The sequence below is a fragment of the Nocardioides sp. YIM B13467 genome (assembly GCF_042788075.1).
Taxonomy (GTDB): Bacteria; Actinomycetota; Actinomycetes; order Propionibacteriales; family Nocardioidaceae; genus Nocardioides.
Window position 1 is genome coordinate 1416223 of sequence record NZ_JBHZPJ010000046.1, and the last position, 223768, is coordinate 1639990.

The 223768-nt window shown below is 69.4% G+C and carries 211 protein-coding genes, 2 tRNA genes and 8 pseudogenes (2 of these 221 running past the window's edge); 116 read left to right on the top strand and 105 right to left on the bottom strand.

Annotated features, from left to right (window positions below):
- On the bottom strand, positions 1-527 hold the start of the coding sequence (locus ACFX43_RS13915) for a S8 family serine peptidase (RefSeq protein WP_378823558.1). Its footprint begins 3343 nt before the window's first position; the window shows 527 of its 3870 coding nt (coding positions 1-527); it begins with the start codon at positions 525-527; its stop codon lies beyond the left edge, outside the window.
- Positions 528-651: 124 nt separating this feature from the next.
- Between ACFX43_RS13915 and ACFX43_RS13920 the strand changes: the two genes are divergently transcribed.
- Both ACFX43_RS13920 and ACFX43_RS13925 read left to right on the top strand, forming a co-directional pair.
- Entirely contained in the window at positions 652-3534 is a 2883-nt protein-coding gene (locus ACFX43_RS13920; RefSeq protein WP_378823568.1) for an ATP-binding protein, read from the top strand.
- A 53-nt stretch (positions 3535-3587) separates the two neighbouring features.
- Positions 3588-3842 (top strand): hypothetical protein, encoded by a 255-nt coding sequence (locus tag ACFX43_RS13925; RefSeq protein ID WP_378823577.1) that lies wholly within the window; start codon positions 3588-3590, stop codon positions 3840-3842.
- 25 nt (positions 3843-3867) lie between these two features.
- On the opposite strand, the gene ACFX43_RS13930 is transcribed toward ACFX43_RS13925, so the two are convergent.
- The 4 genes from ACFX43_RS13930 to ACFX43_RS13945 all read right to left on the bottom strand — a co-directional run bounded on the left by ACFX43_RS13930 (position 3868) and on the right by ACFX43_RS13945 (position 7126).
- Positions 3868-4848, bottom strand: a complete 981-nt coding sequence (locus tag ACFX43_RS13930) for a serine protease (protein ID WP_378823590.1) — start codon at positions 4846-4848, stop codon at positions 3868-3870.
- A 125-nt stretch (positions 4849-4973) separates the two neighbouring features.
- A complete protein-coding gene (locus ACFX43_RS13935) occupies positions 4974-5333 on the bottom strand; it encodes a VOC family protein (RefSeq protein ID WP_378823622.1) in 360 nt (119 codons plus the stop codon).
- Positions 5330-6148, bottom strand: a complete 819-nt coding sequence (locus ACFX43_RS13940; protein ID WP_378823638.1) for a MerR family transcriptional regulator — start codon at positions 6146-6148, stop codon at positions 5330-5332. Before ACFX43_RS13940 ends, ACFX43_RS13935 begins: the two co-directional genes overlap by 4 nt.
- Positions 6149-6241: 93 nt before the next feature.
- The gene (locus ACFX43_RS13945; RefSeq protein ID WP_378823665.1) at positions 6242-7126 is read right to left on the bottom strand and encodes a LysR family transcriptional regulator; all 885 of its coding nucleotides are present in this window, start codon (positions 7124-7126) and stop codon (positions 6242-6244) included.
- Positions 7127-7189: 63 nt separating this feature from the next.
- Here ACFX43_RS13945 and ACFX43_RS13950 point away from each other — a divergent pair, with 63 nt between their 5' ends.
- Positions 7190-8125, top strand: coding sequence for a DMT family transporter (locus ACFX43_RS13950; RefSeq protein WP_378823684.1), 936 nt, complete (start codon positions 7190-7192; stop codon positions 8123-8125).
- Here the strand turns inward: ACFX43_RS13950 and ACFX43_RS13955 are convergent.
- The 3 genes from ACFX43_RS13955 to ACFX43_RS13965 are packed head-to-tail and all read right to left on the bottom strand — an operon-like array spanning position 8043 to position 11833.
- Positions 8043-9083 carry a lysylphosphatidylglycerol synthase domain-containing protein gene (locus tag ACFX43_RS13955; protein WP_378823720.1) on the bottom strand — a complete coding sequence of 347 codons (1041 nt, stop codon included), beginning with the start codon at positions 9081-9083 and terminating at the stop codon, positions 8043-8045. The two genes, ACFX43_RS13950 and ACFX43_RS13955, sit on opposite strands and share 83 nt — an antisense overlap.
- A gap of 17 nt (positions 9084-9100) precedes the next feature.
- Positions 9101-10351 (bottom strand): arginine deiminase, encoded by a 1251-nt coding sequence (locus ACFX43_RS13960; RefSeq protein ID WP_378823758.1) that lies wholly within the window; start codon positions 10349-10351, stop codon positions 9101-9103.
- Between the two features lie 27 nt (positions 10352-10378).
- Positions 10379-11833 (bottom strand): basic amino acid/polyamine antiporter, encoded by a 1455-nt coding sequence (locus ACFX43_RS13965; RefSeq protein ID WP_378823777.1) that lies wholly within the window; start codon positions 11831-11833, stop codon positions 10379-10381.
- A gap of 107 nt (positions 11834-11940) precedes the next feature.
- Between ACFX43_RS13965 and ACFX43_RS13970 the strand changes: the two genes are divergently transcribed.
- Together ACFX43_RS13970 and ACFX43_RS13975 are read left to right on the top strand one after the other, a co-directional pair.
- Positions 11941-12495 carry an LURP-one-related/scramblase family protein gene (locus tag ACFX43_RS13970; RefSeq protein ID WP_378823783.1) on the top strand — a complete coding sequence of 185 codons (555 nt, stop codon included), beginning with the start codon at positions 11941-11943 and terminating at the stop codon, positions 12493-12495.
- Between the two features lie 68 nt (positions 12496-12563).
- Positions 12564-14243 (top strand): alpha/beta hydrolase, encoded by a 1680-nt coding sequence (locus ACFX43_RS13975; protein WP_378823800.1) that lies wholly within the window; start codon positions 12564-12566, stop codon positions 14241-14243.
- A gap of 38 nt (positions 14244-14281) precedes the next feature.
- Here ACFX43_RS13975 and ACFX43_RS13980 read toward each other — a convergent pair whose 3' ends face one another.
- From ACFX43_RS13980 to ACFX43_RS13995, 4 genes are all read right to left on the bottom strand, one after another.
- Positions 14282-15133, bottom strand: coding sequence for a S1C family serine protease (locus tag ACFX43_RS13980; RefSeq protein WP_378823828.1), 852 nt, complete (start codon positions 15131-15133; stop codon positions 14282-14284).
- A 237-nt stretch (positions 15134-15370) separates the two neighbouring features.
- On the bottom strand, positions 15371-16369 hold the full coding sequence (locus tag ACFX43_RS13985; protein ID WP_378823843.1) for a VWA domain-containing protein: 999 nt from the start codon (positions 16367-16369) through the stop codon (positions 15371-15373).
- A 16-nt stretch (positions 16370-16385) separates the two neighbouring features.
- Entirely contained in the window at positions 16386-17339 is a 954-nt protein-coding gene (locus ACFX43_RS13990; RefSeq protein WP_378823855.1) for a DUF58 domain-containing protein, read from the bottom strand.
- Positions 17336-18403 (bottom strand): AAA family ATPase, encoded by a 1068-nt coding sequence (locus ACFX43_RS13995; RefSeq protein WP_378823864.1) that lies wholly within the window; start codon positions 18401-18403, stop codon positions 17336-17338. Before ACFX43_RS13995 ends, ACFX43_RS13990 begins: the two co-directional genes overlap by 4 nt.
- A gap of 184 nt (positions 18404-18587) precedes the next feature.
- Between ACFX43_RS13995 and ACFX43_RS14000 the strand changes: the two genes are divergently transcribed.
- The 3 genes from ACFX43_RS14000 (at position 18588) to ACFX43_RS14010 (ending at position 20885) form a co-directional block, all read left to right on the top strand.
- A complete protein-coding gene (locus tag ACFX43_RS14000) occupies positions 18588-19304 on the top strand; it encodes a response regulator transcription factor (RefSeq protein WP_378823883.1) in 717 nt (238 codons plus the stop codon).
- A gap of 76 nt (positions 19305-19380) precedes the next feature.
- Positions 19381-20664: a sensor histidine kinase gene (locus ACFX43_RS14005; protein ID WP_378823902.1), complete on the top strand. Its 1284-nt coding sequence runs from the start codon at positions 19381-19383 to the stop codon at positions 20662-20664.
- Between the two features lie 2 nt (positions 20665-20666).
- Entirely contained in the window at positions 20667-20885 is a 219-nt protein-coding gene (locus ACFX43_RS14010) for a hypothetical protein (RefSeq protein ID WP_378823908.1), read from the top strand.
- A 7-nt stretch (positions 20886-20892) separates the two neighbouring features.
- Here ACFX43_RS14010 and ACFX43_RS14015 read toward each other — a convergent pair whose 3' ends face one another.
- Positions 20893-22056, bottom strand: a complete 1164-nt coding sequence (locus ACFX43_RS14015) for an acyl-CoA dehydrogenase family protein (protein WP_378823932.1) — start codon at positions 22054-22056, stop codon at positions 20893-20895.
- 30 nt (positions 22057-22086) lie between these two features.
- Positions 22087-22938, bottom strand: a complete 852-nt coding sequence (locus ACFX43_RS14020) for a 3-hydroxybutyryl-CoA dehydrogenase (protein ID WP_378823976.1) — start codon at positions 22936-22938, stop codon at positions 22087-22089.
- Positions 22939-23008: 70 nt separating this feature from the next.
- Between ACFX43_RS14020 and ACFX43_RS14025 the strand changes: the two genes are divergently transcribed.
- Positions 23009-23686: a TetR family transcriptional regulator gene (locus ACFX43_RS14025; RefSeq protein WP_378823983.1), complete on the top strand. Its 678-nt coding sequence runs from the start codon at positions 23009-23011 to the stop codon at positions 23684-23686.
- Positions 23687-23713: 27 nt separating this feature from the next.
- Here ACFX43_RS14025 and egtD read toward each other — a convergent pair whose 3' ends face one another.
- The 5 genes and pseudogenes from egtD to ACFX43_RS14050 all read right to left on the bottom strand — a co-directional run.
- A complete protein-coding gene (gene egtD / locus ACFX43_RS14030) occupies positions 23714-24721 on the bottom strand; it encodes an L-histidine N(alpha)-methyltransferase (RefSeq protein ID WP_378823989.1) in 1008 nt (335 codons plus the stop codon).
- The gene (locus ACFX43_RS14035; protein ID WP_378823996.1) at positions 24718-25188 is read right to left on the bottom strand and encodes a hypothetical protein; all 471 of its coding nucleotides are present in this window, start codon (positions 25186-25188) and stop codon (positions 24718-24720) included. Before ACFX43_RS14035 ends, egtD begins: the two co-directional genes overlap by 4 nt.
- Positions 25185-26441 carry an ergothioneine biosynthesis protein EgtB gene (gene egtB / locus ACFX43_RS14040; protein WP_378824007.1) on the bottom strand — a complete coding sequence of 419 codons (1257 nt, stop codon included), beginning with the start codon at positions 26439-26441 and terminating at the stop codon, positions 25185-25187. The genes ACFX43_RS14035 and egtB overlap by 4 nt, the downstream gene beginning before the upstream one ends.
- A 151-nt stretch (positions 26442-26592) precedes the next feature.
- The gene (locus tag ACFX43_RS14045; protein WP_378824019.1) at positions 26593-27174 is read right to left on the bottom strand and encodes an adenylate kinase; all 582 of its coding nucleotides are present in this window, start codon (positions 27172-27174) and stop codon (positions 26593-26595) included.
- 299 nt (positions 27175-27473) lie between these two features.
- Positions 27474-28982 (bottom strand): annotated as a pseudogene (locus tag ACFX43_RS14050) (acetyl/propionyl/methylcrotonyl-CoA carboxylase subunit alpha); the annotation flags it as partial.
- Positions 28983-29128: 146 nt separating this feature from the next.
- On the opposite strand from ACFX43_RS14050, the gene dnaK reads away from it, so the two are divergent.
- From dnaK to ACFX43_RS14070, 4 genes are all read left to right on the top strand, one after another.
- On the top strand, positions 29129-30988 hold the full coding sequence (gene dnaK / locus ACFX43_RS14055; RefSeq protein ID WP_378824033.1) for a molecular chaperone DnaK: 1860 nt from the start codon (positions 29129-29131) through the stop codon (positions 30986-30988).
- Positions 30985-31686 carry a nucleotide exchange factor GrpE gene (grpE, locus tag ACFX43_RS14060; protein ID WP_378824059.1) on the top strand — a complete coding sequence of 234 codons (702 nt, stop codon included), beginning with the start codon at positions 30985-30987 and terminating at the stop codon, positions 31684-31686. Before dnaK ends, grpE begins: the two co-directional genes overlap by 4 nt.
- Before the next feature lie 95 nt (positions 31687-31781).
- Positions 31782-32969 carry a DnaJ C-terminal domain-containing protein gene (locus tag ACFX43_RS14065; protein ID WP_378824073.1) on the top strand — a complete coding sequence of 396 codons (1188 nt, stop codon included), beginning with the start codon at positions 31782-31784 and terminating at the stop codon, positions 32967-32969.
- Positions 32970-32971: 2 nt separating this feature from the next.
- Positions 32972-33406, top strand: a complete 435-nt coding sequence (locus ACFX43_RS14070) for a heat shock protein transcriptional repressor HspR (RefSeq protein ID WP_378824100.1) — start codon at positions 32972-32974, stop codon at positions 33404-33406.
- 215 nt (positions 33407-33621) lie between these two features.
- Here ACFX43_RS14070 and ACFX43_RS14075 read toward each other — a convergent pair whose 3' ends face one another.
- From ACFX43_RS14075 to ACFX43_RS14100, 6 genes are all read right to left on the bottom strand, one after another.
- Positions 33622-34380 (bottom strand): DUF6230 family protein, encoded by a 759-nt coding sequence (locus ACFX43_RS14075; RefSeq protein WP_378824118.1) that lies wholly within the window; start codon positions 34378-34380, stop codon positions 33622-33624.
- On the bottom strand, positions 34377-35369 hold the full coding sequence (locus ACFX43_RS14080) for a hypothetical protein (RefSeq protein WP_378824125.1): 993 nt from the start codon (positions 35367-35369) through the stop codon (positions 34377-34379). Before ACFX43_RS14080 ends, ACFX43_RS14075 begins: the two co-directional genes overlap by 4 nt.
- Positions 35370-35375: 6 nt before the next feature.
- Positions 35376-35855: a DUF6114 domain-containing protein gene (locus ACFX43_RS14085; RefSeq protein WP_378824133.1), complete on the bottom strand. Its 480-nt coding sequence runs from the start codon at positions 35853-35855 to the stop codon at positions 35376-35378.
- The gene (locus ACFX43_RS14090; RefSeq protein WP_378824150.1) at positions 35852-36763 is read right to left on the bottom strand and encodes a DUF6230 family protein; all 912 of its coding nucleotides are present in this window, start codon (positions 36761-36763) and stop codon (positions 35852-35854) included. The genes ACFX43_RS14085 and ACFX43_RS14090 overlap by 4 nt, the downstream gene beginning before the upstream one ends.
- Positions 36760-37263, bottom strand: coding sequence for a DUF6114 domain-containing protein (locus ACFX43_RS14095; RefSeq protein WP_378824160.1), 504 nt, complete (start codon positions 37261-37263; stop codon positions 36760-36762). Before ACFX43_RS14095 ends, ACFX43_RS14090 begins: the two co-directional genes overlap by 4 nt.
- A gap of 85 nt (positions 37264-37348) precedes the next feature.
- Positions 37349-37960 carry a DUF6230 family protein gene (locus tag ACFX43_RS14100; RefSeq protein WP_378824207.1) on the bottom strand — a complete coding sequence of 204 codons (612 nt, stop codon included), beginning with the start codon at positions 37958-37960 and terminating at the stop codon, positions 37349-37351.
- 239 nt (positions 37961-38199) lie between these two features.
- Between ACFX43_RS14100 and lepB (ACFX43_RS14105) the strand changes: the two genes are divergently transcribed.
- The 6 genes from lepB (ACFX43_RS14105) to ACFX43_RS14130 all read left to right on the top strand — a co-directional run bounded on the left by lepB (ACFX43_RS14105) (position 38200) and on the right by ACFX43_RS14130 (position 44192).
- A complete protein-coding gene (gene lepB / locus ACFX43_RS14105; RefSeq protein ID WP_378824214.1) occupies positions 38200-38877 on the top strand; it encodes a signal peptidase I in 678 nt (225 codons plus the stop codon).
- Positions 38874-39455 (top strand): signal peptidase I, encoded by a 582-nt coding sequence (gene lepB, locus ACFX43_RS14110; RefSeq protein ID WP_378824221.1) that lies wholly within the window; start codon positions 38874-38876, stop codon positions 39453-39455. Before lepB (ACFX43_RS14105) ends, lepB (ACFX43_RS14110) begins: the two co-directional genes overlap by 4 nt.
- 125 nt (positions 39456-39580) lie before the next feature.
- On the top strand, positions 39581-40900 hold the full coding sequence (locus ACFX43_RS14115; protein WP_378824225.1) for a hypothetical protein: 1320 nt from the start codon (positions 39581-39583) through the stop codon (positions 40898-40900).
- A complete protein-coding gene (locus ACFX43_RS14120; protein WP_378824233.1) occupies positions 40897-41898 on the top strand; it encodes an Abi-alpha family protein in 1002 nt (333 codons plus the stop codon). Before ACFX43_RS14115 ends, ACFX43_RS14120 begins: the two co-directional genes overlap by 4 nt.
- A gap of 81 nt (positions 41899-41979) precedes the next feature.
- Positions 41980-43302, top strand: coding sequence for a hypothetical protein (locus ACFX43_RS14125; RefSeq protein ID WP_355017707.1), 1323 nt, complete (start codon positions 41980-41982; stop codon positions 43300-43302).
- Entirely contained in the window at positions 43299-44192 is an 894-nt protein-coding gene (locus ACFX43_RS14130) for an Abi-alpha family protein (protein WP_378824244.1), read from the top strand. Before ACFX43_RS14125 ends, ACFX43_RS14130 begins: the two co-directional genes overlap by 4 nt.
- On the opposite strand, the gene ACFX43_RS14135 is transcribed toward ACFX43_RS14130, so the two are convergent.
- The gene (locus tag ACFX43_RS14135; protein ID WP_378824249.1) at positions 44161-45024 is read right to left on the bottom strand and encodes a DUF692 domain-containing protein; all 864 of its coding nucleotides are present in this window, start codon (positions 45022-45024) and stop codon (positions 44161-44163) included. The two genes, ACFX43_RS14130 and ACFX43_RS14135, sit on opposite strands and share 32 nt — an antisense overlap.
- A 148-nt stretch (positions 45025-45172) precedes the next feature.
- Here ACFX43_RS14135 and ACFX43_RS14140 point away from each other — a divergent pair, with 148 nt between their 5' ends.
- Entirely contained in the window at positions 45173-47422 is a 2250-nt protein-coding gene (locus ACFX43_RS14140; RefSeq protein WP_378824262.1) for a transglycosylase domain-containing protein, read from the top strand.
- 76 nt (positions 47423-47498) lie between these two features.
- Here the strand turns inward: ACFX43_RS14140 and ACFX43_RS14145 are convergent, their stop codons facing one another.
- The 6 genes from ACFX43_RS14145 to ACFX43_RS14170 all read right to left on the bottom strand — a co-directional run bounded on the left by ACFX43_RS14145 (position 47499) and on the right by ACFX43_RS14170 (position 53712).
- The gene (locus tag ACFX43_RS14145; protein WP_378824276.1) at positions 47499-48365 is read right to left on the bottom strand and encodes a GTP-binding protein LepA; all 867 of its coding nucleotides are present in this window, start codon (positions 48363-48365) and stop codon (positions 47499-47501) included.
- 200 nt (positions 48366-48565) lie between these two features.
- The gene (locus ACFX43_RS14150) at positions 48566-49810 is read right to left on the bottom strand and encodes a lytic transglycosylase domain-containing protein (protein WP_378824285.1); all 1245 of its coding nucleotides are present in this window, start codon (positions 49808-49810) and stop codon (positions 48566-48568) included.
- Between the two features lie 114 nt (positions 49811-49924).
- Positions 49925-50935 carry an HAD family hydrolase gene (locus tag ACFX43_RS14155; RefSeq protein ID WP_378824307.1) on the bottom strand — a complete coding sequence of 337 codons (1011 nt, stop codon included), beginning with the start codon at positions 50933-50935 and terminating at the stop codon, positions 49925-49927.
- A 13-nt stretch (positions 50936-50948) separates the two neighbouring features.
- Positions 50949-52166 carry a PucR family transcriptional regulator gene (locus ACFX43_RS14160; RefSeq protein ID WP_378824324.1) on the bottom strand — a complete coding sequence of 406 codons (1218 nt, stop codon included), beginning with the start codon at positions 52164-52166 and terminating at the stop codon, positions 50949-50951.
- 180 nt (positions 52167-52346) lie between these two features.
- Positions 52347-52988, bottom strand: coding sequence for a hypothetical protein (locus tag ACFX43_RS14165; protein ID WP_378824336.1), 642 nt, complete (start codon positions 52986-52988; stop codon positions 52347-52349).
- Positions 52989-53067: 79 nt separating this feature from the next.
- Entirely contained in the window at positions 53068-53712 is a 645-nt protein-coding gene (locus ACFX43_RS14170; RefSeq protein ID WP_378824345.1) for a hypothetical protein, read from the bottom strand.
- A 250-nt stretch (positions 53713-53962) separates the two neighbouring features.
- Between ACFX43_RS14170 and ACFX43_RS14175 the strand changes: the two genes are divergently transcribed.
- The 13 genes and pseudogenes from ACFX43_RS14175 to ACFX43_RS14235 all read left to right on the top strand — a co-directional run bounded on the left by ACFX43_RS14175 (position 53963) and on the right by ACFX43_RS14235 (position 67203).
- On the top strand, positions 53963-54967 hold the full coding sequence (locus ACFX43_RS14175; RefSeq protein ID WP_378824356.1) for a hypothetical protein: 1005 nt from the start codon (positions 53963-53965) through the stop codon (positions 54965-54967).
- A gap of 200 nt (positions 54968-55167) precedes the next feature.
- Positions 55168-56493 (top strand): helix-turn-helix domain-containing protein, encoded by a 1326-nt coding sequence (locus ACFX43_RS14180; RefSeq protein WP_378824369.1) that lies wholly within the window; start codon positions 55168-55170, stop codon positions 56491-56493.
- 145 nt (positions 56494-56638) lie between these two features.
- Positions 56639-57082, top strand: a pseudogene (locus ACFX43_RS14185) (ABC transporter ATP-binding protein); the annotation flags it as partial.
- Positions 57083-57685: 603 nt separating this feature from the next.
- The gene (locus tag ACFX43_RS14190; protein WP_222118863.1) at positions 57686-58408 is read left to right on the top strand and encodes an ABC transporter permease; all 723 of its coding nucleotides are present in this window, start codon (positions 57686-57688) and stop codon (positions 58406-58408) included.
- Between the two features lies 1 nt (position 58409).
- Positions 58410-59252, top strand: a complete 843-nt coding sequence (locus tag ACFX43_RS14195; protein ID WP_378824394.1) for an MlaE family ABC transporter permease — start codon at positions 58410-58412, stop codon at positions 59250-59252.
- The gene (locus ACFX43_RS14200) at positions 59249-60541 is read left to right on the top strand and encodes an MCE family protein (protein ID WP_378824414.1); all 1293 of its coding nucleotides are present in this window, start codon (positions 59249-59251) and stop codon (positions 60539-60541) included. Before ACFX43_RS14195 ends, ACFX43_RS14200 begins: the two co-directional genes overlap by 4 nt.
- Positions 60538-61569 (top strand): MCE family protein, encoded by a 1032-nt coding sequence (locus tag ACFX43_RS14205; RefSeq protein ID WP_378824422.1) that lies wholly within the window; start codon positions 60538-60540, stop codon positions 61567-61569. Before ACFX43_RS14200 ends, ACFX43_RS14205 begins: the two co-directional genes overlap by 4 nt.
- The gene (locus ACFX43_RS14210) at positions 61569-62582 is read left to right on the top strand and encodes an MCE family protein (protein ID WP_378824435.1); all 1014 of its coding nucleotides are present in this window, start codon (positions 61569-61571) and stop codon (positions 62580-62582) included. The genes ACFX43_RS14205 and ACFX43_RS14210 overlap by 1 nt, the downstream gene beginning before the upstream one ends.
- A complete protein-coding gene (locus tag ACFX43_RS14215; protein WP_378824450.1) occupies positions 62579-63607 on the top strand; it encodes an MCE family protein in 1029 nt (342 codons plus the stop codon). The genes ACFX43_RS14210 and ACFX43_RS14215 overlap by 4 nt, the downstream gene beginning before the upstream one ends.
- Positions 63607-64977, top strand: a complete 1371-nt coding sequence (locus ACFX43_RS14220; RefSeq protein WP_378824458.1) for an MCE family protein — start codon at positions 63607-63609, stop codon at positions 64975-64977. The genes ACFX43_RS14215 and ACFX43_RS14220 overlap by 1 nt, the downstream gene beginning before the upstream one ends.
- A complete protein-coding gene (locus ACFX43_RS14225; RefSeq protein WP_378824469.1) occupies positions 64977-66122 on the top strand; it encodes an MlaD family protein in 1146 nt (381 codons plus the stop codon). Before ACFX43_RS14220 ends, ACFX43_RS14225 begins: the two co-directional genes overlap by 1 nt.
- Before the next feature lie 35 nt (positions 66123-66157).
- Positions 66158-66703 carry a hypothetical protein gene (locus ACFX43_RS14230; protein WP_378824476.1) on the top strand — a complete coding sequence of 182 codons (546 nt, stop codon included), beginning with the start codon at positions 66158-66160 and terminating at the stop codon, positions 66701-66703.
- Positions 66700-67203 (top strand): hypothetical protein, encoded by a 504-nt coding sequence (locus tag ACFX43_RS14235; protein WP_378824490.1) that lies wholly within the window; start codon positions 66700-66702, stop codon positions 67201-67203. The genes ACFX43_RS14230 and ACFX43_RS14235 overlap by 4 nt, the downstream gene beginning before the upstream one ends.
- 76 nt (positions 67204-67279) lie before the next feature.
- On the opposite strand, the gene ACFX43_RS14240 is transcribed toward ACFX43_RS14235, so the two are convergent.
- Together ACFX43_RS14240 and ACFX43_RS14245 are read right to left on the bottom strand one after the other, a co-directional pair.
- The gene (locus ACFX43_RS14240) at positions 67280-67507 is read right to left on the bottom strand and encodes a hypothetical protein (protein ID WP_378824501.1); all 228 of its coding nucleotides are present in this window, start codon (positions 67505-67507) and stop codon (positions 67280-67282) included.
- On the bottom strand, positions 67495-67929 hold the full coding sequence (locus ACFX43_RS14245) for a hypothetical protein (protein ID WP_378824516.1): 435 nt from the start codon (positions 67927-67929) through the stop codon (positions 67495-67497). The genes ACFX43_RS14240 and ACFX43_RS14245 overlap by 13 nt, the downstream gene beginning before the upstream one ends.
- Positions 67930-68084: 155 nt before the next feature.
- Between ACFX43_RS14245 and clpB the strand changes: the two genes are divergently transcribed.
- The 4 genes from clpB (at position 68085) to ACFX43_RS14265 (ending at position 72844) form a co-directional block, all read left to right on the top strand.
- Complete coding sequence (gene clpB, locus ACFX43_RS14250) at positions 68085-70676, top strand: ATP-dependent chaperone ClpB (protein ID WP_378824531.1); 2592 nt, start codon at positions 68085-68087, stop codon at positions 70674-70676.
- A gap of 63 nt (positions 70677-70739) precedes the next feature.
- A complete protein-coding gene (locus ACFX43_RS14255) occupies positions 70740-71081 on the top strand; it encodes a hotdog domain-containing protein (RefSeq protein ID WP_378824553.1) in 342 nt (113 codons plus the stop codon).
- 534 nt (positions 71082-71615) lie between these two features.
- Entirely contained in the window at positions 71616-72368 is a 753-nt protein-coding gene (locus ACFX43_RS14260; RefSeq protein WP_378840883.1) for a polyprenol monophosphomannose synthase, read from the top strand.
- Positions 72365-72844, top strand: coding sequence for an FxsA family protein (locus ACFX43_RS14265; RefSeq protein WP_378824562.1), 480 nt, complete (start codon positions 72365-72367; stop codon positions 72842-72844). Before ACFX43_RS14260 ends, ACFX43_RS14265 begins: the two co-directional genes overlap by 4 nt.
- 76 nt (positions 72845-72920) lie before the next feature.
- Here the strand turns inward: ACFX43_RS14265 and ACFX43_RS14270 are convergent, their stop codons facing one another.
- From ACFX43_RS14270 to ACFX43_RS14285, 4 genes are all read right to left on the bottom strand, one after another.
- A complete protein-coding gene (locus ACFX43_RS14270; protein ID WP_008359714.1) occupies positions 72921-73307 on the bottom strand; it encodes an RNA polymerase-binding protein RbpA in 387 nt (128 codons plus the stop codon).
- Positions 73308-73549: 242 nt separating this feature from the next.
- Positions 73550-74902, bottom strand: coding sequence for an MFS transporter (locus tag ACFX43_RS14275; RefSeq protein WP_378824575.1), 1353 nt, complete (start codon positions 74900-74902; stop codon positions 73550-73552).
- Positions 74899-75747, bottom strand: a complete 849-nt coding sequence (locus ACFX43_RS14280; RefSeq protein ID WP_378824584.1) for a glycerophosphodiester phosphodiesterase — start codon at positions 75745-75747, stop codon at positions 74899-74901. The genes ACFX43_RS14275 and ACFX43_RS14280 overlap by 4 nt, the downstream gene beginning before the upstream one ends.
- Positions 75748-75805: 58 nt before the next feature.
- The gene (locus ACFX43_RS14285; protein WP_350844536.1) at positions 75806-77332 is read right to left on the bottom strand and encodes a UDP-N-acetylglucosamine 1-carboxyvinyltransferase; all 1527 of its coding nucleotides are present in this window, start codon (positions 77330-77332) and stop codon (positions 75806-75808) included.
- Between the two features lie 139 nt (positions 77333-77471).
- On the opposite strand from ACFX43_RS14285, the gene ACFX43_RS14290 reads away from it, so the two are divergent.
- Together ACFX43_RS14290 and ACFX43_RS14295 are read left to right on the top strand one after the other, a co-directional pair.
- Positions 77472-78500: a zinc-dependent alcohol dehydrogenase family protein gene (locus ACFX43_RS14290; protein WP_378824604.1), complete on the top strand. Its 1029-nt coding sequence runs from the start codon at positions 77472-77474 to the stop codon at positions 78498-78500.
- Positions 78501-78557: 57 nt separating this feature from the next.
- Positions 78558-79061, top strand: a complete 504-nt coding sequence (locus ACFX43_RS14295) for a GNAT family N-acetyltransferase (protein ID WP_378824628.1) — start codon at positions 78558-78560, stop codon at positions 79059-79061.
- A 13-nt stretch (positions 79062-79074) separates the two neighbouring features.
- On the opposite strand, the gene ACFX43_RS14300 is transcribed toward ACFX43_RS14295, so the two are convergent.
- The 3 genes from ACFX43_RS14300 to ACFX43_RS14310 all read right to left on the bottom strand — a co-directional run bounded on the left by ACFX43_RS14300 (position 79075) and on the right by ACFX43_RS14310 (position 81771).
- Positions 79075-80049: an IS481 family transposase gene (locus ACFX43_RS14300; RefSeq protein ID WP_378824644.1), complete on the bottom strand. Its 975-nt coding sequence runs from the start codon at positions 80047-80049 to the stop codon at positions 79075-79077.
- 104 nt (positions 80050-80153) lie between these two features.
- Positions 80154-81047, bottom strand: a complete 894-nt coding sequence (locus ACFX43_RS14305; protein ID WP_378824671.1) for a transglycosylase SLT domain-containing protein — start codon at positions 81045-81047, stop codon at positions 80154-80156.
- A 25-nt stretch (positions 81048-81072) separates the two neighbouring features.
- Complete coding sequence (locus ACFX43_RS14310) at positions 81073-81771, bottom strand: alpha/beta fold hydrolase (RefSeq protein WP_378824709.1); 699 nt, start codon at positions 81769-81771, stop codon at positions 81073-81075.
- Between the two features lie 713 nt (positions 81772-82484).
- Between ACFX43_RS14310 and ACFX43_RS14315 the strand changes: the two genes are divergently transcribed.
- The 5 genes from ACFX43_RS14315 (at position 82485) to ACFX43_RS14335 (ending at position 86136) form a co-directional block, all read left to right on the top strand.
- The gene (locus ACFX43_RS14315; protein ID WP_378824726.1) at positions 82485-83507 is read left to right on the top strand and encodes an LLM class flavin-dependent oxidoreductase; all 1023 of its coding nucleotides are present in this window, start codon (positions 82485-82487) and stop codon (positions 83505-83507) included.
- Between the two features lie 119 nt (positions 83508-83626).
- On the top strand, positions 83627-84124 hold the full coding sequence (locus ACFX43_RS14320) for a DUF4919 domain-containing protein (RefSeq protein WP_160023517.1): 498 nt from the start codon (positions 83627-83629) through the stop codon (positions 84122-84124).
- A gap of 7 nt (positions 84125-84131) precedes the next feature.
- Complete coding sequence (locus ACFX43_RS14325; RefSeq protein ID WP_378824747.1) at positions 84132-84908, top strand: SDR family oxidoreductase; 777 nt, start codon at positions 84132-84134, stop codon at positions 84906-84908.
- A gap of 89 nt (positions 84909-84997) precedes the next feature.
- Positions 84998-85297: a hypothetical protein gene (locus ACFX43_RS14330; RefSeq protein WP_378824754.1), complete on the top strand. Its 300-nt coding sequence runs from the start codon at positions 84998-85000 to the stop codon at positions 85295-85297.
- Positions 85298-85344: 47 nt separating this feature from the next.
- Entirely contained in the window at positions 85345-86136 is a 792-nt protein-coding gene (locus ACFX43_RS14335; protein WP_378824765.1) for a class I SAM-dependent methyltransferase, read from the top strand.
- Between the two features lie 16 nt (positions 86137-86152).
- Here the strand turns inward: ACFX43_RS14335 and ACFX43_RS14340 are convergent, their stop codons facing one another.
- Positions 86153-86833, bottom strand: coding sequence for a methionine ABC transporter permease (locus ACFX43_RS14340; RefSeq protein WP_378824800.1), 681 nt, complete (start codon positions 86831-86833; stop codon positions 86153-86155).
- Complete coding sequence (locus tag ACFX43_RS14345) at positions 86833-87846, bottom strand: methionine ABC transporter ATP-binding protein (RefSeq protein WP_378824849.1); 1014 nt, start codon at positions 87844-87846, stop codon at positions 86833-86835. Before ACFX43_RS14345 ends, ACFX43_RS14340 begins: the two co-directional genes overlap by 1 nt.
- Before the next feature lie 24 nt (positions 87847-87870).
- Between ACFX43_RS14345 and ACFX43_RS14350 the strand changes: the two genes are divergently transcribed.
- Positions 87871-88713 carry a GMC family oxidoreductase gene (locus ACFX43_RS14350; RefSeq protein ID WP_378824894.1) on the top strand — a complete coding sequence of 281 codons (843 nt, stop codon included), beginning with the start codon at positions 87871-87873 and terminating at the stop codon, positions 88711-88713.
- A gap of 52 nt (positions 88714-88765) precedes the next feature.
- Positions 88766-90376, top strand: coding sequence for an AMP-binding protein (locus tag ACFX43_RS14355; RefSeq protein WP_378824905.1), 1611 nt, complete (start codon positions 88766-88768; stop codon positions 90374-90376).
- 15 nt (positions 90377-90391) lie between these two features.
- Here the strand turns inward: ACFX43_RS14355 and ACFX43_RS14360 are convergent, their stop codons facing one another.
- The 3 genes from ACFX43_RS14360 to ACFX43_RS14370 are packed head-to-tail and all read right to left on the bottom strand — an operon-like array spanning position 90392 to position 92373.
- Positions 90392-91162, bottom strand: a complete 771-nt coding sequence (locus ACFX43_RS14360; RefSeq protein ID WP_378824916.1) for an anti-sigma factor family protein — start codon at positions 91160-91162, stop codon at positions 90392-90394.
- Entirely contained in the window at positions 91159-91662 is a 504-nt protein-coding gene (locus tag ACFX43_RS14365) for a sigma-70 family RNA polymerase sigma factor (protein ID WP_378824929.1), read from the bottom strand. Before ACFX43_RS14365 ends, ACFX43_RS14360 begins: the two co-directional genes overlap by 4 nt.
- Positions 91663-91701: 39 nt before the next feature.
- Complete coding sequence (locus ACFX43_RS14370) at positions 91702-92373, bottom strand: YceI family protein (protein WP_378824948.1); 672 nt, start codon at positions 92371-92373, stop codon at positions 91702-91704.
- A 140-nt stretch (positions 92374-92513) separates the two neighbouring features.
- On the opposite strand from ACFX43_RS14370, the gene ACFX43_RS14375 reads away from it, so the two are divergent.
- A complete protein-coding gene (locus tag ACFX43_RS14375) occupies positions 92514-93698 on the top strand; it encodes an acyl-CoA dehydrogenase family protein (protein ID WP_378824974.1) in 1185 nt (394 codons plus the stop codon).
- Between the two features lie 60 nt (positions 93699-93758).
- Positions 93759-94337 carry a TetR/AcrR family transcriptional regulator gene (locus ACFX43_RS14380; RefSeq protein WP_378824989.1) on the top strand — a complete coding sequence of 193 codons (579 nt, stop codon included), beginning with the start codon at positions 93759-93761 and terminating at the stop codon, positions 94335-94337.
- 9 nt (positions 94338-94346) lie between these two features.
- Here ACFX43_RS14380 and ACFX43_RS14385 read toward each other — a convergent pair whose 3' ends face one another.
- Positions 94347-95234: a diiron oxygenase gene (locus ACFX43_RS14385; protein ID WP_378824998.1), complete on the bottom strand. Its 888-nt coding sequence runs from the start codon at positions 95232-95234 to the stop codon at positions 94347-94349.
- Between the two features lie 82 nt (positions 95235-95316).
- On the opposite strand from ACFX43_RS14385, the pseudogene ACFX43_RS14390 reads away from it, so the two are divergent.
- Positions 95317-95466: pseudogene (locus tag ACFX43_RS14390) on the top strand (hypothetical protein); the annotation flags it as partial.
- A gap of 312 nt (positions 95467-95778) precedes the next feature.
- Here ACFX43_RS14390 and ACFX43_RS14395 read toward each other — a convergent pair.
- Together ACFX43_RS14395 and pepN are read right to left on the bottom strand one after the other, a co-directional pair.
- Positions 95779-96165, bottom strand: a pseudogene (locus ACFX43_RS14395) (SRPBCC family protein); the annotation flags it as partial.
- A gap of 90 nt (positions 96166-96255) precedes the next feature.
- Positions 96256-98694 carry an aminopeptidase N gene (gene pepN, locus ACFX43_RS14400; RefSeq protein ID WP_378825018.1) on the bottom strand — a complete coding sequence of 813 codons (2439 nt, stop codon included), beginning with the start codon at positions 98692-98694 and terminating at the stop codon, positions 96256-96258.
- Positions 98695-98716: 22 nt separating this feature from the next.
- Between pepN and ACFX43_RS14405 the strand changes: the two genes are divergently transcribed.
- The 17 genes from ACFX43_RS14405 (at position 98717) to der (ending at position 115318) form a co-directional block, all read left to right on the top strand.
- The gene (locus ACFX43_RS14405) at positions 98717-99358 is read left to right on the top strand and encodes an NUDIX domain-containing protein (protein WP_378825030.1); all 642 of its coding nucleotides are present in this window, start codon (positions 98717-98719) and stop codon (positions 99356-99358) included.
- A gap of 136 nt (positions 99359-99494) precedes the next feature.
- The gene (gene ald, locus ACFX43_RS14410) at positions 99495-100610 is read left to right on the top strand and encodes an alanine dehydrogenase (RefSeq protein ID WP_378825041.1); all 1116 of its coding nucleotides are present in this window, start codon (positions 99495-99497) and stop codon (positions 100608-100610) included.
- Between the two features lie 193 nt (positions 100611-100803).
- Positions 100804-101700, top strand: a complete 897-nt coding sequence (gene xerD / locus ACFX43_RS14415; RefSeq protein ID WP_378840886.1) for a site-specific tyrosine recombinase XerD — start codon at positions 100804-100806, stop codon at positions 101698-101700.
- Positions 101697-104315, top strand: coding sequence for a DEAD/DEAH box helicase (locus tag ACFX43_RS14420; protein WP_378825051.1), 2619 nt, complete (start codon positions 101697-101699; stop codon positions 104313-104315). The genes xerD and ACFX43_RS14420 overlap by 4 nt, the downstream gene beginning before the upstream one ends.
- 30 nt (positions 104316-104345) lie before the next feature.
- A complete protein-coding gene (locus ACFX43_RS14425) occupies positions 104346-104492 on the top strand; it encodes a hypothetical protein (RefSeq protein WP_350839477.1) in 147 nt (48 codons plus the stop codon).
- Positions 104493-104795: 303 nt separating this feature from the next.
- On the top strand, positions 104796-105746 hold the full coding sequence (locus ACFX43_RS14430; RefSeq protein WP_378840889.1) for a ParA family protein: 951 nt from the start codon (positions 104796-104798) through the stop codon (positions 105744-105746).
- Positions 105728-106093: a hypothetical protein gene (locus ACFX43_RS14435; RefSeq protein ID WP_378825066.1), complete on the top strand. Its 366-nt coding sequence runs from the start codon at positions 105728-105730 to the stop codon at positions 106091-106093. The genes ACFX43_RS14430 and ACFX43_RS14435 overlap by 19 nt, the downstream gene beginning before the upstream one ends.
- A gap of 29 nt (positions 106094-106122) precedes the next feature.
- On the top strand, positions 106123-107028 hold the full coding sequence (locus ACFX43_RS14440) for a segregation and condensation protein A (RefSeq protein WP_378825075.1): 906 nt from the start codon (positions 106123-106125) through the stop codon (positions 107026-107028).
- The gene (scpB, locus tag ACFX43_RS14445; protein ID WP_378825095.1) at positions 107021-107701 is read left to right on the top strand and encodes an SMC-Scp complex subunit ScpB; all 681 of its coding nucleotides are present in this window, start codon (positions 107021-107023) and stop codon (positions 107699-107701) included. Before ACFX43_RS14440 ends, scpB begins: the two co-directional genes overlap by 8 nt.
- A complete protein-coding gene (locus ACFX43_RS14450; RefSeq protein ID WP_160023742.1) occupies positions 107698-108465 on the top strand; it encodes a pseudouridine synthase in 768 nt (255 codons plus the stop codon). The genes scpB and ACFX43_RS14450 overlap by 4 nt, the downstream gene beginning before the upstream one ends.
- A gap of 205 nt (positions 108466-108670) precedes the next feature.
- A complete protein-coding gene (gene thrS, locus ACFX43_RS14455) occupies positions 108671-109969 on the top strand; it encodes a threonine--tRNA ligase (RefSeq protein ID WP_378825118.1) in 1299 nt (432 codons plus the stop codon).
- 126 nt (positions 109970-110095) lie between these two features.
- Positions 110096-110878, top strand: a complete 783-nt coding sequence (locus ACFX43_RS14460) for a helix-turn-helix domain-containing protein (protein ID WP_378825134.1) — start codon at positions 110096-110098, stop codon at positions 110876-110878.
- 17 nt (positions 110879-110895) lie between these two features.
- The gene (locus ACFX43_RS14465; RefSeq protein ID WP_378825167.1) at positions 110896-111294 is read left to right on the top strand and encodes a VOC family protein; all 399 of its coding nucleotides are present in this window, start codon (positions 110896-110898) and stop codon (positions 111292-111294) included.
- Between the two features lie 102 nt (positions 111295-111396).
- Positions 111397-112497, top strand: a complete 1101-nt coding sequence (locus tag ACFX43_RS14470; protein WP_378825182.1) for a prephenate dehydrogenase — start codon at positions 111397-111399, stop codon at positions 112495-112497.
- Between the two features lie 10 nt (positions 112498-112507).
- Positions 112508-113203 carry a (d)CMP kinase gene (gene cmk / locus ACFX43_RS14475; protein WP_378825204.1) on the top strand — a complete coding sequence of 232 codons (696 nt, stop codon included), beginning with the start codon at positions 112508-112510 and terminating at the stop codon, positions 113201-113203.
- Positions 113200-113940 carry a lysophospholipid acyltransferase family protein gene (locus ACFX43_RS14480; protein ID WP_378825217.1) on the top strand — a complete coding sequence of 247 codons (741 nt, stop codon included), beginning with the start codon at positions 113200-113202 and terminating at the stop codon, positions 113938-113940. The genes cmk and ACFX43_RS14480 overlap by 4 nt, the downstream gene beginning before the upstream one ends.
- Positions 113933-115318, top strand: a complete 1386-nt coding sequence (gene der, locus ACFX43_RS14485; protein ID WP_378825224.1) for a ribosome biogenesis GTPase Der — start codon at positions 113933-113935, stop codon at positions 115316-115318. The genes ACFX43_RS14480 and der overlap by 8 nt, the downstream gene beginning before the upstream one ends.
- Here der and ACFX43_RS14490 read toward each other — a convergent pair.
- Positions 115315-116346, bottom strand: coding sequence for a helix-turn-helix domain-containing protein (locus ACFX43_RS14490; RefSeq protein ID WP_378825234.1), 1032 nt, complete (start codon positions 116344-116346; stop codon positions 115315-115317). The genes der and ACFX43_RS14490 overlap by 4 nt on opposite strands.
- 116 nt (positions 116347-116462) lie before the next feature.
- Here ACFX43_RS14490 and ACFX43_RS14495 point away from each other — a divergent pair, with 116 nt between their 5' ends.
- Positions 116463-120260 carry a S8 family serine peptidase gene (locus ACFX43_RS14495; protein ID WP_378825246.1) on the top strand — a complete coding sequence of 1266 codons (3798 nt, stop codon included), beginning with the start codon at positions 116463-116465 and terminating at the stop codon, positions 120258-120260.
- Between the two features lie 73 nt (positions 120261-120333).
- Here the strand turns inward: ACFX43_RS14495 and ACFX43_RS14500 are convergent, their stop codons facing one another.
- Positions 120334-120825, bottom strand: coding sequence for a MarR family winged helix-turn-helix transcriptional regulator (locus ACFX43_RS14500; RefSeq protein ID WP_378825262.1), 492 nt, complete (start codon positions 120823-120825; stop codon positions 120334-120336).
- 114 nt (positions 120826-120939) lie between these two features.
- On the opposite strand from ACFX43_RS14500, the gene ACFX43_RS14505 reads away from it, so the two are divergent.
- Positions 120940-121434 carry a VOC family protein gene (locus tag ACFX43_RS14505; RefSeq protein ID WP_378825279.1) on the top strand — a complete coding sequence of 165 codons (495 nt, stop codon included), beginning with the start codon at positions 120940-120942 and terminating at the stop codon, positions 121432-121434.
- 58 nt (positions 121435-121492) lie between these two features.
- Here ACFX43_RS14505 and ACFX43_RS14510 read toward each other — a convergent pair whose 3' ends face one another.
- From ACFX43_RS14510 to ACFX43_RS14520, 3 genes are all read right to left on the bottom strand, one after another.
- Positions 121493-122071, bottom strand: coding sequence for a hypothetical protein (locus ACFX43_RS14510; protein ID WP_378825288.1), 579 nt, complete (start codon positions 122069-122071; stop codon positions 121493-121495).
- An 81-nt stretch (positions 122072-122152) separates the two neighbouring features.
- Positions 122153-123541, bottom strand: a complete 1389-nt coding sequence (locus tag ACFX43_RS14515; RefSeq protein ID WP_378825298.1) for a GntP family permease — start codon at positions 123539-123541, stop codon at positions 122153-122155.
- A complete protein-coding gene (locus ACFX43_RS14520; protein WP_378840894.1) occupies positions 123538-124038 on the bottom strand; it encodes a gluconokinase in 501 nt (166 codons plus the stop codon). Before ACFX43_RS14520 ends, ACFX43_RS14515 begins: the two co-directional genes overlap by 4 nt.
- A 123-nt stretch (positions 124039-124161) precedes the next feature.
- Between ACFX43_RS14520 and ACFX43_RS14525 the strand changes: the two genes are divergently transcribed.
- On the top strand, positions 124162-124875 hold the full coding sequence (locus ACFX43_RS14525; protein WP_378825316.1) for a FadR/GntR family transcriptional regulator: 714 nt from the start codon (positions 124162-124164) through the stop codon (positions 124873-124875).
- 27 nt (positions 124876-124902) lie between these two features.
- Here ACFX43_RS14525 and ACFX43_RS14530 read toward each other — a convergent pair whose 3' ends face one another.
- Complete coding sequence (locus tag ACFX43_RS14530) at positions 124903-125223, bottom strand: hypothetical protein (protein ID WP_378825321.1); 321 nt, start codon at positions 125221-125223, stop codon at positions 124903-124905.
- Positions 125220-125627 (bottom strand): hypothetical protein, encoded by a 408-nt coding sequence (locus tag ACFX43_RS14535; protein ID WP_378825328.1) that lies wholly within the window; start codon positions 125625-125627, stop codon positions 125220-125222. Before ACFX43_RS14535 ends, ACFX43_RS14530 begins: the two co-directional genes overlap by 4 nt.
- 154 nt (positions 125628-125781) lie before the next feature.
- Here ACFX43_RS14535 and ACFX43_RS14540 point away from each other — a divergent pair, with 154 nt between their 5' ends.
- The 3 genes from ACFX43_RS14540 to ACFX43_RS14550 all read left to right on the top strand — a co-directional run bounded on the left by ACFX43_RS14540 (position 125782) and on the right by ACFX43_RS14550 (position 128291).
- On the top strand, positions 125782-126438 hold the full coding sequence (locus ACFX43_RS14540) for a response regulator (RefSeq protein WP_378825343.1): 657 nt from the start codon (positions 125782-125784) through the stop codon (positions 126436-126438).
- Positions 126435-128240, top strand: a complete 1806-nt coding sequence (locus tag ACFX43_RS14545) for a histidine kinase (RefSeq protein ID WP_378825357.1) — start codon at positions 126435-126437, stop codon at positions 128238-128240. Before ACFX43_RS14540 ends, ACFX43_RS14545 begins: the two co-directional genes overlap by 4 nt.
- A tRNA-Pro gene (locus ACFX43_RS14550) sits at positions 128218-128291 on the top strand. Before ACFX43_RS14545 ends, ACFX43_RS14550 begins: the two co-directional genes overlap by 23 nt.
- Positions 128292-128391: 100 nt before the next feature.
- On the opposite strand, the gene ACFX43_RS14555 is transcribed toward ACFX43_RS14550, so the two are convergent.
- Positions 128392-130614, bottom strand: a complete 2223-nt coding sequence (locus ACFX43_RS14555) for a DUF6351 family protein (protein WP_378825362.1) — start codon at positions 130612-130614, stop codon at positions 128392-128394.
- 286 nt (positions 130615-130900) lie between these two features.
- Between ACFX43_RS14555 and ACFX43_RS14560 the strand changes: the two genes are divergently transcribed.
- The 3 genes from ACFX43_RS14560 to ACFX43_RS14570 all read left to right on the top strand — a co-directional run bounded on the left by ACFX43_RS14560 (position 130901) and on the right by ACFX43_RS14570 (position 132291).
- Entirely contained in the window at positions 130901-131053 is a 153-nt protein-coding gene (locus ACFX43_RS14560; RefSeq protein WP_378825371.1) for a hypothetical protein, read from the top strand.
- A 127-nt stretch (positions 131054-131180) separates the two neighbouring features.
- Positions 131181-131254: transfer RNA gene (locus ACFX43_RS14565), tRNA-Pro, on the top strand.
- Between the two features lie 227 nt (positions 131255-131481).
- Positions 131482-132291, top strand: coding sequence for a class II glutamine amidotransferase (locus ACFX43_RS14570; protein WP_378825378.1), 810 nt, complete (start codon positions 131482-131484; stop codon positions 132289-132291).
- 226 nt (positions 132292-132517) lie between these two features.
- On the opposite strand, the gene ACFX43_RS14575 is transcribed toward ACFX43_RS14570, so the two are convergent.
- Both ACFX43_RS14575 and ACFX43_RS14580 read right to left on the bottom strand, forming a co-directional pair.
- Positions 132518-132640: a hypothetical protein gene (locus ACFX43_RS14575; protein WP_378825385.1), complete on the bottom strand. Its 123-nt coding sequence runs from the start codon at positions 132638-132640 to the stop codon at positions 132518-132520.
- Between the two features lie 13 nt (positions 132641-132653).
- Complete coding sequence (locus tag ACFX43_RS14580; RefSeq protein WP_378825396.1) at positions 132654-133214, bottom strand: hypothetical protein; 561 nt, start codon at positions 133212-133214, stop codon at positions 132654-132656.
- A 174-nt stretch (positions 133215-133388) separates the two neighbouring features.
- On the opposite strand from ACFX43_RS14580, the gene ACFX43_RS14585 reads away from it, so the two are divergent.
- The 4 genes and pseudogenes from ACFX43_RS14585 (at position 133389) to ACFX43_RS14600 (ending at position 138151) form a co-directional block, all read left to right on the top strand.
- Positions 133389-136277, top strand: coding sequence for a LuxR C-terminal-related transcriptional regulator (locus ACFX43_RS14585; protein ID WP_378825410.1), 2889 nt, complete (start codon positions 133389-133391; stop codon positions 136275-136277).
- A gap of 176 nt (positions 136278-136453) precedes the next feature.
- Positions 136454-136750, top strand: a pseudogene (locus ACFX43_RS14590) (IS3 family transposase); the annotation flags it as partial.
- Between the two features lie 397 nt (positions 136751-137147).
- Positions 137148-137627: a hypothetical protein gene (locus tag ACFX43_RS14595; protein ID WP_378825418.1), complete on the top strand. Its 480-nt coding sequence runs from the start codon at positions 137148-137150 to the stop codon at positions 137625-137627.
- Positions 137624-138151: an RDD family protein gene (locus ACFX43_RS14600; protein WP_378825426.1), complete on the top strand. Its 528-nt coding sequence runs from the start codon at positions 137624-137626 to the stop codon at positions 138149-138151. The genes ACFX43_RS14595 and ACFX43_RS14600 overlap by 4 nt, the downstream gene beginning before the upstream one ends.
- A gap of 14 nt (positions 138152-138165) precedes the next feature.
- On the opposite strand, the gene ACFX43_RS14605 is transcribed toward ACFX43_RS14600, so the two are convergent.
- The 6 genes from ACFX43_RS14605 to ACFX43_RS14630 all read right to left on the bottom strand — a co-directional run bounded on the left by ACFX43_RS14605 (position 138166) and on the right by ACFX43_RS14630 (position 145807).
- The gene (locus ACFX43_RS14605) at positions 138166-138699 is read right to left on the bottom strand and encodes a cupin domain-containing protein (protein WP_378825442.1); all 534 of its coding nucleotides are present in this window, start codon (positions 138697-138699) and stop codon (positions 138166-138168) included.
- A 58-nt stretch (positions 138700-138757) separates the two neighbouring features.
- Positions 138758-140761: a HelD family protein gene (locus tag ACFX43_RS14610; protein WP_378825452.1), complete on the bottom strand. Its 2004-nt coding sequence runs from the start codon at positions 140759-140761 to the stop codon at positions 138758-138760.
- A 106-nt stretch (positions 140762-140867) separates the two neighbouring features.
- Positions 140868-142244 carry a glutamate decarboxylase gene (locus tag ACFX43_RS14615; RefSeq protein WP_378825463.1) on the bottom strand — a complete coding sequence of 459 codons (1377 nt, stop codon included), beginning with the start codon at positions 142242-142244 and terminating at the stop codon, positions 140868-140870.
- Positions 142241-142933: a hypothetical protein gene (locus tag ACFX43_RS14620; RefSeq protein ID WP_378825474.1), complete on the bottom strand. Its 693-nt coding sequence runs from the start codon at positions 142931-142933 to the stop codon at positions 142241-142243. The genes ACFX43_RS14615 and ACFX43_RS14620 overlap by 4 nt, the downstream gene beginning before the upstream one ends.
- A 118-nt stretch (positions 142934-143051) precedes the next feature.
- Positions 143052-144674 (bottom strand): LuxR C-terminal-related transcriptional regulator, encoded by a 1623-nt coding sequence (locus ACFX43_RS14625; RefSeq protein ID WP_378825484.1) that lies wholly within the window; start codon positions 144672-144674, stop codon positions 143052-143054.
- A 32-nt stretch (positions 144675-144706) separates the two neighbouring features.
- Positions 144707-145807, bottom strand: a complete 1101-nt coding sequence (locus ACFX43_RS14630; RefSeq protein WP_378825493.1) for a flavin-containing monooxygenase — start codon at positions 145805-145807, stop codon at positions 144707-144709.
- 128 nt (positions 145808-145935) lie between these two features.
- Here ACFX43_RS14630 and ACFX43_RS14635 point away from each other — a divergent pair, with 128 nt between their 5' ends.
- The 7 genes from ACFX43_RS14635 to ACFX43_RS14665 all read left to right on the top strand — a co-directional run bounded on the left by ACFX43_RS14635 (position 145936) and on the right by ACFX43_RS14665 (position 153610).
- Positions 145936-147027, top strand: a complete 1092-nt coding sequence (locus ACFX43_RS14635) for a threonine aldolase family protein (RefSeq protein WP_378825503.1) — start codon at positions 145936-145938, stop codon at positions 147025-147027.
- 141 nt (positions 147028-147168) lie between these two features.
- Entirely contained in the window at positions 147169-148197 is a 1029-nt protein-coding gene (locus ACFX43_RS14640) for a formylglycine-generating enzyme family protein (protein ID WP_378825522.1), read from the top strand.
- A 108-nt stretch (positions 148198-148305) separates the two neighbouring features.
- Positions 148306-148530 carry a heavy metal-associated domain-containing protein gene (locus ACFX43_RS14645; protein WP_160023692.1) on the top strand — a complete coding sequence of 75 codons (225 nt, stop codon included), beginning with the start codon at positions 148306-148308 and terminating at the stop codon, positions 148528-148530.
- Positions 148531-148548: 18 nt separating this feature from the next.
- Positions 148549-149733 (top strand): aminotransferase class V-fold PLP-dependent enzyme, encoded by a 1185-nt coding sequence (locus ACFX43_RS14650; RefSeq protein ID WP_378825541.1) that lies wholly within the window; start codon positions 148549-148551, stop codon positions 149731-149733.
- Between the two features lie 3 nt (positions 149734-149736).
- Positions 149737-150954 (top strand): copper chaperone, encoded by a 1218-nt coding sequence (locus ACFX43_RS14655; RefSeq protein WP_378825547.1) that lies wholly within the window; start codon positions 149737-149739, stop codon positions 150952-150954.
- The gene (locus ACFX43_RS14660) at positions 150951-152330 is read left to right on the top strand and encodes an alanine racemase (protein WP_378825555.1); all 1380 of its coding nucleotides are present in this window, start codon (positions 150951-150953) and stop codon (positions 152328-152330) included. Before ACFX43_RS14655 ends, ACFX43_RS14660 begins: the two co-directional genes overlap by 4 nt.
- A gap of 2 nt (positions 152331-152332) precedes the next feature.
- Positions 152333-153610: a pyridoxal-phosphate dependent enzyme gene (locus ACFX43_RS14665; protein ID WP_378825563.1), complete on the top strand. Its 1278-nt coding sequence runs from the start codon at positions 152333-152335 to the stop codon at positions 153608-153610.
- A 3-nt stretch (positions 153611-153613) separates the two neighbouring features.
- Here ACFX43_RS14665 and ACFX43_RS14670 read toward each other — a convergent pair whose 3' ends face one another.
- From ACFX43_RS14670 to ACFX43_RS14700, 7 genes and pseudogenes are all read right to left on the bottom strand, one after another.
- Positions 153614-154189, bottom strand: coding sequence for a DUF5134 domain-containing protein (locus ACFX43_RS14670; protein ID WP_378825583.1), 576 nt, complete (start codon positions 154187-154189; stop codon positions 153614-153616).
- A 77-nt stretch (positions 154190-154266) separates the two neighbouring features.
- Positions 154267-154524, bottom strand: a complete 258-nt coding sequence (locus ACFX43_RS14675; RefSeq protein WP_160023680.1) for an HPr family phosphocarrier protein — start codon at positions 154522-154524, stop codon at positions 154267-154269.
- A 34-nt stretch (positions 154525-154558) separates the two neighbouring features.
- Positions 154559-156484, bottom strand: coding sequence for a fructose-specific PTS transporter subunit EIIC (locus ACFX43_RS14680; protein WP_378825604.1), 1926 nt, complete (start codon positions 156482-156484; stop codon positions 154559-154561).
- Between the two features lie 22 nt (positions 156485-156506).
- On the bottom strand, positions 156507-156731 hold the full coding sequence (locus ACFX43_RS14685; protein ID WP_378825614.1) for an acyl-CoA carboxylase epsilon subunit: 225 nt from the start codon (positions 156729-156731) through the stop codon (positions 156507-156509).
- Positions 156728-156952 carry a carboxyl transferase domain-containing protein gene (locus tag ACFX43_RS14690; RefSeq protein WP_378840899.1) on the bottom strand — a complete coding sequence of 75 codons (225 nt, stop codon included), beginning with the start codon at positions 156950-156952 and terminating at the stop codon, positions 156728-156730. Before ACFX43_RS14690 ends, ACFX43_RS14685 begins: the two co-directional genes overlap by 4 nt.
- A pseudogene (locus ACFX43_RS14695) lies at positions 156932-157360 on the bottom strand (M17 family peptidase N-terminal domain-containing protein); the annotation flags it as partial. The pseudogene ACFX43_RS14695 and the gene ACFX43_RS14690, both read right to left, overlap by 21 nt.
- Positions 157361-157534: a DUF3117 domain-containing protein gene (locus tag ACFX43_RS14700; RefSeq protein WP_008358749.1), complete on the bottom strand. Its 174-nt coding sequence runs from the start codon at positions 157532-157534 to the stop codon at positions 157361-157363.
- A 921-nt stretch (positions 157535-158455) separates the two neighbouring features.
- Here ACFX43_RS14700 and ACFX43_RS14705 point away from each other — a divergent pair.
- The 4 genes from ACFX43_RS14705 (at position 158456) to ACFX43_RS14720 (ending at position 163714) form a co-directional block, all read left to right on the top strand.
- Entirely contained in the window at positions 158456-159751 is a 1296-nt protein-coding gene (locus tag ACFX43_RS14705; RefSeq protein ID WP_378825635.1) for a DUF222 domain-containing protein, read from the top strand.
- Positions 159752-159951: 200 nt separating this feature from the next.
- The gene (locus ACFX43_RS14710; RefSeq protein ID WP_378825642.1) at positions 159952-160824 is read left to right on the top strand and encodes a DUF1524 domain-containing protein; all 873 of its coding nucleotides are present in this window, start codon (positions 159952-159954) and stop codon (positions 160822-160824) included.
- Between the two features lie 103 nt (positions 160825-160927).
- The gene (locus ACFX43_RS14715; RefSeq protein ID WP_378825651.1) at positions 160928-162169 is read left to right on the top strand and encodes a hypothetical protein; all 1242 of its coding nucleotides are present in this window, start codon (positions 160928-160930) and stop codon (positions 162167-162169) included.
- Positions 162170-162265: 96 nt separating this feature from the next.
- The gene (locus tag ACFX43_RS14720; protein WP_378825662.1) at positions 162266-163714 is read left to right on the top strand and encodes an MFS transporter; all 1449 of its coding nucleotides are present in this window, start codon (positions 162266-162268) and stop codon (positions 163712-163714) included.
- A 97-nt stretch (positions 163715-163811) separates the two neighbouring features.
- On the opposite strand, the gene trpS is transcribed toward ACFX43_RS14720, so the two are convergent.
- On the bottom strand, positions 163812-164789 hold the full coding sequence (gene trpS / locus ACFX43_RS14725; protein ID WP_378825673.1) for a tryptophan--tRNA ligase: 978 nt from the start codon (positions 164787-164789) through the stop codon (positions 163812-163814).
- A 184-nt stretch (positions 164790-164973) separates the two neighbouring features.
- Between trpS and ACFX43_RS14730 the strand changes: the two genes are divergently transcribed.
- The 5 genes from ACFX43_RS14730 to ACFX43_RS14750 all read left to right on the top strand — a co-directional run bounded on the left by ACFX43_RS14730 (position 164974) and on the right by ACFX43_RS14750 (position 168862).
- Positions 164974-166179, top strand: coding sequence for an acetoin utilization protein AcuC (locus tag ACFX43_RS14730; protein WP_378825682.1), 1206 nt, complete (start codon positions 164974-164976; stop codon positions 166177-166179).
- A 209-nt stretch (positions 166180-166388) separates the two neighbouring features.
- Positions 166389-166592: a helix-turn-helix domain-containing protein gene (locus ACFX43_RS14735; protein ID WP_008356311.1), complete on the top strand. Its 204-nt coding sequence runs from the start codon at positions 166389-166391 to the stop codon at positions 166590-166592.
- A gap of 185 nt (positions 166593-166777) precedes the next feature.
- Positions 166778-166879 (top strand): 30S ribosomal protein bS22, encoded by a 102-nt coding sequence (locus ACFX43_RS14740; RefSeq protein ID WP_008356322.1) that lies wholly within the window; start codon positions 166778-166780, stop codon positions 166877-166879.
- A gap of 14 nt (positions 166880-166893) precedes the next feature.
- On the top strand, positions 166894-167913 hold the full coding sequence (locus ACFX43_RS14745; RefSeq protein WP_378825738.1) for an NAD-dependent epimerase/dehydratase family protein: 1020 nt from the start codon (positions 166894-166896) through the stop codon (positions 167911-167913).
- Positions 167906-168862 (top strand): lysophospholipid acyltransferase family protein, encoded by a 957-nt coding sequence (locus ACFX43_RS14750; protein WP_378825742.1) that lies wholly within the window; start codon positions 167906-167908, stop codon positions 168860-168862. The genes ACFX43_RS14745 and ACFX43_RS14750 overlap by 8 nt, the downstream gene beginning before the upstream one ends.
- A 99-nt stretch (positions 168863-168961) precedes the next feature.
- On the opposite strand, the gene ACFX43_RS14755 is transcribed toward ACFX43_RS14750, so the two are convergent.
- The 3 genes from ACFX43_RS14755 to ACFX43_RS14765 form a co-directional block, all read right to left on the bottom strand.
- A complete protein-coding gene (locus ACFX43_RS14755; RefSeq protein WP_378825747.1) occupies positions 168962-170155 on the bottom strand; it encodes a DUF5667 domain-containing protein in 1194 nt (397 codons plus the stop codon).
- A 142-nt stretch (positions 170156-170297) separates the two neighbouring features.
- Positions 170298-171080, bottom strand: coding sequence for a sigma-70 family RNA polymerase sigma factor (locus tag ACFX43_RS14760; protein WP_378825754.1), 783 nt, complete (start codon positions 171078-171080; stop codon positions 170298-170300).
- A 158-nt stretch (positions 171081-171238) separates the two neighbouring features.
- Positions 171239-172138, bottom strand: a complete 900-nt coding sequence (locus ACFX43_RS14765) for an HAD family hydrolase (protein ID WP_378825760.1) — start codon at positions 172136-172138, stop codon at positions 171239-171241.
- 57 nt (positions 172139-172195) lie between these two features.
- Between ACFX43_RS14765 and ACFX43_RS14770 the strand changes: the two genes are divergently transcribed.
- The 10 genes from ACFX43_RS14770 to ACFX43_RS14815 all read left to right on the top strand — a co-directional run bounded on the left by ACFX43_RS14770 (position 172196) and on the right by ACFX43_RS14815 (position 182144).
- Positions 172196-172435 carry a glutaredoxin family protein gene (locus ACFX43_RS14770; protein WP_378825769.1) on the top strand — a complete coding sequence of 80 codons (240 nt, stop codon included), beginning with the start codon at positions 172196-172198 and terminating at the stop codon, positions 172433-172435.
- A 178-nt stretch (positions 172436-172613) separates the two neighbouring features.
- The gene (locus tag ACFX43_RS14775) at positions 172614-173339 is read left to right on the top strand and encodes a redox-sensing transcriptional repressor Rex (protein WP_378825778.1); all 726 of its coding nucleotides are present in this window, start codon (positions 172614-172616) and stop codon (positions 173337-173339) included.
- A gap of 79 nt (positions 173340-173418) precedes the next feature.
- Positions 173419-174714 carry a glutamyl-tRNA reductase gene (locus tag ACFX43_RS14780; RefSeq protein ID WP_378825787.1) on the top strand — a complete coding sequence of 432 codons (1296 nt, stop codon included), beginning with the start codon at positions 173419-173421 and terminating at the stop codon, positions 174712-174714.
- A complete protein-coding gene (hemC, locus tag ACFX43_RS14785; RefSeq protein WP_378825810.1) occupies positions 174711-175724 on the top strand; it encodes a hydroxymethylbilane synthase in 1014 nt (337 codons plus the stop codon). Before ACFX43_RS14780 ends, hemC begins: the two co-directional genes overlap by 4 nt.
- Complete coding sequence (locus ACFX43_RS14790) at positions 175721-177406, top strand: uroporphyrinogen-III synthase (protein ID WP_378825839.1); 1686 nt, start codon at positions 175721-175723, stop codon at positions 177404-177406. Before hemC ends, ACFX43_RS14790 begins: the two co-directional genes overlap by 4 nt.
- A gap of 96 nt (positions 177407-177502) precedes the next feature.
- The gene (gene hemB / locus ACFX43_RS14795) at positions 177503-178486 is read left to right on the top strand and encodes a porphobilinogen synthase (RefSeq protein WP_378825854.1); all 984 of its coding nucleotides are present in this window, start codon (positions 177503-177505) and stop codon (positions 178484-178486) included.
- A gap of 66 nt (positions 178487-178552) precedes the next feature.
- Entirely contained in the window at positions 178553-179272 is a 720-nt protein-coding gene (locus ACFX43_RS14800; protein WP_378825864.1) for a TetR/AcrR family transcriptional regulator, read from the top strand.
- Positions 179273-179548: 276 nt separating this feature from the next.
- A complete protein-coding gene (locus ACFX43_RS14805; RefSeq protein WP_378840904.1) occupies positions 179549-180724 on the top strand; it encodes an LLM class flavin-dependent oxidoreductase in 1176 nt (391 codons plus the stop codon).
- A complete protein-coding gene (locus ACFX43_RS14810) occupies positions 180721-181365 on the top strand; it encodes an FMN reductase (protein WP_378825878.1) in 645 nt (214 codons plus the stop codon). The genes ACFX43_RS14805 and ACFX43_RS14810 overlap by 4 nt, the downstream gene beginning before the upstream one ends.
- Positions 181366-181481: 116 nt before the next feature.
- A complete protein-coding gene (locus tag ACFX43_RS14815) occupies positions 181482-182144 on the top strand; it encodes a response regulator transcription factor (RefSeq protein ID WP_378825885.1) in 663 nt (220 codons plus the stop codon).
- A 58-nt stretch (positions 182145-182202) separates the two neighbouring features.
- On the opposite strand, the gene ACFX43_RS14820 is transcribed toward ACFX43_RS14815, so the two are convergent.
- A complete protein-coding gene (locus ACFX43_RS14820; RefSeq protein WP_378825892.1) occupies positions 182203-182730 on the bottom strand; it encodes a YbhB/YbcL family Raf kinase inhibitor-like protein in 528 nt (175 codons plus the stop codon).
- Positions 182731-182799: 69 nt separating this feature from the next.
- On the opposite strand from ACFX43_RS14820, the gene cobA reads away from it, so the two are divergent.
- The gene (cobA, locus tag ACFX43_RS14825) at positions 182800-184026 is read left to right on the top strand and encodes a uroporphyrinogen-III C-methyltransferase (protein WP_378825905.1); all 1227 of its coding nucleotides are present in this window, start codon (positions 182800-182802) and stop codon (positions 184024-184026) included.
- 211 nt (positions 184027-184237) lie between these two features.
- Here cobA and ACFX43_RS14830 read toward each other — a convergent pair whose 3' ends face one another.
- The 7 genes from ACFX43_RS14830 to ACFX43_RS14860 all read right to left on the bottom strand — a co-directional run bounded on the left by ACFX43_RS14830 (position 184238) and on the right by ACFX43_RS14860 (position 192449).
- The gene (locus ACFX43_RS14830) at positions 184238-185575 is read right to left on the bottom strand and encodes an LLM class flavin-dependent oxidoreductase (protein ID WP_378825930.1); all 1338 of its coding nucleotides are present in this window, start codon (positions 185573-185575) and stop codon (positions 184238-184240) included.
- Entirely contained in the window at positions 185575-186336 is a 762-nt protein-coding gene (locus ACFX43_RS14835) for an ABC transporter ATP-binding protein (RefSeq protein WP_378825940.1), read from the bottom strand. Before ACFX43_RS14835 ends, ACFX43_RS14830 begins: the two co-directional genes overlap by 1 nt.
- Positions 186309-187160, bottom strand: coding sequence for an ABC transporter permease (locus ACFX43_RS14840; RefSeq protein WP_378825961.1), 852 nt, complete (start codon positions 187158-187160; stop codon positions 186309-186311). The genes ACFX43_RS14835 and ACFX43_RS14840 overlap by 28 nt, the downstream gene beginning before the upstream one ends.
- Positions 187160-188221 (bottom strand): ABC transporter substrate-binding protein, encoded by a 1062-nt coding sequence (locus ACFX43_RS14845; RefSeq protein WP_378826003.1) that lies wholly within the window; start codon positions 188219-188221, stop codon positions 187160-187162. The genes ACFX43_RS14840 and ACFX43_RS14845 overlap by 1 nt, the downstream gene beginning before the upstream one ends.
- 182 nt (positions 188222-188403) lie before the next feature.
- Positions 188404-189558 (bottom strand): hypothetical protein, encoded by a 1155-nt coding sequence (locus ACFX43_RS14850; RefSeq protein WP_378826017.1) that lies wholly within the window; start codon positions 189556-189558, stop codon positions 188404-188406.
- Positions 189555-190718, bottom strand: coding sequence for a phosphotransferase family protein (locus ACFX43_RS14855; protein ID WP_378826023.1), 1164 nt, complete (start codon positions 190716-190718; stop codon positions 189555-189557). Before ACFX43_RS14855 ends, ACFX43_RS14850 begins: the two co-directional genes overlap by 4 nt.
- Before the next feature lie 75 nt (positions 190719-190793).
- On the bottom strand, positions 190794-192449 hold the full coding sequence (locus ACFX43_RS14860) for an enoyl-CoA hydratase-related protein (RefSeq protein ID WP_378826034.1): 1656 nt from the start codon (positions 192447-192449) through the stop codon (positions 190794-190796).
- 235 nt (positions 192450-192684) lie between these two features.
- Between ACFX43_RS14860 and ACFX43_RS14865 the strand changes: the two genes are divergently transcribed.
- Positions 192685-193356 (top strand): GTP pyrophosphokinase family protein, encoded by a 672-nt coding sequence (locus ACFX43_RS14865; protein WP_378826044.1) that lies wholly within the window; start codon positions 192685-192687, stop codon positions 193354-193356.
- Between the two features lie 25 nt (positions 193357-193381).
- Here the strand turns inward: ACFX43_RS14865 and ACFX43_RS14870 are convergent, their stop codons facing one another.
- The 7 genes from ACFX43_RS14870 to ACFX43_RS14900 are packed head-to-tail and all read right to left on the bottom strand — an operon-like array spanning position 193382 to position 201151.
- Positions 193382-195697, bottom strand: a complete 2316-nt coding sequence (locus ACFX43_RS14870; protein WP_378826060.1) for a PQQ-dependent sugar dehydrogenase — start codon at positions 195695-195697, stop codon at positions 193382-193384.
- A 30-nt stretch (positions 195698-195727) separates the two neighbouring features.
- Positions 195728-196450 carry a hypothetical protein gene (locus ACFX43_RS14875; protein WP_378826069.1) on the bottom strand — a complete coding sequence of 241 codons (723 nt, stop codon included), beginning with the start codon at positions 196448-196450 and terminating at the stop codon, positions 195728-195730.
- Between the two features lie 16 nt (positions 196451-196466).
- Positions 196467-197225, bottom strand: a complete 759-nt coding sequence (locus tag ACFX43_RS14880) for an ABC transporter ATP-binding protein (RefSeq protein WP_378826084.1) — start codon at positions 197223-197225, stop codon at positions 196467-196469.
- Entirely contained in the window at positions 197218-197949 is a 732-nt protein-coding gene (locus ACFX43_RS14885; RefSeq protein ID WP_378826107.1) for an ABC transporter ATP-binding protein, read from the bottom strand. The genes ACFX43_RS14880 and ACFX43_RS14885 overlap by 8 nt, the downstream gene beginning before the upstream one ends.
- The gene (locus ACFX43_RS14890; protein ID WP_378826129.1) at positions 197946-198965 is read right to left on the bottom strand and encodes a branched-chain amino acid ABC transporter permease; all 1020 of its coding nucleotides are present in this window, start codon (positions 198963-198965) and stop codon (positions 197946-197948) included. Before ACFX43_RS14890 ends, ACFX43_RS14885 begins: the two co-directional genes overlap by 4 nt.
- A gap of 55 nt (positions 198966-199020) precedes the next feature.
- Positions 199021-199905 (bottom strand): branched-chain amino acid ABC transporter permease, encoded by an 885-nt coding sequence (locus ACFX43_RS14895; RefSeq protein WP_378826166.1) that lies wholly within the window; start codon positions 199903-199905, stop codon positions 199021-199023.
- Between the two features lie 4 nt (positions 199906-199909).
- Entirely contained in the window at positions 199910-201151 is a 1242-nt protein-coding gene (locus ACFX43_RS14900) for an amino acid ABC transporter substrate-binding protein (protein WP_378826185.1), read from the bottom strand.
- Between the two features lie 104 nt (positions 201152-201255).
- On the opposite strand from ACFX43_RS14900, the gene ACFX43_RS14905 reads away from it, so the two are divergent.
- Positions 201256-202287 (top strand): LacI family DNA-binding transcriptional regulator, encoded by a 1032-nt coding sequence (locus ACFX43_RS14905; protein ID WP_378826203.1) that lies wholly within the window; start codon positions 201256-201258, stop codon positions 202285-202287.
- A gap of 23 nt (positions 202288-202310) precedes the next feature.
- A complete protein-coding gene (gene arfB / locus ACFX43_RS14910; RefSeq protein WP_378826224.1) occupies positions 202311-202736 on the top strand; it encodes an alternative ribosome rescue aminoacyl-tRNA hydrolase ArfB in 426 nt (141 codons plus the stop codon).
- Positions 202737-202769: 33 nt separating this feature from the next.
- On the opposite strand, the gene ACFX43_RS14915 is transcribed toward arfB, so the two are convergent.
- The 3 genes from ACFX43_RS14915 to ACFX43_RS14925 all read right to left on the bottom strand — a co-directional run bounded on the left by ACFX43_RS14915 (position 202770) and on the right by ACFX43_RS14925 (position 205661).
- Positions 202770-203291, bottom strand: a complete 522-nt coding sequence (locus tag ACFX43_RS14915) for a GNAT family N-acetyltransferase (protein WP_378826245.1) — start codon at positions 203289-203291, stop codon at positions 202770-202772.
- Positions 203292-203425: 134 nt separating this feature from the next.
- On the bottom strand, positions 203426-204388 hold the full coding sequence (locus ACFX43_RS14920) for a DUF559 domain-containing protein (protein ID WP_378826266.1): 963 nt from the start codon (positions 204386-204388) through the stop codon (positions 203426-203428).
- Between the two features lie 100 nt (positions 204389-204488).
- Positions 204489-205661, bottom strand: a complete 1173-nt coding sequence (locus ACFX43_RS14925; protein WP_378826292.1) for an acyl-CoA dehydrogenase family protein — start codon at positions 205659-205661, stop codon at positions 204489-204491.
- A gap of 85 nt (positions 205662-205746) precedes the next feature.
- Here ACFX43_RS14925 and ACFX43_RS14930 point away from each other — a divergent pair, with 85 nt between their 5' ends.
- Positions 205747-206199 (top strand): CoA-binding protein, encoded by a 453-nt coding sequence (locus ACFX43_RS14930; RefSeq protein WP_378826302.1) that lies wholly within the window; start codon positions 205747-205749, stop codon positions 206197-206199.
- A gap of 2 nt (positions 206200-206201) precedes the next feature.
- Here ACFX43_RS14930 and ACFX43_RS14935 read toward each other — a convergent pair whose 3' ends face one another.
- The gene (locus ACFX43_RS14935) at positions 206202-206651 is read right to left on the bottom strand and encodes an Lrp/AsnC family transcriptional regulator (protein ID WP_160025110.1); all 450 of its coding nucleotides are present in this window, start codon (positions 206649-206651) and stop codon (positions 206202-206204) included.
- Between the two features lie 110 nt (positions 206652-206761).
- Between ACFX43_RS14935 and ACFX43_RS14940 the strand changes: the two genes are divergently transcribed.
- Positions 206762-207244, top strand: coding sequence for a DUF2000 domain-containing protein (locus tag ACFX43_RS14940; RefSeq protein WP_378826325.1), 483 nt, complete (start codon positions 206762-206764; stop codon positions 207242-207244).
- Positions 207245-207247: 3 nt separating this feature from the next.
- Here ACFX43_RS14940 and purE read toward each other — a convergent pair whose 3' ends face one another.
- Positions 207248-207742 (bottom strand): 5-(carboxyamino)imidazole ribonucleotide mutase, encoded by a 495-nt coding sequence (gene purE / locus ACFX43_RS14945; RefSeq protein ID WP_141805921.1) that lies wholly within the window; start codon positions 207740-207742, stop codon positions 207248-207250.
- A 155-nt stretch (positions 207743-207897) separates the two neighbouring features.
- On the opposite strand from purE, the gene ACFX43_RS14950 reads away from it, so the two are divergent.
- From ACFX43_RS14950 to ACFX43_RS14965, 4 genes are read left to right on the top strand one after another with little or no spacing between them, the layout of a single operon-like run.
- Positions 207898-210537 carry an FtsX-like permease family protein gene (locus ACFX43_RS14950; protein ID WP_378826347.1) on the top strand — a complete coding sequence of 880 codons (2640 nt, stop codon included), beginning with the start codon at positions 207898-207900 and terminating at the stop codon, positions 210535-210537.
- Positions 210534-211388: an ABC transporter ATP-binding protein gene (locus ACFX43_RS14955; RefSeq protein ID WP_378826367.1), complete on the top strand. Its 855-nt coding sequence runs from the start codon at positions 210534-210536 to the stop codon at positions 211386-211388. The genes ACFX43_RS14950 and ACFX43_RS14955 overlap by 4 nt, the downstream gene beginning before the upstream one ends.
- Positions 211381-212043, top strand: a complete 663-nt coding sequence (locus ACFX43_RS14960) for an ATP-binding cassette domain-containing protein (RefSeq protein ID WP_378826398.1) — start codon at positions 211381-211383, stop codon at positions 212041-212043. Before ACFX43_RS14955 ends, ACFX43_RS14960 begins: the two co-directional genes overlap by 8 nt.
- A gap of 58 nt (positions 212044-212101) precedes the next feature.
- Positions 212102-214822: a DEAD/DEAH box helicase gene (locus tag ACFX43_RS14965; protein WP_378826408.1), complete on the top strand. Its 2721-nt coding sequence runs from the start codon at positions 212102-212104 to the stop codon at positions 214820-214822.
- A 173-nt stretch (positions 214823-214995) separates the two neighbouring features.
- Here ACFX43_RS14965 and ACFX43_RS14970 read toward each other — a convergent pair whose 3' ends face one another.
- The 4 genes from ACFX43_RS14970 to ACFX43_RS14985 form a co-directional block, all read right to left on the bottom strand.
- On the bottom strand, positions 214996-216153 hold the full coding sequence (locus tag ACFX43_RS14970) for a 5-(carboxyamino)imidazole ribonucleotide synthase (protein ID WP_378826415.1): 1158 nt from the start codon (positions 216151-216153) through the stop codon (positions 214996-214998).
- 94 nt (positions 216154-216247) lie between these two features.
- Entirely contained in the window at positions 216248-216547 is a 300-nt protein-coding gene (locus ACFX43_RS14975; protein ID WP_229788189.1) for a winged helix-turn-helix domain-containing protein, read from the bottom strand.
- A gap of 249 nt (positions 216548-216796) precedes the next feature.
- On the bottom strand, positions 216797-217747 hold the full coding sequence (locus ACFX43_RS14980) for an adenylate/guanylate cyclase domain-containing protein (RefSeq protein ID WP_378826437.1): 951 nt from the start codon (positions 217745-217747) through the stop codon (positions 216797-216799).
- Between the two features lie 50 nt (positions 217748-217797).
- Positions 217798-218586, bottom strand: a complete 789-nt coding sequence (locus tag ACFX43_RS14985; protein WP_378840908.1) for a biotin--[acetyl-CoA-carboxylase] ligase — start codon at positions 218584-218586, stop codon at positions 217798-217800.
- 60 nt (positions 218587-218646) lie between these two features.
- On the opposite strand from ACFX43_RS14985, the pseudogene ACFX43_RS14990 reads away from it, so the two are divergent.
- Positions 218647-218838: pseudogene (locus ACFX43_RS14990) on the top strand (methylmalonyl-CoA carboxyltransferase); the annotation flags it as partial.
- Here ACFX43_RS14990 and hflX read toward each other — a convergent pair.
- From hflX to ACFX43_RS15015, 5 genes and pseudogenes are all read right to left on the bottom strand, one after another.
- Positions 218788-220254, bottom strand: a pseudogene (gene hflX / locus ACFX43_RS14995) (GTPase HflX); the annotation flags it as partial. The pseudogenes ACFX43_RS14990 and hflX sit on opposite strands and share 51 nt — an antisense overlap.
- 72 nt (positions 220255-220326) lie before the next feature.
- The gene (locus ACFX43_RS15000) at positions 220327-221958 is read right to left on the bottom strand and encodes a VWA domain-containing protein (protein ID WP_378826445.1); all 1632 of its coding nucleotides are present in this window, start codon (positions 221956-221958) and stop codon (positions 220327-220329) included.
- Positions 221959-222060: 102 nt separating this feature from the next.
- Positions 222061-222837 (bottom strand): SDR family NAD(P)-dependent oxidoreductase, encoded by a 777-nt coding sequence (locus ACFX43_RS15005; RefSeq protein WP_378826466.1) that lies wholly within the window; start codon positions 222835-222837, stop codon positions 222061-222063.
- 60 nt (positions 222838-222897) lie between these two features.
- The gene (gene dapF, locus ACFX43_RS15010) at positions 222898-223749 is read right to left on the bottom strand and encodes a diaminopimelate epimerase (RefSeq protein WP_378826485.1); all 852 of its coding nucleotides are present in this window, start codon (positions 223747-223749) and stop codon (positions 222898-222900) included.
- A protein-coding gene (locus ACFX43_RS15015; RefSeq protein WP_378826492.1) for a pyridoxamine 5'-phosphate oxidase family protein crosses the window boundary here: on the bottom strand, positions 223749-223768 show its end. 610 nt of this gene lie beyond the right edge of the window; the window shows 20 of its 630 coding nt (coding positions 611-630); its start codon lies off the right edge, out of view — the gene reads right to left on this strand; the stop codon is at positions 223749-223751. The genes dapF and ACFX43_RS15015 overlap by 1 nt, the downstream gene beginning before the upstream one ends.

The window sequence follows — 223768 nt, forward strand, 5'->3', positions numbered from 1 at the left end:
ACCTTGGTGTCCTCGTGGACGGCCACGACGTCGGGCTGCGCGGCGAGCTCGGCGGCCTGGGCCCCGGTGAGCTCGGCGGTGAAGCCGTCGAAGGAGTAGACGTACTGCTGGGTCGGCTCGCCGCCCTTGACCTTGGCCAGGGCGGACCGGTGCCGCCCGCGGAGGTGGTCGGCGTAGTCGACCGACGCGCTCGAGTCCGGGTCGACCTTGGCGCCCTTGCCCGGTCGCGTCGCCGAGAGGCCCTTGACGTCGCCGTCATAGGTGGCGACCGGGTCGAGCGCCATCTGGACGATGTACGTCCCGCGCTTGTCGGCCTTCGCCTTGGCCGCGGCGATGTCGGCCGCCTTCGTGACCTCGACACCACCGGCGCCACGGCTGAGCGCGCCGCTGGTGGGTCCGGTGCTGTCGCCGGTCTCGGCCGGCTCGTCGGCTCTCGCATCCGGCGCCATCGTCGTGACGAGGACCGTCGCGGCGGCCATCGCCAGCGAGCGACGGGCCCACCGTCGGATCGGGGGTTTGCGCTGCATCATCTGCTCCTCGCGTCCTGCTTCCACGGCACGTGGAAGGGGTTTGACGGAGGCTATGGGCGGAAACGGTACGGACACATCCGTCACCTACACTGAGGATTGCCTAGAACAGTGGGGAGGACGCTTGACGAGCACTCCCACATCCCCGGTCCTGGTCGGCCGAGACGCCGAGCTGGCCCAGGTGAGGGCGGCGGTCGCTGCGGCGCCGTCGATCGTCGTCATCGAGGGCGAGGCCGGGATCGGCAAGAGCCGCCTCCTCCAGGAACTCGTCGCCTCCGAGGCCGGCGACGCGCTGTTCCTCCTCGGGCACTGCCAGCATCTCCTGGACCCCTTTCCGCTGGGACCGGTGGTCGACGCGCTGCGCCGTCATGGCGACAGGATCGAGACGGCGCGGCTGAGCCCGGTCGTCGGGTGCCTGGGCGCCCTGGTCCCAGAGATCGCCGATCGCCTTCCGGCTCCACCGGAGCCGTTGACCGATCAGCACGAGGCGAGACACCGGATCTTCCGGGCGGTGACCGAGCTGCTCGGACACCTGGCCCCGGGCGTGCTCGTCCTCGAGGACCTGCACTGGGCCGATCGCGTCACCTTCGACCTCCTCGCCTACCTCGCCGCGCATCAGCCGCCGGACCTGTCGATCGTCGTCACCACCCGCCCCGAGGCGGGAGCCCTGCCCGTCGGTGAGGCCTTCGCCCGGGCGGTGGCGGGACCGGCGCGCACCGTGACCCTCCGCGAGCTGGGGCCGGCAGCGGTCGGCGAGCTCGCGCGGTCGATCCTCGGTGCGGACGTGCCCGACGAGACCGCCGCGGCGCTCTACGAGGTGACCGGTGGCGTCCCGTTCGTCGTGGAGGAGGTGCTCCGCACGATGCTCGAGCGGCAGCCCGCCGCTGAGATCCCGAGGCATCCCGACGCGATCGCAGCGCTGTCGGTCTCGACCGCTCTGCGCGATGTCGTACGTGAGCGCCTGGCTGCCCTCGACGCCCTGGCCGTCGAGGTGCTCGGCGCCGCCGCGGTCGCGGATCTCACGGTCGACGCCGGCCTGGTCGCCGAGGTCACCGGCTACAGCATGCGCAAGGTCGCGCGAGCCCTCGACGCTGCGTACGCCATCGGTCTGCTCCACGACCACGAGGGACGGAGCAGGTTCCGCCACGTACTCGCTCAACAGGTGATCTACGACGAGGTGCCGTCGCCGACACGTCGCTGGCTGCATCTGCGGATCGCCCAGGTCCTGGAGGAGTCCGACGGCGCTTCCCAGTCGGCGAGGATCGCTCACCACTACCAGCTGGCCGGTCGTCCGGCCGAGTTCGTACGTCATGCCGAGGCCGCCGCAGACGAGGCGATCGAGCGGGGAAATGATGCCGTTGCCGCAGACCTCCTCCGCCAGGCGACGGCAGACATGGCGAGCCTGGCGCCCGACGCTCGGGTGCGCTTGGCGACGAAGCTCGGCCGAGCCGCGGTCGACGGCCTTGCTCACGCGGACGCGATGCCGATACTGGCCAGACTGCTCGACGAGGGCGGCCTTCCGGCGCTCGCCCGAGGCGAGCTCGGGCTGGCGTTGGGCAGGCTCCAGCGGCAGCAGGGACACGCGCGCGCCGGCTTCCGCACGATCGAGCGTGCGGTCCCCGACCTCGACGGACGTCCCGATCTGCAGGCGCGAGCCCTCGCCGTCCTGGCGGTGCCCGAGACCGTGGTCGACGTCTCGATCGCCACCCACCTCGAGCGCTGCGAGCAGGCCGAGGCGGCGGCCGAGCGGGCGGGAGCGGACGACGTCGGCCTGTCGGTGCGGATCGCCCGCGGTTCGCTGCTCCTGGAGCAGGGACGACCGGAGGCCTGGGACCTGATCGATGCCGTACGCCGCGACGGTGTGCTGCTCGCCCACCCACGTGAACACGCCCGCGCCGCAGTGAACTGGGCCCAAGGGGCTCTTCACGGTGGTCACCTGCGACGCGCCGACGAGCTTCTCGCCGAGGGCCGCGCCGTCGCGGAGGCGGCCGGGTTCGAGCGCGTCGCGGAGGTCTATGTCCTTGTCGGCGCGATGGCCGACTACGAGAACGGTCGCTGGGACGGTCTGGCCGAACGCGTGCGAGATCTCGCCGTGCCGGGACTCGGCTTCGGAGCGGCCTCGCTGGACGCGCGCCTGCTTCACGGACTCGTGCTGGCCGCGACCGCGACCGGGACCGAAGCGCGCGAGCAGCTGGCCGGCGTGATCGCCGACTGCGAGCGGGTCGGTTCGGTATGGCCACTCATTCCCGCCCAGGCCGCGTTGTCCCGGCTCCTGCTCTCCACCGGCGACGCCCACGGCAGCCTTGCCCAGGCGCGGGCCGCGGTCGACCAGGCCGGTCGTAAGGGCCTCTACGTCTGGGCGGCCGCCCCGATGCTCTGCCTCGTCGACGCGGCCGTCGCGATGGGGACGGTGGCCGAGGTCCGTGCAGAAGTGGCTGACCTTGCCGGCCATCTCGGTGACGTCGACGCGCCGGCCGCGCTCGCGGCGGTGCGGATGTGCGAGGCGATCGTCGCTCAGGCCGACGGGGACGCGGCGGCCGTCGAACGGCTGCTGGCCTCTGCGCGCCACGCGGCGGCGGCCGCGGGGCTCGTCTACGTCGCAGCACAGGTCGAGGAGCGGCTCGGCGACTGGCGGTGCGCGCACGGGGCAGGCTCCGGCCCGGCACTCCTCGAGGGTGCGCTGCGCACTTACGGCGGACTGGACGCGCGGCGTGACATCGCCCGGGTCACCCAGCTCATGCGCCGCCACGGGGTGGCCGTTCCCTACCCCTGGCGAGGCGGTCGCCGAGCGCTCGGCACGGATCTCTCCGACCGGGAGCGGGAGATCGCGCTGCTCGCCGCCGAGGGGCGGACGAACCGTGAGATCGCCGCCGAGCTGTTCCTCTCGCCCCGCACGGTCGAGACGCATATTTCGCACGCGCTGCGCAAGCTCGGGCTCCGCTCGCGCGAGGAGCTACGGCGAGACAGCAGCGTGCTCGGCCGGGACGGCGAAGTAGCTGGCACGTGAGTCGGATCGCGGGCGCGAGCGTGGTCTGTGGGCGCCCGGCGTAGCCTGGGGACATGAGCGCGGACGACGACCTGTACGCCGAGATCCCATCCCTCGATGAGCGGTCACGGCGGGCGCTCCTGGTCGCCGAGAAGTGGATCGGGGAGGGCATCGCGGGTGTCGCGATCGGTGCCACCGACGATGGGGGACCGGCGGTGGTGGTCTACGCCCTCGACCCGGCCTCGGCGGACGTGCGGTCCTTGCCGCAGGAGTGCGAGGGCCTGCCGGTGCGGGTGGAGACCGGAGACGCCTTCAGAACCGAGGACTGACGGCATCTCCGGGCCCTTCAGCCGATCACGGCCAGACACGCACCTGAAGGGCGAGCTGGACCAGCGCGATCGGGTTGAGGATCGTCGCCACGCTCGATCCCGCGAAGAGCAGCCCGACCGGGTTGTTCTCCAGGTCGAGCACCATCGAGCCGGAGTCGCCTCCGGCTGACATGTTGGTCGTGATGATCTGGTTGCAGAACTTCGCGACCTTGCCGCCGCCGTAGTTGACGTTCACCGTCGCCGCGATGGCGGTGACCCGGCCGGTGGTGAAGTTCGTGGTGCGGCCGGTCTTCTTGAGGAGCATCCCGACGGTCGCGGCCTTGGCTGCGGTGGCCGGGTAGCCGTTCCAGTAGACGTCACGGTCGATCACGTGGAACGGCACCTCCGCGACCGCGGCGTCCACGGAGTTGCAGGTGCCGTCGAACCTGATCGGCACGAACCGGGCCAGCCGGCCGATCACGTCCGCCGGAGCCGTTCCACCGTCGAACGGGCCGGGCTGCAGGATCGGGTCGCCGATGCTGGCGCTGTTGGAGTTGGCGAGCACGTGGTTGTTGCTCAGGATGTAGTAGCGCGGCGGGACCCCCGGGACGGGACTCAGGTCGTACGCTCCCGCGCCGATCGTCCCCGCGGTGATCTTGAAGTGCCCGACGCTGAAACCCGGTCGAGCCGGACGGATCCGGGTCGCCAGGGTCTGGGCGTCGACCTCCTGGGTCTCCATGAGCTGCTGCTGGCTGCCGCCGGCGAACAGGTGCCCGACCTCGAGAACGTCGGTCGGCTTGCCGTCGACCGTCTTCGGGATGGTGTTCGCGCGGCTGACCAGCTCGGTCGGCATCTTCTGGCTGACCAGCACCATCACGCTCGGCGTCTCGGTCTGCTCGCCGCCCTTGATCTTGAGACCGACCCCGACGCCGACCACGTTGTCCCTGCCGAGCAGGCCCTCCTCGGCCGATGCCTTCGACTCGGCCACGGCCGTGAGCGCTTCGGGCACCGCCTCTGACTGTGCCATGAACAGATCTTCGTTGTTCATGTTCATTCCCCCTGTGGGCTCCAGGTTCCGGACCTTCCAGAACGACAACCGAAGCCTCACTATCGAGGAGCGGGAACGACAGGCTCTGATACGCGGGGCGGTATTCAGTGCGCAGTCGCGACGCAGAACTCGTTGCCCTCGACGTCACGCAGGACCGTCCACTGGATGCCGAACTCGTCGTGCTCGTCGAGGACCGTGGCCCCGAGGTCGACCAGGCGAGCGACTTCCGCAGGGCGGTCCTGCGCGACGAGGTCGGGGTGAGCGCGGTTCTTCGCCCGGCGCGGCTCGGGAACACGCGCGAACAACCACGCCGCCGCGCCGGGCGTGGGCTGCTTCAGGCCGATGGAGCTGAACTCGTCGGTGCTGCCCTCGTCGAGCTTCCGGTCCAGCGCGGCGGCCCAGAACTCGGCGGTACGCAGCGCATCGGAGCAGTCGAAGCTGATCGCGGCAAGGGTCAGTGTCATGGAGTGTCCTTTCGAGGGATGAGCGGCCAGGCGATGTCGGTCTGATAGGCCGACGGTGGGACGCCGTCGGAGACGTTGACGACGTACGCCTCCCGCAGCGGCTGCCCGGTCGGGGTCCCGTGGTGGGCGACCCAGGCACCGAGGAGCCCGTAGGTGTCGGGAAGGGTCTCGTGGTCCCCGGCGTGGGTGACGACCGCGGCGGTGACCGGGGGCAGGTGCAGCAGGGTCGTACCCGCGGGGGCGACGTCCGCGTCCACCGGGAAGTACGCCGTGACCTCCTGCTCGGCGTCGTCGAGGAACTCCGCGTCGTACAAGGCCGACGACGGGCCGGTGACCTCGGCACCCGCGTCCCGGCAGGCCTGCTCCAGGCGCGCGTACGCCGCCACGAGGAAGTCGTCGTAGGCGCCGTCTCGGACGACGCCGGTCACCGCGACCACGCTCGTCGCGGGGAGCTCAGCGAGACGCGGCGGGGTCCAGGACTCCGGCGGCGCCGCGTGCAGGTCCTGGACGATCTGCTCGACCCGTCGCGCGCGCTCGCGCATCTGATCGGCATGGCGGGCGAGGGTCGCCGCGGTGACCGCCGGGTCACGCGCGGTCAGGATCGAGGCGACGTCGGCGAGCGGGACCTCCAGCTCGCGGAGCCGACGGATCACGGCCGCATCCGCGAGCTGCCCCGCGGCGTACCGACGGAAGCCGGTCTCCGGGTCCACCGCGGCCGGTGTGAGCAGGCCTTGCGAGTGATAGGCGCGCAGGGTCTTGATGGACAGGCTGGCGGCGCGCGAGAACGTCCCGATGGACAGCAGCGGCTCGCTCATGTCGCTATCCTCAGGTCTCCCCCTGGGGGAGAGGCAAGCAGGGCGTCGCGGCCGGGCGGTGTCGCACTGCCGGTTCGTGCTCGGACTTCCTGGTCAGACCTGGGGCAGCCGGTTCAGGAGCGCCCGTAGGGGTGGCCATCGGTCTCGGCCGCGGCGCGTCGCGGCATAGCCGCGCAGCCGGACCGTGGGGTCGGTCAACGGCCGAACGGTGACGCCACGACGGGAGGTGCGCCCTCGCGGCAGCAACGCGAGCCCGTGACCTGCGAGGATGAGGTCGTCGACGAGTTCCAGAGCGTCGACCCGGTGGACGACTCGCGGCGTGAATCCCGCCATCGAGGCCAGGGTACGCAGCACCTCCTCGTCGGCGGTGTGACGCGAGTTCACGATCCAGTCTCGGTCGGCGAAGGCCGCGAGTGGGGCGCGCGGCTCGTGCGTCGGCATTCCGAGGCCCCATTCGACCTCCCACAGCGCGATGGTGTCGTGGTCGCTGCGCCACGACGCCGGGGCGAGGTTGTAGTCGTAGACGAGAGCGAGGTCGACGTCGTCGCGTGCTAGCAGAGCCAGCGCCTCCGGCGGCTCGTGCTCACGGACCCGGACCTCGATGCCGGGATGAGTGTTCCGGAGGCCGTCGATCACCGGCAGGAGGGAGCGTCGGATCGCGGTGGCGAACCCGGCCACCCGGACCACGCCGATCGGCTCCGCGTCAGGATCCAGGTCCAGACGCGCCGCATCGACCGCCGCCAGGATGGTGACGGCGTGTTCGGCCAGGCGATGGCCCGCAGGGGTGAGGCGTACACGTCGGCCATCAGGCTCGATGAGTGCGGTGCCGACGTCGCGGGCGAGGGCTGCGATGGCTTGGGACACGGTTGAGGTGGTGGTGCCGATCTCGGCGGCGACCTCATGCATCGAGCCGAGGCGAGAGAGCTCGAGCAACATCCGGAGCCTGCGTACGTCCACCTGGCCATCGTTTCGGATCATCGAACAAAATGTCCAGCAATGTCACGTGGACGCGAACGGATGGGATGAGGTCAACTGGGCCTCATGTTCAGACCGGCTGTCCGTCCCGCCTCCTCCGCTCGCACCGGCGCCTCGATGGCGATGGCGGCCATGCTCTGCGTACAGCTCGGGCTCGCCGCGTCGGTGGGACTGATTGATCAGCTCGGTCCGGCGGGTGTCGCCTGGCTGCGTCTGTTCTGGGCAGGTCTGGTGCTTCTCGTCCTCGTCCGGCCGCGGCTCTCGTCATTCAGGCGCGAGACGCTGCTGGCCGGTGTCGCTCTCGGCGTGGTCACCTCTGGCCTGACCCTGCTGTTCATGGCGGCGTTGACCCGGCTCCCGCTCGGCACGGCCGCCGCTCTGGAGTTTCTGGGGCCGCTCGGGGTGGCTGTCCTCCGCAGCCGCGGCATCGCGCGGGCGTGGGCGCTCGTGGCCGCCGGTGGTGTGGTGTGCCTGACCCAACCCTGGGACGGCGCCGTCGATGCGGTCGGCGTGGCATTCGCCCTGAGTGCGGCCGTGTGCTGGGCGTGCTACATCCTGCTCACCCAGCGAGTCGGTGACGCGGTCAGCGGCATCGGTGGACTCGCGATCTCCATGCCGGTCGCGGCCCTGGTCGCCACCTTCGTGGTCGGACCGGGCATCGTCGGGAAGCTCACGCCCGAGCTCCTGCTGGCCGGCCTCGGTCTGGCGCTGCTGGTACCGGTGGTGCCCTTCGCCCTGGAGATGCTGGCGCTGCGACGTCTCACCGCCGGTGCCTTCGGGACCCTTATGGCGCTCGAGCCGGCGATCGCGCTGGTGATCGGGTTCTTCGCCCTCGACCAGGCGCCCGACCTCGTCGCCGTCCTCGGGATCGGGCTCGTGGTCGCGGCCGGGGTGGGAGCAGAACGGGCCGGAGGCCGTGTCAGGCCCGGCCTTGCCCCGCGACCTCGCGCCGCCACATCGCGACGGCGATCGCGCCGAGCAGCACCGGCACGGCAACGGTGAAGACCCGCCACACCATCAGCCCGGCGACGGCCGCCGCCTCGACCTCGTGGCCACCGGCCTCGACCAGGGCGGCGAGGATGAGGGCGTCGACGATGCCGATCCCCCAGAGGGGAAACACTGTGAACGGGAACGCGAACAGGTAGGCGATCGCGATCCACACGAAGCCGACCTGGTCCGAGGAGACACCGACGAAGCGGAGGCACAGCGTGAGCGCGGCGAGGTCGACGACCATGTGGCCGACCTGTGAGAGCACGGCCAGGGGAAACCCGCTGTGGAACCGATCGGCGATGTCGGCACGGAAGTTCTGGCAGGCGTCTGCCCAGCGATCGGGATCGACCGTCCTCCGGAACCGGCGGACGATCCGTCCGCTGCGGGTTCCGACGGTACGCGCGAGCCGGTCGCTGCGTACGACCATCAGGACGGTCACGAGGACGGCGACCGCGATCGCGATGCTGAGCAGCTCGAGCCACCGGAACGACGGGGACTCGCCGACGGCGAGCAGCAGGACGAACCCGACGAGCGGGGCGGAGAATCTCGCGACGTAGAACGTCAGCGAGTTCATCACCGTGCCGGCGAGGCCTTTGGCGGCGCTGACCCCCCACGACTTGAACATCGCGACCCGGAGCGCGATGTCGCTCGGTGGCGGAGCGATGAGATACATCAGCGTCGCGCCGAGGTCGTTGATGGTGGCCCGGTAGAACGTCATGCCGCGGATGAAGAACTTCAGTGGCATCGCCAGCAGGATCTGGCGAACCAGCACGACGGCGAGCAGCACGATGGCATGCCACCAGCTGAGGTGCGTCAGCGCGTCCCGGGCCACGTCCCAGTCGACCCGCCCGACCAGGCGTACGACGGTGACGGTGCTGAGCGCCGCCACCACCAGCAGGACGATGCGCGTGATCCAGGCGCGACGTCCGGGGCGGGCGGCGCTGACGTCAGGAATCTCCTGCGTGCTCACTGCTCGGCCGCGACGGCTCAGAAGTCCACGGGATCGCGGGCGATCGGGCAGGTCATGCAGTGCCCGCCGCCGCGGCCTCGCCCGAGCTCGGCGCCCACGATGGTGATGACCTCGACCCCCGCCTTGCGCAGCAGCGTGTTGGTGAGGGTGTTGCGGTCGTAGGTGAACACCACGCCGGGCTCGAGCGCGACCGCGTTGTTGCCGCTGTCCCACTGCTGTCGCTCGGACTGGTAGACGTCCCCGCCGGTGTCGATCACCTGGATCTCGGGCAGCCCGAGCGCCTGCGCCACGACGTCGACGAAGGCCGCGTCGCCGTGGTCGATCACTTCGACCCCGGGTGACCTGTCGGAGGGCACCAGCGTGAAGGTGTGCACCGCGTCCATGATCGTCGGATACAGCGTGACGATGTCGCGATCGACGAACGTGAAGACCGTGTCCAGGTGCATGGCGGCCCGCAGCTTCGGCATCCCGGCGACGATGACCTTCTCCGCGGCACCCTGCTCGAAGAGGGCCTTGGCGACCTGGGTGATCGCCTGACGAGAGGTGCGCTCGCTCATGCCGACGAGCACGACCCCGTTGCCGACCGGCATCACGTCGCCGCCCTCGAAGCTGGCCTGCCCCCACTCCTGCTCGGGGTCGCCCCACCACACGGTCGAGCCGACGTAGTCGGGGTGGTGCTGGTAGATCGCCTTGTAGAGGAGCGTCTCGTCCTTGCGCGCCGGCCAGTAGAGCGGGTTCATGGTGAGCCCGCCGTACAGCCAGCAGGTCGTGTCCCGGGTGTAGAGCGTGTTCGGCAGCGGCGGCATCAGATACTCACGGGCACCGGTCGACTCCCGCGCGAGGCTGACGTAGGCGGAGCGGAAGTCGCCGGGCAGGTCGTTGGTCGCGAGGCCGCCGATGAGGAACTCCGCCAGCTGCCGGTCCGAGACCGACTCGAGGTAGGTGCGGGTGTCGTCTACCAGCCCGAGGCCGACCTGGTTCGGCACGATCTTGCGGTCGAGGATCCAGTCCTTCGCGCCGGCGACCGCGAGCGTCTGCGCCAGCAGGTCGTGCAGCTCGACGACCTCGACACCACGCTGGGTCAGCTTGTTCACGAAGTCGGCGTGGTCGCGCTGGGCGTTCTCGACCCACATCACGTCGTCGAAGAGCAGCTCGTCGTTGTTGCTGGGGGTGAGCCGGCGATGGGCCAGGCCGGGTGCGCAGACGAGCACCTTCCTGAGCCTGCCGACCTCGGAGTGGACGCCGTACGCGGGCTCCTGCTCGGACATGAGATGCCTTTCTGTTGGGAACGGAGGTCAGAGGGAGATCCGGCCGGACCAAAGCCCGAAGACGCCGAGTGCCGCTCCGATGAGGATCGCGCCGAACAGCGCGATCTCGGTGGGACTGAAGATCCTCCTGCCACGCTCGCTGCGTGCCTTGATGTACAGCAGCGACGCCGGCGCGAGGATCAGCGTCATCAGCAGCACGAACTTCAGCCCGGCGGCGTCGAAGAGGAAGATCGTGTAGGCCGTCGCGATGCCGGCCACGATCGTCTCCTTGCGACGTACGGCCGCCGGCACTCCTTCGTACGCCTCGCCGGTCAGGCCGAGCTTGAGTGCGTACGCGGCGGCCAGAAGGTAGGGCAGGATCGCCAGGCTCGTGGAGAGATCGAGCATGAAGTTGAGCGCGTCGTTGACGAACAGGGTGAGAGCCAGGAGCCCCTGGACGCCCAGCGACGTCACCACGAGCGCGGTGATCGGGGTGCCGTTCCGGTTCTCCTGGCCCAGGAAGGCGGGCATGTCGTCGGAGCGGGCCGGAATATACATGACCTCCGCGGCCATCAGCGTCCAGGCGAGGTAGGCACCCAGGACCGAGACGATCACCGCGACGCTGATGAACACCTCGCCCCAGTCGCCGACCACCGACTCGAAGACCCCGACCATCGACGGCTGCCGGGTGGCGGCCAGCTCCGGCTGCGGGACGACGGAGTAGCTGGAGAGGGTGACCAGCGCGAAGATCGACAGCACGCTGAGGAAGCCCAGCACGGTCGCCTTCCCGACGTCCTCGCGCTTCTTGGCGTAGCGGGAGTAGACGCTGGCGCCCTCGATGCCGATGAAGACGAAGGTGGTGATCAGCATCGTGTTACGGATCTGCTCGTCGAGGTTGCCGAGATCGCCGTAGCCGGTGGCGACCCAGTTGTCGGCGAAGACGCCGGCGTCGAAGGAGATGAAGAGGACCACGATGAAAACCAGGATCGGCAGGACCTTGAAGATCGTGACGATCCGGTTGATCACCGCGGCGTCGCGGACCCCGCGCGCGATCAGATAGTGGAAGAGCCACACCCCCACGGTCGAGAGCGCGACCGCGAGCACGGTGTCGCCGTCCCCGAACCCGTCGAAGAACGCGCCGATGGTGGCGCCGATGAACACCCAGTAGAAGGTGTTGCCGGCCACGGAGCTGGCCCAGAAGCCGATCGCGGAGTTGAAGCCCGCGTAGTCGCCGAAGCCGGCCTTGGCGTAGATGAAGACCCCGGAGTCGAGCTCGGGCTTGCGGATCGCGAGGGTCTGGAAGACGAACGCCAGCATGAGCATCCCGGTGCCCGCGATCGCCCAAGCGATCAGTGAGCCGAGGATGCCGGTGGCGACGCCGAACCGGGCCGGCAGCGAGAAGACCCCGGCGCCGACCATCCCGCCCACGACCATCCCGGTCAGGGTCGGGAGACTCATCTTCGCCACGGCAGGTGCTTCGGTGGTGGCAGCGTCAGAACTCATGCCCTTGATCTGATGTCCGATCCGATCCGTCCACCTCACCCGGAACGTGTGATCCGCCCCGCCTCGTCTGCGACGACTCTGGGATGGTCCTGTGAAGGGAGACGACGATGGGCTTTCGAGACCGACGCGAGAAGCGCCAAGAAGAACGTGAGGCCTTCGGGCGCGGGGGGAGCGCCCATCGCTTCCAGATGCGTCAGAAGATGATCTCCATCGGTGACGACTACTGGATCGAGAACGAGGACGGCGACCGCGTCTTCCGCGTCGATGGCAAGGCGTTGCGGCTGCGCGACACGTTCGATCTCGAGGACGCCCAGGGCAACAAGATCTGCCGTATCCAGACCAGGGTCCTGCACATCCGGGACTCGATGGCGATCGAGGACGCGGACGGCGAGCAGCTCGCCCTCGTGCACAAGGCCCTCATCTCGCCCCTGCGTGAACGCTGGAAGGTCGACCGCAAGCACGGGGACGACTGGACGGTCCAGGGCAACATCGTCGACCACGAGTACGACGTCGAGGCCGACGGACGCAAGATCGCCGAAGTGTCCAAGAAGTGGTTCCGCGTCCGGGACACCTACGGTGTCGAGGTCGCACCAGGCGAGGATCCTGCCCTCATCCTGGCCGTGACCGTGGCGGTGGATGCGATGGTCCATCCTGCGAAGTGACGGGGTCCGTCCAGGTTTCGCCGAGGAAATGGAGTCGGCGCACGTCGTCCGTCGCTAGGGTCTTGGTGATGAGCGACATCCGGCGCCCTCGGGTCGCCCGCGCGGTCAGCATGCTGCGGGGGCAGCTGCGAGCGCCGTTCGCGGCGACGGCCGGCATGGTGGTGCTTCTCTGGGCCTCGCTGACCCCGTCACTGATGCCGCGGACCGCGCTCTTCCAGGCGCTGCTCACGGCGCTGTGCATGCTGGCCGGGTACGGCGCTGGTGCGTTGGCCGGATGGCTGGTCCGCAGCTGCGGTGGCCGGTTGGCCGGCCGGGCGCGAGTGGTCGCATGGCGGGTTCTGGCCGGCGTCGCCGGCGTCGGCACCCTGATGGTGCTGGGTCTGTCGTTGCGGTGGGAGAACCAGGTACGCGACCTGGTCGGGGTCGAACGGGTGGGCGCCTGGCACCTGGTGCTCACCGTGCTGATCACCGCGGTCCTGTTCGCGCTGCTGCTCGGACTGTCACGGGGGATCAGGGCGCTGGGCGGCTCGATCGGCCGGTTCGTCGGCCGCTTCCTTCCCGCTGCCGCATCGACCGTGATCGGCGGTCTGATCGCTGCGGTCCTGATCTACGAGCTGGCCATCGGGGTGGGTGGCAACCGGCTGCTGGGAGCACTCGACTCCAGCTTCGCCACGATCAACGAGGAGTTCACCACCGGCGTACCCGTTCCCACGATGCCCGAGCTCACGGCCGGCCCGGCCTCGTCCCAGGCATGGGAGGACCTGGGCCGCCAGGGACGGGTCTTCATCGCGAGCGCGCCGACCGCCGCGGACATCGGCGAGTTCACCCAGGAGACTGCCCTGCAGCCGGTGCGTGCCTACATCGGGGCCGGCCCCGAAGGCGTCGACATCCGCGACGAGGCGCAGGCCGCGGTGGCCGAGCTCGACGCGCTCGGCGGCTTCGACCGCGCCGTGATCAACGTGGTGACCGGCACGGGCAGAGGCTGGATCAACGAGAACCAGGCTCAGGCGCTGGAGTTCATGTGGGGTGGCGACACGGCGACGGTCAGCCTGCAGTACTCCTACCTCCCGAGCTGGATGTCCTTCGTCCTGGACCGCCAGCGTGCGCAGGACGCGGGTCTGGCGCTCTTCGACGCCGTCTACGGACGCTGGCTGGAGATCCCCGAGGCCGAACGTCCGCTGCTGGTGGTGAGCGGTGAGAGCCTGGGCAGCTTCGGCGGCGAGGCCGCCTTCAGCGGAGCCCAGGATCTCGCGACCCGCACCGACGGCGCGCTGTTCGTCGGCCCGACCGCCGACAACCGGCTCTGGAACCGGTTCACCGAGGAACGCGAGCCGGGCACCCCTCAGGTGCTGCCGATCCTGGACGACGGCGAGATCGTACGCTTCGCCGACCGGCCCGAGGAGTGGGAGCTGCCCGGGGCCTGGGACGGCACCCGGATCGGATACCTCCAGCACGCGAACGACCCGATCACCTGGTGGTCGCCGTCGTTGGCGCTGGAGCGCCCGGACTGGCTGGAGGAGGAGCGCGGCCGCGACGTCTCCCCGAACGTACGCTGGATCCCCGGGGTGACGATGCTGCAGCTGGGTGTCGACCAGTTCTCGGCCAACTCCGTGCCCAGCGGGCAGGGCCACCAGTTCGGCACCGCACCGGTGTACGCCTGGGCGTCGATCCTGCCGCCCCCGGGATGGACCGATCAGCGCACCGACGAGCTGGCCACGGTGATCGGCGACCGGGGGTGGCTGAGCTGAGCGACGGCCCGGTCGGGTGAGCCGTCGCGGCGTCGCGCTCAGCCCAGGCTGATCAGGGCCTGGGCGACGGTGCGTACCCGGTCGATGGGGACGGCGAAGCCGATGCCGATGTTGCCGCTGGGGCCGCCGAGGGTGGCGATGGAGGTGTTGATCCCGACGACGCGGCCCTCCAGGTCGACCAGGGGGCCGCCGGAGTTGCCGGGGTTGATGGCGGCGTCGGTCTGGATCATCTCGGGCCTCGATCCGGAGGAACGGTGTGGTGAGCTGACGATGCCGGAGGTGACGGTCCCGTTGAGGCCGAGGGGCGAGCCGACGGCGATCACGGGCTGGCCGATCCGGAGGTTGCCGCTCTGACCGATGGTGGCGGCGCGTACGGCATTGGGGTTGGTGGCGATCACCGCGATGTCGTTGCGCTCGTCGCTGCCGATGACGCGGCCCGAGGTGGTACTGCCGTCGGCCAGCACCAGGCTCACCGAGTCGGAGCCCTGCACGACGTGGGCGTTGGTGACCACGTGGCCTACGCCGTCGATGGCGACTCCGGAGCCGGTGCCGCGGCCGGCGCGGACCTGCACCACGCTGGGCAGGATGCGCTGGGCGGCGGCCTCGGTGGCGTTGGTCGGCGCCCCTCCCTGGGGTGCGGGGGCCGGGGCGGCGATGGTGCCCGCGGTGGGCTCGCGGTCGGGCGTGATGAGGGTGATCGCGCCGCTGGTCGCCGCGCCCGCGACGACGGCCGCCGCGAGGGTGAGTGTGACGGTGCGCGTACGTCGCGGTCGCTTGGCCAGCGCGGCGGGCGGCTCCGGGTGAGCACCGGTCGGCGGGCCCTGTGGAGGGGCCCCGTCGGGAGAGCGTGGTGGGGCGACCAGCCGCACCCTGCCGTAGCGGTCACGCACCACACGTCGCGCCGGAGGGGGCGCCGACAGGGGGGTCGGCCTCGGCGCGGCCGGTGGTGCCGGCGTGGGTGCGACTGGTCGGATCGGGGGTGGTGGTGCGGGCTGGAGCGGGCGGGCGGCACGGGCGGGTGGGGCCGCGATGGTCCACTGCTGGGGTCCGGTGGGCCGACCGAGGCCGGGCCCGGGCGATGCGGTGTCGTTCACGAGAGTGCCTTCCTGTCCTGGATTTCGGGGTGGCTAGATGAGCCGGGCGAACCAGCGCAGGGAGAGCGCGGCGGCGACGAAGGCGAGGACCATGGCGCCGATGACGACCCAGACGGTGATCTCGCGGTATTCGACGTGGTATCCGACGAGGGTGCCGATGTCGTCGTAGACCTCGCGCAGCTCGTCGGCGCTGGAGGCGCGGTAGAACTCGCCGCCGGTGGTGTCGGCGAGCTCGCGCAGGGTGTCTTCGCGGACCTCGACCGACTGTCCGCCGGGCAGGGCAGCGCTGGAGCCCTCGGTCCCGTAGGCGATCGTCGAGACCGGCAGCCCCGCCTCCCGCGCGGCCTCGGCCGCGGCTACCGGGTTGCGACCCGCGGAGTTGCCGCCGTCGGAGAGGAGTACGAGGTGGGCCGGCGCCCCTTCCTCGTCGGTGTCGTCCTCGGAGCCGGGTGAGGGTGAGGCGGACGGACCACCCGCCGCGGCTTCGTCCAGGATCTGCCGCAGGTCGTTGATCGAGGAGAAGACGGCCTCACCGATGGCGGTGCCGCCGTCCGGTGGACCGAGACCCTCGATGCTGCGGGCGACCAGGGCGTGGTCGGTGGTCGGGCTGGAGACGACGCGAGCGTTGCTGGAGAAGGTGACGAGCCCGACGTTGTAGCGCGCCGGGAGCTGGTCGACGAAGCTGACGGCGGCGGCCTTGGCGGCCTCGAGGCGGTTGGGTGGCATGTCCTCAGCTGTCATCGAGGCAGAGGTGTCGATGGCGACCAGGATCGTGGCGCGTTCGTACGGCACCTGCGCCCGGACCTGGGGCTGAGTGGTGGCGACGGCCAGCAACGCCAAGGCACCGACAACCAGCCCGGCGGCCAGGTGGCGGCGCCAGCGTGGACGGTGGGGGACCAGGCGCTCGAGCATGGGCGCGGTGGCGAACCGGAGGGCGTACTTGATCCGGCGGCGCTGCATCACCAGGTAGCCGATGGCGAGCAGGGCGACCGGGACCAGCGCGAGCAGGAACAGGGGCTGGGTGAGTCTCATCGAGGGCTCCTTCCGATCAGTGGGTGGCCGTGGCCGAACGTGAGCGCGCCGGTCGGGGATGCCGTGCCCGGCGGCGCAGCAGTCGGATGAGCAGGCGTGCCCAGTCGTCGTCGGTGGAGACCCTGAGGTGGTCCGCACCGGCGGCCCGGAGGGCCCCCGCGTTGTGCTCGCGCAGCGACCTCATCGCCTCGGCGTACGCCGCCCGCAGCCGCGGGTCGGAGGTGTCGGCCTCGTGCTGACGGCCGGTCTCCGGGTCGAGGATCGTGACGTGGCCGACGGCGGGCAGGTCGAGCTCGCGAGGGTCCACGATCTCGACGACGATCACGTCGTGGCGCGCGGTGAGCCGCCGCAGCGCGGGCTCCCAGTCGAAGGGGCGCCCCCAGGTCCCGTCCGCGGGCAGCAGGTCGGACACGATCACCCGTAACCCCGGGATCCGGGCGCGCCGGCCGAGCTCGACCAGCGCTGCGCCGAAGGTGGGGCCGGTGGTCGCCGCCTCGGACGTACGCGGCGAGGGTGGCTCCGTGGTCAGCAGCCGGCGAGCGACCCGGCGCCCGGTGGTGGGCGGGCGCCAACGTACGCCGCCGGCATCGAGGATCCCGAGTCCGACCCGGTTGCCGGGGCCGTCGGCCACGATGCCGATCGCGGAGACGGTCGCCTCGGCGACCTCCACCTTCTCGGCGAGCGCGGTCCCGAAGGCCATGCTCGGTGTGCGGTCGACCAGGACCCAGGTCTCGAGCTCGTGCTCGGCCTGGGTGAGCCAGACGTGCGGGTCGCCCAGGCGGGCGGTGGCGTTCCAGTCGATGCGGCGTACGTCGTGGCCGGGGGAGTAGGGGACCAGCTCCTCGGCGTCGCTGCCCGGCCCGAGCCGCAGCCCGGCCGTCTCGCCCTGGAGCAGCCCGCTCACCCGGCGCTGGACGGTCAGGTCCAGCCGCCGGAAGGCGCCGTCGAGGGAACGCCGTGCCGGGTTCACGAGGCCAGCTCCGCATCGGGCGTCGGCTCGACCGTCTCGGAGTCGTCGTCGCTCGGCGTCGCCCGCGGCTGCGGGACCACGGCGAGGACGGCGTCCACGACGGCGCGGGGGTCGACCCCGTCGGCCTCGGCGTCGAAGGTGAGCACCAGCCGGTGGGCCAGGATGTCGCCGGCCAGGTCGGCGACATCGCCGGGCAGCACGTAGTCGCGCCCGCGCAGCAGAGCCAGGGCACGACCTGCGGTGATGAGGCCGAGGCTGCCGCGGGCGCTGACGCCGTAGGCCAGCAGACCCTCGAGGTGGCGTAGCCCGTAGGCATGCGGCGTACGCGTGGCCATCACGAGCTTGACGGCGTACTGCGCGACGGTGTGATGGACGAAGACCTGGTCCGCTCGTGACTGCAGGTGCCGCAGCGCGGTCGCGTCGAGGATCTGCTCGGCGCGCGGCGGCCGGGTCCCCATCCGCTGGATGATGGTCAGCTCCTCGAGCTCTTCGACGTGGCCGACGTCGACCTTGAGCAGGAACCGGTCGCGCTGGGCCTCGGGCAGCCGGTAGACGCCGTCGTTCTCGATCGGGTTCTGGGTGGCGAGGACGAGGAACGGGTCGGGCAGACGATGGCTGGTGCCGCCGATGCTGACCTGGCGCTCCGCCATCGCCTCCAGCAGCGCCGACTGCACCTTGGCCGGGGCCCGGTTGATCTCGTCGGCGAGGACGAGGTTGGCGAAGACCGGTCCCAGCTCGGTGTCGAACTGCTCCGCCGACGGGCGCCAGACCCGGGTGCCGACGATGTCGGAGGGCATCAGGTCCGGGGTGAACTGGAGCCGGGCGAACGAGCCGCCGACGACGTCGGCAAGGGTGCGTACGGCCAGGGTCTTGGCGACTCCCGGCACACCCTCGAGCAGCACATGGCCGCGGGCGAGCAGCCCGACCAGCATCCGCTCGATCATCAGGTCCTGGCCCACGACGACGCGCTTGACCTCGAACAGCACCCGCTCGAGGACGGCACTGGTCCCGATGTCGGACCGGATCGGCTCGGTGATCGGCTGCTTCTGCTCTGTCTCCCACATGTGGGCCCCCTGGGTGGCTGAGTCCTGGACGGATGTTTCCGCTGAGGACCGATCACATCGAAGAAGGGCGAAAACCAGCGGAAACGGCACCGAAAGCGATCCGAAAGAGCTGGGCGGAACCGATACAGAGCGATTACGTCCTACGCATGGGCGCCGGCCCGGCCACGCGCTACCGTTCTTGAGCGTGAGGGTCTTGATCGTCGAGGACCAGGCTGGCCTGGTCAGCGCCCTGCGGGTCGCGCTGCAGCGGGAGGGGTACGCCGTCGACGGGGCCGGATCGGTCGCCGACGCCCTCGAGAAGCTCGGCGTGAACGCCTACGACCTCGTCGTCCTGGACATCAACCTGCCCGACGGCAGCGGCTTCGAGGTCGCCGCGGCGCTGCGTACGGGGGATCTGGAGATCCCCGGCGAGGAGGCCCCGCGGATCCTGATGCTCACCGCCCGCAACCGCCTCGACGACCGGGTCCGCGGCCTCGACGTCGGGGCTGACGACTACCTGACCAAGCCGTTCGAGCTGGCCGAGCTGACCGCGCGGCTGCGCGCGCTGCTGCGCCGGCCGAGCAGCGATGGCTCCGCCGTGCTGACGCACGGGCCGATCCGGCTCGACACCGCCCGGCAGCTGGCCCGGCGGGGTGGCCGGGAGCTCGGGCTGACCCTCAAGGAGTTCTCGGTCCTGCGCTACCTGATGACCCGGCCCGCCTACATCGTCTCGGCCGAGGAGCTCCTCGAGCACGTGTGGGACGAGAACGCCGACCCGTTCACCCAGACCGTGCGGGTCACCGTCGGCACCCTGCGTCGCAAGCTCACCGTCGGCGAGGAGGCTCCGGCGCTCGAGACCGTCGTCGGTCGCGGCTATCGGCTCCGTGACCTGCCCGAGCTCGACCAGGGCGCGACCGCATGAGTGAGCGTCAGCGAACGACAGTAGGCCTCAGGCCGCCGATTCCGTATTCTCCGCCCTTCGCTACGGAGGCGGCGGCATGAGCGAGCGCTCGGGCCGGCTGGTGCGGTTGCCCCGCTGGCTCCGTACGGTGCGGGTGCGGCTGACCCTGACGTACTCCTCGCTCCTGTTCGGGGTGACCGCGCTGCTGCTCGCCGGGGTCTATCTCGCGCTCTCCAGCAGCATCAGCGCCGCGCCGCTGGACCCGGTGACGGTCAAGAAGTTCGAGACCGAGGACGGCCACATCGTCTACAAGCCGGGGCAGGAGTTCCAGGCCGCGGACTTCGCCGATGTCCAGGAGGCGGTCAACTACGCCTCGCTCCAGACGCTGCGCAACTACTCGATCATCGCGCTGATCGTGATGTTCGTCCTCAGCCTGGCCATCGGCTGGTGGGTGGCCGGGCGCGCGCTGCGCCCGGTCGGCGCGATCACCCGCACCGCCCAGGAGATCAACGCCTCCGACCTCACCCGGCGCATCGGCGCGACCGGACCGCACGACGAGCTGCGTACGCTCGCCGACACCATCGACTCCATGCTCGCCCGCCTCGACCGGGCGTTCTCCGACCAGCGCCGATTCGTCGAGGACGTCTCCCACGAGCTGCGCAACCCGGTCTCCCTCATCCACACCAACGTCGAGGCCGTCCTCGCCAACGACCGCTCCACGATTCCCGAACGGCGCGAGGCCAGCCTGGTCGTGCTCCAGGCGACCCGCCGCATGCGCCGCCTCCTCGAGGACCTGCTGGCCATCGCCCGCAGCCGCTCGGAGGCCTTCACCGACCGTCAGGTCGACCTGGCCGGAGCCGTCGCCGCTGCCGTTCGGGAGTACCGGCTGCCGGCAGAGGCACGCGGCCTCAGCGTGGTCGAGCGCAGCCATGGTGGACCGGTCGTCGTCGGCGACCCCGACGCGCTGCAGCGCGTCATGGCCAACCTCCTGTCCAACGCGGTCAGGCTCGCCCCGGCCGGCACCACCCTCACGGTCGGCATGGGCAGCCGCGACGGCTGGGCCTGGGCCGCGGTGGCCGACGAGGGACCGGGGATCGACGAGGCCAACCAGGACCGCGTCTTCGACCGGTTCTACCGGGGGAACGGTACGTCCGGCGACGACGCGGTCGCCGACGGATCGGGTCTAGGTCTCTCCATCGCCCGCCAGATCGCCGAGAGCCACGAGGGTCGGCTCGTGCTGGTCAGCCACGGCTCGGCCGGGAGCACCTTCGTGCTCTGGCTCCCCGACCACGCCATGAACCGCTCGGCCGGGCGCACCGACTCGCCCCCAGAAGGCGACCCGCTGCTGGGGCGGCCCACGGACCTACCGTTTGAGGAGTGAGCATGAGAACAGCATCGACGTGGCCCGGCGTACGAGCTCTCGCCCCCGTGGTTCTGCTCGGAGCCGTCACCAGCGCCTGCATGAACGTCACGGTCCAGGTGGACCCGGCGCCCACGCCGTCCACCGAGCCGACGACCTACTACGGCACCGTCGAGGAGGCCCGTTGGACGTACGCCGACGACTCGGCCTACGAGACGTGGGACGACTGCCGGGCGAGCTGAACCGCGGCTACCGCTTCCCGAGCAGCTGGCGTGCCATCACCAGGCGCTGGATCTGGTTGGTGCCTTCGTAGATCTGGGTGATCTTGGCGTCGCGCATCATGCGTTCGAGGGGGAAGTCCTGGGTGTAGCCGGCTCCGCCGAGGAGCTGGACGGCGTCGACGGTGATCTCCATGGCGGTGTCGCTGGCGAAGCATTTGGCGGCTGCCCCGAAGAAGGGCAGGTCGCCGGCGTGCCGCTGGGACTTGGCGGCGGCGATGTAGACGAGCTGGCGGGCGGCCTCGAGCTTCATGGCCATGTCGGCGAGCATGAACTGGATCCCCTGGAAGTCGGCGATGTGCTTGCCGAACTGCTGGCGTTCCTGGACATAGGCCAGTGCGTGGTCGAGGGCGCCCTGGGCGATGCCGACGGCTTGGGCGGCGATGGTGATGCGGGTGTGGTCCAGGGTGCGGAGGGCGAGCTGGAGGCCGGTGCCGGGTTCGCCGATGATGCGGTCGCCGGGCAGGTAGACGGCGTCGAACATCAGCTCGCAGGTGGGGGAGCCCTTGATGCCCAGCTTCTTCTCGGGGGCGCCGATGGTGAACCCCTCGTCGCTCTTCTCCACGACGAAGGCACTCACGTTGGACCCGCGCCGACCGGCAGGGTCGGTGACGGCGAGGACGGTGTAGTAGTCGGAGATGCCGGCGTTGCTGATCCACGACTTCTGGCCGCTCAGCACCCAGTGGTCGCCGTCGAGGACGGCGCGGGTCGTCATGGAGGCGGTGTCGGAGCCGGCCTCGCGCTCGGAGAGGGCGTAGGAGAACGTCGAGGTGCCGGCGGCGAGCGGCGGGAGATATCGCTGGTTGAGGCTCTCGGAGCCGGCCAGGATGAGCGGGAGGCTGCCGAGCTTGTTGACCGCGGGGATCAGGGACGAGGAGGCGCACACACGGGCGATCTCCTCGATGATGATGCAGGTCGCCAAGGCGTCGGCGCCCTCGCCGCCGTACTCCTCCGGTACGTGGGCCGCGTGGAACCCGGAGGCGACGAGCGCGTCGTAGGCCTCGGTCGGGAACCGGCTGCTGGCGTCGACGTCGGCGGCGTAGGGAGCGATCTTGTTCAGTGCGACCGCGCGCACGGCCTCGCGCAGGTCGACGTGGTGCTCGGCGAGCTCGAGGTAGGGAAAGTCGTCGGTCATGGTGCCTCCTTCGATGGCTGGGTCGGTGGGTCAGTAGTGGTAGAAGCCGCGCCCGGTCTTGCGGCCGAGCAGACCGGCGTCGACCATCCGCGCGAGGAGCGGGGGCGGGGCGTAGAGCGGCTCCTTGAACTCCTCGTAGAGCGACTCGGCCACGGCCTTGGTCGTGTCCAGCCCGATGAGGTCCGCGAGCGCAAGTGGTCCTTGGGGGTGGGCCGCGCCGCGTACGAGGCCCTGGTCGATGTCCTCGGCGGTCGCGAACCCGGACTCCAGCATCCGGATCGCGGAGAGCACGAACGGGATCAGCAGCGCGTTGACCACGAAGCCCGCCCGGTCCTGGGAGTCGATGGGGTGCTTGCCCAGGTCCTTCTCGACGAACGTACGCACGCGGTCGGTGGTCTCCGGAGCGGTCAGCAGGCTGGGCACGAGCTCCACCAGGGAGAGCACGGGGACCGGGTTGAAGAAGTGCAGCCCGATCACCTGCGCTGGCCGCTCGGTGGCGACCGCGAGCTTCATGATCGGGATGGAGGAGGTATTGGAGGCAAGCACGGCCTCGGGGTCGGTGACGATGGCGTCGAGCCGGGTGAACAGCGCAGTCTTGGCGGCTTCGTCCTCGACGATCGCCTCGATGACCAGGTCGCGGTCGGCGAGTGCTTCGAGGTCGCTGCTGACAGTGATGCGCTCCAGCACCTCGGCCGCATCGCTGATCTTGCCGCGCTGCTCGGCCCGTTCGAGGGAGGCCCGCAGCCGGTCGAGGCCGGCCTCGGCGGCCGCGGGGTTGGCATCGATGAGGACGACGTCCTTGCCGGCGCGTGCGGCGACCTCGGCGATGCCGGCACCCATCAGTCCGGCGCCGACGACGCCGATGCGGTTGAACCCGTTCATGTGCAGCCTCCTGTTGTTGGTACGCCGTACCTTATAGACGGAACGGCGTACCAACAAGTAGGTTCAGGTCATGAGCGAGAAACCTCGATCAGCGACGACGAAGGATCGCTTGGTCGCCGCGGCGTACGAACTGTTCGAGGAGCGCGGCTTCGACGCGACGACCGCCGAGGACATCGCGCGTCGCGCCGGCGTCGGGCGTACGACCTTCTTCCGCGCGTTCGGGTCCAAGGACGACGTGATCTTCCCCGAGCACGACCAGCTGCTCGGTCGCATCGACGAGCGTCTGGCCGCCGCGACCCCGGCTACGCGTGCGCTCGCGCTGAGCGAGGCCACCCGGGTGGTGCTGCGTCACTACCTCGACGAGGGGGAGCTGGCGCGTGCGCGCTACCGCCTGGTCGGCTCGGTGCCCGCCCTTCGTGCCCGGGAGACGGGTGGCATCCAGCAGTACCAGCGGCTGTTCGCGCGCTGGCTTCGGGAGTGGATGGCCCACCTGCCCGACGGGCATCTGCGCGCCGACCTGCTGGCCGCCGACCTCGTGACCGCGCACAACTACGTGCTCCGCCGCTGGCTCCGGGACCAGACCTCCGACCCCGAGAGTGAGTTCGACCAGGCGATGCGGGTCGCCCTCGAGCGCTATCAGCCCTCAGGGCTCGAGCCGTCCTCGACCGTGGTCGTCCTGCGCACCTCGGCCACACCCGCCGCCATCCAGGCTCAGCTGCAGCCGCTGCTCGACGACGAAGCGCCGTGAGCCGAGAGTCCGGCGGAGCGGTCGTGCTCAGCGCTTGGCCAGAACGAGCGCGTACGCCTCCTCCGGATCGGTCCACCAGCGAAGGTCGCGGAAGCCCGCCGCGGCGAGCTCGAGTGCGGCGATGCTTCGTCGGAACTTGCAGGACAGCTCGGTGAGGAGCTCTTCGCCTTCGTCGAACTTGATGACGAGGTCGAGCTCGCGCAGCTCCACGCGGGTGGATTCCTGTGCGACGAGTCGCATCTCGATCCGCTCCTCGTCGGTGTTCCAACGCGCCAGGTGCCGGAACCGGTCGAGGTCGAAGTCGGCGCCCAGGCTCTGGTTGAGAACGCGCAGCGCGTTGAGGTTGAACTCGGCGGTCACACCGGCGGAATCGTCGTAGGCGGCGACCAGCTTCCCGGGGTCCTTGACCAGGTCCAGCCCGAGCAGCAGACCTTCACCGGGCTGCATGGCGGCGGCGACCGATCCGAGGAACCGTTCGCGGCCGGGGCGGTCGTAGTTGCCCAGCGTGCTGCCGAGCAGTGCGATCATCCGGCGTCCCGGGGTCGGCAGCTGCGCGAGGTGCTGGTCGAAGTCGGCGACGACACCGTGCAGCGCGAGCCCGGGCCGCTCCTCGGCGAGTGCGTCCATCGCCTGGGTGAGCGCGCTGGCGCTGACATCGACGGGGACATATGTCGTCAGGCGACCTGTCTGCGTCAGCGCATCGAGCAGGAGCCGGGTCTTCTCCGAGGAGCCGGATCCGAGCTCGAGAAGTACCTCGGCGTCGGAGGCCTCGGCGATCTCGCGCGCATGCTCGGTCAAGAGTGCCCGTTCGGTGCGGGTCGGGTAGTACTCGGGCAGCCGGGTGATCTCCTCGAACAGCTCCGAGCCGCGCTGGTCGTAGAAGTACTTCGGTGGCAGCCACTTCGGCGACGCACTCAGGCCGGTGCGGGCGTCCTCCGCAAGGCTTTGACGCAGGTCCTCGGCGGTCAACAGGGTGGTGAGCCTGCCCCCGGCTGGTGTGCTGGTGCTGGTCTGGCCGTTGCTGTCGAGGGTCACGCGGGGTTCTCCTTCGGGTTGTGAAGCGGTGTGTCGAGTCGCCACCAGGTGGGCCCGCACGGGCTGAGGACGCCGATGGTGCGCGGCGGGATCGAGGTGGACGGAGCTCCTGCGAGCGGACGGCTGCTGACGACGTACTCCCAGGCCGCCGGCTCGACCAGGTGGCTGCCGTCGTCGCCGGTCAGCAGGGCGAGGTCCTCCCCGTCACTGAGGAGTACCGAGTAGCCGCCGACCGCGATCTCGTTGGCGATCTGGACCACGGCAGAGCCGACCGGCAGGCTCTCCTGCTGCGCCTTGTCGAGGATGAGCGTCCACGAGTCGTCGATGGTGCCGCTGACCGCGGCGGTCCATGGACCCAGTCGCAGCGGAGCGGGGCAGTAGTCGTGATGACAGGCCCAGTCGACGTGCGTCTGGGGCGGTCCGAGGATGCCGCGATGGGCACAGGTGACGGCAGCCGACCAAATCACGCACGACGCCCGTCGTCGGCGAGCCGGAGGCCGGTGACCGGCCAGCGCGCACCAGGCGGGAAGAAGTTGCGGTACGAGGCTCGGGTGTGTCCCGGCGGGGTGAGCGCGCAGCCGCCGCGGAGCACCATCTGGTTCGACATGAACTTTCCGTTGTACTCGCCGATCGCGCCGGCGGCGGGGTGGAAGCCCGGGTAGGGCAGGTACGCCGAGGAGGTCCACTCCCAGCAGTCCCCGAAGAGCTGTCGCAGGCCGCCGGTCGAGGGGCCGGCCGCGCGCGGGTGGAAGCTGTCCCGGTCGGCGAGGTTGCCGACCACCTCGTAGGTCCGGGCGGCGTGCTCCCACTCGGCCTCGGTGGGGAGGCGCTTGCCGGCCCAGGTGGCGTACGCGTCGGCCTCGTAGTGGCTCAGGTGGCAGACCGGTAGGCCCGGGTCGAGCGGTGAGGTGCCGTGCAGGGTGTGCTCGAACCACTCCCCGTCGGCCTCGCGCCAGTAGAAGGGCGCGTCCCAGGCCTCGGCGTTGACCCGCGCCCACCCGTCGGAGAGCCACAGCTCAGGGCGCCGGTAGCCACCGTCGGCCATGAACTCCAGCCACTCGCCGTTGGTGATCAACCGGTCGGCGAGCCGGTACGGCTCCAGCCACTGCTGATGGCGTGGCAGCTCGTTGTCGAAGCAGAACCCACCGCCCTCGGACCCGATCTCGACCAGGCCGCCGTCGAAGTCGACCCAGCCCAGCCGGTCGGTCCCGTCGGCCGCGACCGGCCGCCCGGCGTAGGTCGGCTGCAGCGGGTTGAGCGACAGCACGTGCTTGATGTCCATCAGGAGCAGCTCCTGGTGCTGCTGCTCGTGGTGGAAGCCGAGCTCGATGGTCGGAGCGAGCTTGGCGAACGTGCCCTCGTCCACGCGGTCGAGCAGGTCCCTGACCCGGTCGTCGACGTTGCGCCGGTAGTCGCCGACCTCGTACGCGCCGGGGCGGCTGATCACGCCACGCATCGGCCTCGCGTACCGCGGCCCTACCTGCTCGTAGTAGCTGTTGAAGAGAAACCAGTACTTGTCCTGGAAGGGTGTGAAGCCGGGCTCGTTCTCCGCCAGCACGAATGTCTCGAAGAACCAGGTCACGTGCGCGCGATGCCATTTGGTCGGCGAGACATCCGGCATCGACTGGACCGTCTGGTCCTCGGGGGAGAGGGGCGCGGCGAGGCGTTCGGTGTCGGCCCGGACTTCGTCGAAGCGGGCGATCGCGGTGGTCGTGTCCATCTCACGTCTCCTGACGGTGGAAGGTCGAGTACGGCGAGTGCTACGAACTACTCTGCCTGGTCGCCCAACCCGCGCCACGCGCTTTTAGCGGTTGCCACGACCGGGCCCATACCGGGCCCGGTCGTGGCAACCGGTCTCACACCGTTCGGTGTCAGCAGATGGCTTCTGCGGATGAATCGCAGGCGCTGAGGATCCGCTTGGTGACCTCGTCGACCTCGCCGAGACCGTCGACCTCGACGATGAGGCCTCGGCTGCGGTAGGCGTCGATGAGCGGCGCGGTCTGCTCGAGGTAGATCTCTTGACGGCGTCGGATGATGTCCTCGGTGTCATCGGCGCGGCCCTCGATCTGGGCACGCTGCAGCAGCCGCTCGACGACCTCGTCCTCGTCGACGACAAGGCTGATGACGGAGTCGAGGCCGTGGCCGGTGGGCTTGATCATCCCGTCGAGCTCCTCGACCTGTGCAAGCGTGCGGGGATAGCCGTCGAGAAGGAAGCCGTTGGCCGCGTCGGGCTCGCCGATCCGGTCGCGGACCATGTTGTTGGTGATCTCGTCCGGCACGTACTCGCCGGCGTCCAGGTAGCGCTTGGCCTCCAGGCCGAGTGGAGTGGCCAGCGATACGTTGGCGCGGAAGATGTCGCCGGTGGAGATGGCCGGGATGCCGAAGTGCTGGGCGAGGTGCTTGGCCTGGGTGCCCTTACCAGCGCCGGGTGGGCCCATGATGATGATCCGCATCAGCGACCCGCCATGGCCGCGTGATCGCCTGCGGCACGTTGCGCGCACGACCGGCACATCTCGGGAGACGTCATGTCGACGGGGAGCTCCCAGAAGGTGTACCAGAGCGCCGTCGGTTCTCCGCACGCCGTACGTTGGGAGCCGTTCCTTCGGATGTGTACGGTCCCCCAGGGCGACCGGTGGCGAGAGTGTCGGGGCTGTGTCTGCGGCGCCGTCGCGAGCCACTGCGTGCTCACGTTGCCACGTGACTGCGGCCTGGGGAGAGTTGCAGGCGCTGGTGTCATCACAGGTCCCTTCAGCTACTTGATCTCGGCGATGATGGCGCCGTTGGCGACGGTCTCGCCGACGGTGGCGTTGAGGCCGGTGATGGTGCCGGTTTTGTGGGCTTTGAGGGGTTGTTCCATCTTCATGGCCTCGATGACCACGACGACGTCGCCTTCGGTGACTTCTTGGCCTTCTTCGACCGCGATCTTGACGATGGTGCCTTGCATGGGGGAGGTGACCGAGTCGCCGGAGGCGGCCGCGCCGGTCTTCTTCGCGGACCGCTTGGGCTTCTTCGCAGCCCCTGCGCTGCTGTTGCCGACCGCGAGGCCGCCGAGTCCGGCGGGTAGGGAGACGTTGAGGCGTTTGCCGCCGACCTCGACGATCACGGTCTGCCGCTCGCCGCCTGAGCCGTCGTCGGCGGGTTCACCGGCAGTGCCGGCGTAGGGGGTGATCTGGTTGTCGAAGTCGGTCTCGATCCAGGTGGTGTAGACCTCGAAGGAGCCGTTTTCGGCGGTGTAGGCGGGGTCGGTGACCACGGCCTGGTGGAACGGGATGACGGTGGGCATGCCGTCGACCTGGAACTCATCGAGTGCCCGGCGGGAGCGCTCCAGGGCCTGGGTGCGGTCGCGGCCGGAGACGATCAGCTTGGCGATCAACGAGTCGAACGAGCCCGGGATGGTCTCGCCCTTCTCATAGCCCCCGTCCAGGCGTACGCCGGGCCCGGCCGGCGGTGCCCACTCGGTCAGGGTGCCGGGGGCCGGCATGAAGTTGTTGCCGCCGTCTTCGGCGTTGATGCGGAACTCGATGGAGTGGCCGCGGACCTCAGGGTCCTCATAGCCGAGCTCCTCGCCGGCGGCGATGCGGAACATCTCCCGGACCAGGTCGATGCCGGTGACTTCCTCGGAGACGCAGTGTTCGACCTGGAGGCGGGTGTTGACCTCGAGGAAGGAGATGGTGCCATCGGCGGCGACCAGGAACTCACAGGTCCCGGCGCCGACGTAGCCGGCCTCGCGCAAGATGGCCTTGGAGGACTCATACAGGCGCTTGTTCTGCTCGTCGGTCAGGAACGGTGCGGGGGCTTCCTCGACCAGCTTCTGGTGGCGACGCTGCAGCGAGCAGTCACGGGTGGAGACGACGACGACGTTGCCGTGGGTGTCGGCCAGGCACTGGGTCTCGACGTGACGGGGGCGGTCGAGGAACTTCTCCACCAGACACTCACCGCGACCGAAGGCACCCACGGCTTCACGGACGGCGGATTCGTAGAGGTCGGGGATCTCTTCCAGGGTCCGGGCGACCTTCAGGCCACGGCCACCGCCCCCGAAGACGGCCTTGATCGCGACCGGGAGGCCGTACTCTTTCGCGAAGGCGGTGATCTCGGTGGCGTCCTTGACGGGGTCCTTGAGGCCCGGCGCCAACGGGGCACCGGCCTTCAAAGCGATCTGCTTGGCCTTGGCCTTGTCACCCAGGGCGTCGATGGCCTCGGGGGAGGGCCCGATCCAGGTCAGCCCGGCCTCGATCACCGCGGTGGCGAAGTCGNTTCGTTGTGGACAGTGAACGAAGTTGAGTTGATTCGACTCAACTTGTTTGCAACACTCGGCGGCAGCAGCCGCCAGGGCGGTGCAGACCACAGGCTTCCGGGGCTCCCCGGATTTCCACATACACACAGCTTCAACAAGCGGAGGTAGCAAAGATGGCACGTGCCGTCGGTATCGACCTCGGGACCACCAACTCGGTCGTCTCGGTTCTGGAGGGTGGCGAGGCCACCGTCATCGCGAATGCCGAAGGCGCCCGTACGACGCCTTCCGTGGTCGCGTTCAGCAAGTCCGGTGAGGTGCTGGTCGGTGAGGTCGCCAAGCGCCAGGCCGTCACCAACGTGGACCGCACGATCAAGTCGGTCAAGCGTCACATGGGCACCGACTGGAAGGTGTCCATCGACGACAAGGACTTCACGCCGCAGCAGATCAGCGCGTTCGTCCTGCAGAAGCTCAAGCGCGACGCCGAGGCCTACCTCGGCGAGACGGTGACCGACGCGGTCATCACCGTCCCGGCCTACTTCTCCGACGCCCAGCGCCAGGCCACCAAGGAGGCCGGTGAGATCGCGGGCCTCAACGTCTCCCGCATCGTCAACGAGCCCACCGCCGCCGCGCTGGCCTACGGCCTCGACAAGGGCGACGACCAGACCATCCTCGTCTTCGACCTCGGTGGCGGCACGTTCGACGTGTCCCTGCTCGAGATCGGTGAGGGTGTCGTCGAGGTCAAGGCGACCTCCGGTGACAACCACCTCGGTGGTGACGACTGGGACAACGCGATCGTCAAGTGGATGGTCGCGAAGTTCAAGGCCGCCAACGGTGTCGACCTGGCCGCCGACAAGATCGCCGCGCAGCGCCTCCAGGAGGCCGCCGAGAAGGCGAAGATCGAGCTCTCCTCGAGCCAGAACACCTCGATCCACCTGCCCTACATCACCCACGGTGAGTCCGGCCCCCTCCACTTCGAGGAGACCCTGACCCGGGCGGAGTTCCAGAAGATCACCGCCGACCTGCTCGACCGCACCAAGAAGCCGTTCGAGTCCGTCCTCAAGGACGCCGGCGTCGCCCTCAAGGACATCGACCACGTCGTCCTGGTCGGCGGTTCGACCCGGATGCCGGCCGTGACCGACCTGGTCAAGAGCCTGCTCGGTGGCAAGGAGCCCAACAAGGGCGTCAACCCCGACGAGGTCGTCGCCGTCGGCGCCGCGCTGCAGGCCGGCGTGCTGAAGGGCGAGGTCAAGGACGTACTGCTCCTCGACGTCACCCCGCTGAGCCTCGGCATCGAGACCAAGGGCGGTGTCTTCACCACCCTGATCGAGCGCAACACCACCATCCCGACCAAGCGCTCCGAGATCTTCACCACGGCTGACGACAACCAGCCGAGCGTCGAGATCAAGGTCGCCCAGGGCGAGCGCCCGATGTGGTCGGAGAACCAGCCGCTGGGCAACTTCGAGCTCACCGGCCTCCCGCCGGCGCCGCGTGGCGTGCCGAAGATCGAGGTCGCCTTCGACATCGACGCCAACGGCATCGTGCACGTCTCCGCCAAGGACCAGGCCTCGGGCCGCGAGCAGTCCATGACGATCTCCGGCGGCTCCGCGCTGTCGAAGGACGACATCGACCGCATGGTCAAGGAGGCGGAGCAGTACGCCGAGGAGGACGCCAAGCGTCGCGAGTCCATCGAGATCCGCAACCAGGGTGACAGCCTCGTCTACACCACCGAGAAGTTCATCACCGACTCCGGCGACAAGGTTCCGGACGACGTGAAGACCGAGGTGCAGGCCGACCTGGACGCCCTGAAGAAGGTCCTCGAGGACGCCGAGGCCGACAAGGACGCCATCCAGACCGCGATCACCAAGCTCGGTGAGTCCTCGCAGAAGATGGGCGCGGCCATGTACGCCGCGGCCGAGGCCGAGCAGTCCGCTGCCGGCGGTGCCACCGGTGCGACCGGCGAGGCCGACGACGACGTCGTCGACGCCGAGATCGTCGACGAGCCCGTCGAGGGTGAAGAGGGCGACAAGAAGTGACGAAGCGCCGCCCCGGCGGGGCGGAGGAGGCCGTCGAGGAGACGGCCGCCGAGGCCCCGCCGCCCGAGACCGACGACCTTGAGGAGTCGACCGAGGGCTCCGAGGTGGACGCTCCTGAGGGCGACGCCCCGGACTCGGACGACGCCGCCGCCGAGGCAGGATCCGACGAGGATGGCTCTGCCGAAGAGGCGGAGGACAAGGCGGACGAGGCAGACGACGAGGAGGACGTGATCGAGGACGACAGCGAGGTGGACTTCATGGGCGATGCCGCCGACGAGGTCGACAAGCGGGTCGCCGAGCTGACCACGGACCTGCAGCGTCTGCAGGCCGAGTACGTCAACTACAAGAAGCGGGTCGACCGTGACCGCGAGCTGGTCTCGCAGAACGCGACCTACAAGGTGCTCGCTCCGATCGTGGAGGTGCTCGACACCATCGACCGTGCCCGCGAGCACGGCGAGGTAGACGGCGGCTTCAAGGCCGTCGCCGACCAGCTCGAGAAGATCGTGACCAACCTGGGTCTGAAGAAGTTCGGTGAGCCGGGCGACGTCTTCGATCCCAACCGTCACGAGGCGCTCAGCCACATGGGCACCGACCCGGACGTCGAGGAGACCTCGGTCAAGCTGGTCGCCAAGGCCGGCTACATGATCGGCGACCGGGTGGTCAGGGCCGCGCAGGTCCTGGTCGTCGACCCGGAGTGACAACGATGGGTGGCCGAGGCTGTCGAGCGGTGCATCGAGCTTGTCGAGATGACATCGACCGCCTCGGCCGCCGAGAAGAAGGGAGGAGGGGCTAGGTGGCTGAGAACGACGGGATCCGGCCGGACTGGATCAACAAGGACTACTACGCCGAGCTGGGTGTCAAGAAGGACGCCTCGGGCGACGACATCAAGAAGGCCTATCGCAAGCTCGCGCGGGCCAACCACCCCGACTCCAACCCGGGCGACGACGCCAAGCACGAGAAGTTCAAGAAGGTAGCCGAGGCCTACGACGTCATCGGCGATGCCGAGAAGCGCAAGAAGTACGACGAGGTCCGCACCCTCGGCGCCTCGGGCGGGTTCCCGGGCGGCTTCGGTACGGGCGGCGGCCGCGGCTACAACTTCGATGACCTCTTCGGCGGCGGTGGCGCCCAGGGCGGTGGCCTCGGCGACATGTTCGGCGACCTCTTCGGGGGAGCCGGCAGCGCCGGCGGAGGCTTCGGCGGACGGCGTACGACCCCGAGGGCTCGGCCGATCAAGGGTGCCGATGTCGAGACGAGCGCCACGATCGGGTTCACCGACGCGCTCGACGGCGTGACCATCTCGTTGCGGCTGACCTCGGACGCCGCCTGTCCCGACTGCAACGGCACCGGGGGCAAGCCTGGCACCAAGCCGCGGGTCTGCCCCGAGTGCGAGGGGGCCGGCTACGTCGTCAACTCCGTCGGCGGGGCGTTCTCGATGAACGAGACCTGCCCGCGCTGCGGTGGCCGCCAGCTGATCTACGACGAGGCCTGCCCGACCTGCCACGGCTCCGGTCGCGGCACCTCCGCGCGCACCATCCAGGCGCGCATCCCGGCCGGCGTCAAGGACCGTCAGCGGATCCGGCTCAAGGGCAAGGGTGCCGCCGGTGAGAACGGCGGCCCTGCCGGTGACCTGTACGTCACCGTGCACGTCACGCCCCACCGCGTCTTCGGCCGCAAGGACGACAACCTCACCATCGACGTGCCGGTCGGCTTCGACGAGCTGGCTCTCGGTGCCGAGGCCAAGCTGCCGACGCTGTCGGGCTCGCCGGTGACGCTGCGGATCCCCGCGGGGACCCCCAACGGGCGTACGTTCCGGGTCCGCGGCAAGGGGTTCCGCCGCGCGGACGGCACCGTGGGTGACCTGCTCGCGACCGTCGAGGTGCAGATCCCGGCCGTGCTCGACGCTGACGCCAAGGCTGCCGTCGAGGCCTATCGGGCCGCGATGGCCGGCAAGCCCCTGCGTACGTCTCTTCTCGAGGAGTGATGATGAGTGACGGATTCGGCAGCCCGGCGCCGGATGCCGCGGTCTACGTGATCAGCGTCGCCGCGGAGCTGACCGGGCTGCACCCGCAGACGCTGCGGACCTATGAGCGGATGGGCCTGATCACCCCGGGTCGCACCGGGGGCGGCGGGCGCCGCTACTCCTTCCACGACATCGAGCTGCTGCGCTCGATCGCGGACCTGACCGCGGCCGGCATCGGCATCGAGGGCGTGCGTCGCATCCTCGCTCTCGAGCAGCACGTCGACGCCCTGCGCCGGCGCAACGAGGAGCTGCTGCACGAGCTGGCCGCGACCCGCGAGGCGCTCGCCCAGGCGCGGGCGGCAGCGCCCGAACCGAAGGGCCCGACCAGCAGGCTTCCTGCGGTTCGCCAGGCCCCGCCAGGACAGGCGATCGTGGTCTGGCGGCGCCAGCAGCAGTAGCACTGTTTGCTATGAGATCACAGGAATGCTGTTGGCGAGTTGTGGATTTCGGTTAAAACCGATGTTGGTGCAATACCCGCATACTGATGAGTAAGCCGCGGGTGTCGGACCAACCCCCATATGGTCGGGGCACACGCGGCGGACCCGGTGGAGCCGACCCGAGACGGACCCGCCGGGTCCTTCCAATTTTCAAGCGAACTCAGCGGCCGGCGCCTTCAGTTGGGGAACGTCCCGGCCTGCGCTGCCGCCTTGCAGGACTGGTTGCCCGGAAGCAGCTCGATCTCCAGGTTCGGCAGGGTCACCTTGCCCTCGATCTGGGCCTGCCAGACGTCGCCGTAGACGGAGTTGAGGTCGGCGACGGTCGCGTCGATGCCGGTGAAACCCTGGCCGTTGTTGTGTCCGCCGTTGCCGCTCGCCTGGTACCACCTCGAGTCGAACGCCTGGGGCAGACCCATCGGGTTGGCGGCGTACGGTGCGCTTCCCGGGTTGGTGGTCAGGTCGGTCGAGGCCAGCCCGATCTGGGCGACCCCCTGCAGGTTGATCCCCGGGGCGGCCGCGGCACGGAGCTGGGTGATGTCGAAGACGGCCATCTGGGCGTTGATCTCGTTGGTCGCCGGGTCGTCGTCCCCGGAGGTGAGCCTGATCGTGTAGCTGCCGAGCATCCCGACCTCCTCCACCCGGGAGAGGCAGAAGCCGTTCATCGTCGCGCTCGCGAAGCCGGCACGCAGGACCGGCGTCCAGTCGCCGCCGCTGCTGGCGGCCGCCTGGGTCTGCACCAGCGAGGTGCCGAAGGCCGCGTCGGCGGCGTGGATGTTGGTCGAGGAGAACGTCGAGCTGCCGTTGTTGATCGTCAGCGTCGGGCTGAAGACCGCGGACGCGGAGGAGCCCATCGTCGCGACCATCCCGGCGAGCAGGCCGAAGCCGACAGTCGTCGCCGCGACCATGCGGCGCCATCGTGTCCCGTACGTGCTCATCCCGCGGTCACCGTGATCGTCGTGTTGGGAAGCTGGATCGAGTTGAGCGGGTTCGTGGTGCCGCCCGGGGGATAGACGTACGGGTCGTTGCCTGCGTTGTTGTCGTGGGTGAACAGGTAGTAGAACTCCAGGTTCGCCGCCAGGATGTTGTAGTCGCCACCGGCCGCGAGGCCGCTGAGGATCGCGGTGACCAGGTCGTTCCAGCCGCCGGTGCCGTCGCCGGCGAGCGTCCGGATCTTCATCCGGCACGAGTCGCCGTTCCAGCCGGCGGTGCAGATGGTGTTCTTCTGCGAGGTCGTGGTCAGGCCGGCGGCGATGATGAGGATGCCGGCCAGGTTGGTGACCGTTCTCCACGGGATCGCCACCCAGGAGTCGCCGGTGGTGAGCAGGTTCGTCTTCACGCCCGGCCCGCCGACGGTGAACGGACCGTCCGGAGCGATCCGGAGGGTGTGCGCCACCTTCGCACTGGGGGCGGGCGCCGTCGTCGACCTCGCGGAGAGCACCGGAGCGCCGAACGAGGCGACGTTGCCGCGGAAGACCAGGTCGCTGAAGGCGATCTGGAACAGGCACATGGAGCCGGTGGCGGCGTAGTAGTAGGTGAAGCCCTTGTTGCTGTCGCAGTTGCCGTCGCTGCTGTTGGTGTAGATGCCACGCACGTCGGCGGCGACGTTGGTGGTGCTGCTCCCGTTCGGCTCGCCCGCGGTCAGGATCCACCGCGTCCCGGACAGGCAGGGGAACATCCGGGTCCCGAAGAGGCGGCTCTGGAAGGTGCCGTTGTCGCCACTGTTCTTGAGCGGCACGACCTGCCGTCGTTGCTGCGGGTTGCTGCTGCCCGGCTGGTCGCACTGGAACGGCTGATAGCTGTTGTTCTGGCTGTTCGCCTCCGCCCGGTCGTCGGGTGACGGCCACAGTGCCGAGGACATGATGAGGAGCGCGATCGCGGTGACGACGACGAGGCGTTGCCTGCCGACGGTGAGCTGGTGGGACACGGCGGATCAGCCGCCGGAGGTGACACGCTTGGACGGCCGCGGCTTCTTCTCGCCCCAGGACCAGATCATCGAGCCGCCGATGATGCCGAGGACGGAGCCGAGGACGAAGCCGCCCAGGTTCGCAGTCGGGAACGCACCGAGCGCGATCAGGAACGCGACGATCCCCGAGAGCGACTTGTAGTGCGGTGCCAGCCAGGTGACCAGCCCGAACATGATCAGCGCTCCGCCCATGACGTAGCCGGCGGAGTACGACCAGCCGCCGGTCAGCGCGATGCCGATGTCGAACGACATCCAGTAGATGATCCAGGTGCCGGCCACGATGAGCCACAACGCGCCCCAGAAAGGTCGGGTACGCCGCCACGCGCGGAACCACGAGCGGACCGCTGCCACGAACGCGCCGAGCCGGTTGCGGCGTACGTTCTCCGGCCGGGAGTCGGTGGAGAAGCCGAGGTCGTCTGTCAACGACCGGGTGTTGGATGCGGTCATGAGCAGTCGGCCTGCGTCCTGGCCCCGGGGACGACCTTGATGTTCAGCTCCGGCAGGGTGATGTTGCCCTTGAGGTTGAGTCCGTAGCTGTTTCCGTTGAGGCCGGCCACGTTGAGCTGGCGGGCGTAGAGGCCGAAGGCGCCTGCCTTGGGCAGCTGGTTGGCGTTGCCCTCGAAGGTGAGTCCGGCGGAGTCACCGACGGTCTCGGCCGACTGGCCGAGGTTCATGCCGGAGATCTTGTTCCCGTAGCCGCTGAGCGCATCGGCGTTGATGAACAGGTTGGTCGCGGAGATCGCGTTGCCGAGGCTGCCGTCGGTGAGCTTGCCCGTGCTCGGGTCGGTGGTGGTGCCCGTCGGGATCGTGCTGCCGCTGTAGCTGTCCGGGATGTCGTCGCCGGCGGTGATCATCAGCGAGTAGCTCCCGACGAGCGGGATGTTCTCGGTGGCGATCCCGCACAGACCGGCGAGCTTGGCCTCGTGGATGCCGAGCTCGGTGACACCGCACTGGGTCTGTATGTCGGCGACCCCGGGATCGCAGTCCGTGGCCCCCTGGCGGCTGGTCGGGGCGAGATAGCCCGCGGCGTGCTCGGCGTCGAGGTAGTTGGAGTAGAGCTTGAACTTGGCGTTACCGGTGGTGAAGTTGACCGCCAGGGCGTTCTGCGAGACCGCGCCGAACATGGCCAGGAGGGCGGCGCTCCCGACGATCATCAGCGGCAGCGAGCGCTTGCGGCTGCCGCGACGCACGGACTCCGCATCCGCCTTCATCTGTGCCGACTGCTCCGCGGCACGGTCGATGGCGGCGTACGCAGCGCGGTAGATGCGGCCGGTGAGCCGGCCCCACGCGCCGAGCACGCCGGACTCCTCGCCCCAGGGGTCGGACCGCTCGAAGCGGCGGGCGCGGGGGCTCATGCGGTCGCTCCGCTCCGGGCCGGCTTGCGAGCCGCCTTGCGGGCGCGCTTGCGGGCGTCCTTCTCGGCGATCTTGGTCAGCTGCTCGTCGGTGTAGGGGGTCCAGGCGACGATCAGCGCGCCACCGGTGACACCGGCGACGGTGCCGATGATCAGGCCGCCGAGGTTCGCAAGGGGGAGTGCCGCGATCGCGAGCGCGACCGAGACGATCCCCGGGAACGTCCGCTGCGCCGGCATGAACATCGCGATCAGCGCCGCGGCGGCCATGGTGAAGGAGATCAGCACCGGCGGCAGGGTCCTGTCGCCGAAGGCTGCGAAGATCGTGAAGTCGAGCTGCTTGGAGAGCATCGAGGACCCGATCAGCCATGACGACCACAGCAGGATCAGGCTTCCCCAGAAGGGGCGAGTGCGCCGGAATCCCCTGAATCCACGCGGAGTGGGGGCGGCGGCTGAGGTGGTCACGGTGGGTGCTTCGGGGTCGATCGGCGTCTTGTCAGGCATGGGTTCTCCGGCGGGGGCTGGGGCAGTGGTGTTGGCGGGCGCTCCGGAACGCCCGCCAACGACTACTGGCTGCTGGGTTGGAGTACTACGGGGTGGGGTTGAGCTGGATCGACAGGTTGCTGAGGCTCAGCGAGCTGAGCTGGACCGCGTACGCCTTCGCCGACAGGTTGTTCAGCTCCTGCTCGCCACTCTGGCCGGCGGTCTGCGCGGCCTGGAGTGCGAAGCCGTCCGCCACGTAGCCGGGGTCGCCCGGGTCGAAGCCGGCGTCGGCCTGCGACTGACCCAGGGTGACGTTGGCCATGGTGGCGCCCTCCGGAGTGTTGAGCGAGGCAGCGTTCAGTGCCACGTCGCCCAAGTCGATCGCCGGGTCGCTCGACGTGATCCCCAGGTTGAGGCTCAGGCCCGGGAGGACCTCGACCGCGGGGGTGACGACATCGAGTCCGTTGGCGACAGACCCTTGCGTCTCAGCGTAGATCGTGCCCTGGTTGTTGCCGGCAGAGCCGATCTCAGTGGCGCCGGTGCGCATCTTCAGCGCGTCGGCCGTGAGGCTCGTGCTCATGTCGAACCCGCCGGTGGACGAGATGACCGCTCCGACCATGCCGGACAGCATCGCGTACCCCATGCCGGCGGAGACGACCGCCGCCGGCAGCGTCACGGCCGCGAAGCGGCCGAGACTGGTATGCCCCATCTTGTTCATATGTGCTCCCTCGTTGGAACCCGTCCCTCACGGGCTGATGAACCCGAGAAAAGTGCGCCGCCCACGGCCCCTAATACCCTGGGTGGCATCACAGACTGTGACGGTCACCACGTGCTACGGTCAAGCAAATCTGGACATTTGATCCCTAAATGTCTACCGAGTGAGGTGATCCTTGCGTGGGTTTGTCTTCGCTGTCATCGATCTGCCCGAAAGAGGGTCTGGTTGTGTTCGGAAGACCTATGAATGCGCGTCTCGCTGACGAACGCGGCTTCGCCGCAACGGCCGTCGGGTGGGTCGCGCTGGTGGCGTTCCTACTGGTGATGACCGTCGTCGTCGCCGCGCTCTTCGGCTCGTTCACGGTCAAGGGGCGCAGCATGGAGCCGACGATGGTCTCCGGCGAGCGGATCCTGCTCGACCCGCTGCACAACGACGACATCCAACGCTTCGACCTGGTTCAGGGCATCGAGCCTGGACCGGAACGCTTCGGCGGTGGGTCACAGGTGGTCAAGCGGGTGATCGGGATGCCCGGCGACCGGGTCGCGATCGTCGGAGGCGAGAAGCCGGTCGTCTACGTGAGCCCCGCCGGGTCCGCCGACGTCTACCGGGTCGACAACCCCGCCTGGCCGGCCCGGATCGGGGCCGCGGCGGGCATGTGCTGCGAGCCGGACGGGACGTACGACGACGATGCCGCGTCCGGAGCCTGGGTGACCGTCCCGCGCGATTCGCTGTGGGTCCTCGGGGACAACTGGGGAGGCTCGACCGACTCCCGCGGGTTCGGCTTCCTGCCGGTGGCGGACGTCTCCGGCAAGGCCTGGCTGCGGTTGCTCCCGGCCGGCGCGTTCGGCGGATTCGGTGACGGTGGCGTCGAGCTGGTCGAGGTGGCCGCGCCTGTCGCCGGGCTGGACCAACGGCCGTGAGGAGGATCCTCGCGGCGAGCGGTGTCGCCGCCGCGGTCGTGGCCTTCGTCGCACTGGTCCTGGTGGTCGCCGCACTCGCCTTCTCCGTCACCGTCGACGGCACGAGCATGGAGCCGACGCTGAAGAACGGCGACCGGATGTTCCTCGAGTTCTGGACCCATGACGAGATCGAACGCTTCGACGTCGTCGAGGCGGACGCCCCGAGCGCTGTGTCCGGTGGTGGCACCCGGATCCTCAAGCGGGTGATCGGGATGCCCGGTGACCGGGTCTCGGTCTCCCGTGATGCGCGGGTGCTGGTCCGGCCCGCGGGCGAGGACGAGACCTATGTGGTCGAGAACCCGGCATGGTCCGCCGAGGCTGGTGCCGAGCTGGAGTGGCTGACGGTTCCCGAGGACGCCTACTGGCTCCTCGGCGACAACTGGAGCGCCTCCACCGACTCGCGCAGCTTCGGTTTCGTCGATGCCGAGGCCGTCCATGGCAGGGTTGTCTTCCGAATGCTCCCCCTCCGTCGGAACGGGATGATCACCCGGGACGTACGACTCGCTCCCGTCGAACCCGCTCGATCTTTGGATCGATAACTGGGTGATCGGTGGACATTTTGCCCCAAGTTGTCAAACGGTGGACTAGCCTTCGCGCCAGGGAGACCACGACACCGCTTGAACCTGGGGCGGTCTCGTGGATGAGGAAATGAAGGTCAGGTCTTGTGTCTAACACCATTTCGGCGGGGTTGACCCTGCTAGGCGAGTTCAACTGGTTCGAGTTCTGGTCGGTCCCGATCTTCACCGCCGTGATCGGCTGGCTCATCAACTGGTCGGGGCTGTGGATGCTCTTCTCCCCGATCCATTTCCACGGGATCACCGTCCCGGGGCTCAAGCAGATCGCCGGCTCGCTGCCGCGCAAGGTCCAGGAGATCCCGGGCATCCTGCGCGGCGGGCTCGGCTGGCAGGGGATCGTGCCGGCGCGGGCCGCGAAGATGGGCTCGATCGCCGTCGACCGGGCGCTGTCGCAGATGGCGACTGCCCGTGACTTCTACGAGCAGCTCGAGCCGGACAAGATCGCCGCCCACATCGTCGACGTCTTCCGTCCGGAGATCCCGCTGCTCGTCGACGAGATCATGTGGCGTGAGCATCCCCGGTTCTGGCGCGATCTGCCGCGCCCGCTGCGTACGGTCGTGATCCAGCGGGTCCAGGACCGGCTCCCGGAGGTCGTCGGTGACGTGACCGTCGAGATCGGCAACCACATCGACCAGATCTTCGACCCGAAGATCATGGTGATCGAGAACTTCGAGAAGGATCCCTCGATCATCGTGCGGATCTTCAAGGACTTCGGGGCCCGCGAGCTGCGGATGATGGTCGTCTTCGGGGCGATCTTCGGCTTCCTGCTCGGCATCCCGGTCGCCGTCGTCGACCAGGCCTTCCACATCTGGTGGCTGCTGCCGATCCTCGGTGTGCTGGTCGGCTGGACGACCAACCTGCTCGGCATGCTGCTCATCTTCGAGCCCGCCGAGCCCAGGCGGATCGGGCCGTTCAAGATCCAGGCGCTCTTCGCGCGGCGGCAGTGGCAGGCCTCCGACGTCTACGGCAAGCACATCGCCAAGGACGTGATCACGCTCGAGCACATCGGCGAGCATCTCCTCAACGGGCCGTCCGGTGACCGCACCCGCCAGATGCTCGCCTCGGCCCTCGAGCCGGCGGTCAACGCCGCGGTCGGACCGGCCTACGGTGCGGTCCGGGTCGCCGTCGGGACCAGGAGGTTCGATGCGATCCGGTCCTCGGTCGCCGAGCAGGCCGTCGACTACACGCTCACCCCGCTGCGCGACGCCGCCTTCAGTCAGCAGCAGTCGTGCAACATCCGCCGGCTGATCGCCGACCGGTGCAGGGCGCTGCCCCCGAAGACCTTCGTTGAGATGATGAGAGCCGCGATCAAGGAGGACGAGTGGCTGCTCTACGCCCACGGGGCGATCATGGGGCTGGCGGGCGGGTTTCTGCACGTGGCGGTCTTCGAATGGTGGAACGTGCTGTGAGCGCCCTCCACATCAACACCGAGCCGGGGGCCCGTCGACCTCGCTCGATCGAGCCGCCCGAAGAGCTCGTCGACGGTCGGGAGGGGATGCACCGCATGCCCACGCCGGCCCCGAGCGGCGGTCTCGTCGACGATGCCATGGAGGTCCTCCCGGGCCTGCTCAGGATCTCCGCGGTCACGGTCGCCCACACCGCGGGCTGGGGGCTGAGGACGTACGCCCGAGGGGTGGGGCGGGTCGCGAAGGCGGTCGTCGATCCAGACGAGGCGGTCCGGCTCACCGAGGACGTGGCGACCAACGCCCGCCAGGTGACCGCCCTCGCGAAGCGGGTCGCCACGGGCAACCCGGTCACGGGTCTGCTGGAGCGGTTCGCGCTGCCGGCCGCCGAGAGCGCGAGGGCGGCGATGGAGGGTCGTGCCGCGCGGGTCAACGGAGTCGCCCCGGGCACGGAACCCGACCGACTGCGGCGGACCGGCGAGGAGCTGCTGCGCCGCTCGCGCGACGTATGGGACGAGAACGAGCGTCACCCGGCCTTCGTGTCGATCCTCAACGAGCTGGCCCCCGACGAGGCCCGCATCCTGGTGCTGATGCTCAAGGGCGGCCCGCAGCCGGCCGTCGATGTGGTCGAGGGCGGTCTGATCGGCCATCTGCGCGGAGCTCGGATGATCGCGCGGGGACTGACCATGATCGGAGCGCAGGCCAGCGTGCGTTACCCGTCGCTGGTGCCGCAGTACCTCAACAACCTGACCCGGCTCGGCCTGGTCTGGCAGTCCGAGGACCCGGTCAGCGAGCTGATCCGCTACCAGGTGGTCGAGGCGCAACCCGACGTACTCGCGGCTCTTCACGCCAAGGGTGGTGCCCGGATCAAGCGGCGCTCGATCCACCTGACTCCGTTCGGGCAGGACTTCGCCCGGGCCTGCTTCGCCGACGTCGAGGATCTCGACCGGCTACCGAGCCATGAGATCCCGCCCGGCGCGGCGACGGAAGCCTCAACCGAATAGCAGACGCTTCAGGGTGTTTGCGTTCGCCTGTGGGTAGGGTACGCATACTGACGGTCTGGAACTCTGGCGGAAGGAGCTCGGATGTCGCCGGAGTGGCAGGACTCGCTGGTCAGCTGGTTCGAGGACTGGGCTGCCCACGTCCACTGGCTCTCGCTGATCACCATCCCGATCTTCACCGGAGTGATCGGCTGGCTGATCAACTGGTCGGGCCTCTACATGCTCTTCTCCCCGCTCTCCTTCAAGGGGTTCCAGGTGCCCGGGCTGCGCGAGCTGACCAGGGTGCTGCCGCACAAGCTGCAGGAGGTCCCGGGCTTCGCCCAGGGCGGGATCGGCTGGCAGGGCATCATCCCCGCACGGGCCGCGAAGATGGGCTCGATCGCCGTCGACAAGGCGATCGCCAAGCTCGGCACGCCCAGCGACTTCTACCAGCAGCTCGGCCCCTCGGAGATCGCTACGCACATCGTGGAGACCTTCCGTCCGGAGGTCCCCGAGCTGGTCGAGCAGATCATGATGCGCGAGCACCCGCGGCTCTGGCGCGACCTGCCGCGGCCGGTCAAGGACGCGATCGCCGTCCGGGTGCAGGCGCAGCTCCCCTCGATCGTGCACAAGGTCACCGACGACATCGGCGTACACATCGACCAGCTGCTCGACCCGAAGCTGATGGTCATCGACCACTTCCGCAAGAACCCCGCCCTGGTGGTCAGGATCTTCCGCGACTTCGGGCAGCGCGAGCTCAACCTGATGGTCGCCTTCGGGTTCATCTTCGGCTTCCTGCTCGGTATCCCGGTGGCGCTGATCGACCAGACCTTCCACGTCTGGTGGCTGCTTCCCGTGCTCGGCGTGGTCGTCGGCTGGGTGACCAACCTGCTCGGCATGTGGCTGATCTTCGAGCCCGCCGAGCCGCGGCGCATCCTGGGGATCAAGGTGCAGGGCCTCTTCCCGCGCCGCCAGGAGCAGGCCGCCGAGGTCTACGCCGACATCATCGCCACCGACGTGATCACGCTCGAGCGGATCGGCGACTTCCTGCTCGACGGCCCCCGCGGCGACGCCACCCGCAAGCTGCTGATCAACGCGCTGATGCCCGCGGTGGACAGGGCGGCCGGGCCCTACCGGGGTGCGGTGCGGATAGCGCTCGGCTCGGAGCGGTTCGACCGGATCAGCACCTCGGTGGCCAACGAGGCTGCGGATCGTACGCTGGTGCCGTTCCGCGATCCCGGCTTCAGCCGTCACCAGGCGGACAAGATCCGTGACCTGGTCGCGCGGCGCACCAAGGAGCTCCCGCCGGGCGACTTCGTGGACATGATGAGGTCAGCGATCAAGGAGGACGAATGGATGCTCTACGCCCACGGCGCGATCATGGGACTCGCGGGCGGCTTCCTTCACCTTCTAATCTTTCCGACATGAGTCTCCTCGGCAAGGTCATCCCGACCGCCTCCGCCGTGGCCGGCACCGCACCCGGTCTGGCGAGGGTGGCCGCGGGGGCTGCCTGGCACACCGCCGGGTGGGGGCTGCGCACCTCGAGCCGTGCCGGCATCCGGGTCGCCCGGGCGGTGGTCGACCAGGACGTACGCGTGGGACTGGTGCGGGAGACGGCCGAGGCCGTGGGCATCGTCGCCGGCACCGCGGCCCGGATCATCCTCCCCAACGCGAACCAGGTGATGGAGCTCTCCGACGCCGACTACGAGGCCGCCGGTCGCGATGTCGTGCTCGCCCGCACGCGGGAGGCCGAGGCGTCCGAGGACTCCCTGCCGGTGCTCCGCCGACGGGGGGCCGAGCTGCTCGACCGATCCCGCGACGTCTGGGCCGATGAGCAGGGGCACCCGGCGTACGCCCGGATCCTCGACGAGCTCGCGCCCGACGAGGCGCGGATGCTGCTCTACCTGCTTCAGGCCGGGCCGCAGCCGTCGGTCGACATTCGGACCGGTGGGCCGGCCGGTCTCGTCGGCAGCACCATGATCGCGCCCGGCCTCAACATGATCGCGGGGCGCAGCGGCGTGCGCTATCCGGACCGGGTGCCGGCCTATCTCAACAACCTGTTCCGGCTCGGGCTGGTGTGGTTCTCCAAGGAGCCGCTGCCCGACCCGCTGGAATACCAGGTCCTCGAGGCCCAGCCCGACGTGCTCGAGGCGCTGCACTCGGTGAAGTTCGCCAAGATCGTGCGCCGCTCGGTGCACCTGACGCCGTTCGGCGAGGCCTTCGGCCGCACCACGCTGGTGGACGAGGTCTCGGCCGAGTCCACCTTCCCGGAGCATCAGGCTCCGGTCACGGGTGGAGCGGATCTGCCGAAGGCGTAGGGATCACCTCGACGAGCTTCGTGAACTCGGGATCGACGGTCTGCGGTGACACATCTGCGTCGCGTTCGAGCATGACCCCGGGGAGGCGACGTCCGGCGTACGCCTCGACCGCCGTCGCGAGCAACGACAGCACCGGTGCCTGCATCGGGTGGGCGTGGGTGTCGATGTAGAGGCCCTCGCGCTCGGTGCCGCCGGCGACGTGCATGTAGGCGACCGCGTCGAGCGGGAAGCGGGCCAGGTCGGCGACGGGGTCGGTGCCGCGGGCGACCGCGGAGGCGTAGAGGTTGGCGACATCGAGGACGAGGCGTACGCCGGTGCGCTCGACGAGCTCGGCGAGGAAATCGGGCTCGCTGATGGTGTCCTCGGGCCAGGTGAAGGTGGCGGCGATGTTCTCGACCGCGAGCGGCACCGGCAGCTGGTCCTGCGCGATCCGGATGTTGTCGACCAGCACGTCGAGCGAGTCTCTCGTGCGCGGCGGTGGCAGCAGGTGGCCGGCCTCCAGGACGTCGCCGTGCAGCGGGTCGGGGGAGTCGCTCGCCCGCACGAACGCGACGTGCTCGGAGACGAACGGGCAGTCGAGGACCTCGGCGAGCTCGGCCAGCCGGGCGAGGCGGTCCGCCGCGGGGCGCGCGGCGCCGGCCAGGCCGAGGGTGACGCCGTGGGCGATGACCGGGACGCCGAGATCTCGGACGGCCTGCGGGATCCGCGCCGGCGCGGTGTTCTCCGCGACCACCTCGGTGAACCCGAGACGGCCGGAGGCGGCGTACGTCTGGAGGAGCTCGGCGATCGCGGGACGCCATGCCACGGCGACTCCGGAGACCGAGGGGTTCACAGGGAGAAGTGTGGCGGATCGAACGCGATCGTTGTGGGGCCTTCCGGTATTCTGAACGCCTGTTCTCCAATCGTTCAGCAACCCTCGCCGGTCCTGGCTCGAGGCCCGGGTAGGAGCCCCCATCTTGGCGCGCAAAGTCGTTCGTTCCATGCCGTTTCACCGCGTCGCGATGCGGTTCGCGGCATTCATCGGCGTCGCTGCGGTGACAGGGCTGGTCGCCTCCGGCATGGCGGTCCCGTTCATCCACCTGACCGGCGTCGCGGCCAAGTCCGGCGCCCAGGCGATCGACGAGCTGCCCCTCGACATCGACATGGGCGAGCTGTCGCAGACGACCCGCATCCTGGATGTGCACGGCAAGGTGATCACGACCCTCTACGACCAGAACCGGTCCTACAAGGCGCTCGACCAGATCTCGCCCAACATGCCGAAGGCGCTGCTCGCGATCGAGGACAGCCGCTTCTACGAGCACGGCGCGATGGATCTCAAGGGCACGCTGCGGGCGCTGCTGCGCAACTCGGCCTCCGAGTCGGGATCGGTGCAGGGTGGCTCGTCGATCACCCAGCAGCTGGTCAAGACGACTCTCGTCTACGGGGCCGACACCGACGAGGAGCGGGCCGCCGCGACCGAGAAGTCCACGGCCCGCAAGATCCGCGAGCTCCGCTATGCGATCTGGCTCGAGGAGAACCACGACAAGGACTGGATCCTCGAGCGCTACCTCAACGCGGCCTACTTCGGTGACTCCGCCTACGGGGTCCAGGCGGCCGCGAAGCACTACTTCGGCGTCGACGCCGCCGACCTGACCTGGGGGCAGGCCTCGATGCTGGCCGGGATGGTGAAGAACCCGACCGGCTACGACCCGACCGACTACCCCGACGCCACGGTGGCGCGCCGCAACCTGGTGCTCGAGCGGCTGGCCCAGGTCGGCGACCTGCCGCGGGCCGACGCCGAGAAGCTCAAGGAGACCGAGCTCGGCCTCAACGTCCAGGACAGCCGCAACGGCTGCTTCGGATCCTCGGCGGAGTTCTTCTGCGACTACGCGCTGCAGTGGCTGCTCGCCGACAAGTCGCTGGGCGAGACCGAGGCCGAGCGCTGGCGGCTGCTGCAGACCGGCGGTCTGACCATCAGAACGACCCTCGACTCGAGCTTCCAGAAGGCGGCGCAGCGGTCGGTGAGCGGCCGCGTCTCGCCCACCGACAACGCCGTCGGCGCCTTGGCGATGGTCGAGCCCGGGACCGGCAACGTCAAGGCGCTCGCGCAGTCGCGGCCGATGGGAGAGAACCGGAAGAAGGGCGAGTCCTACCTGAACTACCTGGTGCCGAAGGAGTACGGCGACGCCAACGGCTTCCAGGCAGGCTCGACGTTCAAGGTCTTCGTCGGCGCCGCGGCGATCGAGAAGGGCTTCCCGCTCAGGCAGGAGATCCCGTCGCCGGCCAAGAGGACGTTCAACCAGGCCTCCTTCGCCAACTGCCCCGGCGAGGGCAATTTCAACCCCAACCCCTACCCGGTCGGCAACTCGACCACCTCGGGCAACAAGAACCTCTACACCGGCACCCGCGAGTCGGTGAACACCTTCTACGTCCGGCTCGAGCAGTTCACCGGCGTCTGCGCCCCCTACACGCTCGCGAAGAAGATGGGCGTCAGCCTGACCAACCCTGCCCACGAGCGGGTGCCGTCCTTCACCCTCGGCCCGGTCGACGTCAGCCCGTTGGAGATGGCCGAGGCGTACGCGACCTTCGGTGCCCGCGGCAAGCACTGCGACTCGCGGCCGGTGACCGAGATCGTCGGCCCCGACGGGAAGACGATGAAGGAGTACGCGGCCTCGTGCGAGCAGGTGATGCGTACCGGGACCGCGGATGCGATGAACGACATCCTCCGCGGCGTGCTGCAGCCGGGCGGGTTCGGGCAGCGGCTCGCGCTGAGCGTGCCGTCCGCGGGCAAGACGGGGACGACCAACAGCAACCGCGCGGTCTGGTTCAACGGATACACCCCGAAGCTCGCGACCGCGTCGATGATCGCCGGCGCGAACTACGAGGGCAAATGGGTCACCCTCAACGGTCAGCGCCTGCGTGGTGGCTACGTCGCCTCGGCGTCGGGCTCGACCGTCGCCGGCCCGATGTGGGCCGACGCGATGCGGGCGATCGACGGCAAGCTGGGCTCCGCGAACTTCGTACGTCCCGGCGCCAGCGTCGTCAACGGCAAGGGCGTCAAGATCCCGAAGGTCGAGGGCCTCTCGGTCGCCAAGGCCACCGCCCGACTCAAGGCGGCCGGGTTCAAGCCGGTCGTCGGCAAGCGGGTCAAGTCGCGCTGGAAGGCGGGCACGGTCGTCGGGACGGTTCCCGGAAGCCGGGCGCTCAAGGGCGCAACGGTTGAGATGCTCGTGTCGAAGTGGCGCGGATAGGGCCGTTCCTTCGTCAAGGTATGCAGGTCAAGGCGCACATCCCGTGTGGAACTCCGCAAGGGATGTGCGCCTTCGGCTACATACCTTGACGAAGTTCCAGACCCCGCGCTCGAGCCGCTTCGACGGCCTCGCGGAAGGCGCGGGTGACGTAGTCCGGGACGGGGAGGCCGCGGTCGCGGGCCCAGAGGAGCTCCTGCTCGACCCGGGCCACGTCGGCGGCGAGGTCGCGGCCTTCATGATCGACCCCGAGGGTCTCCATGACGTCGCCGAAGTCGGCGAGCTGGGTGACGTTGTTGACCCCGACGGGGGCGAAGGAGATCCGGCGCATGCGTCGGACCAGCCACTTCTGCCAGGCGGCGAGCGTGGCCCAGTGGGCGCGGGCGGAGAGCTGGTAGAAGGCGTAGTGGCCCGGCTCCTGGCGCTTGATCGGCGCGATGACGGTCTCGGCGACGGCGTGCTCGCCGGTCTCGATGACCCCGTCGTGGAGCAGGTTGTAGGCGATCACCGCGGAGCGTTCGGTGGCCATGCCGGTCAGGTAGTAGAGCATCCGGCAGACGTCCTGGAACGGCTCCAGGTGAGCCAGCAGGCCGAGCACCTTCAACTTCAGGCCGATGTGGTCCAAGTCGGTGGTCGCCGGCGGGCGCCCGAGGATCTGCTGGAGCCGGTCGAGGATCAGCCCGTGCTGGATCTCCTGCGGCTGCCACACATCGGCGTAGAACTGCTTGTCGACCTCGGGTGGGTTGGGGAGCATGGTCGAGATCTCGAGTACGTTGCGGTCGACCTCGAGCTCGACCCGCGCCATGTAGTCGAGCACATGGCCGAAGCGGGCACCGAAGCCGGCCGGGTCGTTCACGGTGAAGTCGACCGAGTCCATCGGGATCGGTGGGTGCTCCTCGCCGAGGCGCGCGACATGAGCAACGAGGCGGTCGGTATCGGTCAGCATCCGAGGCGGCTCCTGATGGGGGAGTCAAGCAGCGCCTTTAGTGTGCCCGTACCGGGCAGGGTTGTAACGCGATTTAACGCAACCGAGGGGTGTTGGCCACGACACGTTCGCGCGGTTCCGGCGGCTCGACCAGCGGGGGAGGGCGGTGGTCGAGACGGGCGCGGGCGGAGGTGCCGAGGCCAACACGTTGGGGGCGATCCTCAGGACGCGCTCGCTGTGACCTCGGCGTCGGCGGACTCACTGGCCGACTCGCTCGCTGCCGGTGTCTCGGTCGGTGTGTCAGTCGGGGGCTCGGTCGGGGACTCGGTCGGAGTCGGGTCCACCGTGGGCGTTTCGGCCGGGGTCTCCGTGGGGGTCTCGGTGGGGGTCTCGGTGGGGGTCTCGGTGGGCGTCTCCGTCGGGGAACCCGTGGGCGAGCCGGTCGGATCCGGGTCCGAGGTGGGCGACGGAACGACGGACCCGCCGTCGCCGGGCGAGGCGGAGCCCGACGGCGAGGGGGAGGAGGGCGTGGTCGAGCCGCCACTGGGCGTACCGGTGCCCGTCCCGCCCGAGGGCGAGCCGCCTGAGCGCCGGGGCGGCTGGGCGCTGGCCGAGGCGCCGGAGAGCGGCTCGAGGTCGGAGGCGGAGGTGACCGGGATCTGCGCGGCCGGCAGGACGACATCGGTCGGTGCCTCGAAGGTGCCGAGCCGATAGCCGTTGGCGATCTGCAGGACCGCCGAGACGTACGCCTCGCTGTGGTTGTAGCGCAGCACCGCCGAGCGCTGCCCGGCCGCGGTGGACAGGTCGGCGGAGCCGGAGCAGAGGTAGACCGCGGCGGCGAGCGCGGCGTCGTCGACGTCCTGCGGGTCGCGGCGCCCGTCGCCGTCGGCGTCGACCCCGACGTCGGACCAGGTCGACGGGATGAACTGCATCGGGCCGACCGCGCGGTCGTAGACGAGGTCGCGGTCGTAGGTGCCGCCGTCGGTGTCGAGGATGCGTGCGGTCCCGGCTGCCCCGGTGAGAGGTACGCCGAAGATCCCCGGCGTCGCGACCCCGGAAGCGGACAGCGTGTTACCCCCGGCCCGGCCGTGGTCGGACTCGACCCGGCCGATGGCGGCGATCAGCGACCAGTCGAGACGACAGCCCGGGTCGGCGTCGGCCAGCACCGTCGCGGCGCGCTGGTAGGCGGAGAGCGCGGTCTCGGGGATGACGCCGGCGGCGGCCTCGGCGGCGAACCCTTCGGGCTTGGCCGCGAGGGTGGGGCTGACCTTGGGGATGGGCTTGACCGCGGAGACGCTCACCGGCGGCAGCAGCTCCTGGGCGGGCACCTCGACCGGCACCTGACGCACGCTGGCCGTGGCGTCGACGGGCCGGCCCTCCTGGATCGCGTGGATCGTCCAGGCGGCGGTGGCGGCGGCGACGGGCAGCGCAGCTGCCTTGAACAGCAGACCGGGTCGTGGGGTCATCCTCGGTCACATCCTCGGGTCGGGCGGGGCGGGTCGATGTCACCGATCCAGCCATCATGTGAGCGCCGCCACAACGAGCTGAGCGCGATCCGGGCCGAGAATTCCCGAAACTACTCACGCACGTGACAAGTTTCCGGACCTCGCCACCGGGATCGCGCCGGCCACGGCCGCGGTCACCAGGCAGAGCAGCGCGCACCCCGCGGCGAGCAGGACCGAGCCGGCGCCCAGGATCGTCAGCACCGCCCCGACCACCGCCGGCACCAGCGCGGCGGGCCCGGCCCAGCGACGCCCCACGACGGCTCCGCGCGCGAGCGAGATCAGCTCGGCGACGCGCCGGACATCGAGATCCGTCAGGCGTACGCCAGAGCTCGCGCCCACGGCCAGGTCGGCCAACGCCTGGGCCTCGGCGTCCTCCGGGCGAGAGCTCACGAAGGCGACCACCTGTCCCTGCTCCTGCAGCTCGGCGACGAGCCGCTCCCGCTTCTCGGGGGCGATCTCGGAGTGCCACCGCTCGATCCCGCAGGTCTCGGCGAGGTGCTCGGTCTCGCGGTCGGTGCCGTCGGAGACCAGCACCGGCGTCACTCCCGCAGCCGTCAGCCGCGACACCGACGCGCCCGCGTCCTCGCGCGGCTGGTCGCCGACCACGAGATAGCCCAGCGGCCGCCCGTCGAGCTCGACGCCGAGGACGGTGCCGCGGTCGGTGCGCTCGGCCATGCCGATCCAGGACGGCCGCCCGACGCGTACGGGATGGCGGTCCACCGCCCCCCGCACCCCCGATCCGGGAACGACGCCGAAGTCGGTGACCTTGCCCCGCGGTGAGAGCCGGGCGACCGCGCGGGCGAGTGGGCCCTCGGCCTCGTGCTCCAACGCCCCCGCGAACCAGCGCAGGTTGCGCAGATGGTCGGGGTCGAGCGGGTCGACGGTGGTCACCACGAGCCGCCCGGTGGTCACCGTCCCCCACCGGTCGAGCACCACCGTGTCGACCCGGGCAGCGATCGCCCACGAGGGCCGGGGCACCGACTCGATCCCGCGCCGGCGACCGGCCCAGCCCGCGACGACGTGCGGGAAGACCAACCCGAGGACGTACGCGGCGACAGCACCGGCCACGAGAATGAACATCTCCATGAGTGACCCCAGGTCAGCCGGTCTGCTGCTGATAGCGGTCGAAGTCGCTCTGGTCGCCGGCGACCCACAGCGGCACGCTCGCCTTCAGCAGCAGCAGGAGCTGCGTAACGAACTCGGGGTCGCGCAGGGACTCCCCGAAGAGCTCGTTGATCCGCTTCCAGCGGTAGCGGATCGTCTGCGGGTGCACGCCGAGGACCGCCGCGATCGCCGGAGCGCTCTCCCGGGTCTCGAGCCAGACCAGCAGGGTCTCGGTGAGGATCTCGCGGGAGTTGGCCGACTCGGCCAGCAGCGGCTCGAGCAGTTCCTGGGCGAGCTGGCGGCGCATCACCGGCTCGGCGTGGAGCCAGATCTCGGTGCGGTAGGCGAGGCAGTTGATGACCGGCTTGGCCGGGATCACCCGGGCGTTGACCAGCGCCAGGGCGCGGTTGGCCCAGCGCCAGGCGGCGGGAACGTCCTCGGGCGGCACCGGCCAGCAGATCGAGACCCGTGCCTTGGGAGCGGCCGCCCGGACCTCCTTGGTCACCGCCTCGGCGTCGCGAGGAGGGCACATCACCACCTGGGTCGGCTCGCGGCGACGGGTGAGAGCGGTGGCGGAGAGGGCGCCGGAGGGGATCCGGTCTCCATCACGCAGCTCGACCGCCATCACGGTCACCTTCTCGGGCAGCGCCCAGTCGCCCAGCGCCGCCTGCACCTCGATCTCGTCGGCGGAGGCCCCCGACAGCATCCGGTCGATCAGCCGCGCCCGGGCGACGTCGTTGTCCTGGTCGCGAGCCTCCGTGCCGGCCTCGAAGCCCTTGCTGACCTGCGAGGTCAGGTGGTCGACGTACGACGTCATCATCTCGTTGAGCGCGTTCAGCGCCGCGGCGGAGAGCTCGTTCTCGACCGCCCGGCGGCGCAGCTCGTCCCAGAGCTCGGTGGTGGCCATGTGGATGCCCTGGTCGACGATCGCCCGGTCCTGGCCCAGCGCGGCGACCTTGAAGCCGACCTTGCGGAAGTGGTCGTCGATCGCGATGTAGGGCGCCGAACGCCCGAGGCCCAGGTCGATGAAGTGCGACATCGCGCCGTGCACGGCGGTGAAGATGAGCTCCTCGAAGCCCTCGGTCTCGGCCGGCAGCCCCTCGCGCAGGTGGTGGGTGATCTTGCGCGCGATCGGCCGCACCTCGCTCTCGAGGCTCTTCAGCATCCACACGGCGGAACCGGGAAGTCCGGGGGACTGGTGGGTCTGCGTCATCTCGTGCTCCGTCGCACGTCAAACTCCTTCGTCCAACATGCCCGAGAAGGTATCGACCACCATGGCACGTCTTTGCTTGGCGTGCCCCCGAAATTCGGTACACCTGTGCCGTTGAGTGGCCGGATGAGCAAAGCCCGCCGGGGGCCGTGTGGCCACCCGGCGGACTCGGGGAGGGAGAGCTCAGCCCCGGCGCGGATTGGTGAGGTTGAGCTCGATGGTGTTCCCGTCGCCGGGGACGAGGGCATTGACCAGCCAGGTGTTGAGGCCACAGTTCTGGAAGTCGCCGATCGAGTACGTCCCGGTGAGCCGGCCACCGGTGAAGACCCCGAACCGCTCGCCCTCGGGCGTGGCCACGGGGATGGCCACCGGCTCGACGGTGCGGCAGAACGGGCCGGAGAAGGTCGGGAAGCCCACGACCTTGATGTTGGTGAGACGTACGTTGTAGTAGGAGGTGGCCTCGACATAGCTGCCGCCGCCCTCCGGGTGGGGTTTGAGGGTGCCGGTGGTGGGGGCGGCCTCCTCGAAGCTGACGTCGGCGCTCATCGGGATGAACCCCGCCGCCTTGAACTCGGTGCTGGCGCCGGGAAGCGCGAGCGAGCCGGTGAACGCGCCGGTCGTGGTCTCCAGCGTTGTGTCCAGGACGGCCGGGCCGACCGGGATCTGCGACCCGGTCGAGGCGACGACGGTGGTGCCGTTGGCGTCGTAGAGGATGTCGAGCGGCGCTGCCTGGGCGGGGGCGGCCGTGGCGACGGCGAGCAGCGTGGCTGCGGCCGGGATGGCGAGCAGGCCGAGCCGGCGCTTCATGAGTGTCGAGAGAGACATGACGGGCTCCTTCGGGATGGTGGAACAGGGAGACGCGACAACGGTGCGCCGCTCGGGCGCACCGTTCTCGCTTGCCGGCCTAGCTGACGTTGACGGCGCCGTCCGGAACGGAGACGTTGTAGGTGCCGTTGAACGAAGCGGGATCGCCGACGGAGATCGAGCCGAGGCAGTCGGCGACGACCGTGGTCACCGTCAGGGATCCGTCGCCCGTCTCGTCGACGACCAGCCGCTGCGTCGCCTCGTCGAAGTGGCCGTCGGCGGTGCCGGTGACCGTGAAGTCGCACAGACCGGTGGAGTCGGTGACGCGTGCGCTGATGCCGCTGATCCAGCCGTCGACCTGATCGGTGGCGGCGGTGGTCACCGACGTGTCAGCGGTCTCGAGCTTCCAGGCGCCGCCGTGGGTGACCGTCAGCGGGGTGCCGAACTGCTCGGTGCAGCCGCTCCAGGTCGTCGACGAGATGGTCGCGAGATGGTCGGGGGCGAGCCCGCTCTTCCCGGTGCCGCTGTGGATGGAACCGCTGGCGCCGGCCGAGGTGCAGGACATCGCGTTCAGCGGGACGGTGAAGGCGATGCCGCCGACAGCGGTGGCGGTGAAGGCGTGGTTGCCGGCGGCCGTGCTGCCACCTACGGCGACGGTGTAGGGAGGGGCGGCGCTGGCCATCGCCGGCGCGGCGAGGGTGAGGGCGGCTGCTGCCGCACCTACAAGGAGAAGCTTCTTCTTCATCGAAGGTCGTCCTTTCATGGCGATGGAGACTGGTTGTCTCCGTCGGGCCCATTCATCCGCGTGGCGGATCCGGCTGTCGACGGCCATCTGCCCGAAAGCGCGAAATCGGGCGCCACGATGTCGCCTACGCGACATCCGACGCAGGCGCCGGCCCGAGACTTGTCACGGGCATGACAAGTCCGGGCACCGGTTCCGATGGATCCGAGCCGACCCTGTTGCGCCCGCATATCCGCGATGCCACGTTGGCGATATGCGACACACCCTGCAGCGCGCGACGGCGCTGGCCATCCTCGCCGGCACCGCCTTTGCAGCGCTCGGTCTCGGGGCGGGCCAGGCGGAGGAGGGTCCTTACCCGGGGCTGCCCGCCCCGGAGCAACAGGAGCTGCCGCTCCGGCACTCCTCCTGGACGGGGGCGGCGAACACGTCGCTCGCAGATGTGGAGCGGGCGCGTCAGTGGATGCGTACGCCCCTCATGACGGTGGCCGCCGACTTCTACCAGGGGCGCATCGACAACCCCGATCCGTCACGGTACCGGTTGTGTGTGGCGGCAGGCGCGAACATCTACTTCGTCGCTCAGCCAGGGTCTCCGTACAACTATGGCCAGACGCCCGACATTGCGGTTCGCACGGTCACCTTCGGTGCTGTCCCGGTCGAGGCGACCGTGCGTCTGGAACAGGAGAGATCCGACAATCTCCCCGTCCCCATCGAAGTGAAGTCCACGACCTGTACGCGAGTACCGCCGTTCGGAACCGAGGTTCCGGACACTCCGGTCAACGGACGGGTCTACACGCGCGTGACTTCATTGCGGGTCGACGGTGTGTCACTGCCGTTGCAGGGAGTGTGCCGAACCCGTCAGTCCGGGGCTCTGGATCTGTCCGGCAAGGGGTACCTCACCGGATGGGACGGGAGCCAGAACCTGCCCGCGAAGGTGCAGCCTGCGCTGTGGAACGAAGGCGTCTTCAACCTCAGCCCGGGCGGCCTCCTCGCGGGCACCGTCGACGTGCCCCCGTTCGCGGGGTGTACGACTACTGGTGGCGACGACGTCTCCAGGCTGTTGACGGCTGCCGTTTCGGGTGAGGGATACCCGTTGCGTACCTATCAGGGCGGCGTCTTCGGGTGCACCGTGCCGAACCCCGGCGGGCCCAACCTGCCGCCTGCCCCGGGGGCGTCGACCCCTGACGCGGTCCCGTGTCGCACGGACGTGCTGCCTCCACAAGTCCCCCCGCTCCCCGAGATTCCCGAGGGCGACCAGTGACGACGGTCGGCCACGCGAGATCCGCGGGGCGAAAACTTGTCATGCGCGTGACAAGTCGGAGGCCTCTGCGCACCGATTGGGACCTCTTCCGCTGGCCGAACGGCCCGATGTCCTCTGTGATGACCATCACTGAGTGACGCCGGCCTGACGAAGCACAGTGCTCCCGCGGGCCGGGGATCGAGGGGAGAAGTCGTAGATCCATGAGTCCGACGCAGAGCCAGATGACGACCGCCGGAACGCCTGTCCCGCGCCCACGACTGCCACGGCGAAGCGCCTCGCGGCGGTTCGCCGAAAAGATCCACGCCCCCCAGGTCTCGCCTGCGGAGTGTGCGGTCATCCGCCGGGTCGGCCGACGGCTGGTCCCACAGATCACCGACGAGATCCTGTGCCAGGTCGCCGCCTACTCCCGGCATCCCACCCAGAGGCGTCGTGACCTGATCACGAAGGCCGTCGCCGGCGCCGTGGAGCTCTATGCGGACGTCGTCGAGAAGATCCCGTCCGACCCGGAGACGGTGTCGGCGATGTACTTCGGGATGGGGAAGGGGGAGGCGCTGGCCGAGCGAAGCCTCGACGGGTTCCGGGCGGCCGTCGACCTGGCCACCCACCGGGCGGCCGAGGCGATCCGTCACGAGGCTGAGGGGCTGGTCCCAGACGACATACGCGGGACCCTGTGCGGCTCCCTCCTCGCCTACATGGGCATCCTGCTCGACGACGTCGCCCGCGGGTACGCGGCCGGGGTCCGTGACCGCGAGGCGGATCCGTGCTGGATCCGGCGCCGGCTCGTCAGGGGTCTCGCCGGTGCGGCGGACGCCGAGGTGATCGGTGGTCTCGCCGCGCGCGTCGGCTGGCAGCTGCCGTCAGCGGTGGTGGTCTGCTCGGTCGACACCATCACGCCGCTGGACGCCGTCGATCAATCCGTCGATCACTCCGTCGATCACTCCGTCGATCACTCCGTCGAGCTGCCCGACGGGTGCGCGTGGGACACCGCCGGCCGGCGCGCCCTGGTGGTCACCGACCCGGCCGACGTCGACGCCGTCAGCGCGGTGATGCGGGGGTGGCCGCGTACCGGCCCTGTCTTCGTGACCGTGCCGGTGCCGTTGGCGGATGTGCCGGCCGCGATCCGCTGGACCGAGCGCGCTCGGGACCTCGTCGAGTCCGGGGTGATCCCTGCGGACCCGGTGGTGCGCTGCGCCGACCACCACGTCGCGCTGCTGCTCAACGCCGACCCCACCCTCACGCGCTGGGAGGCGAGCGAAGCCCTCGCGCCGCTGGAGGCGTTCAAGGACGAGCACCGGCGGGCGATGCTACGTACGCTGCGGCTCTGGTTGCTCACCGGAGCGAACGCTCCGGCGCTGGCCGCAGAGCTCGGCATCCACGAGCACACGGTCCGCAACCACAAGCTCCGGCTGCGGGCCGCCTTCGGCAGCCGCCTCCAGGACCCCGAGTTCGTCACCCTGCTCCTCTTCGCCCTCGGCGCCGGCGAGAGCCCGGCGCTGGATTGGGTCGAGCTCGAGCGCTGCGGCTGAGAGCGTCGAGGGCAATTTGTCACGTGCGTGACAAATCCCGGGCCGCATTTGTCGGGCGGCTCGATTTCCTCTCCCGTGTGACCGGGGCCACACGTACTGTCCGGGTCGAAGCACACCCCACAACGGCAGATCAGGAGGTCCCGCGATGGGCGGAACCGTGGAGGTCACCGGGCTCACCAAGAGCTTCGGGTCCCAGAACATCTGGAGCGACGTGACCCTCACGTTGCCGCAGGGCGAGATCACCGCGCTGCTGGGGCCCTCGGGCACCGGGAAGTCGGTGTTCCTGAAGTCGCTGATGGGGCTGCTGCGACCGGAGGCCGGCGTCTGCCTGGTCGACGGGGTCGACATGGTCAAGGCGCGTGAGTCGCAGCGGCAGGAGCTGCGCAAGCGGTTCGGGGTGCTCTTCCAGGACGGTGCGCTCTTCGGCTCGATGAGCGTCTTCGACAACGTCGCCTTCCCGCTGCGTGCCCACACCAAGAAGCGCGAGTCGGAGATCAAGCAGATCACGAACGACAAGCTCGACCTGGTCGGGCTGATGGGGCAGGAGCACAAGCTGCCCGGCGAGATCTCCGGCGGGATGCGCAAGCGCGCCGGCCTGGCCCGCTCGCTGGTCACCGAGCCCTCGATCATCCTCTGCGACGAGCCCGACTCGGGCCTCGACCCGGTGCGTACGGCCAACCTGGCCCAGCTGCTGGTCGACGTCAACGCGGCCACCGATGCCACGATGCTGGTGGTCACCCACAACATCGAGCTCGCACGTACGCTGCCGGACAACCTCGGCATGCTCTACCGCCGGCGCCTGGTGATGTACGGCCCGCGCGAGGAGTTCCTGCTCACCGACCACCCGGTCGTCTCCCAGTTCATGAGCGGCGACCCGATCGGGCCGATCGGGATGAGCGAGGAGACCGACCACGGCGTCAACGACGACTACGTCGAGGGCGAGGCCTACTACCCGTCCGGCGGAGTGGCGACCGTACGCGCCGGCGCCCGCGCCATCGAGGTGCTGCCGCGTCAGCTCGCCCCGGCCAGCGGCGCACCTCGCGAGGGTGCCTCGCGGCACGCGGACCGGGTGGCGAGCGGAGCCGCGACGCTCTACACCGCCGATGACGACGAGGTCGACCGAGCCCCTGCCGCGGTCCGGACCAAGGACCCGGTCAGCCGGGGCCTCGACCAGGTCGGGGCACTCTTCGCACTGGGCCTGGACACCTTCCGGGCGGCATTCCGCAGACCGTTCGCGGCCCGCGAGCTGCTCGACCAGTTCTGGTTCGTCACCTCGGTCTCCTGGATCCCGGCGATGCTGGTCGCGATCCCGTTCGGAGCGGTGATCGCGCTGCAGCTCGGCACACTCACGGTGCAGATCGGGGCGCAGTCGTTCACCGGCGCCGCCTCGGTCCTCGCCGTCGTGCAGCAGGCGGCACCGATCGTGACCTCGCTGGTGATCGCGGGGGCCGGCGGAGCGGCGATCTGCGCCGACCTGGGATCCCGGACGATCCGCGACGAGATCGACGCGATGCGGGTGATCGCGGTCGACCCGATCCAGGCGCTCGTGGTGCCACGTGTGCTCGCCTGCGTGCTCGCGGCGGTGCTGCTCAACGGCCTGGTCAGCGTCGTCGGCGTCCTCGGCGGCTACTTCTTCAACGTCATCATCCAGGGCGGGACGCCCGGGGCGTACCTCTCCTCCTTCACCGCCCTCGCCCAGCTCTCCGACCTGTGGGTGGGCGAGCTCAAGGCGGTGCTCTTCGGGCTCATCGCCGGCCTCGTCGCCGCCTACCAGGGGCTCAACACCAAGCCCGGGCCGAAGGGGGTGGGGGAGGCGGTCAACCAGTCGGTCGTCGTCACCTTCCTGCTCCTCTTCTTCGTCAACTTCGTGATCACGACGCTCTATCTCGAGCTCGTTCCCGGGAAGGGGGCCTGAGATGGCGACTGTCGACGTGGTCAAGAAGCGGTCGCGGCTGGACCGCTCGCTGGACGGGCTGGTGCAGACCGGCCGCGACATCCGGTTCTACGGGAAGGTGCTGGTCGGGATCCCGTCCGCGATCCGGCACTATCCCCGCGAGATCCTCCGGATCCTCTCCGAGGTCTCCTTCGGCACCGGAGCGCTCGCGGTCATCGGCGGCACCATCGGCGTGATGACGGGGATGAGCATCTTCGTCGGCACGGTCGTCGGCATGCAGGGGTACGCAGCGCTCGACCAGATCGGCACCTCGACGCTCAACGGGTTCATCTCCGCCTACTTCAACACCCGCGAGATCGCGCCGCTGGTGGCGGCCCTGGCGATGTCGGCGACCGTCGGTGCCGGGTTCACCGCCCAGCTCGGCGCGATGCGGATCAACGAGGAGATCGACGCGGTCAAGGTGATGGGGCTCGGCACGATCCCCTACCTGGTCTCGACCCGCGTGGTCGCCGGCTTCGTGGCGATCATCCCGCTCTACGTCGTCGGGCTGCTGACCTCCTACGCGGGCTCACGGATCGTGACGGTCTACTTCCACGGGCAGTCGGCCGGGACGTACGACCACTACTTCCAGCTCTTCCTGCCGCCCATCGACATCCTGCTGAGCTTCGGGAAGGTGCTGATCTTCTCGATCCTGATCATCCTGATCCACTGCCGGCTGGGCTTCTACGCCAGCGGCGGGCCGTCCGGGGTCGGGATCGCGGTCGGACGCTCGGTGCGGCGGACCATCGTGGTCGTCGCGCTGCTCGACCTCGCCCTCTCGATGGCGATGTGGGGCGCCACCACGACGGTGAGGATCGCGGGATGACCCGGCCCACAATGAGCCTGGCGAGGCTTCGCGATGCCTTCCTCGGCCTGTGCTATCTGGCCGTGGTCGCGGCGGTGGCGCTCGGCGCCTGGCTCGCCTACGACCAGACCTTCGTGGACCGCTCCGAGGTCACGCTGACCACCGGCACCTTGGGCAATGCGCTCCAGGTGGGCTCCGACGTCAAGCTGCGTGGGGTGCCGGTCGGTACCGTCCGCACCGTCTCGGCCCGCGAGGGCGGCGCTGAGCTGACCCTCGCCCTGGAGCCGGACGTACTCTCCGATCTCTCGGCCGACACCACCGCGCGGCTGCTGCCCAAGACGCTCTTCGGGGAGCGGTACGTGGCGCTGCAACCGGCCTCCGGGCCGGAGCTGTCGGCCGGCGACACCATCGAGCAGGACCGCTCCGACGAGGCGGTCGAGCTGGAGCAGGTGCTCGACGAGCTGCTCCCGGTGCTCAAGGCGATCCAGCCCCACAAGCTCAACGCGACGCTGAGCGAGCTGGCCACGATGCTGCGCGACAACGGCGACGACATCGGCCAGGTCTTCTCGGCGTGGGCGGATTACCTGAGGAAGCTCAACCCGCTGGTCCCGCAGATGGCCGACGACCTCGCCGCGCTCGGCCGGGTCGCGGGCCACTACGAGGAGGCCGCGCCGGATCTGCTGGACGCGCTGGACACCATGACCCTGACCGCGGAGACCCTGGTCGACCAGCAGAGACAGCTCGCCGACACGTTCCGGTCGGTGACGACGACCGCGGCCGACACCGACCGCTGGCTCGAGCGCAACCGGGAGACCATCGTGGTGCTCTCCGACACCTCGCGCGACGCGCTCGGCGCGGTCAGCCCGTACGCCTCCTCCTTCCCGTGCCTGTTCAGCGCCCTGCGCGACTACGCGCCGGCGATGGCCAAGAACCTCGGCAAGGGCACCGACGAGCCCGGCTTCCATGCGCTGGTCAGCGTCTCCGACATCCGGCAGCCCTACCCCTCCGGCTACGTCCCGAAGCTGCGCACCGGCGGCCCCCGATGCCCGTACGTCACCGGCCAGACCGGCAGCCAGCCGGCCGTCACCGGGACGACCGACACCGCCGAGCGGATCGAGGCACCACCGACCGACCGGGTGCGCACCTTCGGCGCGACCACGGGCCTCGGCGAGCAGAACTCCAAGGGCGAGAACCAGCTGATCGCCGAGGTGATGGCACCAGCGGAAGGCCTGGCACCTGATGAGTATCCGACCTGGTCGAGCCTGCTGCTCGGCCCGACCCTGCGAGGCACGGAGGTGATCGTGCGATGAGACTCAACAATGGCGGCTCGGTCGCGGTGACGCTCACCAAGTCGGTGGTCTTCGCGCTGGTGACGGTCCTGGCGATGGCGGCGCTGGCGACGACGATCTCCAACGGATCGACCTCGTCGGGGCGTACGTTCACTGCGCTCTTCACCGACGTGACCAGCCTCAACAAGGGCGACGACGTGCGGATGGCGGGGGTGAAGATCGGCACCGTCCAGTCCATCGGGCTGCGCCACAACGACACCGCCGAGGTCGTCTTCACCGCGGCCGAGTCGGCGCCGATGGTCGAGGGGACCCGGGCGGAGCTGCGGTTCCGCAACCTGATCGGGCAGCGTTACATCGCACTGGAGCCGGGTGCTCCCGGCGGCGAGCCGCTGCGCGCCGGCTACACGTTCGAGCTCGACGAGACCCAGCCGGCGCTGGACCTGACGATGCTGTTCAACGGCTTCCAGCCGCTGTTCAAATTCCTCGACCCGGAGGACGTCAACAACCTCAGCGCCCAGATCATCGCGGTCTTCCAGGGCGAGGGCGCGACGGTGGAGTCGCTGCTCTCCTCGACGGCCTCGCTGACCTCGACCCTCGCCGACCGCGACCAGGTGATCGGCGACCTGATCACCAACCTCAACTCGGTCCTCGAGGTGGTCAGCCAGCGCACCGGGATGCTCGACACCACCCTCGTGACGCTGCAGCGGCTGGTCTCCGGGCTGGCCGCCGACCGGAAGACGCTCGGCTCGACCATCGAGGGGATGGGCGAGCTCTCCCAGAGCGTCACCGGGCTGCTGGAGGAGGGCCGCGAGCCGCTGCGCGACTCGATCGACTCCCTCGGCGACGTCTCGGAGAACCTCGCCGAGAACGACGGGGCGCTGACGAAGTTCCTGACCACCATGCCGCAGAAGACCGACCAGATCGGGCGGATGGCCACCTACGGAGGCTGGCTCAACTTCTACATCTGCTCCATCGACGGGCGGATCCCGAAACCCGAGGGCTACTACGGCGATCTCGGTGTGGACTCGCCGGCAGGAAGGTGCCAATGATGGCCCGCTATCCGAAGTCGTTCGCCGAACGCAACAAGGTCGTCATCGCCGTGGTCGGGATCCTGGCCATGAGCGGCGTCTTCTTCGCCACCTTCTACGCCGAGGACCTCCCTGTCATCGGCGGCGGCGACACCTACGAGGCCTACTTCGCCGAGGCCGCCGGGATACGTCCCGGTGACGAGGCGCGGGTCGCCGGGGTGAAGGTCGGCGAGGTCTCCTCGCTCGAGCTCGAGGGTGACAAGGTGCTGATCCGGTTCCGCGCCAAGAACGTCTCGCTCGGCTCGCAGACCACCGCCTCGATCAAGGTGAAGACGCTGCTCGGGCGCAAGTTCCTCGCCCTGGACCCGGGCGGCTCCGGCCGTCTCCGCGAGCCTATCCCGGTCTCCCGGACCACGACCCCCTACGACGTCAACGCCGCCTTCTCCGACCTCTCCACCACCGTCGGGGAGATCGACATGGCCCAGGTCGAGCAGTCGATGGACGCCCTCTCGGAGGTCTTCGAGGACACCCCCGAGGACGTACGCGGCATGGTCTCCGGTCTCACCCGGCTCTCCCGCACGATCTCCTCGCGGGACCAGGAGCTGGCCGAGCTGATGAGGACGACGACCGAGGTCACCGGCACCCTCGCCGAGCGCAACGAGGAGATCGGGCTCCTGATCGAGGACGGCGACAAGCTGCTCGAGGAGCTCGCCGCCCGCCGGCGGGCGATCCACCAGATGCTCACCTACACCGACGATCTCGCCAAGCAGGTCACCGGCCTGGTCGAGGACAACCAGAAGCGGCTCCAGCCGGCGTTGGAGAAGCTCGACCAGGTCTCCGAGATCCTGCAGCGCAACCAGGACCACCTCGACAAGGCGCTCTCCCAGATCGGCGCCTACTACCGGGTGATCGGCGCCTCGATGAGCAACGGGCCCTGGATCGACGTCTACGGCTGCGGCCTCTTCGACGAGAACAACGCGCCGGTGCTCGACAACGACGTCCAGCGCGACTGCAAGCCGGGAGGGACGAGATGAGACGGCTCATCGCCGGGTTCCTCGTGATCGCCGTCGTGGGCGCGATCGGGTGGGGTGCTGCGTACGGGATCCGGGAGGGGCGGAAGGGCACCACGTTCTCCGCGCTCTTCGAGGCCTCCGTCGGCCTCTATCCCGGCTCCGACGTGCAGATTCTCGGAGTGCCGGTCGGTGAGGTGACCTCGGTGACGCCGGCCGGTGAGCACGTGAAGGTCTCGATGATGCTCGACCCCGGCCAGACCGCGGCGGCCGACACCGAGGCCGTGATCGTCGCCCCGACGCTGGTCTCGGACCGCTTCGTCCAGCTCACCGAGCCGTACGTCGACGGGCCCGAGCTCCGCGACGGCATCGTCATCGAGGAGACCGCGGTGCCGGTCGAGATCGACGACCTCTACGCCTCGCTGACCGAGGCCGGCGATCAGCTCGGTCCCAACGGCGCCAACAAGAACGGCGCGCTCTCGCGGTTCCTGGAGGTGATGGCGGCCAACCTCGACGGGCAGGGCGCCGACATCAACCAGGTGATCCGGGAAGGCGCCGATGCGTCGGCCACCCTGGCCGACGTCGACCAGGACTTCTTCGCCACCGTCGAGAACCTCGACACCTTCAACAAGACCCTGCTCGAGCACGACGACGGGGTCGAGGACGCCAACCGCCGGTTCGCGCAGGTCACCGAGTATCTCGCCGAGGACCGCGATGACCTCGCCTCCGCGGTCAGCAACCTCGGCGAGGCGCTCGCGCTGCTGGAGTCCTTCATCAAGGACAACCGCGGCGAGATGCGCACCAGCGTCGAGAACCTGCAGGGGCCGACCCAGGTCCTCGTCGACCAGAACGAGTCGCTCGAGGAGGCGGTCGCCACGATCCCGCTGGTGCTGCAGAAGTACGTCAACGCCTACGACCCGGCGACCAACAGCCTCGTCGGCCGCACCAACCTGAACGAGCTGAGCGTCTGGTCCGGCGACGGCCTCACCGGCCAGACCTCCGAGGACGCGCCACCGGTCCTGCTTCCCGGTGTCGGTGAGGAGCAGTGATGTCGAGAGCCCTGTCGAGACCGCTGATGGCTGTGCTGGCCACGGCCGCCCTGACCCTCTCCGGCTGCGGCCTCGGTGCCGTCAGCGGAGGCGTCTACGAGGCCCCGCTGCCCGGCGGCGCCGACGTGGGGGAGGATCCGATCACGCTGAGCGCCGAGTTCAGCGACGTACTCGATCTGGTTCCTCAGTCCAGCGTCAAGATCGACAACGTCGCGGTGGGCCGGGTCTCCAAGATCCGGCTGACCGAGGACGGCCGCAGCGCGCGGGTGTCGCTGGTGGTCAACGACGACGTCGAGCTCCCCGCCGGCACCACGGCGCGGCTGCAGCAGACCTCTCTGCTCGGAGAGAAGTACGTCGCGCTGATCCGCCCCGCCACGCCGGTCGCGGGCTCGCCACTGGGTGATGGTGCGGTCCTCGGAAGGGGTGACACCGAGGCGGCCGCGCAGGTCGAGGAGGTGCTCGGGGCCCTGTCGATGGTGCTCAACAGCGGCGGGATCGCGCAGTTCCAGGAGATCTCCCGCGAGATGCAGAAGATCTCCGACGGAAGGCCGGAGGAGATCAAGGCCTTCCTGACGGAGATGGACCGGTTCGTCTCGGTCCTCGACTCACGCTCGGCCTCGATCACCTCGGCGATCGAGTCGCTCAACGAGCTCGCGGTCACCTTGGAGAAGGACAAGACCAAGATCTCGAACGCGCTGGAGGGGCTCTCGCCGGGCATGCAGGTGCTCGTCGACCAGCGTCCGCAGCTGGTCGCGATGCTGGAGGCGCTCGACAAGCTCTCCAAGGTCACCATCAGCACCCTGGACGAGGCCCAGGAGGACATCGTCGCCGACCTGAAGCTGCTCGACCCGATCCTCGACCAGCTCGCCAAGGCCGGCTCCGACCTGCCCTACGCGCTCGAGATCCTCTTCACCTATCCCTTCCCCGACGAGGTGCTCAACGCGCTCCGTGGCGACTACATGAACCTGTTCATGATCACGAACTTCCGTACTCCTGCCGGCTGCCAGTCCAAGGGCTGCGAATGGCTGCAGCCGGCGGTCGGAGGCGGGTCCGGCGGCTCGGTCAGCTCCCAGTCCGGGCCGTCGGACGCACCGCCCGGACTGCTGCCGTCGACCACGTCGCCGGTGCCGGGATCGTCCTCGCCGTCGATCCCGGGGGAGTCGATCCTGCCCTCCGATCCCGGCTCGTCCTCGTCGTCCTCGGATCCCTCGGAGTCCGGGGCGTCCTCGCCCTCGTCGTCTCCGTCAGATCCCTCCGGGTCGCCCTCTGAGTCACCGACCGAGCCTTCGTCCGGATCCGGGTCGGCGACCTCCGAGACCTCGCCGGAAGGCACGGCGGGCGACGCCGGCTCCGTGGAAGGGAGCGAATGATGCAACGGCTCACCGGAGGCGTACGCGTCAAGCTCGGGCTCTTCGTCGCCCTCGCGCTCGTGGGCACCAGCTATGTCGGGGCCCGCTATGTCGGCCTGGACCTCCTCGACGAGCCCTACCGCGTCGACGTCTCGCTGCCCGAGGGCGGCGGCCTCTTCGTCAACTCGGAGGTGACCTATCGCGGGGTGCCCGTGGGCGAGGTGACCTCCCTGGAAGCAGGCTCCGACGGCGTACGCGCGGTGCTGGAGATCGAGGGCGACGCCCCCGCCATCCCCGAGGACGTGACCGTGAAGGTCGCCAACCGGTCGGCCATCGGCGAGCAGTATCTGGACCTCCGCGGCGGTGCGGTCGGCTCCGCCCGGCTCTCTGACGGCGACCGACTGAGTGCGGGGAAGGAGGCGCTGCCGTACGACGCCTCCCAGGTCATCGAGACCGGCCGCGACTTCGTCGCCTCGGTACCCGAGGAAGCGCTGGTGACGACGATCGACGAGTCCTACCTGCTGTCCCAGGGGGCCGGGTCCGACCTGCGGAAGCTGGTCGACACGTCGCTCTCGTTCCAGCAGGAGGCCGACCGCAACTTCCTGGTCTCGGCGAGCCTGATCCGCAACTCCGACCAGGTGCTCGCGACCCAGGAGGAGTCGGCGACCAGCATCAAGGCCTGGAGCAACGACCTCGCGCTCTTCTCCGCGACCCTTGCTGATTCCGACAAGGACCTGCGCGACCTGATCGGGGCCGCGCCCGGCACGGCCACCGAGATCTCGCTGCTGGTCAAGGAGGTCGGGCAGCCGCTCGGGATCCTGATGAGCAACCTGGTCACGCCCGCGACGCTCTTCGGCACGAACGCGGCCGCGCTCGAGTCGACCTTCGTGACCGTGCCGGAGGCGGTCAGCATCGGCTGGGCGATCAACACCTCCAACGGGCCACGGCTGAGCCTGATGCCGTCGTTCTTCAACCCGCCCCCGTGCGTCTCAGGCTATGAGGGCACCGACCTGCGCGCCGGCACCGATCTGAGCAAGGGCAAGCCGTTCAACACCGCGGCCGGCTGTTCTGCCGTACCCGAACCGAAAACCACGAAGACCGAGACAGTCGAGCCGGGGACGGTTACCGTCCCCACCACGCTCGCCGGACTGATGGGGGAGCGATGAGCACGACAACGGAGAGACGACGAACGGAGGCCTCGGTGGCCGAGCTTGTCGAGACCCCGCCGTCGAGGCGCGACCGGGTGCTCACCTGGGCCCTCCCGCTGGTTGCGCTGTGCGTGCTGGCCGCGGGCGCGCTGACCTGGTGGCGGGCGACCGGCCACGACCAGGAGATGGTCGACGAGGCCGCCCGGCGTGATCGGGTGCTGATCGTCGCGACCAGCCACATCGAGACCCTCAACTCGCTCGACTACCGGAAGGTCGACGAGGGGCTGAAGGGCTGGGCCGCGGTCACTACCGGGACCCTGCACGACCAGCTGACCAGCGTCTCCGAGGAGGACCGCAAGGTCCTCGCCGAGCAGGAGAAGATCTCGACCGGCTCGGTGATGGACGCCGCCGTGACCGAGCTCGACGACGACAGCGCGACTGTGATCGCGGCGGTCGAGATCACGGTCCGCGACGGCTCTGCTTCCGGTGAGGACGCCGAGCCGACGGTCAAGCGCAACAGGTTCGCGGCCGACCTGGTCAAGGTGGGCGACGACTGGCTCCTGGAGAGCCTCGAGCAGGTCGCGGTGAACATGTCATGAGCCTTCTCGTACGCCGTTGGGCACCGTTCCTCGCCGCGCTCGCCCTGATCCTGGGGCTCGGCGCGTTCTGGCAGGCAGACCGGGAACGCGGCACCGACCACGTGGGCAACCGCGCCGTCGTCGACGCCGAGGCCACCACCGAGGTGCAGTCGGCCGTCACCACCGGCCTGCTCCAGGTCTTCTCCTACGACTTCTCCGACCCTGCGCCGACCGCTGCCGCCGCCGACGAGTTCCTCGCCGGCGACGCCCGCAAGGAGTACGACCTCCTCTTCAAGCAGCTCCAGGAGAAGGCCCCCGGTCAGAAGCTCGTGCTCAGTGCCGAGGTCCAGGTCGCCGCGGTCAAGTCCCTCGACGCCGACTCCGCCGAGCTCCTGGTCTTCCTGGACCAGGCCTCCCAGCGTTCCACCGACAAGGAGTCGTCCATCTCCGCCGCCCAGATCGCCGTCGAGGCAGCCAAGGTCGACGGCCAGTGGAAGGTGACCGCCCTGGACCTCTTCTGATGCCGAGTCGGCTCGTCATGACGAGCCGACTCGACGCGGATCTTGGTCAGGATGAGCCGACTCGGCCGGGGAGGGGTCAGTCGCCGCCACCCCCGCCGCCGCAGCTCGAGCCGCACGAGGAGCTGCTGCAGGAATGGTGGTCGTTGTCGCCGGAGTCGTAGGTGGAGCCACACGAGCTCGAGCCGGCGCTGCCGCCGCCTCGCCTGCGGGGACCTCGGCGGCGGTTGCGACGACTCTTGAGCGCGGGCTCGATCAGTAGGTAGATGACCAGGCCGAGGACCCCGAGGATGATCAGGACTTCCATGTGGAGCTCCGTTTCCAGGTGCGGCGGGTGAGGTGCCAGATCTGCGAGCCGAGACCGATGGTGAGCACCCGGCGCCCAGCGATCGGGGTGAGCGCCAACCGCCGCCGGCCGTCGTAGACCTCGTGCAGCCGGAGCCAGTCGGCGCCGATGGTGGTCAGGAAGTCGCGTACGTCATCGTGGGCGCAGCCCTGCTGCGGGTGCTGCGCGGCCCAGGTGTGGAAGCGGGCGCGCCAGTCCGGGAGCAGGTCGAGCTCGGGGGCGGCGTGCTCGGCGGCCGCGGAGCGCTTGTGGTGGAGCACCCGCGTCGTCGCGGTCGTCCCGGCGGGGTCGAACCCCGGCGGCGTACGTCCCGCCAGCAGGTCGTCGAGGACCTCGCGCTGCCGCGCGGCGAGCTGCTCGCGTACCGCGCCTCGGGAGTCCACGTGAGGAGTGTGCCCGATTCGCCTGCGCCGCCGCCGCAATATAAAAATGTCAAAGTTGAGTGGAACAGACTCAACTTTGGTTGTGTTGAGATAGATGCGGGTGACAGGCACTCGCGGCAGACTCAGGTGCATCCCCAGGAGGAGAGCAGACACAGATGAGCCAGTTTTCGGCAGACAAGTTCACCACCAAGGCTCGCGAGGCGATCGAGGCCGCGCAGCTCGCCGCCACGACGGCGGGCAACACCACGACCGAGCCGATCCACCTGCTCGCCGCGCTGCTGCAGCAGGACGAGGGCACCGCGACGTCGATGGTCACCAAGTCCGGTGTGGACGCCGAGGAGCTGTCGCGAGCGGCGGCCGCCGACCTCGCCGGGCTCCCGCGCGCCAGCGGGTCCACGGTGCAGCAGCCCGCTGCCTCGGGCGCGCTGACGCGTGTCCTGGCCGGGGCGATCACGCTGGCCACGTCCCTGAAGGACGACTACGCCGCCACCGAGCACCTGCTGATCTCGCTCGCCACGGTCGAGTCGTCGGCGCAGAAGGTGCTCAAGGGCGCGGGGCTCACCGAGAAGGGGCTGCGCGAGACGCTGAAGGCGGTCCGCGGCAACCGCCGGGTGACGAGCCAGGACGCCGAGGACTCCTACGAAGCGCTCGAGAAGTACTCCCAGGACCTCACCGAGGCCGCCGAGCGCGGGAAGCTGGACCCGGTCATCGGCCGTGACGCCGAGATCCGCCGCGTCATCCAGGTGCTGTCGCGGCGTACGAAGAACAACCCGGTCCTCATCGGCGAGCCCGGCGTCGGCAAGACGGCCGTCGTCGAGGGGCTCGCGCAGCGGATCATCGCGGGTGACGTACCCGACTCGCTGAAGGGACGTCGCGTGCTGAGCCTCGACCTGGCGGCGATGGTCGCCGGCGCGCAGTACCGCGGCCAGTTCGAGGAGCGGCTCAAGGCCGTCCTGGAGGAGATCAAGGCCGCCGAGGGGCAGGTCATCACCTTCATCGACGAGCTGCACACCGTCGTCGGCGCGGGTGCGGGCGGCGACTCCGCGATGGACGCCGGCAACATGCTCAAGCCGATGCTCGCGCGCGGTGAGCTGCACATGATTGGTGCGACCACGCTCGACGAATACCGCGAGCGCATCGAGAAGGACCCGGCCCTGGAGCGCCGCTTCCAGCAGGTCTTCGTCGGTGAGCCGTCGGTCGAGGACACCGTGCAGATCCTGCGCGGCATCCAGGAGAAGTACGAGGCGCACCACGGTGTCCGCATCACCGATGCCGCTCTGGTGGCCGCCGCGACCCTGTCCGACCGCTACATCACCGGCCGGCAGCTGCCCGACAAGGCGATCGACCTCATCGACGAGGCAGCCTCCCGGCTGCGGATGGAGATCGAGTCGTCTCCCGAGGAGATCGACCAGCTCCGCCGCGCCGTCGACCGGCTGAAGATGGAGGAGTTCGCGCTCTCCAAGGAGTCCGACGACGCCTCGCTCGAGCGTCACGCGGCGCTGCGCAAGGAGCTCGCCGACAAGGAGGAGGAGCTGCGCGGGCTGGAGGCGCGCTGGGAGCAGGAGAAGGCCTCTCTCGAGGGTGAGGGTGCCCTGCGCAAGCAGCTCGACGCGCTGCGCAGCGAGGCCGAGCGACTCCAGCGAGAGGGTTCGCTGGGGGAGGCCTCGGAGATCCTCTACGGCCGCATCCCGGAGCTGGAGCGGCAGATCGCCGAAGTTGCCGAGGCCGAGGGCGATGACAACGTCACCGACCGGCTGGTCGGCGAGGAGGTCGCTGCCCAGCAGATCGCCGAGGTCGTCGAGGCCTGGACCGGCATCCCGACCGGCAAGATGCTCCAGGGCGAGCAGGCCAAGCTGCTCGAGATGGAGTCCGTCATCGGGCGGCGCCTGATCGGGCAGAAGTCCGCGGTCACGGCGGTCGCCGACGCGGTGCGACGTTCTCGCGCCGGGATCGCCGACCCCAACCGCCCCACCGGCTCGTTCCTCTTCCTGGGTCCGACCGGCACCGGCAAGACCGAGCTGGCCAGGTCGCTCGCCGACTTCCTCTTCGACGACGAGCGCGCGATCGTACGCATCGACATGTCCGAGTACTCCGAGAAGCACTCGGTCGCGCGGCTGGTGGGAGCGCCTCCGGGCTACGTCGGCTACGAGGAGGGTGGTCAGCTGACCGAGGCCGTACGGCGCCGCCCCTACTCGGTGGTGCTGCTCGACGAGGTCGAGAAGGCTCACCCCGAGGTCTTCGACATCCTGCTTCAGGTGCTCGACGACGGGCGGCTGACCGACGGTCAGGGCCGCACGGTCGACTTCCGCAACACGCTTCTCATCCTCACCTCCAACCTCGGCTCGAACTTCCTGGTCGACCCGGTCATGGACGAGCAGGAGAAGCGCGAGGCGGTCATGGCCGTGGTCCGGGCGTCGTTCAAGCCCGAGTTCCTCAACCGCCTCGACGAGGTCGTCATGTTCGACGCCCTCTCGCTCGCCGACCTCACCAAGATCGTCGACATCCAGCTCGGTCTGCTCGAGAAGCGTCTGGCTGCCCGCCGCATCTCGATCTCCGTCACCCCCGCCGCACGGGAGTGGCTGGCCGAGACCGGCTACGACCCGGCGTACGGCGCCCGCCCCCTCCGCCGCCTCATCCAGTCCGCCATCGGCGACCCGCTGGCGCGGATGCTCATCGGCGGGGAGGTGTCCGACGGCGGCCAGGTCACCGTCGACCGCGACGGCGACGGTCTCACCCTGAAGCCCTGAGCCGAGGCGTCACCCCGGTCGGCCGAGTGGGCACACAGGTGCCCACTCGGCCGACGTACGTNCGTGCCCTACTCCCACGCCCACTACGCCGGGAACCTGGTCGACGGGGCCTACAGCCTGGGGCTGTTCGGCGACGTCGCGACCGAGATGTGCATCCTCACCGACGGCGACGAGGGTCTGTTCGCCTCCTACGACGACGTGCAGTTCAAGGCACCCGTGCGTGCCGGCGACGTCCTGGAGATCACCTGCGAGCTGATCAAGGCCGGGACCCGGTCCCGGGTGATGGAGTTCGCCGTGTACGTCGTGGCCCGAGGAGCCGCGACCGAGGCCCGTCCTGGGGCCGCTGAGATCCTGGGGGAGCCGCTCCTGGCCACCTCCGCGCGCGGTACTGTCGTCGTTCCATGAGTGCCGTAACGAGTACGCGAAGGCGACACGCCGAAGTTCCTCGATAATTCGTCGCTTTCTTGCGCTCCGCAGGCTGTGGTTGACCTGCGGAAACATATGTTTCCGCAGGTCAGGGCTGTGTTGACTTCTGCGGAGCCAGCGGGTGATGGTGGCAACGTTCGCCCATGCAGAGTTGCGGTCGGCGGACCGGCGCTCGACGAATCGGGTCGGGGGGTGTCGAGCCAGGCATGCCTTCGACGCGTTTTCGTGGGCGCGGTCAACGGCCGCGAGGGCAACGCGGGAGGGCCAAGGCGCCCTTAGACAACGACCGTCCCCCTGCCGCCAGCAGGGATCGGAACGGCCCGAAGAACGTCTTGTTCCTCCCGCGCTCTGTCTGTCTGCGATCGCCTCGCCATCGCGCTGTCCCGCTCGATCGGGATCTTGGGATCAACCGGTGGGCGGATATCCTGTGATCTCCACCCCCATTCCTTGACAAGGCCGGCGTACGTGACGAACGAGCAGCTTCCACCCTGGACCGAGATCGGCCGGGCGGTGATGGTCATCCCGACCTACAACGAGGCGGACAACCTCGCCTGGATCGTCGGACGGCTACGCAAGGCGCAGCCACGTGTCGATGTGCTGATCGTCGACGACGGCTCACCCGACGGCACCGGCACGATCGCCAACGAGCTGGCCGACAACGACGAGCAGATCCACGTGCTGCACCGCACCGAGAAGGCCGGGCTGGGGGCTGCGTACCTGCACGGGTTCGGCTGGGCCCTCGACCAGGGCTACGACGTCGTCGGGGAGATGGACGCCGACGGCTCGCACCAGCCCGAGGAGCTCCACCTGCTGCTCGAGGCGCTCACCTCCGCCGACCTGGTGATCGGTGCCCGCTGGATTCGCGGCGGCTCGGTGGTCAACTGGCCGCTGTCGCGACGCGTGCTGTCGGTCGGCGGCAACTTCTACGTCCGGCTCCTGCTCGGCATCGGCGTCCACGACGCCACCGCGGGCTACCGCCTCTTCCGGCGTACGACGCTGGAGAAGCTGCAGCTGAACAGCGTCGAGTCGACCGGCTATGTCTTCCAGACCGAGATGGTGACGCGTACGCTGCGGGCCGGCCTGACCGTCAAGGAGGTCCCGATCCAGTTCATCGAGCGGGTCCGGGGCGAGTCGAAGATGAGCCCTGCGGTGGCCGCCGAGTCGATGCGCCGGGTGACCCGCTGGGGCCTGGCCGAGCGCCGCGACCAGCTGTTCCGTCTGCTGCGCCGATTCGGACTGGACCGTTTCGCGGGAGGCCGTCGATGACGACGCGTCGCCGCCGGTTCTCCTGGGTGCTGGTGCTGCTGTTCCTGGTGATGCCGCTGGCCGAGCTGTTCGTGCTCATCCAGGTCGGCCAGGTCATCGGCGTGTGGTGGACGATCCTGCTGCTGGTCGCCGACTCGATCTTCGGTGCCTGGCTGATGCGCCGCGAGGGCTCACGGGCCTGGACCGCGCTGTCCACGGCGCTCTCCTCGGGCAAGCTGCCGTCGAATGAGATCGCCGATGGCGCGCTGATCCTGCTCGGTGGGGCGCTGATGCTGAGCCCCGGGTTCGTGACCGACATCTTCGGCATCGTGCTGATCCTGCCGTTCACCCGGCCGTTCTTCCGGCGCATCCTGGCCAAGGTCGTGCAGAAGCGCCTGGTGACCGCCGCGATGCCCTCCACGTTCGGTGCCGGAGCCAGGCCGCGCAACGACGACATCGTCACCGGCGAGGTCATCGACAAGGACAACCTGGCCTGACGATCTGGCTTGAGATACGCCGAAGGCGGCCTTCCAGCTGGAAGGCCGCCTTCGGCGTATGTGGCTGTGTCAGAAGTCAGGCGTTGGCCTTCTTCTTCCCCGGTCCCTTGCGGTGCAGGTGAGCCGGGCCGATCTCGCCACCGCGAAGCAGGTCGAGGCGCTCCTTGAGGATGTCCTCGAGCTCCTTCTCCGAGCGCCGCTCCAGGAGCATGTCCCAGTGCGTACGCGCCGGCTTCTCGGCCTTCTCCTCCGGCTTGGCACCGGAGAGGTTGAGAGCTTCCATGCCGCAGCGCGGGCACTCCCAGATGGCCGGAACCTCGGCCTCGTCCGACATCGTGATCTCGAAGTCGTGACCCTGCGGGCAGCGGTATGCCACCTGCTGGCGACCCGCGAACTCGATCCCGCGTTCGTCCTCAAAACTTTGTCCGCCCAGTCGGGCGCCGCGCAACGTGCGCTCGGCCATGAAGCACCTCCTGAGTCGATCGTCCCCCGTTGAATGAGCTGAAGAGCGAAGCGGTCTGCGGACTCATGACGCAGGCCGGTCAGGCCTCTTCACATCGTCAACGGTACAGAGGAGGTGATGATTCCGTGAATTGTCGAGATCCTCGCCGTGTTGTTCGACACAGGGCCCGCCTGACCTGCGGATCTCCCTGAGAAAGTCCTGAGCGGCCGATGTCTTGAACCCGCCAGCCGCCAGGCGTGGTGCTAGACCCGTTCGGGCGCCCGGTTGCCCGCCTGCTCGATGCCCTTCGTGGTGTTCACCAGCGCGAGCAGCCCGCCGCCGAGGACGAAGAAGGCGATCAGGGCCAGGATCGCGGGCCGGTAGGAGTCGGTGATCTGGTAGACGAGGCCGAAGACCAGGGTGCCGAGCCAGGAGGTGCCGCGGTCCATCGCGTGGTAGAGGCTGAAGTACTCCGCCTCCTTGCCGGCTGGGATGAACAGCGAGAAGTAGGACCGGGCCAGCGCCTGGGTGCCGCCCATGACCAGACCGATCCCGACCGCGACGACCAGGAGCGGCAGCAGGGTCTGCTCCGGCACGAAGTAGGCCGCGACGACGATGACCATCCAGCCGACCAAGCCGCCGAGGATCACCCGCTTGGCGCCGAAGCTCTTGGCCAGTCGACCGAAGACGATCGCCCCGCCGACGGCGACGAACTGCACCAGCAGGTAGATGCCGAGCATCGTGCCGGTCTCGAACCCGAGCTCCTCGACCCCGTAGATCGACGCCGAGCTGATCACCGTCTGGATGCCGTCGTTGAAGAAGAGGTACGCCAGCAGGAAGGTCAGCGCGACCGGATACTGCGGCAGCTCCCGGAGCGTCACGAACAGCTGGCCGAAGGAGCGAGCCACGACACCGCCGGCGACGTCCTCGACGTCGGCGGGCTCGCGTCGGCGGATCCGGCGCCACGGGATGATGATGAACCCCGCCCACCACAGCCCGGCCGAGAGCATCGAGATCCGCACCGCCAGCGCCGTCCCGAGGCCGAGCGGGTCGGCGAAGGTGACCAGGAGGAAGTTGATCGCGAGCAGCAGCCCGCCACCGGCGTACCCGTAGGCCCAGCCGATCGAGGAGACCCGGTCGCGCTCCTCCTCGGTCGAGATCAGCGGCAGGATCGAGTCGCTGACCACCACCGCCGCACCTGCGCACAGGTTGGCGATGATGAACATGATCGAGCCGAACCACCAGTTGTCCCCGGTCATGAAGAACAACAGCGCGGCACAGAGCGCACCGGCCCAGGCGAATCCGGCCATCAGGTCCGGCTTGCGCGAGGTGCGGTCGGCGATCGCGCCGACCAGCGGGTAGATGATCGCCGACAGGAGGGTGGAGAAGGTGATGACGTACGACGGCAGCGCGCCGGGCGCGATCGAGAGCCCGAGCACGTCGATCCGGTTGTCGACGGCGGCCGCCTTGGCGATCTCGATCAGGTAGGGCGCGAACAGCACGCCGGCCACCGTCGTCTGGAAGGCGGAGACGGCCCAGTCGGTGAAGAACCAGCCCTTCTGCTCGCGCGCCCGCTCGATCGGCGTGAAGTCGCCGATCCCGGCTGATGTGGTCACTTCTCGGGCTCCTCGCCATTCTCTTCGGACTCGGCCTCATCGGTGGGCTCAGCCCGAGACGGCTCAGCGTCCCACAGCCCACGTTCCTCCAGGAACGCTTTCAGTACGTCGGTGCGATCGGTCATCAGCCCGTCGACGTCGCACTTGATCAACCGCTCCATCTCTGCCGGTTCGTCGACGGTCCAGACGTGGACCTCCTTGCCGGCCTTGTGAGCTCGACGGACAAGGCCGCGCGATGCCACCCGGATGGACAGCGGGCCGAGAAGGCGCTGGTGGTGCGGGATCTGGAGGGCGTCGAACTGCCCGCCCGCGAGCCGCCTGGCCATCCCTGCGGTGGGAGCGAGTACGTAGGCCAGCACCTCCCGTGGATTCGCCGAGGTCCGCACGCGCCCCTCGGTCAGACGCCGGAACTTCTTGATCCGGCGGGCCGAGAAGGAGCCGACGATGACCTTGTCCTCGTGGCCGGTCGCGGCGAGGAGCTCCGCCAGCGCACCGACCGCTCCGTCGGACTTGAGGTCGATGTTGAAGGTGACCTCGGGGAATGCCTCGAAGAGCTCCGCCAGCGTCGGCACCCCGTGCAGACCCCCGATCCGGGCGGCCTGCACCTCGGCGTACGTCATCTCCGCGATCAGGCCGCTGACGTCGGTGACCCGGTCGAGCGCCTCGTCGTGGAAGGCGAGCAGGACGCCGTCGCGGGTGACGTGCACGTCGGTCTCGAGATGGGTGTAGCCGAGCTTCACCGCGTGCTGGAACGCCTCCATGGTGTTCTCCATCCCGACCAGGTCGGGATGGAGCGCTCCACCACGGTGCGCATAGGCGCGTACGCGTCGTTGCTGCTCCCTCACGGGGAGCATCTAACCACTCGTGAGGGCCGGATCACATGAGCCCGCAGGCTCAGTTCACTCAGATGTCGCGGAAGGCGGTGATGTTCGCGCCGAGCTGGTTGAGCCGCTCGGCGAGGTCCTCGTAGCCGCGGGCGATGACGTAGGTCGAGCGGAGCACGGAGGTGCCCTTCGAGGCGAGCATCGCGAGCAGCACGACGACGGCGGGACGCAGCGCCGGTGGGCAGACGATCTCCGTGCCGGAGAAGTGGGTCGGTCCCTCGATCATCACCCGGTGCGGGTCCATGAGCGTGACGTTGCCGCCGAGCTTGTTGAGCTCGGTCAGGTAGATCGCCCGGTTCTCGTAGACCCAGTCGTGCAGCAGCGTCTGGCCCTGCGCCACCGCGGCGATCGCGGCGAAGAACGGCAGGTTGTCGATGTTGAGGCCCGGGAAGGGGAGCGGGTGGATCTTGTCCAGCGGGGCGTGCAGCACCGAGTGCTTGGTGTTGATGTCGACCAGGCGGGTCTTGCCGTTGAGAGCCAGGTACTCCTCGGAGAGGGTGTAGTTGAAGCCCATCTCCTCCAGCGTCGCCAGCTCGATCTCCATGAACTCGATCGGGACGCGCTTGATGGTGATCTCGGAGTCGGTCACGATCGCGGCGGTCAGCAGCGACATCGCCTCGATCGGGTCCTCACTCGGCGCGTAGTCGACATCGACGTCGATGACCTCGCGGCCGGTGACGCGCAACGTGGTGGTGCCGATGCCCTCGACCTCGACACCCAGCTTCTGCAGGTAGAAGCAGAGGTCCTGGACCATGTAGTTGGAGGACGCGTTGCGGATCGTGGTGGTGCCGGGGTGCAGCGCCGCCGCCATCAGGGCGTTCTCGGTGACGGTGTCGCCGCGCTCGGTCAGCACGATCGGGCGGCCCGGCTGGATCTCCCTGTTGACGCTCGCGTGGTAGGCGCCATCGGTCGCCTTGACCTCGAGCCCGAAGGGGCGCAGGGCCGACATGTGCGGCTCGACGGTGCGGGTGCCGAGGTTGCAGCCACCGGCGTAGGGCAGCTCGAAGGTGTCCAGGCGGTGCAGCAGCGGACCGAGGAACATGATCACCGAGCGCGTACGGCGCGCGGCCGCCTCGTCCACGGCGTCGAGGCGCAGCTCCTTCGGCGGCACGATCTCGAGGTCGTTGTCGTCGTTGAGCCAGCGGGTCTGCACGCCGATCGAGTTGAGCACCTCGATGATCCGGTTGACCTCTTCGATGCGTGCGACCTTGCGCAGCGTCGTACGGCCCCGGTTGAGGAGCGAGCCGACCAGGAGGGCGACCCCGGCGTTCTTCGAGGTCTTGACCGTGATCTCACCCGAGAGCGTCGTCGGGCCGGTGACGCGCAGGTGCGTGGGGCCGGCGCCGATGTCCACGAGGGAGGAGTCCAGAGCGGCACCCACCCGGGCGATCATCTCCAGCGACAGGTTCTGTTGCCCCTGCTCGATGCGGTTGATCGCGCTCTGACTGGTGTTGAGAAGGTCAGCGAGCTGTGCCTGGGTCAGGCCCTTGTGCTTGCGCGCATCGCGAATCAGATTCCCGATACGACCTTTGTATCCGTCGGTCATGGTGCACCACCGTAACTCATATATGAGATAAGCCTGGATTCCCCGCGAAGTGTCGGCGTTTCGTTTCAGGTCTGTTGCTCCGGCTCCCGCAAAGGCCACCGTGTGCAACATCTCGTACGCCGGGTGACAGGATGCCACCATGCGCGCGACGACTATCCATGGGGTGGGCGACATCCGCTTCACCCAGGTACCCGATCCTGCTCTTACGAAGCCCACGGACGCAATCGTGAAGGTCGTGGGCTCCTGCATCTGCGGCTCCGATCTGTGGAACTACCGCGGCTCCAACGGTGACATCGAGGAGCCGCGCACCATCGGCCACGAGTGCATCGGCGTGATCGAGGAGGTCGGTGCAGACGTACGCGACTTCAGGGTCGGCGACTTCGTGATCGTCCCCTTCGACCACTGCGACAACACCTGCCCGCACTGCCTGGCCGGAGTCCAGTCGGTCTGCGAGAACCTCGGCTTCACGGTCAGCGGACAGAGCGAGTACGCCCTGGTCAACCAGGCCGACGGCTCGCTGGTCAAGCTCGACGAGACGCCGGACCCGTCGATGTACCCCGACCTGCTGGCGCTCACCGACGTGATGGCCACCGGCTGGCACGCCGCGGTCATGTCGGGCCTCGGCAACGGAGCCAAGGGCGGCACCGCGGTCGTGGTCGGCGACGGCGCGGTCGGTCTGTGCGGCGTGCTGGCTGCTGCTCAGCTCGGCGCCGAGCGGGTCGTGGCGATGTCGCGCCACGAGGCCCGCCAGGAGATCGCCAAGAAGTTCGGAGCCACCGACATCGTCGCGGCCCGCGGCAAGGAGGGCGAGGCGGCCGTACGCGAGCTCACCGGCGGCGTCGGCGCCGACTATGTCCTGGAGTGCGTGGGCACCGACCAGTCCTTCAAGACGGCCTCCAAGGTGGCCCGCCCGGGTGCGACGGTCGGGTTCGTCGGCGTTCCGCATGACGTCAACCTTCCGGTCAACGCGCTCTTCCGCACCAACGTCGGCCTCAAGGGCGGGATGGCGCCGGTGCGCCGCTACCTCCCCGACCTCCTGCGCCTGACGCTGGAGGGCACGATCAACCCCGGCTTGGTCTTCGACAAGGCGCTGCCGTTCGCGGAGGCCGCCGAGGGCTACCGCCTCATGGACGAGCGGCTCGCGACCAAGGTCCAGCTCACCTACTGATCCACGCCGATCCCGGGCGGGGGATCGGCCGAGCGCCTCATCTGAGAGACTCGGCCGATGCCCCGCACCGACACCATGCGCCTGCGCCCGCTGTCACCGGGCGACGAACACGTCTTCGCCGACTGGGCACACGATGAGGAGTTCCGGGTGGCCAACGGCTGGCCGGAGCGCGACCGCGACGGTCACCTCCGCCACTGGCGCCGGTTGATCGATGCCCCGCCGCCCGAGCTGATCAGGCTCGCGGTGGAGCTCGACGAGGAGGTCGTCGGCTACGCCGATCTCCACGGCCTGGCTCCCGACACCCGTGAGCTCGGTCTCGCCATCGGCCCCAGCTCGCGGTGGGGTCACGGCCTCGGCCAGCGGGCCATCAAGACCGCGCTCACCTACGGCTTCTCCATCCTCGACCTGACCCGGATATGGGCCGAGACGCACGAGACCAACACCCGCGCCAAGAAGCTCTTCGACGCGACCGGCTTCATCGAGACCGGCCGCCACGGCTCAGACACCTACCGCGGCGAGGACGTCAGCCTCGTCCAGTACGCCGTCGAACGCCCCTACTAGTTGTACCCGGCCATCAGGTTGGTAGCAGCCGGCTGATGGGTGGTTGGCCTCCGAGTGCGCTGTGGCGGCGTTCAGTGTTGTAGTGCTCGAGCCATGGCGCAAGGGCGGCGGCTCGCTGATCGTTGGTGGTGAAGGCTTGGCGGTAGGCCCACTCGGTGGCCAGGGTGCGGTTGAGGCGCTCTACCTTGCCGTTCTGCCAGGGACAGTGGGGTTTGATGAACTTCTGCTTCGCGCCCAGCGCGGCGATGACGCGTTTGAGGTCGGCTGAGTACCGGTAGGCGAAAGCGTTGTCGGTGATGACGCGCTCGATGCGTGGGATGCCTTTCTCGGCGAAGTAGGTGGCGGCTCGTTCCAAGAACGCGGCACAGGTCGCACCCTTCTCGTCGGGCAAGACCTCGGAATAGGCCAACCGGGAGTGGTCATCGACGAGTGAGTGGACGTAGTCGTAGCCGATCGGGGTTCTCTCGATCCGCGCTTGGTGGCTGGATCTGAGCTCGCCTCGCCCGCGCCAGCCCCCGCCATTAGGGATCTTGCCGAGCTTCTTGACGTCCATGTGGACCAGTTCACCGGGCCGGTCACGTTCATAGCGGACCGTCGTGTGCTTCGAGGACCGGATCACCTCCCCGGTGATCGGGTCGCACTCACGCAGATAGGGCACCCCATGGCGGCGCAGGATCCGCGAAACCGTCCGGGACGGCACACCGAGTTTGGGGCCCAAGACATCCGGACCGTCGCGATGGGCCGCGCGGGCGGCCAGGACCTGCTGCTCGACCTCGGGACTGGTCTTGGTCGGCATCGTGTGGGGCCGCGAAGACCGAGTGACCAAACCGGGTTCGCCTTCGGCGGCGTAGCGGTCGATCCAGGTCTTCACACACTTTCGAGAGACCCCCATCGCCGCGGCGATGTGGGCTTGTTTCCATCCGGCCTGGTGGCGTTGGACGATCAGTCGGCGACCGTGAACGGTCAACCGGGCACTACCGTGGGACACGAGAACCTCCGGGTTGGAGTGGGCCTTAGACAAGCCACATCCCATTCGGAGGTTCTCGCTCGTTCAACCAGACTCGCCGCTACCAACGTCCTGGCCGGGTACAACTAGTCGGCGATGCGTGCGGGCTTCTTCTGGGGGTAGCCCTCGGGGAGGAGCATGGTCCCGTCCTGGTGGCGGTAGAGGACCTGCCAGTGCCAGTACAAGTCGTACGCAGCGGGGGACCGCTTCATCTGCTCGGCGTAGGCGCTGACAGCCGCCACGTAGCGGTCGGAGTGGTTGTAGGACCACAGGGCGCCGGCCATATCGCCGGGCGCGCCGTTGTTGGCGAGCATGCGGCCGGCGGCCATGATCGCGTCGGCGGGGTCGTTGATGTCGCCGCCGGCGCCGTACTGGGCGAAGGTCGAGGGCAGGAACTGCATCGGGCCCTGGGCACCCGCGGTGCTGGTGCCGCGGATGCGACCCATCCGGGTCTCAACCAGGTGGACGGCGGCGAGGTACTCCCACGGCGTCCCGGTCTCCTGCTGCGCCTTGCGGTAGAGCGGGCGCAGCTCGTCCGGCGTCGGCGGTGTCAGGATCTTCCAGTCCGGGAGCTCGGGCTGGGGGTCGGTCATCACCATGAGTTCGCGCGCCGCGGCGATGTCCGACTCGAGCTGGGCGCGGTCGGCGCGGCCGAGGGCGCCCAGCACGTCGTCGGCCTTCGCCTTCGACCCGCGGGCGAGGTCGCGGGCGGTGGTCTGCTCGAACAGCGCGGCCTCGCGTACGTCCCCGGCTCCGGGCTCTCCAGCGGCGACCGTCGCCATCGCCTGGGCGAGGCGGTCTGCCAGAGGCACGGACGCATCGTCCAGAGGGACCGTCGTCGGTGACGGGACTGGCGTCGAGGACGGGACGCGCGTCGACGCCGACGGGCTGCCGGCCGGATCCGAGGACGGATCACCACCACAGCCGGCGACGAGCGCCAGGGCTGTGACGGTGGTCAGGGCAGCGAGCCGAGTGCGCACGCGATCGACGCTACCCGACGGCCGACTACGCGCCGCTGCGGCCGACGCTCTGTCCGATGATGGCCGCCAGCTCGGCCGGCTTGGTCAGCTGGGGCCAGTGCCCCGTGGGAAGGTCGACGAAGGTCGCGTCCTTGTGCTTCGGTATGGCGGCGACCGACTCGGTGCCCTCAGCGATCCACTCCTTCAGATCGGCAGCGGTGTATTCGGGGCAGACGAACACTGCCGGGACCGAGTAGCGACGGTCGTCGCTGAGCTCGAACGGCTCGGAGGTCAGGTTGGCGGGGGAGGGCCGCAGCAGCGCCTCGAAGGTGGCGCGGTCCAGGTCGCGTACGTCGGCATCGTCGAACTCCTCCCACGGCACCGGCGGCAGGTCGGCGCCGTCGGTGGGGAAGTTCTTGGCCGGGATCATGCCCGGCTCGGCCGGCCAGCCGCCGACGTAGACCACGGCGGCGACCCTGTCGACGCGAGCATCGAGGGCCGCACCGGCCACCGCGCAGCCCATCGAGTGTCCGACGAGGATCACCTGCCCGGCCGACTCGTCGATGGCGGCCACCACGGCAGCGACCTGGTCGGCGACGTGCACGCCGGACCGGTCGGTCTCGGCCGACTCGAGGCCGGGCAGGGTGAGCGGCCGCGGAGTGTGGCCGGAGTCGGTCAGGTGGGGGACGACGAGGTCCCATGAGGAGGCGTCAAGCCAGAGGCCGGGTACGAGAACGATGTCCATGCGGCGATCCTCTGCCTGGTTGCGGACGATCTGCTTCCGCCACTCAAAGAATCTTTCGAACAAAAGAACGGTGACCACCGCAAACGCGGTGGTCACCGTTTCTGGACGCCCGAGACAGCTGACGTCAGGTCGTTCAGCGAGCGCCGGCGACCTCCAGTAGCTCCGCGACCTCGTGGGCGCGGCAGTCGCAGTCGGAGTCGCACGGCAAGAAGCGGTGACGTGCGTGACCGCAGTCGCGGCACGGCATGTCGTGAGAAAGCGTGAAGCTCTGCACCTCAACGGTGTCCCACATAATTAATTCATCCCCCAGAGAATGTTGGTCGGTCTTTATCGGTGAAGCTGCCTGATATGTAACACGATAATCCGCGACTTCGGAAGAGCTCGGACAACACGCCGAGACAATGTTTTCCCTGGTCAGTCGACCGATATGATTATTCGGTCGACCGATAGATAAACTCATAAGGGGCTGCTGTTGATGCCGCGTGGACGTTCGCTTTACAACGCCCACGAACGCGCTCTCGCGTGTTGACGGAATGAAAGCAGAACGCAGACCTGCAGGTCACAACCCACAAGGTGGCGTCAGTTCGGGGGTCGGTTCCGGAGTGCAGAACGCCCAGAGGCGAAGGTCCCAGCCGCTCTGGCTGACCCGACATGGTCGGCGTCCGCGGCCGCCCTGAGGGAATCTCGCAGGACTGTTGAGAGTTCTACTAGTCGTGAAGAACATCGGATTCTTGTCTTTCGGCCACTGGACACCGTCGCCCTACTCGCAGACGCAGTCGGCACGAGACGCCCTGATCCAGGGGATCGAGCTCGCGGTCGCCGCCGAGGAGCTGGGGGTCGACGGTGCGTACTTCCGGGTCCACCACTTCGCCCGCCAGTACGCCTCGCCCTTCCCGCTGCTGTCCGCGGTCGGCGCCCGCACCTCGAAGATCGAGATCGGCACCGGTGTCATCGACATGCGCTACGAGAACCCGCTCTACATGGCCGAGGACTCGGCGGCCGCCGACCTGATCTCCGGCGAGCGCCTGCAGCTCGGGATCAGCCGCGGCTCACCCGAGCAGGTCATCGAGGGGTGGCGCTACTTCGGCTACGACCCCGGCGAGAACGCCTCCGAGGCCGACATGGCCCGAGCTCACACCGAGACGTACCTCAAGATCATCGAGGGGGCGCAGTTCGCCGAGCCCAACCCGCGGCCGATGTTCCCGAACCCGCCGGGCAAGCTCCGGGTCGAGCCCTACTCCGAGACGCTGCGCGACCGGATCTGGTGGGGTTCGAGCTCGCTGGCGACCGCGCGCTGGGCCGCGGGGCTCGGGATGAACCTGCAGAGCTCGACCCTCAAGAACGACGAGAACGGCAAGCCGTTCCACATCCAGCAGCGCGAGCAGATCGAGGCCTACCGCGAAGCCTGGAAGGAGGCCGACCACGAGCGTGAGCCGCGCGTCTCGGTCTCGCGCTCCATCTTCGCCCTCGTCAACGACGAGGACCGCCGCTACTTCGGCCTGGACCGGCAGACCAAGGACCAGATCGGCAACATCGACGACCAGACCCGCGCGATCTTCGGGCGTTCGTACGCCGCGGAGCCCGACGTCCTGGTCAGGGAGCTCGCCGAGGACGAGGCGATCCAGGCCGCGGACACGCTGCTGCTCACGGTGCCGAACCAGCTCGGCGTCGACTACAACGCGCATGCCCTGGAGAGCATCCTGACCCACGTCGCCCCTGATCTGGGCTGGCGGTAGAAACCTGTGGGCCGCGCAACTTCCGAGTCACAAAAGGGCGCATAATCGTTGTCATCCGCCCCACGTGGCCGCACCATTGGCTACCGTGCACGGCGACCGTTATTCAAGGGGGACCCCTGTTGGCTACGTACGCTGAGCTGCTTGACGTCTATCTTCGCGATCCGGGCCCGGAGTCGCTGAGAGCCCTACGTGAGGCGATCCTGGAAGCCCCGAACTTCCGGCCCGATCTCGAGATCACCGAGATGATCGCCCCGATGATGTCGGTCGGCGACTACGCCGGCGCGATCGCCGCCGTCCACGGGCTGATGCCCGGCGCGATCTTCAGCCCGTCGGCCCATGCTGCCCTCGCCGACGCCCAGCGCGGCCTCGGCAACCTCGAGCAGGCCCAACGCGAGTCGATCCTGGCCCAGTCAGCGCTCGACAGCATCATCAGCACCGGAGAGGGCACCGAGTCCGAGCCGTGGTCGGTGCTGCGGACCAGCGACGCCTACGACGTGGTGCTGGCCTCGGGCAAGACGCCGCGTTCACAGGTCGCGGTCGGCAAGCTCGACCGGATCGTGTGCACCGACTCGACGGTCTGGTTCTTCGACACCAGCAACGACTTCGCCAGGGCCTGACCGCGGCGTGCCGAGATCCGTACTGGTCACCGGCGCGGCCGCCGGCATCGGCCGGGCGACCGCGCTCCGTTTCGCCCGTGAGGGGTGGCTGGTCGGCGCCTACGACATCGACCTCGACGGCCTGGCATCGCTGGCGACCGAGGTCGAGCCGCTCGCCGGGGAACTGGTCACCGGAACCCTGGACGTACGTGACGCCGTGTCCTGGCAGACCGCCCTGGACGGCTTCGTCGCTGTGAGCGGCGGCAGCCTCGACGTACTCGTCAACAACGCCGGCATCATCCAGATCGGCAAGTTCGCCGACCTGCCGCTGGACCGGCAACAGGCGATCATCGACGTCAACGTCAAGGGCCTGGTCAACGGCTGCCACCTCGCGCGCCCGTTCCTGCGGCCCGGCTCCCACGTCGTCAACCTCGCCTCCGCCTCGGCCATCTACGGCCAGCCCGGCATGGCGATCTACTCCGCCACCAAGTTCGCCGTACGCGGCCTCTCCGAGGCTCTCGACCTGGAGTGGTCCGGCGACGGGATCACGGTGACGGCCCTGTGGCCGCTGTTCGCCGACACCTCCATGGTGTGGGGCCACGACTTCCCGGCGCTGCGGCGGCTCAAGGTCTCGCTCACGCCCGACGACGTCGCTGAGTCGGTCTACGCCGCCGCGACCAGCGGCCACGGCCTCCTCGGTGGCGTCCATCGCGGCGTCGGCACCAAGGCGCGCGTCCTGCTCGGCCTCTCCGGAGTCACCCCGAGCTGGGCCAACCGAGTGTTCAACCGGCTGATCTCGACCTGATCGACGCCTTCTTATTGTTCACCGGGTTGTTGCCGGTAGGGACGGTGTGCGTCGGGTTCCTGACGGCCCCGGCGCGCACGCTCGGGAGCATGATGAGTCGCATCTTGCGGATTCTGCTCGCCGGGATGGTTGCCGTCGTGCTCGCCTCGGCGGCGCTGAGCGCGGCGAAGGCCGACGAGCCCCGGGCCTCCGACCAGGGGCAGGTCGTGTTCGACCGTCACGAGGTCCCGCCCGAGGATGCGCGGCCGGGTGGTGGCGCGGCGCCGTTCGAGACCGGCGTGGTGATCGTGCTCAACACGCTGCTCCTCGGCGGGCTCCTGGGCGGGATGCTCTGGGCCCGGCGGCGGCTCGGCTGCGCCGACTCGACGCTCCCGCGTGTGTCCGTATGATGATATTGCCGTCTCATTTATCGGGATTCCACGCGTAGAGTCGATGTATGTCGACCTACACCCATGGCCATCACGAGTCGGTCCTGCGCTCGCACAGGTGGCGTACGGCGGAGAACTCCGCTGCGTACCTGCTGCCCCAGCTGAGCCCTGAGCAGTGGCTGCTCGACGTGGGTGCCGGGCCGGGGACGATCACGCTCGATCTTGCCGGCCGGGTCGCTCACGTGACCGCCACCGAGATCGGGGAGCCCGAGCTCGAGCTCTCCCGGCAGTCCGCCGAGGCCGGGGGAGTCACGAACGTCGACTTCCGGGTCGAGGACGTGCACGCGCTGAGCATCGAGGACGATACCTACGACGTGGTTCACGCCCATCAGGTGCTGCAGCACGTGAAGGACCCGGTGCAGGCGCTGCGGGAGATGCGACGGGTGACGAAGCCCGGAGGGATCGTCGCGGCACGGGACAGCGACTACGCGGCCTTCGTCTGGTGGCCGGAGTCGGCCGAGCTGACCGAGTGGCTGCGCCTCTACCGGCGAGCTGCCCGGGCCAACGGCGGTGAGCCCGACGCGGGCCGGCGGCTCGTCTCCTGGGCACGCGCGGCCGGGTTCGACGACATCGAGGCCACCTCGAGCACCTGGTGCTTCTCCACCCCCGAGGACCGGGCCTGGTGGGGCGGGATGTGGGCCGACCGGTTCACCGACTCGGCGGTCGCTCGCCAGCTCGTCGACTCCGGAGACGCCACGACCGCCGACCTCGCCCGGGTCGCGGACGGGTGGCGGTCGTGGGCTGAGGCGGAGGACGGTTGGTTCTCCGTCCTCCACGGCGAGATCCTGGCTCGCGCCTGAGGGTCGTGGCCGAGCCTCAGCGGCGCAGGATCCGCGCCGAGAGCGTGTTGCCGAGCAGCTGGATGACCTGCACGAGCGCGACCAGGATGAGCACGCAGACCCAGGTGACGGTCGGGTCGTACTGCCGGTAGCCGAAGGTCTGGGCGAAGCTGCCCAGACCGCCACCGGCGATCAGGCCGGCGACCGCCGACATGTCGACGACCGCCACGAAGGCGAAGGTGTAGCCGAGGATGATCGGCGCCAGCGCCTCGGGGAGGACGACGGTGGCGGCGATCCGGGCACGGCTCGCCCCCATCGCCCGGGCGGCCTCGATCACTCCCGGCGGGACGGTCACGAGGTTCTGCTCGATGATCCGGGCGATGCCGAACATCGCGGCGAGGATCAGCGAGAACACCACCGCCGGCATGCCGATACCGGTGCCGACGACCAGCCGCGCCGCCGGTTGGACGGCGGCGATGAAGATGATGAACGGGATCGGCCGGAAGAAGTTGACCAGCACGTTGAGGACGACCGAGACGACGGCATTCTCGTACAGCCCACCCTTGCGGGTCAGGTAGAGGCCGAGCGCGAGCAGCAGACCCAGGGTGCCGCCGATCAGCATCGTCAGCGCGACCATGAGCAGCGTCTCGCCGGTGGCCTGCCAGATGTCCGGCCACAGCTCGCCGAGGCGGGTGTCGGTGGGGAGAGCGGTCAGCATCACAGCTCCTTCGCGGGGACGAGGGCGGCCAGCTCGCGTACGGCCTCGTCGACCGAGGTCGCAGGACCGTCGAGGGCGAGCGTCAGGTTGCCGAAGGTGGCGCCCTGGATCTCCTCGATCCCGCCGAAGACGAGCTCGAAGGCGATCCCGCGTTCGAGCAGGACCGCGAAGATGTCTGTCTGGCGGGGTCCGCCTTCGCGCAGCTCGAGCTTCACGAACCGGCCGGGATGACGGGACCGCAGAGCCGCGAGCGCCTCGGTGGACGGCTCGTCGTCGACGACGGTGCCGACGAAGCGACGAGTCACCGGCTGCCGAGGCGCCGAGAAGACGTCATAGACGGCACCGGACTCGACGATCCGGCCGTTCTCCATGACCGCGACGTGGTCGGCGAGCTCGCGGACGACCTCCATCTCGTGGGTGATCGCCACGATCGTGGTGCCGAACTCCTCGTTGACCTTCTTCAGGAGTCGCAGCACCTCATGGGTGGTCTCCGGGTCGAGCGCGCTGGTGGCCTCGTCGGCGAGCAGCAGGGAGGGGTTGGTGGTGAGCGCGCGGGCGATGCCCACGCGCTGCTTCTGTCCGCCCGAGAGGTTGCGCGGGTAGGTGTGGGCCTTGTCGGGGAGCCCGACGAAGTGGAGCAGCTCGGAGATCCGGCGCTGCTGCTCGGCCTTGGCGACGCCGGCGATCTGCAGCGGGTAGGCCAGGTTTCCCCAGACCGTACGCGACTCGAAGAGGTTGAACTGCTGGAAGATCATCCCGATGCCGAGGCGGATCGGCCGCAGCTGCCGCTCGTGCAGGCCGACCAGCTCGGTGCCACCGACCTGGATGGAGCCCGAGGTGGCCGGCTCGAGGCCGTTGAGCAGCCGGACGAGGGTGGACTTGCCGGCCCCGGAGTAGCCGACGATCGCCTGTACGTCACCGGCGGTGATGTCGAGGTCGACGTCGACCACGGCGTGGACCTCGTTGCGACCCTTCGCTGCCGGGTAGGTCTTGGTGACGTTGCGGAGCCGCACCAACGGNTCACCGCCCGGCGCGAGGTGATCCTCTCCGGCGGCGCGATCAACACCCCACAGCTGCTGATGCTCTCCGGGATCGGTCCGGCGGCCCAGCTGAAGGGCCTCGGTGTCGATGTCGTACGTGATGCGAAGGAGGTGGGGGAGAACCTCACCGACCACCTCGTCGCCGGCATCGGCTGGGAGGTCGAGCAGGGCTCGCTCGCGACCGCGGAGTCGGCACGTCACCTGCTCAACTACCTGCTGCGCAGGCGCGGGATGCTCACCTCCAACGTCGGCGAGGCGTACGGCTTCATCCGCTCGCGCCCCGACCTGGAGGCGCCCGACATCGAGATGATCTTCGCCCCGGTCGGTTTCTTCGACGAGGGTCTGATCCCGTTCGTGGGTGAGGCGGTCGTCGCCGGTCCGATCCTCGTCGACCCGGCCAGCCGCGGCAGCGTCACGCTCGCCTCCAAGGACCCGGCCGCCAAGCCGATCATCGACCCCCGCTACCTCTCCGACCCCGAGGGCAGGGACCGCGCTGCCATCGTCGAAGGTGTCCGGGTGACGCTGGAGATCGCCTCGCAGCCCGCGCTCAAGCCGTTCCTCGGCAAGTTCCTGCGCCCCGACGTCCCGGTGAACTCGTCCGCGGAGGAGGTCGCCGACGCGCTCCTGGCACGTCACGCCCACACCCTCTACCACCCGACCGGAACCTGCCGGATGGGCACGGACGAGGCCAGCGTGGTCGACCCCCGGCTTCGCGTACGCGGCGTCGAGGGCCTCCGCGTCGCCGACGCCTCGGTCATGCCCAGGATCGTGCGCGGCCACACCAACGCGCCCGCGATCCTGATCGGCGAGCGCGCCGCGGAGCTCATCACCAGCGACTGACACCCTCAGCAGACCCTTGGAACCCAACCGTGACTCAGGTCACACTGGTCTCATGACGGATTCCTACGCTGCCGGAGAGACGACCACCCCGCTGCTGGAGGAGACCATCGGCGCGAGCTTCGACCGCACCGTCGCCAGATTCGATGGCCGGGAGGCGCTGGTCGAGGTGGCGTCCGGTAGACGCTGGACGTACGCCGAGATGAGCCGCGACGTCGACGCGCTGGCCGTCGGGCTGCGCAAGGCCGGGATCGGGAAGGGCGATCGGGTCGGCATCTGGGCACCGAACTGCGCGGAGTGGACGCTGACCCAGGTGGCGACCGCGAAGATCGGCGCGATCCTGGTCAACATCAACCCCGCCTACCGCACCCACGAGCTGGCGTACGCCCTGACCCAGTCCGGCATCAGGCTGCTCGTCTCCGCGCCCGCGTTCAAGACCTCCGACTACCGCTCGATGGTGGCCGACGTCCGCGGCGACTGCCCCGACCTCGAGCAGACCGTCTTCATCGGCGACCCGGAGTGGACCGCGCTCCTCGAAGCCGGCGCCGGCGAGCGGCTGGCCGACCACGTCACCTATGAGCTGAGCCCCGAGGACCCGATCAACATCCAGTACACCTCGGGCACCACCGGCTATCCCAAGGGCGCGACGCTGAGCCACCGCAACATCCTCAACAACGGCTACTTCACCACCGAGACGATCGGGTTCACCGAGAACGACCGGCTGGCGATCCCGGTGCCCTTCTACCACTGCTTCGGGATGGTGATGGGCAACCTGGGCTGCATCACCCACGGAGCCACGATGGTGATCCCGGGCCCCGCGTTCGACCCGGCGACCACCCTGAAAGCCGTCCAGGACGAGCGCTGCACGGCCGTCTACGGCGTACCGACCATGTTCATCGCGATGCAGAGCCATCCCGACTTCGCCACCTTCGACCTCAGCACGCTGCGCACCGGGATCATGGCAGGCAGCCCGTGCCCGGTCGAGGTGATGAAGCGGTGCGTCAACGAGATGCACATGAGCGAGGTCTCGATCGCCTACGGCATGACCGAGACCTCGCCGGTCTCGACCCAGACCCGGATGGACGACGACCTCGAGCACCGCACCGCCACCGTCGGCCGGGTGCATCCGCACGTCGAGGTACGCGTCGTCGACCCGACCTCCGGCGCGGTGCTGCCCCGGGGCGAGGCGGGTGAGCTCCAGACCCGCGGCTACTCGGTGATGCTCGGCTACTGGGCTGACGAGGAGAAGACCCGGGCGGCGATCGACGAGGAGGGCTGGATGCACACCGGCGACCTCGCCGTGATGAACCCCGACGGCTACTGCAACATCGTCGGCCGGATCAAGGACATGGTCATCCGTGGCGGCGAGAACATCTACCCCCGCGAGATCGAGGAGTTCCTCTACACCCACCCCGACATCGAGGACGTCCAGGTCATCGGCGTCCCCGACGAGACCTACGGCGAGGAGCTCTGCGCCTGGGTCCGCCTGCGCCCCGGCGCCGAGCGGATGACGGCCGAGACCCTGAAGGCGTACGCCACCGGCAAGCTCGCCCACTACAAGATCCCGCGCTACGTCCTGGTCGTCGAGGAGTTCCCGATGACCGTGACCGGCAAGGTCCGCAAGGTCGAGATGCGGGAGAAGACGGTCTCCGAGCTCGGACTCTAGGGGCTTTTCAGAGCCTCAGGTCAGCGAGGCTGCCGCGACCGCGGTGTCCTCGCCGACGAGGGTGATCTCGACCCGCTCGACGTCGGCGATCGGCACCGCGGAGGAGGCGTCCAGCCCGAGCGTCTCTCCACCCGACCAGGTCCACGACCCGGCGACGGTGCGCGCGCCGTCGCGGCCGACCAGCACCAGGTCGTACGTCACCGGCTCACCCGGATAGTCGGACGGCCCCGGCGGGCTCTTGCCGGGCTCGGGCGGGTAGTGGCAGCTCCACTTGAGCTTGGTGCCCCAGGAGGTCGGGGTGACGACGAGCTGGGCCCACATGTCGACGCTGCCCACCGGCCGCAGGTCGACGGTGCGTACGTTCGCGCCCGCAGAACCCGATGGCGTGGCGGAGGTCGACGGGGCCGCGATCGGCTGCTGGGTGCCGTCACGACCGAGCACCAGACCGCCGATCGCCGTGCCGCCGGCGAGGAGGACGACGGCGGCCGCGACCGCGAACGCCCGGCGGCGCAGCCGCGACCTGCGTACGGCCCCGGCCAGCTCCGCCAGCGGCGGAGTCACGCCCGCGGCAGGCTCCTCGAGCAGCTCCTCGGCCTCCTCGCGCGAGAGCGCGCCGAGCAGCCCGGGCATCCCGGCGAGCTCGGCGACGGCGTCGTGGCACACGCTGCAGCTGGTCAGGTGCCGCTCGTAGGCCCTACGCTCGCTCGGGCTCAGCGCGCCGAGCACGTAGGACGCGTCCCAGTCGGCGTACCTCTCATGTGCGGAGGCGTCCAGGTCATCGTTCATGACGTGACCCCCTTCTCTTGCAGGGCGAGACGCAGGGCTCGCAGACCGTAGTGCATCCGGGACTTGACCGTGCCGGGCGGGATGTCGAGCTCGTGGGCGAGCTCGGCGACCGACCGGCTGCCGTAGTAGGCGCCCACCACCACCGCACGGTGGTCGGCGGAGAGGGCGAGCAGCGCATCGGCGACGACCCAGGAGTCGAGCACCGCCTGGGTCTCGTCCGCCCGCGTCGCCTCGGGCGGCGACTCCGCGGCGTACTCCCGTTTCCGGCGTGCGCTGCGCAGGTCGTCGATGACGAGGTTGCGGGCGGTGGTGAACAGCCAGGCGCGTACGCCCTCGTCGGGCCGCTGCAGCACCTCCGGATGACGCCAGGCGCGCAGCAGCGTCTCCTGCACCACGTCCCGCGCCTCCTCGGCGTCACCGGTGCGGCGTACGACGTAGCGGTAGAGCGCCTCCGAATGGGCGTCGTGCACCGCTACGAGCAGCTCGTCCTCCGCACCCATGTCACCTCCCGCATGCCCCAAGGATCCCAGAGTCCCGGATCAGCCCTTGGCCAGGTCGAGCGAGAACTCCACGCTGCCGGTGTCCTCGACGCTCACGAAGCCCAGGTTCGGCGCCTCGACACCGAAGTCCGCGAAGGTGATCGGCACGCTGCCGACGACCTGGAGCGCGTTGGTGCCGTCGCCGCCGACCTCGGCGTCCACGGTCACCGACTTCGTCTCGCCGTGCACGGTGAGGTCACCGACCAGCGCGACCTCGGTCGCGCCCTCCTCGAGGGCGGCGGGCTCGGTCAGCTCGAAGGTGGCGGTGGGGAACTGATCGGCCTCGATCGCGTTCTCGCGGAAATAGCCGTCGCGGTTGCCGGAGTCGGTGGCGATCGTGGCCACCTTCACCTCGATGCTCGCCTCGGTGACCTCGTCATCGGCGATGGTGACCTCGCCGGTCACGTCCTCGGTGCGGCCGGTGACGGTGACGTCCTCGCCCCGGAGCACCTCGTCGAGGCGGTAGCCGGCGTAAGAGCCGTCCGAGACGGTCCAGGTCCCGCTGCTGTCGGCGCCGTCCGCGGGCGCGGCAGACGCGCTGAGGCTCGGCTTGTCTTCGGCTGCGGACTCGGCCCGGTCCGCGTACCAACCGGGTCCGAAGATCACCGCGGCGCCTCCGACCACGACCACTGCCACACCGATTCCGACTGCTGCCTTCGTACGTGTCCGCACGCCGTTTCCTCTCGCCTGGAGGCTGACCCGATGCCGGCCTTCACCCCTACTACGGAGCGCGGTGGCGAACGGTTCGAACGACTTCCAGTGACGGGTGACACAATCGGCAGCGCGCCCTCTCTCGACCCCAAGGAGACCCCATGCCCCAGACCCCGCTCGAGCTCTTCGGCACCGAGGCCCTCATCGGCGATGAGGACCGAGCGATCCGCGACACGGTGAGATCCTTCGCGGAGAAGGAGATCAAGCCGCACCTCGCCGACTGGTTCGAGGCCGGCGAGGTCCCGGTCCGCGAGCTCGCGCCCGAGCTCGGCAAGCTGGGCGTCCTCGGCATGCACCTGGAGGGCTACGGCTGCGCGGGCACCAGCGCCACGGCGTACGGCCTGGCCTGCCTGGAGCTCGAGGCGGCCGACTCCGGGATCCGCTCGCTGGTCTCCGTGCAGGGTTCGCTGGCGATGTTCGCGATCTGGAAGTGGGGGAGCGAGGAGCAGAAGCAGGAGTGGCTGCCGCGGATGGCGGCCGGCGAGGCGATCGGCTGCTTCGGGCTCACCGAGCCCGACTTCGGCTCCAATCCGGCCGGGATGCGGACGCGGGCGCGCCGCGACGCCTCGGGCGACTGGATCCTGAACGGCACCAAGATGTGGATCACCAACGCCCCGGTCGCCGACGTCGCGGTCGTGTGGGCCCAGACCGACGAGTCCCCCGACGGCAAGGGCATCCGCGGCTTCGTGGTCCCCACCGACACCCCCGGCTTCTCCGCTCCGGTGATCAAGCAGAAGCTGTCCCTGCGTGCCTCGGTCACCGGCGAGATCGTCCTCGACGACGTACGCCTTCCGGAATCTGCCGCGTTCCCCGACGTCAGGGGCCTGAAGGGTCCGCTTTCGTGTCTGAACGAGGCCCGCTTCGGCATCGTCTTCGGCGCCGTCGGCGCGGCCCGCGACTGCCTCGAGTCCGCCATCGCGTACGCCGCCTCCCGCGAGATCTACGACAAGCCGCTGGCCGGTTTCCAGATCACCCAGACCAAGCTCGCCGACATGACTCTCGAGCTCGGCAAGGCGATGCTCCTCGCACTCCACCTGGGCCGTCTGAAGGACGAGGGCACCCTCCGCTCCGAGCAGATCTCCCTCGGCAAGCTCAACAACGTCCGCGAGGCCATCGCCATCGCCCGCGAGTGCCGCACCATCCTCGCCGCCGCCGGAGTCACCCTCGAGTACCCGATCCTGCGCCATGCCAACAACCTCGAGTCGGTCCTGACGTACGAGGGCACGAGCGAGGTCCACCAGCTCATCATCGGCCAGGCGCTGACGGGGGAGTCCGCCTTCCGCTGACCGATGAGTCGGCGCTGGCGGTGCCGCAGCTCGAATGTCTAGCGCTGCTAGGATCAAGCCATGTCGGTACAGGAGCGCAAGCAGCGCGAGCGAGCTGATCGCGAGCGCCTCATCGTGGCGACGGCCCGTGAGCTCGCCGAGCAGCAGGGCTGGGACGCGGTGACCACACGCCGACTCGCCGAGCGCATCGAATACAGCCAGCCGGTCCTCTACAGCCACTTCCGCGGCAAGCGCGAGATCATCGGCGCGGTCGCCCTCGAGGGCGCCGCCGAGATGGCTGTGGCGATGCGCTCGGCGACGGCGGCCGCGAGCACCCCGCTCGATCGGGTGGCCGCCCTCGCCCGCGCCTATCTCGACTTCGCCGAGCGCAACCCGGCGGTCTACGACGCCCTCTTCCAGCTCGACGGGGGCCTGGCGTACGCGCAGGAGGACACCCCCGAGCAGCTGAAGGACGCCTTCGCGGCGCTGATGGAGACATTGGGCGAGGTCGCCGGCGACGGCGTCGAGCCGGAGCTGTTCACCGAGGTGTTCTGGGCGTCCCTGCACGGAGTGGCGACCCTGACCCGGTCGGGGCGTCTCCTGCCGGAGGACGCCGAGCGCAGGATCGAGCTGCTGGTCGACCGCCTCGCCGTGCTCTGACGCGCCGCCTCAGTCGCGCGGCACCAGGAAGGACGCCCGCCACAGCTTGCGGTCCTTGTCCGAGACCATCCCGTGCTCGGTGAGGTACGGCATCATCTTCTCGCCCATCCACGCCAGCGTCGCGCGGTAGTGCTCGTTGCCGAGCGCCTCGCGGCGGGCGGCCATCGGGTCGAGGCCGACGGCCGCGTAGCAGTCCGGGTGGACCAGCGAGCGCGCCATCACGTAGGCCGAGCGGGCGGTGAGGTTCTGGTGCATCCGGAGCTGCGTACGCCCCATCTTCTGCGACATCGCCGCGGCCAGCTCCTCGCGGGCGAAGGTGACGTGGCGGGCCTCCTCGGTGACGTGGATGCGGGAGGCCATCCGGGTCAGCGGCTGGCAGCGCTCGTCCTTCATCAGCTCGCGCTGCCACCGGTCGAGCGGCTCCTCGCCGACAAGGGTCGCGGAGAAGACGCTGGGTCCGTGCAGCAGCGGAGCGAACTTCCCGATGCGCAGGACGGCGGGCCGGGGGCCGTACGCCGGTGCGCCCATCGCCGCGATCGCCCGGCCGAACATCACCGAGTGGCGGGTCTCGTCCCCGATCTCGGTCAGCGCGTACTGGGTCCGCGCCGTGCGCGGGTCCGCGCCGTAGACCTCGCGAAGCAGCAGCTGCATCAGCAGCACCTCGAACCACAGCCCGACGCTCATGATGCTGGCCACCTCGTGCCGCGAGAGCTCGATCTGCTGCTCCTGGCTGAGCCGGTCCCAGGTCGGGGTGCCGTAGAGGGAGACGCGCTCGGGCTGCATCCACCACAGTCCCTCGACGGGCGCGGCGTCCCAGTCGAGGTCGACCTCGGGGTCGTAGGACTGGCGGGCGGTGGAGCGCAGGAGCCGGTCGGAGGTCGGGTCGGCGATGGTCATTCTTCTCCCTGACTGAGCGGTCTGACTGAGCGATGGAACTAGGTGTTACCCGGAGTTACGGGTAGTTGCTAGAGTGCAGGACATGACACGGAAGGTCAAGGACGACGGCCGCTCCTCGCGCTGGGACGCCCACCGCGAGACCAGACGGGCGGAGCTGGTGTCTGCAGCCGTACGCGCCGTCGACTCGGCCGGGACCGAGGTCTCGATCGCCGACATCGCCGCAGAGGCCGGGGTCAGCAAGCCGGTGCTCTACCGCTACTTCGCCGACAAGGCCGAGCTGCACGCCGCGGTGGGGATGTGGGCGGCGCGGCAGATCCTCGACGCGGTCGTCGACGCGGTGCTCGCCCCCGCGCCGACCCGCCAGCGGGTCGAGGCCGGGGTCGCGGCGTACGTCGAGACCATCGCCGAGCACCCCAACGTCTACCTGCTCCTGGTGCGCCAGCACACCGGCGGCACCGACCCGCTGGCGGACGGCAAGCAGCTCATCGNCGCCGCGCCAGGCACCGGTCTCGGTGCCGCGGTGCTCGACGAAGTCCTTGAAGCGCTCGAGGTCGCCCTTGGCCCGCCTGTCGACGATGTTGAGGAAGTCGCCGGTCTTCTCGACCGCGCCCTCGGGCTCGTACTCCAGTCGCAGCGTCACCTGGGTCGTGTTGGTCATCTGGTCCTGGGTGAAGGACACGGTGCCCTGGTTCTTGGTGCCCTCGACGGCGCGCCAGGTGATGCGGTCGTCGGGAACCTGGTCGACGATCTCGGCGTCCCACTCACGGGTCACCCCGCCGATCTCGGCCTTCCAGTGCAGGTGCTTGTCGTCGAGCTGCTGGACCGACTCGACGCCTTCCATGAACTGGGGGAAGGTCTCGAACTGGGTCCACTGGTCGTACGCGGTGCTGACCGGGACTGCGACCTGGACGCTCTTCTCGATGGTGCTCATGTCGTGTCTCCTCTCGATTGCGTACGACACGAGGGGTACCCGCCGACCTCACGGGCCATACCTTCTGGCGGCCCGGATTCCGGGCTCCGCTCACAACGCGCGAGCCGCGACCTGCCGCGAGTGCACGTCGGCCATCCGGATGATCGTCTGCCGGACGAAGGGCACCAGCGTGTCGCCGTCGCAGGCAGCGCGTGCGGCAGCGGCAACGTCCTCGCCGGCCTGCACCGGGTAGAAGCGGAGCTGGAGCCCGTAGGCGAGCAGCCCGCCACCCCTGATGGCGGCGACGGCGTCGAGATAGCGGTGGGCGTACGGAGCCAGGATCTCCTCCTGGCCGGGCCGCCAGAACGCCGAGCTCAACGCGTAGCCGCCGTCGGTGCGCGGCAGCCGGCGCTCGATCATGGACACCTGCCAGGCCTCCTCCTTGGCCTCCGCGAGCGGCTGCGCGGTGCGTACGCCCAGGGCACTGACCCACGACTCGGGGTCCGGGTCGCGTGCCTCCAGAGTGGCGACCGCCTCGGCGTCGTAGTCGCCCGTCTCGGCGCGCCGGCCGAGCAGCCTCCAGGCCACCTGTACGTCCTCGGCGGCCCCTGCCTCGGCCAGCGCGAGCTGCTCGGGCGTGGAGGCGTGCGCGGCGACGACGCGCAGAGCGGTGTCGCGGTTGGCCGGGTCCTCGGCGAGCGCGGCGGCCGCTCCGGCGACCAGCGCGCGCTGCTCGGCGACCCGCTCGGGCGCCGTCCACAGCTCGGCAGCGGTGACGGCCATGCTCAGGAACTCGCCGGTGACCTGCGGGTTGCGCTCGTTCTCGAGGACCGAGAGGACGCGCGAGACGACCTCGGGGCCGGCGATCTCGCCGCGGAACAGGGCGGTCCAGGCGCTGTTGACCGCGACCGCCCGCGCCACCGCATCGGGCACCAGGCCGGCGTTCTGGCCGAGCCAAGCTTCGCTGGCCTCGTCCGAGCGCACCGCCGCGAAGGTCACGTCGGTTGCGTTGACCAGGTGCGCGGCGGCACCGGGGAGCGAGACCGCCACGGGCTCGCCCGCCACGGTGACCGGAGTGGTGGCGAGCAGGGCGCCGGAGTCGTCGTAGGAGGCGATGTCGAGCCGGTGGGGACGTACGGTCCCGTCCGGGCTGGTGACCGACACCTTGCCGTCGGCGAGGGTGACCACGTCGGTGCCGGCATGATCGAGCCACGCGGTGGTCCAGGCGGAGAGGTCCTTGCCCGCGGCCGCGCCGAAGGCGCCCATCAGGTCGTCGAGGACGGTGTTGCCGTAGGCGTGCTCGGCGAAATAGGACTGCAGTCCGGCGAGGTAGGCCTCCTCGCCGATGTAGGCGTGCAGCTGCTGCAGCACGGCCTGGCCCTTCATGTAGGTGATCGCGTCGAAGTTGGCCATCGCGACGTCGACGCTGGGCACCACCCCGCGGATCGGGTGGGTGGCCGGCGTCGCGTCGATGTCGTAGCCCGCCTTCTTCTCGGTCAACGCGATCGAGGCCCACACGTCGGCGTAGTCGGGGAGCGCGGCCGAGGCCCACACGGCCGCCCACGAGGCGAAGGCCTCGTTGAGCCACAGGTCGTCCCACCAGCGCATCGTGACCAGGTCGCCGAACCACATGTGCGCCATCTCGTGGAGGACCACGTTGGTGCGTTCGGTCCGGTCGGCCTGGGTCGGCGCCGTACGGAAGAGGAACACGTCGCTGTGGGTGACCGCGCCCCAGTTCTCCATCGCGCCGCCCATGTCGGGCACGAAGATCTGGTCGTAGCGACGCTGCGGGAACGGCATCCCGAACTTGGTGCCGAACCAGGCCAGCCCGTGCTCGGTGACCTGCAGGATCTCCTCCCGGTCCCGCTCGAGCTGGCTGCGCAGCGACTGACGGGCGTAGAGCCCCAGGTCGTAGCCGCCGCGCTCCTCGCGTACCTCGACGAACGGCCCGGCGTTGACGACTACGACGTACGTCGAGAGCGGGGGAGTGTCCTCGAAGACCCACGTCCGCGCGCCGGCTGCCTCCTCAGAGACGCTCGCGGGCGCGGAGTTGGAGAGCACCGTCCACTGCTCGGGAGCGGTCACGGTGAACCCGTGCACGGCCTTGAGGTCGGGCTGGTCGAAGCAGGCCCACAGCCGGCGAGCGTCGTCGGGCTCGAAGGAGGTCCACACGTAGACGTTGCCGTCCGAGGGGTCGACCGTGCGCAGCACGCCCTCGGAGGAGGCCGTGTCGGACTGGGAGGCGGTCACGACCAGGGTGTTGGTCTCGGCGAGGCCCTCGAGCGGGATCCGGCCGGCGCTGATCGTGGCGAGGTCGAGCTCCGTGCCGTTGAGCGCGGCCGCGCTGACCTCGGCCACGCAGTCGACGAACGTGCTCGAGCCCGGGGTGGCGGAGAAGGTGATCGTGGAGACGCTGGAGAGCGTCTCGCCCTCCAGCAGGCCGGTCATGTCGAGCGAGATGTCGTAGCGCTCGACGGAGACCGTGGCGGCCCGCGCGGCCGCCTCCTCCTGGGTGAGTGAGGCAGGGGCGGCGGGGGAGGTCGCAGACATGAGCCGAGGGTAGCCTCGGGCCATGACATCGGACGCACGAATTTCCGACTCGCCCGTGCCGCTGGACCCGGGACCGCTCACCGAGTGGGACGTCCCGGAGAGCTGGCCGGTCGCCTCGAGCGAGGACCTCCACCGTGACGGCTGGGTGGTCGCGCTGCGCGCCGACCGGATCAACCGCCCCGGCCACGAGGACGAGGAGCCCTTCCGTCGCCTGGTGGTCGAGCACCCAGGCGCCGCGGTCGTGCTGGCGCTCGACGAGGAGGAGCGGGCCCTGGTCATCACCCAGTACCGCCATCCCGCGAAGCGGCGCTTCGTCGAGCTGCCGGCGGGCCTGATCGACTATCCCGGCGAGGACCCCCTAGAAGTCGCCGTGCGCGAGCTGCGCGAGGAGGTGGCCCATGAGGCCGCCGAGTGGACGCCGCTGCTCTCGACGTACGCCTCACCCGGGCTCACCGAGGAGATCCACCACTTCTTCCTCGCCCGCGGCCTCACCGCCAGTGACCGCGACGGCTTCGAGCTCGAGCACGAGGAGGCCGAGATGAGCGTCCACTGGGTGCCCTTCGAAGAGCTCCTGGAGGCCGTGCTGAGCGGCCGGGCGACCGACTCACCGGTCGTCCAGGCCGTGCTTGCGTACGCGGCTCTCAAGTCTCGTGGCAGAGTCTGATCAGGGGGTCTGGTCAGGACCGATCGACGTGATTTTGGTGACTTGCGCCACACCGGGTTAGACATGCCGCGTCAGGCGGCGCACATCCGGCTGACCCGTAGACCCACGGACCACCACATTCAGGGGAAGAAGCACAATGAGAATCGGCGTACCCAAGGAAGTCAAGAACCACGAGTACCGGGTGGCGATCACCCCCTCGGGCGTCCACGAGCTCGTGGCCAACGGCCACGAGGTCTTCGTCGAGGCCGGTGCCGGCGTCGGCTCCTCGATCCCGGACAGCGACTACGCCGCGGTCGGCGCCAAGATCCTCGGTGACGCCGACGAGACCTGGGGCAACGCCGACATGGTGCTCAAGGTCAAGGAGCCGGTCGCGGAGGAGTACCACCGCCTGCGCGAGGGCCTGACCCTGTTCACCTACCTCCACCTGGCCGCCGACAAGCCGCTGACCCAGGAGCTGCTGGCCAAGAAGGTCACCGCGATCGCGTACGAGACCGTCGAGCTGCCCAACCGGGCGCTGCCGCTGCTCTACCCCATGTCGGAGGTCGCCGGCTGCCTGGCGCCCCAGGTCGGCGCCTACAACCTGCTCAAGGCCCAGGGCGGCCGCGGCACGCTGATGGGTGGTGTCGGCGGTGTCGCCAACGCCAAGGTCGTCATCATCGGTGCCGGCGTCTCCGGGCAGAACGCCGCCAACATCGCGCTGGGGATGGGCGCGGACGTCACGCTGCTCGACACCGACCTGGAGAAGTTGCGGATGTCGTTCTGGCGCTACTCCAACCAGGTCCACGGGCTGGCGTCGAACAAGCTCGCGCTCGAGGAGCAGGTGCTCCAGGCCGACCTGGTCATCGGCGCCGTGCTGATCCCGGGCGCGGCGGCGCCGAAGCTGGTTACCAACGACCTGGTCTCGCGGATGAAGCCGGGCTCGGTGCTCGTCGACATCGCCATCGACCAGGGCGGCTGCTTCGAGGACTCCCACGCCACCACCCACGCGGACCCGACCTACCAGGTCCACAACTCGACCTTCTACTGCGTGGCCAACATGCCCGGTGCGGTCCCGAACACTTCCACCTACGCGCTCACGAACGCGACCATGCCGTACGCCGTCGCCCTGGCCAACAAGGGCTGGGTCCAGGCGCTCCGTGACGACGCCGCGCTCGCCAAGGGCCTCAACACCCACGCCGGCCAGCTCACCTACGGACCCGTCGGCGAAGCGGTCGGGATCGACTCCGTCGCGCTCGCGGACGTGCTCGGCTGATCTCCACAGGAGTCACAGGAGTCACGCCGTACAGGCAATTCCGGCACTTCTCAGGCATTGCAATGCCCGAGAAGTGCCGGAATACCCGGTTAACCGGGTATTCCTCCCCGACCGGATCCACCACCCCTGGTTGGATGGACCCGTGACCGCCGCATCGAACGTCTCGAGCTCCGCTACTGCGGTCGAGCACGCGATGCGCACCTACCTCGACCACCTCACGGTCGAGCGGGGGCTGGCGGCCAACACGCTGTCGTCCTACCGGCGCGACCTGAGGAGGTACGCCGAGTTCCTGGCCCAGCAGCGCGTCGACGACCTCGCCGGGGTCTCAGAGGCGACGGTGTCGGGGTTCCTGGCACACCTGCGCGAAGGCAGCGAGGAGCACCCGGCGCTCAGCGCGACCTCGGCGGCGCGGACGGTCGTCGCGGTGCGCGGGTTCCACAAGTTCGCGGTGGCCGACGGGCTGGTCGAGGCCAACCCGGCCGGCCACGTGAAGCCGCCGCGCGCGGAGAAGCGGCTCCCCAAGGCACTGCCGCTGGCCGACGTGGAGGCGATCCTGGAGGCGGCGGGCGCACCCGGGACACCGCTCGCACTGCGCGACCGAGCCCTCCTCGAGGTGCTCTACGGCACCGGCGCCCGCATCTCCGAGGCGGTCGGCCTCGACGTCGACGACCTCGACCGGGTCGACCACGTCGTACTCCTGCGAGGCAAGGGCGGCAAGGAGCGGATCGTCCCGGTCGGTTCCTACGCCATCGAAGCGGTCGAGGCCTACCTGACCCGTGCTCGCCCCGATCTCGCAGCCGCCCGTTCAGGCGGCGCGCTCTTCCTCAACGCCCGCGGTGGCCGTCTCTCCCGCCAGTCGGCCTGGACCGTCCTGACCCGCGCTGCCGAGCGCGCCGGGATCCACAAGGACGTCTCGCCCCACACCCTGCGCCACTCCTTCGCCACCCACCTGCTGGACGGCGGTGCCGACGTACGTGTCGTGCAGGAGCTGCTGGGCCATGCGTCGGTGACCACCACCCAGATCTACACTCTTGTCACCGTGGACAATCTCCGAGAGGTCTTTGCGACCGCACACCCGAGGGCCCTGTGACCGTTTCGACGAAACCCGGCGACTGGATCCCCAAGGTCGGAGCGAGCCCCGACGACGTCTATGAGGCGGTCGTTGCGTGGGCCGAGGGGAGCGGCCGCAGCCTCTACCCCCACCAGGACGAGGCGATCATGTCCATCCTGGCCGGCGACAACGTCATCCTGGCGACGCCGACGGGCTCGGGGAAGTCGCTGGTCGCGGCCGGCGCGCACGCGGCGGCGCTGGCCGAGGACAAGGTCTCCTTCTACACCGCCCCGATCAAGGCGCTGGTCAGCGAGAAGTTCTTCGATCTCGTGGAGACCTTCGGAGCTGAGAACGTCGGGATGCTCACCGGCGACGCGAGCGTCAACGCCGATGCCCCGATCATCTGCTGCACCGCCGAGGTGCTCGCCAACCTCGCGCTGCGAGAAGGAAAGCACGCCGACGTCGGGCTCGTGATCATGGACGAGTTCCACTACTACGGTGAGCCCGACCGTGGTTGGGCGTGGCAGGTGCCGCTGCTCGAGCTCCCGCAGGCCCAGTTCCTGCTGCTCTCCGCGACCCTCGGTGACACCAGCGCCCTGGCCAAGGACATGACCAGGCGAAACGGCCGCGAGACCGTCCTCGTCGACCAAGCGGAACGACCCGTTCCGCTCACCTTCGACTGGCGCCTCACGCCGCTTCAGGAGACCCTCGAGGAGCTCGTCACCACCGGCCAGGCGCCCGTCTACGTCGTCCACTTCACCCAGAAGGACGCCGTCACCCACGGCACCTCCCTGCTCAACGCCGGCTGGCTGAAGCTCTCCAACGAGGAGAAGGACCAGATCGCCAAGCGGCTCGAGCCGGTCCGCTTCGCCGCCGGCTTCGGCAAGACCCTCTCCAAGCTGCTGCGCAAGGGCATCGGCGTCCACCACGCCGGCATGCTGCCCAGATACAGAAGACTGGTCGAGCAGCTCGCCCAGGCCGGGCTGCTCAAGGTCATCGCCGGCACCGACACCCTCGGCGTCGGCATCAACGTCCCGATCCGCACGGTGCTCTTCACCGGCCTGGCCAAGTTCGACGGCCGCCGCCAGCGCATCCTGCGGACCAGGGAGTTCCTCCAGATCGCAGGAAGAGCCGGGCGGGCGGGCTTCGACACCCAGGGCTACGTCGTCGTCCAGGCCCCCGAGCACATCATCGAGAACGAGAAGGCCAAGGCGAAGTCCGAGGAGCGCCGCAAGGCCGGCAAGAAGAACTCCAAGGCCCAGCTCAAGAAGCCGCCGGAGGGCACGGTCGTGTGGACCGAGGCGACGTTCACCAAGCTCGTCGACGGCGCGCCCGAGCCGCTGCAGAGCAAGATGAAGGTCGACAACTCGATGATCCTCAACGTCGTCGCGCGCGACGAGGACGCCTTCGAGGTGATGCGCCGGATCACCATGGACAACCACGAGGAGCGGCGCACCCAGCTCAAGCTCGCCCGCCGGGCCTTGCGGCTGACCCGCTCCCTGGTCCACAGCGGGGTCCTGACCAGGCTCGCCGAGCCTGACACGTACGGGCGTCGCTATGTCCTCACCGAGGACCTTCCCGCCGACTTCGCGCTCAACCAGCCGCTGGCGCACTTCGCCCTCGCCGCGCTGGACACGCTCGATCCGGAGTCGCCCGAGCACACCCTCGAGATCGTCTCGGTGATCGAGTCCGTCCTCGAGCCCCCGCGCCAGATCCTCTTCGCCCAGCAGCACGAGGCCCGCGGCAAGGCGATCGAGAACATGAAGGCCGACGGCGTCGAGTACGACGAGCGGATGGCCCTCATCGAGGAGATCACCTGGCCCAAGCCGATGGCCGAGCGGCTCGAGGCGCTCTTCGAGGTCTACCGCGGAACCCACCCGTGGCTGCCCGAGGACGCCCTCGACCCGAAGTCGATCCTGCGCGAGATGTACGAGCAGGGGATGACCTTCACCGACGTCGTACGCCGCTACCAGCTCGCCCGCTCCGAAGGCCTGGTCCTGCGCTACCTGACCGACGCCTACCGCACCTTCCGGCACACCCTCCCCGAGACCCACAAGAGCCCCGAGATCGAGGACCTGGTCGAGTGGCTGGGGGAGACGATCCGGCAGACCGACTCCTCGCTGCTGGACGAGTGGGAGGCGCTCTCCGACCCCGAGCACATCCCGTCGGCCGTCGCCCACCACGAGGCGCCACCGCCGCCGCGGTCGTTGTCCCAGCAGACCCGTGCGTTCGAGATCATGGTCCGCAACGCGATGTGGGCCCGGGTCGACGCGGTCTCGCGAGACGACCTCGACACGCTGATGTCGCTGGAGCGCTCCGCCGCCGACCGGGTCGAGCCCGCGCGCGACGTCGTGATGACCAGGTCCCGCTGGGACGACGCCCTCGAGGCCTACTTCGCCGAGCACGACGACGTGGGCATCTCCGCCGACTCGCGCTCGCCCAAGCTGCTCACCTGGACAGCCGAGCGCGGCGCTCCCGCGGGCGTCGACGAGGATGACGAGACGTACGACGAGACCCGCATCTGGCGGGTCATCCAGACCCTCGACGACCCGGCCGGCGACCACGACTGGGTGATCGAGGCGGTGGCCGACCTGGACGCGAGCGACGAGGCCGGTGAGCTGGTTCTGGCGACGGTGGCGATGCGTCGGCTGTGACGGGTTGCTCCGTTCCGCTAGCGTTGGGGCGTGCGCAAGCTACTGAAGAACCCCGTCGTCGTCGCGGCCATCGCCAAGATCGCCAACGAGGCTCGCAAGCCCGAGAACCAGAAGAAGATCAAGGACGCTGCGGGCAAGGCCTACGACCAGTTCCAGAAGCGCCGCCGGTCGCACTGAGACCGGCTGTCCGAGCGGAGATTCATCCACAGGTTTCTCCACATCGAAGGCCCTTCCTGTGGGGCTGGCGGTGCGCCAAGTGCACAGGTCATCAACAGATTCCGGTCGCGTAGCAGAATCACCCGGATTTGCCTTGTGACACGCCCGGCGCGGCTCCTACAGTCGCGCAGATCCGGGTCTTAGAGTCGCCGTGTCGACATATAGACCCGCTAGCCGTGATCGTCCCAGGGCCGCGGCAACTGAACCGGGGGTGGAGGAATGGAAGACAGCTATTTCGGAGCAGGTGGTGCGACCGCGCCGCAGATGCCTCCGCAGACGCCGGCAGCCCCGCCGCCGGCCTATCCGCCCTCGGCCCGGCTGCGCGCCAACGCCCCCGAGCCCGACGCGGGCTCGTTCGACGGCCCGGGCAAGAACAAGAAGGGCCCGACCGGTCGCCCCTGGCCCAACCTCCCCGAGCCCGGCCCCGCCACCGGCGGCCCCGCGCGCACGGTCGCGATGGTCAACCAGAAGGGTGGCGTCGGCAAGACCACGACCACCATCAACCTGGGTGCCGCGCTGGCCGAGCACGGCCGCAAGGTCCTGATGGTCGACTTCGACCCGCAGGGGTCGCTCTCGGTCGGTCTGGGTCTCCAGCCCAACGAGATCGAGCTGACCGTCTACAACCTGCTGATGGAGCGTGACATCACGCTCGACGACGTCGTCGTCCCCTCCGGCATCGACGGTGTCGACCTGCTCCCGGCCAACATCGACCTCTCCGCCGCCGAGGTGCAGCTGGTCCAGGAGGTCGCCCGCGAGCAGACCCTGGCCCGCGCGCTGGCTCCCGCCGTCGCCAACTACGACGTGATCCTCATCGACTGCCAGCCGAGCCTGGGCCTGCTGACCGTCAACGCGCTCACCGCCTCCGACTCCGTTGTCGTGCCGCTGGAGTGCGAATACTTCGCGCTGCGTGGCGTCGCCCTGCTCAAGGACACCATCGACAAGGTTCAGGAGCGGCTCAACCCGCGTCTGAAGATCGACGGAATACTGGGCACGATGTACGACAGCCGCACCATGCACAGCCGCGAGGTCATGGAGACCCTCGTCAACGGCTGGGGCGACCGCGTCTTCCACAGCGTCATCCGCCGCACCGTGAAGTTCGCCGACTCCACCGTGGTCGGCGAGCCGATCACCGAGTACGCATCCAGCTCCACCGGCGCCGACTCCTACCGCATGCTCGCCAAGGAGGTGCTGGCCCGATGGCAACGCGGCGAGTGAGGGTTCCGGCTGCCGACGACCTCTTCCGGCGTACGTCCGACGGTGCTGCCACCGCGGCGGCCGCCGAGGCGAAGGCCCGCCCGGTGCACGCCGTGCCCGAGCCGGCCGAGGAGACGCCGGCCGCCAAGAAGCGGTCCAGCGGCCGCGTACGTCATGACGAGAAGATGACGGTCTACATCACCTCCGAGGAGCTGCTCGACCTCGAGCACGCCCGGCTCAACCTGCGGGCCAAGCACAGCATCGCGGTCGACCGCGGCCGGCTGGTGCGCGAGGCGCTCGCGATCGTGCTGGCCGACCTCGAGGAGTACGGGGACGACAGCGCCCTCGTGCACCGGCTCGCCGAGTGACGGTGCTCGATGGTCGGACGGCCGCACAGATGACGGACGCCCCGGACGGGGCCGAGGAGCAGGAGTCGAGCGGCGCCGGCGGGTTCGAGGTGCACCTCGGCAACTTCGAGGGCCCCTTCGACCTGCTGCTCAGCCTGATCGCCAAGCACAAGCTCGACATCACCGAGGTCTCCCTGGCCACGGTGACCGACGAGTTCATCGCCTACGTCAAGAAGGGCGCCGCCGAGAGGTCGCCCGAGGGCGGGGGAAAGGGTGTCTGGGACCTCGAGCAGACCTCCAACTTCCTGCTGGTCGCGAGCACGCTGCTCGACCTGAAGGCGGCTCGGCTGCTGCCGCAGGGCGACGTCGAGGACGAGGAGGACCTCGCGCTGCTCGAGGCGCGCGACCTCCTCTTCGCGCGGCTGCTGCAGTACAAGGCGTTCAAGCAGGTCGCGGCCGTCTTCGGCGAGCGGCTCGCGAAGGAGTCCAAGCGACACCCACGCTCGGTCCAGCTCGAGCCGCGCTATGCGGGGCTGTTGCCCGAGGTGCTGATCGGGATCGGGCTGGAGCAGTTCGCCCAGCTCGCCGCGGCTGCGATGGCGCCCAAGCCGGGTCCGCCCGAGATCGGGCTCGCCCACATCCACGGCTCGAAGGTCTCGGTCAAGGAGCAGGCGGCGCTGGTCATCGAGCGGCTGCGCGCCGGCGGGCAGGTGACCTTCCGTGGCCTCTGCTCCGACTCGCCGGACACGTTGACCACCGTGGCCCGGTTCCTCTCGCTGCTGGAGCTCTTCCGTGAAGGTGCGGTCGCCTTCGACCAGGTCACCGCGCTGGGCGAGCTGACCGTACGCTGGACCGGCGACGAGGCGCTCGATGTCGATGAGCTGATCCAGGACGAGTTCGAGGGGCAGCCGCCCGCGGAGGGCGGCGCCGATGACGGGGAGAAGGACGATGACTGAGGCTGCGACAGGGGAGACCACCGAGGAGACCCTGGCGATCGAGTTCGCCGACCTGCGGCCCGCGCTCGAGGCGGTGCTGATGGTCGCCGACGAGCCGCTGGCGGCGGCCTCGCTGGCCTCGGCGGTCGGCCACCCGACGGCCGAGGTGATCGACGCCCTGGAGGCCCTGGCGGCCGAATACACCGAGCAGGGCCGCGGCTTCGACCTGCGCAACGTGGCGGGCGGCTGGCGCTTCTACACCCGCGAGGAGTACGCCGCGGTCGTCGAGGGCTTCGTGCTCGAGGGCCAGCAGGCCCGGCTCACCCAGGCGGCCCTGGAGACGCTGGCCGTGGTCGCCTACAAGCAGCCCGTCTCGCGCGCCCGGGTCTCCGCGATCCGTGGCGTCAACGTCGACGGCGTGATGCGTACGCTGCTCACCCGCGGCCTCGTCGAGGAGGCCGGACAGGACCACGAGACAGGCGCCAACCTCTATCGCACCACCGGCTACTTCCTCGAGCGGATCGGCATCACCGACCTCGGCGAGCTGCCGGAGCTGGCTCCCTACCTGCCCGACCTCGCCGACATGGAGGAGGAGTTGACCGAGCAGGTCAGCCAGGAGGAGCTCGCCGCGCAGCCCGAAGAAGGCGCGGCGAATGGGTCCGACTCTGACGATGCGGCAGAATCGCAAGCGTGAGTGACCTGCCTGAGCGTGACGATCTGCCGCTGGACGACGAGGGCCTGATCCGGCTCCAGAAGCTGCTGGCGCTGGCCGGCATCGCGTCGCGTCGCGGCAGCGAGATCCTGATGCTCAACGGCTCCGTCGAGGTCAACGGCGAGGTGGTCACCCGCCTCGGCACCAAGGTCGACCCCGGCAAGGACGTCGTACGCGTCGACGGCAAGCGGCTCCCGCCGATCTCCGGCAAGGTCTACCTGGCCCTCAACAAGCCGCGTGGCGTGGTCTCGACGATGAGCGACCCGGAGGGCCGCCGCAACCTCTCCGACCTGGTCGCCGACCGCCCGGAGCGTCTGTTCCACGTCGGCCGCCTCGACACCGACACCGAGGGCCTGATCATCCTCACCAACGACGGTGACTTCGCCCACCGGCTGGCCCATCCCAGCTACGAGGTCGACAAGACCTATGTCGCCGAGGTCAGTGGCGAGATCTTCCCCAACGTACGCAAGCGGCTCCTCGCCGGTGTCACCCTCGAGGACGGCCCGGTGACCGTCACCAAGGCCCGGATCATGGAGACCCGCAAGGACAAGTCGATCATCGAGCTGGTCATCCACGAGGGACGCAACCGCATCGTGCGCCGCCTCCTCGACCACCTCGGCCACCCGGTCACGCGGCTGACCCGCACCCGGATCGGCCCGGTCCGGCTCGGCACCATGAAGCCCGGCGAGATGCGCGACCTCTCCCGCGAGGAGCTCGGCGAGCTCCTCGACACCACTGAGCTCTGAGGAGCTCAGAAACCCTGGTGCGTACGCCTTCCTGGGTCGCTAGGGTGAGAGGCATGCAGCAGCGCGCGATGAGCACGACGACGCCGGACCCACTCCGGCGCTGACCTGCTGTCCACTCTTCGCAGACCGCCCCGGAGCATTGCTCCGGGGCGGTTCTCGTCGCTGGCGGTGGTGCTCCGGGCCTCGACCTTAGGAGCACACACCTATGAACCTCGACCCCGCTGACCGTCTCGAGCTCCGCTTCGACCATCGTGAACTCAACCGCGACCTCGCCATCTTTGCCACCGACCCGCTGGCCGGCTCAGGCCTGCCGCTCTGGCTGCCCGACGGGGCCGTCATCTTCGCCGAGCTGGAGCGGCTCGCGGCCGACCTCGCCAGGGCCGACGGGTGCGTACCGGTCAAGACCCCGGTGCTCGGGAAACGCGCGCTCTTCGAGCGCTCGGGTCACTGGGCGAAGTTCGCCGAGGACATGTTCCCGCCGATGGCGATGGGGTCGGGCGCGGCGGGGGAGAGCGGCGACGAGCTCGTGCTCCGCCCCGCCAACTGCCCCCACCATGCGCTGGTCTACAAGGCCCGCCAGCACTCCTACCGCGAGCTCCCGATCCGGCTGCACGAGCTCGCCCCGATGTTCCGCGCCGAACGCTCCGGGGTGCTCTCGGGCCTGAGCCGGGTACGCCAGATCAACCTCGACGACACCCACGTCTTCTGCCGCCCCGACCAGGTGGCCGAGGAGGCAGGGAAGGCACTGCGCTCGGCACTGAAGGCCCAGGAGATCCTCGGTCTGCGGGTCGACTACGTACGCCTCTCCCTCCGCGACGCCTCCCCGTCCTACCTCGGCTCCGTCGAACAGTGGGACGGTGCCGAAGAGGCGCTGAGGAAGGCAGCGGCCGAGGCCGGCGTCGAGGTTGTCGTGGCACTGGGCGAGGCGGCGTTCTACGGACCGAAGCTCGACCTGCAGGTCATCGACCCCGCCGGTCTCGTTGGATCGTCTCGGGCTCCGCTTCGACGTGAAGAGACCATCGCCACCGTCCAGGTCGACTTCAACCAGCCCGAGCGGTTCGACCTCACCTTCGACGCCGCAGATGGTTCGCAGCAGCGGGTCGTGATGGTCCACCGTGGCACCGTCGGCTCGATGGAGCGCGTCACCGCCGCCCTCCTGGAGCGCTACCAGGGTCGGCTACCGCTGTGGCTGGCGCCGGCCCAGATCGCCGTGCTCCCGGTCTCCGCATCCCAGGACTCCGCGGCGCGCAGGCTCGTCGATGCGCTCGTGGCAGAGGGTCTCCGTCCGCGTCTGGACGCGGGTGGCTCTCTCGGCGGCAGGATCCGGGAGTCTCGTCGCCGGCGTGAGCCGTTGATCGCGGTCATCGGGGCGGTCGAGGCCGACGCCGGCCAGGTTCAGGTACGCGACGTCTCGGCCGGCATCGAGCGGCGGGTCGTTGTCGACGATCTGGTGGCGGTGATGAAGGCGGCGTACGTGTCTCGGGCGGTTGAGATCTCCTGGTGAGATCTGGGCCGTAACGGGTCGGCGGACTCCAGCCGACGCGCCACACCGCCCAGCGCTATCGCACACCATTCTCGCTGTGGGCGATAGCGCATGGGCAACCCGCGCCGACCGTGGCACCATCGAGACATGACCGTGCCGGAGGTGCTGCGGCCCTATGTCACCTCGCTGGTCACCTACGACGTGGATTTCGGGGCGCCGGGGGTGCATCGGGGGATGCCGTCGACCGAGATCACTTTCGTGCTCTCGGTCGACGAGCCGTTGGTGACCTCGTGGGGGAGCGGGACGGAGCTGGTGACGGCGTGGTCGCTGGTCTCCGGGCTGCACACCCGGCCTGCGGCGATCCATCATGACGGCTACCAGCGCGGCGTGCAGCTGGGGCTGACGACCGCGGGAGTGCGGGCGCTGTTCGGGATGCCGGCGGCGGCGTGGCGTGGTGAGCTCCTCGCTCTCGACGAGGTCGCGGCACCTGGGGGCGTACGTCATCTTCCGGAGCGGCTGGCAGAGGCCGATCCGCGGGAGTGGGCGCGGTTGGTCGTGAGCAGTCTGGTCGAGGCGCTGGCGCGCCATGGCGAGCCCGGACCGAGGGCGGAGGTGGGCCGCGCGCTGGCGCTGCTGACCGGGGGAGCGGGAGTGCAGGAGGTGGCCGACGACGTCGGTTACAGCCGCCGGCGGATCAGTGACCTGGTGCGCGCGGAGACCGGGGTCGCACCGAAGCAGTTCCAGCGGCTGGCGCGCTTCGACCGCTCCCGCGGCCTCGTCGGCCGGATGCCACTGGCTCGCGCGGCGACTGCCTGCGGCTATGCCGACCAGGCGCACCTGACGCGTGAATGGCAGGAGTTCGGCGGGTGTACGCCGACGACCTGGCTGCGCGAGGAGTTCCCATTCGTTCAAGACCTGGCCGACCCGTAGGCGGTTGACTCGGATGCATGAGCACTGAGCAGAAGAACGACGTAGCAAAGATCAAGTACTGGCAGTCGATGGCGTTCCAGGACGCCGAGGCGATGATGACGTGGCTGAGCGCAATCGGCTTCGTCGAGCACACCACCTACCGCGAGGGCGGCATCGTGTACCACGCGGAATGGCTCTGGCCCGGCGGAGGCGGGCTGATGTTCGGGCAGGTACGCGAGGACGGCGGCATCAAGAACACAGGTACGTCCTCCGCCTACCTGGTCACCGACGACCCCGACGCCGTCTTCGACAAGGCGGTCGCCGCCGGCGCCACCGTGGACCGGCCGATGGTCGACCAGGACTACGGCGGCCGCGGCGGCACCGTCACCGACCCCGAGGGCAACTCCTGGTCCATCGGCAGCTACCAGCCATCGTGATCGCGAGGCGATATCGCACACCATGGTCGCCGGCCGCGATAGCGCACCACAGGCGCTGAGACGAGGAGGGTCCGGAGGCGTCGACCCTTTAGCCTTGGAGGCATGACACAGACCGGGCGAGCAGGGGGAGGGCTGTCGGCTCTGACCGGCCCGGTCGAGATCGTCGGTGTCGGCCTGCTCGGCACCTCGGTCGCGCTCGCCTGCGCTTCCGCCGGACTCGACGTGCTGCTGAGCGACTCGGTCGCGAGTCACGTACGCACCGCGACCGGCCTCGGCGCCGGCCGACGCCGCAAGCCCGGCGACACGCCGCAGCTGGTCGTGGTCGCGGTCCCGCCGGCGCACCTCGGTGAGGTGATCACCCGAGCGCTGGCCGACAGCCCCGACGCCGTCGTGACCGATGTCGGCAGTGTGAAGGCGTCGCCGCTGGCCTACGTTCGTGAGCACGGCCCCGGCGACGTACACCGCTACGTCGGCGGGCACCCGATGGCCGGCAGCGAGCGCTCCGGGCCGCTGGCCGCGACCTCGGCCCTGTTCGAGGGCCGGCCCTGGGCGGTCACGCCGCATGCGGAGGCCGACCCCGGGGCGACCGAGCTCGTCGGCGAGCTAGCCACCCTGTGCGGCGCTGTGCCGCTCACTCTCAGCCCGGAGGACCACGACCAGGCCGTGGCCCGCACCTCCCACGTACCGCACCTGATGGCCGCCCTGGTGGCCGGCCGACTCGCGGTGGCACCGGAGGGACACCTCGGCCTCAGCGGCCAAGGGGTGCGCGACGTGACGCGCGTCGCCGCCGGCGATCCTGGCCTCTACGGCCAGATCGTGGCCGGCAACGCCCGGGCGGTGACCGACCTGCTGACCGAGGTGCGCGCCCAGCTCGACGAGATGATCGCGGCGGTCGGCACCGGTGACGCGGCCGCCCTGGACGTACTCCTCAAGGAGGGGCAGGCCGGCACCCGGGCCATCCCCGGCAAGCACGGCCGGCCGCAGACCGCGCAGGCGACCATCTATGTCACGGTGCCCGACGAGCCCGGCAACCTGGCCCGTCTCTTCGCCGACGCGGGGGAGAGTGGGGTCAACATCGAGGACGTACGCATCGACCACGACCCCGGCCGCCCGGTCGGTGTCATGGAGCTGATCGTCGCCGACGACGCCGCCGACCGGATGCAGGCGGTTCTGGAGTCCCGGGGTTGGGTCGCTCACCGGTAGGCTCCCGCCCGTGAGCAGCAGCAATCCCACCACTGACCCCGCACGCATCGTCATCGCCGTCGACGGCACCTCCGGCTCCGGAAAGTCGAGCACCTCTCGCGGGGTCGCCGACCGCCTGGGCATGCGCTTCCTGGACACGGGTGCGATGTACCGGGCGATGACCTGGTGGATGCTCAGCAACGACATCGACGTGCACGACGCGGACGCGGTCGCCGCCGCGGCCGGCAAGCCGGTGATCACCTCCGGCACCGACCCGCTCGGACCGACGATCGCCCTCGACGGGGCCGACGTCTCGGTCGAGATCCGCAGCGACCGGGTGAACGCGGCGGTCTCCCCGGTCGCCACCGTCCCCGAGGTCCGCGCCCGGCTGGTCGCGCTCCAGCAGCAGGAGATCCGGGACGCGCTCGCCGCCGGCTCCGGCATCGTGGTCGAGGGCCGCGACATCGGCACCGCGGTCTGGCCCCAGGCCGACCTGAAGCTGTACGTCACCGCCGACCCCGCTGCCCGCGCCGCCCGGCGCGCGGCCGAGGAGGGCGGCACCGACGCAGAGGCCGTCCGCGCGTCGCTGGAGAACCGCGACAGGATCGACTCGACCAAGGGCGGTGCGGCCGTGCCGGAGGGCGCCACCCACCTCGACACGACGCCCTACACGCTGGAGGAGGTCATCGACCTCGTCGTCGACCTCGCCCAGAAGGCGGGGGAGTGAGCGCGAGCCCGCATGCGGGTACGCCCCGCACCGAGCTCCCGCGCACGGACGGGATCCCGCATCCAAGCCGGTGGGCGCTCTATCACATCAACGTCTACGCACGGTGGGTGATCCGCCGCCGGTTCGACGTGCGGTTGCACGAGACCGCCAACATCCCGAAGACCGGGCCGGTCGTCTTCGCCTCCAACCACATCGGGATCATCGACGGCCCGCTGCTGGCGATCTTCACGCCGCGTCCGGTGCACGCGCTGACCAAGCTGGAGATGTTCGAGCACTGGTTCCTCGGGCCGTTCCTGCGCTGGGCCGGCCAGATCCCGCTCTACCGGTTCGGCAGCGACCCGGCGGCGGTGAAGATGGCGTTGCGAGTGCTGCACGAGGGCAACGCGATGGGGATCTATCCCGAAGGCCACCGCGGCGCGGGCGACCTGGTTCGCTTCAACCGCGGCGCGGCCTACTTCGCCCTCGCATCGGGGGCTCCGGTGGTGCCGGTGACCATGCTCGGCAGCCGCGATCCGGGCGGCGGGGTCTCGTCGCTGCCGCACAAAGGTGCTCGGATCGACATCGTCTATGGCGAACCTTTCCACGTCGAGCGCGTAGGCTGGCCGCGTACCAGGGAACAAGTCGGGCATGTCTCGGGTTTGCTCCAGAAGCACATGCAGGTCCAACAGGACCATGCCCTGGCGTTGACCGGTCGCGAACTGCCCGGTCCGCTACCTAGCGAGGAGAACAATGACTGACCCCGACGTTTCGTACGAAGACGTGCGAGACCTTCACGAGACCGATGAGACGCCGACCGGCCCGCTGCCGGTCCTGGCCGTCGTCGGCCGCCCCAACGTCGGGAAGTCGACTCTGGTCAACCGGATCATCGGTCGCCGCGAGGCCGTCGTCCAGGACGTACCCGGCGTGACCCGCGACCGCGTCTCCTACGACGCCGACTGGAACGGCAAGGCGTTCACGCTGGTCGACACCGGCGGCTGGGACCCCGACGCCCAGGGACTGGCCGAGCGGATCGCCGCCCAGGCCGAGATCGCGGTCTCGCTGGCCGACGCCGTCCTCTTCGTGGTCGACGCGACCGTCGGCATCACCGACGCCGACGAGGCGGTCGTACGCATCTTGCGCAAGTCCGGCAAGCCGGTCGTCCTGGCCGCCAACAAGGTCGACGACATGCGCACCGAGGCCGAGGCCGCCGCGCTGTGGAACCTCGGGCTCGGTGAGCCCTGGCCGGTCTCCGCGCTGCACGGCCGCGGCTCGGGCGACATGCTCGACGCGATCCTCGCGGTGCTCCCCGACCCGCCGCCGCTTCCCGAGGGCACCGAGATCGGTGGCCCGCGTCGGATCGCGCTGGTCGGCAAGCCCAACGTCGGCAAGTCGAGCCTGCTGAACAAGCTGGCCCAGGAGGAGCGGGCGGTCGTCGACAACGTCGCCGGCACCACGGTCGACCCGGTCGACGAGCTGATCGAGCTCGGCGGCCGCGAGTGGCGCTTCATCGACACCGCCGGGATCCGCAAGCGGGTCAAGGAGGCCTCGGGCCACGAGTACTACGCCTCCCTGCGCACCACCACCGCCATCGACCGCGCCGAGGTGGCCGTGCTCGTCCTCGACGGTGGCGAGAAGATCTCCGAGCAGGACATCCGCATCCTGCAGACCGTCCGTGAGGCCGGCCGGGCGCTGGTGATCGCGTTCAACAAGTGGGACCTCGTCGACGAGGACCGCCGCTGGCAGCTCGACCGCGAGATCGAGCGCGATCTCGTCCAGGTGCAGTGGGCCCCGCGGATCAACATCACCGCCCGCACAGGTTGGCACGTCGACCGCCTGGTCCCCGCTCTCGACAAGGCACTCGAGGGCTGGGAGACGCGGATCGGCACCGGCGCGCTCAACTCGTTCCTCGGCCGCCTCGTCGCCGAGCACCCGCACCCGGTCCGGTCCGGCAAGCAGCCGAAGATCCTCTTCGGCACCCAGCCCTCGACCGCGCCGCCGACGTTCGTCCTGTTCACCAGCGGCAAGCTCGAGGCCTCCTACGAGCGCTTCATCGAGCGTCGCCTCCGCGAGGAGTTCGGCTTCGTCGGCACCCCGATCGTGCTCCAGCAGCGGGTTCGGGAGAAGCGCAAGCGCTAGTCCTCAGGTGGGGCGGGCGTCAGCTGACCGTCCGACCCTGCCTGCACCCAGCCGTTGTTCGCGGCGTGCCAGCCGAGCTGCATCCGGGTCTCCACGCCGGCCAGGTCGAGCAGCGCCCGCACCCTGCGCTGCACGGTACGCAGTGATGTTCCGAGCTGTTTGGCGACTGCCTGGTCGGTCAGCCCGGCGAGCAGCAGCCCGAGGACCTGCGCATCCTCGTCATCGACCTGCTGTGCGACGTCCCCGGTGAGCCCTGAGGTGCCCACGAGCATCGGTGTCGCCTGGTCCCACACGTTCTCGAAGAGGGCGATCAGCGCGTCGAGCAGGGTGCTCTCCCGGACCAGCAGCGCACCGACGACGTCGCCCGAGGAGGTCAGCGGCATCAGAGCGAGCCGCCGGTCCACGATGATGAGCTTGAGCGGCACCTGATCGGCGAATCGGACCTCCTCGCCGGCGTCGGTCGCCTCGATGGCCTCGTCGACCGTCACGTCGTGGCTCTCCAGCATGCTGCGTTCCACGACGACCCGGTACAGCACGCCGCGCGCCACTGCCTTGTTCTCGGCCGAGTTCTCCTGGCTGGAGGTCACGATCACAGGCGGGCGGACGAACGCGTCGACGCGCTCGCGCGCGCCGAGCTGGACCTGCTCGAACCGGTGCCGGACGGCGTCCTCGCCGTGGATGACGTCGACCACGTCCGTGGGTCCGCGGCCGGCGGCGGCCACCCGGTAGGCCTCGTCGAGGCGGCTGAGCTCGATCTCGGCCTGCCGCACCTCGTCCTGCTGTCGGGCGAGCAGCGCGCCGAGCGCGATCGCCGGCGGGGCGGCGGCGAAGCGCCGCTCGTCCCCGGTGATCCGAGCGGCCAGGCCGTGCTCCTCGAGCCGGCGCAGCAGCAGATGGGCCTCTCCCGGGGAAGTGCCGAAGGCGCTGAGGGCGGCCGCGAACTCGGCGGCGGTGGCGGAGGGCATGGTGATGAGCTCGCCGTAGGCGAGGGTCTCATCAGGGGTCAGACCGAGCACGTCGCCGAGCATGTCACTTCTACGACAGAACGAGGGCGTTCCACCGCTGACGGAGGCTCGCCATGCCGTAAAACCGCCACGACATGGCTCTTGTCGCCTGTCGCGTCCGATTGACAGGGTCCATCTCCATGAGACCCCCAACCAGATCCGGCCGCTCGGCCGCCACCAAGGCCGTCGCGGCCGCAGCTGCCGCGACTGCCCTGGTCGCGACCATGGCCACCAGTGCGCACGCGACCCCAGGCGCCGACCCCACGCCTGAGGCCCCCAAGACCGACGCCGGCGCCACCACGGCCGGCACGGCGCCACGTACGCCCGCCCTCGACGACGGACGGACCACGATCACCCTCGTGACCGGCGACGTCATCGACGTGACCGCGACCGACGACGGCGTCCTGACCCTCGGGTTCGACTCCGCCGGCGCTGCCATCGAGACCCAGCAGGTGGGCGATCACCTCTATGCGATCCCCAGCTCTGCCAAGCCCTACCTGGCCGCGGGCACGCTCGACCGCCGGCTGTTCGACGTCACCGGGCTCCTCGAGATGAGCTACGACGACGAGACCGTCGAGGCCACTCCGCTGATCCTGGAGCAGGCCTCGGCCCGCGCCAAGGCGGCGAAGCTGCCGGGCACCGAGCGTACGCTCGACCTGCCCAGCATCGACGCCGACGCCGTCGCGGTGAGCAAGAAGAAGGCGCCTGCGTTCTGGTCGGCCGTGGCCACTGACGGCAGCGCGTCCACGCGCTCAGGAGATGCGGCCGGGAAGCTCGGCGGCGGCGTCGAGAAGATCTGGCTCGACGGCAAGGCCGAGACGACCCTGGACCGCAGCACCGCGCAGATCGGTGCGCCCGAGGCGTGGGCCGCGGGCTTCGAGGGCAAGGGTGCGACGGTCGCGGTCCTCGACACCGGCATCGACGCCACCCACCCCGACGTGGCCGACCAGGTCGACGAGGCGCAGTCGTTCGTTCCGGGGGAGGAGGCCACCAGCGACGCGCACGGTCACGGCACGCACGTGGCCTCGACCGTCCTGGGCACCGGCTCCGCCAGCGAGGGTCTCTACAAGGGCGTCGCCCCGGGTGCCGACCTGCTGGTCGGGAAGGTCCTCGACAACGCCGGCTACGGCCAGGACTCCTGGATCATCGCCGGCATGGAGTGGGGTGCGGCGAACGCCGACATCGTCTCCATGAGCCTCGGCGACTCCAGCCTCAACGACGGCACCGACCCGATGGCGCAGGCACTCAACGCGCTGAGCGAGGAGACGGGTGCCCTGTTCGTCGTCGCGGCCGGCAACAGCTACGCCGAGGGATCGCTCGGCAGCCCCGGCACCGCGGACGCCGCGCTCACCGTCGGTGCCGTGGACGACGCCGACGTGCGCGCCGACTTCTCCAGCTACGGCCCGCGGGCCGGCGACCACGCGATCAAGCCCGACCTGACCGCGCCCGGCGTAGGGATCGTCGCGGCCCGCTCCCAGCAGTCGTCCGGCGATGGCTGGTACCGCTCGATGAACGGCACCTCGATGGCCACACCGCACGTCGCCGGAGCCGCCGCGATCGTCAAGGGCGCCCACCCGGACCTCACCGGGGAGCAGCTCAAGAACGCCCTGGTCTCCTCGGCCGCGGACATCGACGCCCCGGCGTACGAGGTCGGCACGGGTCGCCTCGACGTGCCCGCCGCGCTCGACGGCGTGGAGGGTTCCGGCGACGGGTTCCTCGGCTTCTACAGCTGGCCGCACGACGGTGACGAGCCCGCCACGGGCACCGTCACCTACACCAACTCGACCGATGCCGACGTGGCGCTCGCGCTGAGCACCGATGTCGTCGGGCCGGACGGCAAGCCGAGCGACCTCGTCTCGCTCTCCGCCGACCAGGTGGTGGTCCCGGCCGGTGGCAGCACCGAGGTCACGATCACGGCCGACGCCGATGACGCCGCGCTCTCAGGCAAGTACAGCGGCGCCGTCGTCGCCACCGACGCCTCCGGCGAGATCACCGTCCGCACCGCGACCGCGCTGGTCAAGGAGGAGGAGCGCTACGGGCTCGACATCACCGCGCTCGACCGGTCCGGGAAGCCCGCCTCCGGCTACGTCGACTTCTACCGCTACGGCGACCAGTTCGTCAGCAGCCTGCCGATCGACCCGGCCACCGGCAAGGTTCCGACCCAGCGGCTCCAGCCCGGGACCTACTCGGCCACGGCGTTCCTCGACGTCGCCGGCTCGAAGGGCCCCGGCTCGACCGGCGTCGCGCTGGTCGGCGACCCGCAGGTCGTGGTCACCGACAAGGACCAGTCCCTCGTGCTGGACGCACGCAAGGCCGACGAGCTCACCCTGAAGACGCCCAAGGACAGCGACGTCGCCTACCGCCGCTTCCAGTTCTTCAACGACTCCGGCATCGGCGGGCTCTACGCGACCTTCGGCGCCACCTACGCCGTCCCGGTCGACGTCGACTCGTTCTACGCCGAGACCACCGGCCCCGTCGACAGCGCGGAGTTCGACTTCGCCGTACGCTGGCGGGCCACCGAGCCGGCACTCGACGTCACCGCGCGGAGCTCGCGGCCGCTCGCGTTCGACCCGACCTACCAGCTCGGCTCGGCCAAGCTCGACGGCCGGGTGTCGCTGCGCGCCGTCGCAGCCGGCAAGGGCACGACCGCCGACTACGAGGGCGTCGACGCCAAGGGCCGCGCCGTCCTCGTGACCAGGGACGACGCGGTCACCGCGGAGGAACGGGAAACCGCCGCCCAGGCCGCCGGTGCGGCCCTGCTCGTGGTCGTCAACGACCGTCCTGGCCCGCTGGTGGACTACGTCACCCAGGGCGACCTGCCCGTCGTCTCGCTGCGATCGCCCCAGGGCGAGAAGCTCCTGGCGGCCGTCGCGAAGGGCAAGGTGACCCTGGAGGGCAAGGCCGTGGAGTTCCCGAACTACCTCTACGACGTGGCGAAGAGCTGGCCCGGTGAGATCCCGGCGGATCTGGCGCTGGCCCCGACCACGCGGCAGCTCGCCACGGTCAAGAGCCGCTACAACGACACCGAGCAGCGTCTGGCTGTCGACAACCGCGCCGACTGCCGCGGCTACCAGTGGCCGCCGTGCCTCTCCTTGTACGCGCTGCAGCCCACGGCGACCGAGCGGACCGACTACGTCTCCACCTACGACGACGTGACCTGGTACGAGGCCGTGGAGCACGAGAGCACCTGGGAGCAGCGCGGCGTACGGGAGGCCCACGAGCCGCGCACCACCACCGTGCGCAACTGGTTCGCTCCGGTGACCGCGCCCCGCACGGGCGACGGCTACTGGGGTCCGCGGCACAGCGGTGACTGGTTCGCGGTCAACGTGGCCAACGCCAGCGGCCCGGCCGGGATCACCGGCGGGTTCCCGTGGGGGGAGACCCCCGTCGAGTCGCGGCTCTACCGGGGCGACACCCTCATCCGGAAGAACATCGGTCAGGCGGTCCAGACCAGCGTTCCGGTGGCCGAGGGGCCGCAGACGTACCGGTTCGAGATCGACACCGATGCGACCGGCGATGCCCACCGCTACTCGACCAGCACCCGTACCTCCTGGGAGTTCGTCGCTGATCAGGCGGACCCGGTCCCGGACGGTGAGGCCGGTACGCCGCTGCCGCTGCTCCAGCTCGACTACGACGTCGACACAGCGCTGGACGGCACGGTGCGCGCGGGTTCCGAGGTCCCGTTCGCTGTGGTGCCCTACACGGTGCCGGGCGCCGAGCGCGCCGGCTCGGTGAAGGCGGCGACCCTCGAGGTCAGCTACGACGGTGGCTCGACCTGGACCGCGGTGAAGCTGCGCAAGGACGGTGACCGCTGGGAGACGCGCCTGCGCATCCCCGCGCGCGGTGCCGACCTGGTCTCGCTGCGGGCCACCGCCCAGGACGATGCCGGCAACGCGGTGACCCAGAAGGTCGTCTCGGCCTTCGGGGTCAAGCGCTAGCAGCCCACAAGAGTTCAGGCCCGCAGGTCACCGGTGGTGACCTGCGGGCCTGACGTACGTCTTCGGACCGGGCTCAGGCGGCGGAGCCGTCCGCGGCGACCGACGGGGGCTTGACCTCGAGACGCTCCAGCACGCCCTGGTAGAGCTTGGTCAGGGCGGCGACCTCATCGGCGGTGAACGCATCGAACATGACGTGGCGGATCAGCTTCACGTGCTCGGGAGCAGCGGCCTCGATGGCCTCCAGCCCGGCCGGGGTGAGATCGACGAAGGCGCCACGCCGGTCGTCGAGGCACTCGCGACGCTCGACGAGGCCGCGCGCGGCCATCCGCATCACCTGGCGTGAGAGCCGGCTCTTCTCCCACTGAAGCTTGTCGCCGAGCTCGTACATCCGCAGCGAGCGGTCGGGGACGTCGGTCAGGTTGACCAGGACGTCGTAGTCGGCGAGGGAGAGGCCGTTCTTGGCTTGGAGGTCGCGGTTCATCCGCGAGGTGAGCTGTGCGTTGACGGCGAGCCAGGCACGCCACGCGACCTGTTCGTCGTTACTGAGCCACTTGACCTCATCCATGAGGCATACCTTACCGAGTCGTAGCTCGCGCTTTCAGCACCGCCGCCCGCCTCCGGCAACTGTTGACGCAGAAACTAGACTGGGCCTGAGACGTCATGGCATGAGGAGAGCACGATGAGCATCGACATGGACTTCATCACGAAGGACCGTGAGCGGATCAAGAAGGAGTACCTCCGCGAGGAGGGCCTCCGCCCGGCCAGCACGGCTCGCGGGATCCACCACACCGCGCTGCTCTCCTCGGACGTACGCAGGTCGATCGACTTCTACCAGGGGCTCCTGGAGTTCCCGCTGACCGAGATCTTCGAGAACCGCGACTACGCCGGCTCCGACCACTTCTTCTTCGACGTCGGGGCGGGCAACCTGCTGGCCTTCTTCACGCTTCCCGGGCTCGACCTGGGCCCGTACGCCGAGGTGCTCGGCGGGCTGCACCACATCGCGATCTCGGTGACACGTGAGAACTGGGACTACCTGCGCGCCAAGCTCGACGCCGCCGGCGTCGACTACATGGTCGAGTCCAAGTCGTCGCTCTACTTCATGGGGCCCGACGGCGAGCGGCTCGAGCTCCTCGCCGACCCGCTGGGGGAGATGTACGGCACCAAGGTGCTCTGAGGCCCTGCGCAGCCGGGACGGGCCAAGGTACGGCGGAGTGGCCCGGTCCCAGCCGCGCTCAGGGACGGTCGAACGGGTCCTCGGACACCTCGAGCTCGAGCTGCTCGGCGTAGACCTGCTCCTCGGCCCGCCGGTCGGCCAGCCATGCCGTCAGCGCCACGACGACCAGCTGCGAGCGGGACTCCGCGGCCATCTCGTGGACCATGGCGTCCAGCACGTCGACGTTCGTCGCCAGCAGCCGCAGAGGCATCGTGACGTACGGGTCCTCGAGCCGTTTCGGCTGCGGGACGGTGCGCATGAAGGTGCCGTCGGAGACGGGCCTGGTCTTCTCGCGCAGCGCTGCCTGGTGGGCGCGCAGGAGGACCGGCAGCCGGGGGCGGGTCGCTGCGACGGCGTCGAGCATGACGTCGACCAGTGAACGCGGGACCTCCTGGCTGTAGGTCTTCCACTGCGCCGCCAGGGATGCCGGCACGGAGAGGCTGATCGCCTGCACCGGCATCCCCTGGCGCCGCCCGGCGCCCTCCCGCTTGGACTTGGTGCGATGGGCAGGGGTGCCCTTGCGGGAGATCGGGTCGAGCTTGCCGGCTGGTGCTGTGGTGGATGGGGCTGTGTTGGATTCAAGGGGGAAGTCCGACACGGTGAGCTCCTGTGGTGGGTGTGATCCATGTGTCAGGAGTGATTCTGTCGGACAGCACCGACAGTTTCGTGAGGGCGGGTGTCAGATCACCATGCTGAGCGCCAGTACGAACACCAGACCGGACACCGAGAGCACCGTCTCCATCAGCGACCAGGACTTGATCGTCTGGCCGACGTCGAGGCCGAAGTACTCCTTGACCAGCCAGAACCCGGCATCGTTGACGTGGGAGAAGAACACCGAACCGGCGCCGACCGCGAGCACGACGAGCGAGACCTCCGCGGTGGGCATGTTGGCGACGAGGTCGACCACCAGCGACGAGGCGGTGATGGTGGCGACGGTCGCGGAGCCGGTGGCGAGGCGGATGAGGACCGCGAGCACCCAGGCCAGCACGATCGCGGACACGCCGGAGCCCTGGGCCCAGTCGGCGAGCTGGGTGCCGATGCCGGTGTCGATCAGCGACTGCTTGAACCCGCCACCCGCGGCGACGATGAGCACGATGCCGGCGATCGGCGGCAGCGACATCTCGACCGTCTTGGCGATCTGGCGGCGATCCATCCCGGACCCGCGGCCGAGCGTGAACATGGCGACGATGACCGCGATGGTCAGCGCCACGAGCGGGTAGCCGATCACGTCGAAGACCTGCTGGATCTGGCTCTCGGGGTCGTTGATGACGATGTCGACGATCGCCTTGGCGAGCATCAGCACCAGCGGCAGCAGGACGCTGAACAGGGTGACGCCGAAGGACGGGCGACGGGTCTCGCCCTCCGGGTTGCTCACCGGAGTGGCGTCGAAGGTGTGCGGCGCGTCGACGACGACCCAGCGGCCCGCGAGCTTGCCGAACAGCGGCCCGCTGACGACGATGACCGGGACGGCGACCAGTACGCCGAGCGCGAGCGTCGTGCCGAGGTCGGCCTGCAGCGCGCCGATCGCGGCCAGCGGACCCGGGTGCGGCGGCACCAGGCCGTGCATCGCCGAGAGGCCCGCGAGCGTGGGGATGCCGACGGTGATCAGCGAGACCTGCGCACGACGGGCGACCAGGTAGATGACCGGCATCAGCAGCACCAGGCCGATCTCGAAGAACATCGGCAGGCCGATGATCGCGCCGACGAGCGCCATCGCCCACGGCAGCGTACGGACCGAGGACCTGCCCACGATCGTGTCGACGATCTGGTCGGCGCCGCCGGAGTCGGCGAGGAGCTTGGCGAACATCGCGCCCAGAGCGATCAGCAGGCCGACGCTGGTCGCTGTTGCGCCGAAACCTTCACCGAAGGAGGTGATCACGTCCATCACGTTGCGTCCCGCCAGCACGCCGACCGCGACGCCGCCGAGCAGGAGCGCGAGGAACGGGTGCAGCTTGGCGTAGGTGATGAGGACGACGATCAGGGCGATCGAGGCCAGCGCGGCAGCGAGGAGTACGCCTCCTGATGCGACCGGAGCGACCGGCTCGGTCGCGGCGGCGAGGATGTTCATGCGGACTCCCTGGTCAGGTTTGAGGTCGGGTTCATGGTGGTGAGGTAGCGGTCGACGATCGCGTCGATGTCCTGGTCGATGTCGATGGTCGTGCCCTGCTCGTCGGGAGCGAGTGGCTCGAGGGTCGCGAACTGCGAGCGCAGCAGCGACGGCGGCATGAAGTGCCCCGCCCGGGCGGCGAGGCGTGCCTCGACCACCTCCGGGGTGCCGTTGAGGTGGAGGAGCCGCAGGCCGCGGGCGCGGCTGTGGAGCAGATCGCGGTAGCTGCGCTTGAGCGCCGAGCAGCTCAGCACCGCGCCGGTCCGCTCGTGCTCGGCGAGCCAGCCGCCGAGCGTCTCCAGCCAGGGCTGCCGGTCGTGATCGTCCAGCGCACGACCCGAGGCCATCTTCGCGATGTTCTCCGGCGGGTGGAAGTCGTCGGCGTCGGCGAAGGGGACCCGGAGGCGCTGGGCGATCGCAGCGCCGACGGTCGACTTGCCGGAGCCGGAGACTCCCATGACGACGAGGAGAGGGTTCTGTGTCACGCGTCACAGGGTGCATCAAAAGGCATCCGTTTGGCAAGGCAAGGTGTCATAAAGGATTCTGATTACGTCGCGTTCGGATTGTGCGACGATGCCGCAGTGACGACTTCCAGCGGTGATGCCGTACATCGACTGCACCAGAGCGTCCGGGACGCGCTCGGGCGCAGGATCGTCTCCGCCGAGCTGCCACCAGGGGCCGTTCTCACGCTGGAGGGGATCCAGGCGACGTACGACGTCTCGCGCCCGGTCGCACGGGAGTCGGTGCGCGTTCTCCAGGCGATGGGCATGGTCGCCACCCGGCGACGTGTCGGCATCACCGTCCTCCCGCGGCAGAAGTGGAACGTCTTCGACCCGCTGGTCATCCGCTGGCGGCTCGACGGCGAGGGCCGGCGCGAGCAGCTGCTGTCGCTCTCCGAGCTGCGGCTCGGGTTCGAGCCGATCGCCGCCCGGCTCGCCGCCGAGCGGGCCGAGCCTCAGCACCACGGGGAGCTGGCCCGATCCGTGGCCGACATGGTGGTCCACGCCGCCGCCGGTGACCTGGAGGCCTATCTCGAGGCCGACACGACCTTCCACCGAGTCCTGCTCAACGCCTGTGGCAACGACATGCTCGCCGCCTTCGGTGACCTCGTCGCCGAGCTCCTCGCCGGGCGTACGCACCACCACCTGATGCCCGACAAGCCGAACCCGACCGCCATCGAGCTGCACGAGAAGGTGGCGATCGCGGTGCGCAACGGTGACCCGGCAGCCGCCGAGGAGGCCATGCGCGCCATCATCGACGAAGCCGCCGAAGCCCTCGCCTCCGCTGAGGACTGAAGGGGCCACGGCGGCCTCACGGTGGCCTCAGTCCGTGAACGCCACCTTTCTGCGCTGTCGGGCGGGGATGGTCCTGCCTCGCCGCACCGCGACGTACCGGCCGAGCGCGACCAGCCCGAACCCGGCGGCGAAGACCCCCAGCGTGAACACGCCGTACGACAGCGGGAACTCGCCCGGTTCGAACGCCGGTGCCGAGGCATTCGGCGAAAGTGCGTCGAGCAGCAGGTACAGGGTCTGGAAGACGAACGCCCACAGATAGGCGATGGCGTAGGCGGTGTTGGCGGCCAGGTGGGACCGCAGGAAGTAGCCGAGCGCGAAGGCGGCCAGGACGGTGATGACCGCGATCATCGGGGCTCGCCGCCATCGAACGCCGTCGAGCGGGGAGGGGCGGAGAACATCAGGTAGACCGCGGCGACCGTCCACAGGACCGATACGCCGACCAGGATCCTGATGGGCGCGGGGATGCCTTCCACGAAGAACGCCGGAAGCCCGGTCAGGGTGACGATGATGAGGGCGCCGGCGGCGATCCGCGCGGCTACGCGGTTGCCGCGCCACGCGGCGATCACCGCGACCAGGCCGATGGCGCCGAGGACCGAGCCGGCGACGAGGACGCCGATCGGCGGCCCGGCGTCGCCTTCGGGCGCCGGGAACAGAGCGCTCGGGATGTTGGCGGCGCTCATCAGACCGGCCAGGACCAGGCCGACCTTCTGGCGGGTGCTGGGCCCGGTGTGACGAGTGGTCATGGTGCTCATGGTGACTCCTTCGGTGAGTGGGTGTGCCCCAAACCTGCGCCTTCAGCAGTTCCCGGGGTCAGGTCCGAACCACCCGCGTCGTTCCCGAGGCATCCCGGTCATGACGGGAATCAGTTCCCGGGACGGCGCGCACGGGTGGGGTCATGATGAGTGCATGACCGTGCGGATCCTGCTCGCCGACGACCACCCGGTCGTGCGCGGCGGGCTGCGCGCGCTCCTGGACACCATCGAGGGGCTCGAGGTCGTGGGCGAGGTCGGTGACGGCGAGGCGGCCGTACGCGAGGTCCAGCTGTCCCGGCCCGACGTGATCCTGATGGACGTACGGATGCCGGTGCTCGACGGGGTCGAGGCGACGCGGCGGATCCGGGCAGTGGTTCCGGAGACCGCGGTGCTCATGCTTACGATGTACGACGACGACGCGACCGTGTTCACCGCGATGCAGGCCGGCGCGCGCGGCTACCTCCTCAAGGGCGCCGAGCAGGACGAGATCGTCGGAGCGGTCAGGGCTGTCGTCGCCGGCCAGGCGATCTTCGGGCCGGGGGTCGCGGCGCGGGTGCTCGCCCACTTCAGCGCTTCGCCTGCCCGGGTCGAGGTCCCTTTTCCCGAGCTGACCCAACGGGAGCGGGAAATCCTTGACCTGCTCGCGGCCGGGTCGCGCACCGGTGCGATCGCTCAACAGCTGTTCCTGTCGCCGAAGACCGTGAGCAACCACCTGACCAGCATCTTCGCCAAGCTCCAGGTGGCCGACCGCGCGGCCGCGATCATCCGGGCTCGCGAGGGCGGGCTGGGGGAGAGCGGCCGGTCACCATGACGTACCCTGAGCTCGTCGGCATCGCGGTGCTCGGGCTCAGCACGCTGGTCAGCGGCGCGGCGATGCTGGGCAGGTCTCGGGCCGTGGCGCCGGGTGTGCCGCTCGCCCTCGGTGGGCTCGCCATCCTCGTCGGCGCCATCGCCTGGCGGGCGGAGCCGGACTTCGCGACGTGGGCCTTCGTCGTCGGAGGCTCCCTGTTGCTGCCGCTGGCGGTGACGGCGTACCCCCGGCTGCGCTGGCGGAACCCTGTCGACTTCGTGGCGCTGGTGGTCGTCGGCGGAGCCGGACTGTTCGCGGTCGCCTCGCTGAGCCTGACCGGGCCGTGGGGCCGCTCCGGAGTGCTGCTGCCGACCGGGGTCACGCTCGTCGTGACCTGTCTCCTCCACACCTGGTGGAAGCTCGAGCGCAGCGACGGGACCGACCGCCGGGCGCTGACCTGGATGGGGCTGAGCCTGGCCAGCACCGGCATGGTCCTCTTCTTCATCGCGTTCGCGCTGGACGGCGCGCCCGGCCGGAGCACCGGAGCCGGGATCCTGTACGGCGCAGGCTTCGCGCTCTTCGCCGTCGTCGGACCGGCGATGTACGTCGGGCTCAGAAGACCGGAGGTCGTCGACGTACGCGGGCTCGTTGTCCGGGCCGTCGTGCTCCTGACAGCGGTCGTCGCCTACATGGCGGTGTACGCCACGATCGAGGGTGTCCTGGAGCTGCTCGGCGGTCGCCCACCGAGCGTGGGCACGATCGCGCTCGCGGCGGCGCTGGCCGCCGCCCTGTTCCACCCCTTGCAGGTCGCCATGCGCGGCGTCATCGACGAGCTGCTGTTCGGCGTCCGCCCGGACCCGCTCGGCGCTGCCGGCCACGTGGCCGAGAACATCGGCGACGACCCCGCGCTGGCGCTGCGCGTGATCCGCGAGGCGCTGGTGCTGTCGTACGGCGAGCTCCGGGTCGAGGACGTCGTGATCGCCACGTCGGGCACACCCGTCACCCACACCCGTACGCTGCCCCTGGACATCGGGGACGGTCGCACCGGCGAGCTCGTGGTCGGCCTCCGAGCCGGTGATCTCACCCTGACCCCAGGCGACAAGCACGTACTCGATCTGGCCCGGCCACTGCTCGCGCAGCTGTTGCGCGCCCGGTTGCTCGCCGACCAGCTGCAGGAGTCGCGTGAGCAGACGATCAGCGCGATCGAGGAAGAGCGGCGGCGGCTGCGACGCGAGCTCCACGACGGCCTCGGTCCGCGGCTCTCCGGGATCGCCTTCACCGCCGACGCCGCGCGCAACACGATGCGTGAGGACCCGGAGTCAGCGGCCGGCCTGCTGCGTGCCCTCCGGGCCGAGACCGGCACGGCGATCCGCGAGATCCGCGAGCTGGTCTACGGGATGCGCCCACCCGCACTCGACGAGTTGGGCCTGATCTCGGCCGTGCGCCAGCAGGCCGAGACGCTGCGTACGCCGGACGGCCGGTCGATGCGGATCACGATCGCCGCCGCGGACCTCCCGCCACTCGCCGCGGCCGTCGAGGTGGCGGCGTTCCGGATCACGGTCGAGGCGCTCCACAACGCCGCTCGGCACAGCGGCTCGCAGGTCGCCGAGGCCACCCTCCGCGTCGAGGGTGGCGAGCTGGTGGTCACGGTGCGCGACCACGGCACGGTTGGACCGCCGTGGACCCGCGGCGTCGGGTTGACGTCGATGCGCGAGCGCGCCGAAGAGCTCGGCGGCACCCTCGAGGCGGGGTACGCCGGCGGCGGCGGCTGCGTGGTCGCCATGCTGCCGTTGTCGTCGGCAGGCTGTGGCGCAGCTTGGTAGCGCACTTGACTGGGGGTCAGGGGGCCGCTGGTTCAAATCCCGTCAGCCTGATCGAAGAAATCGACCTCAGACCTGGGGAAACAGGTCAGAGGTCGATTTGCATCCCGTCCATCGTTCCCAAGCTGCGCCGAGTCCAGGGCCCGCCGGAACTTCAGTAGGTCAGCCAGGTGCCTTCCAACGGAACCTGGTTCACACCTCTCCTTTGATAGTCGCAAACGCGGTTGTCGAACGTGCGCCTGATCTCGTTCAACTGGGCGGGTGTGATTGAGGAGTAGTCACGCCGGTCGACCGGCTTGACCTGGCATTTGGCGACATCTTCCGAGATCGAGGAGCCGGCCGCTGTCCTCGGGTTTCCGTGTGGCGGGTAGATCTCACCGCACGGACCGTGGGCCGAGGTCGTCACTCGTGGGTCCTCGATGAACTCCCCGCCGGGGTCCGTGTAGCAACCATTGGTGAGTCCCCATGGCTTGGCCTTGAGGACCTTGCTCTCGTAGGAGCGGTTCGATCGATCGCGGAGGATACTCTCCAGCCATTCGTCCATCGTCTCGAGGAGCTGCTCGTCGAGATCTGCGAGCACCGGGGCTTCGCGCTTGAGTCCGGCCACAAGTGTCACCTGGTTCTTGGAGTGCCCGTTGGCTCGCTCCAGTCGCTGCCGCAGTGAGGCGCTCCGGAACGAATCGTGGATGTCCTGGGTCCCGTCGCCCCAGTAGCGGAGGTCAATGATCGGCAGATGCACACCCGTTCCCGAGAAGATCCGCCCGCCCGCATAGGCCCTCCTGATACCGGTGAGGTTTCCCCGAGTGCGTTCGCTCGTCGGCTTTCCGATCTCGTCGTAGCCGCCGATACGCCTGTTGAGGTCAACGAACTGTTCAAACGAGATCACGCCCGCGTTGAACGCTTCCAGGCCGTACTGGACACCCACATTGTCGAGCGGACGCAGTGCAGCGCCGTCCCTGTCCCGTCCGAACAGATTGCCCATGCTGTCGTACAGGCTGCAGCGTGCACCCGTCGGATTCTTGACCGGGTCGAAGATGAGCGACGAAGGGATGGAACAGCCGAGGGTCTGGTCGATGTTGCCGTCCGGCCGGTCCCACGTCCCACAGGTCAAGGTGCCGAAGCCTTCGACCGCCAACCGTTGGCTGTCCGTCCACCCAAGAGTCGTCTTGTCGAAGTAGGGACGAAGAAGCCGGCAGTCGGTCTCGGTGTGCCACGTCGTCGTCGCATCCGGATACAGGCGCTGGGGTGTGATCCCGTCGAGGATCCCAGGATAGTTCTGCGCGATGAGCAACTGCTGCATACTCCCGCCAGATCCGCCCTGGCCGACCGTGTACTCCGGGTACCCGTACTCCTCGATGAAATGCTCCTTCACCATGAGGGCCGTCTCTGCGGAGAGCGCGTCGTCACAGGCGGTCCCGAGGACGTTCAGCGATGAAGTCGCGGTCGCGAAGCCACGCGAGAGTGCCGGATCATCGAGCACCTCTTGCACGCGGCTGTTCCCTTGCTGATGTCCAGGACCGCATCCGCCGCCGAACCGATACTGAAGCTTGTTGTTCCAACCGGAACTGTCGACGGTCTCCGGGTTCGCCGGGTCTGCCAGGATGGCGATCCGATAGATCGCGCGATTGATCGTCCCCGTCTCCACGCGCACGACATAGTCCACGGTCTCGCCCGCTATCGTGGTCGTCGTCGCGACGTCATCGGGAAGCGGCGCCGCAGGATCAAGCGGCACGAACCGACCATCGAGCGACCGGTAGAACCAGTCGTACCTCGTCTCGATGGAGCAGTTCTCGTCAACCGGCTCACCGAGATCGTTGTCGCTGGTCCGACAGACGAATGGCCTCTGCTTCGGACCGGAGAACAGCGGGCCGATCGTGCTGTGATTGATGAGCTCGACCTTCAAACGCTGGTGCTTCTGATGCTTCGCGCCGCCGACGACATCGAGAGTGTTCTTGCCGGCGCGCAGTCCTTCGATACTGCCGACAAGACTTCGGCCGTTGCGGGATAGGCGTTCGGTGACATCACGCCGGTTCACAGCGACCCGCACCGAGTCGACCGGCATGCTGGCTGGGACGTCGATCCTCGTCAGGACGTCTCCGCCGGTGACGTACTCCGGGCGCGTGGAGAGCGTCCAAACAGTCAGACTGTCGGGCTCACCGTCGCCAGCCGCCGGCGCCGGCAGGAAGCCGTCGGTAGCAGAGGAATGCTGCTGGGGGCTGTCGCTCGATGGTGCGCGAGGGACAGACCCGGCGGACGATGCGCTCGCCGCGTTCAACAACGTCGCAACGGTGGCCATCGCCACGGCAGCCGCGAGCAGGCCCGATGCTCGGCCGGAGCGTGATCTGCGTGCGGATCTTCTGCGTTCTCCGAATTGCATGAGATTCTCCATCGTTGAGGGTGTGGGATTGGCGCATCCGGTCACCTCCGCCGTTGCCCGGGCGACGACCGGCACGCTCCGGGGCACGCAGGGCGGTAGCCCCGGCCGCCACGGCACCTACAGTCAGTAACGAACGTCGTCCGAGTTCCATGCTTCGCCCGCCTCCGACCAAGAGCACGACGCGCTGCAACGCAGTCGTGCCTCGGTGTCCCGAGCGGACACCTCATTCAATGGGAGATTAGGAAGGTCGGTACGTTGCCGTCCAAGGCCCTTTAGGACTGGTGCGATGCCCGCGGAGTATGGCGTAGGTCACACTGTGGTCGGCGGGGTGACCTCGATACGCGAGCGCGCCGAAGAACTGGGCGGCACCCTGGAGGCGGGGTACGCCGACAGTGGCGGTCGCGTGGTCGCGATGCTGCCCTTGTCGTGGGCGGGCTGACCGCGGTCTGCTCAAAGGTCGCCAGTCGCCGTCGAAGACGCGCCGGAGGGGGATACCGATTGGTGAGCGCATGAGGCCGTGCGGTAATGTTCGGAGCGCTTCGAGCGGAGAAATCCACTCGCAGTTTCGGGCTGTGGCGCAGCTTGGTAGCGCACTTGACTGGGGGTCAAGGGGCCGCAGGTTCAAATCCTGTCAGCCCGACAGATCGCCCCTGACCTGCTCATGCAGGTCAGGGGCTTTTTTGCGTCTGTCCGCGGGTCTGTTCGACCGCACCACGCTACTGACCGGTTCGGGTCCGTCGCTATCCAAAACGGGTGATCCGCTGGGCCCGCCTTCGCTGTTGTACTGGAGCAGTCGCGCTCCGATTTGTGTCGGGGCGGAGAAGGGAGATCGACATGTGTCGTTGGCTCGCATACTCAGGTTCGCCGGTGCTCCTGGAGGACCTTCTGTTCAAGCCGGAGAACTCGCTCGTGGTGCAGAGCAAGCACTCACGGCTGGGCGTGGAGACGGTCAACGGTGACGGCTTCGGTGTCGGCTGGTACGGCGCCCAGGACACCCCAGGGACCTACCACAGCATCGAGCCCGCCTGGAACGACCGCAACCTCCGAGAGCTCTCGGCCCACGCTGTCGCCGGTCGGGTCTTCGCGCACATCCGAGCGACGACCGGCACGGCGGTCCAGCAGACCAACTGCCATCCCTTCCGCCACGGCCGCTGGCTTTGGATGCACAACGGGGCCATCGCCGACTTCCCGTTGCTGAAGCGCGACCTGACCCTGGCCGTCGAGCCCAGGCTGTTCCCTGACATCGAGGGATCGACGGACTCGGAGCTGTTCTTCTTCCTCGCCCTGACCTTCGGACTCCAAGAGAACCCGCCGGAAGCGGTGGCTCAGGCAGTTGGCCTCATCGAGGAGACGGGGCGACGCCACGGAGTCGAATACCCGATCCAGATGTCGGTGGCGACCACCGACGGGGAGACCACGTGGGCATTCCGATACTCCAGCGAGGGTAGGTCCCGATCGCTGTTCCACAACACCGACGTCGCCACACTCCGTCTCCAATACCCCGACAACCCAGTACTGCATCAGCTTTCCGATGACGCACGCCTCGTAGTGTCCGAACCGTTGGGGGACTTGCGGGGGGCGTGGCGGGAGGTGCCGGAGTCCTCCTGCCTCATCGTCAGGGGTGGCCGCGAGGAACTGCAGGAGTTCTCACCTTCGCCTCCCCGTGCACTGGACTGACGCAGCTAGCGAAGGGAGGTCCCATGTCTCCGGCGCCGAATCCTCCTTGCCTCATGACCGGCCAGGAATGGCCCACCCATCGAGACCCTCACTTTCTCGCGACGTTGTCCGCCGCCGCGGCGCGGTGTCAGTGGGTCGCCGTCGGCAACAAGTGGAGTTCACGGACAGGGCACAGGCCCGGGTGACCGGAGGATAGTAGGCTCTTCCGGTCACCCGGGCGCCGGTCTCAGTGCGTGTCGTAGTGGTCCCGGTGCCGGGTCGCCTCGTGACCGCAGCCCTCGCCGTGCTTGTGCTCCTCAGCGGTGTGTTGTCCGTCGTGCACCGATTCCTGCGCTGCTTCCTCAGTCATCGCCGTTCCCGCGTCAGGCCGCGGACTCGGCCGCGCGAGCCTTGGCGAACTCCGCGATACTCCGCGCGTAGTGAGGCGTCTCCAGCGCGCAGTGCGCGCCGGACGCCTGCTGACGAGCCGAAGCGGCGTCTTCGAAGGTCTGGCCGCTGGCGGTGATGAACTCGAGGAAGTCCTCCGTCGGGTGCGAGGTCACGGTGTTGACGTATCGGAGCTCGTCGCCCTGGAGCTGCTCCATGCCCAGCTCCCAGATCACCTGCGTGGTCGTCCATCCGCCCGGTGTGAGCACGTCCGACAGCGACACCATCTTGCAGTAGTGCGGGGTCGCCACCTCGAAGCGGTACTGCTGGATGACCAGGCCAGTGCCGATCATCTCGACGTTGATGGACATGGGGGTTCCGTCGTCGTCGACGGTGTAGCCGGCGGCCTTGTGGTCGCCAGGAGCGCAACGCTGGTACTCGTGAGTGGGCAGCGTCTTGAGCCACTGCTCGATGTCCACGTGGTCGAACGGCGCGGTCACGTCGGAGGTGATCACGGCGTGCGAAAGCAACAGGTCGTCTCGGATTATGGCAGTCATGAATCGTTCCTTTCGGATGAGCCGAATGTCTCGGCTGTGGGTCGTGGTCGGGGCCACGGCGGCGGGAATGGAACCCGTGAGAGGAAGTTAGGTCTGCTTGGACCGCCCCCACATCCCCCGCGACGCGGCCCCACATCGCATGCTCGTCGCCGCAAGGCAGGAGCCAGGGGAGCGATGGGCGCCCACGTCGGTCGTGCGCGTAATCTGGTCCGGTCGAGAGGGGGGGGCCGACGTGTGAGTCGTGCTGATGTTCACGGACTCGCTGGCGGCAGCTCCGGTCCGTACTATGTGCCGCTGCGCGGCCGGGCTCGCGAAGTGGCCGAGGTCGATCGTGGGTTCGCCGAGGCGCTGGCAGGCGGGCGCGCTGTCACCGTCCTGACCGGAGAGCCGGGGTCCGGCAAGACGCGCTTGATCCAGCACGCGCTGCACGTGGCTCAGCAGCGGGACGTTTTCGCCTTGGTGCTGGCACCTGACATCGACTCCAGAATGACGCCTCTCGGCGCGATCATCGACGCGGTGACCTGCACGACACCACCACTGATGTCCATGCCGCACGTAGCGTCGATGATGCGCGGGCCATCGCCGCAGTACTGGCTCACACGTACGATCGCAAACGGAGTGGAGGCCATCGCCCGGAAGTCTCCGGTGTTGGTCGTGGTTGACGACTTGCAGTACCTAGATGCGGTTTCCGTGCAGACGATCCGGACCCTCCTCCGCGACTTGCAAGGCCTCCCGATCTACTGGCTCGCCACGACGCACACAGGACACTTCAGCAATGCTCACCAGCGATTCATGGCAGAAGTCACCTCGCTCGGCGGGGTAGTCCACGAGCTGCCGCCGCTCGATGACGCCGATGTGGAGGCGATCACGCGGGACGTGATCGGAGGGACACCAGGACCCCGGGTGCGGCACGCCCTCCTGAGAACGGGCGGTCTTCCCCTGCTCGTCTTGGAGCTGACCCGCGGACTGGCAGAAGAAGGTTTGCTGCATTCAACGAACGGCGTGATCGACATCGACGGCGACGCGCTCCCGCTACGCCTCGGCGCATCGGTGCGCGGCCGGATGACCAACCTCAGCAGCGCCGCCCTGCGCATCGCCGAAGTGGGCAGCTTGTACGGCCGCGAGTTCCCACTCACTGCCGTCTTGGACCTCCTCGAGCAGACGGCCACTCAGGCGGCCCCGGCCGTTCAGGAACTACTCGACATGAGCCTGGTCATCGACACCGGGGCGAACCTGGCGTTTCGGCACGACACCATTCAGGCCGCCGCCGGTGATAGCCTCACGCCCTCCCTGCGCCGCGCTTTCGCGCGCGACATGCTCGCCAGACGCCTGGAGGCCGGCGAAGGTGTCGGCGCACTGGCGACCGTGATCGCATCGGTCGCTCACGGCGAGGACCCAGAGTCCATCACGCTGCTGCTGGCCGCGGCCAGCGAGCTGTCTCGTACTGATGTGCAAGGCGCCGCCGAGCTCGTCGTCCTAGGCGCGCGCCTGACATCTGGCACCGACCGCAACGCGCACAAGCTCGCGGACCTGTTGCCACTCGTGCTGGCGTCCGGCCGCATCGAAGAGGCCATGACCATCGTCGAGTCTCTGAAACCACTGCTTGGCCCCGAGGCGCGAGCAAGAGTCAGCCTCGCCCTGGCCCGTCAGCTCACCGAGACCGACTTCGACGCCGCCATTCGACAGACCTCGTCGGGTCTGGAGATCGCTGGTGTCTCAGACGAGACACGGGTTCAGCTTCATGCGGTGCGCGCGCTGAACTTCGCAAACAAGGCGGACCCCGTAGGCCTCCTCACCAGCCTCGAGTCCGCCCGCGCGCTGGCCCACGAGGAGCGGGATGAGCTCGCCCTCGCGACTATCGACGCGACTGAATCCGTGCTGGTCTTCAACCAGGGCGACTTCGACACTGCCGAAGAGCTTCAACGGCGCGCCGTCGCTCGGATCGCACGCACGGACACAAGCGTCGGACTGTGGATGCCCGAAGGCCTGTGGATGGCCTTCATGCGCAACAGCGCCGGCTTCTGCCGCGAGGCAGCCGAGTTGATCGACGACGGGCTGGCGCAGGCTCGTGCGGCGAGCAATATTCTCGCGGAGGCGTACTGGATGATGACGCGCGCCCGAGTGCTCTACGACCTGGGGCAGCTCGACGAGGCCCGCACACAAGCCGAGACGGTGATGGATCTCGGGACACAACTGGGCCTCGGGGACTTCCTTCACGCCACTGCCGGCGTAGTCCTGCACCGGATAGCACTCCGTACCGGAGACACTCGGTTGCGAGACGAGAGCCGCCCGCTCGTACAGCGGCTGGCCGAGGGAGTCGGACTCACTCGGACCGGTCAATGGAGCCTTGTCCTGGAGGCCATGGAGCGCGGGCGTCCCAACGATGCATACCTCCTCGCCGCTCCGGTGCTGGAATCGCTGAGGCAGCCGATCCCGTCCATGACGACACCCGCGGACTTCGCGGATGACATCACTCTGGCGTTCATCTGCCGCGAGGCTGGACAGAGACCGGCGTTGGAACTTGTCACACGGGTCGCCGCGGAGCGCGCTGATGCCAACCCTGATAACGCTCTGGTGCGCGCGGTGGCGAACGCTACAAGGGGGATCTGCCACGACAGCGTGGCTGATCTGTTGGCTGCCGTCGACGAGATGCGCTCAGTGCCGCGCCCGTTGGTAGTGGCGAGAATCTTCGAGGGCGCCGGTCGAGTCAACCCCGACGACGACGCCTCGACCGGGGCACTACTGAGCGCCGCTCGGCTGTACCAGGATCACGGGTCCACCCGGGACGCGGACCGAGTTCTGCAGGCGCTGCGAAGCAGAGGGATCTTCAAGCGCCCACAGAGAGGGAGCGACGGTCCCTCGGGACTCTCCAAACGGGAACTACAGGTCGCCGAGCGCGTCCATTCCGGGCTGACAACCCAACAGATCGCCGACGAACTGCACGTGTCGCCGCACACGGTAGTTACCTACATCCGGCACATCTACGCGAAGTGGGGAGTGAACTCACGTCGGGACGTCGCTGAGCGGTACGCGCTGCTCGCCGACCGTCGTACCGACGGATGATTCGCGGCGTCTCCACCGTTGGGCTCCGCAGGTGGGACTGCTGCACGGATAGGTGGCATCTGATCTGTGGCGACGTGGGTCGTCACTGGAAGGATGTTGATCGTGCCCAAGGCGTTTCCCAGTGCTGCTGGTGGCTCCTCGGGCAGCGGCCGAGGCGGGCCTGCGGCTGAGTCTGCGGCAGCCAGTTCAGATCACGGAAATTCGTGGCCGCGCTGGGCCATCACGACCTGGTTGGATCGATGGGCAAGGTCGGCGCGTGTGGCGACACCACCGCCATGGAGTCGTTCTTCGCGTTGCTGCAGAAGAACGTCCTCGAACGCCAGACCTGGGCCACTCGCGTAGAGCTCCGGATCGCGATCGTGACCTGGATCGAACGGACCTACGACCGCCGACGACGCCAACCCAGACTAGGCCGATTGACCCCGATCGACTACGAGACCATCATGACCCCAACCGCCACCCAGGCGGCCTAACCCCAACTGTCACCAGTTCGTGCAGCAGTCCCCAACCGGTCAGAGCCAGTTTTGTTGTCAGCTGTCTTGAACCGCCTCTGACCTGCATGAACGCCGGTCTGAAGCGGACCTGTTTCCTGAACCCGATACCGACTGCGCGAGGCGTCGAAGCGGCGACCGCACACGTCAGCGACCGGCCACGTCGAGACCGCTGAATCACCCGACCTGGGTGATGAGAGACAGCTCAGACGGCTCTAGGCTTCCAGCGATCCACGACTGGAGGAGGCGGAACCTGCGATGGGAATCTTGCGCGCACGACGAGGCGACGACCCAGACGTGCGTCGGTTCCGGGTCGTCGCCCTCGAGTCGTTGACCGGCTGATCGCCGTGACGCTCCGCGTGTCCGAGCCGGCGAAGTCATGACCGAGGGTCGGCAGAACGGCAAGAGGCTCCTCGGCCGGGTCGCCGGCGCGGTGACGGAAAGGGTCGTCGACACCGTCGACCCCGATATCGTCCTGGAACACGTCGACCTCAACGCGCTGCTCAGCCGGGTGGACCTCGACGCGGTCCTGGCGAGGGTCGATCTGGATGCGTTGCTCGCGCGGGTCGACCTCAACACGCTCCTCGCCGACGTAGACCTGGATGCCCTGCTGCGAAACGTCGACCTCGAGGCGCTCGTACGCCGCTCCGGCATCCCCGACATCGTCGCGGAGAGCACCTACTCGATGGCTGGTTCGGCCCTCGACCTCGCCCGGCGACAGTTGGTGGGCCTCGACGTCGTCGTCGACCGGATCGTGGACCGGCTGATGCGGCGGAGCGAGGACGAACGACGGGAAGGGCCGCCCAGTCTGGTCGCGGCCGAGCAAGGGGCGCCCGACCCAGGAACGGCAGCACGATGACCCGCCGGGTGCGCCGCTCGGTGTCCGGACACTATGCGGGGGCGATCAGCAGGGCAGCTGCCGCTGCCATCGACGGCCTTCTCATCGCCGGCCTCTATACGCTGGGCGTCGCCGGGTTCGGCTACCTGCTCGAGATGTTCACGTCCAAGTCGCTCACCGACGACCGCTCGACCCTGCTCGGGATGGCTGCTTTCGCGATCTGGGCCTTCTCCTACGTCTTCATCAGCCTCGCCATCACCGGCCGGACGATTGGCAAGGGACTGACCGGACTGCGCGTCGTACGCGCCGACGGCACTGCACCAGGGGTGCGCACCATGTTCGTCAGGACGCTGGTGTCTCCCCTCAGTGTGATCTTCTTCGGGATCGGCCTGCTCCTGATCGTCGTGCAGCGTGAACATCGTTCTGCCCACGACTTGATCGCCAAGACCTGTGTTGTCTATGACTGGGGGGACCGGAGCGCTGAGATGCCGGGACCCCTCGCGGACTTCCTCAACCGCGCCCAGTCGGACTCCCCGCAGCGCTGACGACGCCCGCAGGCTCAGGAGCCGCTCTCGTCGCTGAGGCGGACCTCGGACCAGTCGAGCCCGTCGAGATTGACGACGATCGCCTCCTGGGTGGTGCGGGCGATCACGACGACGGCCTCGGTGTCGGTGTCGGGGTTCTCCTCGCGGTGGGGGACCCACGGTGGCACGAAGACGTAGTCGCCGGGGCCGGTCTCCACGCGGGTCTCGACGGGCTCGGCTCCCTCGGTGTCGAGGAAGACGAAGACCGGGTTGCCGGAGACGACGTAGATCGCGGTCTCGGAGGCGCCGTGGTGGTGGTTGGCGGAGGCGGTCGAGGCGGGGACATGGGTCTGGCCCATCCACAGGTTCTTCGCGCCGACGGTCTTGCCGCTGACCGCCTCGAGCCGCCGCATCCCCGAGGTCTGCCCGGTCTGGTCGACCAGACCGGAGGGAGCCACGTGGTGGAGTTGCCGATGGAAGGCGTCGATCTCGGCGGGAACGAGGACACCGCTCGGCGTGCGGATGTAATCCCCGTCGGAGGACCCGGAAGGTACGTGAACGGCGGACATCAGGCTCCTTCGGCCAGGGTGAGGACGGGTCGTTGCCCGGCAGGGCGGGCCGTGGACCTCACGGTCGAGATCGTAGCTCCAGGCTGAGGAGGCGCTTGGTCGCGCGCGTCTGGGCGACGTAGAGGTCGCGCGGCCCGGCGTCACCTGCGGCTCGTACGCCCGCAGGGTCGACGATGATCACGGTGTCGAACTCCAGCCCGCGAGCCTCGGGTGCGGCGACGATGTGGGCGCCGGCCCTGTGCACATCGGCCTCCATGGCGAGCGAGCGCTCGGTGGTGGCGATGACTGCGATCAGCTCGCCCGGGTGGTCGTCGGCGATCTCGGTGATCAGCGTGCTCAGCGTGGAGCGGAGGCTCTCCTCGGTCACGTCGAGGAGACGTGGCTGCTCTCCGTGCCGGATGGATCTGGAGAGCTGCTGATCGGGTGCGATCTCGGCCAGCAGCGGTTCGGTCGCGAGCAGGATCTCGGTGGTCGTGCGGTAGTTGACGGTGAGTCTGTGGTGAGCGAACCGCTCGCCGACGAACGGCTTCAGGGCCTCGTCCCAGGTCCTGAGGGTGGTCGAGGGGCCTGCCTGGGCGAGATCGCCGACGACCGTCATCGACCGGTTCGGGCAGCGGCGCATCAGCGCGCGCCACTGCATCTCGGAGAGCTGCTGGGCCTCGTCCACCACGATGTGGCCGTAGGTCGTCTCCGGGGTCCCGTCGACGAGGGCGCGGGCCTCGTCCAGGAGGGCGAGGTCTGCGTCGCTCCACCCGGCGCCACGGTCGACGCCGAGGTCGTTCAGGAGGTCGCGGACGAGATCGTCGGCGACGAGTCGGGGCCAGACCCCGGTGATCGCTCGATCGATGGACGGGTCGCCGAGGAGATCCTCGCGGATGCTGTCCCAGTCGATGTCCAGATCATCCGTGGAGGGATCGTTGCCCGTGAAGCGGTCGAGGTCGATGCCCAGGTGCGCTTCCAGCTCCTCCTCGAAGTCGGAGATCTCCTTCGCGGTACGCCGCTCCAGCTCGTTGACCAGGTCGTCGACGACGTACTCGGTGAAGAGCTCGCGCGCGCGGTTGTGGCCGATGTCGCCCTGCAGCGCCTGGCGCCGGGCGGCGTCGACCACGGCCGGGTCGAGTCTCACCGTGTCATGGGTGGTCTTCAGCTCCAGCGCCACGCCGTGGGGCTGGTGGTCCCGCACCGACCGGGCGAGGGCATCGGCCAGCGCCGCGCGCCCCTTGATCCGCGCGAGGTGGTCCGGCTCGGTCCGCGTCGCCTCGACGCCCACCAGATCGGACATGGTCGCCAGCCGTACGTCGTTCTCGCCGAGCGAGGGCAGCACCTCGGAGATGTACGTGAGGAACCGTCGGTTCGGCCCGAAGACGAGCACACCTTGATCGGCGATCGACGCGAACGCGTACAGCACGTAGGCCGCGCGATGCAGGGCGACGATGGTCTTGCCGGTGCCGGGACCGCCGTCGACGACCATCACCCCACGATGGGGAGACCGTACGATCTCGTCCTGTTCGGCCTGAAGGGTCGCCGCGGCCTCGTGCATCCGTCCGGTCCGCGCCGTGCTCAGCGCGGCGACCAGCGGGCTGTCTCCGACGAGGTCCACGGCTGTCGGCGAGGTGCCGTCGAGGATCTCGTCGTTGATGTCGACGACGCTGCGGCCGTCGAGGCGTAGGTGCCGGCGCCTGCGTACGCCCATCGGTGCGGCCATCGTCGCCGCGTAGAACGGTCGCGCGGCCTCGGCCCGCCAGTCGATCAGCAGCGGGTTGCCGCCCTCTGTGCGCAGCCCGATCCGACCGATATGCAGAGCCTCGCTCTGGTCGGAGGGGTCGATCCGCCCGAAGCACAGCGAGTGCTCCGCCGCCTGCAGCTGTCGAATGCTCTCGGACAGCTGGGCGACCTCGAGATCCCGGGCATAGCGCTCGCTCGGCCCATCGACAGGCGCCGCGATCGCCCGCTCCTGCGCTGCCCGTCTCGCGCTCACCTCGTTGTGGAGAAGCGCGTACATCGCGTCGACCGACCGCTGCTCCTCGCCGACCTGACCGACCCTGCTGACCTGCTCGCCCACGTACGCCGCCTTCCGTTTCCGGCGTCAACTATGAGCGGCAGCCTGGGTAAAGACAACGTTGATCTTTTCCTGGATCCGTGGCCTCTGACTTTCGTCGTGGCGGGTGTCAGTACCCGGTCCCTCGCTTGACCTGCTCTCGCTCGGACGGATGGGTGCCGCCCTTCTCGTCCAGCGTCGCGCAGGCGTCGGCGAGGTCACGGGTGAGCCGCTCGACCTGCTCGCGACTCATCGTCTCCTTGACCAGCGCGCGCATGATCTTCACGTTCTCCGCGTTGGGCGGCAGCGTGTACGCCGGGACCATCCAGCCGCGCTCGGCCGAGAGCTGCCAGGCGATGTCGGACTCGTCGTACGTCGTGCGGGCACCGGTGAGCCGGAACGCCACGAGCGGAAGCTGCTCGAGGTCGTCGCCGATCACCTCGAACCGGCCGCTGTCGCGGAGGTTCTTCGCCAGCGCCTTGGCGTTCTGCTGCATCTGCTTCATCACGTACGTGTAGCCGTCGCGACCCAGCCGGACGAAGTTGTAGTACTGCGCCAGCACCATCGCCGCGCCCGTCGAGAAGTTCAGGGTGAAGGTCGCGTCGGTCTTGCCGAGGTAGTTCTCGTAGAACACCAGCTCCTCGGCGAGGTCGGACTTCTCGCGGAACACCAGCCAGCCGATCCCGGGGTAGACCAGCCCGTACTTGTGTCCGGAGACGTTGATCGAGCGGACCTGCTCGAGGCGGAAGTCCCACGGGGAGTCGGGGTAGAGGAACGGCCACACGAAGCCACCGCTGGCCGCGTCGACGTGCAGCGGGATGTCGAGGCCCTTGTCCTTCTTGACGTCGAGCAGCAGCTGGTTGATCCCGACGACGTCGTCCATGTGCCCGGTGAACGTCGTGCCCAGGACGGCGACCACGCCGATGGTGTTCTCGTCGAGATGGGGCGCCACGTCATCGGGGCCGATGGTGTACCTCTTCTCCTCGAGCGGGACGATCCGCGGCTCGACGTCGAAGTACCGGCAGAACTTCTCCCACACGACGTGGACGTCGCCGCCGAACACGAGGTTGGGCCGGTCGACCGAGGCGTTCGCGGCCTCCCGGCGCTGCTTCCACTTCCACTTCAGGGACAGGGCGCCGAGCATGATCGCCTCGGACGAGCCCTGAGTGCGACAGCCGGTCGTCTCGCCGGGGGCGTGGTAGAGGTCGGCGAGCATCCGTACGCAGCGCTGCTCGATCTCGGCGGAGATCGGGTACTCCGCGTGGTCGATGAAGTTGCGGTGCAGGTTCTCCGCGATGATCCGCTGCGCCTCGGGCTCCATCCATGTCGTCACGAACGTCGCGAGGTTGCGCTGCGGGTCACCTTCCATGACCAGGTCCTCGTCGATCAGGCGCATCGCGTCGACGGGGCGCATTCCGGTCTCGGGGAAGGCGGTCGACGGGGCAGCCTCGGTCAGGAACCGGTTGCCGTAGAGCCCCTCGGCCTCTGTGTCGCTGAGTCGTGTCATTGCTGAACCACCGTTCTTGTCGTAGTGGGTGTGGCGAATGCCTGGATGACCCCGCCGACCGCGAAGCACACTGCTCCGGCGAACGTCCCCCAGTTGACGAGCCCGGTATCGATCGCGCTCGAGGTCGCCGGGCGGGTGAAGGCGGCGAGGCCGGCGAGGAAGAAGAGGACCGACCCGAGCTGGTTGACCGCGACGACCCACCAGCCGACCAGGTGGGTGAGCACCCGAACGTGCCCCGCACCCACGTCGAGCATCGCCAGGTGACCGGAGACCAGGAAGCAGACACAGCCGGTCATGTCGGGCAACCAGATCCACCCGTCGGACTGACGGGGCGTCAGGCCGGCAGCGAAGGCGGCGACCAGGCTGACGGCGAAGAACAGCGTCCCCACGAACAGCACGAAAGCGCTCAGCCAGCTGCGCGGGCGCAGCCGGAAGCTCCACCAGCGCATGCGCTCATCGGTGTCGGAGTTGTCGGAGTTGTCGGCGCTGTCGGCGAGCAGGATCGAGACGTAGCCACCGAGCGTGAAGAAGCAGCCCCCGACCAGGTACGTGACGTTGACGGTGGGCAGGCTGGTCGCTCCGAGCTGGGCGAAAGCCGCCCCCAGGGCGAACAACGAGCCACCGAGCACGAAGGCGACGGCGGCGACGCGGTTGAGCCGGGTCGACCGACGCGTCAGTACCTGGTCCATGGCGGCGGCCACCCTCCCTCTCCCTACGCACCGCCATCCTCGACGGGCCAGGTCGTGGCGTCCTCATCCGGTCCGGGTGAAATCCAACTGCACCGGCGGCTGCCGGAGACCCTCGTGCTCAGACCACGCCGTGCTCGAAGGCGAAGGCCGTGGCGGCGGTGCGCGAACGGACGTCGAGCTTGGTGAAGATGTTGGAGAGATGACGGGCGACGGTCTTCTCGCTGAGGACCAGGTCGGCGGCGATCTGGGCGTTGCTGCGGCCGGAGGCGACCAGGCGGAGGACCTCGGCCTCGCGAGCGGTGAGGCCGGCGGGCAAGGACGCGGGGGCGAGCAGATCGTCGGCCTCGTCGGCGGCGGGCCGGGCGCCGATCTGGCGGAAGACCGTACGCGCCGCCTCGAGCTCGCGCCGGGACGACTCGGTGTCACCGACGCCGGCCAGTGCGCGCCCGGTCAGCAGCCGTGCCTGGCTCCGCTCGTAGGTGGCCTCGGCCCGGGCCCAGAGCTGCTGGGCCTTGCGCAGGTAGGGGAGGGCGCCGGCGGGGTCTCCCGCGGCGAGCTCGACCGCACCGTGCGCGTGCGCGGCGGCAGCCTCGAGCCAGACGCAGCCGAAGTGTCCGGCGAGCCCGTCCAGCTCGTCCGCGACCTGTCGGGCCCGGTCGGTCTCGCCGGCACCGAGCAGCACCTCGACGGCGGCCGGCAGGAGCCGGCATCGCTGCACGGGACCATCGGTCTCCACCAGCAGCCGCTCGACGGCGGCGAGCGCCGCCGCGGCCTGGCCGCGAGCCGACCAGAGCAGTGCGAGGCCGGGCTGCGGGTCGAACCCCCGGTCGGCCGCGCGCTCGTAGGCGGCGTCCGCCTCGGTGTGATCACCGCGCAGCCGGAGCACCTCGCCGGCCTCGTACGCCGCCAGCCCGGCCGCGTCCGGTGCGTGCACCTCCTGGTAGCGGCGGGTCGCGTGCTCGAACTCCTCCAGGGCCTGCTGCCACTCGCCGTGGAGCCGCAGCAGCTGGCCACGGTGGACCGCGCACTGGCCGGTGAACGTCAGCAGCCCGGGCTGGGCGGCGCACCAGCGTTCGAGGGCCGCGGTCCACTCCGCCACCCGGCCGAAGTCGCTGATCTCCTGGCAGCCCTCGATCGCGGTGCAGTAGACGTGCCCGGCCACGACCGGGGAGGCCTCGCCCGCGATCACCCGGATCATGGACTCGTCGAGCAGGGCGAGGCCCTCGGCGACCCGGCCGGAGTAGAGCGCCATCCGGCCCTGGGAGCAGAGCCCCAGCGCGGTGAGGTCGGGTTCGACGTAGCGCCGGCCGCGCTCGGCTACCTTGTCGGCGAAGCCGCCCGCCGTGGCGAAGTCGCCGGTGCTCAGCGCCAGGAACATCCGCAGGAAGTCGACCCAGCCGAGCTCGACCCCGTCGTCGAGGTCGGCGACCAGGTTCTCCGCCCGCGCGGTCCAGCCGCGGGCCAGGGCACTCTCCCCGTGCACGTGGGCGGTCATCGTGATCCGGAAAGCGCAGCGAACCGAGCGGCCGAGGTCGGAGGCGTCCTGGCTCTTGCGGAAGGCCCGGTGCAGGGCGGTGACGGTGTCGTCGTGGTGTCCGGTCAGCTCGGCGGCGACGGCGAAGTCCTCGAGCTCCTCTGCCGAGAGCACCTCCGGGTCGGCTCCCGACCAGGCTGCGTACGCCGCGCCCCAGTCACCGCGGACGAAGTCGGCGCGGGCGCTCTCCAGCAGGACGTCGGCCACGGCAGGCACCTCCACTGGAGAGCGTACTCGGATCAGGCGGCCAGCGAGTGGGGTGCGGCGTGCCGCATCCGGGCCGTGACCCGGTCGGCGACCAGGGCGGCGTCGCGTCCCGCGCCCGCCAGGAGCATCGAGCTGAAGGCGTACTGGAAGCTCAAGCCGCAGAAGAACAGCCCCTCGGCCTCCGCCACCACGCCGCGCATCTCCCGCGGCCAGCCGTCCTCGTCGAGCACCGGCAGGTGGATCCAGTCGAAGGCCTGCCGGAATCCGGTGGCCCACACGACGTTGGCGACCTCGCGCGGAGCGCCGTCGACGACGGGAAGCCCGTCGCGGACCTCCTCCACCCTCGAGGTGACCCGCTCGACGCCGCGGTCGGCCAGGTCCGAGCGCTTCACCCGCAGCATCGGCCCGCCGTGACGCCGCACCTCGGGCATCTCCTTGCGGCCGATCGGCGTACGCCGGGTGATGACGTGCCGCCACGCGAAGAGCAGCACGGGGAAGATCACGTGCATGACCGGCGAGTCCAGACGCGGCGGGATCTCGCCGCAGTCTCGGCCGGCCAGGATCGTCGGCCGGAACTCGGCGACCTCGAAGGCGATGTCGCAGCCGGAATGGCTGGCGCCGACGACGAGCACCGGGCCCTCGCGCAGCTGCCCGGGGCGGCGGTACTCGCTGGAGTGGAGCTGCAGGATCGACGGGTCGAGCTGCGCCGAGATGGCCGGGACGTTCGGCGTACGGCCGAAGGTGCCGGTCGCGACCACGACGTTGTCGCAGGTCCAGGTGCCGCGGTCCGTCGTCACCCGGAAGCCGTCACCGTCCCGCTCGAGTCCGCTGACCCGGGTCTGGAGCCGCACCGGCAGCTCGAAGGTCCGGGCGTAGGTCTCCAGGTAGTCTGCGACGTCGTCCTTCCCGGGGAACGACCACCTCTTCGCCGGGAACGCCATGCCCGGCAGGGAGTCGTACTTGGCAGGGGAGTAGAGCCGCAGCGAGTCCCACTGGCGCCGCCAGTTGTCGCCGACCCGCGCGTTCGCGTCGATGATCACGAACGGGCGGCCGCGGCGTCGCAGGTGGTAGCCGGTCGCCAGGCCCGCCTGGCCGGCGCCGATGATGATCGTCTCGATGTGTGTGGTGTCCATGCTGATGACGCTAGGTCCGCACCTCGCCGCTCCGCGTCGGTCGTACGACGCATCCGTCTGCGGTGGGTAGTGGGTCGATCTACCCATGACACCAGCCGGCACCGGAGCAGGTCATTAGGGTGAGCAGGGTGGAGGAGCCTGAGCAGTCTTTGGAGCAGCGGCTGCGGGCGGCGATGATCGCCTGCCGCGAGAGCGTGTTTCCGGCGTACGCGAGCCCGGCGGAGGTGTTCGACGGGCTTGCCGAGGCGTGCCGGGAGCTGGGGATCGAGGAGTGGGACGTCTATGCCGAGCGGGGGCCGGTCGCGCGGCTCGAGGCGGAGGTCGGCGAGCTGCTCGGGAAGCCGGCGGCGTACTTCCCCTCCGGGGTCATGGCGCAGCAGGTGGCGCTGCGGATCCACGCCGACAACGCGGGCAACCGGCGGGTCGCGATGCCCGACCTCTCTCACCTGCTCGTCCACGAGGACGACGGGCCGAGGATCCTCCAGGACCTGCTGATCGAACACCTCACCACCGGGCGCACGACTCCGACGAAGGCTCACCTGGACGCGATCCCGGGGCCGTTGGCCGCGTGTCTGGTCGAGATCCCGTTGCGCGACGCGGGCTGCCTGCTGCCGACGTTCGACGAGCTCGCGGGGCTGGCCGAGGCGTGCCGTGAGCGCGGGATCGCGTTCCATCTCGACGGCGCCCGGATCTGGGAGTCGCAGCAGTGGTTCGGCAAGCCTCTGGCTGACATCGCCGGCCTCGCGGACACCGTCTACACCAGCTTCTACAAGGGTCTCGGCGGGCTCGCCGGCGCCGCGCTGCTGGGCGATGAGGACTTCGTCGCGCAGGCCCGGTTGTGGCGCCACCGCATGGGCGGCACCCTCTACCGGTCCACCGCCGAGGCGGTCGCCGCGCTGGTCGGCCTGCGGGACCGGCTCCCGCACATCGGTCAGTGCGTGATCTGGGGGAGGGCGTTGGCCGCCGCGCTTCCGGCGTACATCTCCGTCCAGCCACCGGTGCCGCACACCAACACCTTCCTGCTGTACGCAGCGGGCGACCCGGACCAGGTCAACACCCGTCTCCTCGCCGAGCTGGAGGAGCAGTCGCTCGCATTCAGCAGACCCTGGACGGCGGCCGAGGAGCCGGGTCGGATGGTGACCGAGATGACGGTCGGCCAGGGTGCCCTCGGCCTGGATCCCTCGGCCGTCGCCGGCCACCTCGCCGCGCTGCTGGACTGAGGCCCCGGCCCTGCCCGGCGCCTCACCCGTCTCGGGTGGTGCGTCGGGGACCGCCCCGTTCCTACGCTCGACGCACCGCGATGAAGACGGAGCCGAGCGCGGCACCCGTCCCCCCACACTTCTACCGGAGGATGTTGAGAGATGGGCCCCCATCAGGTCGGGACCTCACCGACCGCCAGCACCGGGCAGGTGCTCGTCCCCGGGGGCCTGGATCTGGCTGGCAGCGACCACTTCTACCCCGAGGAGCGCCCGGTGGTCGAGGTCGCCGTGAGTGATGTGTGGTGGGATCCGCACCCGGTGACGAACGCGCAGTTCGCGGCCTTCGTGGCTGACACCGGGCATGTCACCGTCGCCGAGCGCGATCTCGACCCCGCCGACTTCCCGGGTGCCGACCCGGCGCTGCTGGTGCCCGGTTCGCAGGTGTTCACCCAGGCACCGGGTCCGGTCCCGTTGCACGACTGGACCCGGTGGTGGCGCTGGCAGCCCGGTGCCCAGTGGCGCCACCCCGACGGCCCCGCAGCCGACGTGGGGAGCCGGCCCGGACGCCAGGTCGCGGACTGGACCGAGATCCCGGACCACCCGGTCGTGCACGTCGGTTGGGAGGACGCCGTGGCGTACGCCCGCTGGGCCGGGAAGGAGCTTCCGACCGAGGCCGAGTGGGAGCACGCCGCCCGCGGTGGCCTCGTCGGCGCCGACTACGCGTGGGGTGACGAGCTCGCCCCGGGCGGGCGCCTGATGGCGAACACCTGGCAGGGACAGTGGCCGTGGCGCAGCGAAGACCCGCGCGACCACGACCGCACCAGCCCGGTCGCCTCCTACCCGCCGAACGGGCATGGTCTCTACGACATGGTCGGCAACGTGTGGGAATGGACCCGCACTCCGTGGACGCCCGACCATCGTGACCTCATCGCCCCACCCCGCGGCCGGGCCGCGGCGGGTGCGCCCTCGCGGCAGGTCGACGTCGCTGCGCCCTCCTGCTGCGGTGGCAGCCAGCGCCCCGGCACCGGAGCCGACAAGGTCAAGGAGACCGATCGGATGGTGACGAAGGGCGGGTCCCACCTCTGCTCGCCGCAGTACTGCCGCCGCTACCGGCCCGCCGCGCGCCAGGGGCACGGCGTGCGGGACACGACGTCGCACGTCGGGTTCCGCTGCGTCGTACCTGGGTCGTGAGATCGCACAGGTCGCAGGCTGAGTGCCGACCGACGTGAACCGACCTCGCGGCCGCTCGTTCGGTGATATTTTTGGGCGACCACCGAAGTCCTACTGAAGGGCAGTTTCATGTCGGTTCAGTTCGAAGTGCGCATCGATGGAATGACCTGTCACCGCTGTGTCGAGACCGTGACGAGCGCTCTCGGTGGCCTGGAGGGCGTCGAGGGGGTCGTGGTCGACCTGAACCCGGGTGCCGTGTCGAGCGCCCGCGTCACCGCCGACGGACCGCTCGAACCAAGGGTCGTCAGATCCACGCTCGCCAAGGCCGGATTCACGATCGCTCGCGAACCCTGACCGGCCGAGGAGTCGTCCGTGCCCGGTCTCGGCTCCCGTCAGCATTTTCCAGCCCTCACCGCCGAACCTGATCTCGTCTACCTCGACGCCGCGTCCGGCACCCCCTGTCCCGAGCCGGTCATCGCCCAGCTCACCGCCGAGCTGCGCGGGCCCGCCGCCAACCCCGGCAGGGGCGGACACCCTTGGGCCCGGGACGCGCTGCGCCGCTTCGAGGAGGCACGCGCCACCGTCGCCGCGTTCCTCGGCACCTCGTTCGCCGACGAGGTCGCCTTCACCCGCGGCGCCACCGGCGCGATGGCGTTCCTCGCCGACCGCTGGGGACCCGCGGCGCTCGCGAACGGCGGGGACATCCTCTACTGCCCCGGCGACCACCTCTCGACGGTTCGGCCATGGCTCCGGCTCGCCGAGCGGATGCGACACCAAGGTGTCCGGGCGGTGGCATACCGCCGTGACCGGCTGGGGCGCATCGACCCCGACGACTTCGCCCGAGCAGCGAGCGACCGCACCGCGGTCGTCGTCGTCACCGACGTACACAACCTCCACGGCACCCGGGCCGACCTCGAGGCCCTGGCGATCCCGCCGTCAGCGACCGTCTGTCTCGACTGCTCCCAGAGCGCCGGGCGGCTGCCCCTGCGCCTGGCCGATTCCCGGGCCGAGCTCGCCGTCGTCTCGGGCCACAAGATGTTCGGGCCTCCCGGCACGGGCACGGTCTACGTACGCCGGGATCAGCATCATCGGATCGCGGTCGACCGGGCGGCCGCGCGGAGCGGGCCGGCGCGACACGTCTCGCCGCTCACCGACGCCGCCGAGGAGGGCAGCCTCGACGGTGCCGGCGCCGCGGGGCTCGCCAGTGCGACCGCGTTCCTCGACACCATCGGCCTCGACCGCGTCGGCGGCCACCTCACCACGCTCACCGCCCGGTTCGCCGACGGCGCCGCCCGGATCGGAGGCGTCACCCTCCTCGGGCCGCCGGTCGACACGGGCCGACCGCACAGCGGCATCGCCGCCTTCGCCTGCGACGGTCAGGCGGGCGCCGACGTGGCCTTCGCCCTCGAACGCCGCGGCGTGTACGTACGCGCCGGCGACCACTGTCTGGACGGGCCACGGGAGGACGCGGTCCGGGTGAGCTTCCACCTGTACAACGACGAGAACGACGTCGACCGACTCCTGCAGGGCCTCGCCACCGCTGCCGAAAGGGACTGACACGTGCAGAACGAAGGCATCAGGTACGACCGCGCCGCCGCCGCTCGCATCCTGGCCGAGGTCGCCGGTGCCGACTTCCTGGCCGGCCCGGCCCCGGCCGTCGCCGAGGTGTCGGTCGACTACCGCGTCGAGGAGCTCAGCCCAGAACCTGGAGGACCGCTCACCACCGGACAGCGGCGCTACCTCGAGTCCTTCATGCGGCCGTGCCGGCCCGACCAGGTGGTCAGCGCCACCCACCGCATCACCTGGCGCGACTCCCGCGGGATCGCGAACAGCGGCCACATCGGACCGGGCCCGCTCGGCCCGGTGCTGCCGATCGCGGCCAGGGAGGCCGTGATCGCGGTAGGTGACGCGATCGCCGACGCCGATCCCGTCACCGCGCGTTCGGAAGCGCTCGACGACGACGCGCTCGACGTCCTGGCCGACACGACCACCGACCAGGAGCCCGCCGAGATCTTCCGCGTCGGCGCCGAGGCCGCCGGCCGAGCGCTCGTCCAGCACGGCATGCTCGCCGGACAGGTCGGGATCGAGGATCCGGTCGAGTTCGCCGAGGCGATGTGGGACTCCGGGCTCTACGGCACCGTGGCCTCGACCTGGTTCTGGGAGCTGCAGGCCTCCACCTACCGCAGAGGCATGATCCCCGCGAGCCTGGAGGGGACCGGCGGCCGGCTGCGCTACACCGCCGACACCGTCGCGCTGCTCGCCGAGATGAAGCGCCGCACCATCGCCGACGCCCACGAGGTGATGGACCGAGCCCGCGAGGACGGCCTGGGGGTGCGCGCCGCCATCCAGCGGTACCACGTCGAGCTCGACCAGATCTCGCGACAGTACGCCCTGCTGCCGGCGGGGGAGCGGCCCGTCTGCCTCGGGCAGCGGGCCCATCAGGTCGACGGGCAGCGCGTCCAGCCGCTCGCCGCGGTCGCTGGGGCGCTCACCGGCGCGTTCCGGTCCGCGGTCGAGTCGGTGCGGATCGCCGAGATCCCCGAGTCCGCCGCGCGGGACGTAGGGTTCGCGGCGGGGGAGCAGGAGTTCGGGGTCCCGGACATGACCTGCCGGCACTGTCGGGTGACGATCACCGCCGTCTTCGACGCCCAGGCGGCCGAGCTGATCGAGGTGGACCTGCACGGGAAGCGGGTGCGAGCCAGGTTCACCGACGCCGGGCAGCGCGACCGGGTCTTCGCCGACCTGCGCGACTCCGGCTACACGGTGGCCGACGGGTGAGCGTTCGCTACCCGCTCCCGGCCGCGCGACACCCGCTCGCCGCCCGCTTCCTGGACGACGCCGCCGCGGTGAGTGAGGCGATCGAACGGTTCGGGTCGCCGCTCCATGTGGTCTTTCCGCAGGTCATGGCTGAGAACGCCACTTCGTTTGGAGGCGTGCTGCGGCGCCACGGCGTGCCGTACGAGATCTTCTACGCGCACAAGGTGAACGCCTCGGCCGCGCTCCTCGCCGAGGCGTCCGCAGCCGGACTCGGTGCGGACGTGGCCTCCGCGGCCGAGCTCGACCGGGCCCTGGCCGCGGGATTCACGCCGGACCGGATCGAGGCGACAGGTCCGAAGGCGCCGGCGTTCATCGACCGGATCGCCTCGCTGGGGGTGACCGCCAACGCCGACGACCTGTGGGAGCTCGACCGGCTGGGGGCTGCCGCGCCGGCCGGCAGCGCCATCCCGATCCTGCTGCGCCTCTCCGGGTTCGCCTCGCCGGCGGTGCCCCAGTCCCGGTTCGGCATCGATCTCGCCGATGCCGACGCCGCCCTCGAGACCGTACGCCGCGCCCCCGGCCTCGACCTGCGCGGTGTCGCGTTTCATCTCGACACCGCCGACCCGGCCGCCCGGGTGGACGCGCTGACCGAGTCGATGGCGGTCGTCGCCGCCGCCCACCGGAAGGGCCTGCGGCCGTCGGTGATCGACATCGGCGGCGGGTTCCGCCAACGCTTCGTCGACGATCCCGAGCCGTTCCAGCGGTACTCGCAGGCGGTTGCCACCGGACCGGGGGAGCTGGTGTGGCCAGGTCACGACCTCGGGCTCCGGCGAGCCGGAGCGGTGGCCGGGGCACCAGCCGCTCACAAGTACGGCAACCACCGCCCCGCCACCGACGTCCTGGAGCGGTTCCTGGCCGCCGAGATCGAGCGGCGTCCGGTCGCCGAGGTGCTGCGTGAGTGCATGCTGACGCTGTGGATCGAACCGGGCAAGGCCCTGGTCGACCACGCCGGGGTCACCCTGGCCTCGGTTCTCTACCGCAAGCGCGCCGCCGGGCGCGACCTGGTCGTGCTCGACCTCTCCCGCAACCAGATCACCCCCGCAGACCAGGAGGTCCTGCTGGACCCGGTGCTCGTCGATGGCCATGGCGAGCCGCCGACAGTGGGTGTCTTCCTCGCCGGCCGGCTGTGCTTGGAGTCCGACCTGGTGAGCCGCCGCAAGGTGTTCCTCGAGTCCGAACCGAGCAGCGGCGACGTACTCGCGTTCGTCAACACCGCCGCCTATCAGATGGACCTGTCGGCCTCCTCCGCCGGCGGGCATCCGCCGCCGCCCAAGGTCGCGGCGGTCTGGGACGGCGAACGGTTCGCGTTCGTCGCCGACGACCACCACGGGAGCTGACCATGCGTTACGACAGCGTGCTCGACATGATCGGCGACACCCCGCTGCTGCGGCTCGATCCGGCCGCCCACGGTGTGCCCGAGGCCGAGATCTTCCTGAAGCTGGAGTCGGCCAACCCGTTCGGCTCCGTCAAGGACCGCGTCGCCTGGGCGCTGCTGCGCGACCACATCGGTGAGATCGCCGAGGAGGATCAGGTCGTCCTGGAGGCATCGAGCGGCAACACCGCGAAGGCGCTCCAGATCATCGCCTCGATGCACGGGGTCCGGTTCAGGGCATTCACCAACCGGGTCCGGGTGCGCGAGGTCCGCGAGATGCTGTCTCTGCTCGGCGCCGAGGTGACCGAGATGCCCGGACTCTCGGAGTGTCCGGACCCGACCGCGCCCAACGACGTGTTCGGGGTGATCGGCGATCTCATGGAGGGTGAGCCCGGCCGCTACCACCACACCTCGCAGTACACCAACGAGGACAACCTGCGAGCTCACTACGAGCAGACCGGCCGCGAGATCTACCGCGACGTCGGCCCGGTCGACCTGCTCGTGGGCGGGCTCGGCACCACCGGCTCCACCCGAGGGGCCGCGACGTACCTGCGCGAGCGCAACCCGGAGACCGCCGTGGTCGGCGTCGTCGCCGCCGAAGGTGACTTCATCCCCGGCATCCGCTCGGCGGCGGAGATGTGGGAGGTCGGGCTCTTCGACCCCGGCTTCTACGACGCGATCGCCGCCGTCGACTCGGCCGACGCGATCTCCGCGAGCCTCGAGCTGGCCACCCGGCACGGTGTGCTCGCCGGGCCCACCACCGGGGCCGCCTATGCCGCCGCTCGGGAACGGCTCCTGTCCGGCCCGGGCGGCCCGGCCACGGCGGTCGTGATCGCGTGCGACCGGATGGAGCCGTACCTCTCCTACTACCGCCACCGTCGTCCTGACCTGTTCGGCGCGGCGAGCCCCGCTCCTGCCGAGGAGGCGCCTTCGGCGGCGCCCGAGGACCTCGAGGCGTGGACCGCTGCGGGCGAGCACGTGGTCGTGGTGGACGTACGCACGGCGCTGGCGTTCCAGGCGGGCCACATCCCGGGGGCGATCAACCTCCGCGACGACCTGCTCGAGCAGGTCATGGAGGCGGGGATGCCGTTCTCTGAGGCGTCCCGGGTGGTCTTCGCCTGCCCGACGGGGGACCGGTCGGCGCGGTTCGCCGCCCGGGCCGCGGCGACCGGTCGTCGGGCCTACAACCTCGAGGGCGGCGTCCTCGGCTGGCGCGACAGCGGCCGGCCGCTCGCGGGAGTCTGATCCTCACGCGGGAAGGAGGACGAGCATCGTGCCCATCCCGGCGGCCATCAGCCCGTGGCCGAGGGCGGGCAGGCGGTGCTCGCGCACCGAGGTCGCCCGCACCAGCCACCACAGCACCCCGGCCGCACAGACCGCCACGAACAGCGAGTTGACCGCGATCGCCCAGCCCGGAGGGTGCCCGGCCGGCGCGATCGCCACCGCGCTGCCGTGACCCGCATGACCCTCGAGACCGCCCACGTCAGCCATCAGCAGCGGCATCGCGGCGAGCATCCAGATCATCGCGGCGTTGAGGCCGAGATGACCAACCAGGTCCGCGCGCCGGGCCCTGTCGCTCGCGCCCCGCAGGGCCGGGAGCAGTGCCACGGCCAGGACCGCGAAGAGCGCGACCTGCGCCCAGACGGCGACATCCGAGACGATCACCCAGATCATCAGGATCATCGCGGCGCTCATCGCGGCGTGGTTGAGGTGGAGAACGGTCTCCGTGCCCGACGGTGGGCAGACCACGAGGATCCAGATCCCTGCGGTGCCCGTGAGCACGAACGCCACGGTCAGCAGAAGGTCCCAGGGAGGATCGACCACACCCACAACGTACTACCGCAACGCCGCCGAGGAGGCCGGTCGCCGACATCGGTGCCGCGGTGCGGCAAACGGCTGGCTCAGGCGTCGAGATCCTGCGCGACGAGCGCGGCGATGGTGTCGACCGCGGCCTGGTCGGGGCCGGTGACCTCGACCTTGTCGCCGTTTGCGGCGCCGAGGGTCATGATCAGCAGCGACGAAGCGGCATCGACCGGCTCGCCGCCGGGGACGGCCAGAGTGATCTCGGCGCCGAGCTCGTCGACCTTCTCGGAGATGATCGCGGCGGGGCGGGCGTGCAGGCCGACGGCGGAGCCGACGGTGACGGTCTGGGTGGGCATGATGCTCCTTCGGTGTTGGGACGTACGGGACGATTCAGCTGATCGCGGCGGCGGGGACCGGAGCGCGGCCGACGGACTTGAGGGCGATCACCATGCCGGCTCCGACGATCACGCCGGCGGCCAGTGCGATCAGGTAGCCGAGCACGTTGGTGACGGCGAAGAGGACGAAGATGCCGCCGTGCGGTGCGCGGACGCCGACGTCGAAGAGCTGGGAGAGGCCACCGGTCACCGCGCTGCCGACCATGATCGCCGGGATGACGCGCATCGGGTCGCCCGCGGCGAAGGGGATGGCTCCCTCGGTGATGAACGAGGCGCCGAGCAACCAGCCGGCCTTGCCGTTCTCGTGCTCCGCGGGGGTGAAGAGCTGGGGACGTACGACGGTGGCCAGCGCCAGCGCGATCGGCGGGACCATCCCGGCGAGCATGACCGCGGCCATGATCCGCAGCTCGGGGGAGTCGGCGGCGAGCGAGGCCGCGCCGACGCCGGTGGCGGCGAAGCTGTAGGCGACCTTGTTGAGCGGGCCGCCCATGTCGAAGGCCATCATCAGGCCGAGCACCGCGCCGAGTGCGACGGCGCTGGAGCCGTCCAGGGCGGCGAGGCCGTCGGTGAGCCGCTCCATCAGCCAGTTGATCGGCTTGCCGAGCACGATGATCATCACCAGGCCGGCCAGGATCGAGGTCACCAGCGGGATCACCAGCACGGGCATCAGGCCGCGCGCCCAGCTCGGGACGCTCCACCCGCTGACCCAGTGGGCGATCACGCCGGCGAGGACACCGCCCGCGATCGCGCCGAGGAAGCCGGTCGCAGGCGCCGCGACGCCGTCGGCGTTGACGACGCCGAACAGGTTGGCGGCCAGCGCACCCATGATGAATCCTGGGGCGATGCCGGGGCGGTCGGCGATGGCGTACGCGATATAGCCCGCCAACGCGGGGATGAACAGCATGAACGCGGTCTTGCCGATGACGAAGAACAGGGCGCCGAGGTAGACGGCGAGGCCGCTGTCGAAGAGAGCGTGGTCGAGACCGAGGGCCTGTACGTCGGGGAGGTTGGTCAGGGTGTTGTCGACCATGACCGCGCCGTAGACGTCGGTGATGTCGTAGCCGCCGAGCAGGAAGCTCAGCGCGATCAGCAGGCCGCCGGCGGCGACGAACGGGATCATGTAGGAGACGCCGGTCATCAGGACCCGGCGGGTCCGTCCGCCCCAGCTCTCCGAGGCGGTGCCGGCGGACTCCGACGAGTCGCCTCTGCCGGACTCCACGCGGGCGGCGTTCGGGTCAGCGGCGGCGGCGAGCGCCTCGGCGATCATCGCGTCGGCGTCGTCGATCGGACGCTTCACGCCGGAGGAGACCAGTGGCTTGCCGGCGAAGCGGCTCCGGTCGCGGACACCGACGTCGACGGCGAAGATGGCGGCATCAGCGCGAGCGATCGTCTCGGCGGGCAACGGCGTCGCCCCGGCCGAGCCCTGGGTCTCGACCGCGATCTCCACGCCGGCCCGCGCGGCCGCGGCCTCGAGGGCCTCGGCCGCCATATAGGTGTGTGCGATGCCGGTCGGGCAGGCGGTCACCGCGACCAGGGTGCGCTTCTCCGCCGGGGCCGGGGCCGGTGCGGGCTCCGGTGTCGCGCTCTGGGCTGAGGTCGGCACGTCGCCGACCGCTTCGAGAATGGTCCGGGCAGCCTGCTCGGCCGAGTCGGTCTCCCGCAGTGTCTNATAACCGGGGTGGACCGAGTCCGCCCCGGACCGGGCGGCGACGTCGAGGATCTTCTCGATCGAGAGATACGACTCCGCCGGGGTCGCGCCATCCAAGGAGTAGGCCTCATCAGCCAGCCGTACGAACAGCGCGTCACGATCGGGGTCCGCATAGACCGCGACCGAGCCGATCCCGGCGTCCTTGCACGCACGGATCACTCGAACAGCGATCTCACCACGGTTGGCGATCAGGACCTTTGTCAGTTCAGGCACGGTGTTCTGCTTTCTACGACGTTCAGTTCGGAAGAGCGCTGGCGCGCCAGGCGCCGGGGCCGGGGTGGAGCGGGGTACGCAGCTGGGGGGTGGCCCACAGGGAGCGGGGCTTCTTCTTCGGGGGCTCGGCTGTGCCGAGGGCTGCGAAGACGGCCACGATCGCGGCGATGTCTTCGGGGGTGGCGTGTTGGTCGATGACCTTGAGCAAGGGCTTCGGCTCGGGTGTCGGGTTTTCGGGGGTGGTCACAGCGGGATGTTCCCGTGCTTCTTGGCGGGCAGGGTCTCGCGTTTGGTGCGCAGTAGCCGCAGGGCGCGGGTGACTTCGGTGCGGGTTTCGTGGGGTGGGATGACGGCGTCGATGTAGCCGCGTTCGGCGGCGATGTAGGGGTTGGCCAGGGTGGTCTCGTACNACGGCGCACCCTCGGAGCGCCAGTGGAAGAGGAAGGACCCCAGCGTCGCGCCGGCCACGAACGGCTCCAGCCCGACCTCCGGGTCGGCGGCCGGAATGGTCGTGACCACATCGGACCGATCCCGCACGGCGCGAGCCAGTGCGGCCCCCGCCCGCCGGAAGTCGTCGCGACGTTGCGCGCCGACACCGATCAGGAGGATCTGCCGCAGGGTGCCTGAGCCGGTGACGGCGTACGTCGTCACCTCACCGGCACTGCCGGTGGCACCTTCGAACTCGAGATGACCCAGGAGGTCGTGTCGGTCGCCGAGGTCGGCGACCCCAGGACCGATGACCAACTCGTCCTCGCCCGGGATGACCGGGAGCGCGATGATCTCGGCATCGAGGCTATCCGGGCCGAGCGGATTGAGCGTGAAGGTGGGCGGCCCGACCTGCGACGGCAGAGCCGGTGACGGCAGCGTTGTGGTCATCTACGCGTTCAGCCCAAGACCTTTGATCTCTTCGCCGAGCGCGGCGGCCTCTTCGGCGTTCAGTTCGACGACCAACCGGCCACCACCTTCGAGCGGGACGCGCATCACGATGCCCCGACCTTCCTTGGTGACCTCCAGCGGACCGTCTCCCGTCCGCGGCTTCATCGCCGCCATGCGGCACCTTCTTCCGTGTCTCGCGTGTCGGCGCTCACCTGCCGGATGGCCTCGGAGCGCGCATTGCACGTCCATTATCCCTCATCAGGTCAGCAGACCTGACGGCAAGGTGGGAGTTTCGGCGGGTTGACCTGCGTTCGAACCTGTCAGATGACCGAGGTTCCGTAGGCCCAGGTCAGCCAGATCGCGAGGATCACCAGCGTGAGGTGCACCACGATGGCCGCTCCGGAGGACTCGTGGAACGCTCCGTCCCGGTCCCGAGGGTCCTCTCCGACGGGGCGGTCGTAGCCCTCGTCGTAGCGCTCGTCGTAGCGCTCGTCATAGCCACGGTCGTAGGCCTCGTCGTAGTCGTAGCCCTGGGCGTACGCCTGGTCGTAGCCCTGCTCGTAGCCCGCGTAGGCAGGCTCGTCGTAGCCCTGGTCGCGCTGCCGTCGACGTGGCTGCGCGTCGGGCGCGGGCGGGGTCGGGACAGGGGGCTCGGTCCGGTCGCGGCCCCGGTCCCGGTCGCGCGGACCGTAGGACTCGAACGAGTAGGGATCGTACGTCTCGGGCTGCTGCCCCGACGGGCGGCCGGACTGCCGGCTCGGCGCGGGCGGCGGCGCGGGCGCGGGTGCGGGCTGGGGTGCCGGCTGGGGTGCCGGCTGGGGCGCGGGCCGGGGTGCGGGGCGCGGCGCGCGCGGCGGGCTCGGCTGCTGCTGACCCGGGTAGTCGGAGTAGCTGCTGTCGCGCCGGTAGCGGCGGTCGGCGAACTCGTCGTGACTGTCGTTGCGGCGGTCGTCGTAGCGATCGTCGTAGCCGCGCGAGCGGCGCTGCGGCGGCTCCTGACGGCNGCTCACGTTGCTTGTTCACCGACCGCATAACTTGGGTTTGACCAGCATAAATAGGTCGCCACGGGGCGCCCGGTCGCATATAATAAGGCCTATGTACGAGACCATCGACCACCTCCTCACTGGGCCGCCTCCGGGTGCCTCCGAGGCTGAGCTGGTGGACTGGATCGCTGGTCTCGAAGCGGTCAAGTGCACCGCCGAGGCCGTCCAAGCCGAAGCGGCAGTACGTCTCGACGAAGCCGTCCGTGCCCGCCAATCAGAGGCCGGGGTTCCCGCCCGCAGGCTCGGTGAGGGCGTGGCCTCCCAGATCGCTCTGGCGCGGCGGGTCTCGCCGGAGAAGGGCGCCAGGCTGCTCGGGCTGGCGAAGATCCTGATCGCCGAGATGCCGCACACCTTCGCCCTGATGAAGGCGGGGCTGTTCTCGCAATGGCAGGCCACCATCCTGGCTCGTGAAACCGCGTGCTTGTCGGTGGAGGACCGCAGGTTCATCGACTACGAACTCTGCGCCACCGGTTGGAACGGTGAACCGGCTCGTGCGGTGTCGATGGGGCTACGCCAGCTCGAGAACGCCGCCAAGAAGCTCGCCATCACCCTCGACCAAGCCTCCGTCGTGGCCCGGGCCGCCAATGCAGCGAAGGACCGCCGGGTCAGCCTGCGGCCGGCACCGGACACGATGACCTGGCTCGGCGCCCTGTTCCCGGTCAAGGACGGTGTCGCCGTCTTCGCGGCACTGGACCAGGCAGCCAAGGCTGCCCACGCAGCAGGCGATGAGCGCACTCGAGGGCAGGTCATGGCCGACACCCTCGTCGACCGGATCACCGGCCGCAGCACCACCGGCACGAAGCCTCGGGTCGAGGTCAAGATCGTGATGACCGCCGACTCCCTCGCCAACACCAACGACCAGCCGGCCATCGTCGAGGGCTACGGACCCGTCCCCGCCGCCTGGGCCCGCGAAGCATTGGCCGATGCCGAGGTCTTCGTCCGCCGGTTGTTCACCGACCCCGCCGGGCGGCTGGTCGCGATGGAGTCACGCGTCAGGAAGGCACCCGACGGGCTCGCGGAGTTCATCACCACCCGCGACGGCGGGATCTGCCGCACCAACGGCTGCGACGCCCCCATCCGCAACATCGACCACATCGAACGCCACGCAGACGGCGGCACTACCAGCGCCGAGAACCTGCAGGGCCTCTGTGAAAGGTGCAATCAAGCCAAGGAAGCCCTCGGGTGGCGAGCCAGACCAGGACCCGACGGCACCATCCTCACCACCACACCCACCGGGCACACCTACATCAACCCACCACCAGATGGCTGGCCACCGGATCCACCATCCTTGTCGCCGGCAGAACGCAGGCTGCGCCGCGTACTCCACACTCACACCCTCGCAGCCTGAGATCCCAGGGCTTGCGGAAACTTTCCTCGGATCGGTGCTTGACCTTGACGCTACGTCAGGGCTGCACGCTTCTTTCACGGCCCCAAACAGGAGCCACCAACCGATCCAAAGGGAGCACCACCATGAACNTGGGATCCGACAAAGTTGGGCCGCCCCCGATGCTCCCCAGAGCTCTTCCCCCATCTCTCTGGAGTCACCCCATGCTGCGCCCGCTGGCGACCCTGCTCGCCTTCGTACTCCTCTGCTCCGGCTGCGCCGAGGTCTCCCAGCCGGACACCGCCGTCCAAGCCGGATACGGCGCCGACAGCGGCGAGGAGGTCAGCCTTCCGCTGACCGAGGCCATCGCGAAGCTCCCTGTCGCCAAGGAGGTCACCTCCGGCTACGAGCGCGATAAGTTCAACCACTGGGTCGACGCCGACGGCGACTGCCAGGACGCCCGCACCGAGGTGCTCCTCGAGGAGTCGAAGAAGAAGGCGCGCGGCAGGTGCGATGTCACCAGGGGCGTATGGCTCTCCACGTACGACGGGGTCACCGTCAAGCGCCCCGGCGGCCTCGACATCGACCACATGGTCGCGCTCAAGGAGGGCTGGGAGTCCGGCGCCAACGCGTGGACGGACGAGCAGCGGGAGGCGTACGCGAACGACCTCGGTGACCCGCGCGCCCTCATCGCCGTCACCGCCGCGACCAACCGCAGCAAGGGCGACCAGGACCCGGCCGACTGGATGCCCGACGCCACGAGCTACCACTGCACGTACGTCGCCGACTGGGTCGCCGTGAAGATCCGCTGGAGCCTCTTCGTGGACCGTGCGGAGAAAGCCGCGATCGAGGACATCGCCGCCGGCTGCGACAACCCCGAGATCACCGTACGGCTGGCCGGACAGGCCCAGAGCGAACCGGCCCCGGGCGACCCGGAGCAGAGCGCCGCTCCCGCAGGCGGCTCGGGTGACGACCCCCGTTTCGACACCTGCGCGAAGGCTACCGCGAAGGGGTACGGGCCCTACCGGAAGGGCCGCGACGCCGAGTACGCGTGGTACCGCGACGGCGACAAGGACGGCACGGTCTGCGACAGCTGACGCGACACCCGGATTCCGCAGGTCAGAAGCGATACCCCAGCCCGTAACGTACGAGGCTCCTCCTCCGTTGAGTGTGACGAACGTCAAAGGGAGGGATATTCACGTGCGCACAACACTCATCGCGCGGGGAGCCGCGGTGGCGGCCGCAGCCGCCATGGTTGCCTTGTCAGCCGCACCTGCGAGCGCCGCCACGGTGTCGCAGGCGTCCGCAACCGCGCTCAGCCTCGAGCTCGCCGGCACCGGGGCCACCGACTCAGGCACCTATGCCGTCACCAACGACGGCTCGACCGAGTCGGCCGAAGGCACCAACGAGCCGCTCATCACCGCGCTCGGGGGCCAGGACGCCATCCATGTGGGCACATTGGCCCAGGACGCGGTGGCCAAGAGCAACGCCACCTCGGCAGCCTGCTCCGGCGTCGCCGGTGACGGCGCGACCCTGGTCGCGGCCGGGTCCGGCGACTGCCTCAGCGGCGGCGACAACATCACGCTTGACGCCGCCAGCCTCGACTTCAGCAACCTGGAGGTGATCCAGTCCGACCTGTTCCAGGGAGCCGACAGTCAGCTCCAGGAGCTCGGCAAGCCGGTGCAGGACCAGATCACCAGCGCGCTCGCACAGCTCCTGGCCCCGCTCGTAGAAGGGTTGGACGGCGCCGGCCTCTACGTGGATCTCGGCGCCGTGCAGAGCAGCTGCACTGCCGACGACGACACCGCGACCGGGGACAGCACCATCGCCGACTCGTCCGCCTACGTCGTCATGCCCGGTGGCGACCGGGTCACCCTCGTCGACCTGCCGGTCGAACCCGCCGTGAACCAGAAGGTCGTAACCGACCTGTCCGGCGTCGTCGACGCGATCATGGCCGGTCTCCGCACCCAGCTCACCCAGGGCCTCGACGGTGCGCTCAGCGACCTCACCCAGGTCACCGACGCGATCCAGAAGCAGGTGCTCGCCACGCTCCTGACCTCGCTCGAGGAGCAGCTCGCGCCACTGGAGGACAACGTTCTCGACATCACCCTCAACGCCCAGAACACCTCCCCGGGCGCGATCACGGTGACCGCGCTCGACGCGAAGGTGCTCCCGGCAGCCGAGGCGTTCGTCGGCGGCAGCCTGGCACACCTGACCATCGGCACCAGCAGCTGTGGCCCGAACAGCCCGACCACGAAGACGGTCGTCAACAACCCGCCGAAGGCAGCCAACCCGCCGGCTTCGGTCCCGACCGTCGTGACCGCCGGCATGGAGAGCTACGACGACGGCAGCGCCGGACGCATCGCTCTCGTCACTCTGCTGCTCCTCGCGGCCGCAGGCGCCGGTGTGGCGACGTACGTCCGCATGTTGCGGCGTGGCTGACACCTCTGTTGACTCGGCGCCNTTGGCGCCGGTTGAAACGTGGGCTGGCGATGGTGAGTGGCATCTCGCCGACTGCCCGCACCTGAGGAGCCCACCATGAGCCGCCGTTACTGGATCGACGACTGGCGTCCGGAGGACGCCACCTTCTGGGAGGAAACCGGGGCCAAGACCGCCCGCCGCAACCTGATCTGGTCGATCTTCGCCGAGCACCTCGGCTTCTCGGTCTGGCTGATCTGGTCGGTCTCCTCGGCCTTCCTGGTCGCACAGGGCTTCGAGTTCACCCCGAGCCAGCTGTTCTTCCTGATCGCGATCCCGAACCTGGTCGGCTCGCTGCTGCGGGTGCCCTACACCCTCGCGGTGCCGAAGTTCGGCGGCCGCAACTGGACGATGATGTCGGCCGCGCTGCTGCTCGTGCCGACCCTCGGCTTCGCGTACGCCGTCACCCAGCCCTCCACCCCCTACTGGGTCTTCTGCGTCATCGCCGCCACCGCCGGTCTCGGCGGCGGAAACTTCGCCTCCTCGATGGCGAACATCAACTTCTTCTACCCCTCCGCGAAGAAGGGCGCCGCGCTCGGCCTCAACGCCGCCGGCGGCAACCTCGGCGTCGCGCTCATCCAGTTCCTGCTGCCGGTCATCGTCGGTGGTGCCGGCATCTTCGGGCTGATCAAGGCCTCCGACGGCATCCACCTCGAGCGGGCCGCGTTCGTCTACGCGGCGCTGGCCGTCATCGCGATCCTCGCGGCCTTCTTCTTCATGGACAACATCACTGACGCCAAGTCCTCCACGAAGGAACAGCTCTCGGTCGTGAAGTCGAAGCAGACCTGGATCATGTCGTTCCTCTACATCGGCACCTTCGGTTCCTTCATCGGCTACTCCGCCGCGATGCCGCTGCTGATCAAGCTCAACTTCTGGGTGCCCGAGCCGGCGCCGCTCGGCACCGGCATCTACTTCGCCTACTTCGCCTTCCTCGGCGCCCTGATCGGTTCCGCGACCCGACCGTTGGGTGGTTGGCTGGCCGACCGCTGGGGCGGCGCGAAGGTCACGCTCGGCGCGTTCATCGGGTTGGTCGTCTTCACCCTCGGGGTGCTGTGGACCCTGATGCAGCTCACCCCGAACCCGGACGCGACCCCCGCGATCGCGTTCGAGAACCAGTCCTGGTTCCCGGTCTTCCTGGGCTTCTTCATGCTGGTCTTCGCCTCGACCGGCATCGGCAACGGTTCGACGTACAAGATGATCCCGTCGATCTTCCGTCGTGAGGCAGAGATGGCCACCACGCCGGGGACCGCCGAGCGCGAGACCGCGCTGGCCGGCGCGACCAAGAAGTCCTCCGCCGCGGTCGGCATCATCGGCGCCGTCGGCGCTGTCGGCGGCTTCCTCATCCCGATCGCCTTCAACAGCCCCTGGGTCGACAACCCCCTCGACGCCACCAAGTCGGCGTTCGTCGCCTTCACCATCTTCTACGCCATCTGCGCCCTGGTGACCTTCGCGGTCTACCTGCGGCCGCAGGGTGCGCGGGTGGGTGAGCTGGCCGACGTGCGGATCTGAGCGGGCCAGCCCCATGTAACACGCTGTTCGTCGGACTTATCGCCCTATCAGGAAGGGCGAAAAGTCCGACGAACGACGTGTTACACGCGTCGGACGCTCAAGCCAGGCCGATCGCTGCCTCCGCCGCGGCCAGGACCGGCGCGGTCGCCTCTCGGCACCTCTCGGCTCCGGCGGCGTACACCTCCGTCACGTACGCCCGGTCGGCGGCGAGCTCGCGGTAGCGCTTCTGGATCGGTTCGAGCTCGGCGACGACCGCGTCGGTGACCGCGGCCTTCAGGCCGCCGTAGTTCGACAGCCCGGCGGCCGATCCGCCGCAGGCCTCGAGGATGTCGATCAGGTTGGTGACGCCCGGCCGCTCCTCGTCGCGGGAGACGTCCCCGACGGAGTCGGTGACCGCACGGGCCACCTTGCGACGTACGACATCGGCATCGTCGAGCAGGAAGATCGAGCCCGGGTGCGCGTCGCCGGCCGACTTCGACATCTTGCGGGTCGGCTCGGCCAGATCCATGATCCGGGCCCCGGCCTCTGGATGCACCGCCTGGGGGACGGAGAAGACCCGGCCGTACGTCGTGTTGAACCGGATCGCGATGTCCCGGGCGAGCTCGACGTGCTGGCGCTGGTCGTCACCGACGGGCACCTCGGTCGCCCCGTAGAGCAGGATGTCGGCCGCCATCAGCACCGGATAGGTGAACAGCGAGGCGCGCACCGACGCCCCGACGCGGCGCGACTTCTCCTTGAACTGGATCATCCGGCCCAGCTCACCGGTGTGCGCGACGCACTCGAGCAGATAGCTGAGCGACCGATGCGCGGGGACGTGGGACTGGATGAACAATGTGGCCGGTTCGAGCCCGGACGCCATCAGGAGGAGAGCCATCTCCTCCGTCCGCGTACGCAGCACCGACGGTTCGTGCGGCAGCGTCAGTGCGTGCAGGTCGGAGAGCCCGTAGAAGGCGTCCGAGTCGGCCGTGGCCGCCATCTCGACAGGCTCGATACATCGCATCGGCCGCAGCGCGCCGAGCAGGTTGCCGATGGTGAGTCGGCCGGAGGGTGTGATGAGGGAGAGTCGCCTGGTCATGGTGGACCTTTCGGGGTGGTGAGGCCCACGGGTCAGCGACGATCAACGAGAAAGGCCGCCCGTGGGCGGCCTGATGTGAGTGCTCAACAATCGGGTGGACCGCCTAGGAGGCGGACCACCACTGGGTGGAACGAATGCTGAACACCTCTCCAGTGTCTCACACGTCACAGATACCGTGTGGCTCATGACGACTCCGCCGACCACGTGGCCGACCTCGTGCCAGGGGCACTCGACGGTCGTCTTCGACGAGAGTCTGGCCGACTACGACTTCGGCCCGACTCACCCGATGGCGCCGATCCGGGTGGACCTGACGATGCGCCTGGCCGGCGAGCTCGGCGTACTCGACCATCTGAAGGTCGTCGAGGCGCCGATGGGCACTCCGGAGCAGCTGCTCACCATCCACGACGAGAGCTACATCGAGGCGGTCATCAAGGCCGGCCGGAGTGGCGAGTCGGACCTCGCCCACGGCCTCGGCACCGAGGACGACCCGGTCTTCGCGCACATCCACGACGCCAGCGCCCACATCGTCGGCGCGAGCATCGAGGCCTGCCGCCAGGTCTACTCCGGCGAGAGTCTGCACAGCGCCAACATCATGGGCGGCCTCCACCACGCGATGCGCGGACGGGCCGCCGGGTTCTGCATCTACAACGACGTCGCCGCCGGCATCCAGTGGCTCCTCGACCAGGGCGTGAAGAAGGTCGCCTACGTCGACGTGGACGTGCACCACGGCGACGGCGTCGAGCGGGCCTTCTGGAACGACCCGCGAGTCCTGACGATCTCCCTCCACGAGACCGGCCAGCTGCTCTTCCCCGGCACGGGCTTCGCCGAGGAGGTCGGCGGACCCGAGGCCGAGGGGAGCGCGGTCAACGTCGCGCTGCCGCCCGGCACCGCCGACCACGGCTGGCTGCGCGCCTTCCATGCCGTCGTGCCCGCCCTGATCCGGGAGTTCCAGCCGGAGATCCTGGTGACCCAGCAGGGCTGCGACTCGCACACCGACGACCCCCTCGCCGACCTGGCGCTCAGCGTGGACGGCCAGCGGGCGGCGTACGTCGCGCTCCACGAGCTCGCCCACGAGGTGTGCGCGGGCAAGTGGGTGGCGTTCGGCGGCGGCGGTTATGCGGTCGTAGACGTCGTGCCACGCGCATGGACGCACCTTCTTGCGCTAGTGTCGGGGAATCCCTTGGAGCCGACGCTCGACGTGCCAGGTGGCTGGCGTGAGCACGTGCAGACGCGCCTCGGGAGGGTCGCACCGTTGCGCATGACGGACGGGCGTGAACCGGCCTACCGCGACTGGGGGAGCGGATATGACCCCGGCACGTGGCTGGACCGGCAGGTCCACGCGACTCGCACAGCGGTGTTCCCGCTGCACGGGCTCGACCCGATGCCGTAGCCCAGTCAGATAGTTTCGGGACGGTCTAGAAACCGCAGTTCGTCGCGCCCAATTGCAACTCGACACGCCGGTGGTATGTGAGATTCTCAGGGGTGTCCCCTTCCCCATCAGTCACATCAGGCCCTATTCTCACTTTGGGATCGCGTTTTGGACCGGCGGTGGGGAAGCCGCCGGCGTCGCGATCACTCGAGAGAGAACGGTGGAAGCAGATGGTTACTCCTTCTGGAGACATCTCTGACAGCAAGTTCCTGACCGTTGCCGAGGTTGCGTCGATGATGCGCGTATCCAAGATGACGGTCTACCGGTTGGTTCATTCGGGCGAGCTGCCTGCGGTGCGTGTCGGTCGTTCCTTCCGGGTTCGGGAGGACGACGCGAACGAATACCTCAAGAGCTCGTTCTACAACGCGGGCTAGTTGTCGGACCCCGCGCCCGGGCACGATGGGCGCGGGGGCAACACCGGTCCCATCGGGTCACCGATTCTCTCTGGGTGCCCTGGCTTCGTTAGTCTTACCCCCTAGGTCTGTTTGCCGCGCGCTGCGGTGAGTGGCCGCGTCGGCACCGGGCCGGCATTCTCTGCAACGATCGTGAAGGGTTCCCCGTGGGTTCTGTCATCAAGAAGCGTCGCAAGCGCATGGCGAAGAAGAAGCACCGCAAGCTGCTCAAGAAGACTCGCGTCCAGCGCCGCAAGCTCGGCAAGTGACGTTCGTGGCGTAGGTGGCGGAACGCACCGGACCCGGTCGGGTCCTCCTGGTCACCGGGGTCTCGCGTGACCTCGGTCGCCGTTTTGCGCGCGCTGCCGCCCGCCACCCGAACGTCGAGCGGGTGATCGGCGTCGATGTCGCACCGCCTCGCGGTGACATCGGCAAGGTCGGATTCGTCCGAGCCGACATCCGCAACCCGGTGATCGCCAAGGTGATCGCCAAGGAGGAGGTCGACACCGTCGTCCACCTCAGCGTCATCGCGACCCCCGGCACCACCGGGGGTCGTTCGACGATGAAGGAGCTCAACGTCATCGGGACGATGCAGCTCCTCGCGGCCTGCCAGACCGCGCCGTCCCTGCGTCAGGTCGTGGTGAAGTCGACGACCCAGGTCTACGGGGCGAGCAGCCGCGACCCGGCGATGTTCACCGAGTCGATGGAGCCGCGGCGCACCCCGTCCTCCGGCTATGCCCGCGACGCGGCCGATATCGAGTCCTACGTACGCGGCTTCGCCCGTCGTCGCCCGGACATCGCCGTCACGGTGCTGCGCTGTGCCAACGTCCTCGGGCCGCACGTGGTCAGCCCCATCGCGTCCCACTTCCGGCGCGCCGTCGTGCCCAACGTGCTCGGCTTCGACCCGCGCCTGCAGTTCCTCCACGAGCAGGACCTCTACGGCGTCCTCGAACATGCCGTACGCACCGGGGTCCCCGGGACGTTCAACGTCGCCGGCGACGGCGTGCTGACCCATTCGCAGGTCGCGCGCCGGCTGCAGCGGGTCACCGTGCCGATCCCCGAGCCGCTGTTCGGCCTGGCGAGGTTCGGCGGCGGCGAGTATCCCGCGGAGCTGAGGGCGCTGCTGACCTACGGTCGCGGCGTCGACACCACCCGGATGCGCTCAATGCTGGGCTTCGAACCTCGATACACCACCGCGGACACGGTCGTAGACTTTGCGGACAGCGTGATGCCGTCCGCGAACCGCGCCGACCGTGCGCTGGCCGCCTTGGAGAGCCGACTGACGGGAGCGCCCGGTGACTGAGTCCCCCGCCCAGGGTTTCACCGGCACCACGGCGCGCGAGCGCCATCCGCTGCGGGCGATCCCGGCGGCCGACTGGGCCGCGGCTCTGGAGAGCGCCGCCAAAGAGGTCTTCGGCACCGAGTGGGAGGAGCAGCTCGCCCGGTTCATCGTGTTCCTGCGGCGCCGGATCTCCGGCGAATACTCCGTCGACGAATACGGCTTCGACCGCGAGCTCACCCAACGCTTCATGCTGGCCGTGCTGCGGCCGATCAAGGAGAAGTGGTTCCGGGTCGAGGTGCGCGGCATCGAGAACATTCCGACCGACGGCGGCGCCCTGATCGTCTCCAACCACTCCGGGACCATCCCGATGGACGGCCTGATGACGATGGTCTCGATCCACGATGAGCTCGGTCGCAACCTGCGCCCGCTCGGGGCGGACCTGGTCTTCCGGATGCCGATCGTCGGCAACATCGCCCGCAAGGCGGGCGCGACGCTGGCCTGCAGCGAGGATGCCGAGCGGATGCTGCGCAACGGCGAGCTGGTCGGCGTATGGCCCGAGGGCTTCAAGGGCATCGGCAAGCCCTACAGCGAGCGCTACAAGCTCCAGCGCTTCGGCCGTGGCGGCTTCGTCTCCTCCGCCCTGCGCACCGGCGTCCCGATCGTGCCGCTCTCGGTGGTCGGCGCCGAGGAGATCTACCCGCTGGTCGGCAACATCCCGGCCCTGGCCAAGGTCATCGGCGTGCCCTATCTGCCGATCACGCCGTTCTTCCCGCTGCTCGGGCCGCTGGGTCTCATCCCGCTCCCGTCGAAGTGGCTGATCGAGTTCGGCGAGCCGATCCGCACCGATGCGTACGACGCCTCGGAGGCCGACGACCCGATGCTGGTGTTCAACGTCACCGACCAGGTGCGCGAGACGATCCAGCAGACTCTCTACCGTCTGCTGGGCGAGCGCGCCTCCGTCTTCGGCTGATCCCGAGAGGTCACCCCCGCCGGCCGAGAAGTCAACTGCGCCGGCCGAGACGGCACGCCTGTGCCAACTCGACCAGCGCCAGTGACGCTTCGGCTTGGGTTACGGGGTGAGGAGGCCGGTGGCGCCGGCGAGCACGTCGCCGACCAGGCCGGTGACACCGGTGACCAGACCGGTGACGGGGTCCGTCACGGTGCCGGGGTCGGTGGTGTCCGGGTCCTCGGAGGGATCGCCGTCGGAGGGGGTGGAGGGGGTCGGCAGGATGCTGCCGTCCTCCTCCGGTTCCTCGGAGGGCTTCTCCGGGTCGTCCTTCTCGCCCTTGGGGTCGGTCACCGAGCCGGGACCGATCTTGTCGGGGTCGATGGAAGGCAGGTCGAGGGCGTTGTCGTCCTGGGTGAGCGGCGGCAGCGCCTCGGCCTCGACGACGGTGTCAGCCGGAAGCAGCCCGTCGATGTCGGAGGTGAGGCTGGAGACCAGCGTCGCGGGAAGCTCGGTGATGCCACCCTCGCAGGTGGGGCAGAGCTGAGCGGCGGCCTGGTCGATCAGCACGAGGGTCTGCGCGGCGTCGGAGACGGCCGGCTCTGCCCGCTCGGGCACCTTCGGGCTCAGCTCGGCCAGCTCCTCGACGCCATCGGCCGCGAACGTACGCAGCTGGGCGAGCGAGTCGTTGTCCTGGGACTGCTCGAAGTCGCTGATCAGCAGGTCGGAGCCGTGCGCGGCCTGACGCGAGAAGGTCTCGAGCGTCGAGGTGACCCGCTCGGCGTCGGTCATCGGCGCGTCGGCGACCAGCGACTTGGCCTCGCGCAGGCGGGTGCCGGCGTCCTCGAGGATCCGGATGCCACGGGCCTGGGTGCTGACGGTGAAGCCGGCGGAGACGTTCTCCACGGCACGCTTGACCGGGTAGAGCGAGTCACCGGGCAGAGCGGTCTGGGACGCGGCCGCGGCACCCGCGGTGCCGCCGACGATCGCCATCGCGGCGAAGGCGACGGCCAGCTTGCGCTGCCGGCGCGGCCGGCGTACGGGACCGACGGTGAGCTTGCGCTCGACCGTCCTCTCGGTGCGCGGCGCGGGCACGAGCTCGGTGTCGGCGGCCTCCATGAGGCGCTCGCGAAGGGAGACGGAGAAGTCGCGACTGGGGACGGCGGAGTCGCTGAGAGTGGAGAGCGACGAAGCGAAGACGGCCAGATCACGAAGCTCGTCGGCAGACTGCGAGGCACGCCGATCCGTCGCGGCAGCAGCCGCGACCATTCGGTCGAACTCGTCGGCACGCTTTCGCGCCGGGAATGCCGGGCTCATCGGGGGGTTCCTACTCGGTATCGGCTGTCAGGGATTCGTCGAAACAGCTGCGCACAAGGTGCTGCCATGTCGGACAACGAGTCGCCCCGGCCGCGGGTTACGGCAACCGGTCGAGCATTCAAGGTGGTGCGGAACACAGTCATCAGCGGATCCCGTCAGGCATCTGCTTGGCGAGATTGCGGATCCCGCGCAGCTGGAGCTGTTTCACGGCTCCGTCGCTGCGCCCGAGGATAGCGGCTGTCTCTGCGATTGACAGCCCTTGCAGGAAACGCATGATGATGCAGTCGCGCTGTTCGTCGGGCAGCTTGGAGAGAGCCCCGAGCAGCATCTCGTTGGTGATCCCGGCCATCACGATCTTCTCCGGCCCGTCCGAGGAGGAGTCGTGCTGACCCATGTCCTCGGTGGTCATCTCCAGGCGCGTACGTCCCGCCTTGAAGTGGTCCGTGGCCAGGTTGCGGGCGATGGTCATCAGCCAGGCGCCGAAGTCCTTGCCCTGCCAGCGGAAGCCGGTCATCGAGCGGAGCGCGCGGAAGAACGTCTCCGAGGTCAGGTCCTCGGCGACCTGGGTGGAGCGGGTCCGGTAGAAGAGGAACCGGTAGACCGCGCCGTGGTAGTGGTCGTAGAGGAGGCCGAACGCCTCCTTGTCACCCTTGCGGGCGAGCTCGACGAGCGCGATCAGCCGGGTGCGGTCGGCCTCGCTCTCCTCCGAGGAGGTGGCGAGCTCGGCATCGTCGTCCGGCTCGTTGTCGGAGCGGGGCTTGGACTCGTGGGTGCCACCCGTGCCGCGACGCTCGGGCTCGGCGAGCGGACCGGACGCACCGGCAACGCCGGCGTAGGCGGGTTCGTAGCCCTCGTTCATCAAGAGCTCGACCGCAGCGCGCAGCGCATCCAAGCGACGATGGACGTCATTGGCGCGGCGCGACATGTGGGTCCCTCCCGAAGACTCCCCCTGAGCGAGCCCAACCTTACGGGTTAGGGCATCCCGATGTCAGGTCCCGAGCCGAAGTTGCCTCGGCGTGTGTTGGCAATTTCCTGACAGCGCGGCGAATACCCGGCACTGCATACAGGTCGCCAACGGCGCGATCAGTCCCGCCGTCCGCGAAGCGCGATCGCCACCGCGATCGCCCCTGTGGCCGCCCCGCCCAGCGCTGCGGTCACCACGCCGGCCCGGGCGGCCTTGCGCCCGGTGCGGTAGTCACGGATCGGCCAGCCCTTCACGCGCGCGTGGGCGCGTAGGCGCGCGTCCGGATTGATCGCGCACGGATGCCCGACCAGCGAGAGCATCGGCAGGTCGTTGTAGGAGTCCGAGTAGGCGGCACAGCGAGAGAGGTCGAGGCCCTCCCGGGCGGCGATCGCCTTGACCGCCTCTGCCTTGGCCGGCCCGTGGAGCATCTCGCCGACCAGATCGCCGGTGTAGACGCCGTCCTCGGTGGCCGCCACCGTCCCGAGCGCGCCGGTGAGCCCGAGCCGCCGAGCGATGACCCGCGCGGCCTCGACGGGAGCCGCGGTCACCAGCCACACCCGCTGTCCCTGGTCGATATGCGTCTGCGCCAGGGCTCTGGTGCCGGGCCAGATCCGGTGGGCCATGCCCTCGTCGAAGATCTCCTCCATCAGGCTCTCGACCTCCTCGGCGCGATGGCCGCGGATGAACGACAGCGCCGACGAGCGCGCCGACTCCATGTGGGCCGGGTCTTCCACCCCGGCCACCCGGAAATAAGCCTGCTTGTACGCGGCCGAGGCGATGTCCCGCGTACGGAAGAACTTGCGCCGGTGCAGGCCGCGGGCCAGATGGAAGATCGTCGCGCCCTGCATGATCGTGTTGTCCACGTCGAAGAAGGCCGCTGCCGTCGGGTCCCCGGCCGTCGGATAGAGCCAGGCCTCGATCTCCGCGGCCGCGGCCGATGCCTCGCCGGCGAGAGCCGAGCGGCGTTTCAGGTCTTTTCGCCGCAGCTCGGCACGGCGGCGGTCGCTGGCGCTGCTCATTGCGCCAACAGTAGTGGTCCGGGCGCCGTGAGGGGACCCAGGTGTCAAGATGGTCGGATGGAACCGCGTGTGACCTTTTACACCCGTCAGGGCTGCCATCTGTGCGACGAGGCTCGGCTGGTCCTCGAGAAGGTGGTCGGGGGCGACTACACCGAGGTCGACATCGACGCCGACGAGGAACTGCGCGAGCGATTCACGAACGAGGTGCCCGTGACGTACGTCGACGGGAAGCAGCACGACTTCTGGCGTGTCTCCGAGGAGCGGCTGAGGGCAGCGCTCGCGCGCTCCCCAGAATAACTGTCGATCGGCCCATTACCCCGAACAACCCCCCTCTGACAACTCCGCAAACACGTGTGCTAGCCGACGCTCTGCGAGTTTGTTCTCGCGGTCACAAACTCCGTATGGTGGCTGAGCCGCAGGGCGATCCCGGGCTAAAAAGCCCCCGTCTGTGGCGCCGGCATTGAAAGAGCAGAGCGTGACGGCACGGAGTACGAATACGGGCGAGGGCAGCGGTGCCCAGGACCCCCACCGGGATATCCCCGAGGCGACTGTCGCCCGGCTTCCGGTCTATCTCCGGGCGCTGACCTCGCTCGCCGAGCGCAACATCGCGTCCTGCTCCTCCGAGGAGCTCGCGACGGCTGCCGGGGTCAACTCCGCCAAGCTGCGCAAGGACCTCTCCTACCTGGGCTCCTACGGCACCCGTGGGGTCGGCTACGACGTCGACTACCTGAGCTACCAGATCGCCCGCGAGATCGGCGTCACCCACGACTGGCCGGTCATCATCGTCGGTATCGGAAACCTGGGCCAGGCGCTCGCCAACTTCTCCGGCTTCAGCAGCCGCGGCTTCCGCACCGTCGCGCTCCTGGACGCGGCCGCGCCGATGCAGGGCCGGACCGTTGCCGGGCTCGAGGTCCGGCCGTTCGCCGACCTGGCCGAGATCGTCGCGGCCGAGCAGGTCTCGATCGGAGTCATCTCGGTGCCGGCGACCGCTGCCCAGGACGTCGCCGACGCGATGGTCGCGGCCGGCATCAGCAGCATCCTCAACTTCGCGCCCGCCGTCCTGAACGTGCCGCCGGGTGTCGACGTACGCAAGGTCGATCTCTCGATCGAGCTGCAGATCCTGGCGTATCACGAGTCGCGCAAGGCTGCAGAAGCTGACGAGACGGTGGACAATGATACCGAGGAAGGGGTCACGGCATGAGCGAGCGTCAGCGAGCGAATCACGGACTCAACATGCCGGCGGCTCCGTATCCTTGCTTCTCCTCTACGGAGGTGCCGGCATGAGTGTCCTTGTTGTCGGCATCTCACATAACTCTGCGCCGGTCTCGTTGCTCGAGGCGGCGTCGGTGGACGCAGACGGCCTGCAGAAGCTCCTCACCGACGTGGCTGGTTGTGAACATGTCAGCGAGGCAGCGGTCATCGCGACCTGCAACCGTCTCGAGATCTACACCGAGGTCGAGCGCTTCCACGGCTCCGTCGAGGAGCTCTCCCGCCGCATCATCGAGGGCGCCGGTCAGACGCTCGAGACGATGCTGCCGCACCTCTACGTCCACTACGACGACGGTGCCGTCTCCCACCTGTTCAAGGTGGCCGCCGGGCTCGACTCGATGGCCGTCGGCGAGGGCCAGATCCTCGGGCAGGCCCGCGCGGCTCTTCAGCTCGGCCAGGAGATGGGCACGGTCGGACCGGCGCTCAACAGCCTGTTCCAGCAGGCGCTGCGGGTCGGCAAGCGCTCGCGCGCGGAGACCGACATCGACCAGGCCGCTCCGTCGCTGGTGACCGCGTCGCTGGACCGCGCCGCGCGAGCCGTGGGTGACGTACGTGGCAAGCGGGTCGCCGTCGTCGGCGCCGGTGCGATGGCCGGGCTGGCCACCGCGACCGTCTCCCGGTCGGGTGCCGCCGATGTCGTCGTGGTCAACCGCACCACGGCCAACGCCGAGCGCCTCGCCAAGGAGTACTCCGCGCGTTCCGCCTCGCTCGACACGCTGGCCGACGAGGTCGCGGCTGCCGACATCGTGATCACCTGCGCGGGCGCCAGCGGGCTGCTCGTCCCGGCGGACATGGTCGGTGACCGCAGCAGTCGCCCGATCGCGCTGATCGACCTGGCCCTGCCCCACGACATCGACCCCGCCGCGGGGTCGCTCCCGGGGGTCACCCTGATCGACCTGGCCGCCCTCGCCGACGAACTGCACGCCTCGCCCGCCGGCAAGGAGGTGCTCGCGGTCCGGGACATCGTCACCCAGGAGGTCGCGGCGTTCCTGAGCGCTCGTCGCCAGTCCGCGGTGACCCCGACGGTGGTCGCGCTGCGGAGCATGGCCACCGGTGTCGTCGCTGCCGAGATGGAGCGTCTCGACAACAAGCTGCCCGGCCTCGACGAGGCCACCCGCGCGGAGGTGCTGCACGCCGTACGCCGTGTGGCCGACAAGCTGCTCCACGAGCCGACCGTCCGGGTCAAGGAGCTCGCCAACGAGACCGGCGCGGTGTCCTACGCCGCTGCACTGGCCGAGCTCTTCGCGCTCGACCCCGAGGCCGTCTCCGCGGTGACCCGGGCCGACGTCCCAGGAGACCCCTCATGAGAACTCTTCGTCTCGGCACCCGCCGTTCCCAGCTCGCCGTCACCCAGTCGACCCTCGTCGCGGAGATGCTCCGCGCCCAGGGCCACATCGTCGAGCTGGTCGAGATCGTCTCCGACGGCGATCGCTCCCAGGCGGCGAACACCCCGCTGACCAGCGCGAACTCGACGGGCGTCTTCGTCAGCGCGCTGCGCGACGCGCTCCACGCCAAGGAGATCGACCTCGCGGTCCACTCCCTCAAGGACCTGCCGACCTACCCCGAGGAAGGCATCGAGCTGGTCGCGATCCTGCCGCGCGAGGACCCGCGCGACGTGATCGTCGCCCGCGACGGCCTGACGCTCGGCGAGCTCCCGCAGGGCTCGAGGGTAGGCACCGGCTCGCCGCGGCGCGTCGCCCAGATCAAGGCCCTCGGCCTCGGCCTGGAGCTGGCCGGCATCCGCGGCAACGTGGACACCCGCATCGGCAAGGTCCGCTCGGGCGAGTTCGACGCGGTCGTGCTCGCGCGTGCCGGCCTGGCCCGCATCGACCGGCTCGACGAGGTCACCGAGGTCCTCGACCCGATCCAGGTGCTGCCCGCTCCTGGTCAGGGGGCCCTGGCGGTCGAGTGCCGCGCAGGCGACGCCGATGCCGACGTACGCAAGATTCTGGCTTCCCTCGACGACTCGCCCACCCGAGCGGCTGTCGAGGCGGAACGCGCGGTGCTCGCCACCCTCGAAGGTGGCTGCGCCGCGCCCATCGGGACCCTCGCCGACGTGGTTGAGGGTGAGGAAGGACCAGAGCTGTGGGTGCGGGCAGTCGCGCTCTCACTCGATGGCTCGCTCTCGATCCGACTCTCCGCATCCGGGCCGCTCGACGACGCCGCAGGCGTCGGGCGCCGGCTCGCCGAGGAGATGCTCGCCGAGGGTGCAGCAGACCTGACCGACGACCCCACCACTGACCCCGGCCAGGCTGTCATGGACACGGGCGGTTCCCCCCAGACCGCTCCCGAGCAGGACAAGGTGCACAACGCATGACCCGAGCAAAGACCACCGAGCAGACGGCCGAGCACAGCTCGGCCACCCCACTGGGCTGGGTGTCCTTCGTCGGCAGCGGTCCTGGTGACCCTGAGCTGCTGACGGTACGGGCGATCGACCTGTTGAAGCAGGCCGATGTTGTCGTGACCGAGGCCCCCGAGCACGCATCACTGGTGCGTGGCGTTCTCGGCATCCCCGAGCCGGTCGAGCCGGCCGAAGGTGACGAGACCCCGGAACCGGTCGGACCCGAGTTCATCGACGGCGGGTTCGGCGTCGACGGCCAGCCCCTGGCCAACGCCGCCCGTGCCAAGGCCGTCGTCAAGCAGGCGAAGCTGGGCAAGCGCGTCGTGCGCCTGATGACCGGCGACCCCTTCCTCTACGCCTCCGGCCCCGAGGAGGCGCAGTCCTGCGCCAAGGCGGGCATCGGCTTCGAGATCGTCCCCGGCGTCTCGTCGGTGTCGGCCGTTCCGGCTTACGCCGGCATCCCGCTGACGACCAAGGACCACCAAGAGGTCGCGGTCGTCACCTGCAACGAGAAGATCGACTGGAGCCAGTACGCCGACAACCGCACCCTGGTTCTCCTCTCCGGTGTCGGCATGATCGGCGACATCGCCAAGGAGCTCATCGCGGCGGGCCGCTCGGCCAAGACCCCGGTCGCGATCACCCGCGTCGGCACCACGACCGAGCAGTCGACGGTAGAGTCGACCTTGGAGAACATCGCCGTCGACGCTCGTGCCGCACGGATGGCGCCGCCGGCGATCGTGGTGATCGGCAAGGTGGTCAACTTGCGTGAGACGCTCTCGTGGTTCGAGACGAAGCCGTTGTTCGGCTGGCGCGTGCTGGTGCCCCGCACCAAGGAGCAGGCGCCTGCGCTGTCGCTGAAGCTGAAGGGCTTCGGTGCCGTGCCCGAGGAGGTGCCGACGATCTCCGTCGAGCCGCCGCGCAACCCGCAGCAGATGGACAAGGCCGTACGCGGCCTGGTCGAGGGCCGTTACAACTGGATCGCCTTCACCTCGATCAACGCGGTGCGCGCCGTACGCGAGAAGTTCGACGAGTACGGTCTGGACTGCCGCGCCTTCTCCGGTCTGAAGATCGCCGCAGTCGGCGAGAAGACCGGGCAGGCGCTCGAGGCCTGGGGCCTGCGCCCCGACCTGGTGCCGAACACCGACAACCAGTCGGCCGCCGGCCTGCTCGAGGTGTGGCCGGAGTACGACGAGGACCTCGACCCGATCAACCGGGTCTTCCTCCCGCGCGCCGACATCGCTACCGAGAACCTCATCGCCGGCCTGGTCGACCTCGGCTGGGAGTGCGACGACGTGACCGCCTACCGCACCGTCCGGGCGGCCCCGCCGCCCGCGCCGACCCGCGACGCGATCAAGACGGGCAAGTTCGACGCGGTGGTCTTCACCTCCTCGTCCACGGTCCGCAACCTGGTCGGCATCGCGGGCAAGCCGCACACCTCCACGGTGATCGCGGCGATCGGTCCGGCCACCGCCAAGACCGCCGAGGAGCACGGCCTGCGGGTCGACGTGATGTCGCCCGAGCCGTCGATCGAGGCGCTCACCGAGGCGCTCGCCGCCTTCGGTGCCGCGCGTCGTGCCTCGCTGGTCGAGCAGGGTCTGCCGGTCACCAAGCCGTCCGACCGGCGCCCCGCCTCGCGCCGCCGTTCGCGCACCTCCTGAACCGAGTTTCGACCGCAGCTGCCGCGTGCTCCCGAGTGTGGGTGCACGCGGCTGTTGCATTAACGTGGAACGTACCCCTTTTGCGTTGGAGTGCAGATGAGCATCGAGAAGCCCGTGATCCGTCCCCGCCGGCTGCGCCGCACGCCGATCATGCGCCGGATGGTCGCGGAGACGGCCGTACGTCCCGCCAACCTGGTCCTGCCCGCGTTCGTGCGCGAAGGGATCGCTGAGCCCGTCCCGGTCTCGACGATGCCCGGCGTGGTCCAGCACAGCCGGGAGTCGCTGCGAAAGGCCGCGGCCGAGGCTGCGTCCGCCGGTATCGGCGGCATCATGCTCTTCGGTGTCCCGGAGACCAAGGACGCCGTGGGCTCGGGCGCGCTCGACCCCGACGGCATCCTCAACGTCGCCATCGCCGACGTCGTCTCCGAGGTCGGCGACGCGCTCACAGTGATGAGTGACCTGTGCCTGGACGAGTTCACCGACCACGGTCACTGCGGCGTGCTCGCCGAGGACGGTTCGGTCGACAACGACGCCACCCTCGAGATCTACGCCCAGATGGCGATCGCCCACGCCGAGGCCGGCGTCCACATGGTCGGCCCGTCCGGGATGATGGACGGCCAGGTCGCGGTGACCCGCGATGCTCTCGACGGCGCGGGCCACACCGACGTCTCGATCCTCGCCTACTCCGCGAAGTACGCCTCGGCCTTCTACGGCCCGTTCCGGGAGGCCGTCGACTCCGCACTCAAGGGCGACCGGCGCACCTACCAGCAGGATCCGGCCAACGCGCTGGAGGGCGTCCGCGAGGCGCTCCTTGACGTCGCTGAGGGTGCCGATATCGTGATGGTCAAGCCCGGGCTCCCGTATCTCGACGTCCTGCAGCGAGTGCGTGAGTCTGTCGATGTTCCGGTGGCTGCCTACAACATCTCAGGGGAGTACTCGATGTTGGAAGCCGCCGCCGCGAACGGCTGGATCGACCGCGAACCGGCGATCCTGGAGACACTCACCGCCTTCAAGAGGGCGGGCGCGGACGTCATTCTGACCTACTGGGCCACCGAAGCAGCTGGCTGGCTGCGAGGCTGACGTTCTCGCTCGATCAGCCGCTCAGCTCTGTGACGTGGAACATATCCTGAGAGTAGACTGCAGCCCGTGACCAATCGAGAGTTGGCCAGCCCCAAGCGCACCGGTCGGCCGCGCAACAGTGGACGGAATTCGGCGAACCCGCGGGAAGAGATTCTCAAAGAGGCATCCCGCCTCTTCACCGCTCAAGGGGTCGCGGCGACGACGATCAGCCAGATCGCCGAGTGCGTGGGACTGCGCCAGTCCTCGATGTACTACTACTACAAGTCCAAGGAGGAGATCCTCTCCGCCTTGATGGAGAAGAACCGCGAGTCGCTCACGCTCGCGGAGAAGCTTCTCGAGGAGGACGGTCCGGCTGCTCCGCGGCTCTACGCCTTCCTCTACACCGACGTCCGCCAGCTGTGCACCGCTCCGCTCGACTTCTATGAGCTGGAGGTGGCCGCCCTGGCGCAGCCGCAGGTCTTCGCGGGCTTCGAGGAGGACGGCGACAAGCTGCGAGACGCGGCCGCCCAGCTCCTCGAGCTGGGCGTCGACAGCGGTGAGCTGCGTCAGACCGACCCCGCCGCCACCGCGCTGATGCTGCTCTCGCTCAACGAAGGCGCCCAGCATCGGCTCTGGCACGGCCGGCGCGACGACGAGAAGGCCCCGGCGAGCCCTGACGCCCTGGCCGAGTCGGTCGCCGACTACCACCTCAGCTCCCTGCTCGCCGACGCATCCTCCCTGGATGCGGTCCGCGAGCTCGGGCGCGCCTTCGTCACCGAGTACGAGGACGACGAGCCCGCCGCGTGACGCCCGCTAGGCGAAGGCGTGTCGAGACCAACACAGCTGTGCCCGCGCCGCTGTAACACGTCGTTCGTAGGACTACTCGCCCTATCAGAACGACCAGATAGTCCTACGAACGACGTGTTACAGCGGCGGCAGACNCACCTGACGTACGTTGGCACAGCGGGGCCTGCGTACGCCAAGGGGTTTCCTGGAATAACGTTGATGCAGCAACTGTTTGCCGAGTAGTTCGGATTTCAACTATCGTGGAAGAGTCCACGAAAGGGGCAGGGAACCATGGGTATGCAGTTCGGCATCTTCACCGTCGGTGACGTCACGATGGACCCGACGACCGGTAGGACCCCGACGGAGCACGAGCGCATCAAGGCGACCGTCGAGATCGCCAAGCACGCCGAGGAGGTGGGCCTGGACGTCTTCGCGACCGGTGAGCACCACAACCCGCCGTTCATCGCATCCAACCCGACGGCCACGCTGGCCTACATCGGTGCCAAGACCGAGAACATCATCCTGAGCACCGCGACCACGCTGATCACCACCACCGACCCGGTGCTGATCGCGGAGGACTACGCCAAGATCCAGCACCTCACCGACGGCCGCGTCGACCTGATGATGGGCCGCGGCAACACCGGCCCGGTCTACCCCTGGTTCGGCAAGGACATCCGTCAGGGCATCAACCTGGCCATCGAGAACTACGCCCTGCTGCGCCGGCTGTGGAGCGAGGACGTCGTCGACTGGTCCGGCCGGTTCCGTACGCCGCTGCAGGGCTACACCTCGACGCCGCGGCCGCTGGACGGCGTCGCGCCGTTCGTCTGGCACGGTTCGATCCGCTCGCCCGAGATCGCCGAGCAGGCTGCGTACTATGGCGACGGCTTCTTCCACAACCACATCTTCTGGCCGGCCTCGCACACCAAGCAGATGGTGCAGCTCTACCGGCAGCGCTTCGAGCACTACGGCCACGGCACCGCCGACCAGGCCATCGTCGGGCTGGGCGGGCAGTTCTTCATGCGGCACAACTCCCAGGACGCGATCAACGAGTTCCGGCCCTACTTCGACAACGCCCCGGTCTACGGCCACGGTCCGTCGCTGGAGGACTTCACCGAGGCCACCCCGCTGACCGTCGGCTCGCCGCAGCAGGTCATCGAGCGGACGCTCTCCTTCCACGAGTACGTCGGTGACTACCAGCGTCAGCTCTTCCTGCTCGACCACGCCGGGCTGCCGCTGAAGACGGTGCTGGAGCAGCTCGACCTCTACGGCGAGATCCTGCCGACCCTGCGCGCTGAGTTCGCGAAGCTGCGCAAGCCCGGCGTCCCGGACGCCCCGACCCACGCCTCCCTGGTGGAGAAGGCCGGCGGTGCGAAGGACTCGACCGTCTACGCCGAAGGCGACTCCGCCACCGGCTCGTCCGACCGCGACCTGACCGACCCGGAGGTCGCCAAGGTGCTCGAGGGGGAGCTGTGACCCGGATCGTCGTCGTCTCCGCGGGGCTGTCGGTCCCGTCCTCGACCAAGCTGCTCGCCGACATGCTCGGCGACGCCACGACCCGGGCCGTACAGGCCCGGGGCGCGGAGGTCGAGGTCGAGCACGTCGAGCTGCGCGGCCTGGCCCATGAGCTGACCGACAATCTGCTCACCGGCTTCGCCAAGCCGGCGCTCCAAGCGGCCATCGACCAGGTGCGCCGTGCCGACGCCGTCATCGCGGTCACGCCGGTCTTCTCCGCGTCCTACTCGGGTCTGTTCAAGACGTTCTTCGACGTACTCGAGCAGGGCGTCCTGGACGCGAAGCCGGTCCTGATCGCCGCGACCGCCGGCACCGCCCGGCACTCGCTGGTGCTCGAGCACGCGCTGCGGCCGCTCTTCACCTACCTGCACGCGGTGGTCGTCCCGACCGGGGTCTTCGCCGCCACCGAGGACTTCGCCGGTGGCCCGGAGCTCCCCAAGCGGGTCGATCGTGCCGCCGCGGAGCTGGCTGCCCTGCTGGCCGTGGGTGGCGGCACGCCCTCCCCGGTGCCGCATCGGACCCTGGTGGAGGACGAGTTCGCCAACCCGACGTCCTTCGAGACGCTGCTCAAGCGGGCCTCCGAGGGGCCGCCGGAGTTCTGACCCGGCGGGGTTCATTCGGCTGCCGATGTGAACACGGGCGCGAGATACCGGGGGTTTGCGAGGAAGTGCGACAGAATGCGTCTCGACCGCTACCCCCAGCACCGAGCGGAGCCGTTGTGTCCAGCTATGAGCCGAGCGTCGTCGTTGCCGACGAGTCGCCTCTTCTTCGTGCTGGACTCACGGCCCTGCTCGCGCGTGGTGGCTACCAGGTGGTCGCCGACGCAAGTGATGCCGAGGCACTCGTCCAGGCCGCGACCGACACGCTGCCCACGTTGGTCGTGACCGACGCCCGACTGGGCCCGGACGACGAGGGCATCAGCGCCACTCTCCGGCTGCACGAGAAGGTGCCGGAGATGGGCATCGTCGTGCTCGCCGACTCGGTCGACACGGCGTACGCGGCCGCTGTCTTCGCCAGCACCGGCACCGGCGGTCTCGGCTACCTGCGCAAGTCCCGCGTACGCACCGTCCCGCACTTCCTCGACGTCGTCGGCCGGGTGGCGTCGGGTGAGGTCGTCGTCGACCCGGAGGTCATCGCCCGGATGGTCGAGGCCTCGCCCGACGCCGATCCCGATGCGATGGCGAGGCTGTCGATGCGCCAGAGCGAGGTGCTGGGCCTGATCCAGGCCGGGTTCCCCGACCGCGCGATCATCAGCAGGCTCTTCAACGGCAGGCGGCAGTTCGAGCGGTGCCTGAGCGAGATGTTCCTCGCGTTCGGGCTTTCCCGCGATGTCGAGCACCGGCGTACGCCGACGCTGCTGACCCACCTGGCATCCGGCTGACGTGCTGACGTGGGAGTCCTGAGGTCACCCGGCGACCTCAGGACTCCCACGTCGGAACTCAGTGCTGGTAGGTGCCCACCACGACGGCGCGGGCCAGTGCCTTGAAGGCCAGGTTGAAGGAGACGACGGCCGGGGTGACCCCGTCGTCGACGCCCAGCGTCTCCTCGCCGACCGCGTGGACGACGAAGTAGTAGCGGTGGACCTGGTCACCGGCCGGGGGAGCGGCGCCGCCGAAGTCCTTCGTGCCGAAGTCGGTCGCGACGTGGAACGCCTTGCCCGGGAGCTCGGCGGTGCCGGCCCCGGCGCCGGCGGGAAGCTCGGTCACGTCGGCGGGGACGTCGACCAGGACCCAGTGCCAGAAGCCGCTGGGGGTGGGCGCGTCGGGGTCGAAGCAGGTGATGACATACGACTTCGTCCCCTCCGGCGCGCCGCTCCAGCTGAGCTGCGGGGAGGTGTTGCCGCCGTCGTAGACCTGGTCCTGCTTCAGCGGCTGGCCGTCGGTCACGTCCTCGCTGGTCAGCGTGAAGGAGGGCAGGGCGGGCATGAGCGAGTAGGGATCCGGCTTCACCGGACGATCGAGTGCCATGGCCACCAACGTAGTCCGCGAATCGACCCGTTGTCAGGCCGCGCCCCGGTGTTGGGCGAGGATGTACCCATGAGTTCTGAGCATGCCGTTCCCTATCCCGCCGGTCTCATCCTGGAGGGGCGGAGGGTGGTCGTCGTGGGTGGTGGCCGGGTGGCGCAACGGCGCGTGCCGGCGCTGATCGCAGCGGGCGCGCGGGTCGAGGTCGTCTCGCCATCGCTGACCCCTGCCCTGGAGGGGCTGCTCGGCTCGGGCGAGATCACCTGGCACCAGGCCCGTTTCTCGGCCGATGTGCTCGACGGCGCCTGGTACGTCATCGCGGCGACCCAGAACGCCGACGTCAACGAGGAGATCTCGGCCGCCGCCGAGGAGCGACGGATCTTCTGCGTACGCTCCGACGACGGCACGCAGGCCACCGCCTGGACCCCGGCGACCGGACAGGACGGCGACCTGACCATCGCCGTGCTGGCCAACCGTGACCCGCGGCGCTCGGCGGGCGTACGCGACCGGATCCTCGACGGGCTGCGCTCCGGTGACCTGATCGCTCCGCACGAGCGTCAGCGAGTGCCCGGAGTGACCCTGATCGGTGGCGGCCCGGGCGACCCCGGGCTGATCTCGGTCGCCGGCCGCAAGGCCCTCATGGAGGCCGACATCGTCGTCGCCGACCGGCTCGCGCCGCGAGAGCTGCTCTCCGAGCTGCCCGCTGACGTCGAGCTCGTCGACGTCGCCAAGCTCCCCCGCGGCCGCTCGGCCCAGCAGGAGGAGATCAACCGGATCATCGTCGAGGCTGCCCTGGAGGGGAAGGCGGTCGCGCGCTTCAAGGGCGGCGACAACTTCATCTTCGGCCGTGGCTTCGAGGAGGTGCTCGCCTGCCGTGAGGCCGGCGTCCCGGTCCACGTCATCCCCGGCCTGACCTCGCCGGTGACGGTCCCCGGCGTCGCCGGGATCCCCGTGACCCACCGTGGCGTCGCGCACGAGTTCACCGTCATCTCCGGCCACGTCCCGCCGGGCGACCCCACCTCGCTGACCAACTGGTCCGCCGTCGCCGGCCTGGGCGGCACCCTGGTCCTCCTGATGGCCGTCCAGAACGCCCCCGCGATCGCGACCGCGCTTCTCGATGGCGGCCGCGAGCCCGGCACCCCCGTCGCGGTCATCTGCGACGGCACGATGCCCACGGAGCGTACGGTCCTGGCGACCCTCGAGACCCTCGAGAAGACCCTGGCCGACGAGAACGTCCAGCCCCCGGCGATCATCGTCGTCGGCGAGGTCGTCCGCGTCGCCCACCCGGACGCGTTCTAGACCTCTGGTCGGCGCGGCGTCGACTCGTTGCCATGAGTTGCGTCCTACTGTCGCGTCATGGACGTTCTGTGCATTCATGGCGGTCGAGGGGTGCGCGATGATCGCACTTGTGCGATCATCGCGCGAGTGCGATCATGATCATGGAGGTCGAGCTCCATGACGAGGTCGTGAAGTGGCTGGANCGGCGGCCCACCCCGACCCCGAACAAGGATCAGGAAGCAACCTCCCCAAGATCAACCCGATTCTCCGGACGCGGCAACCCATAGTGATCCCGAAGAGTGACCCCGGTGTACTCAGTCCGGAAGAGCCCCCGCTCCTGCAAGATCGGCACGACAGAAGTAGCAAACGCCTCGATCCCAGAAGGCAGCACAGCAGGCATGATGTTGAACCCGTCAGCAGCGCCGTTCTCGAAGTAGTGCTGGATCGTGTCAGCAACCTGGACAGGGGTCCCGGTGAAGGTGCGATGACCGCGCCCACCACCCAGTTTCCCGATCAGCTCACGGACCGTCAGACGATCACGACGAGCCCAGTCGACGACGAGCGTGTAGCGGCTCTTGGCGCCCTCGATGGAGTCCTCCGAAGGCAGATCGTCGGGCAGCTCCGAATCCAGGTCCAGCCGCGAAGGGTCGACCCGGAGCAGCTGAGCGAGCTGGGCGAGGGCGTACTCCGGAGCGATCAGCCGGTCGAGCTCGGCCTCCAGCTCACGCGCCTCGGCTTCGGTCTCGCCGAGGACCGGGACGATCCCGGGCAGCACCAGCACGTGGTCGGGGTTGCGGCCAGCGGCGACGACGCGCCGCTTGATGTCGGCGTAGAACGCCTGGCTCTCGGCCAGCGTCGGCTGGGCGGTGAAGATCGCCTCGGCCCAGCGGGCCGCGAACTCCTTGCCGTCGTCGGAGGAGCCGGCCTGGACGAGCAGCGGGTGGCCCTGCGGCGATCGCGCCAGGTTGAGCGGGCCTTCCACCGAGAAGTGAGGCCCAACATGAGAGATCGGCCGAATCCGGTCACCGAGCGCATGCACCCCGGCGTCCTTGTCCGCCACGATCGCGTCGTCGGCCCAGCTGTCCCAGAGCTTGGTCGCCACCTCCAGGAACTCCGAGGCCCGCTCGTAGCGGGTCTTGTGCAGCGGCTGCCCCTCCAGACCGAAGTTGCGCGCCGCAGCATCCCCGGCGGTCGTGACGATGTTCCACCCCGCCCGACCGCCGGAGATGTGGTCCACCGAGGCGAGCCGCCGGGCGAGGTTGAACGGATCGTTGTACGACGTCGAGGCCGTGGCGATCAGGCCGATGTGCTGCGTGGAGACCGCCAGCGCGGACAGCAGCACGGTCGGCTCGATCCGCCCCGACGGCCGACGGCCCGGCTCGCCGAACAGAGCCGGGGAGTCGGCCAGGAACAGCGAGTCGAACTTGGCCTCCTCCGCCACCCGCGCCAGATGCTGATGCGCCGCGAGCGACAGGTTGGCATGCGGGTCAGAATCCGGGAGCCGCCACGACGCCTCGTGGTGACCGGTGTCGAGCAGGAACAGGTTGAAGTGGAGCTGTCGGGCGCCCATCAGGCCACCTCCTCCTCGACCGAGTCGACCACGCCGAGCTCGGCCAGCAGCTTGGCCCTCAGCGACGCGAACCGCGGGTCGCCCGGGCTCCTCTTGGCGCCCAGGTCGATCCGGATGTCGGAGCCGACGACGCCGTCGACCAGCACGATCACCCGGTCGGCGAGCGCGATCGCCTCGTCGACGTCGTGGGTGACCAGCAGGATGGCGGGGTTGTGGGCGGCGTACAGCTTCTGGAGCAGCTTGTGCATCTTGATCCGGGTCAGCGCGTCCAGGGCACCGAACGGCTCGTCGGCGAGCAGCAGCTGCGGGTCGCGGACCAACGACCGCGCCAGCGCCGCGCGCTGCTGCTCGCCGCCGGAGAGCTCGTGCGGCCAGGCCTTGTCGCGACCCTCGAGCCCGACCTCGGTGAGCGCCTCGAGACCACGGGCTCGGGCGTCGGGACCCGACAGCCCCAGGACCACGTTGTCCAGCACCCGCCGCCACGGCAGCAGCCGGGAGTCCTGGAAGACGACCGAGACCCGCTCGGGCACCTCCACGACACCTGAGCCCGAGACGGCGCGGTCGAGGCCGGCGAGCGCCCGCAGCAGCGTGGACTTCCCGGAGCCCGAGCGCCCGATCAGCGCCACGAACTCGCCGCGGGCGATGGTGAGGTCGAGCCCGTTGAGCACCCCGCCGGCCTCGGAGAAGCTGCGGCGCAGCCCCTCGACGCGTACGGCGGGTCCTTCGGGTGCAGTCAGTGACTCTCCAGCGTGCGTCGCCATGCCAGTGCCTTCCTCTCGGTGAAGCGGACGATGCCGTCGGCGACCAGGCCCAGCAGGGCGTAGACGACCAGGCCGACGACGATGATCTCGGTCTGGCCGTAGCTGGACGCGAGGGTGATCATGTGGCCGATGCCGCTGGTCGCGTTGACCTGTTCGACGACCACGAGCGACAGCAGCGCATTGAGCACCGCGAACCGCAGCCCGAGCAGGAAGCCCGGCGTCGCACCCGGCAGCACGACATGCCGGACGAACGCGCCGCGCCCCAGGCTGACGGTCTCGGCGAGCTCCGCATAGCGGCTGTCGATGCCACGCAACCCGTTGTGGGTGTGGATGTAGATCGGGATGAGTACGCCGAGGGCGATCGTGATCACCTTCATCGGCTCCCCGATCCCCAGCCACAGGATCAGCAGCGGCATCAGCGCCAGACTCGGGATGGCCCGCTTGACCTGCACCGGACCGTCGATCAGCGCCTCACCGACCCGGCTGAGCCCGGAGACGAGCGCGAGCGCCAGCCCGGCGCCGACCCCGATCACCAGCCCGAGCGCGGCCCGATAGGCCGAGGTCGCGAGGGCGTCGGGAAGCCGTCCGTCGGCGATCAGCCGCTGAGCAGTCTCGACGACCACCCATGGCTCGGACAACGTACGCGGATCGAGCACGCCCGTCGCCGAGGCGAGGCACCACAGCCCCAGGAGCAGGATCGGTCCGATCCACAGCGTGCCGGGGACCCGCGGCCCCGGGCCGAGGCGGCGGCGTACGACCCTCTTGTCGGTGGTCTTCTCGGAGACGACGCCGACGATCGGCGCCTCGACTGCGGTGGTGGCCATCACCGACCGTCCTTCACGGCCTCGGCGATGACCTTCTCGTAGCGGCGGTCGTAGAGCTCGGTGACGTCCAGCTCCGGATGCTTCTGCTCCTTCGAGAGGATGTCCGCGGTCTCCTGCTGGCGCTTGATGAAGTCGTCCCAGTTCTCCGGGATGACGTTCTGGCCAGAGGTCTCGAAGACCTTCTTGCCGTCCTCGAACGTGAGTCCCTCGTGGTCGACGTAGTAGGCCTGGATCCACTCGTCCGGGTGCTCGTCGACCCACTTCTCGGACTTGACCCACAGCCCGAGGAAGTCCTTGAACGCGGCCGCCTTGGCGGCGTCCTCGAAGGTCTCCTCCGGCCCGTAGATGAGGGTCGCGTCGTCGCGGATGCCGGTCCGGATCGAGGTGGCACCGTCACGGCCGTACTTGGCCAGATAGGAGGTCAGCTGCGGCCCGCCCAGCGGGGCGACGTCGACCTGGTTGGAGGCCAGCGCGTTGGAGAAGGTGTCGTCGACGCTCTGGATCTCGACCAGCTCGACATCCTCCTGGGTGAGCCCAGCAGCCTCGAGCGTCTTGAGGACCAGCGCGCCCTGGGCCTGGCCCGGCGAGTAGGCGATCTTCTTGCCCTTCAGGTCCTCGAGCGTCTTGACCTTCGACTTCGGCGCGATGCCGAGCTCATAGATCGGGTTGTCGAGCGGGTCGGGGTTCTCGGTGACCGCGACGATCTTGACCGGGGTGTCGGTCCAGGTCGCGAACAGCGGCGGGATGTCAGCGACGTAGCTCGCGTCCAGCGCGTCCGCGCGGAACGCCTCGATGCTCTTCGGACCACCGGAGATGTTGGCCCACTCGATCTCGTAGCCCTCGACCTCGTCGATCAGGCCGGACGCCTTCAGCGCAACCTCGATGGGCGGGAGCCCGAGGCGCAGGACAGTCCCCTCGGGGACCTGGTCGGGGAGCGCCGCGTCGGCGGCGAGCTTGGAGGCACTGGACGCATCGGCACCGCCGCAGGCCGTCAGCCCCAGGAGCAGGGTCGAGAGAACGGCGGCGATGGCGGTCAGGCGCGGTGGGGTGGGGCGGATCATGGCTCTCCTCTGGTTGGTCCGTCCAAACCAGAGTAAGTCACTAGAGTTTAGCCATAAACGGATGTTCGGATCCTGAGACCGCCGAGAAGTCAGGTACACGGGCCGAGACGTCACTTGCGTCGGTCGAGATGGCACTCGATTGCCGTCTCGGCCGACGGGAGCGACGCCTCGGCAGGCTTGGGTCAGACGCGGTCGAACCAGTCGGTGAAGCCGGAAGGGTCGTGGCGACCGAGGACCCCGTGCTCGAAGAGCCCCCAGCCCTCGACCGCATCGGCACCCGGACCGTGCGCGACCGCGCGCCCGACGTGGTCGATCACCCCGAACGGCACCCGGCCGACGACGTCGGGCGCCTTCATGTCGTAGGTCAGCCGCTCGGTGAACCCGGCGCCCTTCCAGACCCCGTGAGCCCAGTCCGAGTCGCCGCCGTAGCCACCACCGACATGGATCGGCACACCCAGCAGCGAGGCGACCTCGAGCACCAGCTGCTCCCCTGACGGAGTCGTGCACGTGATCGTCGCGCCCTCCGGGAGCCTCGTTCCCTCCTGGTAGTGGACCCGCACGTGCGGCCAGCCGAGCTGCTCGACCCGGCCGTCGGCGAACACCCGCGTGCAGTCGTTGAGGGTGCGATGACCGTCCGGTGTCTCCTGGATGATCAGGACGACGGCGAACTCCTCGAACCGCAGCGGCACATAGAGCCACCACATCCCGTCGAATCCCGGATCGGCCGGCTTGCCCGGCGGCAGCCCCTCGCCGGAGGGGCGGATGCCCCAGGACCGGTCCCGGGTGCCGACCCAGCGGTCGGGGTCGACGACGATCGTCTCGCCGTCGACCTCGATCACCCCCTCCCAGGTCCCGACCTGCGCGAACCGCTGCGCATCGAGCACTGTCGCCGCACCCTGACGCATCACGTGCGGCTGCTCCTGGACCACCTCGAACGAGCCTTCCCATCGCAGGTCCAGGGCGATCCCGTGAGTCTCCTCCATCACCAGCCGGAGCTTCCGCAGCGGCTCCGAGACCTCGATCCGGTACGCCCCGACCCGCTGCTCCAGCCGGTCACCGCCCCGCGGGTCGGCGCCGTCGCCCAGGTGAACGGCGGTCTGCTCGTCGCCACGGCGGAGCAGGACGTACGCGTCCTTGGTGCCGAGGTTGGGATAGAACCCCATCCCGGAGATGAGGAAGATGTCGCCGGTGCGGTCGTGGGCGTTGAGGTAGCAGCGGTCGTAGAAGTTGCGGTCGCTGCTCCCCGCCCAGGCCACCGGTCGCGGGAGCTGGTGGATCGGATACTCGTCGAGCGGCCCGACGCCGACGTACTCCCCGTGCCCGCCCAGCACGCTCACGCACCGACCTCGTCCAGCATCGCCTCGAACATCGCCCGGTGGTAGAGCACCGACTCCGGGTCCTCGGGCGCCTCGATCTCACCGAAGTGGATCTGCCGCGCCGCGATCCGCAGGTAGATGATCCCCCACATGACGGCCGCGTGGACCTCGTGCCAGGTCAGGTCGCCGAGCTCGACACCGCTCGCCGCGGCATAGGCCTTCCGGACCTCGTCGGCGGTGAGGAAGCCCGGCATCCCGGGCAGTTCCAGCATCGAGGCCAGGTCCTCGAAGATGCGGTGGGCGAAGATCATCCAGGTCACGTCCATCTCGCGAGGCCCGAGACTGACCATCTCCCAGTCGAGGACCGCCACCGGCGCGAAGTCGCGGTAGATGATGTTGCCGATCCGCGCGTCACCCCAGCACAGGACGGGCTCGCCGCCATCTTCGGAGAGGCCAGTCTCGGGGAGGTGGGTCTCGAGCCAGGCCAGACCTCGCTCGACCAGCGGCGAGCGGCCGCCCCACTCCTCGGCGGTGGAGGCGAAGGCGTACCAGGCCCGGGTCTTGGCCAGGTTGCGGGCGACCAGCGTCTCGCCGGAATGACCGGCCGCGGCGGGATCGAGGAAGGCGAACCGCGAGGCGGCGTCGGGGATCGCATGGAGTCCAGCGAGCACCTCGACCGAACGCCTCTGAAGCGCCGCGCGGTCCGTGGGCGAGGCGTCGAAGAGCCAGCTGTCGCCGAAGTTGTAGGGCATCACGTCGGGCGGGACGACTCCCTCGACCCGCTCCATCAGGAAGAACGGCGTGCCCAGGACCGAGCCGCTCATCTCGGCGAGACCGACCTCCGGGACCGGCACGGGAGACAGCGAGCCGGCCAGGCGCATCGCGTCGTACTGCGCCTGCAGGTCATAGGTCGCGAAGACGGGGATGTCCTCGGGGCGGGGCGCCACCCGAAGGACGTACGCCTTCGTCTGCCTGTCTCCGGCGACGGTCGAGGTGACATCGAGCAGGACGGTCTCGCTGGAGAGCCCGTTGGCGTCGATGCCCCCGATGAGGTCGACCTCGGGATCAGCACCTGGCGGTAGCGCCGTGGCCAGCCACTGCTCCAGCCTCGCGCCGATCGCCGCAGGGTCGCGGCCCGATCGCTGGAAGGTCATCTCGGGCGGCGGGGACGCCTGGGTCACGTGCTCCTCCTGGTGGTGTGTGAGTCAGGTCACACACCACCAGGTTGGTGGAACACGTTCTAGTTTGTCAACCGGTCAGAACCGGACCTTCGCCGGCGTCTCGGTCGGCGCGGCCTTGCTGACGAACGCCTTCCGCTTCGCGGCGAACCCGAAGCGGTCGTCGAAGATGTCGCGGGCCATCTCGGCCAGCTCGATGCTCTGGTAGTAGGACATCGGCATCGCACAGGCACGGCGTGCCTCGCGGGCCGCCAGGGCCGGGACGTACGCCTCGGGCTCGGCAACGCTCTGCGCCAGGTTGCGCAGCCAGCCGTCGAACTCGGCCGCGTCGCGCGGACCGAGATCGCTGACCATGTCGATCCGCGCCGCCTCGTCCGCCGAGATCGGCAGCTTCGCGCCGAGCAGCTCGTCGGCCTTCTCGGCGCCGACCCGGCTCGGCAGGCCCCAGGTGTGCAGCTCGGAGCCGAAGATGCCCATGTCGTAGTAGGGGTTCAGCACGACACCGGCGCGCGCGACCGTGATGTCGGCGCAGAGGCCGGCCATCACGCCGCCGGCTCCGGCGTTGGCGGTGAACGCGGCGATGGTCAGCTGCTCGGCCTCGGCGATCGCCAGGCAGAGCTCGTCGATGGCCCGGATGTTGTCCCAGGCCTCGGCCGCCGGGTCCTGCGCCGCCTCGATCACGCCGAGGTGGATGCCGTTGGAGAAGGCGTGCTCGGTGCCGCGTACGACCAATACCTTGGTGTCCTCGATGAGCGCCTTGCGGACGGCATCGGTCATCCGGCGACACTGCTGGGTGTACATCGCGCCGCTGTAGGAGCGGAGGGTGAGGTAGCCGACGTCGCCGTCGCGCTCGTAGGTCGTCTCGGCCAGCGCGTCGGGCATCCTCCGGTAGGGCGCGTGCCTGGTGTCGAGCACCCAGGCCGCTGGAAGCTTGGGGCCGCGCTTCTTCTCGAGCGTGGCGGCGTAGCCGACCCACAGGGTGCCCTCACCGGTGGCGATCGCGACCGCGTCGGTGTCGATCCCGACCACGGTGCCCGGCTCCACGTCGCCATGGTCCTCAGGCGTCGTGGCGGCGTCGAAGAGGCAGTACGTCTTCCCACCGACGGTCGCCGGTGCACCCGGGGCACCGTCGGCCGCGGCGATCCTCCGGGCGATCTCGGCGGCCGGCGCGGACCAGTCGATCTCGAAGGCCTTGCGGCGCAGCAGCGGAAGCTCGCCGGTGCCCTCGACCTCAGCGGCCCACTCCTCGGCCGGCTTCGGCGCCTCCCCCGCGGCGACCATCCGGAGGACCTCCGCGACGCAGTCCATCGCGGCATCGGCGACCGGGCCGTTGTAGAGCGCGCTCTTCGCGATCGGGACCTCGGGCATCGCGAAGGTCTCGGTCGCCCAGACCGGGCCGGCGTCCATCTCCTCGACGGCCGACAGCGCGGTCACGCCCCAGCGGTCCCGCCCGTCGAGAGTGGCGTGGTCGAGCGAGGACGGGCCTCGGTCGCCGACCGGGCCCGGGTGGATCACGACCGTCGGATAGCGACCCCAGACCGCCTCGGGCACCCGGTGCTTGAGGAACGGGCACAGGATCAGCTCGGGCTCGATCGCCTCGACCGCCGCCACCAGGGAGGAGTCGTCGTGGACCGGGGCCAGGAGGACACCGACGTCATTGCCGGCCTCTTTCAGATCGCACCAGACGCGCTGGGTCAGACCGTTGAACGCGGAGACGAGCAGCAGAATGCGCATGTGGGGGAAGTGTCCTTACTCGTAGGCAACCCGAACAGACCTGTATCCCCCGAGGGGTATTTATCCCCCGAGGGGTGTCACTGTATCGAGCGCACCCAGCCGGCTGCACCTCGGTGTCCAGAAGAGGGACCGAAGACCCGGCGAGCACCGGGCCGCTCGCCCCGGTCTCGCGCCGGGCACCACGCCATCGTCTTGTCGCCGCCTGCAAAGATGGCTCTGTGTCAGGAGGGGGACAATGACCACAGTCGACGACAACCCGCTCAACGGGTTGATCGATCTCGTCGAAGCGAGCAGCGACGAGATGGCGCGCGAGCTGGCCAGGTTCCGGATGCGCTACAAGTTCGCGATCGACGAGGTCTCGACCAAGATCGCGATCCTGCGCGAGGAGTTCGAGCACGCCCACGATCACAGCCCGATCGAGCACGTACGCACTCGGCTCAAGTCGCCCGACAGCCTGCTCGCCAAGGCCCGCAAGATCGGCTGCCCGCTCACCCTCGAGGCGCTGGAGCAGCAGATCCGCGACATCGCCGGGATCAGGGTCGTGTGCCCGTTCGTCTCCGACGTCTACTGGATCATGGAGATGCTGGGCAGCCAGTCCGATGTCGACGTGGTCGAGGTCGAGGACTACATCGCCGACCCGAAGGCCAACGGCTATCGCAGCCTCCACCTCATCATCAAGGTGCCGGTCTACCTCTCCGACCGGGCGGTGGACGTGCCGGTCGAGCTGCAGATCCGCACGATCGCGATGGACTTCTGGGCCAGCGTCGAGCACTCGATCTACTACAAGTACGACGGCACCGTCCCCTCGACCCTGCGCGACGAGCTCGGCGCCGCGGCCCGCACCGCGGCCGACCTCGACGCCACCATGGCCCGCCTACGCAGCGAGGTCCACGGCCCGGTTCGCTGAACCGAGCCGTGGACCCCCGTCGGCGTCAGCGGCCGTTGACGAACCGCTGGTACTGGGCTCGCGCCTCATCGGGCGTGATCGCCCGGTCGAGGAACATCAGCGAGTCCATCCGGCAGTTGCAGGGGTTCCGCTCGACGGTGTCCTGCGGGAAGGACCCGCCGACCTTGTAGCCACGCGGCAACGTGTCGGAGGTGCCGGTGCCGTCGACCTGCCACGGGTCACCGGCGGAGGTGTAGAACCCCTCGACGGCCTTGCCGTTGCGGTAGAGCGCCATCTTGCCCGTGGTGTAGTCGAACGTCGCCGCCAGGTGCACCCACTGACCTCGTGGCAGCAGGGTCTGCCAGTCCGCCGAGGCGGCGAAGGTCTGCGAGGCCCCTTCGTCGAGCCGGCGTCCCAGCGCGACCAGGCGCAGGGTGCCGTCGACGTTGATGAGCTCCAGCAGGGCGCGTACGCCGTGGCCGTCGGAGTTGCCCGAGAGCACCCCGGCCAGGCCGATCGCGTTGAACCGGTCTGTCGGATCGGCGGTCACCGAGTTGAGTGCCGGCCCGTCCATGTCGACCTTGAACCAGCCGGCCACGGTGATCTGCTCGGCTCCCGCGAACGGCGCCAGCGAGGCGACCCCGTTCTGGTTCCACGCCCCCGCCTTCCAGTCGTCGTTGCCGTTGACCTCCGGGTTCAGCTGCTGGGTCTGCAGCGCGTTGTTGCTGGTCCGGTAGGCCGAGTCGCGCACCTGCATGGCGTTACCGCCGTTGACCTGGTTCAGCAGCGTCCGCGAGAAGCCCTGGTCCTCCTCGCGCGACCCCGGGGCGAAGGGGTGCTCGAAGTCGTAGTAGCTGACCAGGTCCTCGCGCAGCGACGGCACGACCTCGCTCGGCCAGGGCCGGTGCACCGTGTTCACGACCTTCCAGATCTTCCCGTTGGCCTTGGCCAGCAGGTAGAGGTTGCGGCGGGAGTCGGTGCCGAAGCGCAGGTCGACGCGCGGGTCGTCGACGAAGTCCTGCATCGAGAGCCGCTTGCCCGAGGTGTCGAAGAGCTGCATCTGGTGCAGGGTCGCCTCCCGGCTGCTGCCGCGGCGCATCTGGCGGGAGTCGGTCCAGTAGACCTCGCCGTTGACCAGGTCACCGAAGACGTACTTGCCCTTCAGGTCGTCGAACCGGCCGCGGTAGACGACACCGCCGCTGACGGCGTGCCCGCTGTCGGAGGTGCAGGAGTAGTTGGCCGGCGGGTCATGGTCGAAGGAGGCCACGGGAAGGGTGAAGCCGGACATGTCGTAGTCGTCGGGGACCGTGTAGAGAGCACACTCGTCGGTGTTGTCGTAGAGCAGCCGGCCCTCGATCTCGCTCCAGCCGAGGTTGTCCCCGGCGCGTACGTCGTAGACGCCCTCGATCGCGTGCTGGCCGATGTGGCCGAGCAGGAGGGTGCCCTTCTCGACGTCCCAGGAGAACCGGTGCGGGTCGCGCATGCCGTACGCCCAGATCTCGCCGATCGCGCCCTCCCGGTCGACGAACGGGTTGCTGTCCGGGACCCCGTACGCGCCGTTGCGCCCGTCGCGGGCGAGCGGGTCGATCCGCAGGATCTTGCCGAACGGGTTGCCGAGGTTCTGCGGGTCGTCGCTGCGGACGCCGTTGCCGCCGTCGCCCGAGGCGATGTAGAGCAGCCCGTAGTCCTCGTCGCCGGGCCTGGCGGTCGGGTTGAAGTCGATCTGCTGGATGGCGTGGATCTGACCGGCGAAGTCGATCCGCATCACCTCACGGCTGGTGCCCTCGAAGGTGTCGGCCGCAGGGTCGGTGGCGTCCCACTCGGTGACCACGCTGACCGTCCGCCCGGAGCCGGGATTGGTCTGCGACGGGAACGTGGGCGTCTTGGCGAAGCCGCCGAAGCGCTCGGTGTGGGTGGTGTAGAAGAGCCCGTTCGTCTCGAACTCGGGGTGGAACGTGATGAACCCGGCGCCGCTGCCCAGCCCGGCACCGGACCAGAAGTCGACGAAGTGGTCCCGGAGGTTGAGGTACTCGTGCTGCTGCCCGCCCTCGAGGAGATACATCGGCCCGTTGAGGTCGGGGACGTACATCCGGCCCGAGCCGTCGGGGACCTCACCGATGAAGTTGATGCGGTTCTGGCGGACCAGGCGCTGGTCGGTCGGAGCGGGGTAGGGCTCGGTCTTGGGAAGCTGAGCGACCTCCTGGAGCACGAGGCCGAGGCTGCTGCGTAGGGGCTGTTCGGGGATGGGGTCGGGGACGGGCTCGCTGCCGGGGATGGCGGCGTTGGCAGAGAGCGTGGGGGTGAGTAGCGCGGCGAGCATGGCGCCCACCGCGAGACCGCCCCATAGACGTGAGGTTCCCATGGGTGTGTTCTCTCCTTACCGAGGTGCGCTTCAGCGATGACGCAGGCCCGCGACGGTGACGTCGCGGATGCGCCCGAAGTTGTCGAAGGAACCGAAGCCGAACCGGCCTCCGGTGAAGGTGGTGTCGGTGGCGGTCATCCGGGGCTCGTCGGCGCCGTCGAGGTAGACCGCGATCGCGCCCGTGCGGGCGTTGTAGTCGAGGCGTACGTCGTGCCACTCGGCGTCGGTGATCGACGGCGCGGCGCCGACGGTGCCGTTCCACTGGTGGTCGATGCGCAGCCGGTCGGCGTCGTTGACCACGAAGATGCCGTTGTGGGGGTAGATGGTGTTGTCGGTCGAGAGGTGCGCGTAGTAGAAGCGCGTCGGGGACTGGTAGTTCCAGACCAGGATCACGTCGCGGTTGGTGACCGTGACGGCCTCGTCGATGCGGACCTCGGCGCGGTAGGTCAGCGAGCCGAGCTCGGGACCCTTGGTCACCACGGCGTACTCGAAGGGACGTCGTGGGCCGGGCTGTGCCGTCCCAGGCTCGGTCAGGATGACCTGGCCGCCCTCGAAGGCCCACTTCTCCTCCGTGACCGGATCCCAGTCAGCGAGGCTCGCCCTGGGCTTGACCACGGCCAGGCCGGGTCCTTCGGTCGGCTGTGTATGTATCTGGGCGTGGGCTCCGGCGAGCGGAGCGGCCAGTGCCACTGCGAGGGCGACCACACCGGCGCGTACGCCTCGCCCCACCATTCGGTTCAGCTTCCATCTCATGGTGCATTCCCTTCCCCTAATCGGGACCGTCGGTGGTCCCTGCTGAGGTTGTTGCGGCTCCCCCGAGATAGAGCTCGGCCATGCGCGGATCGGCGAGCAGGTCGGCGGCGGCCCCTGCGATGTGCACCCTCCCCAGATCGAGTACGCATCCCAGGTCCGCCGACTCCAGGGCCCGCCGCGCGTTCTGCTCGACGAGCAGGACCGCCAGACCGGCGTCCCGCATGCGTACGACCTGCTCGAACACGGTCGCCGTGGTCTTCGGGTCCAGGCCCATGCTGGGCTCGTCGAGCAGCACCACCTTCGGGCTCACCATCAGCGAGCGGGCGAACTCGACCTGCTTCTGCTGGCCACCGGAGAGCGCGCCGGCGAGGGTGTTCCACCGCTCGGCGACGACCGGGAAGAGGGTCTTCACGAAGTCGGTCCGCTCCTGGATCGCGGCCGCGTCGCGCACCGTGTAGGCGCCCAGACCGACGTTCTCGGCCACGGTCATCTCCTTGAAGACGGAGTGGCCCTGGAGGACGTGAGCCATGCCCGCGCGGAGCATCTGCTGCGGCCCGTTGCGGGTGACGTCGACGCCGTCGACGGTGATGGTCCCCGAACGTGGCGTCAGCATGCCGCTGGCCACCTTGAGCACGGTGGACTTGCCGGCTCCGTTCGGGCCGACCAGACAGACGATCTGACCTGCGGGAACGGTGACGGTGAGGCCTCGCAGCACCAGCGCCGCACGACCGTAGCCGGCCTCGATGTCGCGCAGCTCGAGAAGAGGTTCAGACACCAAGGTAGGCCTCCAGGACTCGTGGGTCGTTCTGCACGTCCGCCGGCGCACCGGAGGCGATCGGGCGGCCGCGGTCGAAGACCACGACATGGTCGGAGAGGCTCATCACCAGCTCCATGTTGTGCTCGACGATGACGAAGGTGCGGCCCTCGGCGTTGAGCTCGCGCACGAGCGTGGCGATCCGGCCGATCAGCGCCGGGTTCACACCGCCGGCAGGCTCGTCGAGCATGATCGTGTCGGGCTCGGCCATCAGCACCCCGGCGAGCTCGAGCAGCTTCTGCTGCCCGTAGGAGATGTCGCGGGCCTCGCTGCGCTCGAGGTGCTCGATGCCGACCCGGGCCAGCAGCTCCCGCGCCCGGGCGATGTCGTCGGGGTTGTGCGCCCCGCGCAGCCGATGGACCAGCCCCTTGGACCGCACCCCGGCCAGCACGTTGTCGAGCACCGTCATCCGCGGGAAGATCCGGCACAGCTGAAAGCTGCGCCCGAGCCCGGCCCGCGCGATCCGGTGAGGTGCGTGGCCGGTCACGTCGCGGCCCTGGTAGGTCACGGTGCCCGAGTCGGGCCGGATCATCCCGGTCACGCAGTTGAAGAAGGTGGTCTTGCCCGACCCGTTCGGGCCGATCAGGGCGTTGATCTTGCCCTCCTGGAAGCTGACCGTGGCCTCGTCCACGGCGCGTACGCCGCCGAAAGCCTTGGTCAGTCCATCCGTCTCCAAGAAGCTCATCGCTTCGCCTCCTCGAGCGCCTTGCGCTCCTCGGCCAGCTGGGCGGCGTCGACCTCGCGGATCGAGGTGTCGCCGGGTCGGAACCGGTCGAACTGCGCGGTCAGCCAGGGGATGACCCCGTCGGGCATGAAGAGCACGACCAGGGCGAGCAGCAGACCGAGCGCGACCAGGTGCAGCTGGGTGTCCCCGTACTGCGCCTTGAAGAACTCGACCGCATAGCCCACGATCACCGCGCCGACGACCGGACCGAGCAGGCTGCGTACGCCGCCGAGCAGCGACATCAGCACCAGATAGGAACCGGTCAGGATGGAGAACTGGAAGATCGGGTCGAGCGAGCCGAACCAGAGGGCGTACATCCCGCCCGCCATCGCGGTCATGAACGCGGAGACGACGAAGACGACCAGCTTGTAGAGATAAGTGGGCACACCCAGCGCCTGGGCCTTGTCCTCGTCCTCCCGGATCGCCTTGAGGCCGGTGCCGAGCCGCGAGCGGTCGATCGCCCACCACAGCACCAGGGCGACCAGGGTCAGCGCCACGAACAGGTAGAAGAACCGCTCGTGCTGCTCGGGCCGGAGTACGTCGGTGCCGAACGGCCGCGGCACCCGCAGCCCGTTGGACCCGCCGGTCACGTCGGCCCAGCTCTGCGCGACCAGCAGCAGGATGAGCACCAGCGCGATCGAGACGATCACGAACGAGGCACCCCGGACCCGCAGCGACGCGATCCCGATCGGCACCGCCGCCAGGCCCACGAGCACGGCCGCGACCACCATCGAGACCCACGGGTTCACCTCGGCCTTGGTCACCAGCAGCGCGGTGCCGTAGCCACCCAGCCCCGCGTAGGCGGCGTGTCCCAGCGAGATGTAGCCGGTCAGCCCGCCGACGAAGTTCCACGCCACCGCGAGCGCGGCGTAGCTGGCGATCACCACGCCCACCGACAGGATGAACGGGTCCGGCGCGAGCGCCGGGAAGGCGAGCACGAGGCCCAGTGCGACCGCGGCCGCGACGAGCTTCGTCACCAGGACGGAGCGGCCCGAGGACGTACGGCCTTCTTGGTGTGTCGCAGTCCTGTGTCTAGAAGCGCTGAGCAAGGCGACCTCCGAAGAATCCCTGGGGGCGGAACATGAGGGTGGCGAAGAGGGCGAGGTAGAAGACCGTCTGCGCCCAGGTGGTGCCCATCGGGATCTGCAGCAGGCTCTGGGTCACGCCGAGGACCATCGCCGCGACCGCGGCGCCGGGGATGCTGCCGAGGCCGCCGATCACGATGATCGCCATCAGCGGTCCGATCCAGTGCCAGTGCAGCGAGGGATAGATGGTGGCGTCGAGCGCGAGCGCGGTGCCACCGACCGCCGCGGTCGCCAGTCCGAGCCCGAAGCCGAAGCCGGCGATCCGGTCGGTGTCGATGCCGAGCAGCTGGGCGGCCTCACGGTGCTGGATCGTGGCGCGCAGTGCCTGCCCGAAGCGGGTCTTCTTGAGCAGTAGGAAGAGCGCCAGGAGCGAGACCACGGCCAGCCCGAAGGCGACCAGCTTCACCACCGCGATCCGCGCTCCCCACAGCTCCAGGCTCGCGCTGGAGTAGCCGAGCTGGATCCGCCGCTGAGTGCCGGAGAAGAGGTAGCCGAGGCCACCCTCGATGACCAGCGCGATCGCGAAGGTCAGCAGCACCGACATCATCGTCAGCGTCGCCGGCCGCAGCCGGGAGAGCAGCGCACGCTGCATCCCATAGCCGGCCGCGAAGAAGAGCGGCACGGTGATGATCAGCGAGAGCAGCGGGTCGAGCCCGGTCTGCGTGGTGAAGAACCAGGCCAGGTACGCAGCGAGGATCAGGAACGCGGAGTGGGCGATCATCACGACCCGCATGACGCCGAAGTAGAGCGTCAGTCCGGCGGCGAGCAGGGCATAGAGGCCTCCGAGCAGCAGCCCCAGGATCAGGCTCTGCAGAAGCAGTGGACCTGACATCGGCTCACCACGCCGGCTTCGGGTAGATGAACTCGGCCTCGGCCTGGTCCTCGGGCAGGACGATCTTGATCTCGCCGTCCACCCACTGCTGGATCATGTGGGCGCTCTGCGGGCGGCCCTTGTCGTCCCAGCTCAGCGGCCCGACGACGGTCTCGACCTCGTTCTCGTGCAGCCAGTCGATCAGCTTGGACTGACAGTCGGGGTCGGGCTCGGCGCACTCGACCGCCTCGACCGCTGCCGCGACGACCTGACCCGTGGTCCAGGCGTTGGCCTCGTCCTCACCGGGCGCCTCACCGTGCTTCTCCTCGTAGAACTTCACGAACTCCTGGTTCTCGGGGTAGTCCGCCTTCGTGGTGTAGCCGGTCGGCGCGATGATGCCCTGCGTCTTGTCGCCGATCGCCTCGGCGAACTCGGTCTCGGTCGGCGCGGTCGAGAACGCGGCCAGCTTGGGCTGGTAGTTGAGCTGCTGCAGCGCGACGATCAGGTTGACACCGTCCTGATACTGGCTGCCGCCCACGACCATGTCGGCCTTGCTGTCGGCGATCTTGGCCGCGATGCTGCTGAAGTCGGTGGTGTTGGGCGGGTAGACCTCGTCCACGACGGTCTTGACGCCGCCCTCCTCCAGCGCGTCCTTGAGCCCGTAGGCCGTGCCTTGGGCGAACGGGTCGTCCATGGAGGCGTACGCCGCGGTCTTGGGCCGCTCGGCCTCCGGCATCGCCAGGATGTGCTCGGCGAGGAGCTTGTAGTGGTCGTCGGCGACGGCGGGCGCGGCGTAGAAGAGGTTCTCGAAGCCCTCCTCGAAGACCTCGGGCGCCGCGCCTGCAGGCTCGACGAAGAGGTAGCCGTAGTCCTGGGCGACCTGGGCGGCCGGGATCACCAGACGGGTGGAGAACGGTCCGACGATCAGGTCGACCTGCTCCTGGTTGATCAGCTTCTCGTAGTCGGCCGCGACACGCTCGGCGCTGGACTGGTCGTCGAGCATCTCGAGTCGTACGTCACGGCCGAGCAGGCCGCCGTTGTCGTTGACGTATTCGGCCCAGGCCTCGTATCCGCGCTGGATGCCCTTGCCGGGCTCACTGAAGTCGCCGGTCAGGGGCAGCGAGATGCCGATCACGATCTCGTCGTCGCCGCCTCCTTCCTCGGCGGCGCCACAGGCGGCGAGGGTGGAGGCGAGAGTCACGGCCGCCGCGGCAGCCAGGGTTGCTCTGGACCGCTTGCTCGCGGTGGGGGTCTTCGTGAAGCGCATCTGCGGGTCTCCTCTACGAAAGCGCTTACGTAAGCGTTTACGATGACGTTACCGACTCTCGCTTAGTGTGGCAAGAGTCACATTCCTGACGACAAGGGGCATCGATGGTCCGAACCAACCGCTCCCCCCGCCTGATCGACGTCGCGCATGCATCCGGCGTCTCGATCGCAACCGCCTCCCGCGCGCTCTCCGGAACCCCCGGTGTCAGCGACTCGGTGGCCGAGAAGGTCCGCCAGGCGGCACGCGAGCTCGGCTATGTCGCCAACCTCCATGCCCGCTCGCTCGCCAGCGGATCGACCGCCACCATCGGGCTCGTCGTGCACGAGATCGGCGACCCCTACTTCTCCGAGATCGCCAGCGGCGTACTCAGTCTCGCCGCCGAACACGGGCGCACCGTCCAGATCTGCCACACCGGCCGAGACCCCGAGGCCGAGGTCGAGCAGGTACGCAGCCTGGTGGCCAACCGAGTCGGCGCGATCCTGATCGCGGGGTCGGGCTTCGTGGACGCCTCGGTCGAGGCGCCGATGCGGTTCGAGGTGCAGCGCTACGCGGAGGCAGGTGGCCGCGTGGCCGTCGTCGGCCGGCACCACCTCGGGGTCGACAGCGTGCTGCCCGACAACCGCCCCGGCGGGCGCGCCGTCGCCGAGCACATCCTCGGCCTGGGCCACCGGCGCATCGTGGTCGTATCGGGAACCCTGGAGCTGACCACCGTCGCCGACCGCCTCGAGGGGGTGCGCGACGCGCTCGAGGCGGCGGGGCTCGACGCCGGCGACGTACCCGTTCTCGAGGGGCCGTTCACCCGCGAGGGCGGGCGCGAGTGCATCCGCCGGATGCTCGCCGACCACCCGCGTACGACCGCTGTCATCGCCCTCAACGACGACATGGCCATCGGGTGCCTCTCCCAGCTGCGCAGCTCCGGCGTCTCGGTGCCCGGCCAGGTCTCGGTCAGCGGGTTCGACGACGTCGCCGTCGCCCAGGACCTCTCCCCCGGACTCACCACCGTCCGCCTGCCGATGGCCGAGATGGGCGCCCGGGCTCTGACGCTGGCGTTGAAGGAGCCCGGCTCACGCGCCCGGCGGCAGCGGGTCCCCGCGGAGCTCGTGGTGCGCGACTCGACCGGGCCCGCCGCTCGATAGCCCCGCGGACTAGGGTTCTTCGAGTGAAGGATCTTCGGGTACCACCGGGCCCTGGGCTGCCCGAGGGTCTCGTCATCCCCGACACCGAACTGGTCGAACGCTTCTCCCGCTCGCCCGGCCCCGGCGGGCAGTCGGTCAACACCACCGACTCCCGCGTCGAGCTCTCCTGGGACCCTTCCGCGTCAGCCGCTCTCGACGAACGCCAGCTCGCCCGCCTCCTGGCCCGCTCCTCGGGGCCGCTCGTCGTCGTCTCCCACGAGCAGCGCTCCCAGCACCGCAACCGCATCGCCGCACGCGAGCGTCTGGCCCTCCGCATCCGCGAGCTCCTCGCCCCACCACCTCCCACCCGCCGCCCCACCAAGCCCACCCGTGGCTCCAAGGAACGTCGCCTCGACGCCAAGCGCCAGCGCGGCCAGACCAAACAGCTCCGCGGCCGCGTCCAGGACTGACCTCCCGAGCCGTCGCTTACGTCGGCCGAAGCGTCAGGCGGGATCGGGGTCGGTGGCCAACCGGGCGTGGGTCTCGGTGTCGTAGCGGACGCCGTCGTAGAGCAGCTTCTGGCGTTCGCGGCCCTCGACGAGGAAGCCCGCGGCGGTGGCGACGCGGCAGGACCCGGGGTTGTCGAGCCGGTGGCCGGTCTCGAGACGGAAGAGGTCGAGCTCGTCGAAGCAGTGCCTGGCCAGCAGCTTCAGGCCGGTGCTGCCGACACCACGGCCGCGGTGCTTATCGAGGGTCCAGTAGGAGATCCAGCCGATGCTGTGGACCCGCATCTGGGTGGTGACCCGCATCTGCCCGAGGATGTCGGCGCCGTCTACGACCGCGAAGGTGTAGGCCCGGTCCGCGACCGCGTCCTCGGCCCACCCGGCGATCAGCCGCTCGGCATCCTCGACCGTCGCCACGTCCCCCGGCCGCTCGGTCTCCATCCCGGCACCGTCGTACGCAGCGAGCAGGACCGCCGCGTCCGACTCCTCCCACTCGCGGAGCCGAAACCCGTCGTTCCTCATAAGGCACACGATAGACACCTGCCGGTGGTGCACGATCGGTGCACCGACGCCTTCAACACGAATGCACCAATCGCGCACACGCACGATCCATGCATCGGCGAGCACTGCTTACGTGCACGGATCGATCACGGCTGCTAGCGCACCACCGGGAAGTGGGGACGCCAGGCATCCGAGAGACGCTTCGGCACTCCAGGTTCGCCTCGTTCCAGCAACACCCGGTGGATCTTCTCCAAGGTGAGGTCCGGACGGCGGTAAATGCCCTTCGCGACGACGGTGAGGATGCGCCAGCCGTCGTCATCCGCTTCCTCGCGCCGCTCGAGGTCGCGCTCCCACTGCTCAGCAGCGTGTTGCTTGCCGTCGTACTCGACCGCAGTCTTCGACGCCGCATAGACCAGATCGTGCTCCCGCTTGAGCATGCCGTCACCCGTGCCGACGAGTGTGTTGATGCGCGGTTCAGGAAGTCCGGCGAGCACGATCAGCATGCGCAGACGGGTTTCCATCGGGGAGCGCACCTTCTCGCGTACGTAGCGCGCCGCCGTCGCGGCAACGCGCGAGCCGGGCAGGCCGCTGGCGGCCGCGAACTCGGTCAGCGTCCCCGCAGCCACGCCACGGTGATGGCGTACCAGGTGGTCGCCCGCGACTACGAGGTCGACCAGGCTCACCTGGCTCGCGAGCTCGGTGAAGAGCTGGTCAGGTGAGGAGACGCCGATGCCGTCGATGACCACCGCTCGCGGCTTCCGCATCACATGGCAGACGATGCCAGGATGCGTACGCCGGTGGGCCGCGGCCGTCACCGTCACATGTTCGTCGGGCAGCGTCGGGATCGGCACCTCGTAGACCCTGGCCGCGGACGCGTGGCTCGCGAAGCCGCGACCCCTGAACGGGACGAGGGCAGCCTGGACTCGCTGCAACGGCGTTGCCGGGGCGTCGGCGGCGACGTACACACCACTGAAGAGGCGTACGAAGCGCGGCCCACGTAGCGTGCTCGGCTTGATCTTCGCCTTCGCAGCATCTGCTCGCGTGAACGGTCGCGACGTGTCCAGGACGAATGCCTCGTCCTCATCGGCGGGGTCCCCCATGAAGGCATCATCCGCCACCCATGCACGATCCGTGCACCTTTGATGGAATCGCCGGTGCATGGATCGTGCACATGAATGATCGGTGCACTCGCCGCTGCGGGCCGAGCGCACCGATCTGTCACAGGGTCGACTGGATGCCGGCGAGGAGCTGGCGGGCCATGACGATGCGCTGGACCTGGTTGGTTCCCTCGTAGATCTGGGTGATCTTGGCATCGCGCATCATCCGCTCGACCGGGTAGTCGCGGGTGAACCCATAGCCACCCAACAGCTGGACGGCGTCGGTGGTCACCTGCATCGCGACATCGCTCGCGAACGCCTTGGCGGCGGCACCGAAGAAGGTCAGGTCCTTGTCGCCGCGCTCGGAACGGCCGGCGGCGGCGTAGGTGAGCTGGCGGGCGGCCTCGATCTTCATGCCCATGTCGGCGACCATGAACTCCACACCCTGGAACTCCGCGATCGCCTTGCCGAACTGCTTGCGCTCCTTGATGTAGCCCAGCGCGTAGTCCAGCGCACCCTGCGCGACACCGACAGCCTGGGCCGCGATGGTGATCCGGGTGTGGTCGAGGGTCTGCATGGCGTAGGTGAAGCCCTTGCCCTCCTCGCCGATGAGCCGGTCGGCGGGGATGCGTACGTTGTCGAAGTAGACCTCGCGCGTCGGCGAGCCCTTGATGCCGAGCTTCTTCTCCGGCGCACCGAATGACACGCCCTCATCCGACTTCTCCACCACGAACGCGGAGATCCCCTTGGAGCGCTTCTCCGGGTCGGTCACGGCGAGCACGGTGTAGTACTCCGAGACACCCGCGTTGGTGATCCAGCGCTTGACGCCGTTGAGCACCCAGAAGTCGCCGTCGCGTACGGCCCGGGTCTTCTGGTTGGCCGCATCCGAGCCCGCGTCGGGCTCGGAGAGGCAGTAGGAGAAGTTGCCCTCACCGGCGGCGAGCTTGCCCAGGTACTTCTTCTTGAGCTCCTCCGAGCCACCGATCTGCACCGGCAGCGAGCCCAGCTTGTTCACCGCGGGAATCAGCGAGGCCGAGACGTCCGCACGAGCGATCTCCTCGATCACCAGCACCGTCGCCAAAGCGTCCGCACCGACACCGCCGTACGCCTCCGGCACATGCGGGGCGAAGAACTCGGTCTCGACCAACGCGTCGTGCGCCTCCTGCGGATAGCGAGCCTCCTCGTCGACCGCAGCAGCGGCCGGCGCGATCTTCGCGTCACAGATCTCGCGGATGGCCTTGCGGATCTCCTGGTGCTCCTCGGAGAGGGCGAACAACGGGTACTCGGCACTCATGTCCCGGAGTCTATGCCTGTTTGCTACTCGCCAGTAAGTCGGTGGGTCACGGAATCCACCGACCCCCGTTGTTGTTGTGCGCTACATGACCGTTGCGTGGCTCGACCAGGACACCATCGACAAGCTCCTCGACGACTCCGAGACGTGGGCGGTAGTCGGCCTCTCGGGCGATCCGTGGCGTACTGCCTACTCGATCGCCCAGGAGCTCCAGGAGCACGGCAAGCGGATCATCCCGATCCACCCCGGCGCCGCCGCCGAGGGCAAGGAGGTGCTCGGCGAGAAGGTCTACGCGACCCTGGCCGACGCCGCCGCGGCCGTCGGCAAGATCGATGTCGTCGACGTCTTCCGCCGCTCCGAGGCCGCCGGCCAGTTCGCCGACGAGGCCGTGGCGATCGGCGCCGGGGGCGTCTGGTTCCAGATGGGTGTGGTCGACGAGTCGGCATTCGAGCGCACGACCGCGGCCGGCGTACCGATGGTCATGGACACCTGCCCCAGCAAGATCTGGTTCCAGCGCGCCAGGGCCGGCGCACAGGCGTAGGGCTACGGCTCGAACGTCATCGTCCGCAGGTGCTCGTAGATCACCGAGGTCTCCACGTCGGCGATCTCGGCTCGCGAGGTGAGCCGGTCGATCACGAACGCGTAGAGCGCGTCGTTGTCGGCGACCGCGACGTGGACGATGAAGTCCATCCGGCCAGAGGTGACGAAGACGCCGACAGCCTCCGGGAGCGCGCCGACCCAGTCGCGGAAGGACTCGATGTTGGCGCGCGAGGGCGGTCGGATCCGCACGGCGACGAGCGCCTGCACGCCCCGGTCGATCTGGCGTAGGTCGAGGTCGAGGTACGCCCCGCGGATGAGCCCGCGACGCTGCATCGCCCGCGCGCGGTCGTGCACGGTGGTCGCCGAGACGCCGACTTCTGCGGCGATGTCCCGAAGGCTCCGCCGTGCATCCATCGTCCAGGCGGCCAGAATCTGACGGTCGACTTCGTCCATGCACGCCAGATTAACCGATCCTCCTTACATTGCCCGGCTCGATTGCGATCACTCCTGACATTCTCAAGACTTGTCCTCGAATCAGTTGGCGAATGACAGGAGTCGGAGTGATGAGCACAGACGTCGAAGAGGCCAGGATCGGGTTCACACCGGACGAGATCGACCAGTCCGCGAGCACGCGGGACGTTCCCTTCAAGTGGGTGGTCGTCGTCGACCAGTCCCTTCCCGCCGGACGCGCGGTGAACGCGGCCGTCTGCGTCGCGGGGGCGACCACGCAGCGTACGGTCGGGCTCCTCGGCGAGGATGCGGTCGACGCCGACGCCTCGACGCACCCGGGCCTGCCCTGGATCGGCTGCACCGTGCTGGGCGCGACGGCCCAGCGGCTGACCGACCTGCGGCGCCAGGCGGTCGCCCAGCCCGGGGTCGCGGTCATCGACATGCCCACCCAGGCACAGCACACGAGGGTCTACGACGACTACCTGTACGCCGTCGGGAACAGTCGCGGGGCCGACATGTCCTACTGCGCGGTCAGCCTCTTCGGCCCCCGCCGGATCATCGACAAGCTGGTCAAGGGGCTCTCGCTCCTGCCCTGAAAATCAGGAGGTGGCGTTGCGGACGACCTCGCCCTTGGCGGCCGCCAGCTCGGCGAGGGACTTCTCGTACGCCACCAGCTTCTGCTGGAGCTCGGGGTCGGCGACGCCGAGGATGCGGGCGGCGAGGATGCCCGCGTTCTTGGCGTTGCCGATGGCGACCGTCGCCACCGGGATGCCACCGGGCATCTGGACGATCGACATCAGCGAGTCGAGGCCGTCGAGGTACTTCAGCGGCACCGGGACGCCGATGACCGGGAGCGGCGTGACCGAGGCGAGCATGCCCGGGAGCGCAGCCGCACCGCCGGCGCCGGCGATGATCACCGAGAGGCCGCGACCGGCAGCCTCGCGCCCGTAGTCGAGCATCTCCTGGGGCATCCGGTGGGCCGACTTCACATCGGCCTCCCACTCGATCCCGAACTCGTCCAGCAGCTCAGCGGCAGCCTTCATCGTCGGCCAGTCGGAGTCAGACCCCATCACGATCCCCACGCGCGCACTCATGGGGCCAAGGCTAGGCCGACCAGCATGTGTACGCGTGAACCGGGCCGCCCAACGATGCCGTCATCGATGTCCTTCGTGGATGTCCGTCGCGGATGTCCCTCGTGGTCGTAATTCGCTGTCGCGCTCCGCAAGGTTAAGAGATCGTGTGCCCCGTGATGTCCGCCATGAGATATCGGCTCGGCCAAGCCGTGGTCATCTCGCTGCTGTCCGCGCTGATCACCACGTGTGCTGTCTTCGCCCCGCTCTACGACCGCGCGATGCAGCAGGCCGCCGCAGCGGTCACCCTCGACAACGCGACCAGCGTGGAGCGCGACCTCCAGATCTTCGGACCGCCGGCCAACTATCTCCTGGAGCGCACCGACCCCGAGGAGCTCGCGCGACAGCTTCCGAGCTCCTCGCTCTTCGAGACGCCTGTCGCCGGTCGCAATGCCGTCGCCGACCTCGATCTCGGCCCTGCCTCGCTCTCCGTCCCCCAGGGTGACATCTGGTGGCGCGAGGGCCAGTGCGACCACATCAGGATCACCGCGGGCACCTGTCCCGAACGGAGCCGCGAGATCCTGGTCACCGAGAACGAGGCGAAGACCTACGACATCACCATCGGGAGCACGGTGAAGGCGAACGCTGCCCGGCCGCCCGTGGACGTGAACTATCACCAACCGCCGACACCGTCGGTGACCTACCAGGTCGTCGGCACGTACCGGGCCGACGACGAAGCGTGGTGGCAAGGTCTCAAGCTGGAGGGCCTGGCCGGGATCGCTGCCGGTGACGTCGTCCAGCACGATGTGTGGCTGACCGACGAGTCGACCTTCGGTGGCTCGACACCGTTCCTCGACGCCGAGCGCCCATGGGTCGGATCGCGGCTGCGTGCCGATGCCGTGGGGGTGGACGAGCTCACCGCTCTCGAGGGCGACCTACGTAACCTCCGGGCGCGGGCCGAGAAGGTCGAGGAGCACGACGAGATCCTCGAGGATTCGATCACGTCGTTGGTGACGTCGCTGCCCGAGCTCACCGACGAGGTCGACGCTCAGATCGAACAGAGCCGGACGACCGTGCCACTGCTCCTCGTACAGCTGGGTGTGCTCGGGGTGATCGTCCTGTGGCTGATGCTGCTCGCGGCGACGGACCAGCGCCGCCCAGAGGTGGTGGTCGCGCGGCTTCGTGGACGGGGTGCGTCGGGGGCCAGATCCATGCTGATGGGCGAGCTTCTTCCCGCCGTGCTCGCCGGAATCGTCCCCGGGACGGCCGTGGCGATCCTCGCCGCCACCGTCGCGCGGGAGTACGCGCTGCCTGGCGATCCACCCTTCGAGCTTCCCCGAGGCACGCTGGCTTCCGGCATCATCGCGGCCGCGGCCCTGATCCTGGTGACGTACGCGGCCGTCTACCGGGTCGCCCGCGAACCCCTCGGCTCCTTGCTCCACCGGACCCACCGCCGTCGCTCGGGATGGGCGATCGGCGCCGGAGACGCCGTGGCCATCGCCGCGTGCGGGGCGTGCGTGGTCGCCTTTGTGACGGGCAGCCTGACCGGGCCCATCGCGCTCGCCGCCCCTGCGCTGCTCTCCGCGCTCGTCGGTCTCGTCCTCGCACACCTCTTCACCCCGACGGCGATGCGGATCGGGCGCACGCTGCTGCGCCGCGGCCATCTGCGCACCGGCGTCTCGCTGCTGGACGCGTCGCGGAGCATCGCTACGCGGCGTACGGTCGCCCTGGCCACCGTCGCCAGCGCGCTCGCCGTCTTCTCGGTCTGCGGTCTCCTCGTGGGTGAGCGCAACCGCGCGGTCGCCGCGGAACAGGCGGCAGGCGCTCCGTTGATCGCCGAGCTCCAGGGGCAGCGGTCGACCGCCGACAACCTCGGGTCGATACGTCGTGTGCTCGCGAGGATCGACCCCGAGAGCATCCAGGTGACCCCCGTCGTACGAGCCGCGGCTCCAAGCGGTGGCGCAACGACCTTCGCCGTCGATCCACAAGGGTTTCGGCAGATCGCTCTCTTCGGCACCGGGGATTCGCCCAGCGCCGACCAATGGCAAGAACTCACAGACGGGAAGGCGCGCGAGCCGATCCCAGTCATCACCACCGGGTCGCTCTTCGAGGACGAGGTCACCATCGTCGGCCTCGACGGCATCGAGCAGGACGGCAAGGAGGTCGCGGCCATCGACCGGGTCCCCGGCGGCGGCCCGGACGTCGCCCTTGTCGATCTCGCCACCGCCCAGGAGCTCGCCCCTCCCGACGCCGATTCCACCGTCTCCCTGTGGTTCGCTGCCGAGGATCGGGCGCTGCTCGACCGGGTCAGCGCCGACCTCGAGGAAGAAGGCATCATCGTCGCCGAGACCCGAACGCTGAGTGACGTACGCCGCAGCCTGGACGAGACGGTCGCGGCCTGGAGCCTTCGACTCGGCGTCGTGGTCGGCCTCGCCGCCGTGGCGATCGCCGTACTCGCGTTGAGTGTGCTGACGGTGACCGGCTGGCGCACCCGCGCTCGCGACCTGGCCTCGCTGTGGTTGGCGGGTGTGGATCGGCGCACAGTCAGGCGGCTCCCCGGTGCCACGCAGCTGCTGCCCGTGGTCCTGGGGGTCCTCGCCGGCGCCGGAGCCGGTGTGCTCGGCGCCCTGCTGACCCTGCCCGACATCCCTCTCTTCGCCGTGCCACCCGCCGTCGACACCGTCGACGTGTCCGTTCCATGGCTGGCGGTCGGACTGACCACGCTCGGCTGTCTGCTGGTCCTCGGCACAGCCGCCGTCCTCCTCGGCCGGGCAGTCGCAGCCGCCGCGCGCCTCGACCGGGTCCGGGAGACGGCATGAGCAGCGGCATGAGCAGCGGGATGGGCATCCGTACCCACGGCCTGGTGCACATCTACCACGCAGAGGGACACGACGTGGCGGCCCTCTCCGGTGTCGACCTGGACGTGAGACCCGGCGAGCTGATGGGGCTGCTGGGCCCCTCAGGATCCGGGAAGTCGACGCTGATGAGCCTCCTGGCCGGCGTCTTCCGACCCAGCGCCGGCAAGATCTTCGTGGGTGCGCATGAGGTCTCATCGGCGAGCACGAAGGAGCTGGACCGACTCCGGGCAACCCGGGTCTCACTCATGCTCCAGGGTGCGGGACGCAACCTGCTGCCCTACGCCACTCCGGCGGCCAACGTGGGTTTCGCCCAGCGCGTGGCTCGCGCGACCAAGGATCTGCCTACCGCGGAGGAGGTGCTCAGCGAGCTCGGGATCGCCGACGTGGCCCACCGTCCGCTGACCGGCCTCACCCCTGGCGAGCTGCAGCTCGTTGCGCTGGCGGTTGCTCTCGCCACCCGGCCCGGGCTCGTCCTCGCCGACGAGCCCACCAGCCAGCTCGGCCACGCCGCCCGTGACCTCGTCCTCGAGCGGCTCGCTTGGATCAACCGCACCCACGGTACGACCGTCGTGCTCGTCACCCACGATCCGCACGTCGCCGCGTTCCTGCCCCGCACGGTCACCATCCGCGACGGCCGTATCGGTGGCGAGGGACGCAGCGGGGAGGAGTACGCCGTGGTGACGGCAGATGGTTCGCTCCCGCTTCCCGGCCACGTACGCGACGCGCTTCCGCCAGGCACACTGGTGCGCTTCCATCCGGTGGACGGTCACTATGAGCTCGTTCCCGAGCACGAGGAGGCCAGCGATGAGTGAGCTTCGCGCGAACGGGTTGACGGTGACGTACGGGAACCTGGTTGCCGTCCAGGCGATCGATCTCGACCTCGAGGCGGGGGTCATGCTGGCGGTAACCGGGCCCTCCGGCGCCGGGAAGTCGTCGCTGCTGTGGGCGCTGGGCGGCGCCCTGTCCCCGGCAGCAGGATCCGTGAACGTGGACGGAACGCCGCTGGCCGGCCGGGACGACGCCGCCGCCCGCGGCGTCACCCTCATCCCCCAGGGCAACGGGCTCGCCGGGGCGCTCTCCGCGGAGGAGAACATCCTGGTACCGATGCTTGCCCGCAAGGTGTCACCTCGGGAGGCGCTCGAGCGCACCTCGGCAGCACTCGAGCTGGTCGGCCTCGCGGAGTCCGGACGCCACCTGGTCGATGAGCTCTCAGGCGGTCAGCAGCAGCGGGTCGCGCTCGCCCGCGCGTTCGCGATGCGGTCCGCCGTGATCCTCGCCGACGAGTCGACCAGCGACCTGGATGCCGGCAACCGGGAGCGGATGATCGCCGCGCTGCGGGCCGAGGCGGCGCGGGGCGCGATCGTCGTCCTCGCCACCCATGACCCTGAAGCCGCCGCCGCGGCCGACGCCGAGCTCGCGCTCGACGAAGGGGTCGCGTCATGGCCCCGACCTCTGCCTGTCACCTGAGTGTCGGTCCTGGCCGCTAGTGTGCTGGCCACTCTCCCCCACGACCCCACAAAGGCAGATGGATCCAGCTACCAGCACCGACGTCGTCGTCAGCGCGCGACCGAACCCGACCGCGGTCGAGCGCTTCACCGGGCTGACCAAGGCGGAGCGCAAGGCGCTGCCGTCCCGGGTGCGGCAGGTCGCTTTCTGGTCCCGGCAGGCGGCGTCGGCGACCCGCGCCCGGGCCGAGATCGAGCAGGAGGCAGCCGAGGCGGTCGACCACTACCGGGCGAGCGCGGCCGAGCTGAAGCGCGCGGCGCAGGTCGCCTGGCGCAGCATCGCCCTGGACCGGAGCGATGGGCCGCGCCTGGCCGCGATCGCACGGCGTCACGCGCTCGAGCCGGTCGAGGAGACCACCCAGGAGCTCGTCGACTCGCTCGCCGCCGCCGCGGACGATGTGGCGCAGGCCAAGAAGGCTTCCGGGGCGCGTCGCCTGCTGGTGCGCAGGAGCCGCCGCGAGGAGGCCGAGCTGGCTGGCAGACAGGTCCTCGATCTGCACCAGCGCGCGAGCGAGATCCAGGCGGCGGCGCGGCTCGACCAGCTGACCAGGCTCCCGTCCCGGCGCCGGGTACGGATCCGCGAGGCACTGCTGCCGAGCGTCGGTCTCCTCGAGGCGCTCTCCGACCTGGGATCGGAGGCAGTGCTGGCTCCGCGCAAGGGCGTCCTCGTGCTGCGCAACGAGGGCGAGACGCTCAACGAGGCCAGGCGCTCCGAGGAGCCCGCGCGCCGGGCGGCGACCGACGCCGCCAACGCGGTCCGGAGCGCGGACACCGACACGGCGGTCAGGTCGCTGCCGGTCGACGAGCTCGCCGACCTCGTACGCGTCGAACCCCTCCTAGAGGCCGGGATCCATACCGTCCACGAGGTCATCCATCCCGCCTCTGACCTGCGGCAACTCCCCGGGGTCGGCCCAGCCACCGCGATGCGGATGCAGGAGGCGGCGCAGGCGCTGTGGCAGCGCACCTACGACGAGATGCCGCTCGCCATCGACCACGAGCGCCGCACCCCGGCGGCCACCAGGCTGCTCGCGCGGCTGGCGGAGTGGGAGGCCGGGCGGCGTACGAAGGACGCGGGGGCGGAGCTCGCCCTGGTCCAGTCTCTGCGGCCGCTCACCCGGTCGCTCGACAGCGGTGCGCGATTCCATCTGATCTTGGCCAACGCGGCCAGCCTCGACGACTTCCAGGGCGCGCTGCGCGCGATCGCCCACCGGGCCGAGATGGCCCGCCGGGTGCGTCCGGGCAACCGGCCCGCCGACCCGTGGGAGGACTTCGAGAAGCGGCCCGCCGACTACTACGCGATGCTCTCCGAGCTCGGCTTCCTCACCGAGGACGAGGACAAGATCCACGGTGACCTGTCCGCCGAGATCATCGAGGCGGTGCGGGCCCAGGACCTGCGCACCAACAACCTGACCGCATCGCTGCGCGGCTACCAGCACTTCGGCGTCCGCTTCGCGCTGGTGCAGATGAAGGTGATCATCGGCGACGAGATGGGGCTCGGCAAGACGCTCCAGTCGCTGGCCGTGCTCGCTCATCTGCACGCGATGGGCGCATCCCACACGCTGGTCGTCTGCCCCGCAGCCGTGGTCACCAACTGGGTGCGCGAGACCGACTCGAAGACGACCCTGATCCCCCACCGTCTCCACGGCAACCGCCGCCTGAAGGCCGCCAAGATCTGGGTCGAGCAGGGCGGCGTCGCGGTGACCACCTACGAGACGCTCAACGCGATCCAGCCGTTCCTCGACCAGGTCAAGGTCGCCTGCGTCGTGGTCGATGAGGCGCACATGATCAAGTCGCCGCGCACCCAGCGCACCGAGCGCGTACGCCGCGTCCTCGACTCCTCTGAGCGCGCCATCCTGCTCACCGGCACACCGATGGAGAACCGCATCGACGAGTTCCGCAACCTGGTCTCCTACCTCCGCCCCGACCTGCTGCTCTCCGCCGATGAGTTCAATCCCCACCGGTTCCGCAAGCAGGTCGCCCCGGTCTACCTGCGCCGCAACCAGGAGGACGTGCTCACCGAACTGCCCCACCTCGTCGAGGTCGAGGACTGGCTGCCGCTGTCTGTGGCCGACGAGAGGGCGTACGCCGAGTGCGTCCGCGACGGCAACTTCATGGCCATGCGCCAGGCCGCGATGCTTCAGGGCACCTCGTCGGCGAAGGTCGAGCGGCTGGTCGAGATCGTCGGCGAGGCCGAGGAGAACGGCCGCCGCGTGATCGTGTTCTCCCACTTCAGGAAGGTCCTCGACGACCTGGTCACGCTGCTGCCCGGCGAGGTCTTCGGGCCGCTCACCGGGTCGGTGCCCGCCGAGGAGCGCCAGCAGATGGTCGACGAGTTCTCCGCGGCCGGGCACGGTGCCGTGCTGGTCACCCAGATCGTCGCCGGCGGCGTCGGCCTCAACATCCAGTCGGCCAGCGTCGTCGTCATCTGCGAGCCCCAGCTCAAGCCGACCATCGAGTGGCAGGCCATCGCCCGCGCCCGCCGGATGGGCCAGCTCCAGTCCGTCCAGGTCCACCGCCTGCTCTCCGAGGTCGGCGTAGACCAGCGCGTCCACGACATCCTCGCCGCCAAGGCCGAGCTCTTCGACGACTTCGCCCGGGTCAGCGCGACCGCCGCCAGCAGCCCCGAAGCGTACGAGACTTCGCACCCCGACGACGCCGTCACCGCTCTGGCCACCGAAGCCTCCGACGCCGAGATCGCCCGCGACGTCGTCGCCACCGAACGCCAGCGCCTAGGCGTCTGACCTCGTCCAAACCCGGCCGAGGCGTCAGCCCCGTCGGCCGAGACGTCACTTGTGCAGGTCGAAACGTCACTTACGCAGGCCGAGTTGGCACCGGCGTGACATCTCGACCGACCCAACTGACGTTTCGATCGACTTACGTGACGTCTCGGCCGACGCAGGCGCCTTCTCGGCGGTCAGTCGGAGTCGTTGCCGAGGTCGCCCTGGAACCAGTCGGCGGCGTGGCGGGCGCGCTCGAGGCAGTCGTCGAGGTCGTCGCCGTAGACGTTGACGTGGCCGACCTTGCGACCCGGGCGCATCTCCTTGCCGTAGAGGTGGACGCGGAGGTGGGGGTCGCGGGCCATGGCATGGGGGTAGCCGTCGTAGAGGCGGCCGACGTTCTCCCGGGTCGAGCCGAGGATGTTGACCATCACCGACCACTTCGCGCGGGGAGCGGGAGAGCCCAGAGGCAGGTCCATGACCGCACGCAGATGGTTCTCGAACTGCGAGGTGACGGCGCCGTCCTGGGTCCAGTGGCCGGTGTTGTGCGGGCGCATGGCGAGCTCGTTGACGAGCAGCCGGCCGTCGACGGTCTCGAACATCTCGACCGCCAGGATGCCGACGACGCCGAGCTCCCCCGCGATACGCAGCGCGATCTGCTCGCCCTGGACGGCGAGCTCGGGCGAGAGGTCGGGCGCCGGAGCGATGACCTCCTTGCAGACGCCGTTCTCCTGGTAGGTGTGTACGACCGGGTACGCAGCGGCCTGGCCGCTCGGCGATCGGGCGACGATCGCGGAGAGCTCCCGGCGGAAGTCGACGAGCTCCTCGGCCAGGACCTGGACGCCCGCCTCCTCAGCGACGCGAAGCGGCTCGGCGACATCGGCGACGCCGCGTACGACCCAGACCCCCTTGCCGTCATATCCGCCGCGGGTGGTCTTGAGGACACACGGGAAACCGAACGCCTCGACTTCGGCCGTCGACGAAACGATGGCGTTGCGCGGGCAGGGGATGCCGAGCTCGGTCAGCCGAGCGCGCATGACGCCCTTGTCCTGGGCGTGCACGAGCGCCTCCGGCCCGGGGCGGACCGCTACCCCGGCGGCCTCGAGCGCGTGCAGATGCTCGGTCGGGACGTGCTCGTGGTCGAAGGTGACCACCTCGCAGCCCTCGGTGGCCTTCTTCAACGTGTCCAGGTCGCGGTAGTCGCCGACCATCTGGTCGGGAATCACCTGAGCGGCCGACACACCCTCGCCCTCGGCGAGAAGCCGGAGCGGGAGGCCGAGCGCGATTGCGGGCTGAGCCATCATGCGGGCCAGCTGGCCGCCGCCGATGATCGCAAGTGTCGGTGCGAGGGTCACGACGACAGGGTAATGAGACTGCCCCGCCGGGGCCGATTTCGCGGATCCCCCTCACGCAATCCGCGAAACCCGACCCCCGGCAGGTGAACGAAGGTCAGGCCTTCTCGAAGCGCAGACCCTTGCCGCGCAAGGTGGTGATCAGATGGGGCTTCCGGGGGTCGTCGCCCAGCTTGCGACGCACCCATCCCAGGTGTACGTCGATGGTCTTCGACGAGGTGTAGAAGGTCGCGTTCCACACGTCCCTCATCAACTCGTCGCGGGAGACGACGTTGCCAGCCCTCTTGATCAGGGCGTGGACCAGGTCGAACTCCTTGCGAGAGAGCGTCAGCTCCTCATCGTTCCGCCATGCTCGCCGGGTCTCCGGGTCGAGCTTGATCTCCTGTACCTCGATCATGAGACCGACATTAGGGAGGTAAAGAGCCCTTGGCAAAGGATTGCACGATATTGCCACTGACATTTTCATGCCAAGGTGCAACGAATTGGGCATGACAAACGTGCGCCCCCGAATCGCGCACTCAACCATGCCCACGAAGGGCCTGCCGGGTAAAGCAATCAGAGCCCGGCGTTGATCGACTGTTAACTACAACGGAATGTGAACAAATCCACGAAGTCGCAGGTCAGCGACGCCCTTGAAGGTCACGATTCAGACACGGCGGACGGCGACGGGCTCCACGATCCCGAAGCCTCGCACCGGTCGAGCGGCCAGTCGCCGGGTCTCGAACTCGTCCTCGGGCATCGTCCCGGCCGTCGCCTCGTCGACGATGATCCGGTTGCGGCGAGCGACGGCGGTCAGCCGCGCGGCCATGTTCACGGGCGGTCCGAAGACATCGCCGAGACGCGAGACGACGTTGCCGGAGGCGAGCCCGACACGTACGTCGGGCATCCGCGGGTCCCGGCCGATCACATTGATGATGCCCTCGGCGGTGCCGTAGGCCTGGAGCGGGTCGTCGTTGACGAAGAGCACCGAGTCGCCGAGCGACTTGATGATCCGGCCGCCCCAGGTCGCCACCACGTCGGCACACCGCGACTCGAAGAGCTCGACCAGGTCACCGATCTTCTCCTCGGTCAGCGTGTTCGACAGTGCGGTGAACGAGACGATGTCGGCGAACCCGACCGTCTGCCAGACCGTGCCCAGCTGCTCCTCGGGGCCGGCGACCGAGGCCTCGGCCCGCGCGAGCGCGGCGCGCGTGTGCCGGCGCCAGGCGAAGATCATCATCTCCTCGAACGCGCTCTCGAACTGCTCGGAGACCGAGACGGTCGCCTTCAGCAGCTCGGCGGGCGTCCGGTCGTCCTCGTTCTGGGTCTCGACGTGGTGCAGCAGCGCGGAGACCTCGTAGTCGGACAGGCGCGCCATCGACTGCCCGATGCCGCGGGTCAGGTTGACGACCAGGTCGAAGCTGACCAGCCCGTTGCCGGCGATCTCGTTGGCCTTGGCCAGGGCCTGCACGTCCGCCTCGTCGAAGAAGGCCTCGTCGTCGCCGATCTCCGGGAATCCGAGCGCACGCCACAGGCGCTTCGCCTGGTCCAGGCTCACGCCGGCCTTCTCGGCGACCTCCGCCGAGGTCAGATTGACGGGCTGCTTCGATTTCGCCACGAACAGATCATGCCATCCGGCTCGTCACAACAGTCCGTCACAACTGTCCGTCACGACCGCGGACGGAGCCGGGCGTGGATGACGTCGCCCGCGCCGACCACCCGGGACCCCTCGTCGGTGGCGATGACCAGGCGGCCGAAGTCGTCGATGTCGGTGGCCACGCCCTCCCAGACCTCCCCGCCCGGCAGCTCGGCGCGCACCTGCTCACCGACGGTCACCGACAGCTCCCGGTAGCGGCGGGCGAGCTCGGCGGGGTCCGACCCCCAGATCTCGTACGCAGCACCCAGCTCCTCCAGCAGCGCGGCAAGCATCTCGGTGCGGTCGACGGGCGCACCGCTCTCCAGCTCCAACGAGGTGGCGGTCTCGACCGGCAGCTCCTCGCGCGTCAACGAGGTGTTGAGCCCGAACCCGATCACGGCGGCCGCACCCTCGGGCCCTTCGATGCGCTCGATCAGGATCCCGCAGACTTTGCGACCCTCGATGAGCACGTCGTTGGGCCACTTCAGCCCGGCTGCGTACCCCTTCTTCCGCAGCACCGATGCGACCGCGACGCCGGTCATCAGGGGCAGCCATGGCCACCGCTCGACCGGGATCGAGGGCGAGGGCCGCAGCAGTGCCGAGACCGTCAGCGCCGATCGCGCCGGGGTGATCCAGCCCCGGTCCAGGCGCCCGCGGCCGGCGGTCTGGTGCTCGGTGGTGATCACCAGGCCCGGCGCCTCGCCCGAGCGCGCACGCTCGGCCAGCGCGGCATTGGTCGACGGCGTCTCGTCGAGGATCTCGACGCGCCATCCCCCCGGCAACGCATCGAGCCGGGTGCGGTCAAGTGACGGGCGTCGCATCGCGAAAGGTGGCACGGGATTAGATTGACCCCCAGACCGCACGAAGTGCAAAGGAGCAACGTGAGCGCCGAACCGACAAACGAGCCAGTCATCGATCTGCACACGACTGCCGGGAAGCTGGCCGAGCTGGAGCGTCGTCTTGACGAGGCTGTCCATGCTGGTTCGGCCAAGGCGGTGGAGAAGCAGCATGCGNTACGCAGCCAGCTCACCGGCCAGGTCCGCGTTGGCGCGGCCCTTGACGACGGTGCCTTCGGCGGTGTGCTCGAGGTGGTCGATCTCGCCGTGCTGGTGGATCCGGTTGACCAGGTCACCCCGCTCGTAGGGAACCAGCGCGGAGAACTCGACGCCCGGACGCGGCAGGTCGGTCTCGACGGCCTCGATGGCCGCGTCGATGCCCTCGCCGGTCTTGGCCGAGACCGCGACCGAGTGAGGCTCGGCGCGCAGCAGCCTGGCGATCACCAGCGGGTCGGAGATGTCGGCCTTGTTGATCACGACCAGCTCCGGCACCTCGCTGGCGCCGATCTCGGCGAAGACCTCACGCACCGCGGCCAGCTGACCCTCGGGGTCGGGGTGGGAGCCGTCGACGACGTGCACGACCAGGTCGGCGTCGGCGACCTCCTCCAGCGTCGAGCGGAAGGCCTCGACGAGCTGGTGGGGCAGGTGGCGCACGAACCCGACGGTGTCGGACATCGTGTAGACCCGGCCGTCCTCGGTGGTGGTGCGGCGGGTGGTCGGGTCCAGGGTCGCGAAGAGCGCGTCCTCGACGAGCACCCCGGCACCGGTGAGCCGGTTGAGCAGCGACGACTTGCCGGCGTTGGTGTAGCCGGCGATCGCGACCGCCGGGATGTGGTGGCGCTTGCGGTCGGCACGCTTGGTGTCGCGGGTGCCCTTCATCGCCTTGAGCTCACGGTTGAGCTTGGCGATCTTGGTGTTGATCCGGCGGCGGTCGGTCTCGATCTTGGTCTCACCGGGACCACGGCCACCGATTCCGGCACCGCCGGCGACACGGCCACCGGCCTGGCGGGACAGGTTGCCACCCCAACCACGAAGCCGCTGCTTCATGTAGCTGAGCTGGGCGAGCTCCACCTGCGCCTGGCCCTCACGGGACTTGGCGTGCTGGGCGAAGATGTCGAGGATCAGCGCGGTCCGGTCGACGACCTTGACCCCGGTGCGGTCCTCGAGGTTCCTGAGCTGGCTCGGCGCGAGCTCGCCGTCGGCGATCACGGTGTCGGCGCCGGTCGCGGCGACGATCTCCTTGAGCGCCTCGACCTTGCCGCGTCCGATGTACGTCGCGGGGTCGGGCGCCTGGCGACGCTGGTAGATCGCCTCGAGCACCTCCGAACCGGCCGTCTCGGCGAGGAGCGCGAGCTCGGCCAGGGAGTTCTCGGCGTCAGTCTGGGTGCCACCGGCCCACACGCCCACGAGCACCACTCGCTCCAGGCGAAGCTGGCGGTATTCGACCTCGGTGATGTCCTCGAGCTCGGTGCGCAGGCTCGCGACGCGCTTGAGCGCGTGCCGCTCGGCGAGCTCCATCGCACCGACAGTGGGGTCGATGTCTTCGGGATCCTCGTCGGCGTAGCCACTCTCGAAGCTGTCGTCGAGCGCGTCCCAGTCCTCGGTGGCCTCGAGCTCGTCAGCGAGTGAGAAATCGTGTGCGTTGTTCGTCATATACCAACAAGGATACGGCGCCGCACCACCCGGGGGACAATGCTTATCCACAGGCCCGATCCGGGGCCGGTCTCAGCGCTGCTCGAGCACCTCTCGAAGGACCTTCCCGATGTCCTCCGGCCGCTCGGCGACGTACGCAGCCCCGCCGGTCGCATCGGCGATCGCCTGCAGCGTGCCGAGGTCGGCGTCGGCGGTGATCCCGATCCCCAGGACGCGGACCGGCCGCCGCGGGTCGGAGGCGGCCTCGAGCTGGCGTAGGAGCTCTGCCACGTCCATCGAGTCGGGGTCGTCGTTGGTGCCGTCGGTGAAGAGGAGCACGTCGTTGGAGGCCAGCGGGTCGTAGGAGGCGACCGCGGCCTGATAGGCCGCCAGGGCGGTGTCGTGCAGGGAGGTGCCGCCGCCGGTGCGCTCGGTGAGACCGGCGATCTCCTCGGTCAGCTGAGCGCGCTGGTTCTTCGATGCCAGCTGACGGGTGGGGACGAGCACCTTGTGGTCGGCGCCCAGCGTGCCCTCGGTCTTCTCGGAGAAGGCCCAGAGCCCGATCGCGGCGCCACCGGGAAGGAGATCGACGGCCTCCGAGGCCGCGTCCTGGGTGAGCTGGAGGCGGGTGGTGGCGCTGTCGGGGGCGGCCGGCCATGCCATCGAGCCGGAGACGTCCATGACCGCGATCGCCCGGGTCGGCCGAAGTCTGGCGTTCCACTCCGAGGCCGTCTCCGTCACCGCGGCCGAGTCGACGCGGGTGTACGCGCCCACGTTGGGCGCCGGCTTGCCGGCTCCGGTGGTGCGGAACCCGGCCTGGGTCAGCGCGGTGTCGGCGGCGCCGCTGTCGAGCACCCTGGCGAAGCTGGTGATCGAGGCGGCGATCGAGTTGCGGCGCGAGGCGTCCGCGGTGATCAGGACCGGGTAGTCGAGGACCACCGTGCCCTCCTTCGGGGCACTGGCCTTCAGCGTCGGCGCGTACGTCGACCACTGCTGCTCGCTGGTCGCGGTCACTCCGCCCATGACCGTCTGCAGCTCGGCCAGGCGTCCCGAGTCGGTCGGCCCGGCACCCTCCTCACCGGAGGCGAGCCGCTCTGCGTACGGCTCCAGCTTGGCCTCGGTCTGGGGCTTTCCCTGGCTCGCGACGGCCGTGCCGAGCGCGCTCATCATCCGCTGGGGGTCGCCCATCAGCAGGTCGTCCTCGGCGAAGGCCTCGGCGTAGGAGGTGCGGGTGAGCCCGTCGCCGGAGACGAGCACGACCGGCGAGGAGGCCATTGAGGCCCGCAGCGTCACCGGCTCGACGGCCGGGTCGATCCGGTCCAGCCAGACCGAGGAGTCAGGGATCCACACATCGGGGAGATCGCCGTCGAGCGCCAGCGGCTGAAGGACCTGGTCGGCCTTGGTCGCCTCGACCTCGATCTGGCCACAGCCGGCGTCCTCGAGGATGTTGCCCACGACGGTCGCCGCCTCGGGGGCCACCGCGACCGTCATCTCCGGGCCGAGACAGGTCCGGTCGTCGGTCGAGTCCGCGTTGCCGTTGGCGACCAGCGCGGTCGCGATCAGGCACACGGCCAGGACGCCGGCCGCACCGGCGATCACTCCGATCGTCTCCCGCGTCAGTCGTGGCTCGCGCGGGGGCTCGCCCGTTCCCGCCGGCCCCGTGGGCTCGCCGGGATCGATGATCGCGAGCGCCTTCGACGTACTGGTGTCCGCCTTATCGGACATGCGAACTCCTTGCTCCGACATCCGCGGAGCGGTCTGAAACGGTCCGCGGCTGGCGCACACATTAGCGGTGCGCCAGCCGTCGGGGTACTTCTTGAGTCTTGTTTACTTCGGTGGCATCCGGATGCCACCGTCGACGCGGATCGTCTCGCCGTTCATGTAGTCGTTGGTCAGACACTCCACGACCATGCTGGCCAGCTCGGCCGGCTCACCGAGCCGGTGCGGGAACAGCACGCTCTCGCCGAGCTTGGCCTTGAACGCCTCCGACTCCGGGCCCTCGCCGTAGATCGGGGTGTCGATCAGCCCCGGGGCGACGGTGTTGACGCGGATGCCGACCGCGGCGAGGTCGCGCGCGAGCGGGAGGGTGAGGCCGACGACGCCGCCCTTGGACGAGGAGTAGGAGACCTGTCCGATCTGGCCGTCGAAGGCCGCCACGCTGGCGAGGTTGACGATCGCGCCTCGCTGCCCGTTGGCGTCCGGCTCGTTGCGGCTGATGTAGGTCGCGGCCTGGCGGCACATGTCGAAGGTGCCGATCAGGTTGATCGCGATGACCTTCTTGTACGCATCCAGGTCGTGCGCCGAGCCGATCTCGCCGTCGCGGCCGATGGTGCGCTGCGCCCAGCCGATCCCGGCCGAGTTGACCACCGCCTTCAGCGGCGCGATCTCCACGGCCCGCTCCACGGCGTTGGTGATCTGGTCGGTGTCGGTGACATCGACGGGCACGAACAGGCCCTTGATCTCCTCCGCCAGGGCCTCGCCCTTGTCCTTCTGCATGTCCGCGACGATCACCGTCGCGCCCTTGGCCGCCAGCGCCCGGGCGGTCGCCGCCCCGATCCCACTGGCCGCACCGGTCACGATCGCTGTGCTATCAGTCAACTCCATGGGCAGCACCATAGACGTGACCACCCTCACGGTGGTGAATACCCGTTAACCGTCTCGCAGTCAGAGCGCGGTGGTGCCCTCGGCGATCAGGACCGCCGGCCCGGTGAGCAGCACCCGGTCGTCGGTCGTCCAGGTGACGTGGAGCGTGCCGCCAGGGACATCGACCCGGTACGTCACATCAGCATCGCGCGCGATCGCGAGACCGTCGGCCTCGGCGGCCGCGACCATCACCGCGCAGGCTCCGGTGCCACACGAGCGGGTCTCGCCCGCGCCGCGCTCGAAGACCCGCATGGCGACGTGACGCTCGGCGACGCGTTCGAAGAACTCCACGTTGACCCCGTGCGGGTAGACCGCCTCGTCGAAGATCGGGGAGTCGTAGAGGTCACCGACCGGGCCGTGAGGGTCGATCGAGTCGACCTCGGCGGCGGCGTGCGGGTTGCCCATGTCGACGTTGCAGGCCGACCAGAAGTGGTGGGCGACGGTGACCTGGGTCGACCCGAGCAGCTTCGGCGAGCCCAGGTCGGCGGTCCAGACGTCTCCCGACGCCCGGAGGATCTTGTCGCCGGCCCGGGTCGCGAAGGTGACCTCGTCGCCGGCGAGCCCGGCGGAGCGCAGATACTCCGCGAAGACCCGGGTGCCGTTGCCGCACATCTCGGCCCGGGTGCCGTCGGCGTTGCGGTAGTCCATGAACCACTCGGCGTCGCTGACCGGACGGTCCTCACCGGTGTAGGCGGCGGTCCGGATCACCCGCAGGATCCCGTCGCCGCCGATGCCGGCCCGGCGGTCGCACAGCGCCCGGACCCGGTCGGCCATCTCCTCGTCCGAGAGGGCGCCGTGCACCGCCCCGTCGACGTCGGGCAGCAGCACGAAGTCGTTCTCCGTGCCGTGTCCCTTCAGATACGTGTAGGACATCAGTAGAGGAACTTCGAGT

What these genes read in the sequence shown, in the direction of transcription:
- ACFX43_RS13925 (WP_378823577.1), top strand. Translation starts at nt 3,588, where the DNA reads ATGAGCGCGGACGACGACCTGTACGCCGAGATCCCATCCCTCGATGAG.
- ACFX43_RS13930 (WP_378823590.1), bottom strand. Translation starts at nt 4,848, where the DNA reads ATGGCACAGTCAGAGGCGGTGCCCGAAGCGCTCACGGCCGTGGCCGAG.
- ACFX43_RS13935 (WP_378823622.1), bottom strand. Translation starts at nt 5,333, where the DNA reads ATGACACTGACCCTTGCCGCGATCAGCTTCGACTGCTCCGATGCGCTG.
- ACFX43_RS13940 (WP_378823638.1), bottom strand. Translation starts at nt 6,148, where the DNA reads ATGAGCGAGCCGCTGCTGTCCATCGGGACGTTCTCGCGCGCCGCCAGC.
- ACFX43_RS13945 (WP_378823665.1), bottom strand. Translation starts at nt 7,126, where the DNA reads ATGATCCGAAACGATGGCCAGGTGGACGTACGCAGGCTCCGGATGTTG.
- ACFX43_RS13950 (WP_378823684.1), top strand. Translation starts at nt 7,190, where the DNA reads ATGTTCAGACCGGCTGTCCGTCCCGCCTCCTCCGCTCGCACCGGCGCC.
- ACFX43_RS13960 (WP_378823758.1), bottom strand. Translation starts at nt 10,351, where the DNA reads ATGTCCGAGCAGGAGCCCGCGTACGGCGTCCACTCCGAGGTCGGCAGG.
- ACFX43_RS13965 (WP_378823777.1), bottom strand. Translation starts at nt 11,833, where the DNA reads ATGAGTTCTGACGCTGCCACCACCGAAGCACCTGCCGTGGCGAAGATG.
- ACFX43_RS13970 (WP_378823783.1), top strand. Translation starts at nt 11,941, where the DNA reads ATGGGCTTTCGAGACCGACGCGAGAAGCGCCAAGAAGAACGTGAGGCC.
- ACFX43_RS13975 (WP_378823800.1), top strand. Translation starts at nt 12,564, where the DNA reads ATGAGCGACATCCGGCGCCCTCGGGTCGCCCGCGCGGTCAGCATGCTG.
- ACFX43_RS13985 (WP_378823843.1), bottom strand. Translation starts at nt 16,369, where the DNA reads ATGAGACTCACCCAGCCCCTGTTCCTGCTCGCGCTGGTCCCGGTCGCC.
- ACFX43_RS13995 (WP_378823864.1), bottom strand. Translation starts at nt 18,403, where the DNA reads ATGTGGGAGACAGAGCAGAAGCAGCCGATCACCGAGCCGATCCGGTCC.
- ACFX43_RS14005 (WP_378823902.1), top strand. Translation starts at nt 19,381, where the DNA reads ATGAGCGAGCGCTCGGGCCGGCTGGTGCGGTTGCCCCGCTGGCTCCGT.
- ACFX43_RS14010 (WP_378823908.1), top strand. Translation starts at nt 20,667, where the DNA reads ATGAGAACAGCATCGACGTGGCCCGGCGTACGAGCTCTCGCCCCCGTG.
- ACFX43_RS14015 (WP_378823932.1), bottom strand. Translation starts at nt 22,056, where the DNA reads ATGACCGACGACTTTCCCTACCTCGAGCTCGCCGAGCACCACGTCGAC.
- ACFX43_RS14020 (WP_378823976.1), bottom strand. Translation starts at nt 22,938, where the DNA reads ATGAACGGGTTCAACCGCATCGGCGTCGTCGGCGCCGGACTGATGGGT.
- ACFX43_RS14025 (WP_378823983.1), top strand. Translation starts at nt 23,009, where the DNA reads ATGAGCGAGAAACCTCGATCAGCGACGACGAAGGATCGCTTGGTCGCC.
- egtB (WP_378824007.1), bottom strand. Translation starts at nt 26,441, where the DNA reads ATGGACACGACCACCGCGATCGCCCGCTTCGACGAAGTCCGGGCCGAC.
- ACFX43_RS14045 (WP_378824019.1), bottom strand. Translation starts at nt 27,174, where the DNA reads ATGCGGATCATCATCATGGGCCCACCCGGCGCTGGTAAGGGCACCCAG.
- dnaK (WP_378824033.1), top strand. Translation starts at nt 29,129, where the DNA reads ATGGCACGTGCCGTCGGTATCGACCTCGGGACCACCAACTCGGTCGTC.
- ACFX43_RS14070 (WP_378824100.1), top strand. Translation starts at nt 32,972, where the DNA reads ATGAGTGACGGATTCGGCAGCCCGGCGCCGGATGCCGCGGTCTACGTG.
- ACFX43_RS14075 (WP_378824118.1), bottom strand. Translation starts at nt 34,380, where the DNA reads ATGAGCACGTACGGGACACGATGGCGCCGCATGGTCGCGGCGACGACT.
- ACFX43_RS14085 (WP_378824133.1), bottom strand. Translation starts at nt 35,855, where the DNA reads ATGACCGCATCCAACACCCGGTCGTTGACAGACGACCTCGGCTTCTCC.
- ACFX43_RS14090 (WP_378824150.1), bottom strand. Translation starts at nt 36,763, where the DNA reads ATGAGCCCCCGCGCCCGCCGCTTCGAGCGGTCCGACCCCTGGGGCGAG.
- ACFX43_RS14095 (WP_378824160.1), bottom strand. Translation starts at nt 37,263, where the DNA reads ATGCCTGACAAGACGCCGATCGACCCCGAAGCACCCACCGTGACCACC.
- ACFX43_RS14100 (WP_378824207.1), bottom strand. Translation starts at nt 37,960, where the DNA reads ATGAACAAGATGGGGCATACCAGTCTCGGCCGCTTCGCGGCCGTGACG.
- lepB (WP_378824214.1), top strand. Translation starts at nt 38,200, where the DNA reads ATGAATGCGCGTCTCGCTGACGAACGCGGCTTCGCCGCAACGGCCGTC.
- ACFX43_RS14125 (WP_355017707.1), top strand. Translation starts at nt 41,980, where the DNA reads ATGTCGCCGGAGTGGCAGGACTCGCTGGTCAGCTGGTTCGAGGACTGG.
- ACFX43_RS14130 (WP_378824244.1), top strand. Translation starts at nt 43,299, where the DNA reads ATGAGTCTCCTCGGCAAGGTCATCCCGACCGCCTCCGCCGTGGCCGGC.
- ACFX43_RS14140 (WP_378824262.1), top strand. Translation starts at nt 45,173, where the DNA reads ATGCCGTTTCACCGCGTCGCGATGCGGTTCGCGGCATTCATCGGCGTC.
- ACFX43_RS14145 (WP_378824276.1), bottom strand. Translation starts at nt 48,365, where the DNA reads ATGCTGACCGATACCGACCGCCTCGTTGCTCATGTCGCGCGCCTCGGC.
- ACFX43_RS14150 (WP_378824285.1), bottom strand. Translation starts at nt 49,810, where the DNA reads ATGACCCCACGACCCGGTCTGCTGTTCAAGGCAGCTGCGCTGCCCGTC.
- ACFX43_RS14155 (WP_378824307.1), bottom strand. Translation starts at nt 50,935, where the DNA reads ATGGAGATGTTCATTCTCGTGGCCGGTGCTGTCGCCGCGTACGTCCTC.
- ACFX43_RS14160 (WP_378824324.1), bottom strand. Translation starts at nt 52,166, where the DNA reads ATGACGCAGACCCACCAGTCCCCCGGACTTCCCGGTTCCGCCGTGTGG.
- ACFX43_RS14165 (WP_378824336.1), bottom strand. Translation starts at nt 52,988, where the DNA reads ATGTCTCTCTCGACACTCATGAAGCGCCGGCTCGGCCTGCTCGCCATC.
- ACFX43_RS14170 (WP_378824345.1), bottom strand. Translation starts at nt 53,712, where the DNA reads ATGAAGAAGAAGCTTCTCCTTGTAGGTGCGGCAGCAGCCGCCCTCACC.
- ACFX43_RS14175 (WP_378824356.1), top strand. Translation starts at nt 53,963, where the DNA reads ATGCGACACACCCTGCAGCGCGCGACGGCGCTGGCCATCCTCGCCGGC.
- ACFX43_RS14180 (WP_378824369.1), top strand. Translation starts at nt 55,168, where the DNA reads ATGAGTCCGACGCAGAGCCAGATGACGACCGCCGGAACGCCTGTCCCG.
- ACFX43_RS14195 (WP_378824394.1), top strand. Translation starts at nt 58,410, where the DNA reads ATGGCGACTGTCGACGTGGTCAAGAAGCGGTCGCGGCTGGACCGCTCG.
- ACFX43_RS14200 (WP_378824414.1), top strand. Translation starts at nt 59,249, where the DNA reads ATGACCCGGCCCACAATGAGCCTGGCGAGGCTTCGCGATGCCTTCCTC.
- ACFX43_RS14205 (WP_378824422.1), top strand. Translation starts at nt 60,538, where the DNA reads ATGAGACTCAACAATGGCGGCTCGGTCGCGGTGACGCTCACCAAGTCG.
- ACFX43_RS14210 (WP_378824435.1), top strand. Translation starts at nt 61,569, where the DNA reads ATGGCCCGCTATCCGAAGTCGTTCGCCGAACGCAACAAGGTCGTCATC.
- ACFX43_RS14215 (WP_378824450.1), top strand. Translation starts at nt 62,579, where the DNA reads ATGAGACGGCTCATCGCCGGGTTCCTCGTGATCGCCGTCGTGGGCGCG.
- ACFX43_RS14220 (WP_378824458.1), top strand. Translation starts at nt 63,607, where the DNA reads ATGTCGAGAGCCCTGTCGAGACCGCTGATGGCTGTGCTGGCCACGGCC.
- ACFX43_RS14225 (WP_378824469.1), top strand. Translation starts at nt 64,977, where the DNA reads ATGCAACGGCTCACCGGAGGCGTACGCGTCAAGCTCGGGCTCTTCGTC.
- ACFX43_RS14235 (WP_378824490.1), top strand. Translation starts at nt 66,700, where the DNA reads ATGAGCCTTCTCGTACGCCGTTGGGCACCGTTCCTCGCCGCGCTCGCC.
- ACFX43_RS14240 (WP_378824501.1), bottom strand. Translation starts at nt 67,507, where the DNA reads ATGGAAGTCCTGATCATCCTCGGGGTCCTCGGCCTGGTCATCTACCTA.
- clpB (WP_378824531.1), top strand. Translation starts at nt 68,085, where the DNA reads ATGAGCCAGTTTTCGGCAGACAAGTTCACCACCAAGGCTCGCGAGGCG.
- ACFX43_RS14260 (WP_378840883.1), top strand. Translation starts at nt 71,616, where the DNA reads ATGGTCATCCCGACCTACAACGAGGCGGACAACCTCGCCTGGATCGTC.
- ACFX43_RS14265 (WP_378824562.1), top strand. Translation starts at nt 72,365, where the DNA reads ATGACGACGCGTCGCCGCCGGTTCTCCTGGGTGCTGGTGCTGCTGTTC.
- ACFX43_RS14270 (WP_008359714.1), bottom strand. Translation starts at nt 73,307, where the DNA reads ATGGCCGAGCGCACGTTGCGCGGCGCCCGACTGGGCGGACAAAGTTTT.
- ACFX43_RS14285 (WP_350844536.1), bottom strand. Translation starts at nt 77,332, where the DNA reads ATGACCGACGGATACAAAGGTCGTATCGGGAATCTGATTCGCGATGCG.
- ACFX43_RS14290 (WP_378824604.1), top strand. Translation starts at nt 77,472, where the DNA reads ATGCGCGCGACGACTATCCATGGGGTGGGCGACATCCGCTTCACCCAG.
- ACFX43_RS14295 (WP_378824628.1), top strand. Translation starts at nt 78,558, where the DNA reads ATGCCCCGCACCGACACCATGCGCCTGCGCCCGCTGTCACCGGGCGAC.
- ACFX43_RS14310 (WP_378824709.1), bottom strand. Translation starts at nt 81,771, where the DNA reads ATGGACATCGTTCTCGTACCCGGCCTCTGGCTTGACGCCTCCTCATGG.
- ACFX43_RS14330 (WP_378824754.1), top strand. Translation starts at nt 84,998, where the DNA reads ATGATGAGTCGCATCTTGCGGATTCTGCTCGCCGGGATGGTTGCCGTC.
- ACFX43_RS14335 (WP_378824765.1), top strand. Translation starts at nt 85,345, where the DNA reads ATGTCGACCTACACCCATGGCCATCACGAGTCGGTCCTGCGCTCGCAC.
- ACFX43_RS14340 (WP_378824800.1), bottom strand. Translation starts at nt 86,833, where the DNA reads ATGCTGACCGCTCTCCCCACCGACACCCGCCTCGGCGAGCTGTGGCCG.
- ACFX43_RS14355 (WP_378824905.1), top strand. Translation starts at nt 88,766, where the DNA reads ATGACGGATTCCTACGCTGCCGGAGAGACGACCACCCCGCTGCTGGAG.
- ACFX43_RS14360 (WP_378824916.1), bottom strand. Translation starts at nt 91,162, where the DNA reads ATGAACGATGACCTGGACGCCTCCGCACATGAGAGGTACGCCGACTGG.
- ACFX43_RS14365 (WP_378824929.1), bottom strand. Translation starts at nt 91,662, where the DNA reads ATGGGTGCGGAGGACGAGCTGCTCGTAGCGGTGCACGACGCCCATTCG.
- ACFX43_RS14375 (WP_378824974.1), top strand. Translation starts at nt 92,514, where the DNA reads ATGCCCCAGACCCCGCTCGAGCTCTTCGGCACCGAGGCCCTCATCGGC.
- ACFX43_RS14380 (WP_378824989.1), top strand. Translation starts at nt 93,759, where the DNA reads ATGTCGGTACAGGAGCGCAAGCAGCGCGAGCGAGCTGATCGCGAGCGC.
- ACFX43_RS14385 (WP_378824998.1), bottom strand. Translation starts at nt 95,234, where the DNA reads ATGACCATCGCCGACCCGACCTCCGACCGGCTCCTGCGCTCCACCGCC.
- pepN (WP_378825018.1), bottom strand. Translation starts at nt 98,694, where the DNA reads ATGTCTGCGACCTCCCCCGCCGCCCCTGCCTCACTCACCCAGGAGGAG.
- ACFX43_RS14405 (WP_378825030.1), top strand. Translation starts at nt 98,717, where the DNA reads ATGACATCGGACGCACGAATTTCCGACTCGCCCGTGCCGCTGGACCCG.
- ald (WP_378825041.1), top strand. Translation starts at nt 99,495, where the DNA reads ATGAGAATCGGCGTACCCAAGGAAGTCAAGAACCACGAGTACCGGGTG.
- xerD (WP_378840886.1), top strand. Translation starts at nt 100,804, where the DNA reads ATGCGCACCTACCTCGACCACCTCACGGTCGAGCGGGGGCTGGCGGCC.
- ACFX43_RS14430 (WP_378840889.1), top strand. Translation starts at nt 104,796, where the DNA reads ATGCCTCCGCAGACGCCGGCAGCCCCGCCGCCGGCCTATCCGCCCTCG.
- ACFX43_RS14435 (WP_378825066.1), top strand. Translation starts at nt 105,728, where the DNA reads ATGGCAACGCGGCGAGTGAGGGTTCCGGCTGCCGACGACCTCTTCCGG.
- ACFX43_RS14440 (WP_378825075.1), top strand. Translation starts at nt 106,123, where the DNA reads ATGACGGACGCCCCGGACGGGGCCGAGGAGCAGGAGTCGAGCGGCGCC.
- scpB (WP_378825095.1), top strand. Translation starts at nt 107,021, where the DNA reads ATGACTGAGGCTGCGACAGGGGAGACCACCGAGGAGACCCTGGCGATC.
- thrS (WP_378825118.1), top strand. Translation starts at nt 108,671, where the DNA reads ATGAACCTCGACCCCGCTGACCGTCTCGAGCTCCGCTTCGACCATCGT.
- ACFX43_RS14460 (WP_378825134.1), top strand. Translation starts at nt 110,096, where the DNA reads ATGACCGTGCCGGAGGTGCTGCGGCCCTATGTCACCTCGCTGGTCACC.
- ACFX43_RS14465 (WP_378825167.1), top strand. Translation starts at nt 110,896, where the DNA reads ATGAGCACTGAGCAGAAGAACGACGTAGCAAAGATCAAGTACTGGCAG.
- ACFX43_RS14470 (WP_378825182.1), top strand. Translation starts at nt 111,397, where the DNA reads ATGACACAGACCGGGCGAGCAGGGGGAGGGCTGTCGGCTCTGACCGGC.
- der (WP_378825224.1), top strand. Translation starts at nt 113,933, where the DNA reads ATGACTGACCCCGACGTTTCGTACGAAGACGTGCGAGACCTTCACGAG.
- ACFX43_RS14490 (WP_378825234.1), bottom strand. Translation starts at nt 116,346, where the DNA reads ATGCTCGGCGACGTGCTCGGTCTGACCCCTGATGAGACCCTCGCCTAC.
- ACFX43_RS14495 (WP_378825246.1), top strand. Translation starts at nt 116,463, where the DNA reads ATGAGACCCCCAACCAGATCCGGCCGCTCGGCCGCCACCAAGGCCGTC.
- ACFX43_RS14500 (WP_378825262.1), bottom strand. Translation starts at nt 120,825, where the DNA reads ATGGATGAGGTCAAGTGGCTCAGTAACGACGAACAGGTCGCGTGGCGT.
- ACFX43_RS14505 (WP_378825279.1), top strand. Translation starts at nt 120,940, where the DNA reads ATGAGCATCGACATGGACTTCATCACGAAGGACCGTGAGCGGATCAAG.
- ACFX43_RS14515 (WP_378825298.1), bottom strand. Translation starts at nt 123,541, where the DNA reads ATGAACATCCTCGCCGCCGCGACCGAGCCGGTCGCTCCGGTCGCATCA.
- ACFX43_RS14520 (WP_378840894.1), bottom strand. Translation starts at nt 124,038, where the DNA reads ATGGGAGTCTCCGGCTCCGGCAAGTCGACCGTCGGCGCTGCGATCGCC.
- ACFX43_RS14530 (WP_378825321.1), bottom strand. Translation starts at nt 125,223, where the DNA reads ATGATCGCGGTCATCACCGTCCTGGCCGCCTTCGCGCTCGGCTACTTC.
- ACFX43_RS14535 (WP_378825328.1), bottom strand. Translation starts at nt 125,627, where the DNA reads ATGAGCACCATGACCACTCGTCACACCGGGCCCAGCACCCGCCAGAAG.
- ACFX43_RS14540 (WP_378825343.1), top strand. Translation starts at nt 125,782, where the DNA reads ATGACCGTGCGGATCCTGCTCGCCGACGACCACCCGGTCGTGCGCGGC.
- ACFX43_RS14545 (WP_378825357.1), top strand. Translation starts at nt 126,435, where the DNA reads ATGACGTACCCTGAGCTCGTCGGCATCGCGGTGCTCGGGCTCAGCACG.
- ACFX43_RS14555 (WP_378825362.1), bottom strand. Translation starts at nt 130,614, where the DNA reads ATGCAATTCGGAGAACGCAGAAGATCCGCACGCAGATCACGCTCCGGC.
- ACFX43_RS14560 (WP_378825371.1), top strand. Translation starts at nt 130,901, where the DNA reads ATGCCCGCGGAGTATGGCGTAGGTCACACTGTGGTCGGCGGGGTGACC.
- ACFX43_RS14575 (WP_378825385.1), bottom strand. Translation starts at nt 132,640, where the DNA reads ATGACTGAGGAAGCAGCGCAGGAATCGGTGCACGACGGACAACACACC.
- ACFX43_RS14580 (WP_378825396.1), bottom strand. Translation starts at nt 133,214, where the DNA reads ATGACTGCCATAATCCGAGACGACCTGTTGCTTTCGCACGCCGTGATC.
- ACFX43_RS14585 (WP_378825410.1), top strand. Translation starts at nt 133,389, where the DNA reads ATGGGCGCCCACGTCGGTCGTGCGCGTAATCTGGTCCGGTCGAGAGGG.
- ACFX43_RS14595 (WP_378825418.1), top strand. Translation starts at nt 137,148, where the DNA reads ATGACCGAGGGTCGGCAGAACGGCAAGAGGCTCCTCGGCCGGGTCGCC.
- ACFX43_RS14600 (WP_378825426.1), top strand. Translation starts at nt 137,624, where the DNA reads ATGACCCGCCGGGTGCGCCGCTCGGTGTCCGGACACTATGCGGGGGCG.
- ACFX43_RS14605 (WP_378825442.1), bottom strand. Translation starts at nt 138,699, where the DNA reads ATGTCCGCCGTTCACGTACCTTCCGGGTCCTCCGACGGGGATTACATC.
- ACFX43_RS14615 (WP_378825463.1), bottom strand. Translation starts at nt 142,244, where the DNA reads ATGACACGACTCAGCGACACAGAGGCCGAGGGGCTCTACGGCAACCGG.
- ACFX43_RS14620 (WP_378825474.1), bottom strand. Translation starts at nt 142,933, where the DNA reads ATGGACCAGGTACTGACGCGTCGGTCGACCCGGCTCAACCGCGTCGCC.
- ACFX43_RS14630 (WP_378825493.1), bottom strand. Translation starts at nt 145,807, where the DNA reads ATGGACACCACACACATCGAGACGATCATCATCGGCGCCGGCCAGGCG.
- ACFX43_RS14640 (WP_378825522.1), top strand. Translation starts at nt 147,169, where the DNA reads ATGGGCCCCCATCAGGTCGGGACCTCACCGACCGCCAGCACCGGGCAG.
- ACFX43_RS14645 (WP_160023692.1), top strand. Translation starts at nt 148,306, where the DNA reads ATGTCGGTTCAGTTCGAAGTGCGCATCGATGGAATGACCTGTCACCGC.
- ACFX43_RS14665 (WP_378825563.1), top strand. Translation starts at nt 152,333, where the DNA reads ATGCGTTACGACAGCGTGCTCGACATGATCGGCGACACCCCGCTGCTG.
- ACFX43_RS14675 (WP_160023680.1), bottom strand. Translation starts at nt 154,524, where the DNA reads ATGCCCACCCAGACCGTCACCGTCGGCTCCGCCGTCGGCCTGCACGCC.
- ACFX43_RS14700 (WP_008358749.1), bottom strand. Translation starts at nt 157,534, where the DNA reads ATGGCGGCGATGAAGCCGCGGACGGGAGACGGTCCGCTGGAGGTCACC.
- ACFX43_RS14705 (WP_378825635.1), top strand. Translation starts at nt 158,456, where the DNA reads ATGTACGAGACCATCGACCACCTCCTCACTGGGCCGCCTCCGGGTGCC.
- ACFX43_RS14710 (WP_378825642.1), top strand. Translation starts at nt 159,952, where the DNA reads ATGCTGCGCCCGCTGGCGACCCTGCTCGCCTTCGTACTCCTCTGCTCC.
- ACFX43_RS14720 (WP_378825662.1), top strand. Translation starts at nt 162,266, where the DNA reads ATGAGCCGCCGTTACTGGATCGACGACTGGCGTCCGGAGGACGCCACC.
- trpS (WP_378825673.1), bottom strand. Translation starts at nt 164,789, where the DNA reads ATGACCAGGCGACTCTCCCTCATCACACCCTCCGGCCGACTCACCATC.
- ACFX43_RS14730 (WP_378825682.1), top strand. Translation starts at nt 164,974, where the DNA reads ATGACGACTCCGCCGACCACGTGGCCGACCTCGTGCCAGGGGCACTCG.
- ACFX43_RS14735 (WP_008356311.1), top strand. Translation starts at nt 166,389, where the DNA reads ATGGTTACTCCTTCTGGAGACATCTCTGACAGCAAGTTCCTGACCGTT.
- ACFX43_RS14755 (WP_378825747.1), bottom strand. Translation starts at nt 170,155, where the DNA reads ATGAGCCCGGCATTCCCGGCGCGAAAGCGTGCCGACGAGTTCGACCGA.
- ACFX43_RS14760 (WP_378825754.1), bottom strand. Translation starts at nt 171,080, where the DNA reads ATGTCGCGCCGCGCCAATGACGTCCATCGTCGCTTGGATGCGCTGCGC.
- ACFX43_RS14765 (WP_378825760.1), bottom strand. Translation starts at nt 172,138, where the DNA reads ATGAGCAGCGCCAGCGACCGCCGCCGTGCCGAGCTGCGGCGAAAAGAC.
- ACFX43_RS14770 (WP_378825769.1), top strand. Translation starts at nt 172,196, where the DNA reads ATGGAACCGCGTGTGACCTTTTACACCCGTCAGGGCTGCCATCTGTGC.
- ACFX43_RS14780 (WP_378825787.1), top strand. Translation starts at nt 173,419, where the DNA reads ATGAGTGTCCTTGTTGTCGGCATCTCACATAACTCTGCGCCGGTCTCG.
- hemC (WP_378825810.1), top strand. Translation starts at nt 174,711, where the DNA reads ATGAGAACTCTTCGTCTCGGCACCCGCCGTTCCCAGCTCGCCGTCACC.
- ACFX43_RS14790 (WP_378825839.1), top strand. Translation starts at nt 175,721, where the DNA reads ATGACCCGAGCAAAGACCACCGAGCAGACGGCCGAGCACAGCTCGGCC.
- hemB (WP_378825854.1), top strand. Translation starts at nt 177,503, where the DNA reads ATGAGCATCGAGAAGCCCGTGATCCGTCCCCGCCGGCTGCGCCGCACG.
- ACFX43_RS14805 (WP_378840904.1), top strand. Translation starts at nt 179,549, where the DNA reads ATGCAGTTCGGCATCTTCACCGTCGGTGACGTCACGATGGACCCGACG.
- ACFX43_RS14820 (WP_378825892.1), bottom strand. Translation starts at nt 182,730, where the DNA reads ATGGCACTCGATCGTCCGGTGAAGCCGGATCCCTACTCGCTCATGCCC.
- cobA (WP_378825905.1), top strand. Translation starts at nt 182,800, where the DNA reads ATGAGTTCTGAGCATGCCGTTCCCTATCCCGCCGGTCTCATCCTGGAG.
- ACFX43_RS14830 (WP_378825930.1), bottom strand. Translation starts at nt 185,575, where the DNA reads ATGGGCGCCCGACAGCTCCACTTCAACCTGTTCCTGCTCGACACCGGT.
- ACFX43_RS14835 (WP_378825940.1), bottom strand. Translation starts at nt 186,336, where the DNA reads ATGGCGACGCACGCTGGAGAGTCACTGACTGCACCCGAAGGACCCGCC.
- ACFX43_RS14840 (WP_378825961.1), bottom strand. Translation starts at nt 187,160, where the DNA reads ATGGCCACCACCGCAGTCGAGGCGCCGATCGTCGGCGTCGTCTCCGAG.
- ACFX43_RS14845 (WP_378826003.1), bottom strand. Translation starts at nt 188,221, where the DNA reads ATGATCCGCCCCACCCCACCGCGCCTGACCGCCATCGCCGCCGTTCTC.
- ACFX43_RS14860 (WP_378826034.1), bottom strand. Translation starts at nt 192,449, where the DNA reads ATGCGCATTCTGCTGCTCGTCTCCGCGTTCAACGGTCTGACCCAGCGC.
- ACFX43_RS14865 (WP_378826044.1), top strand. Translation starts at nt 192,685, where the DNA reads ATGACCACAGTCGACGACAACCCGCTCAACGGGTTGATCGATCTCGTC.
- ACFX43_RS14870 (WP_378826060.1), bottom strand. Translation starts at nt 195,697, where the DNA reads ATGGGAACCTCACGTCTATGGGGCGGTCTCGCGGTGGGCGCCATGCTC.
- ACFX43_RS14875 (WP_378826069.1), bottom strand. Translation starts at nt 196,450, where the DNA reads ATGAGATGGAAGCTGAACCGAATGGTGGGGCGAGGCGTACGCGCCGGT.
- ACFX43_RS14885 (WP_378826107.1), bottom strand. Translation starts at nt 197,949, where the DNA reads ATGAGCTTCTTGGAGACGGATGGACTGACCAAGGCTTTCGGCGGCGTA.
- ACFX43_RS14895 (WP_378826166.1), bottom strand. Translation starts at nt 199,905, where the DNA reads ATGTCAGGTCCACTGCTTCTGCAGAGCCTGATCCTGGGGCTGCTGCTC.
- ACFX43_RS14900 (WP_378826185.1), bottom strand. Translation starts at nt 201,151, where the DNA reads ATGCGCTTCACGAAGACCCCCACCGCGAGCAAGCGGTCCAGAGCAACC.
- ACFX43_RS14905 (WP_378826203.1), top strand. Translation starts at nt 201,256, where the DNA reads ATGGTCCGAACCAACCGCTCCCCCCGCCTGATCGACGTCGCGCATGCA.
- ACFX43_RS14915 (WP_378826245.1), bottom strand. Translation starts at nt 203,291, where the DNA reads ATGAGGAACGACGGGTTTCGGCTCCGCGAGTGGGAGGAGTCGGACGCG.
- ACFX43_RS14925 (WP_378826292.1), bottom strand. Translation starts at nt 205,661, where the DNA reads ATGAGTGCCGAGTACCCGTTGTTCGCCCTCTCCGAGGAGCACCAGGAG.
- ACFX43_RS14930 (WP_378826302.1), top strand. Translation starts at nt 205,747, where the DNA reads ATGACCGTTGCGTGGCTCGACCAGGACACCATCGACAAGCTCCTCGAC.
- ACFX43_RS14935 (WP_160025110.1), bottom strand. Translation starts at nt 206,651, where the DNA reads ATGGACGAAGTCGACCGTCAGATTCTGGCCGCCTGGACGATGGATGCA.
- ACFX43_RS14940 (WP_378826325.1), top strand. Translation starts at nt 206,762, where the DNA reads ATGAGCACAGACGTCGAAGAGGCCAGGATCGGGTTCACACCGGACGAG.
- purE (WP_141805921.1), bottom strand. Translation starts at nt 207,742, where the DNA reads ATGAGTGCGCGCGTGGGGATCGTGATGGGGTCTGACTCCGACTGGCCG.
- ACFX43_RS14950 (WP_378826347.1), top strand. Translation starts at nt 207,898, where the DNA reads ATGTCCGCCATGAGATATCGGCTCGGCCAAGCCGTGGTCATCTCGCTG.
- ACFX43_RS14955 (WP_378826367.1), top strand. Translation starts at nt 210,534, where the DNA reads ATGAGCAGCGGCATGAGCAGCGGGATGGGCATCCGTACCCACGGCCTG.
- ACFX43_RS14960 (WP_378826398.1), top strand. Translation starts at nt 211,381, where the DNA reads ATGAGTGAGCTTCGCGCGAACGGGTTGACGGTGACGTACGGGAACCTG.
- ACFX43_RS14965 (WP_378826408.1), top strand. Translation starts at nt 212,102, where the DNA reads ATGGATCCAGCTACCAGCACCGACGTCGTCGTCAGCGCGCGACCGAAC.
- ACFX43_RS14975 (WP_229788189.1), bottom strand. Translation starts at nt 216,547, where the DNA reads ATGATCGAGGTACAGGAGATCAAGCTCGACCCGGAGACCCGGCGAGCA.
- ACFX43_RS14985 (WP_378840908.1), bottom strand. Translation starts at nt 218,586, where the DNA reads ATGCGACGCCCGTCACTTGACCGCACCCGGCTCGATGCGTTGCCGGGG.
- ACFX43_RS15000 (WP_378826445.1), bottom strand. Translation starts at nt 221,958, where the DNA reads ATGTCCGATAAGGCGGACACCAGTACGTCGAAGGCGCTCGCGATCATC.
- ACFX43_RS15005 (WP_378826466.1), bottom strand. Translation starts at nt 222,837, where the DNA reads ATGGAGTTGACTGATAGCACAGCGATCGTGACCGGTGCGGCCAGTGGG.
- dapF (WP_378826485.1), bottom strand. Translation starts at nt 223,749, where the DNA reads ATGTCCTACACGTATCTGAAGGGACACGGCACGGAGAACGACTTCGTG.